Raw genomic sequence first — 226108 nt, forward strand, 5'->3', positions numbered from 1 at the left:
CGGCGAGAACTCCGGCAGAGCTCAGCGCTACCGGACGATCAATGCCAGAGTCGGGCGGGACCACCCGCGCGCCGGTGGAGGCGTCGACAACGCCCTGGTCTGAAGCGGAGATGATGGTCCGGCCATCCGGGCCGAAAAAGACCTGAGCGTCCAGGATGATGCCGGAAGGACCGTACTGTCCGGCGGTGGGCTGCCCGGCGACCGAGGCGCGTGGGACTCCCGAGGCGATGTCCCACAGCGTCAAGAGGGAGGCGTTCCTGGAGTCGTCCTTGGTGAGCGCGGCCAAGGTCTTTCCGTCGGGTGAGAACGTGACGGCGAAGTCGGTGAGGCGGAACCGTGTCCTCAGGACGGTCTTCCTACGCGCCGTGGCCACGTCCCAGATGTAGGTGTCCCCATCACCTTCCACGATGGCCAGCAGGCGGCCATCCGGGGACAGCTGGTAGTCGGCGAAGCCGGCCAGCCGCTCGGCGGGGATGGTGTTCCGGCGCGTCATCTTGATGGGATCCCAGATCGTGACAGGCTCCAGATCCTTGACAGGCCCCAGATCGGCGACCACAAGGGTCGAACCGTCGTCACTGAGCTCCGCGAGGGCTCCGTACGCGCGGTCGCTGAAGGCGACCGGATCAAGGACGGCGGCAAGGGACACCACGACGGTGGCAGAAGAGGCATCCACATGACACCGCAGGGTGCGATCGCCGAGTCCGAATCTGAAGGTGAAGCACTTGGCGTCGGCGTACGTGAAGACCGGGTGATCATCCGCGTCCCCGGCGGACGCCTGGTCGAGCATGTCCCTGGTGTCCCACACGGCGCCGTTGAAGGAGACGTACCTGCCTGTGGAGCTGAAGATGATCGGCTCGTCGACGGCGGGGACGGAGGGCTTGCGGATGGTCCGCCACGTGATCCGGGAGGGACTGAGTTTGGCGAAGGCGACGAGCCCGAGCCGGGTGTCCTCCCCTAGCCGGTTGCCCTGGACCAGGGCGAGGAGTTTGCGATCAGGACTGAACGCGATCTTCAGGATCGGTCCGGCTTCCGTGGCCATCCGCACGGTGCGCGCCTTGTGGCCGTTGCTCAGGTCCCAGAAATCCAGCGACGTCTCGTGCGTAGTGATCAGATATCGCTGGTCCGGGGTGATCTCGGCCGAAGTCAGGTAGGGAATGCGCGCCAGGAGCTCGCCGGAGGAGGTGTCCCACAGGCTCGTGGCGGCGGCGCTCTTGGCGAGCAGGAGGTGTTCGCCTACGGTCTCCAGGATCGGGGGCGCCTGAAGAGTGATCGGCCGGAGCCGCCCGGTCGCCATGTCCAGCAGGACATCGGTGCCGTCCAGAACGGGCAGCGCCAAGGTCTTCCCGTCACCACTGAGCCGCGGCATGGCGAAGTCTTCGGCGTTCAGGGGCTGACCGGGGAAGGTGAACGATCTGATCATCCGACGCGCGTCGACGTCGGCGATCTTCACCTCGTTGCCCCGGACATAGACGCGCAGACGGCCGGTGTGGTCAGCGTCGGTGCGCCAGGTCCCGTCGACTCCCGGAGGACGGTAGGTGTACAGCTCCGGCTGGGCGGCAAGCGTCAGCAGCGCGTGCCGGGCCTCGTAGCCGCCGGGGTCCAGGCTCGCGGCGGCGACGGCGAGTTGTTTGGCGATGATCGGATCAGCACGGCGCATCGCGATGGCCGTCCCCGCCACACGGCTCCCGACCGCCTCGGCGAGCTGCCGGGAGATGGTCAGGGCCCGCTCGGTCAACCTCCGGCCCTGGACGATGGCCGTGGCCGCCGTGCCGGTGGCGATGATGAGCAGGACCGCCAGTGCCGCGCTCAGCACCGTGCGGTTGCGGCTGCGCCGCCGGGCCGCGTCCCGCTCGGCCTGGCCGTACCGGATGCCGGCCTCCAGGAAAGCCCGTGTCTCCGGCCCGAGGCTCGCCGGGGCGTCTTTGGCGGCGTTCCGCGCGATCTCCAGGCGCGTGTCCCGATACAGGAACGCGGGGTCGCGAAGCTTCCTGGTCCACTCCTGGGCGTCCTCTTCGAGCTGCTGCCGGACCAGCAGGGAGGCGCGGCCGGCCTCGATCCAGGCGCGAAGCTGCCACCAGGCCCGGATCAGCGCTTCGTGGGTGATCTCGACCGTGTCCTGTTCCACAGTCACCAGCCGGGACTCGACGAACCTGTCGAGGACCTCGCGGACCGCGCCGTGCTCAGGGGCGTCCTCCGGCGGAAGCAGTTCCGTCAGCGGCAGCCGGCGGCGCGTGTCCTCCGTCCCCTCGCCGAGTCGGACCAGCCGGAGCAGCAGTTGCCGGGCGGTCTCGCGGCCGGGCAGGTCGAGCTGCTTCATCGTCTCGTCCGCGGTTTTGGCCACGGACCCGCTGATCCCGCCGGTCGCGCGATAGCCGGCCAGGGTGAGCTTCCGTCCCTCCCGTTTCTCCCAGGTGACGAGCAAGGAGTGCGAGAGCAGGGGAAGCGCGCCGCCGCCCGCGGTGGAGGCGGCTCCCAGGTCATCAAGGAGCAGCTCCACCAGCCCCGCCTGAAGGGTGAGTCCCGCGAGCTTGGCGGGTTCCTCGATGACCTCGCGTAGCTGCGCCGTGGTCATCGGCCCGACGATCAGCGGCTGCTGGAGGGCGGGCAGCAACTCGGGATAGGCCGCGCAGTGGCCGAAGAAGTCGGCGCGCAACCCGATGACCACCACCGCGGACGCGCAGGCCGCGTGCAGCGCCCGGATGAAGACCTGACGCTCATGCTCCTCGACAGAGGCGGTGAAGACCTCCTCGAACTGGTCGACGATGACGATCCTGCCGCGATCGCCCGGTCCGAGCAGGTCGCGTAGACAGCAGGGGGCGTCGACCAGGCGTCGCCGTACGTCGTCCGGGCGGTCGGCGCCGCAGAACCGTTCGGCGAGAACCCGGACGGGCTCGTCCCCCGGAGTGAAGATCACGGGGGCGCCGGGCGCGGACCGCTCGTCATCAGGGAGGAGACCGGCCCGCAGCAGCGACGACTTGCCCGCCCCCGAAGGCCCGGCCACCAGCAGCGGACCATCCAGCGCGGACTGCGCCGCCATCCGGTCCAGGAGCGTGCCGGTGAGCTCCTTGCGCCCGAAGAAGTATCGCGCCTTCTCAGGACCGAACGCGGCCAGTCCCGGGTAGGGGCACTCGCCCGGATCGGCGGCTGCGGGGCCGGGGGCGGCCGGGTGCCGGGCGCCGGTGGTGCGGGCCTGCTCCCAACGGGTCTTCCACAGCTCGTGCTCGGAGCGCCACCATGGGTGTCTCGGGTGGTAAGGCGCCGGGGCGTCGGTGTCCGCCAGGGCCAGGAGCACGCGGACCAGCGCCCAGAGCAGGGGGAACTCCCTGGCGACACTGCCCCTGGTGAACCACTCGCTGACCGTCTGCGGGGTCAGTTCCGCGGTGATCCGCTGCGCCTCGAGCAAGTCGTTGGCCTGGTCGATGGCCTTGGCTCGCGAGAACGCGGTCGTCCGCTCGCGGGCTCGCCGTTCCAACGCGACCAACTCCCGTTTCAGCACCGCTCGCGGGGCGGGCAGATGCTCGGTGCCGGTCATGCGCCGGGCCTTGGACCGCCGGCGTCCATCCGGCGCCTCCGGCCGGATCGCCGATCGGCACCGCCGCCACCTGGACGCTTCCAGCGCCGATCCGGTGTGTCCGGAAACTCTTCAGGTGCCGCCGGCCACCGGCTGAGCTTGCGGACGACGTCGCAGCCGGCCCTCCGGCTGCCGGGCAGGGAAAGGACGCGTCGATGAACCTCACGATGTGGGCGCTGGTGCCGATGGCCGGCGTGGCGTGCGCGGCCCTCGCGGCGGTGCTGATGGTTTTCATAGCCACCCGGGGCTGCGCGGCGGCCGACCGGGCACGGGTGTTGCGCGCTCTGGCCGAAGTGGTCCGCGCGGTGTGGGGCAAACGCTGACCCGGCGACCGGGACCACCGTCCACGCGGCAGCGACTGCGATCCTCTTTCCCACCCGAGCCCCCAGTCGATCCCGGTCACCCGCAACGGCCGTCGGCCTCCTGGATCCAGTCTGCAAGTCCGGTATCGATGCCGGGGGCGATGATGCCGAAGAGGTTGGCGTTGCGGAGGAAGGGAGCCGTGACGGAGGCGAACGGCGTCAGCCCTCCTGCTCCGTCTCTTCTCGCAGTCCTTCCAGAAGTTCGCGGACCGGCACGGCGCCTATCTGATCGTCGAGAGCCAGATAGGCGTCGAGGGCTTCCTGGCAGCGTTCGGCCGCGGCCTTGTAGCACCCGGCCCACCTGAGGGCGACGGCCTCGTCGTAACCGAGCCCGGCCAGCTCCCAGGCCGCCTCCCGCCGTTGCCCCGTGTCCGGCTGCCCTGTGCCCGGCTCCCCCGCCTCCGACGCCGCGGTCAGGGCGGCTCTGGCTTGGGCGTACGCCTCGCCGATCTCGGCGATGTCGTCGCTGGCGAAGTAGACGCACTTCGCGCGCAGCCTCATGGCACAGCCTGCGGCGAGGAGCTCACCGGCGTTCCGGTAGAGGTCGGCCGCCACCGCGTACGCCTGTGCCGCCTCCACGTCCAGATCGAGGTCGGTCAGCTCCTTGGCCGCCTCCATGGCCGCGGCCGGGTCGCCCGCCTCGCGCAGGGCGGCCTGCCCGGCTTCGTGTTCGCCCAGCTCGAACAGCGCGCGAACCGCCATACGGCGGTCGGTGTCCGCCGGGTCGATCCGTCCGTCCGGCTCGCCGCGGCGGGCGGGCGAGAGGAGGGCTGGCGAGAAAAGGGGGAGGTGGGCGACCAGCGGCTCGGCCGCCAGCGTGGCCGCCACGCGACGCGTGTGGACGTCGTCGCCGTTTCGGGCGTCGAAGCGGGCGGCGATCTCCCGCGCCCCGGCCGCGAGCTCCGCGTGCAGCTCCGGCACCGGCACGTCGCGGCCGGCCCGCCGTACGGTGAGACCGTCGTGGCCCGTCTCCATCAGGCGGCGCAGCACCAGCGCGGCGCCCGCCATGAACGAGCGGGCCTGCGCCGGCGACGGCGGCCGCTCCAGCAGCGGCAGCTCCCGCTCCAGGATCTCCAGCCCGCGCGTCTCGTTCCCGGTCAGCGCGCAGAATTCCAGGTGGTCGCCGATGTCGTCCAGATATCCGATCTGTCCCTGCACGATCCGGTACGCCCGGCGGTGCGCCTCCGCGGCCTCGTCCAGATGCCCGGTCTTGAGGTACGGCGTGAGCAGCGTGCACAGGATGCTCTGCGGCTGCACTCCGCAGGAGAACTCGCCCGCGACGACGGGCCCGCCGACGGCCACGGCCTCCTCGTACCGGCCCAGCGACGCCAGCACGTACGCCCGGCCGCCGAGGTCGCAGGCGCGGCAGTCGGACAGGTCGTCGCGCGGCGCGGTCTCCCAGCGGTGCAGCCACTCCTCAGTGCCCGGCTCGTCGCCGAGGTGGAGCGCGACGCGGCAGCGCTGCGCGTACACGGCCTGGGGCGCCCCGGCCTCGCGGTAGCGCCGCTCCATGTCGTCCAGCGCGTCCAGCGCCCGCCGCAGCGGGATCTCCGGGAACCTGCGCATGTCGCTCATGATCCACTTGAACTGCCAGAGCACCCTGCGCGCCTGCCACTCGGTGAACCGGCCGGGCTCGGCGTCGTAGGCGGCCACGGTCCGGGAGAAAGTGGCGAACGACTTCGCGGGCTCACCGCCGTACTGGTAGGCCTGGGTGAGCGCGAGCCGCGCCGCGATCGCCGGCTCCGGCTCGCGCAGCACCTCGGCCTCGCGCAGCGCCCGCTCGGCCAGCACGGTCCTGGCCTCCCCGTACGGCAGGCGCGCCGCCTCCGCGAGCAGCGTCTCGACCTGGTCAGCCATGCGTGCCCCCTTGCACGGCCCAGTCGAGCAGGCCGAGGAACGAGCGGTTGAGCGCCGCGGTGTCGGCGGGCCGCAGCGGGTGGTGCCCGTGGAGCAGCGCCATGCCGTACAGCGCCTCGACCGCGGTGGCGGCCAGAGTCAGGTCCGGCAGCCCGGTGACGCGGCGGACCAGCGGATTGCGGTGATTGAGCACCAGCCGGGGCCGGTCCACCGCCAGCGTGCGCTCCATCGCGCCGAGCACGTCGGCCCAGAGCTCGTCCCCCAGGTCGCGGGCCTCGCGCAGCTCCGCGTGGTGCTGGGCCGCGCGGCTGGTCAGGTAGAGGGCGGGCAGCGAGGCCGGGTCGAAGTCGCGCAGCACCACCTCGCAGCCGAGCGGGTCGAGCACCCGCCCGGCGGCGCCGAGGAAGGGGCGGGCGCGTAGTTCCGCCTCGGGGTCCGCCGGGCCCAGGTGGGTGACCAGCTCGCTGGGGTCGAGGCGGGCCAGCCGGGCGTCCGGGTCGATGCGGGTGAGGCGCGGCAGGATCTCGCCGTCGTAGACGTAGCCGCCGTTGACCAGGCCGACGCCCTGTGCGCCGGAAACGGCCGCGAGCTGGCGGAACTCGTCGACGCTGGTGGTGTAGCGGCCGTTCGGATGCCTCGACCTGAACTGGGCGAGCGTCATCCGCCCGGCGCTGGTCTCATACTCCAGCCATTGATCGACCAGCCTGAGCATCTCGTCATCGTGCAGGGCCAGGGCCTTGACGCCCAGGTGGTGCAGGCCCAGGAAGGCGCGCAGGCCGTCGGGGTCGGTCTCGGCCAGCTGGACCAGCCAGGCGCGCAGCTGGCGGCCGAGCTCCAGGCGGGTGTGTTCGAGGAGGTCGTCCTCGTAGAGCGCCTCGCGGCTGGCGGTGGGCCGCAGCTCGGCCGCGTCGACGACGCCGCGGGCGAAGAACGCCCAGTCGGGCAGCAGGCCGTCGGCGCTCTCGGTGAGGAGCATGCGCTTGAGGTAGACGCGGTGGCCGCCACGGACGGCCGGGTTCGCCGGAGTGGGCAGGATGTAGGCCACGCCGGTGAGCCCGGCTTCGGGGACGTGGAGGTCGACGACGTCGAGCGGCGTGAAGCCGAACAGCTCCGCGCCATGCTTTTGCAGGAAATTCCGTCTAATCGCGGGAGAGGCGTGCTTTGTCTGCCAGGGCGGGGCGCCGACGGTGGTACGGCGGCCGTTCACGGTGACGTCGATCGGCAGGAGCGAGCCGTACAGCTCCGCCAGTTCGGTGATCGTCCGCTCCGTCACCCACTCGGCGGCGTCCGGCCGCGCCGCGAGGGTGACCGTGGTGCCCGGCTCGTCCCGCTCCTCCCCCGCCGGCGCCACCTCGTAGCGGCCGTCGGAGCGCCCGGTCCAGAGCACGGTCGGGCCGCCCGTCGCCGACCTGGTACGCACGCTGATCTCGTCGGCCACCAGGAAGCCGGACAGCAGGCCGATGCCGAACTGGCCGAGGAACTCGTGCCGGGCGAAACCCAGCTCGTCGCGCTTGGAGGAGCGGCCGATGGTGGCCAGGAGCACGTGGACCTCGTCCTCGGTGAGGCCGATGCCGGTGTCGTGCACGCTGAGCCGCCCATCGGCCACCTCGATGGTCACCGTGGCGGGCGCCCCCGGGTCGGCCGCCCGGCGTGCGGTGATCGCGTCGGCCGCGTTCTGGAGGAGCTCGCGTATGTACACGCGGGGGCTCGAGTACAGGTGGCGGCTGAGCAGGTCGACCACGCCGCGCAGATCGACATTAAACGCGCTTTCCATTTGAAACACCATAAATCACATAAGACATAATGCGCCGCTCGATTAACGCGCCTCACGCCTTGAGCCCCTCACGCCTTGAGCCCCTCACACCTTGAGCCCCTCACACCTTGAGCGCCTCACGCAGCGCCTCGGCGGAGGTGAAGCGGACGCCCGTCATGCCCGCGCGCTCGGCCCCGGCGACGTTCTCCGCGCGGTCGTCGATGAACACGATCTCGGCCGGGTCGGCGTCGAGGTCGGCCGCCATCCGGTCGAAGATCTCCCGGTCCGGCTTCACCAGGCCCATCCTGCCGCTGTAGAAGCGATGCTTGATGTTCGCGATCCAGGGCAGCCCGTCCAGGCCGTCGGCCAGGCAGGCGGGCGCGTTGGACAGCAGGGCTACGTTGCCGCCGTCGTCCAGGAGATCGTTCAGGATGGCGACCGTCCCCTCGTCCGGGTAGGCCCAGCTGGCCACGTCCATCGCGACCAGCCGGGCGATCTCGGCGATGGTGGCCGACCGGCCGAGCACCGCCGACCAGTAGGCGGCCGGAGACAGCGCCGCCCGGTCGAACTCCAGGCGGTGCTCCCAGTAGCCCCGCTTGAACGCCTCGGGATCGGCGTTCACCGCCTGGGCCATCTCGTCGGCGTCGGACTCGGACTGGGGCAGGGACAGCACGTTGCCGTAGTCGAAGACAATCCACGTCATGGCAGGAATGGTCGCAGATGCGGGTCGAGCGCCGGGCAACCCAGGTATTTCTCGGCGGTGTGGAAGTCGATCCAGTCGAGATTGACGAGTTCCTCCACGTCCACGCCGGTGAAGCTGCCGCAAAGATCGGGTGGGATGGCCGCGATGTCGTCTTTGTCGGCGATGTTCACCCAGCGCTTGACGCCGGCGGGCCGGCTGCCGAGGCCGTTGATCGGGGCGGGCAGGAGGCGCTCGAAGATCACGTTGCGCATGCCGAGCGGGCTGCCGAGAGTGATGAGCAGGTCGACCTCGAGGTCCGGGTTGGCCCAGAGCGTCTCATAGGCCACGACGCTGCCCAGCGAATGGGCGATCACCACCCGGGGGCTGTGCTTCCTGATCGTGTCGCGGACGGCCTCCTGGCACCTCTCGCGCCGGGCCGGGTCGGTCAGGTAGGCCGCCACCTCCGGCGCGAACAGCGACGCGAACGCCGCCGACCTGCTGTCGAGCCGGGCCAGCAGCCACCCGGTGAACAACTTGAGCGCTCCGGTGAAGCGCTCCCCCAGGCCCATGTTCCTGGCCCAGTCGACGAGCACCTGGTGGGCGGAGCCCTGCATGGCCGCGAACGCCTGCGGGCCCTCCGTGGGCCGGCCGTCGTGCAGCAGATGGGAGAAGTAGGCCACCTCGCTGAAGTAGGCCCGGTTTTCGCCCCCGAGGGCCGCCTGTAGGTAGCGGTCCCACTTGAGGCGCATCGCCTCCGCAGCCCCGGTCGCGGAGTTGCCCGCCGCTACGTAGTAGTTGTACTTGCCGATCCCGTGCACGCCGACGATGCCCGCCACAGCGCCCTCCCTGTTTCCCCGTGATTCCAGGCGATGGTGACACACCTCACTTGCAGATCGTTTGCCGGTTTAGCCTTGCCTAAAGGTTTAGGTAGAGCTAAAGTTGAGTCACCAGGAACCGAACGCTGAGAGCGAGACCGAGATGGCCTTTCGCCGGAGCATGCCTGACGAGGTGAGCCCGGGCGGTCTCGCCCAGGACGCCGTCGACGAGATCACTTGGTATATGCGTGAACACAAGGTCTCGCGGGCCGATCTGGCCGCCTCGATGGGCGTGTCGCCGGGCCGGGTGAGCCAGATCCTGTCGGGGGACGAGAACCTCACGCTCCGCACTCTCGGCGCCGTGGTCAAGGCGCTCGGCGCCCGCATCGAGTTCACGCTGAGCGAGGCCGAGGAGAAGTCCATCCTGCTCGTCGAGGAGACTCGCGGCTCTCATGAGTGAAGCCTGAGCGGCGCGTCTCAGGGGTGAGGTCTGAGCGGCGTGGCGATTCGTGACCGCGTCGGCGGTACGAACCTGGGCAGCGACCGATACCCGCTCCGGTAGGCCGAGGCCAGCAGCCGCAGCACGTCGTTCTCGGCGTCATGCCGGAGGATGCCGTGTAACCGGGTCAGATCATTGATGTAGCGCTCATACCTGGCCAGCCGCGTGTGCCGGGAGCCGCGCAGCGCGGTGATCACCTTGGACCGCGACGCCCCGTCCTCGACCAGCGCGGCCACGTCCAACCGCCGCTCGATCGCGTCGAGCCTGGCGTGCACCCGCTCCTTCCTGCGCTCCTCCACCGAGAGCCGCTCGCCGATGCGCTCGTGGTAGCGGTTGGCGGCCAGGCTCAGCTCGTAGACGCTCCACGAGTCGTCGACCCGCTTCTCGCACCAGACCCGCTGGTCCTCGGCCATCGCCTGGTCGAGCTTGGCCAGCAGCGACACCAGCCAGAACGTCGCCGCCTCCTTGGCCAGCGAGCGCCGGTCGTCCTCGCGGGAGCGCACCTGGCTCAGCCACAGGCCGCCCGGCGCGACCGCGCCCAGCACCGTGGACAGATAGTTGTTCAGCAGCTCACCGCCCACCAGCGCCACGGCCGAGGAGACCAGCCCGGTCAGCAGGATGATGACGACCGCCAGCCACCAGCCGCCGGGCCCGAACGGCCGGCCCTTGCCCTGGCAGCGGAGTAAAAGGAATCCGGTGGCGGAGGCGATGGCCAGGGGCACCGTCAGGGCTATCTGCGTCGCTGTCACGTGCACCAGGGCCAGCTGCACCGCCGTCGCGTGCACCACGGAATCGGCCTCCCCCACAGATCGTTCATTCCATAGTCGCAGCGGCGTTACCGATTTAAAATCCCATTGCTTTCGGCATATGTAGCTCAGATACGGTGACATTCCACTTCGGAGAACAGGAGCACCCCGCCATGCCCGGCCCGCTGGTCGTCAACGACTCGGTCGTCATCCCGGACGCCGAGCTCGTCTGGCGTTTCTCCCGCTCTTCAGGCCCGGGCGGCCAGGGCGTCAACACCACGGACAGCCGGGTGGAGCTCGTCTTCGACGTGTCGGCCACCACGGCGCTGCCGCCAGAGCTCAAGGCCCGCGCCCTCGACCGGCTCGGCTCCCCCACGATCACCATCGCCGCCTCTGAATACCGCTCCCAGCTGCGCAACCGCGAGGCCGCCGAACAGCGCCTGGCCCAGCGCATCCGCGAGGCCATCGCGCCCCCGCCCAAGCGCCGCCGCGCCACCAAGCCCAGCCGGGGCTCGGTCGAGCGCCGCATCGCCAGCAAGAAGCTCCGCTCCGACGTGAAACGCCTGCGCCGCAGCCCCTGACCCAGCCACCATGGATCGCGTCCATGCCGAAGGACTCGCCGTAGACCGGGGCCGGGACTATGCCGAAGGGCCCGCCAGGACGAGCCGGGGCGTGAACACGGGCCGCGTCCTGTGCGGTACGGGGCAGAGCTGGCCGACCACTTCCCGTACCTGGTCGCGCAGGTAGAGCGCCGTCAGACGGCCCTGGTCGTCGAAGTGCGGGCAGGTGGGCGAGAGCACCAGCTCCGTGCCCATCACGACCGCGCCGGCGCCGGTGAGCTCCTTGAACAGCTCGGCCTGCGCCCACATGGCGCCGCAGGCGCGCACGCTGGCGCTCATCACGGCGACGTGCTTGCCCGCCAGGCGCCCACCGCTCGACATCCAGCGCAGCGCGTGGCCCAGCTCAGCCGGGAGCAGGCTGTGCTCGGGCGCGGTGATCAGCACCGCGTCGGACTCGTCCAGCTTGCGCAGCAGGCCCCCGACCTGCTCCGGTACGGGACCGAGGGAGTGAGGCGGGACCGTGCCGAGCCCCCGCCAGCACTCCAGGCGCGCCCCCCGGGGAAGCTCACCCTCCATTGCCTCCAGCAACCTGGTGATGAACGATCCCGCGTGGAGGCTCGCGGCGATCCCGAAGATTCTCACCCTTCACTCCCAGGGATGTTGATGTGTGGCCCGTAGTCCTGAACCTTCCCGATGTCGCGGATGTCCAAGACCATCTCCGGGTCAAGAGGGGGCACGGGCTTACCGGATGATGGGCCGATGGAATATATACGCGTGGGAACGTCGGGTCTGAAGGTGTCGCGGATCGGCCTGGGCATGATGAGCTACGGCGACCCGGCGGACTCGCCCTGGTTCCTGCCCGAGGAGGCCGCCGAGCCGATCGTGCGCCGGGCGGTGGACGGCGGGGTGACCTTCTTCGACACCGCCGACATGTACTCCGGCGGCGTCAGCGAGAAGATCACCGGCAGCCTGCTGCGCCGGCTCTTCGACCGCCGCGAGGACTACGTACTGGCGACCAAGGTCGGTTACCCCATGGGCAAAGGGGTCAACGATCGCGGGTTGTCGCGCAAGCACATCCTGGACTCGATCGACGCGTCACTGCGGCGGCTCGGCACCGACCACGTGGATCTGTACCAGATCCACCGCTGGGACGACGAGACGCCCGTCGAGGAGACCATGCGGGCGCTGGACGACGTGGTCAGGGCGGGCAAGGCCCGCTACATCGGGGCTTCCCTCATGTACGGCTGGCAGCTGGCCAAGGCGCAGCACGTGGCGAAGGCGGCGGGGTTGACCAGGTTCGTGTCGATGCAGACCCGCTACAACCTCGCCTACCGGGAGGAGGAGCGCGAGGTGCTTCCCTACTGTGCCGACCAGGGGCTGGGCGTGCTGCCGTACAGTCCGCTCGCCCGTGGTCTGCTGGCCGGCGGGGAAGGGCGGGCCACCACCAGAGCGGCCCACGAGGACCGTGCGCCCGAGAATGACGGCGTCGTGGCGGCCCTGCGGGCCGTCGCCGGGGAGCGCGGCGTGCCGCCCGCGCGAGTCGCGCTGGCCTGGCTGCTCGGCAAGAAGCCCGGCAACGGCACGGCGGTCGGGCACGCGGCGAGCGCCGTCGCCGCGCCGATCGTGGGGGCGACGCGCCCCGGCCACCTCGACGACGCGCTCGCCGCCGTGGACCTCGTCCTCGCCCCTGACGAGGTCGCCCGCCTGGAGGCCCCTTACCGGCCGCGCGAACCGTTCGGCTATGGCTGGTGATCGGCAGACGAGCCTGGCCCGTGAGGTCCGGCCGCGCGGCGACCGGAGGTACTCGACCGGGCCAGGAATCGAGCCGGGCGGCGTCAGGAGCGGCCCGGACTCTCGATCAGCGCTGGGCGGCGCGAGCCTTGCGTTCGGCTCGGCGCTCGACGAACCTGGCCGCCGTCGTCTCCGTCTTGGCCAGGAACTCGGCCAGCTCCTCCCGGGCCTGCTCCCCGCCCGCGTCGAGGCCGGTCTTGTCGAACACCGACCACTGCTTCAGCACCGGCATGAGCACGTCGTCGAGGTGCAGGCGCAGGTCGTAGATGCCCTCGTGGGCGATGATCATCGCCTTGCGGGTGAAGCCCTCGATGCTGGAGCCGGGCATCTGGAAGGTCTTCACGACGTCGGTCACGGCGCGCATGGTCTGGTTGGGGTCCAGCTCGAAGGCGGCCTTGAGCAGGTTGCGGTAGAAGAGCATGTGCAGGTTCTCGTCGGCGGCGATCCTGGCCAGCAGCCGCTCGCAGCCCTCGTCGCCGGAGGCCCGGCCGGTGTTGCGGTGCGCGATGCGGGTGGCCAGCTCCTGGAAGGAGACGTAGGCGAGCTGCTCCAGCATCGTGCCGTACTCGGTGGCGAAGCCCGCCTCCATGTGCGTCATGCGGGCGCGCTCCAGCGCGACCGGGTCGACGGCGCGCGTCACTGTGAGGTAGTCGCGGATCGCGACGCCGTGCCGGCCCTCCTCGGCGGTCCAGCGCCCCACCCAGGTGCCCCACGCGCCGTCACGGCCGAACGTCGTGGCGATCTCGTGGTGGTAGCTGGGCAGGTTGTCCTCGGTGAGGAGGTTGACGATGAGCGAGACCCGGGCGGCCTCGGGCAGCTTCGAGTCGCTGTCCTGCCAGGCCTCGCCGCCGTAGACGCCGTCGAAATCGCGGCCTTCGCTCCACGGAATGTACTCGTGCGGGAACCACTCTTTCGCCATCGCGTTATGGCGGTCGAGCTCCCCGGCGACCACGGGCTCCAGCTCGTGCAGAAGTTGCGTCTGCGTCATCGCCTTCAAGATCGTCTCCCTGTAGGTTACGGTACCGTAAGTTAGGCTACCCGAAGGTCATACCGGCCAAATAGGGTGGTCGTATGCGACCGAGTGTCCGTGGTGTCCTCCTTGACCATGACGAGCAATTAGTGATCTTCCGCCGGACGGTGCCGGGGCGCCAGGTCTACTGGTCCGTGCCCGGCGGCCACGTCGAGCCCCAGGACGCGACCCTGGAGCACACGCTGCACCGGGAACTGCTGGAAGAGCTGGGCGCGACGGTCTCGGGCGTGACCCCGCTGACCACGGTCACTTATCCGTGGCAGGGCGAGGTCAAGACTCAGCACGTATATGGCTGCCGCCTGATCGACATGGACCCGGCTCTGCGGCACGGGCCCGAGTTCGAGGACCCGTCGCGCGGGGTCTACGAGGTCGTCCGGCTGCCGCTGCGGGAGACGGAGATCACCTCCCGGCACGTCATCCCCGAGGCCGTGGCCGCCTACCTGTCGCGCAACATCAGCGCGCTGCCGCGTCTCATCGGCGGTCCTCGATCTCCCACAGATGGTCGATGACGTGCCAGGCGGTCCGCCGCAGGGCGTAGGCGGGCGGCCAGCCGGTGGTCTGCGGCGGCTGCCAGGGGCGTGACAGCACCTCGGCCAGCTCCTCGCGCATGGCGTCGCGGTCCGCCGGGCTCTTGTAGGGCTTGTGCCGTACGTCCACCTTCCGGGCGTAGGCACGCTCCGCCTCCGCGACGTGCGCCACGACCTTCGACAGGTCGCGCCCGCCGCCCCGCGGCCCCTTGCGCAGCTCCTCCGGCGACTCGGCGGTGACCTCGTCGAACAGCTCCCAGGCGGCGCGCAGCAGCGCCACCCGGCGGCCCGCGGTCTCGGCGTCGATCGGCTCCTGGTCGAGCTCGGGAATCGCGAACGGCGCGCCGAAGTCGGTCATCTCGCTGCCCGGCTCGCGGGCGACCACCACGGGATCGCCCGGCTCGAACGACAGCCCGGCCCGCTCGGCGATCACCCGGTAACGCGGCGCGTAGTCCACGAGCAGGCCGATGGCCGCCTCCTCGCCCTTGGCCACGCGGCACCAGCCGGGCCACTCCAGCGAGCAGGCGAAGACCTTCTTGGGGCCGACCTCCAGGTAGATGTGCGTCATACGGGGCACCTTGCCAGGCTTACCTGTCAGCTGATGTCAGGTTCAGATGAGGTCGATGAGGTCCGCTACCGAGTCGACGACCAGCGACGGCCGGTAGGGGAAGCGGTCGATCTGCTCCCGCTGGGTGACGCCGGTGAGCACCAGGATCGTGTAGAGCCCGGCCTCCATCCCGCACACGATGTCGGTGTCCATCCGGTCGCCGATCATCGCGGTGGTCTCGCTGTGCGCCTCGATCTCGTTGAGCGCGCTGCGCATCATCCGCGGGTTGGGCTTGCCGACGAAGTAGGGCTCGACGTCGGTGGCCTTGGTGATCATGGCGGCGACCGCGCCGCAGGCGGGCAGCGAGCCCTCGGTGGACGGGCCGACCGGGTCCGGGTTCGTGGCGATGAAGCGGGCGCCGCCCTCGATGAGGCGGATCGCCCGGGTGATCTGCGTGAAGCTGTAGGTGCGGGTCTCGCCGAGCACCACGTAGTCGGGGTCGAGGTCGGTCAGCACGTAGCCGACCTCGTGCAGCGCGGTGGTCAGCCCGGCCTCGCCGATCACGTAGGCGGAGCCGCCCGGCCGCTGGTCGTCGAGGAACTGGGCGGTGGCCAGCGCCGAGGTCCAGATCGACTCGGCGGGCACCTCCAGGCCGGCGGCCGCCAGGCGTACCGAAAGGTCCCGCTGGGTGTAGATGGAGTTGTTCGTCAGCACCCGGAATTTCTTGCCGGACTCGCTGAGCCGCTTGATGAACACATCCGCACCCGGGACGGGCCGGCCCTCGTGTACGAGGACGCCGTCCATGTCGGAAAGCCAGGAGTTGATCCGCTTACGCTGAGTCACGCGGCCCATCGTACAGAGTGTCCCTTATCGACTTCCCGACCAGCACATGAAGAATGTTGTTCATGTCGTTCACTGAATCCGCGCGGGACCTGCGGGACGAGCTCGTCCGGCTGCGTCAGTCACTGCACACCACTCCCGAGATCGGCCTCGCGCTGCCGCGTACCCAGGAGAAAGTCCTGACGGCGCTCGACGGGCTGCCCCTGGAGATCACCACCGGGAAGGCGCTCAGCTCGATCACCGCCGTGCTCAGGGGCGGCCGGCCGGGTCCGGCGGTGCTGCTGCGCGGCGACATGGACGCGCTGCCGGTCACCGAGCGCAATGATCTGCCCTACCGGTCGCAGATCGACGGGCAGATGCACGCGTGCGGTCACGACCTGCACACCGCCATGCTCGTCGGCGCAGCGCACCTGCTCAGCGCGCGGCGGGCGGAGCTGGCCGGGGACGTCATCTTCATGTTCCAGCCGGGCGAGGAGGGTCACGAGGGCGCCAAGCACATGATCGAGGAGGGCGTGCTGGACGCGGCGGGCGCGCGACCCGTCGCCGCGTACGGGATGCACGTCGTCTCGTCGATGCTGCCCCCGGGCCTGTTCGCCTCCCGGCCCGGGCCGCTCATGGCCGCGGCCGACGTGTTCGAGGTGACGGTGAAGGGACGCGGCGGGCACGGCTCCAGCCCGCACCGCGCGCTCGACCCCATCCAGGCGGGCTGCGAGATGGTGACGTCGCTACAGGCGATGGTGACCAGGACGTTCGACGTGTTCGACCCGGTCGTGGTCACGGTCGGGTCCTTCCACGGCGGCACGGCCGACAACGTGATCCCGGACGAGGCGCGTTTCGAGGCGACGGTGCGCACGTTCTCGCCGGGCAACCGGGAGCTGGTGAAGCGGCGGCTGGTGGAGGTGGTCGAGGGCGTCGCGGCCGCGCACGGGCTGTCGGTCGAGGCGTCGTTCGGCATGGGCTACCCGGTCACCGTGAACGATCCCACCGAGGCGGACTTCGTCTCCAGGACCGCCGAGGAGCTGTTCGGGCCCGGGCGCTACTTCGTCACGCCGCACCCGGTGATGGGTTCGGAGGACTTCTCGTACGTGCTGCAGGCCGTCCCCGGGGCATTCGTCTTCCTGGGGGCGTGCCCGCCCGACCGCGATCCGGCCACGGCGCCGTACAACCACTCCCCCGAGGCGCGGTTCGACGACTCCGTGCTGCCGGACGGCGCCGCCCTGTACGCCTCTCTGGCGCTGTCCCGGCTGGCGTCCTGAGCTGAAGGGGGCCCGATGAAGGCATGGATTCCGGATCCGGACCGGCTGCTGGTCATGGTGGACAAGCCCATGCCGGAGCCGGGCGTCGGGGAGGTGCTGGTCCAGGTCGAGGCATGCGGGGTGTGCCGGACCGACCTGCACCTGGTCGAAGGAGACCTGCCGCCCCGCCACCCCGCGATCTCGCCCGGCCACCAGGTCGTCGGGCGGGTGGTCGGCGGGGACGGGGATGTCGGGCAGCGGGTCGGGGTCGCGTGGCTCCGGTGGACCTGTGGGGCCTGTCGCTACTGCCTGGACGGTAAAGAAAATCTTTGCCTTTCGTCGGCTTATACCGGGTGGGATGCCGACGGCGGTTACGCAGAGTATCTGACGGTGCCCGCCGCCTACGTCTACGCCCTGCCCGAAGGGGCGCCCGCCGAGAAGCTGGCGCCCCTGCTGTGCGCCGGGATCGTGGGCTATCGGGCGCTGCTCCGAGCCGACCTGCCGGAAGGCGGCCGGCTCGGAGTCTACGGGTTCGGCGCGTCCGCCCACCTGACCGCGCAGGCGGCCATCGCCCATGGGGCCGTCGTCCACGTGGTCACCAGGTCCAGCGCCGCCAGGCAGCTGGCCCTGGAGCTGGGCGCCGCCTCCGCCGGAGACCGGCCGCCGGAGCCGCTGGACGCGGCCATCCTGTTCGCGCCCGTGGGCGATCTGGTGCCCGTGGCGCTGGCGGCGCTCGACCGGGGCGGCACGCTCGCCGTGGCCGGGATCCACCTCACCGACATCCCCACGCTGAACTACGAGCGCCACCTGTTCCAGGAACGGACGCTACGGAGCGTGACTGCCAACACCAGGGCCGACGGACGGGCCTATCTCGACCTGTCACTCGGGCGTCCGCCGCACGTGTCGACGACGCCCTATCCCTTCGACAGGGCCGCCTCCGCGCTCCGTGATCTGGCAGATGGGCAGGTCAACGGGGCTGCGGTGCTTATGCTGGGCTAATGGCGCCGAGCGCCATCGACATGGGGCATGAAGGAAAGTTACATTAGCCTCACAACACCTGGAGATTATTGACGTGACCTGTGCGTGACCGTAGGGTCCGGCTAATCCCACGCGATCCTCAAGCAGGTCCGACACTCCCCGGAGCGGTACATGAAGCGACTAGCAGCGGTAGTAGCGTTGCTGGGCCTGGCCACTGCCACAGCGTGCAGCAGTGGCTCCACCAACAAGTCCAGCTCGGGCGGTGGTGGCGGGCTCTTCACCACGATCGACGTCAACCGGCCCGGCCTCGACGCCTCGGCGCCGGCCAACCCGTACAACCCCAAGGGCAACTCCTTCTCGGGCTTCAACGCGATGCGAATCGCGTGGGTCAAGAACCACCTGACGGACCCGAACCAGGCTCTGCCCGGCATCGCGGCGAGCTGGGAGATCGCGCCGGACAACTCCGCGATCACGCTGAAGCTCCAGCCGAACGCCAAGTGGTCCGACGGCAAGCCGGTCACCGCCGAGGACGTCAAGATGTCCATCGGCATCGCCTACACGCAGGGGAGCACGGCCTTCTCGGTCACCCCGGGCGCGGCGGGCGCCGCCGCGGATATCACGGTCGTCGACAACCAGACCTTGAAGATCACGCAGGACATGGCCAGCCCCAGTCCGAAGTTCGCCCGCGGCGTGCTCGACACGGCCGTCCTGCCCGCCCACGTGTGGAGCAGCGTTCTTCCCGCGGACTTCTGGGACAAGCTCAAGACCGCCCGGGGTGACGGCGCGGCGGCGGAGGCGGCTCGCACGGAGATCACCGCCATCGGCCAGAAGGTGATCGCCTTCGCCCCGCCCAAGGACGTCTCCGCCGGTCCGTTCGTGCTGGAGCGGGTCAACCCCGGAGAAGCCCTGCTGGTCAAGAACAAGAACTTCTACAACGCCGCCAACGTGGCTCCGGCGCAGGTGAAGTTCCTCAACTACACCGGCAACGAGCAGATCTGGAACTACCTCACCGCCGGCAAGCTCGACCAGTCCGGATTCGTCGCCGCTCCCACGGACGTGATGAACCGGATCAAGCAGGGCCCGGGCAACGAGGTCATCAAGGGCTACTCGCCGGTGGCCGTGAGCATGGCCTTCAACCAGTCCAAGAAGCCCTATGACAACGTGCACGTGCGCAGGGGCCTGGCCTACCTCATCGACCGCGACCAGGTCACCAAGGTCGCCTCGCCCGAGGGCGGCACGCCGGCCGTCACCACCAGCGGCATCCACCAGAAGGCCGCGCAGGCCTGGATCCCCGACACGCTTCCGAAGCTCGACCCGTACAAGCCCGACGCGGCCAAGGCCGAGGCGGAGTTCAAGTCGGCCGGGCTGACGAAGAAGGACGGCAAGTGGACGCTGGCCGACGGCAAGCCGTGGAAGGTGTCCATGCACGCGCCGGCCGGCTTCTCCGACTGGCTGTCGGCGCAGGAGAACATCAAGAGCCAGCTGATCAAGGCCGGCATCGACGCGGAGATCCAGACCAGCCCCGACTACCCCGTCTACCTTGAGGAGCTGGCGGCCGGCAAGTACGACGTGGGCTTCTGGCTCATGGCGCTCGGCCCGGCGCCGTACGACATCTTCCAGCGCCTCTACGGTGCCTCCAACGGCTGGACCAACGTCGCGGGCAAGATCGAGCACTCCCCGGCGGGCAAGGGCGGCAACTGGATGGGCGGCCCCGAGCAGATCGACGTCAACGGCACCAAGATCGACCCGGGTGAGCTGACCGGCAAGCTGAACTCGGCCAACGAGGAGGCGGCCAAGCCGATCATGGCGCAGCTGGCGACGGCGGCCAACCAGGACCTGCCGGTCATCCAGCTCTGGGACTACGTCAACAACCAGTTCGTCAACAACAGCCGATTCACCGGCTGGCCCCACGACGACGAGATCCTTCGTCTCGGCACCGGCGTGCTCGCGTCCGGTGTGTGGATCCAGCTCGGCATGGTCAAGTCGAAGCAGTAACTTATGACGCTTATCGCACGGCGACTCGCGGGCCACCTGGCCCGCGGTTTCGTCATGATCCTCGTAGTGGCGACGATCAGCTTCTTCATCATCAACAACATCCCGGGCGACCCCATGGCGGCCCAGTACGACAAGCTGCTCCAGAGCGGCATGTCTCCGGAGGCGGCCACGCAGGCCGTCAAGGTGCTGTACGGGTTCCAGCCGACGGGCTCGCTGTGGCAGCAGTACACCGACTACATCGGCGGGCTGCTCCACTTCGACCTCGGCACCTCGGTCAGCCGCCCGGGCCAGCCCGTCCTCGGCGTGCTCGGCGAGGCGGCCAAGTGGACCATCCTGCCGGTGCTGGGGGGCACGCTGCTCAGCTTCCTCGTCGGCGTCATCCTGGGTGTCTACGCGGCCATCAAGCGCAAGAGCAAGCTGGGCGACGCCCTGGCCATCTCCGGTTCGCTGCTGCACGGCATCCCGCAGTATGTGCTGGCGATGCTGCTCGTGGTCATCTTCGCCACGCTCATCCCCATCCTGCCCGCCGACGGGCCGGTGGACATCATGTTCGAGCCGGGCTTCAACGCCGGTTACCTCGGCTCGCTGGCCGAGCACGCGGTGCTGCCGATCGCCACCTACGCGCTGTCGGCCTACGGCGGCTGGGTGCTGGCGATGAAGTCGAGCGTGGTCACCGTGCTCGGCGACGACTTCATCCTGGCCGCCGAGCTGCGCGGCATGAAGCGCTCGATCATCTTCCGCTACATCGCGCGTAACGCGATCCTGCCGCTGTTCACGATCCTCGCCCTGTCTCTGGGGCTGCTCCTCGGCGGTGCGGTGTTCATCGAGAAGATCTTCAACTATCCGGGACTCGGGTGGCTGCTCATCGAGAGCATCAACACCCGCGACTACGCGCTGATGGGCGGGGCGTTCCTGCTGATCACCGCCGCCGTCATCGTGGCGAACATCGTGGCCGACCTGTTCTACACGGTGATCGACCCGCGGGTGCGCAGCGGAGAGGACTCGACATGAGCACCGTGCTGATCCCTGAGACGGCGTCCGCCGCCGCGACCATGCGCCGTAACTTCTGGCTCGGCGTCTGGCGGGTGATGAAGCGCAAGCCCAGCCGGCTGGCCGGGGTGATCATCATCGCCGGCTTCGCGTTCATGGGCGCCTTCGGGCCGATGTTCTATCCGGACCAGCTGCCGGACGACTCCAACGCCATCACCCAGGCGCCGAGCTGGGCGCACTGGTTCGGCACCGACCCCCAGGGCAGGGACGTGCTCGCGCTGGTCATCACCGGCTCCCGCTACGTCCTGCTCAGCGCCGCGGTGACCGCGGTCATCACGGTGGTCTTCGGTACGACGCTCGGCCTGTTCTCCGGGTTCAAGCGGGGCCGCTGGGACAGCGTGCTCATGCGGATCACCGACATGAAGCTCACCATCCCCGGCCTGCCGCTGCTGCTGGTCCTGGCGATGGTCTGGAAGTTCGGCAGCCCGATCCAGATGGGCCTGGTGCTCGGCCTGCTCGGCTGGGGCGGGGTGGCGCGGGCCGTCCGCGCCCAGACGCTCTCCCTGCGCGAACGCGGCTTCATCGAGGCCGCGCGCGGGCTGGGCCTGTCCACGAGGCACATCATCGGCAAGGAACTGCTGCCCAGCATGGCTCCGTACATCGCGATGAACATGCTCATCGCGGTCACCGGCGCCGTCTACGCGCAGGTGGGCCTGTTCTTCCTGGGCGTGCTGCCGTACGAGGCGAACAACTGGGGCGTGATGCTCAACCTGGCCGTGTTCCAGGCGGGCGCCATGATCACGCCGAACGCGCTCGGTTACCTGCTGGGGCCGCTGCTGGCGATCCTGCTGCTCACCCTTGGCATCGTGCTCGTGGTCGACGCCATGGACGAGATCTTCAACCCCCGGCTGCGTGAGGAGTAGCAGTGGCGGACCAAGCGCCGGGAGTGCGCATCGACGGCCTCACGGTCGTCTACAAGACGCCGGCGGGCGAGTTGCCCGCCGTACGCGGCATCAGCCTGACCCTGGAGCCCGGCACGATCACCGGCATCGTCGGCGAGTCCGGCTCCGGCAAGTCCACGCTGGCCTTGTCGCTGCTCAACGCGGTGCAGCCGCCGGGCAGGATCGCGGCGGGCAGCGTGGAGATCGACGGGCTCGGCGACGTGGTCGGGCTCGCGGGCGAGGAGCTGCGCAAGGCCAGGGGCGCCCACATCGGGTACGTCTTCCAGGCCGCCCAGAACTCCCTCAACCCGCTCAAGACGGTCGGCAAGCAACTCCTCGACCTGGGCCGCTCGCACGGCGTCGAGGACCTGCCCGGCCTGGTCCGCGAGGCCAGGGAACTGCTGGGCCGGATGGGCCTGGACGGGGCCAGGGTGCTGGACTCGCACCAGCACGAGCTGTCCGGCGGCATGCGGCAGCGGGTCGGCATCATGCTGGCGCTGGTGCTCAACGCGCACCTGGTGGTGCTGGACGAGCCGACGACCGCGCTGGACATGATCACCCAGGCGAACATCCTGAAGATCGTCCGCGAGGTGCACGCCGAGCGCGGCCTGACCACCCTGGTGATCACGCACGACATCGGCGTGGTGGCCGAGGTGGCCGACCGGCTCGCGGTCATGTACGGCGGACGCCTGGTGGAGCAGGGGCCCACCAGGGAGGTGCTGGGCGCGCCCCGCCATCCCTACACCAGGGGCCTGATCAACGCGATCCCCCGGCTGGTCGGCGACATCGACGAGGCCCGCGCGCTGCCGGGACGGCCGCCGACGCTGGCGACGGTGCCCAAGGAGGGCTGCGTGTTCAGGGAGCGCTGCGCGCTGCGGATGGACGTGTGCGACACCGTCGATCCCTCGGTGGTGGCGGACGGGGCGAGGTTCGTGGCCTGCCACGCGGTGACGGTGAAGGAGCACGCTTCGTGATTACCGGGACGGGCATCACCAAGACGTTCAAGCAGCGCGGCAACATGCTGGGCAAGCGGGAGGTCCCGGCGCTGCGCGGTGTGGACTTCGCGATCGCCAAGGGCGGGTCGGCGTCGTTCATCGGCGAGTCTGGCTGCGGCAAGACCACGCTCGGGCGCATCATCGCCGGGCTGGAGACCTACGACGCGGGCGAGATCGCGATCGACGGGACGCCCATGTCGCCGCTGAAGGTCAAGCAGCGGCAGCCGCACTTCCGCAAGATCCAGATGATCCACCAGGACCCCTACTCGGCGCTGAACCCGACCCGGACGATCTACCAGACCCTCCAGGCGCCGCTGGCGCTGCGGGCCGGGCAGACCGGCCGGCCCAAGGGATGGATCGACGAGCGGGCCGCCGAGGTGCTGTCGCTGGTCGGCCTCGACCCCGGAACGGTCCTGTCGCGCTACCCGCACCAGCTCTCGGGCGGCATGCGGCAGCGCGTCGTGATCGCCCGCGCGCTGACCGTCGACCCCGAGATGCTCGTCGCCGACGAGGCGGTCTCGATGATCGACGTGTCGCTGCGGCTCGGCATCCTGGCGCTGCTGAAGGACCTGCGCGAGCGGCTGGGCGTCAGCGTGCTGTTCATCACGCACGACGTGGCCACCGCGCGCTACATCGGCGGCGACGGCGAGCTGTACGTGATCTACCGCGGCCAGGTCGTGGAGCGCGGGCCGGTGGACACGATCATCGCCGACCCGGTGCATCCGTACACGCAGTCGCTGCTGTCCGCCATCCCCGTCCTGCACGGGCTGGAGCGGCCCGGTGAGGAGCCGGTGGTGCCGCTGGAGCCGCTCGCCGCGGACCAGTCCGACGGCGGGTGCCTGTTCGCGCCCCGGTGCCCGTTCCGGGGCGACGGGTGCACGAGCGAGCGGCCGCTGCTCCAGGTGACGGAGGGCGTACCTCAGGAGCACGCCTGCTACTACCCGCGGCGGCGCAGCGTCATCGCGCGCCCGATGAGCGAGGTGTGACCCCGGTGACCCGGCAGGCCGACGACGCCGACCTCGCGGGCGCCGCGAAGGTGATCCGGCACGCCGACGCCGCCGGCCTCGCGGCCGCCGCAGAGGTGGCGCGGGCAGCGCTGACGCTGGACGGCGGTGAAGGGGCGGCCCTGGTCGAGCGGCTGGCGCGTCCTCCCGCCGGTCGGCGCTGGACCGCCCTGGTGATGGACGGCGGGGTCGTCATGGCCTCGGTGTCCGCCAAGGATCCGGCCGTCGGGCACCTCGATCTGCTGGCCGTACACCCTGACGCGCGGGGGCGGGGGCATGGCCGGGCGCTGGTCGGCGCGGCCGAGGAGTGGCTGCGGTCGGAGGGGGCGACGCAGGCGCGCTTCGCCGGGAACCCGCCCTGCTACGCCTGGCCGGGCATCGACGTGCGCTACACCGCCGCGGCGTGCCTGGCGGAGAGCCTCGGCTACGAGCGCTATCACGTGGCCTGGAACATGACCGCCGACCTCGGCGCGGACCTGTCCGTCGAAGAGGAGCCGGTACGGCTGGCCGAGGCCGGAGTGAGCGTGCACGCGGCCTCGGCCTCGACGGAGCAGGGGCTAGCGGCGGACCGCGAGCGGGTCGCCGCCTTTGTGCGTGAGCACTGGAACGAGAACTGGGCCTGGGAGGCCGCCAACGCCGCCGGGCTGCACTACGCCGAGCGCGACGGGCGGATCCTGGGGTTCGCCGCCTGGGGGGCGCGGCCCGCGTGGTTCGGGCCGATGGGGACGGCGCCCGAGGCGCGCGGGCTCGGCGTGGGCGGCGTGCTGCTGCGCCGCTGCCTGGCCGAGATGCGCGCCGCCGGACTGTCCAGCGCGCAGATCGGCTGGGTCGGGCCGCTGCGGTTCTACTCGCACGCCGTGGGCGCGCGGGCCGAACGCGTCTTCTGGCTCTACCGACGCGATCTGGCGTGATGTCAATAGAGGAGCAGTCCTTCGGGGTGGACGGGGTCAGAGCAGAGGGCACGTGGGTCCTCCCCGGCGTCCAGGCACCTCGTGAGCGTGTCGGAGCCCCACAGGTGGTCCATGAACAGCTCGGGCCCCCACCAGGCCAGCTCGCCCGGGTAGAGCGTGCGAGCCACGTGCAGCATCGACAGGCCGGTCAGCACCGGCCGGTACGTCTCCCGGTCGTGCACGTGCAGCTGGACTCCGTGCACGGTCGTGCCCGCGTGCTTGTGGAACGTCGGCGTGAACCAGGTCTCCCTGAACCGCACCCCGGGCAGGCCGAGCGCGTTGAGCGCGGGCGCGAACCGGTCGTCGACGTACGGGGCGCCGACCAGCTCGAACGGCCGGGTGGTGCCGCGTCCCTCGGAGAAGTTCGTGCCCTCGAACAGCCCGGTGGCCGGGTAGGCGTACGCGGTCTCGACGGTCGGCATGTTGACCGACGGCATCACCCAGGGCAGCCCGGTCTCGGCGAAGGTCATGCCGCGCCGCCACCCGTCCATGGTGACCACGCGCAGGTCCAGGTCGAAGCCGAACAGAGTGGCCAGCTCCCCGGCGGTCCTGCCGTGGCGTACCGGCAGCGGGAACCTGCCGACGAAGCTGGCGAACTCCGGGTCGAGCAGCGGTCCCTCCTCGAGGGTCCCGCCGAGCGGGTTGGGCCGGTCCAGCACCACGAACCGCAGGCCCAGCCGGCTCGCCGCGGCCATCAGGTCGTACATGGTCCAGATGTAGGTGTAGAAGCGGGTGCCGACGTCGGCGATGTCGAAGACCAGCGTGTCGACCCCGGAGCCGGCCACCACCTCGTCCAGTGCCGCGCCGGAGACCTTGTGCGTGTTGAAGACGGGCAGGCCGGTTCTGGGGTCGATCGTGTCGGACTCGCTGCCGTTCGCCTGAGCGGTGCCCCGCATGCCGTGCTCCGGACCGAACAGCGCCGTCAGCGGCACTCCGGCCGTGCTCAGGGCGTCCGTCGTGGGGGTCAGATCAGGCAGGACTCCTGTGGGGTTGGTGATCAGGCCGAGCCGGTCGCCGCCCGCCAGGGTGGGATCCGTGGCCAGCCGTTCAGCGCCAGTGCGTACGTACGTCATGAACCCATTGTCTGAAAGATATTTACAAGAGAGAAGTAGAGGGTGGAAATTAGCGTCATGATTGATCCGCTCCCCGAGCTGCCCACCGAACAGAGCGATCCCCGCTACAGCCAGATCGACCGGCTGCCGACAGAGCAGGTCGCCCGGCTGATGAACCAGGCCGACGCCGCCGTGCCCGCCGCGGTCGCCGTCGCGATCCCGGTCATCTCCGCCGCCATCGACGCGATCGCCGCGCGCATGGCGGAGGGCGGGCGGCTGCTGTACGTCGGCGCCGGTACGTCGGGGCGGCTGGCCGTGCTCGACGCCTCCGAGTGCCCGCCGACGTTCGGCACCGATCCGTCGCTCGTCCAGGGCATCATCGCGGGCGGTCCGGACGCGCTCACCCGCTCCGTCGAGGGTGCGGAGGACGACGCCGAAGCGGGCGCCGCCTCGCTCGCGGAGCTGGAGGTGGGCCCGCTCGACTCGGTGGTGGGCGTGTCGGCCAGCGGGCGGGCGCCTTTCGTGCTCGGCGCGCTGGCGGAGGCGACCCGGCGGGACGCGCTGACCGTCAGTCTTTCGTGCAACGACGGCGCGCCCCTGTCGGCCGCCGCCGAGCACGCGATCGAGGTGGTGGTGGGTCCCGAGGTGGTGACCGGCTCCACCCGGCTCAAGGCGGGCACGGCTCAGAAGCTGGTGCTCAACATGATCTCCACCATCTCCATGGTCCGGCTCGGCCGTACGTACGGCAACAAGATGATCGAAATGTCGGCGATGAACAGCAAGCTGGCGGACCGGGCGCTCCGCATGGTGCGCGACATCACCGGCGCCGACAACGACACGGCGGGCAAGGCGCTGGACGCGGCGGGCGGACAGGCGAAGATAGCGGTGCTGATGATCCAGCACGGGCTCGACGCCGGCGGGGCCCGCGCCCTGCTGGAATCGCACGGCGAGCGGCTCAGCGACGCGCTGAGCAGCTGAGCGACGTGCTGAGCAGCTGAGCGACTGACGGGACGGGCTGTATCACGGGCCGGACTGCTTGACGGACCGGATTCCTGTACGGCCCGGAACTGCTCGTGGGCGCGGTGAACCCACGAGCCGGCGGACTTACGGGAGGCTGAACGATGTCCGATCGGCTGGACGCGATCCTGGCGGACGGCGTGCCGCGTGTGTGCTCGGCGGCGGTGGCGGTGATCTCCGTGGACGGCTCGGTGGCGGCTTCGGCGGTCGCCGGGGAGCTCGTCCGCTATGCCGACCTGGAGGGCACCCTGACCGCCGAGCGACCGGCGGCGGCCCGTGACTCGGTCTTCGATCTGGCCTCGATCAGCAAGCTGTTCACCACGGCCGTGGTGCTGTCGCTGGCCGAGGAGGGCTGCCTGGACCTGGACGAGCCAGTGGCGGCCTGGCTGCCGGGCGCCGACCCCCGGGTCACCCTGCGACGCCTGCTCACGCACACGGCCGGCCTGCAGCCCACCCGCCGCATAGACCTCGAACTGCCCGACGCCGATCCGGCCGCGCGCATGGCGGCGATGGTCGGCACCCCGGTCACCGGCCCGGTCGGCGGGCCGTACCTCTACAGCGACGTGGGCATGGTCATGGTGGGCCGCATCGCCGAACTGGCGGGCGGCGCGCCACTGGACGCGCTGGTCGGCGAACGGGTCACCGGCGTTCTCGGCTTGGCCGACACCGGCTACCGCCCGGTCCCGGCGACGCTCCCGCGCGTCGTCGCCACCGAGTGGAAGCCCGAACGTCAGGGACCCGGCTGTGTGCGCGGCGAGGTGCACGACGAGACCGCGTACGGCCTGGGCGGCGTGGCGGGGCACGCGGGGGTGTTCGCGACGGCCGACGACCTGCTGACGTTCGGCGAGACACTGCGGCTGGGCGGCGGCGCGCTGCTGCGCCCGGAGACCGTGGCCGAGATGGTCCGCGACCAGGGAGCGGAGGGCGCGGCGTTCCGGCACGGCCTCGGCGTGCGGATCGGCGACCCGGCCATCGTGGGACAGCTGGACGCGGCCTTCGGCCATTCCGGCTTCACCGGCACCTCACTGGTCGTCGACCCGGCCCGCCGGTTGACCGTGGTACTGCTGACGAACGCCGTACACCCGGTGCGGGGGCGCGACGGCATCCGCGGCCTGCGCCACGCGGTCGCCGAAGAGGCGCTCCGGCTCGCAACGTCCTGACACCGGACCCCATCGCTCCTGGTCAAGGCGCTGGTGTGGCATCATCCCGAGCGGTATACCGACTATGGAAAGCAGAGGCGCCGAGATGCGTGATGAGCTGACTGTGCGGCCGATGGGGCGGAGCGGGTTGCCGATCACCCCGGTGGGGATCGGGTTGGCCGCGCTGGGCCGGCCGGCGTACATCACGCTCGGCCGGGAGGAGGATCTCGGCGATGATCGCAGCGTCGCCGCGATGCGAGCGCGGACCTGGGCGGTGCTGGATGCGGCGCTGGCGGCCGGCGTACGGTACTTCGACGTGGCCCGCTCCTACGGCAGAGCCGAGGAGTTCCTGGGCGGCTGGCTCCGTGAACGCGCCATCGCGCCCGGGGCCGTGACCGTGGGGTCGAAATGGGGATACGCCTACGTCGGCGACTGGCGGATGGACGCCGACCGGCACGAGGTGAAGGAACTGTCCGCCGACCGGCTGCGCCACCAGCTGGACCAGACCCGAGCGCTATTGGGAGAGCACCTTTCGCTCTACCAGATCCACTCGGCCACCGTCGAGAGCGGCGTGCTCGGCGACGAGGACATCCTGGCCGAACTACGCGAGTTGCGCGCCGGGGGCGTCTCGGTCGGCCTGTCCACGACCGGCCCGCACCAGGCGGACACCATCGACCGGGCGATCGAGATCGGCCTGTTCGACACGGTCCAGGCCACCTGGAACCTGCTGGAGCGATCCGCCGGCCCGGCCCTGACCCGGGCGCACCGGTCCGGCCTGGGCGTGATCGTCAAGGAGGGGGTGGCGAACGGCCGCCTGACCTCCCACGCCGCCCCCGCCGCGCTCACCCGTGCCGCCCGGGAACGCGACGTCACGCCGGACGCCCTGGCCTTGGCCGCCGTCCTGGCCCAGCCGTGGGCCGACGTGGTGCTCAGCGGGGCCGCCTCGGTGGATCAGTTCGGCAGCAACCTGACCGCGACGCGGGCCGGCTGGGACACGGAACTGGACGAGCGCCTGGCCATACTGACCGAGGACCCCCAGACCTACTGGACGACACGAAGCTCGATGAAATGGCAGTGATCACGCGTACGGACTACAAGCACGCGGGTGATTGAATGCGGCTCGCCGCCGGCCCGGCACTCGGTGCGGGTTTCCTCAGGCAGTGGTCGGCAGGCTCTTGAAGCCGGTGATCTCGCGGTCGCCCACCTTGGTCGACACGTCGATGTCACGGGCGCCGTACCATTCGGCGCCCTGCACGGCGGCGACGGGCGCGAGACCGGCGATGGCGAGGATCACGGTGGTCAGGCGCGAGCCGAGGAATTCGGCGAACAGTCTGGCTTGGGGATTCAGCCTTCCCGCGATGCCGTAGGCCATGATCCCGACGGCGCTCATTATGGAGAAGGCCATGGCGATCCAGTGGATGACCTTCAGCGCCTCGACCGTCGTGGCGAGAGCTTTCGAGAGCCGGTCGACCCGCTCGGTGAGCACGTTTCCCGCGGCGATGAACTCCAGCAGACGCAGATCGGCCTCCGCGCTCGAGGCCGCCTGCCACGAGCTCAGCACCGCCTCGCGCACCGCCGCCGTGTCATGGCCGAAGATCTCCCCCAGTTGCCAGGCGAGATCTCGCCACCCGAGCACCGCGCGGTCCAGGGTCTCGTCGGACGGGATGACCAGCGCCGCCCACGCGAGCCCGGCGGCCACCGCGGACCAGCTGAACCTCTGTGCCTTCTTCAGGTTGGCATCGGTGGTCTTGCTCCAGCTCGCCAGCTCGGACTTGGCCCTCCCCAGATCCTTCTCCGTGGTGGCGTAGCCTCTTACCATGTCGCGCTTCCAGCCGTCCGGGTTCGCTTCCCGGAAAGGCGCGATCTGCTGCGGCCATCTCCTGTACATCGAGTCACCTTCCGCGCTCAGGCGGGCGAGCCTCGACTCCAGACCCTCGATCTTGGCGCCGCGGCGCCTGCCCTCCGCCGCGGCCTCGTTCTTCCAGCGGGTACCCGCCGCGACGCGGGTACCCGCACCGGCCGCAAGGCCCGCCGCGCCGGCCAGCCACGGCGCGGTGGACTTGGCGAGGATGCCGAAAGCGCCGCGGAGCTCCTCCCCGAACGACGAGACCTTGTAGAGGTCCGGGTCCTCCTCCCAGGTGTCCTCATCCACGGGGGGCTTCCCGCCGGCCGCCCTGGACTTCGCCACCGCGTCGAGCACGGCCCGTTCGGCGGAGCTCTGCGCCACTGTGAGCGTCCGCTCGGATGCGAACACCCGATCACTCAGGTCGTCCGCCACCTGGACGCCGGTATGGAACTCCGTCCGCAACGAGTCCCAGATGTTGTTGTAGCGGTGCCGGGCCGGCCATTCCCCGGCCGCGCCGAGGGCGAGCGGCGGCAGGGCGACGTGATCTCCCATGCCGAGAAGCGAGTACATACTCTCCCGCATTTCGCTGAGGAGCACCCCCGCGTCGTAGAAACCGCCGTTCCCCAGATCGAAGCCAAGCGACATATGCGCCACCATCTCCTGTCAGTGTCCTAGCTGGATCGACCCTGCCGCGGTACATGATGTCAGTTCGGTCTGTCCGAAAGATCCTTTCCGGACAAACCAGGCAGTGCTCGGTCGCCTGAGGAGAGGCCGGCGGTCGTCGTTCAGGTACCAGCGGCGGGCGGTGGCGACCATCCGTACCGGCTCGACCGTGCGTTCGCGCTCCGCGCCGACGCGTCCGGCGCATCGGAATCGCACCCGCACGGCGTCGCGACAGGCCCGCGCGAGCGCCCGCAGTGCCGCCTCCCCCGCCCCGGCGACCGTGCCCCCCGACGCCATCCGCAGGGACACCGCCGTCGCGATCGCTTCCTCGTCGTCGAGGAGCAGCGGCGGCAGCCGGGTGCCCGCGCCGAGGTGGTAGCCGCCGCGCTCATCGTTCCACAGATCACGGAACGATCCTGTCCGCTATCTGCGGCAGGCTGGACCCATGACCGACCAGACCTGGAACACCCTGCTCCGAGATCAGACCGACTGGCACTGGACCCATCAGGTGCGCCAACGCCTCGACGGGCTCACCGACGACGAGTACTTCTGGGAGCCCGCGCCCGGCTGCTGGAGCGTGCGCCCGCGCGGCACCGGCGACGCACCGGTGCGGGCCGGGTCCGGCGCGATGACCATCGACTTCGCGATGCCGATGCCCGATCCGCCACCGTTCACGACGATCGCCTGGCGGCTCGGGCATGTGATCGTCGGCGTGCTCGCGATGCGCAACGCCGCGCACTTCGGCCGCGCGCCCACCGATTACCAGTCGTTCGAGTACGCCGCGAGCGCGGACGCGGCGCTGGCCCAGCTCGACGCGGAGTACGCCACGTGGCTGGCCGGGGTCGAGTCCCTCGGCGAAGCCGGCCTCGCCCGCCCTTGCGGGAAGGCGGAGGGACCGTACGCCAAGTATCCGCTGTCCGCGCTGGTGCTGCACATCAACCGCGAGCTGATCCACCATCTGGCCGAGGTATGCCTGCTCCGCGACCTCCACCTGCACACCCGGCCGCGCGCCTAGGCGGAAGGTGCCAGGGCTTCCAGGGCCTCCTCCGCGCGGCGCATCGCCTCCTTGGCGTCGCAGGTGACGATCTCCGGGTCGAAGTTCAGGTCATGGAAGACCTCCGTGACGCCCTGGGCCGCCAGTTCGCCGACGTCCGCCCTGATCTGCTCGTAGGTGCCCGTCAGTGGCTGCCGATCCGCAGCGCCTTCCGGGCGTACGCGAGTAACGCCACGGCAGACGAAGCGGAGCGCGTCGGCGTCGCGGCGGCCCGCCTCCGCGGCCGCTGACTTGATCAGCTCGATCCGCCCGGCGACCGCCGACAGGTCCTCCCGGCTCGAACTGATCCAGCCGTCCGCGAGCCGCCCGGCCCGCCGTAGCGCGACGTCGGCGGTGCCGCCGAGCAGGATGGGCGGCACCGGCGACGGCTTGGGGTCGATGTGGGAGCGCGGCACCTGGTAGAACTCCCCGCGGTGCTCGACCACCTCGTCCTGCCACGCCTTGCGCAGGACCTGGACGAACTCCTCGCCCCTGCGCCCCCGGTGCTCGAAGCCGACTCCCGCCGCCTCGAACTCCTCCCGCAGCCACCCCAGCCCGAGCCCGGCCGTCAGCCTGCCCATGGAGACGCTCTGCAGGGTCGCGAGCTGCTTGGCCAGCGGCACCGGCTGGACGAAGGCGTTGACGATCGCCACGCCCAGCCGGATCGTGCTGGTCACCCCGGCCAGGTAGGCGAGCGTCACGAGCGGGTCGTGCACGCTGCGATATGTCGGTCCCATCGGATGCCCCACCGGATAGAGCACCCGCTGGAAGGTCCAGAGCTCGTGATATCCCAGCTCCTCGGCGCGGGCGGCGACACGACGCATGTTGCCCGGCGTGGCCCACGGCCCGGATTGGGGCACGGCGAAACCTATTCTCATGACCTCTAGTCTGTACGAGTGGCTCTGGAGGAGGAGCTGGCGGGGATCGCCGGCGCTTATGGCGGCACGGGCGACATCGTGCGCCATCCGACACGTACGGACGTGGTGGTTCTGCGCCGGGGCGAGGTGGTGGTGAAGGCGCACTCGGCGCGCGACGAGGTGGAGTCGCTGCGGCCGAGGCTGCGCGCGGCCGCGTCGGCGGCGCTGAGCGGCCTGATGCTGGCACCGCTGGATCCCGAGGTGCTGACGGTGGCGGGCCGCGCCGTCACGGTGTGGCCGGCGGGCCGTCCGGTCTCCCAGGACGCCCCCGACTCCGCGCCCTGGGAGGAGGGGGCCAGGCTGCTCGCCCGGTTACACGCCGTCCCCCTGACGCTGTTACCGCCGCTGCCCGCGGCCGGAGGACCGGCTCGGGCCGCCCGCGCGGTGCGGCGGATGCCCGGCGACGGTCCCGTCGAGCAGCTCGTACGCCGGGCGTTCAGCGAGCTCCCCGAGCCCGAGCCGGGCCCCGGGCTGCTCACCCACGGCGACTGGCACCTGGGCCAGCTCGTCTGCCGCGACCGCTGGCTGCTCATCGACGTCGACGACCTGGGCGTCGGCGACCCCGCCTGGGACCTGGCCAGACCGGCCGCCTGGTATGCCGCGGGGCTGCTCGACCCGGCCGTCTGGGACCGGTTCCTGGGCGCCTACCTCGCCTCCGGCGGGCCCGCGCTCGGCCGGGGCGACGACCCGTGGCAATGGCTGGACCTTCCCGCCCGGGCGCTGACCGTGCAACTGGCCGCCGTGGCGGTGCTCAACGCCTTCCGGGAGCATCGGGAACTGGACGAGGTGGAGCATTCGTTGGTCGAGTCGTGCAACAGAATCGTCCGAGCGTGACGGTGTTTCGCGCGGTAGGTTCTTCCCTAAACTCCAAGCCGAGGAGAGCGTGAAATGCAGTGCCCGAAGTGCCGCGGCAATATGCGGACATATGAGCGTAATGGCGTCCACATCGAGCAGTGCGACAACTGCCGGGGGATCTTCCTCGACTATGGCGAGCTCGAGACGCTGACCCGGATGGAGTCGCAGTACCACGCCGCTCCGCCGCCCGCGCCGGGCCCGGCGTGGGGTGCTCCCCAGCACCACGGTGGCGGCCACCACTACGGCCACCACCGTGGCCAGCGCAGCTGGGTGGGCATGCTGTTCTCGACCTGATCCAGTCTCGGCCCGATCAGGCCTGCTCCCCCGATCCAGCGGGCCGCGTACTCCGACTCCGAGTACGCGGCCCCGGCCCGTCAGTGCGGGAACTGCTCCGGATCCACGTCGGAGGTGCGGGCGTTGCCGCCGGAGATGGCGTGCAACGTGACCCGCCAGTCGTGCCAGCGGATCTGCGTCGCGGTGAACGTGGTCTTGAACTTCACCGTCTTCTGGAACCGCTCGAAACTGCACTCACGGGTGAACGACTTGCTCTTGCCGTCCCAGTCCACACCGTGCGTGAAGAAGATCTTGTAGCTGCCGTCGCGCACGCCCCTGACCTTGAACTTCGCCTTCTTGCGCACGTACACGCTGAACGCCGTGGACTTGCCCTTCAGGACGGTGACGACCGCGTCGCGGGTGCCGCCGTTGTCGATCTGCAGCGAGCTGCGTCCCGACATGCTGGTCTTGCGTAGATAGTGGCCGTTGCCGAGCCGCCTCGACTGCTTGCCCTTGGCCTTCATGGTGACCACGTCGGCCGGATAGCCGCCGGCGCCCTGCAGCGCCTCGCCCGCCTGGTCGAGCGAGTCGAGCCGATCGCCCAGGTCGGTCAGCACGGCCGACGACGTGCACAGGTTGCCGCTGCGGACCTTGCCCACGGTGGTGCCGAGCTGGGTGGCGAATTCGCGCAGGCTGGCCACGTACGCGTCGTGCTGGGCGCGCACCTCCTGCGGCGGCGCGATGACGGTCAGCTCGTTGGCGGCGCCCAGCAGTTGCTCCTGGGCGCTCTGCACGCGCTGGTTGAGCGTCTTGACGGTACGGGCGCCGGCCATGGCGTTGATCGCGTCGAGCATGGCCTTGTGCTTGGTGCCCAGCTCGCTCTTGTACGCCTCGGCGGTCAGCGCGGCCGGGCCGGTCGGGCCGCTGCTCTGCGGGGTGGCGGGACCGGAGTTCGCGACGATCGAGCCGGTGCCGCCGCCGACGCCGCTCACACTGGCCTCGCCGCCGCTCGGCCGCTGGGGCGTGGCGGAGCACGCGGCCAGTGTGAGGGTCGCGACCGCGAGCGTGGAACAGATCAAGCGAGGGGGAGCCACGTGCCACACTATCGCCGGATTGATCCCCACCCGTCAATTACGATTCGGTCAGTCCCTCCTCGCGGTCCTGCCGCAGCCACCTGGTCAAACCGAGCATCTCCAGGAAGGGCAGATCGTGACTGGCCACGATCAGCGCCCCCCGGTAGGCGGCGAGCGCCTGCGCCAGCTGGCGGACGCTGGGCATGTCGAGATTGTTGGTCGGCTCGTCGAGCAGGAGCAGCTGCGGCGGCGGCTCCGCCGACAGCAACGCCGCCAGGGTCGCGCGGAACCGCTCGCCGCCCGACAGCGTGCCCACCGGCCGTGCCACCCGATCGCCCCGGAAAAGGAACCGCGCCAGGCGGGCGCGTACCTCGTTCACCGGCGCGGACGGCGCCAGCGCGCGGACGTTGTCGAGCACGCTCAGCGAGTCGTCGAGCAGGTCGAGCCGCTGGGCCAGGTAGCGGACCGGGACGTTCGCCCCGTGTTCGGTGATGCGCCGCAGCAGGGTGGTCTTGCCGGACCCGTTGGGGCCGAGCAGCGCGATCCGCTCGGGTCCGCGCACGACCAGTTGCTTCAACGCCTGATCGGACTCACGCGTCGTACGGGACAGCGGGAGTTCCAGGACGACACGGCCGGCGGGCACCGCGGTGCCCGGTAGCTTGATGCGGATCTCCGCGTCGTCGCGGACCGCCTGCTCGGCCTCGGTCAACCGGTCACGGGCCTCCTCCAGCTTCTCGGTGTGCATGTTGCGGTGCTTGCCCGCCGACACCTGGGCCTGGCGCTTGCGCGCCTGCATGATGATCTTCGGTTCGCGCTTGCTGGCGTACATCTTCGCGCCGTAACGCTGGCGCCGGTCGAGCTTGGTGCCGGCCTCGACCAGCTCGCGCTGCTGCCGCTTCACATCGGCCTCGGCGACCCGGACGCCGCGTTCGGCGGCCTCCTGCTCGGCGGCGAGGATCTCCTCGTACGCGCTCAGGTTGCCGCCGTAGCGGCGGACAGTGCCCTCGCGCAGGTCGGCGATGCGGTCGACGAGCTCGAGCAGCGCCCGGTCGTGACTGACGACCACCATCACCCCCGGCCACGCGGCGACCGCGGCGTAGAGCCGCCGCCGCGCGTCGAGGTCGAGGTTGTTGGTGGGCTCGTCGAGCAGCAGGACGTCGGGCCACTTGAGGAACTGGGCGGCCAGCGCGACCATGACGGTCTCGCCGCCCGACAACGTGGCGACGGTACGGTCGAGCCCCACGTGGCCGAGGCCGAGCGGGTCCAGCTCGGCCCGCGCGCGCTCCTCCACGTCCCAGTCGTCGCCGACGGCCGTGAAGTGCTCCTCGGCGACGTCGCCGGCCTCGATGGCGTGCAGCGCCTTCCGGGCCGCGCTGATGCCGAGCAGGTCGGACACGGTACGGGCGGCGTTCAGGGAGAGGTTCTGCGGCAGGTAGCCCACCTCTCCCATGACCGAGACGGATCCGGCAGAGGGGACCAGCTCGCCGGCGATGATCCTGAGCAGGGTGGACTTGCCGGAGCCGTTGGCCCCGATCAGGCCGGTGCGCCCGGCCGGGAAGGCGGCGTCGAGGCCGTCGAGCACAGAGGTGCCGTCGGACCAGGCGAAGGACACGCCGTCGACGACGATGGAGAATGACATGAGGTGGCTCCCGTCACAAAGATCGAAATTTCGTGACTTGGCGGGAAACACCGCTGAATACGACGCCTGACTACGGCGGCTTGAATGCGACAAAAGCCGAGAAGGATCGTACGCCGAAGGAATCGGCCAGGTGCGGTGCCCGCGACCTCAGACCCTCACGTCAACTGCCCCCAGGGCTCGGCGATACGTCGCAGAGGACTGTACCCGGCCGGAAATCATCCGGCAAGGCATTTATCCGGTAAGGCCCCTGGCCCGATGGGCCGCCACGTTCACCCGGTTGGCGCAGGCCAGCGAGCAGAACCGGCGCCGACCGTTGCGCGAGGTGTCGACATAGACCGTCTCGCACCCCGGCCTGTCGCACCGGCCGAGCCGGCGCCCGTCGGAGAACGAAATAGCCATGGCCAGCCCGCCCGCGGTGGTGTCCTTCGCCCTGCTGACGATGTCGGCATCGACGGAGAAGAAGTGCAGGTGCGGCTCGCGGCCGTCGTGCGCGCTCACATAGGGCTTGGACGCGGTGATGTCGAGCAGGCCGTTGATCAGCTTGATCTGGGCGTCCTGGTCCTGCTCGCCGAAGAGCGGGGCGAGGCGGTGCCGCCACTCCGCCAGTTCGGCCGCCTGCTCGGGCGTGACCTGCGGGCGGAGCATGGCGTGCTCGGCGAGCATCGCCTCGACCGCCTCCGGCCGGAAGTCGGTGCCGTTGACCAGAGCGGCCGCCAGGGCGGCGCCGTTACCTCCGTAAGCATTGAAATGCATAAGACCATTACATCAGGCTGGAGTCATGCATTCCAGAGACCTCCACGATCCGCTGGCTCTCGCCGTCGTCTCCTCCCACATGACCTCCGAGGGCGTCGTGTCCTACCTGCGCTGCGCCTGCGGCGCGTGGGAGGTGCGGACCGCGCGCCTGGTCGGCACCGCCCGCCCGCGCGGCGGCGTACGGCGGCGCGTCTGACGATCGGGCATCGACTGGCATGGGGGGCGGCACCTAGAGTCGGCAGCATCGTCCCCACCAGGAGGCCAGGCATGTCCAGCATCCCCGCCCTGCTGCGCGACCGGATCGCGGCCACCCCCGACGCGGCCGCCTATCTGGTGCCGTCGGACGACGGCTGGACCTCACTGTCCTGGCGGGACGTCGGCGAACGCGTACGCGGGCTCACGCTCGGCCTGGCCGCCCTGGGCGCCGGTCCGGGCACCCGCGTGTCGATCCTCTGCTCCACCCGGCTCGAATGGGTGCTGACCGACCTGGCCGTGCTGTCGACCGGGGCCGCGACCACCACGATCTACCCGTCCAACACCGCCGCCGAGTCGGCCTTCGTCATCACCGACTCCGGCAGCACGATCGTCGTCGCCGAGAACGACGACCAGGTGGCCAAGCTGAGGTCCGTACAGAAGGAGCTGCCGGACGTCACGCAGGTGGTCGTCATCGACGGCGCGCCCGCCGACGACGGCTGGGTGGTCACGCTCGACTCGCTGAGCACGCCCGACGCCGCCCACCTTGATTATGACGCGATGGTCGACGCCATCGGTGAGCACGATCTGGCCACGCTCATCTACACCTCCGGCACGACCGGCCGCCCCAAGGGCGTGGAGCTGACCCACGACAACTGGCTGTACGCCGCCGACGCGGTCCGCAAGATCGAGCTGATCTCCGAAGACGACCTGCACTTCCTCTGGCTGCCGCTGTCGCACTCGTTCGGCAAACTGCTGCAGGTGGTGATGATCGACATCGGCGTGGCCACCGCGATCGACGGCCGTCTCGACCGCATCGCCGACAACCTCGGCACGCTCAGGCCGACCATCATGGCCGCCGCGCCGCGCATCTTCGAGAAGATCCACAACACCGTGGCGTCCACGGTGGCGCGTGAGGGCGGCGTCAAGGCGCGCATCTTCGCCTGGGCCAGGAAAACCGGCATCCGGGTCAGCAAGGCACGCCAGCGCGGCGCCGCGATCCCGCTCAGCGTCCGCCTGGAGTACGCGCTGGCCGACCGGCTGGTGTTCGCCAAGCTGCGGGAGCGGTTCGGCGGCCGGATCCGCTACTTCATCTCCGGCTCGGCACCGCTCAACCAGGACATCGCCGAGTTCTTCGACGCGGCGGGCCTGACGATCCTCGAAGGCTACGGGCTGACCGAGTCGTCGGCGGGCAGCTTCCTCAACCGGCCGGACTCGGTGAAGTACGGCACGGTCGGGCCGCCGTTCCCCGGCACCCGGGTGCGGATCGCCGAGGACGGGGAGATCCTCATCGGCGGGCGCGGCATCATGCGCGGCTATCACAACCTGCCGGAGGAGACGGCTGAGACGCTGTCGGACGGCTGGCTGCACACCGGCGACATCGGCGAGCTCGACCAGGCCGGGCGGCTGATCATCACCGATCGCAAAAAGGAGCTGATCAAGACCTCGGGCGGCAAGTACGTGGCCCCCACCTACCTGGAGGGCCGCATCAAGGCCACCTGCCCGTACCTGTCGCACGTCTTCGTCCACGGCGACCGGCGCAACTACGTCACGGCGCTGGTGACGCTCGACATGGAGGTCGTCAAGCCCTGGGCCGAAGCCGAGGGGCTGCCCCTCGACCCTGAGCGGCTGCGCGAGCATCCGCGCATGCGCGCGGAGGTCGAGAGCGCGGTCAAGCAGGTCAACGCCGATCAGGCCAGTTACGCGACGGTCAAGAAGTTCGCGATCCTGGCGGCGGACTTCACGGTGGAGACGGGCGAGCTCACGCCGAGCCTGAAGGTCAAGCGCAAGGCCGTCGAGGAGCGCTACGGCGACACGCTCGACTCGTTCTACGCGTGATCTTCAGACATCACAGCACCCGTTTGGCGCCCGGCAGCGATCGTACGAGGTAGGCCAGTCCCCAGCAGACCGGCAGCGCGATGACGGCCGCGACAGCGAACTTGACGATCGCGATCGCGTGCAGCCCGCTCAGCGCGTAGCCGATCGCGACCAGGACCAGCGGGTGGATGATGTACACGGTGAACGCCTGGGCCGACAGCCACTTGCCGCGCGGCCCCTGGTGGCTGAAGCGCTCCCTGAAGACCACGGTGAGCCCGATGATCACGCTGACCGCGAAGGCCGACTCCCAGGTGGCGGTCACGGCGGTCGACAGCACGCCCGTGGTGACCTGCGAGAGCGGCAGCAGCACAGCGCTCACCAGGGCCGCGATGCCGAACCCGAGCGGCCCCGCCTTGGCGGGCAGGGTCATGAACCAGCCGCGCCTGAAGGCGATGAGCCCGACCACGAACATGGCCGCGTACTGCGGCAGGAAGTACGGCGTCGGCAGCCCGAGCACCGGCACGTAGGAGCCGACGGGCACCGGGATACGCCACAAGGTGGTGGCCACCGACAGCCCGACGGTGAACAGCACGATCCAGCGCGCCCGCAACACCGAGTGCCGCACCCCGAACGGCGTCTCGACCGGCGCGCTGAAGCGCCGCCACAGCGCGTAGAGGGCGGCGAACACGATCAGCACCTCGACGAACCACATCGGTCCCGGATCCCACGACCCGATGTAGTACTGCCAGTACGGCAGCGAGGCGTAGTCGGAGCGGTAGGAGCCGATCGTCACCAGCGGCCGCAGCACGAGCAGGAAGACCAGCAGCGGGATGCCCAGCCGGATCAGGCGGTCCCGCAGAAATGGCTGCCTGCCCTTGCGGTCGTAGGAGCCGGGGGTGAAGAAGCCGGAGATCAGGAAGAAGAAGCCCATGAAGAACGCCTGGTCGAACACCACGAGGATGTCCAGCGCAACCCCCGAGGGGTCCTTGGCGGGCTCGGTGTAGAACCAGAGCGGGATGTTTCCGTAGGTGACCGCGACATGGTGGATGACGACCAGCGCGGTCAGCACGATGCGCAGGTTGTCGATGGCGAAGAGCCGCGTGGCAGTCCTCGGCTCGGTCTTCATTATTTGACAGCCCTCTCGAATAGGTCGGCCAGCTCTCTGGCGTGTGCGTCGAGGTCGTGGTCGGGATAGGTCACCCAGTAGCCGAACATGTTGTCGATGGCCGACGACATCGTGACGGCCATCACGCGGACGTCGAACGTCCTGAACTCCCCGGCGGCCTGGCCGGCGCGGTAGATCCGCTCCAGCCCCGCGTAGGTCTCCTCGTTGGCCTTGAAGCCGTAGCGTGGCCGGCCGTCCGCGGTGCGCAGGTTGTAGTAGATCTCGCCGAGCGCCCTGAGCTGCGTCCGGTGCGCCTTCATGTGCTCGGCGACCGCCAGGATGTACGTCCTGAGCAGGCCCGTGGCCGATTCCTGCCCCTCCATCCGGGCCCGCACGTGCTCGTCGATCGCGCTGTAGACCTGGTTGACGACCTCCTCCATCAACTCGTCCTTGCCGGCGAAGTGATAGGAGATGACGCCCTTGCTGATCCCGGCGTGCTGGGCGATCCGGGCCAGCGACGCCCCCGCGAACCCGGACTCGGCGATCACCTCGATCGCGGACGCGACGATCTGGGCCCGCCGCGCCTCTTCGATGAACGAACGCGCTTTCTGGCCGCTCGGTTCATTTTCTGACCGCATGGCCAAAATTTAACACATGCGGTCATCATTCGCGCATCGCCCTGGTCAGAGGCGAAGCCACCCCGCCCGGCCGTACCATCCGCCGCCCGCGGCGAGGTGGTCGGCGATGGCCCGCTCCAGCCGCGTACGGCGGGGCCACTCGGCGGGGGCCTCCGATCCGAAGACGAAGTCGAGCACGGCGCTGGTGTCGCACCGGTGCAGCAGGTGGAAGCGGCGCTGGAAGGCGACGATGTTGGAGCTCCCGGGCAGGTAGCCGGCGAGCTGGTCGTCGAGCAGCCACGAGTGGCACGTCGCGACGAGGAAGCGTTCCTCCGGGAAGCAGCGCGGGAAGAACTCCCTGGCCCGCTCGAAAGACGCGTCGCAGGCGGCGGGCGTGAGGGGGCCCTTGAAGTCGGGGATGTGCACGCCCAGCGCCGGATCCCCCGGCCCGGCGGGCAGCCCCGCCGCCGCGACGCCCTCGCCGGTCCTGGTGCCCATCCTGACCCGCTCGAACTGCAGTCTGCCCAGCTCGTACAGGATGCCGCGGGCGTGCCGCATGAACCACCTGGGGTGGTGCAGGCCACCGGTGCCGTGCCGCTTGCGGTGCGCGGCCATGTTGCGGCCCAGGTCGGCGAGCGTGGCCCGGGAGACCTCCTCTGGAACGCCGTGTCCGCGGTGATACCGCCTGGTGTACGGCAGGGCGGCGACGTACACGTGCACGAAGAAGTACGGGCCCAGCTCGGGCAGGTCGGGAAAGGCAGGGGGCGGGTCGAGGCTGCCCATGGCCGACACCAGCGAGCCGACACACCGTTCGGCCAGCCACCACAGCGGGCCGCCCGGCTCCGGCAGGGTGGTCAGGACGGCGCCGATGTCCTCGTGCGGCACGGCGAGCCTGACCAGCTCGTCCGCGAGGTCGTCGGGGAAGGCGATCTTGGCGGGACCGCCGGATTCGAGGTGGCCGAGTCAGTCGGGGTGGTCACGGAGCAGCGTCTCGAGGTCCATCGGCCTCAGCGTAGACGCGACTGGTAAACCGCTCTGGCCTGTCGCAGCACGGCCAGGTGGTCGACGAGCTGGTCGCGGTCGGCCAGCCTGGCGTGCTGCTTGATGAGGTCTTCCAGCAGGTCGAGCCAGTCGAGGCACCACCGCACGTCGGCTGGCGTGGCCACCGGCCTGCCGTCGACGTCCACGTACACGGGGCTGGTCAGGGCGTAGCCGGTGTGGTTGAGCGTGCGCGGGTGCGGGTCGCACAGGGCCTCGGCGATCACGTACGTGGGACGGTCGGTCTCCAGCTCGACCGTCACGCTCAGCACCTCCTCCTCGCCGCGCCAGTGGACCGTGGGCGGGCGCCCACCGGCCTCGGCCCACTCGCCGGGGCTGGTCGCGGGCTCCAGGCCGCGCACCTCGCCGCCCCACCGCTCGCCGGCGGGCAGGCGCTCCGCCCCGGCGCGGACGCCCTCCGCCGTACGGACGCGGACCGCCGTGACCTCCGGGCCGATGGCGGTGGCGGTGACCGTCAGCCGGTCGCCGCGGCACGTGTCGATCGTGTCGCCCGGTCCGTACCCGTCGACTGAGAGCTCCAGCCAGGGCCCGGTGGTGGCGAACGTACGGCCGGCCCGTACCGCCTCGGCGAACGACGCGGCGGTCAGCGCGCCCTCCACCTGGGCGTAGACGCGGGCCCAGCCGGGCGGGTTCGACTGGTTGCCAGCGCGGGTGAAGGAGATCATCGAGTCGGTGCCCGCCGTGACGGCCAGCCGGTTGCCCGCTCCGATCAGCCGCCGGTACACGGCCGCGCTCGCCGTGATCGAGGAGTGTGTCAGCACGTCGAGGCTGTCGACGAGCCCGAGCGCGGCGTCGGCGACCAGCTCCCTGGCGGCGCAGTTGCGCGGCGCGGGCCAGACGATGGACTTGGGCGAGTCGCAGTCGCCGATCGGCTGGTGGAACGGGTGGCTGTAGCCGACGAGCGCCCCCAGGCCGCGCAGCTCGCGCAGGCCCTCGGCGTTGGGCGGCCAGTCGGCGTCCCCGTCGAACCCGGTGTGGAAGCGCTCCGGCGCCGCCCGTGGCGCGAAGGCGTAGACGTGGCCGAGCAGGTCGTTGCGGTATTCGGCGCCCATCCTGGCCAGGTGGGTCGCGTCGGACCAGGGCAGGTCGGCGCCGCTCCAGTGGTCGAGCGCCGCCCGGTCGTAGACGCGGCTGCCCGACACGTTGCCGGCCACCAGGTTGAGCACATGCAGGTCCTCGCCGTGCTGCGCCGCCGCCGCGTCGGCCGGCAGGCCGACCACGTCACCGGCCCAGTTGAGGTGTACGTGCATGTCGCCGCCGTACCAGCCGAGGGCCGCGGCGTCGTAGATCCTGCGCGGGGCCAGCCGTACCAGGTGCTCCTCGCCCGGCTCCGGGGTGATCTCCGCGGTGGCCGTGCCGTACTCCATGCCCCTGGTCACCGTGACCGTCAGCGGCTCGGCCGGGACGCGCAGGACGAGGTCGTCGCCGTGGAAGTACGGGCGGCCGTGGAAGTCGTGGCGGTGCGGGGTCGCCTCGGGGAACCAGCCCTGTCCGTCGGCGCCGGCGACGCTCCACCGGCAGGGGAACCCGGCGCTCAGCCGTAACGTGGCCGCCGGGGCCGTCCTGGTCAGCCCGTCGATCGGCACAGGTGCTCCGTCGACGGTGACCGTGCTGTCGCCGTCGATCTCGACCAGCCAGGCGCCTCTCGGCGCGACGACCCGTTCGGCGCCGTCCACGACGACGGCGCTGGCGACGGCGCGCCGCGAGTCGACCAGCATCGCGAACCGCGGCGGTCCGGTGCGATCCGCACGGTCCGGCGGCCCGCCTGTCGCGGGGTCCGGCACAGCTTGGGGTACGCGGTCCAGCAGCGCGCGTGGCGTGCAGTCCAGCACTGCGCCGCCGAACGTCAGGCGCAGGGCGGCCAGGTGGGCGGGCAGTTCGCCGTCGAGCGCGTCGCGCAGGAGCTCGTCGAAGTCCAGCTCCGCCAGGCGGGTGGCGAGCAGGTCCTGGGTCTCACCGGGGTGACGCTCGGCGAGGCGGCCGTAGGCCAGCCGCCAGAACAGCTCCATCTGGGCGGGAGGCAGGACCCTGCGCCTGGCGAAGAGCTTGACGTAGTGGATCTCCGGCTCGCCCCAGGTGATGCCGTGCTCGCCGAGCAGCCGCCCGTACTCCGCCAATGCCCCTGTGACCGACTCCGGCAGCCCCGATTCCGCACCCATATGCCCCTCCGAGCGTTGGTGGGGGCAATAGTGACATGAATCACGTCACTGAGTGATTACGGGGCGTAGAAGCGGATGGGATATACCACCCAGCGGAGGAGGAATCTCAACCCGAGACCCACTCACCTATGCCGATCACCGGCGCGGGCGCTCGAAAGCGGACAGGAGACGGTCGGCGGCGAGGGCCGGTGTGAGGGTGCCCGCCAGGACGTCCCGCTCGACCTCCTCCGCGATCGCCGCCACCTCCGGCGCGTCCCGGAGCTCGGTCAGCAGCCGGTCGCGCACCAGCGTCCACGTCCACTGCACCTGCTGGCGGCGGCGCTTGGCGGCCAGGTCCAGCGACTTCTGGTGGGCCAGCACTTTGCGCCACAGCTCGTCGAGCCCCGCGCCCGTGAGGCCGCTGCAGGTGAGGACCGGCGGCGGCACGCTGTCGGAACGCAGCATGCGCAGCGCCCCCGCGAGCTCCCGCGCCGCCTTGCGCGCCGCGGGCTCGTGCTCGCCGTCCGCCTTGTTGACCGCGATGACGTCGGCCAGTTCGAGCACGCCCTTCTTGATGCCCTGCAGCTGGTCCCCGGTACGCGCCAGGCTGAGCAGCAGGAACGTGTCGACCATGTCGGCCACCGCCGTCTCCGACTGGCCGACGCCCACGGTCTCGACGAGCACCACGTCGAACCCGCCCGCCTCCACCACGACCATGGCCTCCCTGGTCGCCTTGGCCACGCCGCCCAGGGTGCCCGAGGTGGGCGAGGGCCGGATGAAGGCGGCGGGGTCCATCGACAGGCGGGCCATGCGGGTCTTGTCGCCCAGGATGCTCCCGCCGGTCCTGGTGGAGGAGGGGTCAACGGCCAGTACGGCGACCTTGTGGCCCTGGCCGGTCAGCATGGTGCCGAGGGCGTCGATGAAGGTGGACTTGCCCACGCCGGGCACCCCCGAGACACCCACCCGCGTGGCCCCGCCGGACAGCGGGGTGAGCTCGACCAGCAGCCGCTGGGCGAGCGCGATGTGGTCCGCTCTGGTCGACTCCACGAGCGTGATCGCGCGGGCGATCCAGGTACGCGAGCCTTCGCGCACCCCACGGGCATAGTCCTCCAGCGAGCGCACTCGCCCCCCTTTCTCAGGCTTGGTCAGCTTAACTTCCGACAGATCCTGACTTTTGGCGCTAGGGTGCTGGACGTCTATTCTCAGCTGTCACAGGAGTCACTCCGCTTATGCCCAATGTCGAACCCCTACGAGCGGGCGACCCGGCGGCGGTGGGGCGTTATCGGCTCGTCGGACGGCTGGGCGCGGGCGGTCAGGGCGTGGTCTACCTCGGCCAGGCGCGCAACGGGGCACCGGTCGCGATCAAGGTACTCCGCGAGGACATCGCGGGCGACGACCGCTTCGCCAAGGAGATCGCCGCGGCGCGGCGGGTGGAGCCGTTCTGCATCGCGCAGGTGCTCGACGCGTCGACCTCGGGCCGGCCGTACATCGTGACCGAGTACGTGGACGGCCCATCTCTCCAGCACGCGGGCCTGCACAGCGGGGCGCGGCTGCAACGGCTCGCGGTCGCGACGGCGACCGCGCTGGCCGCCATCCACCAGGCGGGCGTCGTGCACCGCGACTTCACGCCGTCGAACGTCCTGCTCGGACGGGACGGCCCGCGCGTCATCGACTTCGGCATCGCCCGTGCGCTGGTCTCGGGGGTGACCTCGACGAGCAGCATCGTCGGCACGCCCGCCTACATGGCGCCGGAGCAGCTGGCGGGGCAGGTGGTGGGGGCTCAGGCGGACGTGTTCGCGTGGGCATCGGTGATCGTTTACGCGGCGTCGGGGGTGCCGCCGTTCGGCGACGACTCGCTGCCCGCGGTGATCAACCGCATCGTGCACAGCGAACCGCAGGTGGGTGAGCTGCCTGAGCCGCTGCGTTCGGTGGTGCTGAGCTGCCTGGCCAAGGATCCGGCCCGCCGCCCGTCCATGCAGGACGTGCTGCTGCACCTGCTCGGCGGACAGTCCCGGCCTCCGACGCCGCCGGAACAGCCTGGATACGGGGCGGACCAGTCTGGGTACGGCGACTCTGGGTACGGCGACTCTGGGTACGGCGACTCTGGGTACGGCGACTCTGGGTATGGTGGCGCGCCCGAGCAGCCTGACTACGGTCCCGCGCCGGACCAGGCCGGATATGGCGCCGTACCGGACCAGGGCGCTACTCAGGTGAGCCCGCAGGCGGCCGGGGGCGAGGGCAAGGCGCGGCCCCGGCGGCGGCGCGTGAAGACCGTCGCCATCGCGGGCGCCTCCGGCATCTCGGTGCTGGCGCTGGGGGCGGCGATCGTGTGGCTGACCCCTTCGACGCCGCAGCCGAAGACCAAGAACCTGTCCGGCGCCTCCACGCCGACCCCGTCGGCCATCTCCCCCACGCGTACACCCCGCCCGAAGAAGACCCGCACGTCCCAGCCGTCCCCGGACCCCGCGAGCCAGAACGGCACCCCCAGCGCGGACCCGACGGCCACTTCCGTCGCGGGCGGGCAGCTCAAGGTCCGGTACGTCCGCGCCGGCGGCGCGCTCGACAACGGGTGCTACTCCGGTGGCCAGGTGACGCTCAGGGGGCTGGTCCAGCGCCAGGGCGATCCGCTGAACTTCAGCTTCGCCTGGGTCATCGACGGCAGGACGGTGTCGCGGTCGACGGCCACCATCCCGCAGGACGGCGAGCTGTACCTGACCTCGCCCCGCAACATCAACGGCAGCGGGAGCACCCACCTCGCGACCCTGCGGATCACCTCGCCCGTGGCCAGGCAGCGGAGCGTCTCCGTCACGCTGTGCCCGGGCGAGACGAACTGACGATGGCCGCGGAACCGCTCCTGCCGGAGGATCCCGGCGCTGTCGGCCCCTACCGGCTGGTCGGGCGGCTGGGCGAGGGCGGCCAGGGCGTGGTCTACCTGGCGCAGGCGCCGAACGGCGGTCCGGTCGCGGTCAAGGTGCTGCTGGACGGGCTGGTCGGCGACGACCGCTTCGCCAAGGAGGTCGCGGCGGCGCGGCGGGTGGAGCCGTTCTGCATCGCGCAGGTGCTCGATGCCTCGCTGGGCGCTCGGCCGTACATCGTGACCGAGTACGTCGAAGGCCCCTCGCTCCAGCAGGCGGGCCGGCACACCGGCGGCGACCTGCAACGACTGGCCGTGGCGACCGCCACGGCGCTGGCGGCCATCCACGCGGCCGGGATCGTGCACCGCGACTTCAAACCGGCGAACGTGCTGCTCGGACGGGACGGCCCGCGCGTCATCGACTTCGGCATCGCCCGCGCCACGGACTCCGCGCTCACGGTCACCAGTGGCATCGTCGGCACGCCCGCCTACATGGCGCCCGAACAGCTGGCCGGAGCGCCCGCCGGACCGGCGGCGGACGTGTTCGCGTGGGGGTCGGTGATCGTGTACGCGGCCGGCGGGGAGCCGCCATTCGGGCAGGACTCGCTGCCCGCCGTCATCAGCCGCATCCTCAACAACGAACCCCGGCTGGGGGACCTGCCGCGGTCGCTGCAGGCGATCGTGTACGCGTGCCTGTCCAAGGACCCGGCCCGCCGCCCGACCATGCAGGACGTGCTGCTGCGACTCCTCGGCGGCCAGTCGTCCGGTGCGACGGGCGCCGGACTCGGCTTCCCGCAGGCCGGAGCGCACGGCTCGATGGGCCCCGGACACGGACCGCAGGGTCCGCAGCCCACGGGTCCGATCGGGCCTGGGCAGGGCACGCCGAACGGGCCGGGCATGCCGGTCAGCGTCGGGAACGGCACGCAACCGGGTAGGCGGTCGGCCGGGCACAGGCAGGACACGGAGCAGGGGCAGGCGGCGGGGCGTGGGCGGGTGCTCATCCCGCTGTTAGCCGGGGGCGGGAGTGTGGCGATCATGGCGTCCATCGCCACCGCCGTGACGCTCGCGTTCCCGCCGGGCACGGGAACCCAGCCGCCCGCGGCCGCCTCCTCGCCCAAGACAGGCGTCCAAACCACGGACGTCACCCCCGCGAAGAGTCCCCGGCCGCGAAAGACCACCACCACCCGCAAACCTACGCGAAAACCCAGCGCGAGCCCCACCGTGAAACCCACGGCCAAGCCCTCGACGCAGCCCACGACCAGGCCCACGTCCTCCCCCGAACGCTCGACGCCCGCCCCTACCCGCACCACGAAGAAGCCCGCCGCCGCGAAGGCCAACCTCTCGATCCTCGGCATCACCGTCCACGGCGCCCATCCCACGAACGGCTGCCTCATGCCGCCGGTCAACTTCGACACCCAGGTGGAGACGGACAAGACCCCGGCGGGCGAGTACGGCGTGCTGAAGTACAACTTCGCCTGGCTCATCGACGGCAAGACCGTCATGCGGCGCGGAGGCCTGATCGGCCATGGGGAGTACACCGGCTGGGAGGGGTCGCTGGGCTACATGGTGAAGGAAGGCACGCACACGGTCACGTTCAAGTTGACGTCGCCGGTCGTCAAGAGCAGGTCCACGACGTTCTCCGTCTGCTCCATCGAAGACTGATGACGGAGCGGGACCCGACCGAGATCGGCCCGTACCGGCTGACCAGGCGGCTGGGCGCGGGCGGCCAGGGCGTGGTCTACCTGGGGTACGCCCCGGACGGCACGCAGGTCGCCGTCAAGGTGCTGCGGACGGGTTCGGCCCACGACGACCGGCTGGCCAAGGAGATCGCGGCGGCGCGGCGGGTGGAACCCTTCTGCATCGCGCAGGTGCTGGACGCCTCGCTGGGCGCCCGGCCGTACATCGTGACCGAGTACGTCGAAGGCCCGTCACTCCAGCAGGCCGGCCGGCACACCGGCGCGGGCCTGCAACGCCTGGCGGTCGCCACGGCCACGGCGCTGGCGGCCATCCACCGTGCGGGCGTCGTGCACCGGGACTTCAAACCGGCCAACGTACTGCTCGGCCCCGGCGGTCCCCGGGTCATCGACTTCGGCATCGCCCGCGCCGCCGGCTCCGCGCTCACGGTCACCAGCGGCATCGTCGGCACCCCGGCGTACATGGCGCCCGAGCAGTTGTCCGGGATCGCCGTCGGGGCCGCGGCGGACGTGTTCGCGTGGGCGTCGGTGATCGTGTACGCGGCCTCGGGGGTGCCGCCGTTCGGCAACGACGCGCTGCCGGCCGTCATCAATCGCATCCTCAACAACGAACCCCAGCTCGGCGACCTGCCGGACGGGCTGCGGCCGATCGTGTACGCCTGCCTGTCCAAGGACCCGTCCCGCCGCCCCACCATGCAGGACGTCCTGCTGCGACTCCTCGGCGGCACGGCGAACCCCCTGCCAGCGGCTCACGCGACAGGCCCCGGGCAGGGCGGGGGTGGGCATGCGGGTCACGGACCGGCCGGAAACGGGCATCCGGCCGCATACGGCGGGCCCGGACAACCTGGCCCGCCTGGTCCGTCTGGCCCGCCCGGTCTGCCCAGCGCGGCCGCAGTGGGGAACGGGGGCGCGCCCGGCTCGGGGCGTAACCGGGCGCTGGTCGTCGGCGGTGCGGCGGTTGGCGTGGTGGGAGTCGTGGTGGCGGCGACCGTCGTCTGGGCGCTGCCGTCCTTACGCCTGCCGAACATCATCGGCGCCTTAGCCACCCCCACCGTGACGCCCACCACCAGCCCCTCCCCCACAGGCGCTTCCCCCACAGGCGCTTCCCCCACCAAGACCACCGGAGCCAAAGGCAAGCAGTCCGCGACGCCCTCACCCGGCCGCAGGCGGCCTACGCGCGACACGAAGACCACAACGCCGACCACCGAACCGAGCGCGAAGCCCAGCACCACCGCGACCGCCACCAAACCCGCCACCAATTCCACCACCGAGGCGACGGCCGCGAGCGGCGGGGTTCGGTCCGTGACCCTGCGGCTGGAAGGCATCGACCTGGGCGGCTGCTGGCGCCACGACCTCAACGTGTACGCCGTCATAGCCGGCCCCAAAGGGCACGCCTTCACCTACCGCTGGCTCGTCGACGGCCAGAACCTGGGCCGCACCCCGGCCGAGACGCCGTACAAGGTCTACCTGCCGGCCGGGTCGTTCAAGACGCAGGGCAAGCACCGGGTCGCCTTCAACGTGGTCAGCGGAGGCAGCCGCCAGAGCGTCATCACCGTGAACATGTGCGCGATGGACCGGCTGGACTGAGGCCGGGTCAGTGCCCCAGGCGGGACGCGAGCTCCTCCAGCAGGTCCAGGGCGGCGTCGGCGATCACCGTACCGGGAGGGAAGATAGCCGAGGCGCCGGCGGCGCGCAGTTCGTCGAAGTCGCCCGGCGGGACGACGCCGCCGACCACGATCATCACGTCGTCCGCGCCCAGCGCCGCCAGTGCCTGCCTGAGCGCGGGCACCAGGGTCAGGTGCCCGGCCGCCAGCGAGGACACGCCGACGATGTGCACGTCCGCCTCGACGGCCTGCCGCGCCACCTCCTCCGGCGTCTGGAACAGCGGGCCGACGTCCACGTCGAACCCCAGGTCGGCGAACGCGGTGGCGATCACCTTCTGACCGCGGTCGTGTCCGTCCTGGCCCATCTTGGCCACCAGGATGCGCGGGCGACGGCCCTCGGCGCGCTCGAAGTCGGCGCTCGCCCGGCGTACCCGCTCGATGTTGGCGGCCGGGCCCGCCTCGTCGCGATACACGCCCGAGATGGTACGGACCTGCTCCGCGTGGCGCCCGAAGACCCGCTCCAGCGCGTCGGAGATCTCGCCCACGGTCGCCTTGGCGCGGGCGGCGTCGACCGCCAGTTTGAGCAGGTTGTGCTCGAGGCCGGGGGCGGGCTCGCCGGCGGCCTTCGTCAGGGCGTCGAGCGCGCGGGCCACGGCGCCACCGTCGCGTTCGGCCCGCAGTCTGCGCAGCTTGTCGAGCTGCTGCGCCCGCACGGCGCTATTGTCGACCTTGAGCACCTCGATCGGCTCGTCGGCGTCGGTGCGGTACTTGTTCACGCCGATCACGGGCTGGCGGCCCGAGTCGATGCGGGCCTGGGCGCGGGCCGCGGCCTCCTCGATGCGGAGCTTGGGTAGCCCGGCCTCGATGGCGCGGGCCATGCCGCCGGCGGCCTCGACCTCCTGGATGTGGGCCCAGGCGCGTTCGGCGAGATCGTGGGTGAGGCGTTCGACGTAGTAGGAGCCGCCCCACGGGTCGATCACCTGGGTGGTGCCCGACTCCTGCTGGAGGAGGAGCTGGGTGTTGCGGGCGATCCGGGCGGAGAAGTCGGTGGGCAGCGCGAGCGCCTCGTCGAGGGCGTTGGTGTGCAGGGACTGGGTGTGGCCCTGGGTGGCGGCCATGGCCTCGACGCACGTACGGGCGACGTTGTTGAACGGGTCCTGCGCGGTGAGGGACCAGCCGGAGGTCTGGGAGTGGGTACGGAGGCTCAGCGATTTCGGATTTTTCGCGTTAAATCCGGAAACGAGGTTCGCCCACAGGAGGCGGGCGGCCCGGAGCTTGGCGACCTCCATGAAGAAGTTCATGCCGATGCACCAGAAGAACGACAGCCTGGGCGCGAACCTGTCGACGTCCATCCCGGCGGCGACGCCTGCCCGCAGGTATTCGACCCCATCGGCCAGGGTGTAGGCGAGTTCGAGGTCACAGGTGGCCCCGGCCTCCTGGATGTGGTAGCCGGAGATGCTGATGGAATTAAACTTCGGCATCTTTTCGCTGGTAAACGCGAAAATATCCGAAATTATGCGCATTGATGGGCCTGGGGGATAAATGTAGGTATTGCGGACCATGAACTCTTTGAGGATGTCGTTCTGGATGGTCCCGGCCAGTTGCTCGGGCGCCACCCCCTGCTCCTCGGCCGCCACGATGTAGAGCGCCAGTACGGGCAGGACCGCACCGTTCATGGTCATTGACACCGACATCCGGTCGAGCGGGATCCCGTCGAACAGTTGCCGCATGTCATAAATCGAGTCGATCGCCACCCCGGCCATGCCGACGTCACCGGCGACCCGCGGATGGTCGGAGTCGTAGCCCCGGTGCGTGGCCAGGTCGAACGCCACCGACAGGCCCTTCTGCCCGGCGGCCAGGTTGCGGCGGTAGAAGGCGTTGGAGTCCTCGGCCGTGGAGAAGCCCGCGTACTGGCGGATCGTCCAGGGCTGGTTGACGTACATGGTCGGATAGGGCCCGCGCAGGTACGGCGCGGCGCCCGGATAGGTCCGCAGGAAGTCGAGCCCATCGAGGTCATCGGCCGTGTAGACCGGCTTGACCCCGATCCCCTCGGGCGTCTCCCAGACCTCGGCGGCATCTACGGCGGGCTGAGCGGGCTCGGTGGGGGTCGGGTCGGTCAGTGGGATGGCCGAGAAGTCCGGGATCATCGCGTCACCTCCAGGTCGTCGAAGGTCGTCCGGAGCACGGCGAGCGCGTCGCACCCGGCGTAGAGGCAGTCGTCGACGCCTTCGTAGCTCCCCTTCCCCGCCAGCCAGATCTTTCTCGCGCCCGCCCGTCTCAGCGCGGCGGCGACCGCCTCGGCGTGCAGGCCGTACATCTTGTCGCTGGAGCACAGGCAGGCCACGTCGCTGCCGCTGACGGCGAAGGCGGTGGCGATCTGGTCGGGGTCGGTCCCCGGCCCGGCGGTCTGGATGGCCAGGCCGCCCGCCTGGAACAGGTTCGCGGCGAACGCGGCGCGGGCCGTGTGGGCGGCGACGGGCCCGAAGGTGGCCAGGAACACCACGGGACGCTCCGGCTGCGCGTCGGCGAGATCCCGCAGCGCCTCGAACTCCTGCGCGTACCGAATCCGCGGCAACCCCTCCCCCACGAGCGCGCCCCCATTCCCAGGGCTCTCCCCCGCGAGCGCGCCTCCGTCACTCGGGCTCCGGCGGACCGGTTTCTCGTCGAGGTGGGGGAATTCGCTCACGCCGGTGATCGGGAAGCGCCGGTGGGCGATGTCGTCGGCGCGGCGTTCCCTGGTCGCCGCGATCCGCTCGGCGACCAGTCCGGAGGCCGCCGTGATCCCCCCGGCGGCCTCGATCTCCTGGAACCAGGCCCAGGCACGGTCGGCCAGGTCGGCGGTGCGGCGCTCGACATACCAGGAGCCGGCCGCCGGGTCGGCCACCCGGCCGGCCCCGGCCTCCTCCAGCAGCAGCGCCTGCGTGTTGCGCGCCATCCGCCGGGCGAACGCGTCCGGCACCCCCAGGCACGCGTCGAACGGCTGCACGGTCACCGCGTCCGCGCCCCCCACCCCGGCGGCGAAGCAGGCGATGGTGGTGCGGAGCAGGTTCACCCAAGGGTCGCGGGCGGTCATCATGGCGGAACTCGTCACCGCGTGCTGCCGCTGCCCGCCGTCCGCCGCCCCGCACACCTCGGCCACTCGTGCCCAGAGCGTACGGGCGGCCCGCAGCTTGGCGATGGCGGCGAACTGGTCGTCGGTGACGGCGTAACGGAACTCCAGCTGCCCGAACGCCTGCTCGACGGTGAGCCCCGCATCGGTCAGCGCGCGCAGGTGCTCGACGCCCAGCGCGATCGAGCAGCCGAGTTCCTCGGCGTCGCTCCCACCCGCGTCGTGGTACGGCGTGGCGTCCAGCAGGACGGCCCGCATCCCGGGGAAGCCTTCCGCGCACCGCGCCGCCAGCTCGGCCGTCGTATCCCGGCCGGCCGTGCCGATCGAGGCTCCCAGGTTGCCCGTCGGCGAGACGCCGCGCTCCGCCGCCAGCCCGAACAGGGTCTCGGCGGCCTCCCGTACCTCGGGCCCGGCCTCCAGGACGATCGGCGCAAGGTCCAGAAGGACCTCCCGCAGCAGGTCGGGGAGCCGCCCGACCGGGATCGCGCCGGCGCCCAGGACCAGCCAGAGCGAGGTGACACCGTGCTCCAGATCGGCCAGTACGGCCTCCGCGTCGGCCACGGCGTGCCGCTGCCGCACATCCCACCCGGCGCGCGCCCCAGGAGCGCCCTTCCTCAGGATCTTGGGGAGATCGGCGGCGTCGTAGAGCGGCGCGAGCGTCACCCCGTCGTACGTGATGCTGGACAGCGTCTCTTCGGGCGACCCGGCTTCGACACCCGTCTTACGCAGGACCTCAAGCGCCAGCGCCCGCCAGTCATCCCGATTGGTGGGGGGAAAACCCGCTACCAGATGCATGTTCGGATAGTAGGCGTTGCCCTGTTAGGCGAGGAACCCCGGGTTCGCCCCTGACCGACCCCACTGTCAGGGCAGCGGTGCCTCCCAGCTCAGCCGCCAGGTGGTCGGACCGACGATGCCGTCGTCGTCGATGCTCACGCTGCGCTGGAAACGACGGCACACGTCGCGCGAGTCGCTGCCGTAGGCGCCGTCGACCTCGATCTCCAAGCCGCGTACCTTCATCTGCTGCTGCCACGTACGTACGTCCTCGCCCTGCATCACGGGCGGGTACTTCAGCAGCCGCCCGGGGAACGGCGGCGCCGTCGGCACCTCGGGCCCACCGCCGCCGCCACCCGGCCGGGGCGCGCCGCGCTTGACCCACGCGTAGAGCGGCTCGCCCGGGCAGTCGGTCGAGTAGCCGTCCCGGTGTCCCTTGATCTCCTTGCCCGCCTTGCCGCGTTCCCGGACGTACTCGACCGCGTCCAGGATGCCGTTGAGCAGGCCGTCGGGCGGCTCCACCAGCCCGGCGTTGCCGACCAGGCCGAGCACGGCGTAATGGCCCGAGTTGAGCCCGGCCCCATTGGCCGCGGGTAAGTGGTGCAGCCCTCGCCCCTCGAACACCTTTTGATGCGGACACGCCACGAACGAATAGCCGATGTCGATCCAGCCGTTGCCGTCCATGTGATAGCCCTGAATGGACTGCACCAGCGACACGCAGCCCGCGTGGTCGGCGACGATGCCCGGTTCGACCCGGCCGCCCGTGTAGTGGACCTTTACTCCTTTGGTGGAGTCGAGCTGTGTGTAGTCACCGTGCGGGGCACGGGCGTGCCAGTCACGCCGCAACACGAGGTCGATGGCCACCTTGAGGTCTCCGGGTGGTAGGGGAAATGTGACCACTGAGCGTAGCCCGGAGTACGCGGAAAGGTCGGTAGATCTGGATTTTTTGGTGTTCTTAGGGTCTGATCACCCTTTTGTCGGTGACGATCGCGGTGATGAGGTCGTGCGGGGTCACGTCGAACGCCGGGTTCAGCGCCCGCGTGCCCTCGGGCGCCACCCGCATGCCCCTGATGGAGACGATCTCGTCGGCGCCTCGGTCCTCGATCTCGATCTGCCGGCCCGAGGGGGTGGCCTGGTCGATGGTGGTCTCTGGCGCGACGACGATGAACGGCACCCCGGCCCGTTCCGCGCCGAGCGCCAGCGCGTACGAGCCGATCTTGTTGGCGGTGTCGCCGTTGGCGGCGATGCGGTCGGCGCCGATGAGCACCGCATCGATGTCCCCCTTGGCCAGCAGGTACGGCCCGGCGGAGTCGGCGACGAGCCGGTGCGGCGCGCCCATCCTGCCGAGCTCCCACGTGGTGAGCCGGGCCCCCTGCAACAGCGGACGGGTCTCCAGGGCGAGCACCTCGGCCAGCCGGCCGCGCTCGTGCAGCGTCTGGACGACGCCGAGCGCGGTGCCCCGTTCGACGGCCGCCAGACCGCCGGTGTTGCACACGGTCATGATGCGCAGCCGGTCGCCTTCGAGCAGGTCGGCACCGCGCCGGCCCATCGCCTCGCACGCGGCGATGTCGTCGTCGCGAATCCGCAGCGCGGCCTTGAGCACGGCCTGCGGCCCCTTGGGCAGGTGCGCGGCGGCCTGGTCGACGCCCCAGGCGAGGTTCACGGCGGTGGGCCGGGCCGCGCGCAGCCTGGCTATGGCGTCCTGGTCGCCGGCCGCCAGCACGACACCGAGCGCTCCGGCCACGCCGAGCGCGGGCGCCCCGCGTACGGCCAGCCGCCGGATGGCGTCGATCAGGTCCGCGACGGTCTCGATCCGCACCATGACGCACTCGTCCGGCAGCCGCGTCTGATCCACCAGCTCGACCGCGCCGTCTACCCAGTCAATCGTCCTCACGCCCAAACCGTAGCCTTCCGGGCAAGTCCGCGCCGTCACCCGGGTTCAGCGTTCGGCCAGGACGATCACCGCGTCCTGCCGGTTCAGCACGATGGGCTGGGACTTCGGTGGGTTGAGGACGATGCCGTAGTGCGGCGGGATGTTGAGCGCCGAGCTGTCGCGATAGCCGATGGCCGTCTCACCTCTGCGGCGTGCCGCCTCGATGACCGTCGAAAAGGTGACCCGTGTACCCGAGGCCACGTACGAGCCGGCGGGGCGCGGGTAGATCTCCGAACCGCGCGAGTCGAACAGGTAGCCGAACACGTCCGCCAGGTGCCGGTTCTCCGCCAGCTGGGCCAGCAGGAGACCGATCACCGTGTCGCTGATCACGATGTCGTCGGCCTCGGTCACCTCCGCGAGCGCGCGGTTGTTCTCGTCGTGCATCTCGCTGACGATCGAGTAGTGCTCGCCCATCGCGCTCTGCATGTCGCGCAGCTGCAGCAGCGTCATGAGCGTGCGGGTGTCGGCGTGGTGCGGCTTGAAGCGGTCGTCCGACAGGACGATGACGTGCTGGAAGAGGCCGACGCCGAGGGATTCGAGCGCGTACCGGTCCGTGGTGTCGCATTCCTTCACATTCACGGTGAGGTTGACCAGGTCCGCGAGGCCGGTCCCGGCCTTGGGGTGATCGGCGGCGATCTCCAGGACGGAACCGGGGGCGACGTAGGCGTCAAGGTAGTGGACGATCTGGTCGGCCCGGCCGTTCCAGTTGAGCAGGAGCGTGCGCTCGGGTTCGAGCGGGGAGCCGCCGGCGACGGCGATCGCGCTCTCGTCGAGGGTGGGCTCACCGGTGGCGAGCCGGATGGCGGAGTCGTCGTGGGCGATGACGATGATCTGATCGGCGGCCTCGATGACGGTGTCCATGGGCGGGTTCAGGATGACTCCGGTGGGTCGGCGCAGGCCGATGACCGTGGCCGTCTCGTAGGCGTGCAGTGCGTCGCCGTACGTGCTGGCCACCAGCTCCGTCCCGGCGCGCAGGTAGATCTCGCCGCCGTCGAAGTTCAGCAGGTCCATGCAGACGACGGACATGCCCGACTGCCGCGAGGACTGGACGATGAGCCGGGCGGCGGTGTCGTCGGAGTCGACCAGGTGCACGTCCTTGCCGCCGGCCAGGCGGGCCGCGGCGATGTTGCGGCTGGCGGCGATGGCGGCGACCACCGGCGGCCGGGTGCCCTGGCGCTTGGCCAGGGCGAGCAGGATCTTGATGACGTGCGCGTCGGGGTCCTCGCCGTCGGGTGAGAGCACGACGACGGACCGGGCGGCGGCCAGGTTCATCAGGTTGAGGTCACGCGACTCGGTGGGCCGTCCCGTACGGCAGACCAGGCGGGTCCTGCCCAGGTCGCCGATGTTCTCGCGGATGTCCTCCTCCATGGCCAGCTTGTCGCGTTCGGCCAGTACGGCGATGACCGAGCCCGGCTGGCTGGCGTGTGCCTTGACCAGCTCGGCGACGATGGTGAACACCTGGTCCGACCAGCCGAGCACCACCGTGTGCCCGGACTCGACGATGCGGGAGCGGCCCCTGCGCAGCCGGTCCACCTTCTGCTTGAGGCCGTTGGACAGCAGGCCGACGAGCATGCTGACGACGAAGATGCCGCCGAGCGACCCGGCGAACATCACCGCCATATAGGCGACCGACCCCTTGTCGCTGGCGACCTTGCTCGGGGTGAGCGCGTGCATGAGCGCGATCCACATCACGTGGCCGGCGCCGCCGACGCCCTCGGGCTCCTCCGGAGCCAGCCAGAGAGTGAGCCCGGCGACCACCACGATGAGCCCGACCGACACCACGGCCAGCCAGCCGATCAGTGAGGCCGTGCCCTTCGACATGGTGTTGTCGAACCAGTACCGCGCCCGCTCGCGGAACGTCACCCTCGCCACCCAGAAACCCCCACGTACGCAGTGATTCGATCAAGGACACTTTCGATCGAGGACACAAGGTACCGGGCTATCTATACGAATGCATGGTGAGCGGTAACGTATCCGCCATGGCGACCCCCCTGGCCCCGGACGACCCGGCGTCGCTGGGCGCGTACCGCCTGGCCGGGCGGCTCGGCAAGGGCGGGCAAGGCGTCGTCTACCTGGCGCACTCCCGCGACGGCGAGGCGGTCGCGATCAAGCTGCTCAGCACCGGTGACGAGGAGACCCGCGCGCGGCTGGCGCGGGAGCTCGACGCGCTGGAAAGCATCGCCTCCTTCTGTACGGCGCGCGTGCTGGACGCCTCGATCGACGGGCCGCGGCCCTACGTCGTGAGCGAATTCGTCGAGGGGCTGTCGCTGGCCGAGCGCGCCCGCGAACGCGGCCCGCTGCGCGGCGGCGAACTGGAACGCCTGGTGGTCGGCACGGCCACGGCCCTGGCCGCCATCCACGCGGCGGGCATCGTGCACCGCGACTTCAAGCCGGCCAACGTCCTGCTCGGCCCGGACGGGCCCCGGGTGGTGGACTTCGGCATCGCCAGAGCGGAGGGCACGGCGACGCTGACCTCGGGACTGATCGGGACGCCCGCCTACCTGTCGCCAGAGCAGATCGCCGGCTCACCCGCCTCCCCCGCGTCGGACGTGTTCGCGTGGGCGGCGACGATGGTGTTCGCGGCGACGGGTCGCAGCCCGTTCGGCGCGGACACGGTGCCCGCGGTGCTGCACCGGGTCCTGCACGCCGACCCGGACCTGTCGGAGCTGCCGCCCCGGCTGCGGGGGCTGATGGCGTCGTGCCTGGCGAAGGACCCAACGCACCGGCCCACGGCCCGCGACCTGATGGTCTCTCTGGTCAATCCCACGTCGACCCCGCCCGCCCCTGCGCCGGGCGTCCCCGCCGGCCAGGCCACCGGGAGGCCAGGTGCCATAGGACTTCAGGGTCAGGTCGCCGGGAGGCCGGGCGTCCCCGCCGGATCCCCCGATTCGGGCGCGGGGGAACGTACGGGACCGCGAGTTGCGGCGCTCACCACAGACGTCTCCAAGCGGAACCGCTCGCATGGCCTGCTGCTCGGCGTGGTGGCGGCCGTGCTCGCCCTGGGGGCGGCGGGCGGCACCCTCCTGTGGATCAACCGCGCCCCGACCGGCACCACGACCCAGACATCCTCGACCCCCGCACCGAGCCAGAGCACCACCGCCCAGGAACCCACGACCACTCAGGAACCCACGAGCACCGCTCAGGCGACCGCCACCGAGAAGCCGGCTCAAAGCGGCTCGCCGAAGATCCCCGCCGCATTCGCCGGCAAGTGGTCCGGCCGCATCACCTCCACGAACCCGCTCGACTCCGAGGGCGCCGCCATCACGATCGACCTGAAGACCGGGCAGCCCACCGCCCAATGGTCGGAGAAGAACAGCGCTGCCAGCTGCACCGGCAAGATCACACTGACGCAGACAGCTGGGACGAAGCTCACCTTCTCCCTCCAGCCCGACACCGGCGACTGCATCGCCGGAACGGTCTGGCTCACGCTCGACGGCGGCAAGGTCACCTACGTGTGGCGCGACGTACCTGGGCTCGGCATGGTCGAGGAGACCGGAGATCTGAGCAAGGGCTGACACCCGGAGCGCCAGCAATACCTCTGGAATTGCGCAAATGCCGTCGACAGACCGGGCCGCGAACCTGGATCATTACTGTTATGTCTGTGATTAAGGAGGTGCCGTTCCCCAGCCCGGACTCCCCTGAGCTCCCGATGAACATCTGGATCGACGACGCCGACTCCGCCATCGACGTCATCGACGCTCTGGCCTTGTCGCCGTTCGCGACCGGCGTCCAGCCCTGGTCCCGCCTGGCCAACCTGGAACGCGTACGCCCCGACGCCGCCCTCCGCCCCGAGCAGGGCAGGACCGTACGCACCGCGCAGGTGCAGGACGGCTCCGTGTCGAGCCTGATCTGCGGCGACGGCTGGACCCTGCGGGTCATCCGGCACCGCAACCGCACCGCGACCGTCAGCGTCACGGCGGTCAGCGACGAGCTCGCCCGCTCCGTGCTGAAGGAGTGCACCGAGGGCGCCGAGGAGCCGGAGCCCGACACCGACCACGTCGAGATGGGCTTCTGGTGGCGTGGCGCGCACGGCGGCACCCGCTCCGAGAAGCCGATCACCGCTTCGCCCTGGGATGAGATCAGCGGCAACTACTCCGCCCGCGTACGCCACTCGCTCGACGGCCTGATGGCGGTCACCCCGGCCGACATCGGCGGGCGCCTCGTCCTGCTGCACGGCCCGCCGGGCACGGGCAAGACCACGCTGCTGCGCTCGCTGGCCAAGCAGTGGCAGGACTGGTGCCAGGTGGACTGCGTACTCGATCCGGAGCGCCTGTTCAACGAGCCGGGCTACCTGATGGAGGTGGCGGTCGGCTACGACACCGACGAGGAGGCGCAGCGGTGGCGGCTGCTCGTGCTGGAGGACTGCGACGAGCTGATCAGCTCCTCCGCCAAGGCCCAGACGGGCCAGGGGCTGTCGCGGCTGCTGAACCTCACCGACGGCCTGCTGGGACAGGGCCGTGACGTGCTGGTGGCGATCACCACGAACGAGGACCTGACCCGGCTGCACCCCGCCGTCGTACGTCCGGGCCGGTGCCTGGCCCAGATCGAGATCGGCCCGCTGACCAGGAACGAGGCGGTCGGCTGGCTCGGCTCGTCCGAGGGCGTCGGCCTGTCGGGCGCCACGCTGGCGGAGCTGTACGCGCTCCGCTCGGGCCGCGCGATCCCCCCGCCCACCGAGGGCGAATCCACCGGCCTGTACCTCTGACCCCCCACCCGCGCCACCCCACCGACCACACCGGGCCACCGGCCGAGACGACATGCCTCGGCCGGTAATCCCGCCCACTGAGCCGAGCGGGCATGCCAGGCGGGCGGATCAGGCGAGCCGGGTGTGGAGGCGGCGCGCTTCGCGGACGAAGCCGCTGCTCCCCTTGCGTCGTGCGATCTCCGCGACACACGGCAGCTCACCCCGCGCCCCCGCCCACGACGCGGCCCGTAGGGCGAAGCCGAGCGCCTGCGTGTGGGCGGTGCGCGCCCGCTCCCCGGGACCCGGCAGGTACACGTCCAGGAACCCGGCCACCACCTCCCACACCTCCCGATGCGCCCCATGCCGAGCCGCGCTCTCCAGCGACTCGACCACCGCGCTCAGCTTGTACCAGGCCCTGCGCAACAGCAGCGCGAGCTGCCGCCCCAACTCGGCAGCGGGCAGGTCGCCCCGCGCGGCCATCTCGACCAGTACCCGGACCCCCTCATTGGGCTGCTTCCCACCCGCCCAGGAGTCCCGTTCGACCAGGAAGTACGCCAGGAGCAGCGCGATCCCCTCACCCGCCGGCCCACCATTGCGGGCCAGCGCCCAGAGCATGTCGGGCTCCACTCCGGGCGCGTTCCAGTGATAGAGCAGGAACGGCAGGCAGTGCAGCGCCACCGCCTCCCGGTCCGACGGCAGAACGGCGGGCCACCACGGCAGGTAGACGCCGTGACCGTCCCGCCGCGACGCGTCCGGATCGTCGAGCAGATCACGAAGCGGTCCGAACCCGCCGTACGGGAGGGCGATCCTGGGCACGAGGTCGGGATGCTTCCCGCCAGCGGGCTCGCGGTCACCGGTGTAGGTGGTGGAGCCGCGAGTCCACTCGACGGCGGTCACCGGCACGGGCCGACCGCCGTTCATCCAGCGTGCGGCCGTGACTCCCGCCGCGGACGTCAGCCCGCTCGCCCGCGCCGCCACCTCGGGCGCGACTGAGCGGGGCAGTCGCAGGAGCGCCTGCCACAGGTCGGCGTCCATGACCTTGGCGCCGGTACGTTCGTAGCCTTCGAGCCGGTCGACCAGCACGCCGGGATCCAGGTGCCCGGTGCCACTCGTGGGGGTCGCCAGCAGGTACGGCGGCAGCGTGCCCGCCCGCAGCGCGGCGTGGACCTCGGCCCAGCGCCGCAGCAGGAACAGGTGCGGCGGCGACACCCGCACGGGCGACGGCAGCAGCGACGACGACCGGCCGAGCCAGGTCTCGGGCGTGACGATCTGCCTGGCCATCGCCTCGGACCACTGGTCCAGGTAGCGCCACTCCGGCTGCACGTCCAGGCGGGTCGGCCAGCTCGTCCAGCGGGCCAGGACGGAGCGGAGCAGGTCACGGTCGTCGGTGCAGAACCGGACGAACCCCTCCAGCCACCGCTCGGCGCCCCGCCAGTCCTCGCGCTCGGGGAAGGCGCCCAGTTCCCGGATGTCACCGATCAGCGGGAAACCGGCGTCCTCCTGGGGAGACGCGGGCAACGGCACGGGCATGAAGCAGTCGTCGTCCTCGTCGGCCGCCACCTCACCGCCGTACACCAGCACGAGTTGTTCGCCGAGGTCCGGCGGGAGCAGCCCGAGCGCGTCACGGATCACCTCGGCGCCCACGGAGGTGAATCGGGCGGCGTGCTTGAGCGCGAGCCGTACGGCCCGCTCCTGGAGGTCGGGGGCGTCGCACGCGAAGGCGTACGCCAGGGCCGGCGCGTAGTCGTCGGCATCGTCAGCGGCGTCGCGGACGGCCTGGTCGAGCCAGCTCAGCCCGATCGCCACCAGCTTGCGCTCGGGCCTGAACAGCAGCGCCTGCAGGGCCTCGGCCACGTCGGCGGGGTCGAGCGTGTCGAGGCGGCGCAGGTGCCGCAGCGCCAGCTCGGCGACCGCAGGTGGCGCGGCGGGCAGCAGCCGCAGGTAGTCGTGGGCCCGCGCCGCGACCTCGGCGTGGGCGGGCTCGACGAGCTCGTGCAGCCGGGCGAAGAAGCGCAGGTCAGCGACCTGGCCGCCGCGCAGGAAGCGGCGGAGGCAGCCGTCGAGCAGCAGCTCCCGGTCGATCATGCCTGGGCGCACGATCTCCGCGATCTTGACCGCGTCACGGGTGGCGATGGCCTCCTCGACGACCTCCCAACCGCTCACGCCCTGTCCTCCAACCTGAGCAGGCCGCCGAAGAATCTGGGGTGGGTCCGGGGGCCGGGTAACGCCGCCCCACCGGAGGTCGAGAGAGCGGGTCTGCCGTCGGTCAGCAGGGAGGGTCGGGCGTAGGAATACGCCTGCACTGCTTGAGTCATGGCCGGAACATTAGAGATCACCACCGACAAGATCACCGCAGTACGTAAACCTTCCGATGCGCGACAACCGGTACGAAACCACAATGGGTCCGGTGCTCACCGTGGACCCGGCCCGCGTCGCCTTCGCCCGCTTCGCCGTGCCCGCCACCCCATTGACCTCATGGACCAGCCCGGAACACCCGATCGGCTTCACCGCGACCCAGCTCGTCCCCTCGTGGACAGCGCGGACCCCGCCGGGCACGTGGATCGAGGTGGAGCTGCAGGTCAGGCTCGCGACGGGCGAGCAGTCGAAGTGGTACGTCATGGGCCATTGGGCCGAGCACGACGAGATCCGTACCTCCTTTCCCGGCCAGGGTGACGAGGACGGCGACGTGGCCGTCGACACGTTCGTGGCGCGCCGGCCGGTCACGGCCTACCGGGTGCGGGTCACGCCGCACGGCGCGGGCGCGCGCGTGGACTGCCTGGGCGTGATGGCCTCCGCCCTCTCTCAGAGTCCCCCTGTCCCGAGCCTTCCGGGTACGGCCGGAGCCGTCGAGCTGGTGGTGCCCCGGCACTCTCAGTACACGCACACCGGTCACCATCCGGAGCTGGACGGCGGGGGCGCCAACTGGTGCAGCCCCGCCTCGGTGGCGATGGTCCTCGGTTTCTGGGGCCGCGGCCCCGGTCCCGAAGAGCTGGCCTGGGTGGTGGCCGGTGACCCGAGTCCTGTGGTCGATCACGCCGCGCGTGGCACGTTCGACCACAGTTACCAGGGGACCGGCAACTGGCCGTTCAACGTGGCCTACGCGGGCCGTTTCGGGCTGGCCGGGTTCGTGACCAGGCTGCGGTCGGCCGCCGAGCTGGACCTGTTCGTGCGGGCGGGGATCCCGGTGATCGTGTCGCTGGCGTTCAAGGCGCACGAGCTGCCGGGGGCCGGCTACTCCTCGGGCGGGCACATCATGGTCGTCACCGGTTTCACCGCCGAGGGCGACGTCGTCGTCAACGACCCGGCCGCGCCGAGCGACGCCGACGTGCGCCGGGTCTATCCGCGGGCCGCGTTCGAGAACGTCTGGCTCCGGAGCTCGGGCAGCGGCGGCATCGTGTACGTCCTCCACCCGCCCGAGCGTTCCTTGCCCCCTTCCGATGGCAATTGGTGAGATATGAGCATTCGACCGATCGACGTGGCCCGTACCGACGGCGGCCCCCAGTGGGTGGAGGCCGTCGCCACGCCCACCGGACTGGAGGTCTGGTGGGACGAGCCACGCCCGCACGAGGGCGGCCGGCGCTGCGTGGTGCGCCGCCTGCCGGACGGCTCCCTGGTCGACGCTCTGCCTGAGGGGTGGAACGCGCGCAACCGCGTGGTCGAGTACGGCGGGCGGTCCTGGCGCCCGCTGCCCGGCGGCGGCCTGGTCTTCACCAACTGGTCCGACCAACGCGTCTACCGCCTGGACGGCCCACCCACGACCGGCGAACCCGTGGCCGCCCCGCCCGCAACCGGACAACCCGTAGTCGGGGAGCCCGTTGCGCTCACGCCTGAGGGGACGGCGCGCTACGCCGACCTCTACCTGCCACCCGGCCGGGACGAGGTGTGGGCCGTACGCGAGCGGGACGACGTGCGCGACCTGGTCGCGGTGCCACTCGGCGGCGGCCCGCTCAGAGTGATCACCAAAGCCCAACATTTCCTGATGAACCCCCGTATTTCCCCCGACGGCGGATATGTCGCCTGGATCGGCTGGGACCACCCGAACATGCCCTGGGACGGCACCGAACTCTGCCTAGCCCCCCTCGACCAGGACGGAACCGCCGGGCCGTACCAGGTGATCGCGGGCGGCCCGGCGGAGTCCGTGATCCAGGCGGAGTGGCGCGACGAGCGCACCCTGTACGCGGTCGCCGACCCGAGCGGCTGGTGGAACATCCACCTCGTCGCCCGCGACGGCTCCGGCGCCCGCAACCTCACCCCGATGGCCTCCGAGGTCGGCACCGCGCCCTGGAAGCCCGGCAGCACCTACTTCGCGATCACTGGCGACCGTCTGGTGCTCGTGCACGGCACTCCCGACCGCCGCCTCCTGAGCGTCCTGGATCTGGAGAGCGGCGACCTGCGCGAGATCGGCGGCGAGGCGACGTACTGGGCGCCGACGATCTCGGCGGCAGGGGGCAGGGCGGTGGCGGTGTCCGCCACTCCGTACACGCCCACACGGGTGACCGTGGTCGACCTCGACGGCGGCGCGCACGAGGCGGTGTCGGCGCCGAAGCCGCTGCCCGACCGGGCGCTGCTGCCGACGCCCGAGACGGTGACGATCGAGGGCGTGCACGCGCACCTGTACCACCCGGCCGGGGTTCAGGGGCCCGCGCCGTACGTCGTCTTCGCGCACGGCGGGCCCACCGGCAATTTCACGATGACCCTCGACCTGGAGGTCTCCTACTTCACCAGCCGGGGCCTCGGCGTGGCGGAGGTGAACTACGGCGGCTCCACCGGCTACGGCCGGGCCTACCGCGAGCGGCTGCGGCACCAATGGGGCGTGGTCGACGTGGCCGACTGCGCGAAGGTGGCGCGCGGGCTGGTCGAGCTGGGCCGGGCCGACGCCGCCAAGATCGCGATCCGCGGCGGCAGCGCCGGTGGCTGGACCACGGTCGCGGCGCTGGTGCACAGTGACGTGTTCGCGGGCGGCGTCGCGCACTACGCGATCACCGACCCGGAGAGCTGGGCGGCCGAGACGCACGACTTCGAGTCGCGCTATCTCGACGGCCTGATCGGGCCGCTGCCCGAGACCCGCCAGCGCTACACCGACCGCTCGCCGCTGCTGCACGCGGCGCGGGCATCCGGACCGTGCCTGATGCTGCACGGCCTGGAGGACGCGATCGTGGACGTGGGCCAGGCCGAGCGGTTCGTCGCCGAGCTGGATCGGCACGGCAAACAGTGGGCCCTGCTCACCTTCGCCGGCGAGCAGCACGGCTGGCGCCGGGAGGAGACCATCGTCGCGGTGCTGGAGGCCGAGCTGGCCTTCTATGGACTGATCTTCGGGTTCGAGACGCCCGAGGTGGCACCGCTCACGCTGAAGGGACGGTCGTGAAGAGCGTCGGCGAGATCTGCTCGGACCTGATCAGGTTCGACACCTCCAACCCGGGGTCGGGCGAACGCCCGGCGGCCGAGTACGTGGCCACGCTGCTGGCCGACGCCGGACTGGAGCCGGTGGTGTTCGAGTCGGCGCCGAAGCGGACGACCGTGGCCGCCAGGATCGACGGCGACTCTCGCGACGCGCTGCTCGTCCATGGCCACCTCGACGTGGTGCCCGCCGACCCGGCCGAGTGGCGGATGCACCCGTTCTCGGGCGAGATCGTCGACGGCTGCGTCTACGGCAGGGGCGCGGTCGACATGAAGGGGTCGTGCGCGATGACGCTCTCGGCCGTGCTCGGCATGGCGGCGCGCGGCCTGCGGCCCAAGCGCGACCTGGTGCTGGCGTTCCTGGCGGACGAGGAGGCAACGGGCGACTACGGCTCGCGGCACGCCGTCACCGAGCACCGGGAGCTGTTCGACGGCGTGACGGAGGCGATCAGCGAGTCCGGCGGCTTCAGCGTCGCCGCCGGTGACCACCGCGTCTACCCGATCGCCGTAGGCGAGCGCGGCACGGCCTGGATGAAGCTCACCGCCCACGGCGTGGCCGGCCACGGCTCCCGGCCCGCGGTGGACAACCCGGTCGCGACGCTGGTGCATGCCCTGTCGCGGGTAGCCGCCCACCAGTGGCCGGTACGCCTGACACCGTCGGTCTCGGCGCTGCTCCAGAGCCTGTCGGAGATCACCGGACAGCCGATCGACCTCGACCGCCTCGATGAGGAGGCGACCCGGCTGGGCGCGCTCGGCCACCTGTTCAGGGCGCAGATCCGCAACTCGGCCAACCCGACGATGCTCGACGCCGGCTACAAGGTGAACGTCGTGCCGTCCACGGCCCACGCGCACGTGGACGGCCGCTACCTGCCCGGGCTCCAGGAGGAGTTCCTGGCGACCATGGACGAGCTGCTCGGGCCGAAGATCACCAGGGAGTTCGTCAATCTGGAGGACGCGCCGGACGCGCCGTACCCCTCGTCGTTCTTCGACTCGCTCGCGGGCTCGCTCGTGGCCGAGGACCCGCTCGCCCGGCCGGTGCCGTACGTGATGAGCGGCGGCACCGACGCCAAGTCCTTCGCCACGATCGGCATCAAGGGGTACGGTTTCGCGCCACTCATGCTGCGGCCCGATCTGGACTACTTCGGAATGTTCCATGGGAAGGACGAGCGGGTGCCGGTGGAGGGGCTGGAGTTCGGCACCCGGGTGCTGACCCGGCTGCTGACCTAACCGACCCCGAACCAGGCGTCGAGGGCCTCGGCGAGACCGGCTTCGCCAGAACCGGCCCAGGCGACATAACCGTCAGGGCGTAGCAGCACGGCGGCCGTGTCGGCTTGATCCACGGTTCCGCCCACCACGCGGACGCGGTCGTCGCGGCCTTTCGCGGCCGCGCGGGTCTCCAGTGAGCCCGCGAGGTCCAGCAGCAGGCCGCGGCCGTCCCTCAGCGACTCCCTGACCCAGCCCACGCCCTCGATCTCCCAATCCGGTACGAACCGCCCGACCAGCGGCCGCGACGCGTCCGGCGCGTAGTCGATGTCCGTGCCGTTGGCCATGGCGATGAAGTGCCGCCTGGTCTCGGGGAGCTCCAGTGCCTCGGAGATCACCTCGCGCAGCGCGTCGACCTGCGGTCCCGGCCGCATCAGCGCGACCTGGGCCCTGGTGTTGCGCAGGACGCGGGCCGCCACCGGGTGCCGCTCGGCGGTGTAGGTGTCCAGGAGCCGTTCGGGCGCCTGGCCGCGGACCACCAGGGCGAGCTTCCAGCCCAGGTTGGCCGCGTCCTGGAGGCCGAGGTTGAGACCCTGGCCGCCGATCGGCGAGTGGACGTGCGCCGCGTCCCCGGCGAGCAGGATGCGCCCCTGGCGGTAGGTCTCGGCGTGGCGGGTGTTGTCGCTGTAGCGGATGCCGGCCTCCAGGCTGAGGACGACCGCGTCCGTGCCGCTCGCCCGCCGGATGCTCGCCTGCATCTCCTCGGCGGTGACCGGCGCGTCCCGCTCGGTGGGACCGCCGTCGAACTCGATGGTGGCGACCTCCCCCGGCACCAGCGACAGGTTCACCAGGCCGCCGGGGGCGCGCAGGGACGAGGTGAGCGCGCCGGGGTCGGCCAGCTCGGCCACGGCGGTGCGCCCGGTCATGGTCGCGGACGTGCCGGTGAACGGGATGCCGGACTGCTTGCGCACGAGGCTCCGGCCGCCGTCACACCCCACCAGGTATCCGGCCCGTACGACCCGGCCGTCCGCGAGTGTGGCGACCACCCCGTCGCCCTCGTCGGCGATCTCGGTGACCCGGCACCCGGACCGGACCTCGACGCCGAGCCCGGCCGCGTGCTCGGCCAGAACCCGCTCCAGCTGGTGCTGCTTGAGCATGAGCATCTCGGGAACCCGGTTGCCGGCCTCGCCGATCAACGGCAGGCCGCTGAAGTGGCCGCCACTCATGCCCTCCCTGAGCATGTACACCAGCCCGTCGACGATGTCCCCCTCGGCGGGCTCGCGACCTGCCCTGAGCTGGTCGAACAGCGCCCACTGCGCCTCGGCCAGCGGTTCGACCAGCCCGCGCAGGCCCAGCGTGTGGAGGGTGCGCGCGTTGAGTGAGCGCATCCCGAGGCTGCGCGTGATCCGTTCCTGGCCGGTGGCCGCCTCCAGGACCAGCGGGTCCACCCCCGCCAGCTTCAGCTCGCAGGCCAGCAGCAGGCCGACCGGCCCGCCACCGACGATCAGTACGTCCGCGTTCACGGAATCTCCCTACTTACGGTGTATGCTTACGCCGTAAGTACATACATACACCGTAAGCTCTGTCAACCGGAGCTCTACGGCAGGAGGAGTGGGAGATGGCACGGCGCGAGCCGCTGAACAGGGAGAAGATCCTGGACGCGGCCCTGGAATTGGCCACGGAAGAGGGCCTCGAAGGGCTGTCCATGCGGCGGCTGGCGAAGTCGCTCGGCGTCGAGGCGATGTCGCTCTACAACCATGTCTCCAACAAGGCCGACATCCTGGACGGCCTGGCGGAGCGGGCCTTCGACCAGGTCGAGCTACCCGACCCGGCGCTGCCCTGGCCGCAGCGGCTCCGGGCCGTGGCGCTGAGCATGTACGGGGTGTTCGCCCGCTCTCCGGTGGTGCCGATGGCATTGCTGACCGACCAGTCCAACCCGACCTCCGTGCGGGCGCTGGCTCCGATCGACAGCGTGGTCGGCGCCCTGTACGAGGCCGGCTTCGACGACGCGGCCGTGTGGCGCGCGCTCGGCGCGGTGAACAGCCTGATCTTCGGGTCACTGCTGCTGTCCACCGGAGGGTTCCACGGCGACACCGGCGAGCACGCGGGACGAAAGCAGGTCGGCGTCTACATCCAGGAGATGGACCCGGCCCAGCTCCCGCATTTCAGCAGGCTGCTACGGAACATCCCCCCGACCGACCCCGCCACCGACTTCGAGCGCGCGCTGGACATGCTCATTCTCGGACTGGAACAAAGCATTCCGTTCTGATATAGTGGAGACACAGCGGAACGAACGGAAGGAACCCCCCATGAGCGACAACATGCCGACCGGCTGGGACGTACTCGACGCCGCGCACCAGGCGCTCCGCCAGGCCGTGGCCGGCGTCCCCGCCGACGGCTGGGCCCTCCCGACCCCCTGCGCGAAGTGGAACGTCACCCAGGTGCTCCAGCACGCCGCGGGCGACCAGGTGGGCTTCGCCGCCTTCCTGACCGGCGAGCCGGGTCCCGCCGAGAACCCGTTCGAGCCGACGGGCGAACTGGCCGAGGACCCCCGGACATACGCGGAGGCCGCGATGGAGCGCTCGGCCAGGGCCTGGGCCGGTGTCGACAAGAACGCCGAGCAGGTGCCCGTCCCGGTGCCGCCGAACACGATGGCACCGGCGCTCGGCGCGGGCGCCTGCGCGCTCGACGCGGCGGTGCACGCCTGGGACATCGCCGTGGCCACCGGACAGCTCTCGCCGCTGACCCCGGAGCTGGCCGGGGAGCTGCTGCCCGTGGCGAAGGCCATCGTCGAGCCGCTGCGCCAGTGGGGCGCCTATGCCGCGGTGGTGCCCGCCGAGCCGGGCGATGACGAGGTCGCAGAGCTCCTCCGCTACCTGGGCCGCAACCCGGCCTGGACCGCCTGAGCGACCGGCCCGAACCCCGGGCCGGGCTCAGCCGAAGTCGCGGCGGCGGAGGGCGAGCAGGCCGCCACCGAGCAGCAGCGCCGACAGCGCGACCATGGTGAGGGCGGGCGCCGGGTCGAAGGGGCTCCGGCGACGGTGTCGGGGATGTAGTGGAACGGCTCGAAGGGAGTCCCGCCCCACAGTCCGTACAGTGGACCGGCGGCCGCCCATGACCGCCACCGCGACCCAGGTGATCCAGCCGATCGTCACAGAGGCCCTCGGGACCAGGCCGTAGGCGAGCATGCAGATCGCCCCGACCAGCCAGGCGGCGGGGACGGTGCCCAGGGTGCCGGCGAGGATGCGGGCGATGTCCGACGCGGGATCGCCGACGAGGAAGGCGTAGAACGTACCAAAGACGACTCCGGCGACGGCGAGCAGGGCCGCCGTGCCAAGACCGGCCACCACCAGTTGCCCGGTGGCCCAGCGCAGCCGGGTCATCGGGGTGGCCTGTACGGCTTCCGCGCGGCCGGTGGTCTCGTCGGCGCGCAGCCGCTGGACCATGAGGACCGGATAGAGCGCGATGACGTGGGCGAAGATCAGGATGATGGCCCACAGCGCGAAGTCGACCGCCCCGCCTCCCGAACTGCCGCCGAAAGCCTTCATCAGGTTGTCGGCCGTGACGCCGGGCGCCGCCATCAATGCGGCCAGCCCGTTCAGCACGTAGAGGAACCCGCCGCTGGCTCCCCGGGCCGACAAGGGGCGGGTCAGCCGAACTTGGTCTTCGGCCGCTCCTGGAGCTCGCCGTCGAGGTAGATGTCGAGCTTCTCGTTGTAGAACGCGATCAGCCCCGCGACCCGCTGGCTCTCCGGCAGCGGCGTCCGGTACGACCAGGCGAGGTCCTTGGCCCCGTTGACCGTCCAGTACTCCGCCGTGCCCTTGTACGGGCAGTTGGTGGCGGTGTCGGTGTGTTCGAGCAGGTCGAGCCGTACATCCGTCTTGGGTAGGTAGTAGCGGGCGGGCAGGCCCGTCTCGAACAGGATGCGGGGACTGTGCGAGTCGGCCACCGTCACACCGTCGACCTCGACGCGTACGTGCCGCGAGCTCGGCAGGATGTCGACCCTGGTGTACGGGTCACGCGGGTGGAAGAAGACCTCCTCGTCCTCCTCGAACCACGATTCCATGGCGTCCCACTCGAAGCGGATGTGCCCCCGGATGTCCGCCAGCGGCGACTCCGCGTAGACCAGCCCCGCCTCCGGGGCCTGCGCGCCTCCCGAGGTGACGGTGTAGACGACACCGTCTCCCCTGCTGGGCGAGTGCTTCGTGGTGCCCGTCCGCTTGAGCGCCGACTCGTCGACGTCCGAGAGCGGGAAGTAGTACGTCGGGTAATAGGGGATCTCCCACACCAGGAGGGCCTGGGTGGTGTCGGCCACCGCCCGGCCGCCTAGGTAGGTCCTGACACGCTTGGCGGAGCGCTCGACACGCACCCGGCCGCGGTTCGTGGCTTCCATGGTCGCGGCAACCCCTAGCAAGCCACCGCTATTCCCCCTTTTCGGCAGTCCCCTCTTATCGGATGCCGAACGCCGCCAGGGTCACCCACGTCGACGCCACGCCCACCAGCGCCCCGGCCACCACCTGCGCCCACGTGTGGTGCGCCAGCCGTACCCGGGCCCAGCACACCAGCGCCACCACGGCCGCCCCCACCAGGCCGGTCGGCACGGCGGGCAGGACGTGGGCGAGCACCACCACGGTGCCCGCGCAGACGGCGGCGTGGAAGGAGATCTTCCAGCGCATCGTGACCGGCACGGTGACGGCCAGCGCGACGAGCATCGCGGTCACCGTGGCCACCAGCAGCGTCGGGGCGCCCAGCGCGACGAGGAGCACCAAGGCGACCAGTACGGCGGCGACAGCGGCCAGCAGGGGCCCGGTGCGGCGGGTCCGGTCGACGATGTGGTGGGAGTCCAGCCGCCCCGAGCGGACGCCCAGCGCGATCACCCCGGCGGGCACACCGCCGCACAGCGCCGAGGCCGCCAGGCCCCAGGCGGCGCCGCTCCAGCCGTGCGCGATCAGCCCCACGGCCGGGGGCATGGTGATCACCAGCACCTGTGGGGCCAGCAGGTCCGTCACCCGCTTGGCTACCAGATCGACCGTCATGCCAGCAAAGCCTACGCGATCTTGAAAGGACCGGCCTTCCATGACTACGCGATCTTGAAAGGGCCGACCCGCCAAAAGGGGTCAGCCCTTGCCCGCCGCGTTGACGATCCTGGTGGTCGAGCGGTTGGGGATGGCCTCCAGCTCCCAGCATTCGGCGCCCAGCAGCGCGGCCGCGGCGCATCGGCCGCCCGCGTGCGGGTCGCCCGCGGTGTGCGCCAGCGCGCCGGGCCGCATGGGAGCGAGCAGGTCGATGTAGTCCTCCGGGCCGTGCGCCGCCGAAGGCCCGGTCACGATGAACACCCCACTCACGAAGCGGAGCGCGGCCAGCACCTCGGCGCGCTCCGCCGCCGGGTTGAACGGGCGCGTCGGCCCCTTCCACGCGCGCACGCGCGGGTCGTCCTCCACGCCGATGACCAGCGGCAGCCCGCGCCCGGCGACGGCACCCAGGTAACGCACGTGTCCGACGTGCAGGATGTCGAAAACTCCGGTCACGAACACTGCCCCCGGGTGATCGTACGGCTGCACCCAGACGGCCTCCAGGCTGCTCACGCAGGCACCCCTCCTAGTCGACTCGTCGATCGCAGCGTACTCGGTCCGCCCGGACAGTCGCGCGGGCGACCATGGGAAAGGGCATTCCTACCTTTTAGCGATAATCTCCCGCACCCCTCTGACGCGTCTCATGACGTCGCCGTAATCGGGGAGGTCGCCGTGGCACCGCCGGACTTTCACCAGTTAGAGCAAGGGGGCGAGGAGCCCGGCAACGGCGCTCTCGTCGTACGGTTCCCGGGGATTCCGTCCCAGGTGGCCAGGGCCAGGGGGCTGGTGACGGCGGCGCTCGGGCGTGATCATCCGCTGTACGACGACTGCGTGCTGCTCACCAGCGAGCTGGCCACGAACGCGATCCTGCACTCCCGTTCGGGTGAGGGCGGCTCGTTCACGGTGTCGGTGCTCGCCGCGGGGTCCCTGGTGCGGGTGCTCGTCAGGGACGGGGGTTCGAGCGGGCCGCCGTGCGCGTGCCGTACCGAGACGCAGGCGACCAGCGGGCGCGGCCTGCCGCTGATCGAGACGCTCAGCCACCGGTGGGGGCTCGTCCGCGAGAACGGCGCGACGTCCGTGTGGTTCGAGTTGCGGCAGGTGATGATCCCCGCGCAACGGTCGGCGGAAGCCGTCTGACCTGCGATCATTCGTCGGCCGATATAGACTCCTTCTCCATATCGATATTGGACACCATCTGATCCGATCTGCTGTGCTCCTCTCCTCTGACGGACGAGAGCAAGGACATGGCATGCGACACCCTCGCCGCCTCACGGCCGCACTGCAAGCGACCGCGCTGACGGTCTCCCTCCTGGCGGGCGGCGCCTACGGAGCGGGCACCGCCTCAGCCGCGACCGCGCCATCGCAGGCGGTGAGCGACGGCCAGGCAACCGCCAGGAAGGAATTGCGCGCGCTGGAGGCCTCCTACAAGGGCCGCATCGGCGCGTACGCCCTGGACACGGCCACGGGGAAGACGATCGCCTACCGGGCGGGCGAGCGTTTCCCGCTGCTGTCCACCTTCAAGGCGATGGTCTCGGCCGCCGCGCTGCACAAGGCCCGCACCTCCGACCCTGGGCTGATGGAGCGGGTCGTCCACTGGACGGCCGACGATCTGAAGCCGAACTCACCGGTCACCGAGAAGCACGTGAAGGACGGGCTGACCGTCGCCGAGCTGTGCAAGGCGGCGATCACCTACAGCGACAACACCGCCGGCAACATGGTGCTGAAGCAGATCGGCGGGCCGGCGGGCCTGACCCGCTACTTCCGTACGCTGAAGGACCCGATCTCCCGCCTGGACCGCTGGGAGACCGAGCTCAACGACTGGACTCCCAAGGACAAGCGGGACACCACCACGCCCGCCTCCGTGGCCCGCGACCTCGGGAAGGTCACGACCGGCGACGCGCTCACCGCCAAGGACCGGGAGACGCTCAACGGCTGGCTGATCGCCAACACGACCGGTGACGCCCGCATCCGCGCCGGCCTGCCCAAGACCTGGACGGTCGGCGACAAGACCGGCACCGGCCCGTCGTACGGAACGGCCAACGACATCGCCATCGCCTGGCCCAAGAAGGGTGCCGCCCCCATCATCCTGGCGATCTACACCAACCGCCCGGCCGCCGATGCCGCCAACGACGAGAAGGTCATCGCCGACACCGCCACCGTCCTCGCCCGCGGTCTGGGCAAGATCTCCTAGCGGGCTAGACGTCGAGGCGGCATAGCCCCTCGGCGAGCGCCTTGGTGGTGAGTCGGGTGCGGCTGTCGCAGCCCAGCTTGGCGAAGATGTGCTCCAGGTGGGTCGTCACGGTGCGGACGCTGAGCACCAGGGCGGCGGCGATCTGCGGGTTGGAGTCGCCGGCGGCCACCCGGGTGAGCACGTCCACCTCCCTGCCGGTCAGCTCGTACGGCAGGGAGCACGGGCGTTCGGCCACCACCGCACCCTGGAGCGAGCCCTGGAAGCCGACGCCGGCCCGCAGCACCCGCACCTCGTGCCAGCGGCCGTCGCGGTCGAGCCAGAGACCGCGGCGGCTCAGCTCGCGCGAGTCGATGAAGGCGCGGGCGAGCCCCACGATGGCCGGTTCGTCCCACAAGGCCGCGGATCTGGCGACGCCGGGGACCTCGCGGCGGACGCCCAGCCGGTCGAAGGCGGCCGCGAGAAACCCGGCGGGCAGCCCCACAGGGTCGATCACGCACCGGGTCAGGTCCGTGACATGCGCCAGCATGGGCGCCACGGCCGCGACCAGCGAGCCGGTGAGCTCGGGGAACGCCTCTCTGGCCGCCAGGTGCAGCAGACCCGTGTAGCGGCCCTCGGCCAGGAAGAGCGGCGCGGTCAGCCCGGCGCGCCACCCGTAAGGGGCGAGATGGCGGCGGAAATAGCGCTCGGTGCCCGGTTCGGGCATCGGCACCGGCGCCCGCGTGGCCATCGCCGTGCGGTAGGCCTCCAACCCGGTGTATTCCTCGGCGGCGTCGCCGTCGATGCGCCGGTGGCCGTCGGAGACGACGCTGTGGTGCCGCCCGCTGGCCGGGTCGAACGCGACGAACTCGTAGGCGTCGACCGGGACCACCCGGCGCAGCGCGGCCATCGCACCGCGCGCGCCGCCACCCCCGCCGCCCGCCGCCTGGTAGCCGATTTCGGCGAACGCCTGCAGTTGGCGGACGTTCAGGGTGATCTCGGCCACGGTTCTTTATATCAGTGCGTGCACGCACGCACCGAGGTCTCCGGCCGCAGTGTGTGCACGCACACACTGCGGTTCCGGCTGCGGCCTGCCATTCCGGAACACCGGCCAAGCGGCACGGCCGAGTTGCCCGCCGATCGCCGCCGTCCAGATTTCTGTACCGAACTGGGCCTTCCTCATTGCGTAAAGGACTCGTAAAGTCCCTTCAAACGCCCTGTCAGGGAGGACACTTGACCGAGCTGAGCGACCGCGACGCGGAGCTGGTGTCGGCCCACGAGCAGGAGCGTCCGGCCCGGCGGTTGACCGGGACGCTGCGGCTCGGCGTGTGGATCGTCGGCGGGCTGCTGTCCGCGTACTCACTGGTGGTGGTGTTCAGGCCGGTCGAGGCGCTGGAGCATCGGCTGACGTTCCTGGCGGTGGCGCTACCACTGGTGTTCCTCTGCTACCGCTCGGGGATCTCGTCGGCGCTCCGGCGGGTACGCGGCGCGGCACCGCCCGCGCAGCCGCCCGAGCAGCCGTCCGAGGAGGCGCGCCGTGACGTGGTCGATCGGCCCGGGGTGGGTGACTGGCTGCTGGCGGCGGCCGCGCTCGCGGTGCTCGTCTACCCGCTGCTCGACATCGACGCCTTCCGCGACCGGGGCTCGGGCGCGGCGCTGACCGGGCTCGACATCGCGGCCGGCCTGGTGCTGACCGTGCTGCTGCTGGAAGCGGTCCGCCGCACGGTCGGCTGGTCACTCACCATCATCTGCCTAATTTTCCTGGCTTATGCCTATTTCGGGGCATATTTGCCGATTGGGTGGACGATTGGCCATCGCGGCTTCGACCTCGCGCAGATCGTGTCGCAGCTCTACACCGGCACCGAGGGCTTCTTCGGCGTCCCCATGCAGGTCGCGGCCAGCTACATCATCCTTTTCACGATTTATGGCGCAGTGCTGGATTATTCGGGCGCGAGCAAGTTCTTCATCGACCTGAGCTTCGCCGCCTTCCGCAAATCCCGCGCCGCCCCCGGCCGTACGGTCACCACCGCCGGCTTCCTGCTCGGCACCGTCTCCGGCTCCGGCGTGGCCACCACGGTCAGCCTCGGCAGCGTCGCCTGGCCGGTGCTCCGGCGGGCCGGCTACCCCAAGGAGGCGGCGGGCGGCATCCTCGCCTCGGGCGGCATCGGCGCGATCCTCTCCCCGCCCACGCTCGGCGCGGCGGCGTTCATCATCGCCGAGTACCTCAAGGTCAGCTACCTCGAGGTACTCGTCTACGCGACGATCCCCACGATCCTGTACTACCTGGGCATCTTCCTGTCCATCGAGATCGACTCGCGCCGCTTCGGCACCCACGCCGTCGCGGTGGACGCGCCGAAGGCGGGCCGGCTGCTGCTGCGCTTCGGCTATCACTTCAGCTCGCTGATCCTCATCATCGTGCTGATGGCGCTGGACCGCTCGGCGTTCCAGTCGGTCGTGATCGCCACCGCCATCGCGTTCGCGCTGTCGTTCCTCGACCCCGAGCACCGGATGGGGCCGAAGCGAACCGCGCAGGCGCTGGCCAAGGGCACGCTGGAGGTGCTGCCCGTGACGGCGGTGTGCGCGGCGGCGGGCATCATCGTCGGCGTCATCACCCAGACCGGGCTCGGGCTCAACCTCAGCGCGATCATCGTGGACGTCGCCGCGGGCAACCTCATCCTGACGACGTTCATGTCCGGGGTCGCGGTCATGCTGCTGGGCCTGGCCGTACCGGTGACCGCGAGCTTCATCATCGCGGCGGTGATCATCGCGCCGGCGCTCACCACGCTCGGCGTCACGTCCGCCGAGGCGTACATGTTCGTCTTCTACTACGCGGTGCTGTCCGAGGTGAGCCCGCCGACCGCGCTGTCGGCCGTCGCGGCGGCCGCGATCACCGGCGGCAACACCTACAAGACGATGATGATGACCTGGCGCTACACGCTGCCCGCGTTCCTGGTGCCGTTCGCGTTCGTGCTCACGCCGAACGGCCAGGCGCTGCTCGGGCAGGGGCCGATCGGCACGGTGCTGCTGATGAGCGCGGTCTCGGCCGTCGCAGTGGCGGCCCTGGCCATGGCGACCGGCGGGGTGACCGGGTGGCCCGAGCGGCTGCTGGCCACCGTGGCGGCCGTGTTGCTGCTGTTCCTCGAACCCGTCCCCATCGTCGCGGGCCTGGCCGTCCTGGCCGTCGCGGCGGCCGTGCACCTCATCAGGAGAAGGAGAGTCCCAGCGTGAAGCGGATCCTTGCGGTACTCGCCGCCACGGCACTGGCCGCCGGGGCGACGGCCTGCGGCGACGTGAGCGGCTCGGGCCACCGGCTGTCGATCGCCACGGGCGGCACGACCGGCGTCTACTACGTGTACGGCGGGGGCCTGGCCAAGCAGCTGACCGACAACATCGCCAACACCCAGGCCACCGCGTCCGTCACCTCCGCCTCCGTCGAGAACATCAAGCTGCTGGCCACCGGAAAGGCCGACATCGCCTTCTCGCAGAGCGACACGGCCGCCGACGCCGTCAACGGGACCGGCTCCTTCACCGCCAAGCAGCCGATCAAGGCCATCGCCCGCATCTACGACAACTACGCCCACGTCGTCATCGCCCCCGGCCTCGCCGCGAGCAAGGTCGCCGACCTGAAGGGCAAGCGGGTCTCGATCGGCCCGCCCAACTCCGGCACCCAGGTGCTGGCCAGGCGCCTGCTGGAGGCGGCCGGCCTGAACCCCGACTCCGACATCTCCAAGCAGCAACTGTCCATCAACGAGTCGGTCCAGGCCGTCAAGGACGGCACGATCGACGCCTTCGTCTGGGTCGGCGGGCTGCCCACGGGCGGCATCGTGGACCTGGCCACCAGCAAGCCGGACATGAAGCTGCTCGACGCCACCGACCTGCTCGCCCCGATGCAGGCCAAGTACGGCAAGGAGTACATCGGGCTCGACATCGACATGTCCCTCTACAAGCTGCCGGGCACCGTCAAGACGGTCGGGGTGGCCAATGTCCTGCTCGTGCCCGACAAGATGGACGAACAGCTCGCGTACGACATCACCAAGACGCTGTTCGAGAAGAAGGCCCAGCTCGCGGCCGTTCACCCCGAGGCGGCCAAGCTCGATGTCAAGATCGGCCAGCAGGTGGAGCCGGTGGCGCTGCACCCGGGCGCGGCCCGCTACTACAAGGAGAAGGGCTGATCCGCCTCGCGCTCGCGCTGGTGACCTTGCTGGCGGCCGGAGCCTCCGGCGCGGGGCGCCCGGCCGTGGACGGGCTGCTCCTGCCTCCGTCCGGCGTGTTCGCGATCGGCTACATCCATTCGATCTACCATGCCCCGTCGGCGGAGGTGTTCACCGTCCAAGGGCGCCGTTTCACCATGCGGGCCGTGGTCTCGACCAGCGGCGGCGTGCTCGACTACTACGCGCTGGACGGCGAACGCGGCCACGCGGCGGGCCTCTGGACGCTCCGCCTGGCCGTCCCCGCGACCTACGACGAGCTGCCGCTGATCGCCACCCCGATCGGGCGCCGGACGCTGATCGCGGGCGGGCGCTGCCTGCCCCTCTACCCCGCCTCGGGAGCCGCGCAGGTACGGCTGACGGTGCGGCTCGCACTCGACGGCCGGGGCGGCCCCTGCCCCCGCGCCTACAGCCAGTCCTTCTTCTTGAAGATCGCGTACAGCGCCACCGAGGCCACGGCCACCATCGCCGACGCCACCCAAACGCCCCAAGGGTGACCCGCGCCCGGGTAGGGCACGTTCATGCCGTAGAAGCCGGTGATCGCGGTCGGCACCGCGATGATCGCCGCCCAGCTGGTGACCCGCTTCATGATCTCGTTCAGCCGGAAACCCTGCTGGGCCAGGCGCGTCTCACGCATGTTGGCCAGCAGATCGCGCAGCGACTCGGTCCACTCCGCCACGCGCACCACGTGGTCGTAGACGTCCTCGTAGTAGGGGGCCATGACCGGGTCGGCGACCACTTCCTGGTCGCGGCGGAGCAGGGTTCCGACGACCTCGCGCATCGGCATGGTGATCTTGCGGAAGCGGGCCATGTTCTTCCGCAGGTCGTACATGGTCCGCTGCAGTTGCCTGCCGTCGATCGGCGCCTCCTCCTCGAACAGCAGGTCCTCCAGGCTCTCCACCCTGGTGTCGAACTCCTGGACCAGGTCGAACTGCCCGTCGACCACGTAGTCGAGCAGGCCGTGCAGCAGGAACGCCACCCCGTGGTCGGCCAGCCGCTTGGCGGCGTCCCAGCGCTTGACCACCTCGCCGATGTCGAAGTGGTCGCTCTGGCGGACGGTGACCAGCGCGTTCTTCGTCACGAAGGCGTTGACCTCGACCGGATCGAGCCGCCCGTCGTCGAAGTGCACCCCGTAGACGGTGATGAACAGGTGATTCTGGTAAATGTCCACCTTGGGGCGTTGATGGTCGGACAGCACGTCCTCGACGGCGAGCTCGTGCAGGCCGAGCTCCTCGCCGACCACGGCGAGGTCCTCCGGTGTGGGCGCGCACAGGTCGAACCAGACGGTGTTGGCCTCGTCCTCCACGTAGTCGGAGACTTCCTCGACCGGGAAGCCCTCCTTCTCCAGGACACCGTTTCGATAAAGGCGGGTATGCACTAGACGAGTCTGGCAAAGCGGATCGCGTTCCGCACGGCCGCTCCCCCGGGATCGTTGTTGAAGTAGACGTAGGCGTCGCGCCAACCGGCCTCCTTGACCCGCTTGGCCCAGGTCTTCAGCGCCGTGTCCCCGTACGACGGCCAGGGGGTGGCCCGCCCTTCGTGCAGCCGCACATATCCCCAGCCGGCGGTGCGCCACAACGGGCTCACCGGCCTGCCGAGCCGGTCGGCCCAGCACAGGGCGGCGTCGCGGGCCTCCAGGATCTCGCGGACCTCGTCCGTCCACCATGACGGGTGCCGGGGCTCGACCGCGAGGCGCACGTGCTTCGGGAAGCAGTCCAGGCAGCGGGCCAGCCGGTCCGGATCGGCCTTCAGGGTCGGCGGGAGCTGCAGGAGGATCGGGCCGAGCTTGTCCTTGAGCGCCGAGGCGGCGTTCATCAGCCGCTCCACCGGCTCCTCCGGATCGGCCAGCCGCTTGATGTGGGTGAGGAACCTGCTGGCCTTGACGGCCATCACGAACCCGTCGAGTGTACGGTCCCGCCAGCCGGCGAAGGACTCGGGTGAGGGCAGACGGTAGAAGGCGTTGTTGCTCTCGACTGTGGGGAACGTCTCGGCGTACGTCTCCAGCCAGAGGCGCTGCGGGACCTCCTGCGGGTAGAGGATGCCGCGCCAGTCTTTGTACTGCCACCCGGACGTGCCCACCAGCGTCGCCATACCCCGGCGCCTACCCGACGGACGGCACCCTATCCACGGTCAGTCGACCTCGGCGTCAGGCGCCGTATCGATGCTCAGTCGACCTCGGCGCTGCCGTCCACCCGCAGCTTGCGCCGGGCCCGCTCGTAGAACGTCGTCCCCATCCGCACCACGTTGGCCGCGTCCGGCATGGCGGCCACCGTGACACGGTCACCGGGGCACAGATGCCCCAGCACCGCCCCGTCCACCTCCACCGCCAGCCGCCCGCTCGTGGGCAGCAGCTCCAGTGTCACCTCCTCGTCGGCGGGCAGGACCAGCGCCCGGTTGAACGACGAGTGGGCGGCGGCGGGCACGACCAGCAGCGCCGCCACCCGAGGCGACACGATCGGGCCGCCCGCGGCGAAGCTGTAGGCGGTGGACCCGGTGGTCGTGGCCACGATCACGGCGTCGGCCGCGTAGCGGACGAACGGATCGTCACCCGGCATGACGGAAACGGCGGCCATGCCATCGCCCGGGATACGCACCAGGGCGATGTCGTTGAACGCGATCAGCTCCTCGGCCCCGTCGAGCTTGGTCCGCACGGCCATGCGCGGCTCGATCGTGTAGCGGTGCCCGTCGATGGCGGACAGCGTGGCGGGCAACTCCGCGATGTCGATCTCGGCCAGGAACCCCAGCCGCCCCAGGTTCACCCCCAGCACCGGCGTCTTTCGCCCGGCGATCAGCCGCATGGTGCGCAGCATCGTCCCGTCACCGCCGAGGCTCACCAGCAGATCGGCCCGCTCGGTCAGCAGGTCGACGTCGACCGGCACGGCGCTGCAGTCGATGCGGCCGACCTCCTCCGGGAGCCCCATGACGGTGACGCCTCTGGCGGCGGCCCAGCTCAGGATGGTGTCGATCGCCTCTTTGGAGTCGCGCTGTGGATGCAGCACCAGCCCGACCGTCCCGACCATACCCATGTGGCCAGCTTAGGGGCCCGGTCACAGGGCCCGACGTCCGCCGCCCGCCCGTACGGTGTGCCGCCGTTCAGACGATGTTGAGCTCCGGTCTGGCCCCGGCCAGGGCGAAGCGACTCGCGTCGAAGCCGCTGACGTCGACGAACGGCGTCCGGTCCAGGTAGAGGTCGCGGACCACCTCGCCGACGGCCGGGCTCATCAGGAAGCCGTGGCCGGAGAAACCGGTGGCGTAGATGAATCTGTCGACGTCCGGGGCGGTCCCGATGAGCGCGTTGTGGTCCGGTGTCACCTCGTACAGGCCGGCCCATCCGGTGGCGATGCCGGTCTCCAGCAGGGCCGGGGCGCGGCGGCCCATGGCCTCGCCCAGCCTCGGCAGCCAGGCGTCGGACCGGTCGAACTTGAACCCCGGCGTCTCGTCGGGATCGGACATGCCCAGCAGCAGGCCGGGACCTTCGCGGTGGAAGTAGAACGTGGTACCGAAGTCGATGGTGAACGTCGTGGGCGGCAGGCCGGGGATCGGCTCGGTGATCAGGATCTGCCTGCGCAGCGGGCTCACCGGCAGGTCGACGCCCACCCAGTCGCCTATGGGACGTGACCAGGCGCCGGCCGCGCAGATCACGGTGTCGGTCTCGATGCGGCCGCCCTCGGTCTGGACGGCGACGATGCGGCCGTCCACGGTATCGATGCCGGTCGCGGCACAGTTGGGCAGCAGCCGCGCGCCGAGCCGGCGGGCCGCGCCCGCGTAGCCGAGCACCACGGACTCGGGCGTGCAGTGGCCGTCGGTGGGCGAGTAGGCGGCGGCGAGCAGGCCGTCGGTGTCGATCAGCGGCGACAGCTGCGCGGCCTCGCGCACCGAGATCATCCTGCTGGGCACGCCGAGGTCGTTCTGGATCGCGACGTTCTTCTCGAACTCCGCCACGGACTCGGGCGAGTCGAGCAGGAACAGGTAGCCCACCTTGTGCAGGTCGATCTCCTGCCCGAAGCGGGCGGCGAAGGTGTCGAAGGTCTCCAGGCTGCGTACGGCGAGCTGGACGTTGACCCGGTCGGAGAACTGCGCCCGCACTCCCCCAGCGGCCTTCGAGGTCGAACCGGAGCCCAGCGGCCCCTTGTCGATGAGGACCACGTCGGTGACTCCGGCCGCGGCCAGCGCGTAGGCCGAGCTGACGCCCATGGCGCCACCCCCGATGACGACCGCTGAGGCCCGCGCGGGCAGCCGGCGTCCGGTTTCGCTCACGGCCACCTCCTTCCCCACTCACTCATGTTTGCGCAGACATCATCGCTCACGCCTCTCGGCGGTCACCGTCCACGGGTCCAGGATCGCCGAACGCCCGGATCCGGAGGAAGCGGTCGAGCACGGTCATCTGTGGGCGTAGCCGAAGAGGTTCTTACGCATGTTGATTCGTGAGCGAGGCGGACAGGAAGTCCGCATGCTCGATTCGCGACTGCCGAAGATCGGATTCATTGGTGTGGGCCGGATGGGTCTGCCCATGTGCGCCAATCTGGCCCGCGCGGGACACCGCCGTCGCCCTCCTGGAGGAACAGGCCGACCTGCGGCTGCGCCCAGGAGATAGGGCGGAAATATACGACCGGCAGACGTTATCCGTACCCGGGCGGCACCGAGCTGCTGAAAGGCAAGCGCGCGCTGATCACCGGTGGCGACTCGGGCATCGGCCGCGCGGTGGCCGTCGCCTTCGCGAAGGAGGGGGCCGACGTCGCCATCGCCTACCTGAGTGAGCACGAGGACGCCGCCCACACCAGGAAGCTGGTCGAGGAGACGGGGCAGCGCTGCGTGCTGATCCCCGGCAACCTGGCCGAGCGCGAACACTGCGCGTCCGTCGGATCAACGGTCTGCGCGGCAACAAGTCGCTCATCGACTACGCCACGACCAAGGGCGCGATCAACGCCTTCACCTACTCGATGGCGCAGAGCCTCGTCGATCGGGGCATCCGGATCAATGCCGTGGCGCCGGGCCCCGTCTGGACCCCGCTGATCCCCGCGACGATGCCGAAGGAGAAGGTCGAGCAGTTCGGCAAGCAGGTGCCGATGAAGCGGGCCGCCGATCCGGACGAGATCGCGCCCTCGTACGTCTTCTTCGCGGCCGAACGGCTGTCGTCGTACTACACCGGCGAGATCCTGGCCCCGATCGGCGGCGAGACGCTACCCGGTTGAGACAGGTGACCCTTGGCCAGATGGCCGCCGACTCAAGCCTCCCTGATGCCTCAGCCGCCGCGCTCCGCTCAGGCCCGGTCGAGCCGCTGGAACAGGCCGTACACGAACCGAGCCCGGTAGTCCGTGCCCTCGTGGGCGAAGTCGACCACCCAATGCTGCGGCGCCGAGCCCTCACCCTGGGCGGCCCCCGGGAAACTCGTCACGACGTCGCCGACGACACACCCCCACGGGACCAGGTCCACGAAGGCGAGCGCCTTGTCGCCGTGGGGACGGATGAACCACTGGTTCCATATCGCGCCGTCAGGCCCGATCAGCGCCTCGAACTCCAGGTCCGGCCAGGACGGCAGCGCCCACCGAGCCACCCGGCAGGTCAGACTCCCGACCGGGGTCGTGCCCTCGTACGACGGCGGACCGAGCATCGTCCGCAACGCGCCCAGGCCCTTCCGGCTACGGACGGAGTGGGCCATCTTGGTCCATTGCGTGTGCGCGGCGCGAAGCTCGGCCCGGGACGCGCCCATGTCCATGAGCGCGTCCTCCACCCGTTCGGCGTTGAGATCACGCATCCGATGCATCAAAGTCAGCTCGAACTGACGAACCCCGAATCCCATGGCCGCCAGCCTGCCAGGCTCGGCGGTCGAGGGCGGGGCTCATTTCCCGATGTCCTCATTCCACAGCGCGGGGTTGGCGGCGATGAAGGCGGTCATGAGGTCGACGCATTCCCGGGAGTCGAGCACCACCACCTCCACGCCGTGCCGGGCGAGCCATTCGTGCTGGCCCATGAAGGTCCGGCACTCCCCCACGACGAGCCGCGGGATGCCGAACTGGCGGATCAGGCCGCTGCAGTACCAGCAGGGCGACAGGGTGGTCACCATGGTCGTCCCCCGGTAGGTGGGCTGCCGCCCGGCGTCGCGGAACGCGGCGGTCTCGCCGTGTACGGACGGGTCGCCGTCCTGGACCCTGCGGTTGCGGCCCCGGCCCAGCAGCGTGCCGTCCGCCGCGAACAGCGCCGCCCCCACCGGTACGCCGCCCTCGGCGAATCCCTTCCTTGCCTCTTCGAGCGCTACTTCTAGCATGTTCCGACTATCCCCACAGGCGGCTGACGGTCACCGTGATTTCCTGACGCAACCCTGACCCGGACGTCGCCAGGCGCTGCCGAACGCGTTCCTAGGCTGTGGCGCATGCGACTGCCGAGGATGACGATCATGCTGGGAGCGGTCGCCGTCGCCGCCGCTTCCTGCGGTTCGCCCCCCGCTCCCATAGTGGCGGACCACGCCGCCGCGCCACCGCCGAAGCAGCTGAAGCGGCGGCCGCACCGGCACGCGCCGGTAGCCGCACGCGTGACCGACGTCTACGCCCACGACCGGCCGGGGATGCTGAGCCCGCGGGTGGAGAAGATGACCCCGCGCGTGTACGTCCCCAACAGCGAGTCGGACACCGTGGACGTCATCGATCCGCGGACCTACCGGGTCGTGCGCCGCTTCCGGGTCGGCGCCCTGCCACAGCACGTCGTGCCCTCCTGGGATTTGAAGACGCTGTGGATCAACGAGAACCAGGGCAACCGGCTCGTCCCCATCAACCCGGTCACGGGCCGCCCCGGCAAGCCGGTGCCCGTGGACGATCCGTACAACCTGTACTTCACCCCCGACGGCTCGTACGCCCTGGTCATGGCCGAACGCAACAACCGCCTCGACTTCCGCGACCCGCACACGATGCGCCTGATCCGTTCCCTCGACATGCCCTGCAGGGGGATCAACCACGGCGACTTCACCGCCGACGGATCGGTCTTCCTGGCCAGCTGCGAGTTCTCCGGCCAGATCGTGGCCATCGACTGGGAACTCCCCCGCGTGAAGAAGGTGATCGGTGTGGGGTCGGGGAACATGCCGCAGGACGTCAAGCTCTCCTCCGACGGCCGGCTCTTCTACGTCGCCGACATGATGGCGGGCGGCGTGTGGATCATCAACGCCACCACGTTCCGGCGGGTGGGCTTCCTGCGCACCGGCGCGGGGGCGCACGGCCTGTACGTCAGCAGGGACTCGCGGCGGCTCTACGTCTCCAACAGGGGCGAGGGAACGGTCTCCGTCGTCTCGTTCGCCACCCGCGAGGTGGTCGAACGGTGGCGGATCCCAGGCGGCGGCTCGCCCGACATGGGCGGGGTGTCGGCGGACGGCAAGCAGCTCTGGCTGTCTGGAAGGTATGACGGCGTCGTCTACGTCCTGTCCACCAGGACCGGAAAGCTGCTCCACAAGATCAAGGTCGGCCGGGGCCCGCACGGCCTGTGCGTCTACCCCCAGCCCGGACGCCACTCTCTCGGCCACACCGGCGTGTTCCGATGATCGGCCCCGGCGCAGGAAGATCTATAGGCGTTGCCGCGCGTCCGCACAGCCGCCCGCGCGATGATGCCGCATGACGAATGCACAGGTCAGGACCCCTTTTCTGGTCGAAGTAGGGCGCAACGGGCGGCTCGTCATGTCCGCCCGAGCGCTGCGGACCTTCGGCTACGGATGCACCAGCGTGCTCCTGGCCGAACTGCTCGCCCAGGACGGCGCCGAACCCTGGCAGACCGGCCTGCTCCTGGCCGTGGCCGCCGCCGGCTCGGTGCTGGCCAGCCTGGTGCTCGGCCTGTTCGCCGACCGCTGGGGGCGCCGGCGCACGCTGATCGCCTGCGGCTGCCTGATGGCCGTCGCCGGCCTGGCGTTCGCGGTCAGTGAGTCCTATCCCGTCCTGCTCGCCGCCGCCTTCATCGGCACGATCTCGCCGTCCACCAACGACAACACCCCGTTCTCCGGGGTGGAGCAGTCCATCCTCGCCCAGACCTGCGCCCCGGTCCGGCACACCCTCGTCTTCACCTGCTACAACGTCACCGCCATGGCGGCCGGCGCCCTGGGCGGGCTGGCCGCCGCCGCGCTGTCGTTCCAGCCGTGGGTGTCGGCCGCCGACGCCGCCTTCGCGGTGTACGCGCTGCTCGCGGCCGGCACCGTACTGCTGTTCTGGCACCTCACACCGGACGCCGAGGCCGCGTCTATTGAGAAGTGCCAGACCGGGCCCCGGGTACGGGTGCCCAGGCCGGTTCGCCGCCTGGCCGCGCTGTTCGCCCTCGACGCCTTCTCCGGCGGGATGGCCGTCCAGGCCATCCTGGCCTGGTGGTTCGCCCACCGCTACGGGGCCACCACCGCGCAGCTCGGCCTGGTGTGCTTCGCCGCCAACCTGCTCCCGGCCCTCGCCCAGCTCACCGCGCCCCTGCTGGCCGCCCGGCGCGGGCTGCTGGCCGCCATGCTGCTCCCCCACCTGGCCGCCAACCTGCTGCTGGCCGGCATCCCGTTCGCCCCGACCCTGGGTGGCGCGGTCACGCTGCTGCTGCTCCGCCAGACGGTCTCCAAGATCGACGTACCGGCCAGGCAGGCATTCACCGCCGCCGTCGTACCCCCTGCCTACCGGACGACCGCGGCCAGCATGACCAGCCTGGCCCGGAGCATCGCCGTGTCCGTCAGCCCGCTCGCCGCCACGGCCCTGCTCACAGGCACCCTGGTGGCGCTGGGCGCGCCCCTCATCGTCGGCGCCGTGCTGGGCATCGGCTATGACATCACGCTCTGGTGCGCGTACCGGACCGATCCCGCGACGGAGACCCTCTGAGCGCTCATCCGTCTCTCTTCGGCGTACGGGTGCCGCGCAGTTCGGGCATCCCCTGGACGAGGAGCAGGCAGGGCGGGATCACCAGCACCAACCCAGCGGCGCCCAAGAGGACGGCGTGGTCGCCCATGAGGTTCGTCAGTGGCCCGGTCAGCGCCTGGCCGAAGGGCATGAGGCCGAACGTGCTGAGCCAGGCCAGCGAGGTGATCCGCCCGATCAGATGGTCGGGCACCTCCCGGTACATCGCGACGTCCCAGGTGAGGGCGTACGTCTCGACACCGAAGCCGGCCACGAGATAGCAGCAGAAGAGCACCCAGACGGAGGGGGCGAAGAGGAGCGCCAGCGGGACCAGCGCGTACAGGGACATCGACCACATGGCCACGACGCCCGGCCGCCGCGGCTCCCAGGCCATCATCGTGATGCTGCTGATCAGACCACCGGCGCCGTAGAACGCGAGCGCCGTGCCGTACGCCGCGTACGACCCGAAGGCCTCCCGGCTGATCAGCGGCAGGAGCACCTGGCTCGGGGCGATCACGAACATCAGGCTGACGGGCGAGAACAGCAGCAGGGCCGACAACCACGGCCGGCGCCCCGCCTCGGCGAATCCCAGCAGCGCCTCACCCAGCAGCGAGCGGCGTCGCACCGGCGTCCACGGTGGTTCCGGCACCCGGCGGAACACGGCCGCGCCGACCGCGAAGACGACCCCGGCCAGCACGAACGGGAGCGCCTCGCCACCGCTCGCCAGTTGGGTGCCGACCACGGGCCCGGCGATGACGCCCAGGCGCGTACAGATGTTGACGAGGGCCCGGCCGGACACGCGCTGGTCTTCCGTCAGCGTGCCCGCCAGCATCGCGTTGAAGGCGGGCCGGATGAACGACTCCGCCGCGCCGACGGCGAAGAGAACGGCGGCCAGTAACCAGGTGGAAGGACGCTGTCCGAGGACGAAGACCGGGACGAGCGCCGCGACGGCGTCCGCGGCGAGCATGATCATCAGAATCCGCCGCCGGGGAAGGCGATCGGACCAGACGCCGCCCACCAGGAGCAGGCACAATGACGCGATGCCCTTGGCGGCGAGCACGGAACCGACCGCGGACGCGTCGCCCCTGGCATTGAGCACCGAGACGGTGACGGCGATCGCGAGAACCTGCTCGCCCAGCACGAAGCCGAGCTGCGCCGAGGCGAGCAGCCGGAAGGCGGGATTCCGAAGGACCGCCAGGTTGATGTTCGGCCGACGGGGGGCTTGTGCGGGCGTCATAGGCGGGCTTGACGAGGGTCTCGTGCGGGCGTCATCGGCGGGCCTATCGCTTGCGCGCCACCCCGCACAACGCGTCCACCCGCTCGGTGGAGTCCTGGAACGGGTCGGGATCGGGACGCCACTGCGGCAACGACACCACGCCGGGCGCCACGAGGTCCATGCCGTCGAAGAAGGCGGTGATCTGCCCCTCGTCGCGCAGGTTGTAGGGCACGCCGCCGCCCTCGTTGTAGTTCTCCTGGGCCTGGTCCAGCGCCTGGCCGGTGACGAGGTTGACGCCGTCCCACAACGCCAGGTAGCTGCCGGGGGCCAGGCGCTCCATCAGTCTCGTCACGATCTCCGTCGGTCCCTCGTCGTCACGTACATAGCCCATGATGCCCATCAGCATGAGCGCCACCGGCCTGCTGAAGTCCAGGGTCTTGGAGGCACCAGCCAAGATCGCGTCCGGGTCGCGTAAGTCCGCTTCGATGTAGTCGGTGGCGCCTTCGCGGGTGCCCACGAGCAGGGCCTGTGCGTGCACCAGCACGAGCGGATCGTTGTCCACATAAACCACTCGGCTGGTCGGGTCGGCCTGCTGCGCGAGTTCGTGGGTGTTATCCACGGTGGGCAGCCCGGTGCCGATATCGAGAAACTGACGTATCCCCTGCTCCCGGACCAGATAGCGGACGATGCGGGCCAGCAGATGCCGAGACAGTTGAGCGATCCTCACGATTTCCGGGAACTCTTTGCTGAACTCATCACCGGCCTGGCGGTCGACCGGATAGTGGTCCTTGCCGCCGAGCCAATAGTTCCACATCCGTGCAGCGTGCGGGACAGATGTGTCGATATGCCGGTGAATCGGCGAGCCCTCTACAGGCGATTCGTCCGCCACGAAACCCTCCTCTAATGTCGCCTCCGTGGTTACTGAAACCTAGTGGCCGCGCTTTACCCGCGCTATACCGCGAAGGACGATAAAGTTGGATATTTCCACATGAAGTGGCGGGGCAGTTCCTCAAGACCGGGCGAGGTCGGCCACCCTCAGCGATGATGGAACCGAACAAGTGCACGGTGAAGAAGGAGCCGCGGGAGGGACCGACAGGAAATATGGTGTCTCAGCTGTCTCATGTGACAAGATGATGACGATCGCGGCGTGGCGATTTGCCGAATTGGGAGCATAAATGCCGACTCCTCGGGGCAGTGGCGACTCGACGGAAATCTCAGGCGACGCAGGGCAGCGTTCCGGGCCGACGGCCTTGCGGATGCTGGTCGGCGTACGTCTGCGTCGGCTGCGCGAGTCCCACGGAATCACCCGCAGTGAGGCGGGGTCCGCCATCGGCTGCTCAGCGTCCAAGATCACCAACTTGGAAGGCGGACGGATCGGCCTCCCGCTCGGCGATGTGGCCGACCTGCTCAGCCTGTACGGAGTCGACGAGGACGAACGCCAGATCGTGCTGGCGCTGGCCGTCCAGGCCAATGCTCCTGGCCGGTGGCAGGACTACCGAGACGTGATCCCCGACGAGTTCGAGGCGTTTCTCGGGCTGGAGCAGGACGCCACGGTCATCCGCACCTACGAGGACCAGCACATCCCGGCCCTGCTCCAGACCAAGGACTATGCCCGAGCCGTCATCGCGCAGAGCCACGAAGGCGGCGACGCCGAGCTGATCGAGCGCCGGGTCGCCCTGCGGATGCACCGCCAGCGACTTCTGCTGCCACCCACTCCCCGTACGTTATGGGTGGTCATGGATGAGTCGGCGCTGCGCCGTCAGGTCGGCGACAGCGCGACGATGCGCGCCCAGATGGAGCATCTCCACGAGATGGTCAAGCTGCCGCACGTCACCCTCCAGGTGCTGCCCTTCGTGCACGGCAAGGGGGTGGACCCCTTCACCGTCCTGCGCTTCGCCGAGGCGGACCTGCCTGACGTGGTCCATCTGGAACAGACCGCCGACGCCCAGTACCTCACCAGGGACGCCGACGTCCGGCCGTACCGCCATCTGCTGAACCAGCTGAGCGTCTACGCGCAGCCGGCCGGGGCGACCCCGGAGATCCTCCAGCAGATCATCGGCACGCTGTGGTCGGCGCCGTAACCGCGCGAGGCGGTCAGGGCTGACGCGGTCGACGCGCCTTGATACGGCGGGCCGGGGACGGAGCGTCGAACCCGGCTTCGCGTGATCGCCGTTCCTTCTCCGGCCGGAGCGCGCGGCGGGTGTGACACCATCGGCCTTCGCGTGCGCGTTCGCCCGGCCGGAGTACGCGGCGGGTGTGACACGATCGACCTGACACCGGGCAGGCCAGGGCGTCGTGGTGGAAGCTGGAGAGAAAGTCATGAACCGGGCACCAGGCATGGTGGATGTGGCACGCGAAGCCGGCGTGTCGCACGTCACCGTGTCCCGCGTCCTGAACGATCACCCCTCGGTCCGGCCGGAGACCCGGGCCCGGGTCGAGGCCGCCATCGAGAAGCTCGGCTATCGCCGTAACAGCGTGGCCCGCGCGCTCAAGAGCCGCCGGTCCTCGACGATCGGCGTGGTCCTCGCCGGGGCCGAGCTGTACGAGCTGCCCCGCGTCCTGCGCGGCGTACAGGCCGCGGCGCAGCGGGCCGGATACTGGCTCAACCTGGCCGCCTGGCAGGGCGGCACCACCAAGGACCTGACCGAGACGCTGCAGCGGCTCACCGACCAGGCGGTGGAGGCCATCGCGGTCATCGCCGACCGGCCCATGGTGATGGACGCCCTGGCCGACATCGTCACCGGCGTGCCCATGTCGGTGATCATGTCCGGCAACGTGCCCAATCCGGATGTCGGCTTCGTCGAGCTCGACCAGGAGCTCGGCGCGCGGCTCGCCGTGCGGCACCTGCTGGAGCTCGGGCATCGCCACATCGTTCACCTGACCGGCGCGCTGCGCACCTTCGACGCCCGCGAACGCGTCGAGGGCTGGCGGGCCGCGCTGGCCGAGACGCCGGACGCCCACGGCGAGTTGCTAGAGGGTGACTTCACCGGCAACAGCGGCTACCGGCTGGCCCACTACCTTGTCACCCGCCGTACGGGCGAGCTACCGACGGCGATCTTCGCCGGCAACGACCAGGTGGCCATGGGGGTGCTGGCCGCCTTCGCCGAACTCAGCGTCAAGGTGCCCGACGACATCTCGCTCGTCGGATTCGACGACATCGCCGGAGCGGCCTACCTGGTGCCCGCGCTCACCACGGTCCGCCAGGACTTCGTCGGTCTCGGCGAGCGGTCCATCCAGCAGGTGCTGCGCATGATGAAGGGCGAGCCGGCGTCCTCCGAGCGGATCGCGCCGGAGCTCGTGGTCCGGCGCAGCACAGCGCCGCCCCGGCAGTCGCACTAGCGCCGCGCCAACTGGCTCGCCGCCGCCCCGGCCACCGCGCCAACGCCACGCTTTGCCGCCCCTGCCGCCGCGCTGACTAACCCGCCGTCCGCGGCACGCTGGTCTGCTCGGCGTGGGGCTGGTAGTCGAACCAACGTGCGTAAGCCCGCCCGTCGGTGGAGCGGCCGTTGCCGGTCGCGTACAGGCCGAGGTAGACCCCGACGAACCCGCCCGCCCGCTCGGTGCTCAAGCAGGACCGCTCAACGTCGCCCAGGCTGACCCATTGGCCGGTGTCAGCCTCCTTAAGGCGAAAGGCGTAGCGAACCTCGTCTCCCTCGACCGCCAGCACCACCTCGCCCGTCGCCACCGGTACGGACGCCAGGCGGGTGCTCGTACCGGCCTGGCGCACGGTCAGCACCACCTGAGCCCGCCCACCCCCGTCCACGGTGAGGGCGAGGGTGGCGTGGTGGTCCTGGTTCTGGAAGACGGCGAGTCCGGCCTCTTCCGCCGGATGCGCAGCGGAGAAGCTGATGTGCGTCCGCGCGTCGAAGCGGACATGCTGCTGGCGCCGGCCGAGGAAGGTGGGCACACCGGTGGAGCCGAGCGACTCGGCGGCGAGGACAAGGCCAAGGCCGCCCCCGTCGGCCGAAGGGCTGATGCGGTCGTCGACGGGTCCCCGGAGGCTGTTCCACTCCAGGCCCAGTACCGGCGCGTCGAACCGCACCCGACCCGATCCCGCAGAGGCACCATCACCCAGCCCTGCGGTGGCGATCGACGGCAGCCGTTCCGACAGCCGCACGCCCCCCGCCTCCGGCGCGAAGACCGGCCCATGAGCACCCCAGGCGACGGGCACCAGGAACACCTCGCGACCCAGCGTGTGCGTCCCCTCGATCGGCCGGACCCCGAGCGCCACGGCCCAGGTCTCGCCGTCGGGGGTGTCCACCAGGTCGACGTGGCCGACGTTCTGGACGGGCTCGGCCGAGCCTCGGTGCCGGTGGGTCAGCAGCGGGCTGCGCGGATCGGTGACGTACGGGCCGGTGATGGCACTCGAACGGGCCGCGGTGACGCTGTGGTTGCTCTCGGTCCCGCCTTCGGCGGCGATCAGGTAGTACACGCCGTCACGCTTGTACAGATGGGGCGCCTCCACCCACGCCCCGCGTACCGCGCCGTGCCACAGCACGTGGGTCGGGCCGACGAGCTTGAGCCGGTCGAGGTCGAGCTCGCGCATCCACAGCTCACCGGGGCCGCCGCCGGTCGGCTGGCGGGCGTCCCGGCAGGCGGTGAACCAGCACCGGCCGTCGTCGTCGAAGAACAGCGACGGATCGATGCCTTCGGCCTCCAGCGGCACCGGGTCCGACCACGGCCCGGCCGGGTCGTCGGCGGTGACGACGAAGGTGACGCTGCCCTGCCGATTCCTGGCCAGGGTGGAGACCACGTAGAACCTGCCGTCGTGGTGGCGGATGGTCGGCGCCCAGATCCCGTCGGAGACGTCCAGGCCCTCCAGCGACAGCGGGCTCGGCCGGTCGAGTACGTGCGTGAGCTGCCGCCAGCTCACCAGGTCCCGGCTGTGGAAGAGGGGAATGCCCGGGAAGTAGGCGAATGATGAGGTGACCAGGTAGAAGTCCTCACCGGCCCGGCAGATCGACGGGTCCGGATAGCAGCCGGGCAGAACCGGGTTGCGGAAGGTGGGCACGGGGGTGGACTCCGAAGCTGTGTCGGCTCTGTTACGAGCGTGGGGCTTGACAGGATGACAACGTTAACATCAGGTTAGTTCCCAACGCACGACCCGGCATTCCGCCGTGGTGCACCACCCGTCCGAGGAGACCGTGATGACCCCACCGACCCCCCGACCGCGCCGTCGCTGGACGATGGCCGCCGCGCTCGCGGTCGCCCTGACGGCGAGCGTGGCCGCCTGCTCGTCCGCCGACACGCCCTCCTCGGGCACCTCGGGCACCGAGGCCGCCAAGGGCCCGGTCACGCTCCAGGTCTGGACCTGGAACCTCAAGGGCAACGATCCGCGGGCCAAGGCGATCATCGACAAGTACCACCAGGAGAACCCGAACGTCACCGTCAAGCTGTCGGAGGTCGGCGGAACCGCCGATACCGCCTCCAAGCTGCTGGCCGCCGACCAGGCCGGCGACACCCCCGACGTGGTGCAGGTGGAGTACCGCGGCCTGCCCGCCCTGGTGGTGGCCGGAGCCGTCAAAGACGTCACCGCAGACGTGGCCGGCGTCAAGTCCGGCATCGAGCCCAACATCTGGGCCCTGACCACCTTCAACAACCAGGTCTACGGCGTGCCCCAGGACATCGGGCCGATGATGTTCACCTACCGCAAGGACCTGTTCGACAAGTACGGCGCCAAGGTCCCCACCACCTGGGCCGAGTACACCAAGGCGGCCGAGCAGATCCACAAGAAGAACCCCGAGGCCTACATCGCCAGCTTCTCCGCCGCCCAGCTCGAGTTCTTCGCCGCGCAGGCCGCCCAGGCCGGCGCCCAATGGTGGAGCAACGACGGCAAGGCCTGGAAGGTCGGCATCGACAGCGAGCCGTCGCTGAAGACCGCCGACTTCTGGGAGGACCTCGTGAAGCGGGACCTGGTCAAGGTCGAGCCGCTGCTCACACCGGAATGGAACGCTCAAGTCAACGACGGCAAGCTGCTGAGCTGGGCCGCCGCCGCCTGGGCCCCCAACGTGATCCACTCGGTGGCGCCCGACACCGCCGGCAAGTGGGAGTCCGCGCCGCTGCCGCAGTGGACGGCCGGCGACCCCGCCGTCCCGTTCCTGGGCGGCTCCGCCTTCCTGGTGCCGGCCAAGTCCAAGCACGCCAAGGAGGCCGCGGCCTTCGCCGCCTGGCTCGGCGCCTCCGACGAGGGCTCCAAGCTGCAGCTCTCCCTCGACATCTACCCCGGCGGCAACGCCGGCCGCCAGGCGACCCTGAGCCACGAGCCGCCCAAGCTCATGCCGCAGCAGAAGGACTTCTACCAGGTCGCCGACCAGGTGATCAAGAACACCACCATCCCGGTGACCTGGGGACCCAACGTGAACGTGTCGCAGACCGCCTTCGGAGACGCGCTCAACAAGGCCGCGCTCAACAAGAGCTCCTTCCGCGAGGTATACAAGGCCACGCAGCAGGCAGTCGTCGCCGACCTGGAGAAGTCCGGCTACACCGTCACCAAGTAAGACGCCGAGGGCCCGTCGGGGCCCTCGGTCCAACCCCATCCTGGATGTCTCATGCCCGCCAACCCCGCTGGCCGGCGCTCGCGCCTCCGCTTCCGCGGCGCCGCCACCCCGTGGCTGTTCGCCACGCCCGCGATCGTGTTGTTCACCCTGTTTCTGATCATCCCGATCGGTTACGCGATCTACCTGAGCTTCCGCGGCTTCCGCATCGACGGCGGCGGCGCGTTCGGGCGGCGGGTGCAGACTTTCGTCGGCTTCGACAACTATCTCGCCGCGCTCACCGATCCCGAATACGTCGCCGGGCTCGGCCGGGTGCTGCTCTACGGCCTCATCTCCATTCCCAGTGTGCTGGGCCTGGCGCTGCTGTTCGCGCTACTGCTGGACACCCCCAGGGTGCGGGCACGCGGCTTCACGCGTACCGCGATCTTCCTGCCGTACGCGGTGCCCGGCGTCATCGCCAGCCTCCTGTGGGGCTTCCTCTACCTGCCCAGCACCAGCCCGCTCAACTACCTCGCCAAGCAGCTGCACGCCGGACCGCTGGACTTCTTCAGCTTTCCCACCCTGTACTTCTCCCTGGCCAACATCGCGCTGTGGTCCGGCGTCGGCTTCAACATGATCATCATCTTCACGTCGCTGCGCGCCATCCCCACCTCCATCTACGAGGCGGCCCGCATCGACGGGGCCAGTGAGCTGCAGATCGCCTGGCGCATCAAGATCCCCCTCGTGGCGCCCGCGCTCGTACTCACCGGCTTGTTCTCCGTGATCGGCACCCTGCAGTTGTACAGCGAGCCGGCCACGCTGCGGCCGATGTCGACCACCATCAGCTCCACCTGGGTGCCGCTGATGAAGATCTATCAAGAGGCGTTCATGAACGACAATCTCGGCGGGGCCGCCGCCGCCTCCGTCGTCCTGGCCCTGGGCATCCTGGTCCTGTCGATGGTGCTGCTGCGCTTCTTCCAGCGCCGTACCTTCGGGGACAACGCATGAGCGCCGCCCTCCAGAGCCGCACCGGTGATCGCCAATTCCGCAGGCGCCGCGCGGGTGCGGCGCGGCGGCCACGGCTGGCGCTGATCGTGCTGCTGCTCGGCGCGCTCTACTGCCTGGCCCCCGTGGTCTGGGTGGTCGCCGCCGCCTCGAAGACCTCGCGCGAGTTGTTCACCACCTTCTCCTTCGCGCCTGGCAGCGGGTTCTTCGACAACCTCGCCAACCTGAGCGCCTACGGCGACGGCCAGTTCTGGCAGTGGGGGCTCAACTCCCTGCTGTACGCCGGGCTCGGCGCGGTGCTGTCCACGCTGGTGTCGGCCATGGCCGGTTATGCCTTGGCCAAGTTCCGCTTCCGGGGCAGCCAAGTCCTGTTCTCGGTGATCCTCGCCGGTGTGCTGGTGCCCGGCATCGTGCTGGCCGTTCCGCAGTATCTGCTCATGGCGGCCGTCGGCCTGGCCGGGACCTACTGGTCCGTACTCCTGCCGGTGATCATCAACCCGTTCGGCATCTTCCTGTGCCGGGTCTTCGCCAACGCCGCGGTCCCCCAGAGCACGCTGGAAGCGGCCCGTCTGGACGGCGCCGGCGAGTTCCGTATCTTCGGCGGCATCGTGCTGCCCATGATGACGCAGGGGCTGGTGACGGTGTTCCTGCTGCAGTTCGTCGGCATCTGGAACAACTTCCTGCTGCCCTTCATCATGCTCTCCGACCAGGACAAATACCCCATCACCCTCGGCCTGTACACGTTCATGGGCAAGGGCGCGGGCGACGGCGACCTGTACTCGCTGGTCATCATGGGCTCGGCCGTGTCCGTCATCCCGCTGATCATTCTGGTCCTGGTCCTGCAGCGCTTCTGGCGCGCCGACCTGCTGGCCGGCGGATTGAAGGGATGATCCACTAATGAAGTTCACCGACGGTCTCTGGCAGTTGCGTCCCGGCGTCACCGCGCTGTACGCCGCCGAGGCCCACGACATCTGGGCGGAGGACGGGACGGTCACGGTGACCGCGCCCACCACCGTCATCCACCGCCGGGGCGACACGCTCAACCGGCCGGTGCTCTCGCTGACCCTGTCGTCACCGCTGCCGGACGTGATCCGCGTACGCGTCGACCACCACGTGGGAGGCGGCGAGGAACGCGGCTTCGAGCTGCCCGGCGCCGAGGACGGCCACGGCGTCGTCAAAGCGGACGACACGATCGGGGCGACGCTCACCAGCGGCGCGCTGAGCGCGACCATCGCGCCCGGAGCCCCGTGGAACCTGTCCTTCCACGGTGACGGACGCCCGCTGACCGCCAGCGGCCACAAGTCCATCGGCTACTTCCGGCTCGCCGAGGACGCGCACGTCGATTCGGCGCCGGTCGGCGCCGCCCGCTCCTCCGTCCACCTCGCCCAGCAGCTCTCGCTCGGCGTGGGCGAGGTGGTCTACGGGCTGGGCGAACGCTTCGGGCCGCTGGTCAAGAACGGCCAGACCGTGGAGATCTGGAACGCCGACGGCGGGACCTCCTCCGAGCAGGCGTACAAGAATGTGCCGTTCTACCTGACCAACCGCGGATACGGCGTCTTCGTCAACCATCCCGGGCATGTCTCGTACGAGATCGGGTCGGAGGCGGTGCAGCGCGCGCAGTTCTCGGTCGCGGGAGAGAGCCTCGAGTATTTCGTGATCTACGGGCCGACGCCCAAGCGGATCCTCGAACGCTACACCGCGCTCACCGGCCGTCCGGCCCGCCTGCCCGCGTGGTCCTACGGCCTGTGGCTGTCGACCTCGTTCACCACCGACTACGACGAGCGGACGGTGACGTCCTTCATCGACGGCATGGCCGAGCGCGACCTGCCGCTGTCGGTCTTCCACTTCGACTGCTTCTGGATGCGCGAGTTCAACTGGTGCGACTTCGCGTGGGATCCGCGCGTCTTCCCCGACCCCGAGGGCATGCTCGCCCGCCTGCGCGCGAAGGACCTGCGCGTCTGCGTGTGGATCAACCCCTACATCGCCCAGCGCTCGCCGCTGTTCGCCGAGGCCGCCGAGTGGGGCTTCCTGCTGAAGCGTCCCGACGGGTCGGTCTGGCAGTGGGACCTGTGGCAGCCCGGCATGGGGCTGGTCGACTTCACCAATCCCGACGCGACCCGGTGGTTCCAGTCCAAGCTGCGCGCACTTCAAAAGCAGGGAGTCGACGCTTTCAAAACCGACTTCGGGGAGCGCATCCCGCTCGACGTCGCCTATTTCGACGGGTCCACGCCCGAACGGATGCACAACCTCTACACCCACCTCTACAACACGGCCGTGTTCGAGGTGCTGGAGGAACAGCGCGGCCGGGGCGAGGCGGTGCTGTTCGCGCGATCGGCGACCGCCGGCGGCCAGCGGCTGCCGGTCCACTGGGGCGGCGACACGGGGTCGAGCTATGAGTCCATGGCGGAGACCCTGCGCGGCGGCCTGTCGCTCGCCTTCTCCGGCTTCTCCTTCTGGAGCCACGACATCGGCGGCTTCGAGGGCACCCCGGATCCCGGCGTCTTCAAGCGCTGGGTAGCCTTCGGGCTGATGTCCTCCCACTCGCGGCTCCACGGCTCCTCCTCCTACCGCGTGCCCTGGGCCTTCGACGAGGAGGCGGTCGAGGTGACCCGGCTGTTCACGAAACTCAAGCTCCGCCTGATGCCGTACCTGTTCCAGGTGGGCCTCCAGGCCCACGAGAGCGGGACGCCCGTCATGCGGCCGATGGCGATGGAGTTCCCCGAGGATCGCAACGTCGCCCACCTCGACACCCAGTACATGCTGGGCCCCGACCTGCTCATCGCGCCGGTCTTCAGCCCAGACGGTACGGTCGAGGTCTACCTACCGGACGGCACGTGGACGAACCATCTGACAGGCGAGCGCGTCGAAGGCGGACACTGGCGCACGGAGACGCACGGCTTCACCTCGATGCCGATCTACGTACGCGAGGGCGCCGTCCTGCCCATCGGGGCCAGGGACGACCGGCCGGACTACGACTACCTCGACGGCCTGACCCTCCGCGTGTACCCGGGACCGGACGGCGAGACCACTCTCACGGTCACCGACCAGGTGTTCACCATCACCCGCTCCGATGGCCAGGTTTCCATCTCTTCTTCCCTCGCCTCCGGCTGGACCTACGAACTCGCCTGACGGCGCCACGAAACGAGGACCCTTCATATGACGCCCGACCGCGACGACTACCGCGAATCCGGCTTGACCTTCCCCGCCGGCTTCCTCTTCGGCTCCGCCACCGCCGCGTACCAGATCGAAGGCGCGGCCGACGAGGACGGGCGCGGGCCGTCCATCTGGGACACCTTCTCCCGCACCCCCGGCAAGGTGTGGAACGGCGACACGGGAGACGTGGCCGACGACCACTACCACCGCCTCGAAGAGGATCTCGACCTCATGAGCGAGCTCGGGCTGGAGGCCTACCGCTTCTCGATCGCCTGGCCGCGCATCCAGCCCACCGGTCGCGGCCCGGCCAATCCGAAGGGGCTGGACTTCTACAGCCGCCTCGTCGACGGCCTCCTCGCCCGCGGGATCACCCCCGTCGCCACCCTCTACCACTGGGACCTGCCCCAGGCGCTCGAGGACGAGGGCGGCTGGACCGAGCGCCGGACGGCGTACGCCTTCGCCGACTACGCCCGCATCGTCGGCGAGGCGCTGGGCGACCGCGTCGCGGTATGGACGACCCTCAATGAGCCCTGGTGCTCGGCCTATCTCGGCTACGGCTCGGGCGCGCACGCCCCCGGCCGTACCGACGGCGCCGCGGCCCTCGCGGCCGTGCACCACCTCAACCTGGCGCACGGCCTGGCCGTCCAGGAGCTGCGGCGGGTGGTCACCAACGCGCCCCAATACGCGATCACCCTCAATTTCCACGTCCTGCGGGGCGAGGGTGACGGCGGCGCGGAGGCCGTGCGCCGCATCGACGCCCTGGCCAACCGCGCCTTCACCGGGCCGCTGCTGCGCGGTGAATACCCGGCCGACCTGCTCAAGGACACCGCCGGCGTCACCGACTGGTCGTTCGTCCACGAGAGTGACCTCGCGGTCATCCACCAGCCGCTCGACCTGCTCGGCGTCAACTACTACTCGACCACGACCGTACGTCTCTGGGACGGCGTGAGCCCGCGGCAGAGCAACGACGGCCACAAGGACATGGGCGGCTCGCCCTGGCCGGGGGCCGACCAGGTGGAGTTCGTCGCGCAGGCCGGACCGTACACCGACATGGGCTGGAACATCGATCCGGGCGGCCTGGAGGAGCTCCTTCTCCACCTGCACGCCGAATTCCCCGGCCAGGCCCTCATCATCACCGAGAACGGCGCGGCCTTCCCGGACGAGCTCACCGTCGAGGCCGACGGGACGCGGGCCGTGCACGACGCTCTGCGCACCGACTACCTCCGGCGCCACTTCGTGGCCGCCCACCGCGCCCTCCAGGGCGGCGTCGACCTGCGCGGGTACTTCGTGTGGTCCCTCATGGACAACTTCGAGTGGGGGTACGGCTACTCCAAGCGGTTCGGCATCGTGCACGTCGACTACGACACGCTGCGGCGTACCCCGAAGGACAGCGCGCACTGGTACCGCGACCTCATCACCGACCGCACCATCCCGGCGCTGCCCTGACTTCGCGGCCGTCCCCCACCAAAGGGCATCGGCTCGACCGGTTCATCGGTCGAGAGGGCTCGTGGGCGGGAATCCGTCTCCTGCGCGGCCGCCCAGGACGCGAGCAGACGCATACACTCCGGCGAGGGCGCCTCGCTCGAGTTTCGAGTAGTACTCGATGCTCACATCGGCCGGCGCGGCGACCTCGCTGCGCCGGAGCCCCGGACCGTCCCCGATGGGTCACGAGTACGTCGGCATCGTCGAGGAGGTCGGCAGCCAGGTCACGACGATCCGGCCTGGCCAGTTCGTGATCGGGTCCTTCTTCGCCTCCGACAACACCTGCGGGATCTGCCGGGCCGGCTACCAGAGCTCCTGCGTTCACCGGGAGCTGATGGGCCCGCTCGGCGCCCAGGCGGAGCTGCTGCGTATACCGCTCGCCGACGGCACGCTCGTCGCCACCTCGGAGATCCCCTCACCGGATCTCATTCCCAGCTTCCTGGCCGCGTCCGACGTGCTGGGCACCGGCTGGTTCGGCCCGATCGCCGCGAAGGCGGGGACGTCGGTGACGAATCCGATGTGCCCACCGGGTAGCTCGACCACGCCTCTGTCCAGGTGCCGGCCCAGCTCCACGGTCGCCTCGTAGCACGGGCGTCCCTGTGATAGGCGGCCGGCCGCAGGGATGACGCGGTCGGCGTGCGGGGCGAGCGCGGCGAGATTCACGGGGGAGCGGGCGGGTACTGGCGCAGCTCGTGCTCGAACCAGTAGGCGGCGTTGGCGTCGTTCCTGGGGGCGCGGGCCATGTGCTGCTGATCTGGGTCACGGCCTGCGCGCCGACCGCGGCCACGGTCCTCACATGGGCGGCGAAAGGCCCAAGAACCTCCGAACAGAGTGGTCCGCTACGGATGGGAGCATCAGCCTCGACTGGGGCGCCTGCGCCATGCGCACGACACCAGAAGGACGGTTCCGGCCACGGCCCCGCCGCGCCGGAGCCGTCACCTCACGCTCGGCCTCACCCTGTCCGCCGTCCTGGCCGTGGCGCTGCACGCGGGCCTACGCAGCACATCACGTTTCCACGACGTCGCAACCGGCCGCTTCCATGGCGGCCCGCACCTCCAGCTCGTTCACGGGACCGTCGGTCAGGATGCTCACCCGTGATTCGGCCGGATCGACGTCCACCCCCACAACTCCCGGCACCTGGATGAGCTCCGCCTTGACGGCGCCAAGGCAGTGCGCGCACGTCTCCGGCGACAGGCTGGCGACACGATAGGCGACAAGGCTGTACGCAACGGTGATCAATGGGATGCCTCCTCGTTCGCGGCGATGATGTTTCGCCTCACTCCCCGATCGTGCTGCAGGCCAGGGTGCTTGTGGAGGGTGCGAGAGATTCCGAAGTAGGACATGGCGGAAATCAGAACTCTTTGCTGACAAAGGGGCTTATATGCCAATGTGCAGGGTTGATCCAACATGAAGGGAGCCGGGTGGACAGCGGGGCATTTTCCGGGGACGACGGTGTTGCGCGCTCTCTGTACGCCCGCATGCGCCAGGGAGGCGAGTCGCTTTCCGAGGCCGCGGCGAAGCTGAGCCTGACAGCGGCGGACATCGACCGGGCCCGCGACGAGCTCACCCGGCTCCACCTGCTGAACCCGGAGACACAGGCCGCCGCCGACCTGACCGCGGCGCTCAATCGCAGCCTGCGAAGCAGCCATCGCATGCTCGACAACCTCGTCGAGCAGCACGTCAAGATCGCCACACTGACCAAGCACTATCTCGGCCTGCCCGAGCGGACGGACAACCACGCCGACATTGAGTTCTTCCCATGGCCCGACCACCGCCGGCAACTCCACGACCGGCTCAACGAGCTGTCCGAACTGGCCGAACACGAGGTGCTCGACATGCACCCGATCGCTGCCTGGACGCGTGAATCTCTCGACGCGGGCTTGGCACGCAGCGAGGCGAACATCCGCAACGGCGTACGAGTGCGCAGTCTGCACGCCCAGATCGCCATGGCGAACCCGCTGATCCGCGAGTACACGGTGCGGTGGCGGGAGCTGGGCATAGAGATACGGGTCACCCCGGTGATCCCCACACGCATGCTCATCTACGACCGCACGACCGCCATCGTCCAGGCCGACCCTGAAGACCTGGACGCCGGCACTGTCCTGATCCGAGGCGCGGGCGTGGTGAAATCCCTCGCGGCGATCTACGACTACTGCTGGACGACCGCCTCCGAGCCCGAGGACGTGCCCCGCTCCGCCGACGGCTCCTCACTCACCGAACAGCAGCGCGCGGTGCTGCGCATGCTGGCCGCCGGCATGAAGGACTCCGCCATCGCCCGCAGCATGGGCGTCTCCACCCGTACCGTCACCCGCGTGGTGGGCGAGCTGACGGTGCTGCTGGGAGCGGGCAGCCGCTTCCAAGCAGGCGTCCGAGCGGCCCGGCTCGGCTGGCTCGACACCCACTGACCGCACGCCGACGACCTGCACCATGTACGGGAGCGGCGAGGCACCGTCCGGGCCGATCGTCACTCCGTCAGTCGCTCAGAATATGAGCCGTGGGCTGGGGCTGCTGCCACATGTCACGGCCGTTGCTCCACAGCTCGGCGGCATGGTAGGCGAACCGGTCGAACAGGCCGTCGTCCTGGCACCGCCTCAGGTGCAACATGGGCGAGTCATGCCCGACCAGCTTGGCCAGATGAGGCGTGACAAGCATGTCCGAGTCGAACCGGAACACACTCATGGCGATGTGCGCGTCCCCGTACCGCGCCTCGATCCCGGGAACGTCGCGCAGCTGCTTGATCTCCGACAGCGTGATCCGGATACGCGTGGAGACGGTCAACGGGACGTTCTCCACTTCCTCACGGCTGCGCGTGACATCGCTCTCCGGGTCGCCGACGAGAAACCGGATCTTGCAGCCCTGCTGAGCCTTCCATTTGAGGACCTTTGCCAGGTTCGGGTGTTCCAGCCATAGGAAGTAGTTCGTGTAACCGGCGAACACGATCTCATTTCGCGCGGAGTTGATGAGGTTACGCCAAATTGATGTCGGGCATGCCGAACGATACGGATAAGTGGTCAAGACTTCCTTGTCCGGCCCCATTTTCACCGCATTGCGAATTGCGTCTGGCCATAGCACGGCTGTCTCAACTCCTAGTGCCTCTGCGGCGGCCCACTGGTGCCGCAGGTGCGGGACACGAGTCTCGTCCTGCAGCCAGCGTTCCACCGTCTTGACGTCCACGCCACACCGTTCGGCCAAATTCTGGTTCGTGACCTGGGCGTTCAGCATGGCGCTGCGTAGGGCGACGTTAGCCACGGGACACCTTGGGGTGGAGGACGCCAGGGACGTTTTGAGCGTAACGCCATAACGTCCTGGACGTCTAAATAACGCGGTTGGTTCGTCGCTCTTCAGTAAGCAGGCTGACCACATGTTCACGCCGGTAATTCTCGAAGACCTCCAGGAGACTTTTCCTGGTTGGCGCATTTGGCGCAGTTCCGCAGGACGCCTGTGGGCAACTCGAAACGGCCGACACCTATCGCCGCACGAGGTAGATCACGGTCTCTGCCAGACGGTCGACGCCGATGACATCGCCCAGCTCGCCGAGCAGTTGAGGCGGCAGGACGCCGTAGAACGAGCACTGTGAACACTCTCTACGCCGAACACTCTCTACATCGGACACTCTCTACATCGGACACTCTCTACGTCACGAGCGCCTCAACGCCGCGGCCCAGCGGCGTCCGCGGCCGTACCCGCCAGGAATCGGACGAGTAGTCCGCGGGGCTCCTCGGGGCAGTCGTCGTGGAGTGAGTGTCCGCCGCCCGGCACGGTGCGAGCTTCGGTCTGGGGCAGGCGTGTGACGAACCGCCTGGCAAGGCTCGCCGGGAAGTAGCGGTCCCGGTCGCCCCACAGCAGCAGGACGGGAGCTCGTACCAGATGGAGATCCCTTTCGGTGGCCGCCCAGTTCACCGAGCGTTCGACCCGCAGGACGTCGTCGAGCTGGGACGATCGCATCGTGCGTACGAGGTCGTCGATCCGGCCTTCGGGAACACGGTCTCGATGGGCGAAGGACTTGATCAGCATGTGCCGGATCGAGGGTCTCAGCAACCGGCGAAGGACCAGTTCGCCGACGACCGGGGGCCGCGCGAGGCGGAATTCCCACGCGTCCTTGACGTCCAGGCCGCCGGGAGCGATCTAGGCCAGGCGGGTCACGGCGTCCGGTGGAGTTCGGCGAAGCGCAGGGCGAAGCCGCCGCCCCAGGAATGACCGACGATCGCCGTACGCGCGAGGCCGTCTCCACGACCACTCCGGCCGCATCGTCCGGCATGGATCGACCACTGCTGTCGGCAACCGACTCGGCTCCTCCAGTAAGCCACTAACTCGAACATCGATGTTCAAGTTAATCGCAGAACGGGCGGGACGTCGAGGCAGGTGGCGGGTTGGGCTTCTCGATCGACGCCAGGCCGACTATGCGCCCGGGGCCATGACCATCAACCCTCGGCTCCCTGCCGGACCTTGGCGTAGTGACGGGCGGCTCGCGCCCGGTTGCCGCAACCGGGTGAGCACCACTCGCGCCGTGCGGTGTCGCGGACGAAGTACAGCACGCAGCCCGGGCCATGGCAGGCGGACAACTGCTCGCGCAGTGGCCCGGCGAACAGGTCGATGGCGTCTTCGGCCAGTGCGGCGAGGGCGGCGGCTACCGGGCGGCCCGCGGCGCGCACCGTCGTGTGCGGCTCAGGGGTGGTGCGCAACTCGCGCCAGCGCGGGGTCTGCCCCGCGTGACGATTGAGGGTCGCGACCACGTCCGCATCGGGTTCGCGGTCGTTGACGGCCGCGGCGGCGAGGGCTCGGACAGCGTCTCGGAGCTCTCTGGCCAGGCGCAGGTCACCGTCGGTCACGCCCTCGATGTCGGCGTCGGTGAGTGCGACCGCGAGGTGTGGGCGCATGTCGCGCAGCCAGGCTGCCAGGTGCTCGACGCTCCGCAAACCATCCTTGCGGCGACCTCTCACCGCGTACGTGGTGTTGCCGAGTTCGATGGACGGCGGTCCACCGAGGAACGGAGCGCCGCCATCCGCGAGGTGTGCCACTTCCACTCTTCTAACGCTATCTCCAGCTTGACACCGTTACAAACCACACGACATATTCTAATGGTCCACCTAGCGGTGAACCGTGAGAAATGACGCCTTCACACTGGAGATCCCGTATGAGCACACCGGCCCTGCAGACCGGGCACGTCGGCCTGAACGTGACCGACTTGCCGCGGTCCATCGCCTTCTACCGCCGGGTCTTCGACTTCGAGGTCATGGGCGAGCGGACCGACGGCGACCGCAGATACGCCTTCCTCGGCCGCGACGGCACCCTGCTGGTCACGTTGTGGCAGCAGAGCGGCGGTAGGTTCGCCACCGACCGGCCCGGCCTGCACCACCTGTCGTTCCAGGTGCCCGACATCGAGGCGGTTCGCCGCGCCGAGGCCACCTTGCGGGAGCTCGGCGTACAGCCGGCCTACGACGGGATCGTCCCGCACGGCGAGGGCTCCTCCTCCGGCGGTGTCTTCTTCGCCGACCCGGACGGCATCCGCCTGGAGATCTATGCGCCGAGCGGCGCCGATACCGCACCCGCGCCCACGCAGGGCGCCCCGACGTGCGGCTTCTTCTAACAGACGCGCCCGCGCCGGAAAGGGATCCCTCATGCTTCACCAAGGCGAACGCGCGGTACAGCGCCGCGCCGGTCTGACCACCGACGGCTTGGGATCAGCCGGCGTGCGGGCGACCATCCCGCCAGTGGCGGCGGAGTTCCTCAGCCGGCAGCGCCTGATGGTGCTCGCGGCCACCGACGACACCGGCGCGGCCTGGGCCGGCATGCTCACCGGCCCGCCCGGCTTCGCCACCGCCCCCGACGACCGTACCGTCATCGCCGACCGGCTTCCCGGCACCGGTGATCCGCTCGCAGACCTGTTCGACACCGAGCGGCCGGTGGGCATGCTCATGATCGAGCCGGCCACCCGGAGACGGATGCGGGTCAACGGCCGCGCCCGCCGTCACGGAGATCAGCTCCTGGTACGTACCGAACAGGTGTACTCCAACTGCCCTAAATACCTTCAAACCCGCGCCTACATCAACGACTCGCCCTCCACGCACAGGACCGCACTCGTCACCGGCGAACTCACCACCGGTCAACAGCAGTGGATCGCCGCGGCCGACACGTTCTTCATCGGCACCTATGCGGCTGGGCTCGGGGCCGACGCCTCACACCGCGGCGGCAACCCCGGCTTCGTCACAGTGACCGGCAGCCACCGGCTGACCTGGCCCGACTATGTCGGCAACTCGATGTACATGACGCTGGGCAACCTTGAGCTCGAGCCGCGCTGCGGGCTGCTGTTCCTGGACTGGGAGAACGGTCACACCCTGCACCTGACCGGCCGCGCCCGCGTCGACTGGGACCAGGACCGGGCGGCCGCGGTGCCCGGCGCGCAACGGCTGATCGACTTCGACGTCGAAAGAGTCATCCAGATCGCCGATGGCCTCCCCCAGCGATGGTCCTTCGAGAAGTACTCCAGGTTCAATCCCGCCTGAACGCCCCGCGGCTGAAAGAGACCCATGCGCGTCCGTGTCGACATGACCCTGTGCCAGACCCACGCCCAGTGCGTGTTCGCCGCCCCGGAGGTCTTCGCCCTCAACGACGATGACGAGCTGGTGTACGACGCCATGCCCACCGACGCCCATTGGCCCGCCATCGAGGAGGCGGCCCGCGCCTGCCCCGTACAGGCCATCTATCTGGACGGGGACTGACTCCGGTAGCTGAGGCGGGTAGAGCACTGGAACACCCACCTACCGTCACTTGCCGACCAAGGAGCACAAATGACCCGTCCACCTGTCCCGCCCTTCACCGCCGAGACCGCGCACGCCAAGGTGCAGGCCGCTGAGGACGCCTGGAACACCCGCGATCCGGAGCGGGTGGCACTCGCCTACACGCCGGACTCCACCTGGCGCAATCGCGACGAGTTCGTCACCGGCCGAGCGGAGATCATCGCGTTCCTGACCCGCAAGTGGGCCAAGGAACTCGACTACGCGCTCCGCAAGGATCTCTGGGCGTTCACCGGCGACCGGATCGCCGTCCGTTTCCAGTACGAATGCCACGACGCCGACGGACGATGGTGGCGCAGCTATGGCAACGAGCTCTGGGAGTTCGACGCCGATGGGCTGATGCGACGGCGCGAGGCGAGCATCAACGACCTCCAGATCACCGCCGAGGAGCGCCGCATCTTCGGCCCACGCCAAGCCAGTGATCAAGGCATGTCCATGCCGCTCGCATAGGCCCAGAACTGCCACAACGAGCTGGCCGATGGTGTCACCCGGCCGTGTGCGCGAGGATGGCGGCGGCCAACTCCTCGTGCACCTCGGGCGGCGGTGTGTGCCCCATGCCCGCCAGGATCGGCGCGTCCGTCTCGGCGCCGAACTCTTCGCTCCAGATGTTCACCTTTCGCCTGCCTCACAGCATGTCGTCTGCGGCTACGGGCGCCTTCCGCAGAACTACCAGTCGCGCCAGATCCGTACGGGAGCCGATGCCCAGCTTCGGATAGATCTTGTACAGGTGATATTCGACCGTGCGCGGGCTCAGGAAGAGCTGGGCGGCGATCTGCTTGCTCGACAACCCATCGGCGACCAGGCCCGCGATACGCAGCTCCTGCGGGGTCAGCGCGTCGAGCACGGCCGCGGGCGAGGCCTGCCCGCTCTCCCCCGCCGCCCGCAACTCCTCCTGCGCGCGCCGCGCCCACGGCCGGGCGCCCGCCCGTTCGAACGTCTCCCACGCCGTCCGCAGATGCGTCCGCGCCTCGCCCGGCCGCTGCGTCCGGCGCAGGCGCTCACCCAGCAGCAGGGCCGTCCTGGCCGCCTCGAACGGGTTGGTGTGCAGCCGCAGCGCCTCGCCGAGGGCGTCCTCGGACGACTCGACCAGGCCCCGGCAACGGGCCAGCAGGGCGTGCGACTCGGCCGTAGCGGCGTGCGTCGACCACTGCTCGTACGCGGCCAGCACCGCCTGGGCGCCCGCCTCGTCGCCCGCGCCCACGGCGGCCTCGACGCGGTCCGGGGCCGTACGCCACACCACGGTCGGATGCCCGGCGCCCGGCCCTGCCGCGGTGATGGCCGTGAAACGGTCGTGCGCCGCCGCGAACCGGCCCAGGCACAGGTCGAGCAGCGCCAGCGCGTACGACGCGACACCCGCACGCAACCCGACCCGGTGCGGGACAGCGATGGCCAGCGCCTCGCGGGCCTGCCGCTCGCAGAGCTCCTCCTCGCCCCGTAGCGCCGCCACCACCGCCAGGTTGGCCAGGTGCGCGGCCACCGTGTTCTCGTACCCGGCCTCACGAGCCAGCTCCAGGCCCTCCTCGGAGACGGCCTGGCTGCGCGCCAGCCGCCCCGCGATGCGCTCGGCCGTCGCCACGAACTCCAGCACGACCGGCAGCTGGCCGCTCATCCCCGACACCCTGGCCACCTGCCCGGCCCGATCGGCCATCTCGGCGGCCAGGTCTCCCTCGCCCAGGTAGCTGGCCGCGGCCGCCGCCCACAGGTACCCCGCCGCGTCCTCCAGTTCACCGACCCGGGCCAGCGCCCGCCGCAGCAAGCCCGGCCCGGCGGCGTCGCCGTCCAGCGTCAGGCCGATCCCGGCCACCGTGTCCCGCAGGAAGCCCTCAGGATGCGCCGCGGCCCGCCGGCCGAGCTCGGCGATGGCCGCCGTGTCGCCGACGTACGAGGCCGCCTCCACGGCATCGGCCAGCATGTCCAGGCTCTCACCCGCCGCCAGGATCCGTACGGCTTCGGCGGCGTTGCCCGAGTTCAGCTCGAACCGGCCCCGGAGCTGGGCGATCTCCATGGCGAGCATGGCGTCCCCGCCGGCCCGTTCGCGCGCCTCTGCCAGCAGCGACTCCGCCTGTCCCGGACGGCCGCCGAGCCAGGCCGCGACGGCGGCGTCCTTCAGGCGGACGGCACGAGCGCGTGGCTCGGGGGTCAACTCGGCGGCCCGGGCCAGGGCGGTGGCGGCGGCGCCGTACCCGCCACGGTCACGCGCCCGCTCCGCGGCGGCCACCAGCGCGGCGGCGACCTGCTCGTCCTGGCCCAGGGCCGCTTCGGCCAGGTGCCAGGCGCGGCGGTCATCCGAGGCCAGCTCCGCGAGGACGGCGTGCACGCGGCGGACGTCGGCGGGGGCGGCCGCCTCGTGCACCGCGGATCGGATGAGCGGATGACGGAAGCGCACGCTCGTGCCCGACACCCCGGCCAACCCGGACTCCTCCAGCTCAGCCAGCGCCACCCGCGTGCTCGTACCGGGCCGAACCGCTTGCTCGGCAAACGCCGCCCGCATGCTCGTACCGGCCCGAACCGCTTGCTCGGCGAACAGCCGGTCGGTGGCGCGCAGGATCAGGTCAAGGTCGGCCTCGACGGCGGCGGCCAGGGCGACCAGCCGAGCAGGGGCGGACAGCGCGGCCACCCGATCACCGAAGAGCCGGGCACCACCGGGCAGCGGGTCAGGCAGTGGTTCGCGCCCGGCGAGCTGCGCGCGCGTCAGGCGAGCGGCGACCTCGCCCAGGGCGAGCGGGTTCGCGCGGGTCAACGAGACAAGCTCGCGTGCCACCTGGGCGGGCAGCACACCGCAGCGGGACTCCAGCAACTCGGCCGCGGCGGACTCGGACAGGCCGCGCACGTCCATCGTCAGCGGCACACCCTTGACAGCGGCGTCCTCGCGCACGGCGAACAACATCGCGATCCGTTCCGTCCCCAGCCGCCTGGCGGCGAACAGCAGCGCGTCGGCCGAAGCCCGGTCCACCCACTGGAAGTCGTCGACCACGCAGATCAGCCCGTCCGGCGCGGCAGCCTCGGCCAGCAGCGAGAGCACGCCGGCCCCCACCAGGAACCGATCGCCCACACTGCCCGCGGCAAGCCCCAAGGCCGCGCTCACAGCCACGCGCTGCGGCTCGGGCAGCGCGTCGAGCGAGCCGGTCACCGGCCACAGCACCTGGTGCAGCGCCGCGAACGCGAGGTCGGACTCCGACTCGACGCCAGTGGTCCGCAACACCCGCATCGCGCCACCGCGCGCGGCCGCCGCGTCAAGCAGGGCGGTCTTGCCCGCCCCCGCCTTGCCCCGCAACACCACCGCACTCCCGACGCCATCACGGGCCCGCGCGATCACCTCGTCGAGTGCGCTGATCTCCACAGATCTTCCATAAAGCACAAACACCCACTGTAGGAGGCCTCGGATGATCGCTCCCGCCGACCGCAGGCCCGGCCTCACCCGTTAGGCCCGTATCTGCGACCTACGCGGTCTCTTCTGCCGGCTCCAAGCCCACCAGGAGGTTGAAAGCACCGGTCAGGAGATTGAGGGCGACGACGCCCACGATCTCCGCCACGATCCGGTCGCTCCAGCCATGCGCCCGCACCTCCGCGACGTCCTCATCCGTGATCGCCGACGGCTCGGCCAGCACACGTACGGCCAGGGCGATGAGCGCCGCCTCCCTGGCGTCGGTGGACGTGCCCTGCCGGGCCAGCGCGATGTCGCTCTCGCTGAGCCCCGCCGCGCGCCCGCCCTCGGCATGCGCCTGAAGGCAATGGCCGCAGCCGATCCATTCCTGCACGGCGAGCGAGATCTTCTCGCTGAGCGCGCGCGGCAGCTTGACGCGCTTCATGGCGCGCGAGAGGTCCAGGTATCCCTGCAGCAGCGCGGGTGAGTGGGCCATGGTGGCGACCATGTCGCCCACGCCGCCCCTCCTGCTGATGATGTCGTTCAGCAGCTCTCTGGATTTCTCCGGCGCCGCAGCGGGATCGAGGGGGGCCAACCGTCGCATATGTCCTCCTAAGGTTTCTCGAATACCCTACCCCCCTAATGTATAAAGGAGGAAGGCGATGGAGCGACGGCTCATGGAGCACCTGTCCTGCTGGCTTGGCGGCCGACCTGCCACGAGCGGGCTGGACATCATCGGCTCACCCGGGCGCGGTAGCCCTGGATGGGACGGCAAGATCCACCCGGCCTTGGGAGTCGCAAGCCCGGAGGGCGGCGTGTTGTCGGTCCCGGCCGAGCACGCCGCGACCGTGGCGGAGCAGTACGCCAAGGACGACAAGGACCTCACCGCATTGGGACCACGGATCCCAGCCCTGGTCGGCTTTCCCGAGCGCGGCTGGTTCACCGCCGTCTATCGGTGGACCACACACCCACCACCTTTCCCTGACGCAGGCGTCTGGGTACCCGCCGATTCCCCGGAGACCCCCGACTGGCTGCGGCCTTTCGGCGGGGACGTCCTGATCGCCACAGATCCGGCAACCGGCGAACACCTGGCGGGAGTGGGGATCAAACGACACGACGCCCACGGGCACGAACTCGCCGTCGTGACCGCCCCCCAAGCACGCGGCCGTGGCCTGGCGCGCGGGCTCGTCGCCCAGGCGGCCCGGCGGGTGCTGGACGAAGGCGCGATCCCCACCTACATGCATGATCCCGCGAACCTCGCCTCCGCCGCGGTCGCCGAGGCGGCGGGCTTCAGCGACCTGGGGTGGCTCGCCTTCGGCGCGACCGAGGCTCGCCAGCGCCAGCGAGCGGTATGACTACGATCGCCGGTAGGATCAGTGCATGATACGAGGCCTGGGTGAGCTCGAATCCACGATCATGGATTGGTTGTGGGCACGGCGCCGACCGGCTTCCGTACGCGACGTGCTGGAGGGTCTGCGCCAGGAGCGGGTGATCGCGTACACCACGGTGATGACCGTGATGGACAACCTGCACACCAAGGGCCTGCTCAAGCGCCGGCCCGTCGGCCGGGCCTACGTCTACGAGACGGTGGCGTCGAAGGAGGCCTATACCGCCGGCCTGATGCGCAGCGCGCTGGCGGGCAGCGGCAACCAGGCCGCCACGCTCGTGCACTTCCTTGAGCAGCTCACGCCAGAGGAGGCCGCAGCGCTGGAGGCGGCGTTGCAGGTGTTCCCGCCCCGCGGAAGGCCGGCATGATCGCCGCCATCGTCCTGGTGCTCTACACGATCGTCGCCGCCATCTGGCTGCCCGAGCTGGGCCGGCGGGCGGCGCGCTGGGCCGAGCGGGCGCCGCGGCTGGCGATCGTGTTGTGGCAGGCGGCCGGCGTGTCGGTGGTCGCCTCGGCGGTGCTGGCCGCGCTGGCCTTCGCCGTGCCCGCGGACGTCGTCGGGCACGGCTTGGCCGAGCTGTTCGCGATCTGCGCCGACATGCTGAGCGACGGTTCCGGCCTGACGTGGACGAGCGCCGTGGCGCTGTCGGCGGCTGCCCTCCTCCTGGCCAGGGCCGCCTACTGTGGCGCGGCGGTGCTGCTCAGAGCCCACGTCGAACGTCGTGAGCACGCGGCCATGCTCAACCTCCTGGGCCGGCATGACAGTGACCTGGGCGCGGTGGTGATCGACTACGACGAGCGACTGGCCTACTGCGTGCCCGGCAGGCGCGCCAAGATGGTCATCACCACGGGTGCGCTGCACACCCTGGCGCCCGAGCAGGTCACCGCGGTCCTGGAGCACGAGCGTGCGCATCTCCGCGGCCGCCATCACCTCGTGCTGGCCGCCGCCGAAGCCCTGGCCAGGGCGTTTCCCGGCGTCCCGCTGTTCGAGCGGGCCAGGACGGAGATCACCCGGCTGATCGAACTGTTGGCCGACGACGTCGCCGCCCGCCGCCACCCCCGCGCGCAGATCGCCGCCGCGCTGGTCCGCCTGGCCACCGGCCGAGCGCCCGCCTTCACGCTCGGCGCGGGCGGCGAAACGGCGCTCACCCGGGTACGCCGCATGCTCAACCCCGAGGCGCCGCTCCGCCGCCGAGAACGCCTGGCCGGGCTGGCGGCGGTCGCCGTACTACTGGGCGGGCCCGCGATGGTCGCGCTGGTGCCCGGCGTCAGCTCCTTCCTCGCCCATCACTGCCATTCGCTCTTCATGCTCTGATCTACGGTCTGCCCTAGTAGACCAACCTCACCACGGTGGTGCTGGCCGTGGCGTTGGCCTTCGTGTTCGGCTACGCGCTGACCATGCGCGGCGTGCCGCTTTCATGCCGCTGGATCCTTTCTGCCGGGGAAGAAGGTGATCGCGAGGGCGGCACACAGCGCCATCAGGACGGCGGACAAGACGAAGGCGAGGCCGTACCCGTCGGTGAGCGCCGCGCTCAGCGGCGTCCCCGACTGGAGCCGATCATCGGCACGGGCGGCGGCCGCGGTCGCCAGGACCGCCAGCCCGAGCGCGCCACCGAGCTGGGCACTGACGTTGAGCACCGCGGCGGCCACACCGCTCTCGGACGACGGCACGCCGGACAGCGCGGCATCGGTGAGCGGCACGATCATGATCCCGTGTCCGACGCCCACGACCACCATGGGCACGATCAGGCTCACGAGCAGCCCGGCATCCGGCGAGATCCAGGCCAGCGGCAGCAGTCCAGCGGCGGCGACCAGCGCGCCGAACGCCAGGACCGGCCGCGCGCCCAGGCGGCGGACCAGCAACGGGCCGAGCCACGAGGCACCGACCATGACGACGGTCATCGGCACGTACGCCAGACCCGTCACCAGCGCCGAAAACCCGAGTACCTCCTGCATGAACAAGGTGGCCAGGTAGAACAGGCCGAACAGAGCACTGGCCCGTACCACTTGGATCAGGTTGGCCCCCGCCACGGAGCGGATGCGGAACAGCCTGAAATCGACGACCGGCCGCCGCGCGACGGCGTTCTCGTGGACGGCGAAGTAGCCCAGCAACGCCGCCCCGACGAGCAGGAGCCACCATTCCGCGCGCAGTACCGCGTAGATCAGTAGCCCGACCCCCACCGTGACGATCGCCGCCCCCACGACATCGAACCCCCGGCCCGATCGGGGCTCGCCACGCGCGGGCAGAACACGGCCTGCCACCACCACCAGCAGCACGCCGACCGGCACATTGATGAAGAAGATCCACCGCCAGCCCGGCCCGTCGGCGAGCAGCCCGCCCGCGACCAGTCCCAGCGCGCTGCTCACCGCCGTAGCCGTCCCCCACACCGCCAGCGCGCGGCTGCGCGGCCGCCCCTCGGGGAAGATCAAGGTGATCATGGCCAGGGTCATCGGCGCGACCAGCGCGGCCGCCAGCCCTTGCACGGCCCGGCCCCCGACCAGCACCCCGGCGCTCGGCGCCAGCCCCGCCACCAGCGACGCCCCGGTGAACAGCGCGATGCCGCCCACCAGGACCCGCCGGTGGCCGAGCAGATCGCCCAGCCTCCCGCCGAGCAACAGAAAGCCGCCAAAGGGCACCATGTACGCGTTCACCACCCAGGACAGATCAGCCGCCGAGAAGGCCAGCTCGTCCTTGATCGCGGGTAACGCCACGTTCACCACCGTGCTGTCGACGGCGTCCAGCACTTGCGCCAGGCACAACGCGACCAAGGCCACCACATGCCCCCGCGTCCACACGAACTCCCGCGTCTCCATATCCCTCCTCAGAATGAACACTCGCTCATACGGTATGAGCGGGTGTTCATTCTGGCAAGTTCGGTAAACTCCGGAGCCATGTCACCGCGCGGCGTCACCATTCCTGAGGTACGACAGCAGCTCTTCGACGCCGCCGAGCAGATCCTGCTGCGCGGGGGGCCATCCGGGCTGACCAGCCGGGCGATCACCCTGGAGGCCGGGGTCGCCGCCGGACTGCTGCACAACCACTTCGGCGACCTGGACAGCTTCCTGGCCGCGCTCTTCATCGACCGGGCGCGGGCGGCGAACGGACGCCTCCGAGAGCTGGCCGCCCACGCCGGATCGGGGACCGTGGTGGACAACGTGATGGCGACCATCGAGCCGCTGCTCGCCGGCAACCTGCTCGCGCTGGGCGGGCTCGCCTTGGCCAGGCCGTCCATAGTGAGCAAGCTGGGCACGCACGGCGAGGGGGCGCTGGAGCTGGATGCGAACGAGTGCGTGATCGCCGATTACCTCGAGGCCGAGCAACGACTCGGCCGCATCCCCGACGGCGCCGACACCGCCTCAATCGCGCTCGCCCTGGTCGGGGCGGCGCATCAACTCCTGCTGACGCGCGGCCCGGACGCGCCGGACCTGCGCGAGCGCATACGCCGCGTGGCGGATGCCCTCCTCACCCGCTGACGCCCCCGCGTGACGGACGCGCTTCTCCCCCGACGAAGCCCAGCGGCCCGTCGCGCTATCGGAGTCTCACGCTCCTCGCCCTGCTGCGATCCAGTGGCCCGTGGCGCTATTGGAGGCGCGCGAGGATCTTCTGCATCTGTTCCACTTCGGCCTGCTGCCCGGTCTCGATGGTGTCGGCGAGCCGCTTCGCCTCCTGGTTCTTCCCGCGTTCCCGCTCGGTGCGCGCCATGGTGATCGCGCCCTTGTGGTGAGCGATCATCATCCGGAGGAATGCCTTGTCGAACTGGGCGCCCTTGGCGTCTTCCAGCTTCTTCATGTCCTCAGCGGACATCATCCCGGGCATGTCATGCCCCATACCCTGGTCCATGCCGCCGGACGGCAGCGGCTTGCCCCAGTCGGTGAGCCAGCCCTTCATGGTCTGGATCTCCGGATCCTGAGCCGCCTTGATCTTCGCCGACAGCTCCTTGACCTCCTTGTCGGACGCCCGCGTCTCGGCCAGCTCGGCCATCTCCACCGCCTGCTCGTGGTGCGGGATCATCATCTGCGCGAACATCACGTCCGCGTCGTTGAATCCGGCTCCCGGCTGTGCGCTCGTCGTCGGCGTCGCGGCCGCCGGCACGACGTTGGGAAGGGCGGACGCGCTCCGGCCCGCCGTCATGCCGCCGCAGGCAGCGAGCAGTAGCGCTCCCGTCACCAAGGAAACGCCATTCGTGACCGCTGGTTTGATGATCATCCCCGCTGAACCCCCCGATCGCAGGACATCAACCTGTGAGGAGGGGCTCCTACCCTGCCTAGAAGGGCTCTCACCAGCGCGTTTCGCCCCGGGCGACGAGCCTGGCCGGCTGCCCGGCGACCGGGCAGCCGGCACTCGCCGCTAGAGCCGGTCGAGGATCTTCTTCATCTGTTCCACTTCGGCCTGCTGCCCGGTCTCGATGGCCTTGGCCAGCTCCTTCGCCTCAGGGTTGGAACCCTGGGACTGCTCGGTGCGCGCCATGTCGATCGCGCCGTTGTGGTGGGCGATCATCAGCTCGGCGAACCGCTTGTCGAACGCGGTGCCCTTGGCGTCTTCCAGCTTCTTCATGTCCTCTGCGGACATCATCCCGGGCATGTCATGCCCCATACCCTGGTCCATGCCGCCGGACGGCAGCGGCTTGCCCCAGTCGGTGAGCCAGCCCTTCATGGTCTGGATCTCCGGATCCTGAGCCGCCTTGATCTTCGCCGACAGCTCCTTGACCTCCTTGTCGGACGCCCGCGTCTCGGCCAGCTCGGCCATCTCCACCGCCTGCTGGTGGTGCGGGATCATCATCTGCGCGAACATCACGTCCGCGTCGTTGAACGTCGCCGCCGCCTGAGCACTCGCTTGAGCGCTCGCCGACGTGGCGGCCGGAGCGCTGGACATGGTGGACATGTCCTTCCCGTCCATCGAGGCGCTGTCCGTACCACCGCACGCGGTCAGCAGGATCAGCGCGGCACCCGAGGTGGCGACGACGGCGGAGAATTTCCCGATATTCATGAACATGGTGGTCTCTCTGAAGATTGACGTGCATGGCTGATACCTCCCGGACGACCCTGGGGATCGTCCGCAGATGGATCGGCCTATGTACGCATCACTGAGAGCCCGGCGAGGGTAGGGGCCAGGCGACGTGGCGGCGACCTGGCCACTCCGCCCACCCATGGCCTCCTGGCGGCCATCGCTCCTGACCACGGCCGCATGCTGGCCCAGATCGCCGCGATCAACAACGCGACGATCAAGGGCAGCACGGCCAGGCACACATCGGTCGGATCCAGCCAGATCGAGCTCCCGGAGCCCAGCAAGGGCCCGCTGAGCACACCGACGAGTTCGGTCCCGCCCTCCGGCATCGCCTTCTCAGAAGTCTCCGTATGAGCCGGAGCGTACGAGCTGAAGGGCGAGGAGGTCTCACCGTGATGCGAGGCCAGATGCCCGATCGTGTGCATGCCCCAGACGCCCAGTACGAGCATCACCGGCAACAGCCATCGCGGGCAGAGAAGGGACGACCAGCGGGCCGATCCGCCCATGCGCCCCTCCTCCCCCGCACGCTGCTCAGTACTTGAGACCCGAGCGTGCGGTCACACGCCGGCTCGCTTCAACTATCACTCATAGTACTGCGCTCCCGGACAGCGGAAGGCACCTGCCTTGTACTCCTGTTCAGGCCGACAGCGCACCGCTCTTCACGTCGCCACCGCGGCGATGCGGCTATGGCACCCCAAACTTGACACATACCCCCTGGGGGTATAAATCTACTGGCGACATACCCCACCCCGGTAGAGAATGTCTGGAGAGTGCACCATGTCCGCACCATCCCCCAGGCGCTGGACCGCCTTGGCCCTGATCGCCATGGCCCAGTTCATCGTCATCATGGACACGTCGATCATCGGCGTGGCCCTTCCCCGTATCCAGGAAAGCCTCGGCTTCTCCCAGGAGAGCCTGTCCTGGGTCTTCAACGCCTACGTCGTCGCATTCGGCGGGCTGCTCCTGCTAGGCGGCCGACTGTCCGACCTGTTCGGCGCCCGCCGGCTCTTCGCCGCCGGCTGGCTGATCCTGCTCGCCGGCTCCCTGGTCGCCGGCATCGCCCCCGAGGTGTGGGTCGAGCTGACCGGCCGCGCCGTCCAGGGAATCGGCGCGGCATTGATCGCCCCCTCCGCGCTCACCCTGCTCATGATGCTCTTCGGCCGAGACCCCAAGGAGCTCACCAAGGCCCTGGCCCTGTACGGCGCCGCAGCCCCGGCGGGCGGCACCGCGGGAGTGTTCCTCGGCGGCGTCATCACCGAATACCTGAGCTGGCCCTGGGTCTTCTACATCAACATCCCCATCGCGCTCGTCGCATTGCTGGCCACCGGCCCACTGATGCCCGCCGCCCAAGCCCAGCGCGGCTCCATCGACGTGACCGGCGCGCTCACCGTCACCGCCGGTCTCGGCGCCGCGGTCTACGCCATCGTCCGGGCGCCCGAGATCGGCTGGGGTTCCGCGCAGACCTGGCTCGTGCTGGCCGGCGCCGTGGCCCTGCTCGGCGGCTTCGTCGCGATCCAGGCCCGCCGCCGCGAGCCGCTGATGCGGCTGTCGATCTTCCGTGCTCCGAACCTCTCCGCCGCCAACCTGACCCAACTGCTGCTCGGCGGCGCGTGGATCCCTATGTGGTTCTTCCTCAACCTCTACCTGCAGCAGGTGCTCGGCTACAGCGCCTTCCCCAGCGGCGCGGCGCTGGTGCCGATGACCGTCCTCATCATGGTCGGCATGATCGTCCTGGCACCCCGCGCCATCGGCCGCTTCGGCCCCAAGGCGACCACCGTGGCCGGCCTGGCCCTGCTCGCCGCAGGTATGGGGTGGCTGTCACTGATCAGCCCGAACGGCAGCTTCGCCACCGACGTCCTGCCCGCCAGCCTCGTCGCCGCCCTCGGCATGTCCCTGGCCTTCATCCCCTCACTCGGCACCGCCATCTCCTCCGCCCGCCCAGAGGAAGGCGGCCTGGCCTCCGGCATCGTCAACACCAGCTACCAGGTCGGCTCCGCGCTCGGCCTGGCCGCCATGACCGCCGTCGCCGCCGCCAACGGCGCCGGACAACTCGGCAACCTGCCCGCCCTGACCAACGGCTTCTCCTCCGCCTTCATCGGCGCCGCCGGCATCGCCGGCATCGGCGCCCTGCTCGCCGCACTGACACTGCGCACCCGTACGGCCGTACACGCCGAGCCCGCCACCACCCGCCGGTGACCTACCGCGGACAAAGGAGAGTGACACCCAACACCGCGCCCGGCTCCCATGCTCTGGGAGCCGGGCGCGCCTTCTTGTCCCTGGACGGCACGCCTATCTCCCTATGAGACGACATCCGCTAGGCCAGATAGTATGTTCCGCCGACGAGAGCAATCACTGCGAACAGGCCAACCGGCCCTCCACCTTCTGTACTATTGCGCCCCAGGTTTGGAGTTTTACGAGGAGGCATCGTAGTGGCCGTGCCGACAAGGCTTGGGCAGACAGCTATGGCGGCGGCACTGGCCTCGGCCGTATTGCTCTCCAACCCCGGCGGTGCCGCCGCCGCGCCTCCGTCGCCCGCCAAGGCCAGGGCCAAGCTGGTGAAGCTGAACGAGCAAGCGGACGACCTGGTCGAGCGGCACAACCAGGCCACGGAGGCGTACAAGTCGGCCAAGAAGAAGTACGACGCTCTCAACGCCGAGATCGGCCGCAAGGATGATCGAGTCGCCACACTGCGCAGAGACCTCGTCACGGCGGCCGTCGGCGACTACCAGACCGGCCCGTTGACCTGGCAACGATTCGCCTTCCAGAACAGCCCGGAAACAACTCTGAGCAGCATGGCCTCTCTGGCCCAGATCGCGCAGGACAGGGCCGCGAAAGTACTCGCCTTCGAGGCGACCACCAAGGACCTGCGCGACAGCCGCACCGCGGCCAAAAGCGTCCTGGCGGATGCCGACGCGGCGCGCGACAAAGTACGCGGCGAGAAGGAGAAGGTGGAAAAGCTCGTCAAGGAGCAGACCAAGCTGCTGCGCCGACTGGGCGCCTTCAAGACCGGCGACCCCAACAGCACGGGCATCCCGTACACCGGACCGGCCTCCGGCAACGCCCGCCTGGCGCTCCAGTTCGCCTTCGCCCAGATCGGCAAGCCCTACCAGTACGGCGCCGTAGGGCCGGGCTCCTACGACTGCTCCAGCCTCACCCAGGCCGCCTGGCGTAGCGCGGGAGTCGAGATCCCGCGCACCACGTACACCCAATGGAGCTGGGGCGCCAGCCGCCACGTCCCCCTCGACGCGTTGCAGCCCGGCGACTTGCTCTTCAGCAAGGGGCTGGGGCACATGGGCATGTACGCGGGCAACGGGAAGATGGTCCACGCACCTCAGACGGGCGACGTCGTCAAGGTGGTCGATCTCGACGACTACTGGCGCAACCGCCTGCTCGGCGCCGTTCGCCCCTGACGGAGCTCAGCCCACGGGCATTCGTGGCCTCAGCGCATCGCGTAGTCGGCCAGGGAGGTTTCCAGTAGTCCGAACACCTGATGGGCCGAGCGGGTCACGGTGGAGGCGATCTGGCGGTTGCTCTGCCCCTGCCTCGTGAGATCCATGATGTGCTCGAACAGGGTCCGGTGGGCGGCACCGAGCAGGGCTGCCGCCGCGCGGGCCGTGAGGTCGCCGGGGGCGGACGCGGTATCGGTGGCAAGGACTTGGGCGAGGGCGTCCTCGCGCTGGTCGTGCAGGTCGCGCAGCCGGGCGGTAAGGGTGGGGCTGTCGCTGATCATGCGGGCGAAGCCCTGACTGGAGAAGCCGATGACGGCGTCGTGCCGCTCCACCCCGGCAAGGAACTCGCGACGCAGCGCGGCCAGCGCGGACTCGCCCGCCGACCGGTCAGCGACGGTGCGGGCCAGACTGGGAGCGAACGTCTGGTGATAGTCGAGGGCGAGGTCTTCCTTGCGGGGGAAGTAGTTGGTGACGGTCATCTTGGCCACCTGGGCGGCGGCCGCGATCTCGGTGATGGTCACCGCCTCGAAGCCGCGCTCGATGAACAGTCTCGTCGCGGCGTTGGAGATCGCCTGCCGCGTCTGCTGCTTCTTGAGCTCGCGAAGTCCCGTGGCCATGACACCACATCCTCTCATAGGCCGATCATAAATCGATGCTTGACACATTTTTATGTCCATCCTAAGTTTATGTCTCACCCAAGCAACACGGGAGAGAATCCTTGAACATCCCCGCCGGTTCCGACGAGACCGCAGCAGTCATGGCGCAGATGCGTGCGCTGGCAGCAGGGACGCCGGAGCCGCCCGCGGACGCCGATTTCACTGCGGCGCTTCCGCGCATGGAGGGGGCCGCCCGGCAGTGGGTGAACACCTCTGGGCGTTCGGCGGCGGAGGCCGGTATCACGCTGTACATCCACGGCGGCGGCTTCGCGCACACCGAACCCCGGATGGAACGACTCATGGCTTGTCACCTGTCCAAGGCGACAGCCCGGCCGGTCTTGGCGGTGGACTACCGGCTCGCCCCTGCCCACCCCTACCCGGCGGCGCTCGATGACGTGACAGCCGTCTACAGCAGGCTGCTCGATCAGGGCGTACCGGAGTCCCGGATCGTCCTGTTCGGTGAGTCGGCAGGCGGAACCCTCGCTCTGTCGGCGCTGCTGACACTCAAGGAGAGCGCAGCCCCGATGCCCGCCGCGGTGATCGCGGTGTCCCCCTTGACCGATCTGACTCTCTCCAGCCCGTCGCTGGACACCAACGACGAACGAGACATGATCAATCGGGCGGTACTGAAGGGCGTCACCACCCAATACCTGGCAGGAGCGCGACCGGATCTGGCGCCTCAATCCCCCCTGTACGGCGACCTTCGTGGCCTGCCGGCCCTTCTGCTGATAGCCGGTTCCGCGGAGGTGCTGCTCGACGATGCCCGGCGCTTCGCGGCAGCCGCCTCGGCAGCGGGAACAGCGGTCACCCTCGATGTCTACGAGGGCATGCCCCATGTCTTCCACCTGGCGATGTTGCCGGGCGTACCCCTTCCCACCACGACCACGTTCCTCCGCCGCCTGGCGGAGTGGACCGAAGAAAGGCAGCGATGAGTCCGCGGCTCGCCCCAGGAGAGCCCCTCCGCCTGATGAGCGTGCACGCCCACCCTGACGACGAGTCGAGCAAGGGCGCGGCGACACTCGCCAAGTACGCCGCGGAGGGTGTGGACGTCCTGGTGGTCACCTGCACGGGCGGCGAGCGCGGCGACGTGCTGAACCCGGCGATGGACCGGCCCGGCGTACGGGAGAACCTCACCGAGATCCGGCGGGCCGAGATGGCGGCGGCCAGGGAGATCCTGGGCGTCCGGCAGCACTTCCTGGGCTTCATCGATTCGGGCTTGCCCGCGGCCGGTGAGCCGCTGCCGGACGGCTGCTTCGCGGTCCAGCCGCTGGAGGAGGCGGCCGGGCGCCTGGTGGCGTTGATCCGCGATTTCCGCCCGCACGTGATCGTGACCTACGACGAGACCGGCGGGTACCCACACCCTGACCACATCAAGACGCACCAGGTGACCATGGCGGCCTTCGACGCTGGTCGCCACTCGGGGACGGGCGAACACTGGCAGCCGCTCAAGCTCTACTATCTGGGCACCCTGTCGCGAGCCTGGTTCCAAGCCATGCACGATGCCCTGACAGCGCGCGGGATCGACTCGGGAATGGAGGCCGTGCTGGCAGAGCTCCCGGACGACGCCCCCGCCCTGGAGATCACTACCCGCGTTGCCTGCGCGGAGTACTTCGAGGCCCGGGACCGGGCATTGCTCGCCCACGCCACGCAGATCGACCCCGCTAGCGGGTTCATGCTCCACGATCGTGATGTGGAGCGGGAGGTATGGCCTGTCGAGGACTATCACCTCGCACGGTCCTACGTCGAGGGCACCCTTCCCGAAGACGACCTGTTCGCCGGCCTGCGCCCCGGCCGCGAGTGACACTCCGCTCGACCAGCCCTCTTCACCAGGACGGTTCACGCTTGGCCCACCACCGCCACCGGGCAAGGCGCGTGCTGGAGGAGGTAGCCGGCGGCGCCGTGACGCATGGCTCCTGTGCGTCCGATGACCACCAGCGTGGCGTGGCCGGCGGCGTCGTACGGGTGAACGCGCACGCCGGGATGGCGCGCCGCCCACTCGGTGAGGTCGCCCGGGGAGGCGATCGGAAGCCGGCGCAGCGCGGCTTCGCCGAAGGCGAAGTCCAGCACGGCCGCCTCCGGATCCTTGCTGGTCACGACGATCGGGCCGGGCCTGGTCGGCGCGGGCAGCGGGCCCGGGCCGCGTACGACGATGACCGGGCAGTCGGCGTGGGCGGCGACGTACCCGGCGACCGAGCCGACCACCGCCCGGGGCAACGCGCTCAGGCCGCGGGAGCCGACCACGATGAGGGCGGCGGCGTCGGAGAGCTCGACGAGGCGCTGCGCGGCGGCCCCTTCGTGCAGATCGGTGTCGACGCGCACGCCCGAGCTGGTGGAGCGGGCGCACTCGGCACCGTGCCACAGCACGTGCTCGGCGGCCTTGCGCAGGTGGGCCTTGGCGTCCTCGTCCGCCACACCGTACGGCCACTGCCAGGCGTGGGCGACGGTCAGCGGCAGCTGCCTGAGCTCTGCCTCGTCCAGCGCCCAGTCCAGGGCCTGCATGGAGAAGTCCGAGCCGTCGTAGCCGAGCACGATGTCGTTCATGCCGCCAGCCTGACGCGTACGCGGGCCGGCGGGTAGGGACCTTGGTCCCGCGGGCGAAGGCCGTACGGCACTGCCTGCCGCGCCGATCGCCCGACAGCCTCGAAGGTAAAACCGACGGATATGACGTTTTGCTGCGCGACGGCGGGATCGCCCACGTGCGACCGCTGCGGACCGACGATCGCCAGGCGCTGCACGAACTGGTGGACCGCTCGTCCGAACGCTCGGCCTACTTGCGCTTCTTCACCGGCGGCCGGAGCACCGCGCGCTCCTACATGGATCGCGTCACCAGCGACAAGTACAACGGCCACGCCCTGCTGGCCCCCCGCTCCGTGGCGGTGATCGGCGCCGGCCGAGATGAGCGGGCCGTCGGTCACAAGGTGCTGCGCAACCTCATCGACGCGGGCTTCGAGGGCCCGATCCACCCGGTCAATCCGAACGCGACCGAGGTGGCCGAGCTGACCTGCCACGCCACGGTGCCCGACGGTGTGGACCTGGCGGTCGTGGCGGTGCCCGCCCGGCACGTGCTTCAGGTGGCCCGCGACTGCGCGAACGCCGGTGTTGCCGGAGACGTCAGCGGCATGCCGCCGCCGCGCTGGGCAACCCGGTGGATCTGACCGCGGACGCAAGCGCCGAGGAGATCGGCGCCGCCGTCGCGGCGCTGGCCGCCTCGCCGGAGGTGGACGTGGTCCTGGCCGTGTACACCCCACCGTTCGGCTCAGGGCTCGAGCAGACTCGGCAGGCCCTCTCCATCGCCGCGAAGGGGGCGGGCAAGACGGTGCTGGCCTGCGTCGTCGGCCATGACGTTCTGATCGACGGCCACCTGCCCAGCTACGCCTTCCCCGAGCAGGCCGTGCAAGCGCTCGCGCACGCCGTACGCTACGCCGAGTGGCGCGACCGTCCCGCCGAGCCGGCACCCGCTTCCTTCCGCGTGCACGAGCGGACGGCGCGGCAGCTCGTACAACAGGAGCTGTCAGCCCACCCGGACGGCAGGTGGCTGTCCCCCGCGACCACCGCCCGGCTGCTCGACTGCTACGGCATCACGATGGTGGAATCGATCGAGGTGGACGGCCCCGAGGCCGCAGCGGCCGCGAGCGAGCGCATCGGGCCGCCCGTCGTCCTCAAGGCCGTCGGCCCGGTGCACAAGAGCGACATCGGCGGCGTCCGCCTCGGCCTCCGAACCGCGGAGGAGGTGCGACAGGCGTACCACGAAATGTCCGCGCACATCGGCCCGCAGATGACCGGCGCGACCGTCCAGCGCATGCTGCCGGGCGGTGTCGAAATCATCATCGGCGGCGTCAACTACCCGGCCTTCGGCCCGCTGGCCATGGTCGGCATGGGCGGCGTCATGGCCGACCTGCTGGCCGATCGCGCGTTCCGGGTGCCGCCCGTCACCGACCCCCTCGGCATGATCGCCGAGCTCGACCTCAACCCCGTCATCGTCAGCTCCGACGGCGCCACCACGGTCGACGCCCGCATCAGGGTGGCACCCTGTGAGCCACCGCCATCACTGCTCCTGCGGCGCCTGCGCTGACCGAACGACCGCGCCGATTCAGGACTTCCGCCCCTATTGGCGGCCGTCTCCCACGGATGGGATGAGATCACCAAAAATCGGGAGGCGTTGGTGCATGCCATCTCGCGCCAGGCCTCCTCGCGACTGAAGGTAGCCGTGATGGATGTCATGAGCCAGGTGGACGCCTACTGGCGTGCCGCGAACTATCTGCTGGACGATCCACTGCTCATGAAGCCGCTGCGTCCTGAGCACATCAAGCCGCGCTTACTCGGCCATTGGGGCACCACGCCGGGCCTGAACTTCTGCTTCGCCCACCTGAACCGCATCATCGCCGAGCGCGACCAGGACATGGCGTTCCGGCTGACGAGGCGGAACTCGTGGGCAGAGGCCTGGCGACGGGCGCCCTCATCGTCTTAGTGACGGCGTTGCCGGCGATGAGCCTGTTCTTGGGTGCCCGCCGGCGAATGGACCGGGCCCGGTACCGGCAGTGGGAGACCGACTGGGCGCGAGCCGACCACAGCCCCGCCTAGATCCGACCTGAAACGCCCGGGCATGCTGGGCGAACGTTTCGACAACGCCTCCGGCCTCGTCGTTCTGGACGAACGTGACCAGGACCACCGGCGGGCATGATGGGCCTTTCGCCTCCTACCCCGGCGCCTGCCCGCGCGCATCCTGAAAGCGGAGCGAATCAGAAGGGAGAGCAGCAGAGATGACCGTCACCAAGTAAGAGGCCAAGGTCCGCAGCACGGAGCTCGCTGACAAGATCAAGACAGTGATTCACGAGGGCAACGTCCGCCGGATCATCCTCAAGGACTCTTACGGCCACACCGTGATGGAGATCCCCGTGACAGTCGGCGTCGCGGCGCTCATCGTCGCCCCCGTCGTCTCGGCCGTCGCGCGCTGACCGCCTTAGCAGCCGAATGGACCGGCAGCAGGTTTCTGTCAGTCGTTGGAGCAACCGCAGGTTTCGCCACGCCACACCACACACGCGAGGGTCTCATGACGGCTCGCGTCTTCGTTGCCCTCGAGGGCTTCTAGGAGGATCCGCACTGCGACCCGCCCGACGTCCTCCATTGGCTGTCGCACCGTCGTCAAGTGCGGTGTGATCAGCCGTCCCGCCAGTATTCCGTCGAAGCCGGTCACCGCCACCTGAGCCGGCACGTCCATGCCCTGTCCCCGAAGCGCGTCGATGGCGACGATGGCCTCCTGATCGGTCGCGCACACAAGAGCCTGCGGGAAGGAAGGCTGATCGAGAAGGCCGCGGACGGCGTCGATCGTCGACTGATCGTCGCCGGGATGGCTTCTCACCGGGGGCGGAGGGGCGATGCGCGCCTGCCGCAGGACCTCGGAGAAGCCCTCATAGCGCGCCACGAACTCCGGGGTGCCCAACTCGCCGAGGTACGCGAAGTCGCGATAACCGTGATCGATCAGCAAGTGCTCGGTAAGACGGGCCATGGCGGCGCGGTTGTCGACGAAGACGGTGTGCATCCCCTCGCGCCGGATCTCCCCGCCGAGTTCGACGACGGGTATGCGGGCTGAGAGCTGTTCCAAAAGAGCGCCCGATGCGGCACCGGCGAACGCTATGAGGCCGTCCACGCGCCCCGCGACATCGATCACGCTCGGCAAATGTCCAGGATTATGGCCGGAGCCGAGCATAAGCGCGTAACCGTGCCTCCGGCACTCCAACTGGACGCCCCGCTGGACCTCGTCCGAATACAACGGGAAAAGCCGTCCGTCAGGAACGCGAGTCGAATCAAGCGGAGCGGAATCCGGGAAATCCGCGGCCGGCTCGAGTAGATAGTCGAACGCATACAGGCCCAGCGCTCCGGTCTTTCCTTTGGCAAGCCCCCGGGCATTCGCACTGGGCACATAGCCGACGGAGTCGGCAGCGCGCAGAACCGCTTGCAAAGTGTCCGCCTTCACCCGCTCCGGCTTGGTGAACGCAAAGGAAACCGTTGCGATCGACACTCCGGCAAGTTGCGCGACATCGTATACCGTCGGTCGCCTCGTCACGTCCGCCCCAATTCACGTCAGGAACCCATCAAGAGCACTCGTACAGTACCGGTTCGACGGCGCTCCAAGGCGCTCCCTTCGATTGTCGCCCGGTGACCGGAAGGTTCGACCTTGGCGCGCGACCGCGCGGTGGACACGGTCAGCCGGGACCCTCATCACGATCATGTCCCACACGAGGAGAGCCGCCCCTGGGAAACGCGGCCGCCATACGGAAGCCGCGCGCCCGGAATGACGAGCAGACCGCGTCGATCTTGAGATCCATCCCTTCTACCAGGGCTTATCGCCGCATGGATCAAGAACGGCGATCCGCGTCGGGCGTGCGGCGCGCGCATCACCGTGCGAAGAGTTCAGCAGTGAGCATGGTTGCGCCACCCCATGTTATGCGCTTAGATGCCGGAACGAAGTCGATCCGGCACGACCTGTGCTCGCAGTGGAGCACCGTTCGCGCACCCCGCAACCCCCCCATGCACGAAGGGGAACGATGATGATCCGACGGAATATGGCGACGGCCACGGCCGTCACCGCGACGCTTGCACTCATGCTCAGCGGTTGTGGGCGTTCGAACGACCGCCCGCAGAACGATGTGCCGGCAAGTCGCCTGACGAATGGTCCGGCCACTGGCACCGTCACTATCTGGGCGCAGGGCACAGAGGGTGAAGCGCTCGCCGATTTCCTCAAGCCCTTCAAAGAGAAGAACCCCGGCATCGAGGTCAAGGTGACCCCGATCCCGTGGGACTCGGCGCAGAACAAATATCAGACGGCGATCGCCGGCGGAACGACTCCAGACATCGGCATGCTGGGGACCGACTGGATGCCGACGTTCGCCTCGGCGCTCCGTCCGACGCCCGCCGAGATCGACACGAGCGACATTTTCCCGGTTTCGCGGCAGACGACGAACATCGGCGGCGCGCAGCTGGGTGTGCCGTGGTACGTCGAAACTCGAGTGATCTACTACCGTACCGACCTGATGAAGAAGGCGGGGTTCGACAGCTTCCCCAAAGACTGGGCGGGATTCAAGGCGCTCGCCACGGCGTACCAGGACAAGGCCGGCGCGAAATACGGCGTCGTGCTCCCGTCCGGCGGATGGAACGGTTTCTTGAACAGTCTGCCGTTCGCCTGGTCGAACGGAGCCGACGTCATGAACTCCGACCAGACGAAGTGGACGTTCGACACCCCGAAGATGGTCGAGTCCCTCGAATACGTCAACAGCTTCTTCAAAGAAGGCATCGCCAACAAGAATCCCGATTCCGAGTCGGCGTCCACGGCCTCGGCCTTCGTTGACGGTACCGTCCCGATGTTCATCAGCGGCCCGTGGGACATCCCGGGGCTGAAGACCGCGGGCGGCGCCGGTTTCGAGGAAAAGTTCGCGGTGGCGCCGATCCCGGCCCCGCCGGGCGGGACGTCCACCTCGTTCGCGGCCGGCGCCAACCTCGCCGTGTTCAAGAACTCCAAGAACCCGGACGCGGCATGGAAGCTGATCCAGTGGCTCACGCAGCCCGAGGTCCAGGTCGCGTGGTTCAAGGCGGTCAACGACCTTCCCTCGCGGCAGACAGCGTGGAAGGACACCGCGCTGACGAGCGACCCGAAGGTGTCGGTGTTCGGTGAGCAGCTCAAGAGCGTCAAGACGGCGCCCGCCCTCACCTCGTGGACGCAGGTCTCGGCGGCCGCCGACACGGAGATCGAGCGGATCGCCCGTGGCGGCAAGAGCCCGCAGGACGCGGTCAAGCAGCTGCAGTCGACCGCCGATTCGCTGGGAACCGGCGAATAGGCATGGCCGTGACCCGAGTCGCCGGCGCCGGAGCGTTGTCGCGCTCCGGCGGCGACGGCACCACCAGGGCGCGTCGTCGCCGGATGACGGTGGTGGCCTACCTCTTCGCTCTGCCGTTCATCCTGAGCTTCGCCGTCTTCATGGTGTTCCCGCTCGTCTCGTCGTTCCTGATGTCCTTCACCGACTTCAGGAACAGCGACATCGAGAGCCCGCTGGCCGTCAAGTTCGTGGCGCTGGACCAGTACCTCCGGCTGTTCGAGAACCAGCAGTTCGTGCGGTCGCTGCTGAACACCGTGTACTTCGTCGCAGTGGGCATCCCGCTCACGATGGTCGCGGCCCTCGCCCTCGCCGTGGCGCTCAACAACGGGATCACGCGATTTCGCACGGCATTTCGCGTCGGTTTCTATGCCCCCGTGATCACGAGCATCGTGGCGGTCGCGGTGGTGTGGCGGTTCATCCTCCAACCGGACGGCCTGCTGAACACCGCGCTCGACGCCGTCGGCATCCAGGGCCCGGACTGGCTCAATGACCCGCTCTGGTCGATGCCTGCCATGATCCTCATGGCCATCTGGCGCAACATGGGCACTCTCATGATCATCTTCCTGGCCGGGCTGCAGAACATCCCCGCGAGCGTGCTGGAAGCGGCCGCCGTCGACGGCGCCACCGCCTGGCAGCGATTCGTCCGGGTGACGCTTCCGATGCTCCGCCCCACGCTGCTCCTCGGCGGCGTGCTCCTCTCGGTCGGCTATCTGCAGTTCTTCGAGGAACCGTTCGTCATGACGAAGGGCGGCCCGCTGGACTCCACGCTCTCGATCAGCTATTTCACCTACAACCAGTTCGGTTTCGGCAACTACGGCACCGCGTCGGCGGCGAGCTACGTGCTCTTCATCGCCATCGCGCTGCTCAGCATCGTGCAGTTCCGAGCCTTCCGCCCCAAGGAAGCGCCATGAGGAAGCCCACCATCCCGGGCCGGGCCCTGGTGTACATCGTGCTCGTCATCGCCGTTGTGGCCACGCTCATCCCGTTCGTCTGGATGTACCTCGGTTCGGCGAAGACCCAGTCGGAACTGCTGAGGCGACCGCCCACATGGTGGCCCAAGACGTTCACGTCCGAGAACTTCGCCACGTGGTTCGGCCGGCTGAATTTCCAGACGTTCTTTCTCAACAGCGTCATCGTGGCCGTCTTCACGGTCCTAGGAACGCTGTTGTTCTGCTCCATGGTCGGCTACGCGCTCGCGAAACTCGACTTCGTGGGCAAGCGGGCCCTCTTCCTGCTCGTGCTGGTCACGCTCATGGTTCCCGGCGTCGTCACGTTCATCCCGCTGTTCGTCGTGGTGAGCAAACTCGGGATGGTCAGCACCTACCCTGCGCTGATCATTCCGTTCCTCGCAGGGCCGATGGGCGTCTTCCTCATGCGCCAGTTCATCAGTGAGATCCCCGACGCGCTCATCGAAGCCGCCCGCATCGACGGCGCGGGCGAGGTGCGCATCTTCACGCGCATCATCCTGCCGCTCTGCGGGCCGGCATTGGCGACGCTCGCCATCCTCACCTTCCTCGGATCGTGGAACAACTTCCTGTGGCCGCTCGTGGTCGCGCAGACCGAGGACATGTACACCCTCCCCGTCGCGCTCTCCCTGTACTCGGTGGGGCAGAACGCGACCAACTACGGAGTCCTGCTGGCCGGCTCCGTGCTGGTCATCACCCCCGTGCTGCTGCTCTTCGTGGCCCTGCAGCGCTACTTCATTCAAGGAATCACGGCGACCGGAATCAAATGACCTTCGAAACGCGAAAAGGCAGGCGCCGCGAGGCCGCCGGCGTGCATCCCATCATCGGCGGCTTCTACCCCGACCCGAGCATCTGCCGCGCCGGCGGCGACTACTACCTGGTCAACTCCTCCTTCGAATACTCCCCAGGCGTCCCGGTCTGGCACAGCACCGACCTCACCCATTGGACCCAGATCGGCAACGCCCTGACCGGCACCGATGGGTTCCAGGCGGGAGAAGCCGGCGCCAGCAAGGGAATCTACGCTCCGACACTCCGCCATCACGCGGGCCGCTTCTGGCTGATCACGACGAACGTCTCCACCAGCGGCGGCCAACTGCTGACGTCGACGACGGACCCGGCCGGCCCGTGGGCTCCGGCCGTGGTGATCGACGGCCTGGCGGGCATCGATCCCGACCTGGCCTGGGATGACGATGGCACCTGCTACGTCACGTACTGCTCGACACGCCCCGGCCTGGAGGGCATCGCCCAAGCCCGAGTCGATCTCGAAAAGGGAGTGGCGCTGGAGGAGCCAAGGCCCGTGTGGCAGGGGACCGGACTGGCCTTCCCCGAGGCTCCACATCTCTACCGCCGCGACGGGTGGTGGTACCTGATGATCGCCGAAGGCGGCACGGAACGCGGCCACGCCATCACCATCGCCCGATCCCGAAACCCCGACGGCCCCTTTGAGCCCGCCCCCGGCAATCCCGTCTTCTCGCATCGCAGCACCACGCATCCGGTGCAGAACACGGGGCACGCGGACCTCGTCGAAGCCCCCGACGGACGGTGGGCGGCCGTGTATCTCGGCGTCCGCCCGCGCGGGATGACCCCGATGTTCCACGTCAACGGCCGCGAGACATTCCTCGCCGGCATCGACTGGATCGACGGGTGGCCGCAGTTCGACGAGGGTCGCTTCGTGTACGAGATCAGCGACCGCTCCTTCCTGGATCGATTCGCCGACCCCTCACTCCATCCTCGCTGGGTCTCCCCCGGCGCTCCCCTCGGCGAATTCGTCTCACCCGCCGAACCCGGCATTGCGTTGATCCCGGCCGCCTCCGCCAGCGGGAACGTCAGCGCCCTCATGACCCGGGTGACCGACGAGCGCTGGCGCTTCGACGTCGCGCTACGGACGGCCGACGGCGCGGCGGGCGTCCTGCTCCGACTCGATGACCGCCACTGGTGCGAGTTGCGGGTGAACGACGGCTCCGCGCACGCGGTTCTGCACATCGGTCCGCTCGAATCCCCCATCGGCGAGGTCACGACCGGCCTCGGGCCGACGCCAACGGTGCGGATCGAGTCACTGCCCGCCACCCATGACGGCCCAGACGACATCGCATTGTCAGTGATCCGCGACGGCCACAGCGTGATGCTCGCGCGCTTCGACGGCCGGTACCTCTCCACCGAGGTCGCCGGCGGATTCACCGGCCGGGTCGCCGGCGTCCGCGCCATCAGCGGCACGGTCGAAGTCGCCTCTGTGCGGTACGAGGCGAATGACGCCTACGTCGATCCCCGGCCGTGACGCCATGACTCAAACTTTTCGCGAGGAGCTCCAGTGAGGTTTCCCCACGAGTTCGTCTTCGGGTCCGCGACAGCCGCGTACCAGATCGAAGGCGCCGCCACCGAGGACGGGCGCGGCCCGTCGATCTGGGACACATTCAGCCACACGCCCGGCCGGACGCTCAACGGCGACACCGGAGACGTCGCCGACGATCACTACCACCATCTCGACGCCGACCTCGACCTGATGGCCGAGCTCGGACTCGAGGCTTACCGGTTCTCCATCGCCTGGCCGCGGGTCATTCCGACCGGCGTGGGCCCGACCAACCACAAGGGCGTCGATTTCTATTCGCGCCTGGTCGACGGACTTCTCGAACGCGGCATCCGCCCGGTGGCGACGTTGTATCACTGGGACCTCCCCCAGCCCCTGGAGGATGAGGGAGGGTGGACCAGCAGAGCCACCGCCGACGCGTTCGCCGAGTATGCGCGGGTCATCAGCGCCGCGCTCGGGGACCGTGTCGACACCTGGACCACGCTCAACGAACCCTGGTGCTCGGCCTACCTCGGCTACGGCAGCGGCGTGCACGCGCCCGGACACACGAGCAGGCTGGAGCCGCTGCTGGCCGTGCACCAGCTCAACCGCGCGCATGGCCTGGCCATCCAGGCGATGCGTTCGGAGGTCAAATCCGACGCGAAGTTCTCCGTCACGCTCAACCTGCACGTGTTCCGCCCGGACGGCCCGAGTGGCGAGACCGCGCGCTCAAAAGTGGAGGCGCTGTCGAACGACGCGTTCCTGGGGCCGATGCTGGAGGGTCGTTACACCGACCGTCTCCTGGAAACGACGGCCGGCATCACCGACTGGTCCTTCGTCCAGGATGGGGACCTGGAAACCATTCACCAGCCCATCGACGTCCTGGGCGTCAACTACTACAACACCAACCGGGTGCGGATGTCGGACGGGTCAGACGACCGGGAGCGGTCTGACGGACATGGCCGCTCGACCGCTTCTCCTTGGCCCGGCGCCGAAGACGTCGAGTTCCTCAACCAGCGGGGTCCGCTGACCGAGATGGGCTGGAACATCGATCCGGACGGCCTCCGCGACCTCCTCACCGACCTTCATGAGCGATATCCGAACCAACCCCTCATGATCACCGAGAACGGCGCCGCCTTCCCGGACACCGTCGACAACGGGATGGTTCACGACGAGGACCGGATCGACTACGTCCGGCGGCACCTTCAGGCAGTATTCGACATCATCGAGAAAGGCGTCGATGTGCGCGGCTACTTCTTGTGGTCGCTCATGGACAACTTCGAGTGGGCGTACGGATACTCGAAACGCTTCGGGATCATCCGCGTGGACTACGACACCCAGGCCCGCACGCTGAAGGACAGCGCCCGCTGGTACGCCAACGTCATCCGCTCACGCGAGCTCTCATGACCATGCTCAGCCGTATGGCCCTCCACTCCGGATAGACCGTTGAAGCTGCCGCCGGGCCAATCCCGCCGGACCATGCCGGGTCGAGATCGTGGACACGCTGCACAGTCCTGTGCGTACTCGGCCAGGAGGTCGATCGCGTCGGCGATCCGGACCGGGACATTCCGCCGTGGATCGCCGTGTGGCGCTCCGCATGGGAAGGAGGCGACACCAAGACCGCAGGATCACGGGCTTGTCTTCGCCTCGCTCGTTGGCACACCGCTCGATGCCCACAACGTCAGACGAGCGTTCCGGAAGATCGTCAAGGACGCCGGGATGCCCGCCTACTACTGGACGCCCCGCGAGATGCGCCACAGCTTCGTCTCGCTGCTCTCCGACTCCGGTGTCCCCTTGGAGGACATCGCCCGCCTGGTCGGCCACAGCGGGACGGCGGTCACCGAAGCCGTCTACCGCAAGCAGATCCGCCCTGTACTCCTGCAAGGAGCTGCGGCGATGGACGATCTCTTCGCCCGTTAGTCACTCACCCATGCGAAAGGGTGCCACCCAGAAGAGTGACACCCTGCTCGACCAGAGAAAACCTGGTCGGGACGACAGGATTTGAACCTGCGACCCCTTGACCCCCAGGCACGTCACGAGGGGGGCGGGATCACGGCCGATACTCGCCCCCACCTGGGGTTATAGTCCTTGCCGGTCCTTCAGCGTCCGAGGTCGTCCGGCGCGATTGTCACTCAGTTCGTCACTCAGAATTCGTCGTACCCGGAGACCTGGCCGATGGAGAAGATGTGCCGGTTCGCGGCGCAGATCGTCTCAAGAACGTGGATGGGCGTGCCCTCGGTGGAATAGCTCGCGCGGAGCACCTGGACGATCCACTCTCCGGGCTCGAGTTCCAGCGTCTCGCGCTCGAAGGTTGTCGGCTGCCGAGCGGTCAGGTTCTCCTCCGCGTGGCCGAAGGAGTAGCCGAGCGCGGTCAACGCGGACTGAAGCGACGGCTTGACGAACTCCGGCTCGGCGAGCCTGGTGTCGCCGAACAGGTCCGCACGGAAGTAGCTCGTCGCGATGCGTACGGGCACGTCGTTTGCGGTCATCATCTTGCGCCGGGCCACGATGTCCGTACCGGGCTCGACCCGCAGGCAGGCCGCAACATGATCACTGGCGGGTTCCAGCCCGACATAGAGCATCCGGCGATCAGCTTTGAGCCCTTGCCGTTCCGCTTCCGCCAGAAACAGGGACTTGGAACCCCTGACGGCGGGCTCGGTCGGCAACGCCCGCTGCACCAGCACCCGAGGGGCCGGCGAGGCGGGGCCTTCCGGCGCACGAGCCGTGGGCCCCTTTCTCATCTGCGAGATGCGTCCCGGCGAGACCCCCAGCCGCCCGGCGATCTCCTCCAGGCTCATCCCGGACTCCCGTGCCTCCGCGATGGCCTGCCGCCGCATCTTGGCCGCCTCGGTGACCAACCCCTGCTCCTCGGTCATGAGTCGGCTGAGCATGCGGGCTCGTTCCACGGGATCGCTGACCTGCGCGACTTCTCTCAGCGTCTTCAAGTCCATCCGGGCGTTGCCTCCTCAGCGACCGACATTCGGCGCACTTTAGCCCCTCTATTGCGAGGGCATGGCCAGGGCTCTACTCTCGACTTTAGCCCCCCTAAAGCAGGGGCCTTGAATAGACCCCCACCTGCGGGACAAACGGTGCTGCAACACCACCCGCAGATGGAGGTCTGAAGCATCGAGAGCTTGGGGCGTCAACGATGCAGGACCAGATTATCGCCGTGCCCAGGAACGGCAAGAAAACGCAAGCCGCGCTGTCCGCAGATCTCCTGCGCCAGACCCTCCGGAGAGAGCACGGCATACAGGCGGACATCCACATGGGATACGACCTTGCCCTGGTGTCAGTCTGGGTAGGGCTCGTGGTGTGGTGCGACGGCCACCGGTTCTGGTGGCGCACCGGCTGGGACCCCGAACGCAAGCGCGCCGTCTACGCCTGGCACCCGGCCATCGAACCAGGACGAGCCGCCCGCCGCATCGCCTTCCGGTACGCCGATCTACGCGCCAACCACCCGCTCGCGCAGGCGATCGGCGACGTGGAGCACGCCGCCAGCGCCTCCCCCGCAGAAGAAAGCGCGCCATGACGACGGCTGGGAGCACCATCGGCAGCCGAGTCAAGATCGTGGATATGCTCCATAGCCCAGCCAGGACACGAGCGTTCGCATCATGGCTCCTTGGAGAACGTGGCACGGTGGTGAGCATCCTACGTAACGGCACGCTGGCACTCGTGAAACTCGACGGCGAGCCCGGCGAACTGCTCGGCGGAGCACGACGCTGGCCCATCCACTGGGATGACCTGCTGATGTACACCGTGGACGCCGGGCCGGTGAACGTCCAAGAGGGCTACCGGCTGGGACTATCCGGCCTGGGACGAGACGCCGTTCAGCATGCCGTACAAGGTGACAGCGGAACGAGCCTTTGCGGCGAGCCAGCGCACCCGCTGCCGATCTGCGGATGGCCGTTGCCATTCTCGCCAAGGGCAGCTCGGGCCTGCCTCGCCTGTGTCCGCTTGGCAGTGGAGGCGTCATAGGACCGTCCGTCTTTCAGGGGAGCAATCACCCTGCTCGCGTGATCAGGGCCGTGGTAAGGAGCATGTAGGCGGTGCTGCGCATGCGTCGGCGTGGGGGACGCTGCTGTCACCTCAGCCATGGTCACCCGATGGCAGGGACCAACGGAGGAGGGCCTTGCCGGCGATCGCCCCAGCCTGTACGACGGACACCGAAGTCCGCGATCGTCACGGCCTAGGCCACCGTGCCACGCCTTCTAATCCGTAGCCAGGTAGAGCTTGTCCACGGTTGTCCCCAGGTGCCTCAACACGCTGGTCACGGGGCCTGATCGCGGAGTTCGAGTCGGCACACGTCCGTGATCGTCCAGGACCGGTGTTAGCAACTCCGTTAGCAAGATCGTCCAGCAGGGAACGCTTCCGCTGGCGTGGCAGTCACTTAAGCCATAGTGACCCAGTGCCAAGACCCAACGAAGGAGGGGCTTGGCGGCGATCGCCCCAGCCACGCACTGCGGGAACCGAAGTCCGCGATCGTGACGGCATCAGCCAACCGACACCTGGGTCAGAAGGGCAGCCTTGCCTTGGCAGCCCGGATGGTCTGAGCTGCGCGAATGCCTCATACGCTCGCTGGATTTTCTTTGATCATCCACGCATGTCCGTGTTCGCAAGAATGGGCCACAATGTTTGTCCGTTGCCCCCTCCACCCAGCCCATTAGCCGACCTGGAACAGAGTCGTAAGCGAGGAAACAGTGCGTCCGTTGAAGTTATTCGCCCGGCGGGTCCTAAATGACGAAATCGTACGGGAGCGACAGGCGCTGTTCGCCGTCGAGCAACAGAACGACGAGCTACGCCGCAGAGTCTCCGTAATGGAGACACGGCCCCTGGTGCAACGGGGAGGGACACGCCTAGCCCGGAAAGGCTCGCAGGGCACGTGGCGCTGTTGACCTTCACCGCCACAATCGTCTTCGGCCTGACCTGGATGACCTACCGCCGTACCTATGGCGCTTTCGGCCTGACACCCGACGAGGTCGGCCTGGACTACGGCACCGTCCTCTCGCGAGCGGCCACTGGTTTTGGCGTGCTTGCCGTGTTCGCAGTGCTCAGCTGGGGAGCTTGGCGGCTGTTCAACCGGCTTTCTGCGGAAGTTGAAACTCCGGCTGTGGGTATCAGGGACGCCCTGGTTGGCTCAATTGCAGCCGAATTCTTGATTCTCACATACTTCCTGCTCTCCGGCGGCATACTCCCCGAGGCCTTCTTCTGGCATTTCGCAATCGCCACACTGGCACAATTGGCATGTCTGGTGGCGGTGGCAGCCCACAGAGTGGGAAACTTCAGCTATCAGCGGCGCTTGCTGTTTACAGAAAAGACCATAGGCAAGATCACCGGCATGGCGCGTACACCCGCAATCGGCAAGATCACCAGGATCATGCGCGCACCTGCGGTGCTGGTGGCGCTGATTGTGCTCCTTTACACGCCCAACGCCGCGGGTGCGAACTTGGCTGACGCCCTTAAGTTAGGCGGTACGATTCCTTCTAGACTCTTTCCGTCGCTGGTGGACGCGAAGGTGGTTGCCGTCGACCTGTCCTGGGTTCCGGAGACGCAACATGAGACACTCAGCCCATTCTACGACCCCGACTTCTATTATCTCGGTCAGCGAGAGGGCCTGGTCATTCTTTACGAGACGCGCAGTCATCGAGTGTTGCGCGTCTCCAGTCAAAACATTGTGATGCAGTCGTTCTCGTTTAAATAGCTCCTCATCGAGAGTGAGGACTCTACGGCCGGGTCACATGAGATGGCTTGCGCAGATGTCTCGCAGAGCCCGCACCCTTTCCAAGATCGTCCCATACATCTCCCGTGGTCGCGAAGGCCGGCCAAAACGTCACTCGGTGCCAAATCGCCTTGACACCCGCATTGAGAATCGTCACGGCCTCAGCGGAACACTTCATTACGAGTGAGAACACGATCGTCCACAGACGTCCATGGCTCTCCCTACGCCCAGGCCACGCTGTGCTCTGGAGAGCTGCCCATCCACAGGCATCCGTGATCGTCCTACTACCGGCTGGCCGAGGACGCCTGGGCCGCGGTGGTCCGCCAGCAGATCGCCGGCATCACCTCGTTCCTGGACATCACCCGCGACGGGCTGAGCCTGCTCGGCGAACAAGAGGACCGGGCAGGCAGGATCCGGCAGGCGCAGGCCACCTTCGAGTGGATGGCCAAGCTGTTCGAGGGCGCCCCGCCCCTGCCGAGCGGGAAGGAGCGCTGAGGTGGCCGGACACGCGATCGTGATCGGCGCCGGCATCTGCGGGCGGGCCGCTGCGCTCGCGCTGCGCCGGATCGGCTGGCAGGCCACCGTGCTGGAGCGCGCGACGGCGCTGGGCGAAGTCGGGGCGGGCCTGTCGCTGGCCCCTCACGCGATGCGCGCGCTGGAGGTGCTGGGCGTCGGCGAGCAGGCCCGCGCGGCCGGCGTGCCGAGCATGGCCACCCACCACCTGCGCCAGCCGTCCGGCCGCTATCTGGTCCGCGCCCCGGCCGCCGGGGGTCCGCCGTTACGGGCCTTTCGCCGCGCAGCGCTGCACCGGCTACTGCTGGACGCGATGCCCGAAGGGTGGGTGCGCACCGGCGTGGAGGTCACCGGCATCGACGAGACCGGCCCGCACGTGAACGTCGCGGGGATGAGCGCCAATGTGGTCATCGCGGCCGACGGCATCCACAGCACCACCCGGCGGCAGTTGTGGCCGCAGGCGCCACCACCGCGGTTCCTGCGCTACACCGGCTGGCTCGGTCTGGCCGAACTCGCGCACCGGGTAGGACCCGGCGGCCCGGCCGGCTTCGAGGGCAGCATGACCATGGGCGACGGCGGCTACTTCCTCATCCACCCGATCAGCGAGCGCCATGTCTACTGGGCGTTCGGCACTACCGCCGACCGGCCTGGCCTGCGCTACGACGACGAGCTCAGCGAAGCGCGCCGCCGCCTGACCGGCTGGCACGACCCGATTCCTGACCTGCTGGAGGCCACTGACCCGGCCGTCGTCCGGCGCGTCGACATCCACGGCCTGGCGCCGCTGCCGAGTTTCGTCAGCGGCCGGGTGGCCCTGCTGGGTGACGCCGCGCACGCGATGAGCCCTGACCGGGGCCAGGGAGCCGGCCAGGCGCTGGAGGACGCCGTGGTGCTGGCCGCCCTGCTGAAGGATGCCGCTGACAGCGACGGCATCCCGGCTGCCTTGGCCCGCGCTACGACCGCCAGCGTCGGCCGCGTGCTCAGTACATCGCCCGCGACGCGCATCGCACCGGCCAGCAGATGGTCAACGGCGGTCCCGTTGCCCGGCGGCTCACCACCACCATGCTCCGGCTGGTCCCTTCAGCCTTGTGGTCTCGGATGCTCGCGCCCGAGCGCAACCCTCTGTGGAATTGGCAGCCGCCTCGGCTGGACCGTGGCGATCTGGATCAGGGCAGGCGTGATCAGCCCTTGATGTAGCGGCGGGTCATGTAGCGGCGGACCGGGTCCAGGGAGGCCAGGCGCAGCGGCAGCTGGCTCAGCCACAGCACGACGGGGTTGGCCGGGGCGTAGACGCCCTTCACGCGGCGGCCCAGCTTCTGTTTCTTCTCCACTTCCGGGCGTAGTTCGGCCTCCCAGGTGGTCAGGGCGGCGCGGATGTCGCCCGGGTTGTTCTGCAGGGCCGTGCCGAGCAGGTCGGCGCCGCCGACGGCCAGGGCTGAGCCGTACCCGGCGAACAAGGTGACGCACCAGGCGGCATCACCCAGCAGGACCACCCGGCCGTGGCTCCACCGGTCGAGGACCATCTGGCTGATGGTGTCGAAGTAGACCGATTCGGTGGTGGCCAGGCCGGCCAGGACTTCGGGCACCACCCAGCCCATGTCGCCGTACACCTCAGGCAGCACCTTGTGCGGGTCGTCGCCCGGGGTGCCGCGGTCGGTGCGGTAGCCGAAGAAGGCGACGTTGCGGCCGTCGCCGACGCTGATGACGGCCACTGTGCGACCGCCCTGCGACAGGGTGCCGGTGGTGCCGGGCGCGATCGCCGCGGGGCGTTTGTCCAGCATGTAGACGGCGACCATGTGCTCCAGATCGAGGCGGTAGTCGTCTTCGGGGCCGAAGACCAGGGCGCGGGTGGCCGAGTGCAGGCCGTCCGCGCCGATGAGCAGGTCGGCGTGTTCGACGGTGCCATCGCTGAGGGTGGCGTGGACGGCGTGCTCGTCCTGCTCGACGGCGTTGATGGTGGTGGAGAATCGGATGTCGACGGTGTCGCGGACTGTCCCGTACAGGACGGTCTCGACGTCGCCGCGCAGGATGTTCATCGACCGCTGGCCCATGGTGGCCGCGATGGTGGCGCGGTCGAGGGAGAATCGGCGCTGTCCGCCTGGCTTGTGGTAGACGAGTTCGCTGGTGACGAAGGCTTTGTCCTTCAGCGCGGGCAGGATGCCCATGCGCTCGGCGGCGTCGTAGCCGATGCCGCCGAAGCTGACCCCGTAGCCGCCGCCGCGCCGCTGTGGGGCGCGTTCGATGAGCAGGGTGTCCCAGCCGATCTGGCGCAGGCGCAGGGCGGCGGCCAAGCCGGCGATGCCGGCTCCGATGATGATGGCGCGCATCAGGTTCCTTGGTTGTCGGGCGAGAGCAGGGCGAGAAGGTGGCGTTCCTGGGCGGGGTTGAGCCAGGTGTCGGGGGAGGGCGCGTCGGGGCGGGGCGTTGGGTCGCCTTCGGCTTGCAGCCAGGCCCAGGTGTCGGCGAGGGTGTCGCGCAGCGGGCGGACGGTCAGGCCGACGGCGAAGGCGGCGCTGACATCGGCGTCGTGCATGCCGCTCGGCGCGCTGCCGTCCGGCAGCCGCAGCCCGAACTCCATCCCCAGCAGGAAGCCGTGCTCGTGCAGTAGCTCCGGTGGGGCCCACACCAGCTCGGTGTCGAAGCCGGTCACCTCCAGGACGGTCCGCAGCAGCCGGCCGATCGTGATCGCGCCTGGGGGACCGGTCACGGTGAAGGCGCCGGTGAGTCCTTGCTCGGCGGCCTGCAGCATCCATCTCGCCAGGTCGCGGGCGTCGATGTACTGCACGGGCGCGTCCGCCGGGCTGGGGGCCAGCACGCGGCCGCCCTTCTCCAGGCGCCGTAGCCACCACGGGACGCGGCCGACGTCCTCGTATGGTCCGAGGATCATTCCGGCCCTGGCCAGCAGGGCACGCTCGCCGAAGGCGTCGAGGACGGCGAGCTCGCCGCCGCGCTTGGCCGCGGCGTAGTCGGTGCCGTCTTCGCTGCTGGGGTCGCCGCCTACCAGCGGGGCGTGCTCATCCGCGCCCGCAGGCCAGGGCCAGCGGTGCACGCCGCGGCTGGAGACGTAGCCGTAGTGTCCGGTCCGGTCGGCCAGCAGGCGAGCGCTGTCGCCTACGACGCGCGGTGCCCAGGCCCAGGTGTCGATGACGGCGTCCCACTCCTGCGTACCCAGGGCGGCGGCGACGGCGTCGGGGTCGGTGCGGTCGGCGATCAGGACCTGCACACCCGGCGCGGGCGGGCGGCTGAGGCCCCGGTTGAGCGTGCTCACCTCATCTCCGCGTTCGAGTGCGCCTTCCACGATGGCGCGGCCCACATGGTGAGTACCGCCGAGGACGAGCAGTTTCATGACACTCCGAAGGTGATGGGCAGCCATACGGCTGAGGGGTGGTCGCGGTCGTGGAAGATTTCGTGCTCGGACGGGTGCAGGCTCCGCCCGGTGGCCAGCGGCTCGCCGGTTCCCGGATTACGGCCGAAGCGCGGGTGGGCACCGCTGGAGATCTGCAGCCGGATGCGGTGACCACGCCGGAAGCGATGCGCGAGCGGCCACAACACGATGTCGGCCACCCGGACACCGCCCGGCCCATCGCCGCGCGGATCCTGGAGCGCCGCACTGGGCGCCTGCATCCGGACGATGCCGTCGCACACATTGACCGAGCGCCCCCGTGGATTCACCTCGCGCACGCGGGCGAAGTAGTCGACGTGCGGGATTGAGGAGCGGACGTGGAGGCGGACGCGCACCGGGCCGATGGCCTCGACGTCCGCGGCGAGGGGTTCGGTGGTGAAGGTCAGCACGTCGGCTCTGGCCTCGATGGCGCGGTTGTCCTTCGGACCCGCTGACAGGCCTACCGCCGTGCCGCCGACCGTAGGGGTCGGATCGCCGGGATCGTAGCGGTAGCGGCTGGGCGCAGCTGAGACGGCGGCTGCTGCTGTACGGCTCAGCCTCCCGTCCGGCTGCAGGTACCACGGGCTCGGCTGGTGTGCGGGAGGCCAGGTGGGCGACTCGATCCAGCGTTCGGCGCCGGTGACGAACAGCCGCACCCCCGACGGTCCACCGGCGCCGAACAGGGCTGCATCCAGCGCGGCCAGGGCGTCGCGCATGCCCTCGCGGGTGTACAGGCCCCGGCCGTGTCCCCACGGCCCGACCAGCAGCCGCACCGTCCGTCCCGCCGCCTGCAGTGCGGCGTGGTCGTCCAGCATGCTGGGCAGGAAGAAGTCGTGCCAGCCGGCCTGCAGGTGCACCACCGGCGGCATCCGCCCGGTGTTGGCCCGATGGTCGGTGCGCGCCCAGTAGACATCATCCGGGTCGTGGGCGATCCACTCCCGAAACCAGCTCACCGCGTGCCCGGTCAGCTCCCGGTCGGCCTCGCCCACCGGCAGCCGCATCGTGGCCCGGCGCAGTGTGCGGCCGGCGGTGAACGCGGCGAGCATCTGCCGCACGGTGGAGAAGCCGCTGGTGAACATCGTGTCCACGAGCTGCACCCAACCCAGCGCGTTGCCCAGGGCGAAGGCGCCGGGATACATGAAGGCGTGGGCGAAGGCGGAGGGCGCGTCCTGGATGAGGGCGATCTTCCATTCCGGGATCTGGCGGGCGGCCAGCTCCCACTGTGCCAAACCCAGGTAGCTGGCCCCCCAGGTGGCCAGCTGATCGCCGAACCACGGCTGAGCGCGTAGCCAGCTCAGCGTGCCGTCGGCGTCGGCGGGGTCGATGGTGAACCCGTCGAAGCGGCCGCCAGATCCGGCGGTGCCGCGCAGGCTCTGATACAGCACCTGGTAGCCGCGCTCGGCCAGGAGCGCGGGCATGCGGTCCAGCGCGTTGCCCCTGCCGTACGGGCTGCGCAGCAAGATCAGCGGCGGCTGACGCAGATCGGCGGGGTAGTGGCGGGTGGCCAGCAGGCGCACCCCGTCCGCGGCCGGGATCGCGATGTCGCGCTGCACCCGCACCGGGTGCCGGATCTCGGGGCGCACGCCGTACAGACGGCTGAGGAAGGTCATCGGGCTCTACTCCTGGGTCGACAATGCTGCTCGCCGACCAGGCTTCCCGGCACACCATCGAATCTCCGAGACGGAGGCGATGTCATCAATATAGCGAATCTTCAGAACTTTCTGAACACTTCTGAGGTTCGCTATCCTGTCGCCTATCGGAGGTGGCGTGTGAACGACAGGCACGAGCAGTGGCAGGCGGCCGAACGGCTGGCCCTGACGTTGACCGAAGGCGGGCTGCAGCGCATGGCCGCCCGGACGCTGGCGGTGTTCCTGTTCACCGACGCCGAGACGGTCACCATGGGCGAGATCGCCGACCAGCTCGGCGTCAGCGCCGGCTCGGTCTCCGGCTCGGTCAAATCCCTGCTCTCGGTCGGCCTGATCGAACGCCTGCCCGCGCCCGGCAGCCGCCGCGAGCACTACCGACTACGCGACGACGCCTGGGCCACTCTGTTCACCAGCCAGAACACCGTCATCCAGCTCATGCTCGCCGCCGCCGAGAACGGCATCGCCACGACCACCGCCGACGACCCCGCGAATCGACGGCTGACGCAGATGCGCGACTTCTACCGGTTCATGCTCGAAGAGATCCCCACCCTGCTGGACCGCTGGCAACAGCATCAGGCCACCCGCTCCGGGTGAGGCGTCCTACGAAGACCACAGCCAGGCTGCCTCGCTCGCGCCGGCTGTGCCTCGCGCTCGCGGTTTGAAAGGTACCTCGGCAATCCGCCGGTCTCGCTCGGCGAGTCGCACCTCCCGCTCGGTGAGTTGCACGCGGATTCCTGGGCGGTCGCGGGCTGGCGACAGGCGACCAGGACGCCGAGCCACACAGGCGGTCAGCCGATCCCCGCCAGTGCCCGAAGACCCAGGTCCATCCATCCGCCGGCCCCGAACATGCCGTCGCCGTTAAGCAGTGCCATGGCCGTCCTGCAGGCCATGTAGTCGAGCCCGGCGAGGTAGATGAGCGAAATTGATGGTGCTAAGGCGGTCTCTACCGCGATGGACGAACGGCCGCGATTGGCGGTGAGCCATTCGAGCTGCACGGTCATACCGGTGAGCAGGTCTGTGGCTGGAGACCAGCCGAGCAGCCGATGCGCCGTGGACACGTCCGCGCAGGTGACTAGGACATCGCCGCTACGCGCGCTGGTCGAGCGGACGTTGATGGGCTGGCCGGTGATCTGACGGGCCAGCTCGACGGCATCGTTGAGGCACGTGGTGCCGCCGGCTCCAACATTGATCACGCGGTTTGGCAGGTAGACGGTCCCTGCCGCGATGGTCGCGGCGACGGCGTCATCGATGTAGGTGAAGTCGCGACGCTGCTCGCCGTCCCCGTAGATCTGAACGGTCAGGCCGGTCGTGGCGGCGGTGAGGAGCCGCTGGACGAACATGTCTTCCCGTTGGCAGGGCCCGTAGACGGTGAAGTACCGCAGGGCCACGACGGTGGTGTCACAGTCGGACCGGGCAGCGTGAGCGAGACACAGTTGTTCCTCCGCGAGCTTGGTGACCGCGTACGGGGAGGCGGGCCGCGGGTGGTCGGATTCAGTGCTGGGCCGACCGCCGGTCGCGCCGTAGACGCTTGAGGACGACGCGACGACCAGGCGCGGAATGCGCAGCCTCGTGACCGCGTGCATGAGCCGCTGGGTGGCCGAGATGTTGGAGGCGACGTAGTCGTCGAAGTCGGCGCCCCATGACGGCTGGACACCCGGGACGCCGGCCAGATGGAAGACGACGTCGGCGTCGAGCAGTGCGCCGGTGACGACAGCCCGGCGGGGAAGCATGGCGGGTGCGTTGTTCGAAGGCCGAGACGGTCATGGTGGTCCTTCGCGGTCGGCGGAGATCGGTGATGAGTGTGCGGCCATGGGCGAGCAGCTCCGCATTGCCTGCTTCGTGGCCGCGTACCAGTGCGGTGATGGCCTCCAGGGCGCCGAAGCGCTCCAGGAGTTCCTGCTCGGCGGGGTCGAGAAAGCGGCCGTACCCGTCGAGAAACGCCGCGCGAAGGTGGGGGGCGCGCTGCCAGTAGCGGTGTTCGAGGCGGCTGAAGTCACGGATGCGGGCGTCGAGGCGGGTGTGCTCGAAGTCCAGGACGCCGACCTCGCCGGTGGTCCTGACGACCCAGTTGCGCGGTTGGTAGTCCAGGTGGCAGACGGCGGTTTCGAGGGTCTCGGCGGCCATCTGGTCGGCGCAGGCGTGCAGGACGCAGAGGTCGGACGGGGTGATAAGGGCGGTCAGTTGGGCGCGGGCAGCCCACCAGCGCATGCGTTCAGCCAGGTAGGCGGACACGCCGGTGCTGGCGTGCGGGTCGGGTGAGGCTTGGTGCAACAACCGGAGTACGCGGCCCGCAGCACGGTGGGCCTGTCGTTCGGCGAGGGAACCCTCCGAGAGCTGTGCGGCGCGTTGTCCTGGCAGGGCGGTCAGCAGCAGGGACAGGCTGTCGGGGTCGGCGTGGACCAAGTGCGGGGCGTGTTCGCCCAGGGACGGCACCCAGGTGGCATAGGCGCGGGCTTCGGCGTGGAACCGGTCCGGGTTGTCGTGGTGCTTGAGGATGTAGCGGTTGCCGTCGTCTGCGGCCAGGAGCATGAGGTGCGGCGGAAGGTCGAGGCGTGGCAGTCATGTGACGGGGCCGAGATGGCGGCAGGCCATGGCCAAGAGGTTGTTCTCGCTGGCGTTCACGAGCTGGCCTGCGCGGTCAAATGGGCGGTGTCGTTGTGGCGCTGCAGCATCCAGCGTTCGTCGTTGAACCGGTTGCGGTGAAGTTGCCAGTGGGTGATGGAGGCGTGGTCGACGGCGAAGCTGGTCATCAGGCCAGGGCGCAGGTCCAGCAGCAGGGTGTGAGTGGCGAGCACGGTTTCGCCGTGAGCGGCGAACAGGATGCGCGCCCCTTGGTGGTTGCGGATGAGGTCGGCGAGGACCTCGCCGGCGAGCTACGGGCTCGTCTTCGCCTCGCTCGTCGGTACACCCCTCGACGCCCACAACGTCCGCCGCGCCTTCCGGAAGATCGTCAAGGATGCCGGATACTGGACGCCCCGCGAGATGCGCCACAGCTTCGTCTCGCTGCTCTCCGACTCCGGCGTCCCCCTGGAGGACATCGCCCGGCTCGTCGGCCACAGCGGGACGGCGGTCACCAAAGCCGTCTACCGCAAGCAGATCCGCCCCGTACTCCTGCATGGAGCTGCGGCGATGGACGATCTCTTCGCCCGTTAGTCACTCACCAATGCGAAAGGGTGCCACCCAGAAGAGTGACACCCTGCTCGACCAGAGAAAACCTGGTCGGGACGACAGGATTTGAACCTGCGACCCCTTGACCCCCAGTCAAGTGCGCTACCAAGCTGCGCTACGTCCCGGTTGTGTCGATCACCCCCTGCGGGGCGAGACGTCATAACCTTAGCGCACATCAGAACCGCACGTGTACTCAGCAGGAGGGGCTCGTGGGGCGTAGGCCGACCGTCGATCGGAGTGAGCTGGCCAGGCTCGTCGCCGAGGGGATGAGTGTGCAGGAGTTGGCCGCGCACTTCGGGGTCAGTGAGTCCGGGGTGCTGCAGGCCAAGCGGGCCGCGGGCCTGGCCAAGCCGATGCTCGATCACAGCCGGGCCGTACCGTGGAAGCTGGAGCGGAAGCACGCGCAGTCCGGGCCCGCCACGAACCTGCGGAACCTGTCCGCCGCCGCGCAAGGGAAGCCGCCGGCGGCCGAGCGGTTGAACACCGCCTTGCGGTGGGCGCAGCGGCTTGTCGATGCCGGGCTCGACGTCGGCTACGACAGCGTGAACGGGTTCAGGGAGGTCGCCGCCGCCCCTGGTGACTCACACGTCGCGACAGTGCTGGAAGCGGCCAGGAAAGCGCTGGAAGGCCGCTGACACCGGCGTTTCGGGCGCTCGTACGGGGGCAGTCGCTGGTCTCGACAATAGAGACCGGAGGCGAACATCATGTCCACCTTGATCTGGGTGGTCGTCGTCGTGGTCGCGGTGGTGGCCCTCGCCGCAGTCGGCTACGTGGTGTTGCAGCAGCAGCGCCGCAGCCGCCTCCGCGCACGTTTCGGCCCCGAGTACGAACGCCTGATGGCGGAGCACGACAGCAGGCACGACGCGGAGCAGGAGTTGCTCGCCCGTGAGCAGCGCCACTCCGAGCTGGACATCCGGCCCCTGCCGGAGGAGTCACGTGACAGCTACGCCACCCGGTGGAACGAGGTGCAGGAGCGCTTCGTCGACGCCCCCGGGTTCGCGGTATCCGAGGCCGACCAGCTGGTGGCGGCGGTCATGGCGGAGCGAGGCTACCCCACGGAGGACTTCGAGCAGCGGGTGTCCGATCTGTCCGTCGGGCACGGTGCCACCCTGGACCACTACCGGGCGGCCCACGAGATCAGCGGGCGCGCCGCCAGGAAGGAGGCCTCTACCGAGGACCTCCGTCAGGCGATGGTGCACTACCGCGCGCTCTTCGAAGAGCTCCTACAAGAGACCACGCGAGGACGGTGACCGATATGACGAGCGACGAGCTGAAAGTGCCGTCGCAACGGGCGGACCAGACCGACGACGACGCCCCCAGGGACGACTTCCGCGCCAACGACACCCCCACCGCCGACCTCAGCAGGGAAGACAGCGTCCGTGACGAGCGGTCGCGGGCGATCGTCGACGAAGAGAACGATGAGAACGACGAGGGGAATGGGGCTCGCCACCACGAGCCGTACGCCCCGGCAGGCGGCGACATGCTGGCCGAGCCCGAGCCGGGTCTGAGCCCGGACCCCGTGCGCGACGAGCCCGAGTACACCGACGACGTGCCCGGCGAGCCCGTGGTGGTGGAGAGCGCGCCGGCCCACGCCGCCCCTCAGTCCGTCGTCCTGTTCGACCAGGACCCGGCCGAAGTGCAGGGCCGCTGGCGCGAGCTGCAGACCTCGTTCGTGGACGACCCCAGTGACGCCGTCCAGCGGGCCGAAGGACTGGTCGAAGAGGTCGTCGAGGCGATCACCAGCGGTCTTACGGCTCGTACGGGCGAGCTGCGCGACCGCTGGAAGGGCGCGGGCGACACCGAGCAGCTGCGGCTGGCCCTGCGCGACTACCGGGTCGTGCTGGAGCGGCTGCTCACCCTCTCAGGCTACGAAGCAAGCCACGCAACAGGCCCCGCAACAGGCCATGAGACGAGCCACGCAACCGATACGGCCTACGGAACGAGGTAACGGGACATGCTGGCGATAGTCGCGGCGATCATTTTCGGCCTGGGCTTCCTGCTCGACCTGCTGAACGTGAGCATCGGGTCAGGGATCTCCGGCACGACGTTCATGCTGCTCGGCCTCACCCTGCTGGCGCTGCACCAGGCGGGCATCGGCACGGCCAGCGTCAAGAGCTACGGCGGCTGGCGAGGCCGTACCCGCCGATAACAAACGCCAATAGCGGACACAACACGACAGCGCGCGGCGCACTCGATGATCACGAGATGATCACGAGGCGTCGCGCGCGCACATATCGATTCATGTCTGGTGAAATCAGGCCTTGCTGGGGAAGCGCATGGTGACCGTGCTGCCCTCGCCGCCCACCCGCAGCGACAGGTCGGAGGAGAGCAGGCGGGCCACCCAGAGCCCCATCCCGCCCACCGAGCCGGGCATCGGACCGGGCTTCCAGGTGCCCTCGTCGTGTACCTCGACCACCAGTTCGCCGTCGTGGACCCAGGTGCGGAGCTGGGCGTCGACCGTGCCGTGGGTGACGGCGTTGGTGGCCACCTCGTTGACGGCGATGACGAAATCGCCCACCGCCTCCTCCGCCATGCCCACCTCGCGGGCCTCGGACGCGGCGAACTGGCGCACCCGCGGGAGGTCCGGCAACCGGAAGCTCAGCTTTTTCACCGGCGCGCCCGGTGGCGGGCTGATGGAGCCCGCCTGAGGATCGACATCCTCGTTCACCCGGTAACCGCCTTAATCAGCTGACTAGCTCGCTACGTAGCTGGTCCAGCACTTTACGGAGGATCCGCGATACATGCATCTGCGAGATGCCGAACTCTGCCGCTATTTCGGCTTGTGTCATGTTCCCAAAGAAGCGAAGCAGCAGGATGTGCTTCTCACGCGACGGCAGCGCGTCGATCAGCGGCTTGACGGCCTGCCGGTCGACCATCTTGCTCAGCGTATCGTCGTCCTCCGGGATGATGTCGCCGAGAGAGGCGGCGTCGTCCTCGGTTCCGAGCGGCGCGTCGAGCGACAGCGTGCTGTAGGCGGCCGAGGCGTCGAGCGTGAGCAGGACGTCCTCCTCGCTGATGTTCATCTTCGCGGCCAGTTCGGCCACGGTCGGGGAGCGGCCCAGATCCTGGCTGAGGTCGGCGACGAGCCGGTTCAGCTCGGAGCGGCGCTCCTGGTAGAGACGCGGCACCCGGATGGCCCAGGTACGGTCGCGGAAGTGGCGCTTGACCTCGCCGGTCATCGTGACGACGGCGTAGCCCCTGAAGGCGTGGCCGAGCGTGGGGTCGAAGCCGTTGACTGCCTTCATGAGGCCGACGTACGCGGCCTGCAGAAGATCCTCCAGAGGCTCGCCGCGGTAGCGGTAGCGTCTGGCGATCTCCATGGCGAGCGAGCGGTGCATCTCGACGATGCGCTCCCTCAGGCGTTCGCGGTGACTGTCGGTAGTGGCTTCGCCGGCCATTTCGGCCAGCAATTCTTCGGCGGTCAACTCCTCGAGGACGAATTCCCGCACAGCCATGGCTGCTCCTCATATGGGTCGCAGGGCCGCCTCCACCTGCAGAAAAAGCCCATGCAGAGGCTTGCCTCGCTCTACATCCGAGACGGAAGCCCTCTGCTGGACTTCGGATCCAGTGTCCCCCCTCACGGCAGAAGTATTCCTCCTTCGTGCGGTGACAGTAGGGTTGCCCCGTGACAATGCCGGAGAACGGCGAAGGGGCGGTGACGGCCCTGAGCCTTACGTCGTCGACCGTGGACGAGATCACGGTGATCAAGGTCGATGGCGTGCTCGACGCCACGACGCGCGAGCAGTTCGCCGACTACCTCTCTCTGGCGGGTTCCGAGCTGATCCTGGACCTGGCCGGAGTGACGTTCATGGACTCGCGCGCGCTCGGCCTGATCGTCCACCATTGGCAGACCAGCCTGGCGTCGGGTGCCAGGTTTGCCCTGGTCGGCGTGGAATATTCAAAGTCAAAGGTCATGTGGATCACCGGGCTCGCGCAGCGGCTGCCGCTGTACGACACGCTCGACGACGCCTTGGCCGCCATTGGCTGAGCACATTCCACTGAGGCCACTAGCGGCGGGACTTTTTCTGGTGCTCGTCGACCAGGAGCCTGGCCAGGTCCGCCACCTTGACCTGGTGGTGCTGTGAGATCCGGCGCAGTTCCTCGAAGGCCGCCTCGGACGAGCACCCGCTGGTCTTCATGATGATGCCCTTGGCCTGGTCGATCACCGAGCGGCCGGCCAGGGCCTCCTGGAGCTGGGCGGCGTCCGTACGCGCTTCCTCGAAGTCCCACAGGTTGGCCATGGCCACGCCCACCTGCTCGGTCAGCATGTCGGCCAGCGCCTGGGCGGCCTGCGGGGAGAAGGCGGCCGGCCGTACCGAATAGAGGCCGATGACCAGCAGGACAGGGTCGAGCCGGATGGGCACGGTGAGCACCGAGCGCACGCCCCAGCGGGCGGCGAGCGGGGCGTAGCGCGGCCAGCGCGAGTCGCTGAGCACGTCCGTCACGACCACCCGGCCGCCGGTCAGCCTGGCGTCGGTCGACGGGCCCTCGCCGATGTCGCGTTCGCCTTCGACCAGCATGATGAGCTCGCTGTGCGAGCCCGACACCAGCACCCGCTGGTCCCGCCAGTGCTCGGCGGAACCGCCCGAGCAACCGGGCACTCCGTCGGCCAGCGCGGTGGTCAGACCGCGCAGCACGCTTTCCGTTGAGTTGTCTTCGCCCAACCGCCCGAGAGTCGCCAGGTTACGGGCAAGTCCGGGGGTGATCATCGCCGTTGATTTCATAGCAGCTAGGCCCTACCCCTTATAGCTAGCATTATCCAGCGTGGCGTAGCGTCAGAGAATGACCATGCCCGGCCTCGAACACGCCCTGGACGCTCTGTCCGGACGTGTTTCCTCCCTGCGCGAGGCGCGGGCGGCCTACCCCTCCGACCTTGCGCCGACTCTAGACGCGGCACTCGCGGAGCTCGACACCGCCGCCGAGTTGCTGGCCGAGGCGCGTGAAGCGCTGCGCAACGCGCCCAAACGGCAGGGGGGTAAGAAGGACGGGGGCCAGCGGGAGCTGAAGCTGCTGCGCCAGGTCTACCGGGCCTTCCCCGTGCCGGTGATCGTGCTGGACGGTGGCGGGGTGGTCCGGCGGATCAACCCCGAGACCTCGCGGATGCTGGGCAGCCCCGACGGCTACCTGGTCGGGCGGTCGTTCCCGCTGCTGGTGGACGTGTCGCGGCGGGCGGCGTTCCGTTCGCATCTGATGTCGGTGCTGCAGACCGGGCAGCCGGCGGCGTTCGAGTCACGGCTGGCGCACCAGGGCAGGACCCATACCGTCCAGGTGGCCCTGACCAGGCTGACGATGCCCGGCGAGCCGCAGCAGATGGTGGCGGCCGTGGCGCTGCCGACCGAGGTGCAGCTGCCCGAGCCGGGCGCGCGGCGGCCCGAGCAGACCGACGGCGCGCTGCTGCTGGCGGCGGCCAAGCGCCAGGACCTGCTGGCCACGATGACCACGCTGTTGCTGGACGAGGAGGCGCTGCGGCAGCCTGTGGCGCTGCCCAGGGCGACGCGGCTGCTGGCGGCCGGCTGGGCCGACTGGGTGATCGCGGACGTGGTACGCGACGGTCTGGCCCGCCGCGCGGCCGTGGTGGCGCCCAAGGACCACCCGTTGGGCGACCTGGTACGCCAGATCGAGTCCGCCCAGCCGGCCGCGAGCCACGTGGTGACCCAGGTGCTGGAGCGCGGTTCCGGCGTGGTGCACGAGATGGTCGACGACGAGACGCTGCTGGGCTTCTGCGCCGACGGGCCGCTGCTGACGGCGATGGGCGCCGGCTCGATGCTGTGCGTGCCCATCGGCCCGGCCGACGGGGTGCTCACGCTGGTCAGGTCGCACGACCGGCCGCCGTTCACGCTGGCCGACCTGGGGGTCATGCAGGAGGTCGGGCTCCAGCTCGGGCTCGCGGTGCGCGCGCAGAGCAGCTTCCAGAGCCGTTCGCGGGCCGCCGACGCGCTGTCGGCCACCGTCGCGCCGCGCAACCTGCCGGACGTGCCCGGGTACGAGGCCGCCGCGATCTACAATCCCGGCGCTTCGGTCGGCGCCGAGTTCTACGACGTCTTCCCCGTCGCGGACGGCTGGGCGTTCGCCCTCGGCGGCGCCGCCGGCAAGGGCGAGGAGGCGGCGTCGGTCAGCGCGATGGTCAGGGGCGGGGTCCGGGTGCTCAGCGTCTGGGAGTCCGATCCCGACGTGGTGCTGCGCAAGGTGAACGAGGCCCTGGTGACGCAGGGGACCGGCATGTTCGTGATGGTCGTGGCCGGGTTCGTCCGGGGCCGCAGGATCCGCCTGTCGTCCGCGGGGCATCATCCGGCCGCGCTGCTGCTGCCCGACGGGAGCGTCCGGTTCGCCTCGGGTGGCGGCGTGCCGCTGGGCATCTCGCCGGAGGCCGAGACCGAGGCCGAGGAGCTGACCGTCGCGGTGGGTGAGACGCTGCTGCTGTACTCCGAGGGGCTGATCTCCTCCAGGAACGAGGTCGGCGAGCCGTACGGCGAGGAGCGGCTGGCCGACGTGCTGGGCAGATGCGCCGGTCAGGCGCCTACGACCATCGTGAAGGCGGTCGAGGCGGACCGGCATGCGTTCTCCGGCGGGCAGGTGTGGGACGAGATCGTGGTGCTGGCGCTGCGTGGCGTCTGAGTGGTGCCGGCTCTGCGGCGTCTGATCTGCGGGGGTTTGCGGTTGAGCCATCTTTGGGTAAGGTCGGGGGAAGAACGACGTGCCTAAGACGCAGGCACACCTTGAAAGCTGTTTTAACGCTGAGGTGTGCCATGAATATCGCGATCGTCGCTTCCGCTACCGGTAACAAGCGTCACCACATTCTCTCCGTAGCGCGTGAACTGGGACGCGAGCACCACGTCACCATCTACTCCCGTCGTGACAGTGCCGAGGGCAAGGCCAGGACGCGGGTGGCCCCGGGGGTGATGATGGAGCACATCGAGGTGGGCCCGGCCCGCGATCTCGCCCCCGCCGACGTCATGCCGTACCTCAAGGACGTCGGCCAATATCTGAGCCGGCGCTGGAGCCAGGAACGCCCCGACGTGATCCACGCCCACTCCTGGACCGGCGGCCTCGCCGCCGTCACGGGCGCCAACGGCCTGGGGGTGCCGGTCACCCAGACCTTCCACACCGTCGACGCGGCCCACGTGAAGTTGGAGCGCGCGCTCGGCCGCAGCGCCAGAGCGGTCATCGCCGGCTCCGGTGACGAGGAGTCGGCGCTGATCCGGCTCGGCGTGCCGCGCCACAACATCGCCATCGTGCCGTACGGCGTCGACACCGAGCGCTTCCACCGCCAGGGCCCGGTCGCCACGCGCGGCAGCCGCAAGCGCCTGCTGCACCTGGGCCCGCTCACCCCCGAACGCGGCGCCCCCACGATCATCCGCGCGCTGCAGGGCCTCCAGGACGTCGAGCTGGTGCTCGCGGGCGGCCCCGAGCCGGACCTGCTCGACGGCGACCGGGAGGTACGCCGCCTGCGCGCCCTGGCCCAGCAGCTCGGCGTGGCCGACCGGGTGACCCTGCTCGGGCAGGTCAAGCGGGCCGCGGTACCCAAGCTCATGCGCAGCGCCGATGCCGTGGTGTCGGTGCCGCGCGAGGCCACGACGGGGATCGTCGCGCTGGAGGCCATGGCCTGCGGTGTACCCGTGATCGCCTCGGCCGTGGGCGCGCACCTCGACTCGATCATCGACGGCGTCACCGGCCTGCTGGTGCCGCCGGACCGCCCCGCGCGGACCGCGCGCCTGGCCCGCGAGCTGCTGACGGACCCGACGCTGCGCACCGCGCTCGGCTACGCGGGCGCCGACCGCGCCCGTTCGCGCTACTCGTGGGAGCGGGTCAGCCAGGAGCTGGTGCGGGTGTACGAACTCGCCTGCGCTTAAAGTTCCTTTTATGCTGATTCACCCTTGGGACGCGGGCACCGACGAGCAGTCCCTGGCGTATGTGAAAGACCACCAGTTCGGGCACCTGATAGCCGCGGGCCGCGGCCGTGAGGTGCCCGTCGTGGTGCCGACGCAGTTCCTGCTCGTGGACGAGCGGACGATCGTGCTCCACCTGGCCCGGCCGAATCCGATCTGGGCGGCGATCGACGAGAACCCCAAGGTGGTCATGTCGGTGGCGGGCCCCTGGGCCTACATCCCCGGCCGGTGGCGGGCCGAGCCCGGTGTCGAGCCGGAGCTGGGCGTGCCGACCACGTTCTACTCCTCCGTCCAGCTGATCTGCCGGGCCGAGATCGTCAAGGAGGCCGAGGGCAAGCTGGAGATCCTGCGCGAGCAGCTCGCCGACCTCGAACCCGGGCAGGGCGATCCGGCCCGGATGCCGCGGCTGATGTCGGGCATCCAAGGGATCCGGCTGGCGATCGAGGAGATCCGCGGCAAGTTCAAGTACGACGGGCACAAGGACGACGCTCACCGGCAGCGGGTCGCCAAGGGGCTGACCGAACGCGGCGGGCCCGGCGACGCCTCAGCCCTCAGCCACCTGTAAGACCCGTCAGCGGCAAGGCCCGTCAGCTAGGGCGCCAGGAGGCGGGCCGCCTTGAGGCCCAGGTGGATGGTCAGCCGATCCTCGCCCTCCGACAGGTCCCGGTGCAGCGTCCGCTCGGCCTTGCCCAGCCGGTAGTAGAGCGTCTGGCGGTGGATGCCCAGCTCGGCGGCCGTCTTCTGGGCGTGGCCGCCGTGGTCCAGATAGACCTCCACGGTGTGCGCCAGCTCGGCGTCCAGCGCCGCCGTCTCGGCCGCCAGCTCGCGCAGGTCGCTCTGGCCGAGCCGGGCCAGCAGCCGGTGCACGCCCAGGTCCTCCCACCGGGCGACGGGCGCGAAGCGGGGGAAGTGTTCGGCGACGCGCAGCGCCTGCCGCGCCTCGCGCCAGCTCTGCCAGGCGTCCGCCGGGTCCGCCCGGGGGGCGCCGGTGCCGGCCGCCGTGCCGTACGCGCTCTGCAGGGTCTGGGCGACCTCGGCGGCCAGGTGCGCGGGGGCGAGCAGCGCGACGGGCGAGCCGGCGCGGGCCAGCACGCCGCGCGGCAGCGTCCAGAGGGCGGCGACGCGCTCCTCCGACTCGCGGACGGCGATCGCGGTGACGGGCCCTAGCACTTCGATGGAGGCGCCGGCCCGCTCCTCCGGGTCGGCCGAGAGCAGGGCGCGCAGGCCGTGGCCGAGGTCGTGGCGGCTCCTGGCCTCCTGGGCGAGCGCGGCGGCGGCCCTGGCGACGAGCGGGGCCGCCCGGCTCAGCGCCTTCTCGGTGAGGCTGCCGGAGTCGAGCAGCCACAGGTAGCCGTAGGTGACCTCGCCGTGGCGCAGCGGCCAGCAGACCCTGGCCAGGACCTTGAGGTCGGCGTCCGCGGGGATCCTGACCGGGCCGTGGGCACGGGCGATGCCGTAGCGTTCGAAGTAGTCGCGGACGTCGCCGGTGGCGCGCCTGCGCAGGATCGACTCCTGGCGGACGGTGTCGATGTCGCCGTGCTGCGCGCCATACGCCAGCAGGCGGAACGAGCGGTCCTCCAACGTCGCGGACGCCCCCAGCAGGCGGGCGAGCTCGTCGACGGTCTCCTGTAGATCTGCCGAATTGTGCATTTGTATGACAGCCTGCCACAAGCGGCGTTACGCGCGTCGATGGCCCGGTTGTGAGCTGCGGTTTTAGGCTGAGAACATGCTGGGTCAACTGCTACTCGCCACCTCCCGGAGCGCGCTGGTACGCCGCTCGGTATCCGGCTTCCCCCTCACTCGCAAGGTCGTCGACAGGTTCGTCGCCGGTGAGAGCGTTCAGGAGGCCCGGACCGTCATCGAACGGCTGCGCGACGCCAAACTCGCCGTCACCGTCGACCATCTCGGCGAGGAGACCCGGGACGCGAGCGCGGCGGCGGCCACCGCGAAGGCGTACATCACGCTGCTCGACGCGCTGCGCCCGCTCGATCTCGGCCGCCGGGGCGAGGTGTCGGTGAAGCTGTCGGCCGTCGGGCAGCGGCTCGACGACGCGATGGCGCTGGAGCACGCCCGCGAGATCTGCGCCGCCGCCGACGCGGGCGGCTCGACCGTGACACTCGACATGGAGGATCACACCACCGTCGACTCGACGCTGGCGATCCTGCGCAAGCTGCGCGCGGACTTCCCGTCGACCGGCGTGGCGATCCAGGCCTACCTGTTCCGCAGCGCGGACGACTGCCGCGAGCTGGCGGTCGAGGGTTCGCGGGTACGCCTGGTCAAGGGCGCCTACCGCGAGCCCGCCTCGGTCGCGTACCAGGGCAAAAGCGAGGTCGACAAGGCGTACGTGCGATGCCTGCGGACCCTCATGGCGGGGCAGGGGTACCCCATGGTGGCGACGCACGACGACCGGATCATCTCGATCACCGAGCTGCTCGCCGACCGCTTCGGCCGCCGGCTCGGGTCCTATGAGTATCAGATGCTGTACGGAATCCGCACCGACCGGCAGGAGGACCTCGCCGGGGCCGGTCACACCGTGCGCGTCTACGTTCCCTACGGCGACGACTGGTACGGCTATTTCATGCGCCGCCTGGCCGAGCGGCCCGCCAACGTCGCCTTCTTCCTTCGTGCCCTTGGGGGTAAGTAAATGGACGCCATCAGCAACGTGCCGGTTCCCGCCAACGAGCGGGTGTACGGCTACGCGCCGGGCAGCCCGGAGCGTACGACGCTGGAGAACCGGATCAAGGAGCTGTCCGGGTCCTCGATCGATCTGACCATGACGATCGACGGCGAGCGGCGGCTCGGCGGCGGCGCGCCGATCGACGTGGTGCAGCCGCACAACAAGGCCTCCGTCCTCGGCCGCATCCAGGACGCCACGGCCCAGGACGTACAGGACGCCGTCGACAGCGCGCTGCGCGCGGCTCCGGCCTGGCGGGCGCTGTCGTTCGACGAGCGGGCGGCGGTCTTCCTCAAGGCGGCCGACCTGCTGGCCGGACCGTGGCGGGCGACGCTGAACGCCGCGACCGTGCTCGGGCAGTCGAAGTCGGCGCAGCAGGCGGAGATCGACTCGGCCTGCGAGCTGATCGACTTCCTGCGGTTCAACGTGGCCTACGCGCGGCAGCTGTACGCCGACCAGCCGGCGTCGTCGCCCGGGGTGTGGAACCGGATGGAGTACCGGGCGCTCGAGGGCTTCGTGCTGGCGATCACCCCCTTCAACTTCACCGCCATTGCCGGAAATTTGCCGACGTCGGCGGCTTTGATGGGAAATGTCGTCGTCTGGAAGCCTTCGCCCACGCAGCAGTTCGCGGCGCACTTCACGATGCGCCTGCTGGAGGAGGCGGGCCTGCCGCCGGGTGTGATCAACATGGTCACCGGCAACGGCCAGGCGGTCTCCGAGGTGGCGCTCACGCACCCGCAACTGGCGGGCATCCACTTCACCGGCTCGACGGCGACCTTCCAGCACCTGTGGGGCACCGTCGGCGCGAACATCGCCTCCTACCGCGGCTACCCGCGCCTCGTCGGCGAGACCGGCGGCAAGGACTTCGTCCTGGCCCACCCGTCGGCCGACCCGGCCGTGCTCGCCACCGCGCTGGTCAGGGGCGCCTTCGAGTACCAGGGCCAGAAGTGCTCGGCGGCCTCGCGGGCGTACGTGCCGCGCTCGGTCTGGTCACGCATGCGCGACGACTTCGTCTCCGCGGCCGAGTCGCTGACCGTGGGGGACGTGGCGGGCGACCTGTCGACGTTCATGGGCGCGGTCATCGACGACCGGGCCTTCGCCAAGCACAAGGCGGCCATCGACCGGGCGCGCGGCGCCTCGAACATCGACCTGCTCACCGGCTCCTACGACGACTCCACCGGCTATTTCGTGAAGCCGACGATCCTGGAGTGCGCCGACCCCACGGACGAGATCTTCGTCAAGGAGTACTTCGGGCCGATCCTGGGCGTACACGTCTATGAGGACGGCGACTTCGACGCGGTGCTCGACCAGATGGAGAGCGTCTCGCCGTACGCGCTGACCGGGTCGATCATCGCCCAGGACCGCTACGCCATCGCCTCGGCCGCGGAGCGGCTGCGCTTCGCGGCGGGCAACTTCTACATCAACGACAAGCCGACGGGCGCGGTCGTGGGCCAGCAGCCGTTCGGCGGCGCCCGCGCCTCGGGCACCAACGACAAGGCGGGCTCGATCTTCAACCTGATCCGCTGGGTGAACGCCCGTACGATCAAGGAGACCTTCGTGCCGCCGGTCATCACGGGTCCTTACCGGGGTGACATTCCGCAGACGGCGTTCGAGCAGCCCGACCTGAAGCGGCTGGGTTACTGAAGTCCAGCGGCTGAACAGGTGAAAGGCACCCCGGATTCGGGGTGCCTTTCACCTGTTGGCCGGCGGGTCGCCCCGGTCAGACGCCCGCAGGGGGGACGTCTGGTCGCTCGGCCCCTTGAGCTGGAGTTTTGCACTCAGACGGAAACCTCTGGATGGCGCCGACGTGTTGCGGCAACCTGGCCAGGCACCGGGGACAGCGTTCGTCCTTCACTGGTGTGGGGGCACGTTCTGCTCCGCAGGTGGAGATCGTCCTGGTGTCGGCGGGGGCCCTCATCGGGGAGGCGACGGGGGTCCATATGCGATTACAGGTGCTCGGGCCGATGCGGTTCTGGACCGGTTGCGACTGGGCTCCGATCCCCAGCCCGCGCCCCCGAACCTTGCTGGCCCTGCTGACGATCAGCGCGGGGCGGCCGATCACCACAGGACACATGATCGCCGAGCTGTGGCCGGTCAAGCCGCCGCCGACGGCGGCCACTCTGCTGCGGGGCTACATCCTGCAACTGCGGCGCGCACTCGGCGACGACGGCGGCGAGACGATCATCACCCGGGCGTCCGGCTACGAGATCCGCCGCGCCGCCGACGAGACCGACGTCGCCCACTTCGACGCCCTGACCGCGCAGGGGCGCACCGCGCTGGTCAAGGGTGCCGCCGGGGAGGCCCACCGGCTTCTCTCCCAGGCGCTCGCCCTGTGGCGCGGCGAGCCGTACTCCGACACCCTGCCCACCACGGCGGTGACCGCCGAGGTGAGCAGGCTGGGCGAACGCCGGCTCACCGCCACCGAGGCCCGCATCGAGGCGGGCCTGCTGCAGGGGCGGGGGCCCGAGCTCATCCACGAGCTCCAGGGCTTGACTTCGGAGCATCCCCTGCGGGAAGGCCTGTGGGCGCAGCTCATCCGCGCGCTGTACGCGGCCGACCGACGCGCCGACGCCCTGGAGTCCTACCGGCGGGCGCGGCAGACGCTGGTGGAGGAGCTCGGCCTCGAGCCTGGACCTGACTTACGAGAGCTGCACCATGCCATTCTCGAGGGCCGGTCCTTACCTGGTCCGGGCATATCCGCTCGCCCCACAGCCATCCTCGGCGCCGCCCAGGAGGGCTCCGCCTCGGCATCGCCGCCTCTGGAACTGCCTCGGGACGTTCCGGCGTTCACCGGCCGGCAGGAGGACCTGGCCTCCTTACAACGTTTCATGACCAGCTCCGGCGGGCCGGGAGCGGTCGTGATCACGGGGGGCGGCGGTATGGGCAAGTCGGCACTGGCCATTCATCTGGCCCACCGCTTACGTGACCACTTCCCTGGCGGACATCTGTACGTCGACCTGCAGGGATCCCGGGAAGAACTGAAGCCGCTCCAGAGCACCGAAGCGTTGGGACGCATGCTGCGGGCCCTTGGTGTGGCATCACGAGATCTGCCAACGGAGACCGTCGAGGCCGCCGCCCGTTTCCGGTCCCTCACGACAGGCCGCGGCATGCTGGTGCTCCTGGACAACGCGGTGGACACAACCCAGGTCGAGCCGCTGCTCCCAGGTGAGCGATGTGGCGTCCTGGTGACCAGCCGGCGTGCCCTGACGACCTTAGGCTGCACCGTCCACCATCTGAACGGGCTGTCCGACCAGGAATCTCTGACTATGCTCGGCAGGCTGGCGGGCGAGGAACGCGTCACCGCCGCCCCCGACGCGGCCCGGCGAATCGCCCGCTGCTGCGAAGGCCTCCCCCTGGCCGTCCGCATCGCCGCTGCCCGCCTGATGTCCCGCCCGCACTGGTCTCTACACTGGCTGGCGGACAAGCTGAAGAGTGAACAACACCATCTAGACGAGCTGGAAATAGACGACTTATCGGTTCGTTCCGCCCTCGCCGTTAGCTTCCGCGACATCGAAGGCGACGCCAGCGGACCAGACATGGCACGGCTGCTATGTCTCCTGGCCATCTCTCGTCAATCCCACATCATCGTCGCCCTCGCGGCGGAACTCGACGACGGGAACCTCAACCAGGCCGAGAAGCTACTCGAGAAACTCCTCGATGCCCGCCTCCTGAACTCTCCTGAACCGGGCCGCTACCAAATGTCAGAACTTGTACGACTGTCGGCTCTGGAGCGGGCCTGCCGCCACATTCCGCCGCACGAACCGAACGCGCCGGGAAGGTCGATCCACCACAAGTCCGAGGCCCTACCACTCCCTCGCCTACTCAACTCATCCCGGGCCGTGCCGACGAACTAGTCAAGGCCGGTCACATGACGACACATCTCTTGCCGGCGTAGTACGGTCGCCTAACGCCTCCATTTCGTGGAATCGAGTTGTCGATGCGAGTCGAAACGTGTGCGGGGAACCCGTTCGATCGGTTCCCCGCACTGCGCTCGCCGGTCAACGCTCCACAACATCGCCGGCAGCGAATCGATTGCCGATCGGCACGACTTGGTGACGTTGCGACAGCGCTAGCACTGTGTATTGAGAGTCACGACGCAGCTGATCTTGGCGAAATCATCTTCCGTCCGCACGCCAGGCATTCCCGAATACCACCTGAGGTCCGGGCCATTGAAAGCATATGGCCGCACCGTCGTGTAGAACTCTATGCCTGTCGCGCCTTCAGGGAGAGGTCCGTGGTACGCCTGAACCGTGGGAACCATGCCGTTTCGCGGCGTCTTCCCCCACATTTCCTGACTCTCCACCTGCATTCTTGCCACTTCGGGAGGCTGCGAGGGTGTCTCAATTCTATGAAATGGTCCATAAACCCTCTGCGTAGGAGCCGCGCCACCCGCCGGACTTCCACCGCCTACTGGAGGGCAATTGTGGGTGAGGAGGGCTGTGGCGCCTGCTTGTGCGTAGTACGTGTGCAGGTCATCGACGGTGAGATTATGGACGCGTTGGGTCGTCGTCCACTTCTGGACGGCGGTGATCTGGACGTGGGTGCCGGCACTGGTGCGGAGCCACATGCCCGGCCGCAGCCGGTCCGCGTCACGCCACTCGCGCAGGTCGTCCAGCCAGAACGGATGGCCTTCGGTCGCGGTGACGCTACCGGTGCGATCACCTCGGTCGCCGTCGATGTCCACGGTGATCTTGACGAGGTGCTTGACGCCCTCACCGACGATCAAAGCGGTGACCTGTTTCGCTTGTGTACTGCCGGTGCCCGGGTCGGCGGCCAGGACCCAATCGCCCACCTCGACACGCTCGATGGGCTTGGCGGATCCGTCCGCCATCAACACCTTCGTGCCGGGGACGAAGCTGTTGCCTTTACAGCCTCGGCCGATCGCCCTGCCGGCGGCTTTTATGCCCGATCGGATCCTGCCCGCACCGCGAGCGGCGGAGGTCGCCCCTTTCTGGAAGACCTGTCCGGCGATCTCGCGGCCCGTCATGCCCGCTGCCCTCGCCGCGGCGTATCTGGTCAGCCCGGCAAGCCCAAGCTTTATCGCTGATCTGGCCAGGCTTGCGACACCGATCACGGAAAGGGCGATGTCTGGCGCTAGTTTGCCCGCTTTGTACCAGTTGGAGCCAGGGTCTGCCCCCAACCAATGAGCGATCTTGTCTTCGGCTCCAGGGATCATTGCAATAGATCCGAGAGGGCCGAGTGCGCCGTTCTGCAAGCCCCACATCTCGGCGCCTACGTAGGCGTTCCAGGCCGGCTTGAGGAGATGCTTGACGAACCAGTTGCCACCACCACCACCGCTATGGCCACCACCGCCACCACCGCTGCTGCCGCCGCCAGAGCCGTTGTTGCCTCCTCCGGGGTTCGAGTGCGGGCATCCCTTGTTGGCGTAGTAGCAGTTCGGATTGCCGCGGAGCGGGCCGTCGAGGCCGTCGGGGTCGCTCTGGGTGACGGGGGTCTGGTTGGCGTAGGAGTAGCCGTCCCAGCTCTGCGGGTAGCCGAGGTTGAACAGCGGGTCGACGGAGATGAAGCGGCCGATGTCCGCGTCGTACTCACGAGCGCCGAGGTGGGTGAGGGACGTACTGGAGTCGATGGTGCCGCCGACGAAGCCCCTCTCCCCCGGCCAGGCGCCGACGGCGATGCCGCGCGGCTGGCCGAACGGGGTGTACCGCCGCTTGCTCAGCGCGCCGGTGGCAGCGTCGATCGCCACTTCGCCGGTGCCCTGGTGGTCGGGCGACAGGAAGGTGACCCCCGCGGTGGTGCGCATGGCGATGGTCACGTCGTCGTGGCTGTAGTAGCGGGTGGCCTGGGTGGTCGTGGCTCCCTTGTTGAGGCGCACCTCGAGCCCTGGGAGGTAGACCGTGGTCCCGGTCGGGTCGCGGCGGATCAGCCGGTCGCCGTCCGAGTCGTAGCCGAAGCTGGTCTCACCGGCGCCCGCGTCGGCCACCTTGGTGAGATGGCCTTCGACGTCCCAGGAGAGCGTCTGGTCGCCTGCGGCTGTAGTCCGCCTGGTGGTGTTGCCGGTGGCGTCGTAGGCGTAGCTGTCGGTACGCCCACCTGTCCCGGTCTGGGTGGTGACGGTGGCGAGTTGGTGCCCCTTGTACGAGGTACCGACGCCGGTGCCACCCGCGTAGGCATAGGTGCGCGTGGTGCCGAGCTTGTTGGACGTGTCGTACTGCGTCTCGGTGGCGCGGTTGCCGGAGGCGTCGAAGGTGTACGCGGTCCGGTACGGCGCGGGGCCGCCCAGGGTCGCCGAGCCGGGATCGGTCGCACAGCCGTCGCTCGCCTGGGTCCAGGCGTCAGTGAGCCGCTTCAGGTAGTCGTAGCGGAAGCACTGGTTGTCAGTACCGTCGCGGGAGACGTCGATGATCCGCGTGATGTCGCCCGCGTCGTCGTAGTCGTAGGTGGCGTCGCGGTCGACACCCGGCATGCCGGCGTGGACCGTGGTGCTGGTCTTCAGCCGCTGGGTGCCGAACTCGTACCCGTAGGTCTGATCGACCTGCTTGCCTCCGGTGGACAGCCGCCTGCCCAGCAGCTTGCTGGTCTTGCTGTAGTCGCTCCCGATGACGTACGTCGCCAGGTTGCTCGTCAGCTTCACCGCACGGCTGAGCTCGTCATACGTGGTGGCGACCACCTCGGCCGGCAGCCCGCCGACCGCCGGGCTGCTGACCGACTGCACGCTCCCGTCGAGGTTGTAGACGGTGTTGAACTGGTAGCCGGCGGACGGCGCGAGCGCCGACTCGGCCGCGGGGAGGCCGGACAGGGTCACGGTCGTGCGGGTCGGCCGGTTCTGGTTGTCGTAGGAGCTGACCGCCTCGGTGTAGACGGCGCCGTTCTCGTATCGGATGGAGGCGGTCGGCTGTCCCTTGCGTACCGTGTCGTACGTCCACTCGGCGAGCTTGGCGCCGGGGCTGCCGCTCGTCGTGTCGTACCGGGCGATCTGGCGGCCGATCGGGTCGTAGGTGGTGCCGATCTTCTTGCCCCGCGCGTCCTCGGCCTGGACGGACTGGTCGAGGTCGTCGTAGGCGTACTTCGTGACACCCTTGTCGGGGTCGGACACCTGGATCTGGCGACCGCGCAGGTCGTAGTCGTACGTCCAGGTGTGGCCGCCGTACCCCTTGATCGACGCCAGCTGTCCCCTGGGGGTGTAGCTGTAGGAGGTCGAGTCGTAGCCGCCCGGCTTGTGCTGGCGGACCTCGACCTTCCTGCCGAGGGCGTCGACCACGGTGGTCGTGGGGATACCGCCGGCGGGCGGGGTGACGGTCGTCCAGTCACCGCCGTAGGCGTAGGTGGTGCGCCACTTCTCCCCGGCGTCGCTGTTGCCCGCGAGCAGCCGTTCGGCGACGACGCGGCCGAGCCCGTCGTAGGTGTAGGCGGTCTGGCTCTCCACCTGGCCCGGGGTGTCCACGCCGAACAGGGACGCGCCGGGGGCGTCGTCGGCGTAGTACGGGGCGTAGGTCCGGTCCACGCTGCCCTGGGCGTTGTAGAAGGTGTCGCTGATCAGGCGGCCGCCGTCCGGGCCGGGCTGCTGGGTCTGGCGGGAGCGCAGCCAGCCGTCCATCAGCTCGTACGCGGTGTCCTGGCCACCGTCGTTGTTGAGCTCCTTGGTGTAGATCGCGGTGATCTGGCCGGCCACCGTCTGGTAGCCGAACTGCCGGTTCGGAAGCTGGTCGGTGTCGCGGCCCGGCGCCCACACCCTGCTCACCCGGCCGAGGGCGTCATAGGAGAAGACCGTCGTCTTGTCGCCCTCGTCGGTGGACTTGAGGGCACTCCCCCAGGCGGGATCGAGCTCGGTGATCGTGGTCATCGCCGAGCCGGCGTCCCCGCTCTTGACCGGCGGGCCCGTAACCGTCGCCCTGGTGGTCAGGCCGCCGCTCTCGGTGTAGACGGTGGTCGTCGTGCGCTCGACGGGGGTGGCCGTGGTGTTGTCGACCACGGTCACGGCCTTCGGTCTGCCGTAGGCGTCGTAGACGGTCTTGGCAGCCGGCACGTAGCGCACGGCGGTGCTGGTGGTGCCGGTGGCCGCGACCTTGTCGGTCGCCGTGACCAGCCCCCTGGTCGGCGCCGCTGCGAAGGCCCCGCCGTCGTAGTAGGTGCGCCCGTCGGAGATGAGCTGCTTGCTGAGGTCCACGGACTGACCGCAGGACGCCGCCACCGTCCGCACCTGCGCCGGGAAGCCGACCAGCCAATCGGTGGTGTTCTGCGCCGCAAGCGTCGTGGTGGTGCATCGGTTGTCGGCGTCGGTGGTGACGTCGCCGAAGTCGTCGACCTGCGTCGGCGCGCCCGTCGTGGCGTCGAAGGTGTTGGTGGTGGCCTTGGTCTCCCGCCAGCTCCCGTCGTCGAGCGCGGTCAGCTTCCGGGTGGTCTTGGTGCCGATCAGGTTGGCGGTGACGGTTCCCCACGAGCGGGTGCGGGAGGCGGTCTGGGAGTGCCACGGCGAAGCGACGCTCTTGGACACGACGCTGCCGCCGGCCTTGTCGTAGGTCACGGTGCGGACCTCGAATCCCTGCAGGGACTCGTGATCGGGATAGCTGCCTCCCTCGTCGTCGGAGACCTTGACGTCCTTCTCGCCGCCAGAGGTGTTCAGGCGGTCGCCGTCCATGCCCTGGAAGTACCAGTGGTCGACCTGGCCGGGCGCGCCACTGGTGGCCGCGCTGATCACCCGTACCTGGTCGTAGCCGTGCCACTGCGACCACGTCTTGTACTTCTCGGGCGTGAGCCCGTCGTCGTCGTCGAAGTGCCAGGCGGCGTGCCCGACGCCGTAGTCGTACCTGGTGACCATGTCCGGCGACCCGCCGGTCAGATCGGTCTGTACTGTCTCGGTCACCACGTACTTGTGGAACCAGTCGAGGGTCGGGTTCTCGCTCTCGCCGTCGGTCTTCGTCCAGTACGTGGGGAAGCAGCGACGGCGGTTGGTCTGCGGGGTCGGCAGGTCGCTCGTGGTGCAGTCCGCGTCGGAATACTTGATGTCGAGGACCCCGCCGAACTCGTTGTACACCGTGCCGAGCCGGTCCTTCACGAACGGGCCGAGGTCGTCGCCGAGCTTGTCCACCCGGTTCGGCTTCTGTGTGTAGACGAACGACACGGGGGGCAGCTCGACCGGGTCCGGTCCGGCGAGACCGGTGTGGACGATGGACGTCAGCAGCAACTGCCGGTCGACGTCGGCCATCCCCCACGCGTGCTTCAGCTCCCAGTAGTCCACCGGGCGGTAGTCGCTGCCGTCCGCCTTGAGGACCTGGGTCTTGACCATGGTCAGTCGTTTACGGGTCCAGAACGTGGGCGAGAGGTTGCCGTGGTCCTCCTTGCACTCCTGTCCGGAGTCGCAGTGCAGGTCCCAGGGCACGTCCTCCCAGTACTCCGGGTGGTCCTTGATCTTGTCCGCCGCGCAGTCGGCGTCCGCGGAGCGCAGGCACCGCTCGGAGACCTCGAAGCTGACCCGTGCCGGAGCCTTGCCCGGGAACAGGTTGTCGGAGCGCAGGCCGTAGTCGATGTGGTCGAGGTAGCCGCCGCGTACGTACGACGTCTCGTCCTCGGCCTTGAGGTCGCGGCCGTAGTGGTTCGTCTCCTGCTTGTAGAAGTAGGTGATGGCGTTGCCGTCTCGGTCGACGACCTTGTCGAGGTTCCACCGCCACGCCTGCCGGCACCAGGAGTCCTTGAACTCGGACTTGTGGCACGGCTCGCCGTCGTCGTCGCCGAACACCGGAACCGTCCAGGCCGACTGGGTCTGCGGGTTCTCCAGGGCCAGCGTGTTCAGCCCGAAGAAGTACTGGGTGCCGTCGGGGGTGGTGACCTTCCAGTACTCCCCGTCGTTGTCGCCGTTGTCGAGGGAGGCGCTGGTCAGCTTCTCGATGCGGGTGCCGTCGTCGTTCTTCATCCGCCACTTGTCGCCGCCCGCGGGGATGAGCTCGCCGCCCTTGCCGTTCAGCGTCATCGTGGCGTTGTCGTAGCCCCAGCACAGGTCGCCGGGGTAGAGGTCGAGCGTGGTGTTCTTCGGCACGCCGTCGTCCTTGCAGGACTTGTAGCGCCGCTCGATGTAACCGGGCCACAGGTCGAACCCGTCGCCCACCCAGGACGGCTGGGTGTTGGTGTTGGAGGTCCGGCCGTCGATGGACGAGGAGGAGTACGACAGGCCGACGTCCGGGGCCAGCCCGCCCGGCACCGGCGGCACCCGCATCGGGTACGACCAGGTGAAGTCGCCGGACTGAGGGCCGACCCCCCACGTCGCCGACGCCGACAGCGACGTCGCCTTGTAGTCGCCCTTGCCGCTGGAGGGCGCCGCCGCGGCGGCCAGCACCGTCGCCGCGCCGTCCGCCGACGCGGTCGTCACCTCCGCGCTCACGGTCTGGTGCTCGGTGTCGTTGGCCGAGGCCACCGGGGTCGCCGTACGGCAGCCGGCGGCGTCCGGCGTGGTGAGTGCGCAGGCGGGCAGCCGTACCAGCCGCAGGCGGGAGCCGTAGGAGGCGCCGTACGCGCGGGCGAACCCGGAGTAGTCCAGGCGCACGGCCATCTTTCCGGGGACCGGCGCGGCACCGGCCTGCTCGACGGAGAACACCACCCCGTCGACGCCGGCGCGCCGCCCTGTCGCGTGGTCCAGCATTCGCACCCGCACCTTGCCGGGGGTGGCGGACGAGGCGGTGGCGGCACCAGTGGGCGAGACGGCACCGACCCAGACCGGGAGTGTGCCCGCCTTCGCGGCAGCCGTGGAGGCCGACTTACGGAGGCCGGGCGCGGCGGCGGGCAGGGAGACCTCGGCGACCCCCGCCTTCGGCCACGTCACGGTGGCGGAGGGCGTCGGGTGGGCCACGGACGCGTCCACCGTGCGCGGTTTGACCTTCACCTCGTGCCCGGCCACCGTCTTGTCGGGGTCCGCCGGCTTGGGCAGCAGCCGTGCGGTGTCCGCCGCCACCGGCGGAGCCTCGACGGGCACCGCCGCCAGCAGCCCCGCACACACGAGGAGCGCCGTCACGGTCGCGACCAGGCGCGGAGAACGCCGCCGGCGCTTTATGCCATTGCCGCTACGCACAACTTCCTCCACGGCTAGAGCTCGTCGATCTCGGTCGGGTTGGCCAGGTAGGCGATCTCTTCCTCGGTGGCCGCGCCGCGCAGCACCCAGACGTCGTCCAGCTGGCCGCGCCAGTTCTGGCCCGTTGGATAGGCGCCGCCGGTTCTGGCCCGCCCGAGTTGCACTGAGGTGATGGGCGCGAAGACCCGGGTGTTCTCGCGGTAGGACACCGTCGGGGCCTCGGCGGCGTCCTCCCGCACGCCGTTGACGTACAGCGTGATCCGGCTGTTGAAGCCGTCGTAGACGACCGCCAGGTGGTCCCAGTCGCCGAAGCCGCCCTGGTGGAAGCTGGAGTGCTCCACCGTCGCGGTGGTCGCGCCCGCACCGTCCACGCTGGGTACGTCCAGGACGTAGCAGCCCTTGGCGGCGTCGTAGCGCACCGCCACGGCGCTGTTGGTGGCGCCGGCGAGGCCGAGCACGGTCATGGACCTGGTGGGAGTGCCCGCCGTCTGCACCCACGCCGACACCGTGAAGCTCTCGGCGCTGTCCACCACCGCCCCGTCGGCCGCGGCGTAGTCCCCGTCGCCGCCGGGGAGGTCGAGCGCCCCGGCCACCTGGCCGTCGGGCGGGGTCACGACGGCCAGGGCGGGATCGGTGGTGATCTTCGCGGCGCCGGCCAGCGTCACCGGGTGCTTGACGGCCACCGGCGCGGAGTCGGGGCTGGTCGCCGGGGTGCCGGTCGAGGTGTTGAGCCGCCAGCGGCCGAAGATGTCGGACTTGACGGCGAACAGGTCCTGCGCCTCCTCGACCGAGACGATCCGGTCGTAGACCCGCACGTCGTCGATCGCGCCCGTCACATAGTCGACCGCTGCCCCGTTCCACTTGGACCGGCCGATCTGCAGCCCGCCTCCGGCCTGCCACACCGGTGGAAGGTCGTTGGAGCCGCTCTCGACGCCGTTGACGTAGATCCGGAGTTTCCCGGCCACGACGTCCTGGACCCCGACCAGGTGAGTCCACTGGCCGAGCGTCGCCGTGGCGGCCGAATACGCGGTGAGCGTCGTCGGAGCCGTGATGTCGGCGGCCGTCCGCATGAACGCCCACTTCTTGTTGGCGGCCCGGTACTTGAGGTAGAAGCCGCTCTGGTTGGCGCCGTCCTGGCTGACGATCGTCATGTCCGTGGCGGCGGTGGTCGGCAGCTTCACCCAGGCGGCGACGGCGAAGTTCCCGGTCGTGTTCAGCACCGGGCGGGCGGTGGAGGCGTACGCGGCGGGGCCGGTGAGCTGCATGGCCGTGCCGATCTGGCCGGGGACCGCGAGAGTGGCGCTGCCCTGCGCGGTGGCGGGCAGAGGGCCGCCACCCTCGCCGTAGACCCGCTCGTTGCCGGCCGGCTCCTCGAGCCGCCAGTGCGCCGCGAGCTTCCGGCCTTCCGGTGTGGAACCGGCGGCCAGACCCGCCGCGTCGGCGTCGGACAGGGCCTCGGCGAACACCTCGACCTCATCGACGTCGCCCGGCCAGTTGTTCGCGTACCCGCCGTCGTACAGGCTGCGCCCGATCTGGAACGCGCCCCTGGCATCGAGTACAGAGGTGACCAGGGTCTCGGCCGCCTTGGTGCCGTTGACGTACAGCCGGAGCATCTTGGCGGGCGCGTCGTACACGCCGGTCAGGTGGGTCCAGACGTTCAGCTCCGGCGGCGTGGGCGCGATCGCCCCCGTCCACGGACCGCTTGCGCCCTTCACGTCGTTCGCCGGGGTCTTGAACACCCATGAACTGGGGGCGGGGTTCACGCCGAGCTGGAAACCGCTCTGGACGGACGCGTCCTGCGCCAGAACGTTGTAGAAGGCGTCGTTCTTGCGCAGCCGGACCCATGCCGAGACGGTGAAGCTCTGCGTGGTGTCTGCGACGGCGAGGTCGGTGGCGGCGTAGCCACCGGCGTAGCCGTCCAGGCTGAGTCCGTTGCCGGCCTTGCCCTCCACGCCGAGGGTGGCCCCGGCGCCGGACCGGGCCGCGATCCCCGGGGTCTCACCTGTGAGCGTGGTGGAGCCGGCGGGTTCGTCAAGTTTCCATCGTGTCTTCTCCGGGGCGCCCTCGCTCACCCAGAACCGGTAGTCGCCGACCGAGAAGTTCCCCGCCGCGTCCCACACGGTGATGTACAGGGTGTTGACGCCGGGATGCGTCGGGACCACCTGGACCGTCTGCGGGTTGGCGGCGCGGGTGAGCGCCGAGGCGGGGGCTGGGGTGGTGTTGAGCGCGTAGGCGTACTTGGTCGCCTCGGGATCGAAGGTGATCGTGAACGACCCGTAGCGGCCGACGCCGTCGCGCGCGCTCACGTCCGGGTCGTCGGGGTTCAGCTCCGGGTACTCGGGCGAGCCGACCACGGGGGTGCGGGGCGCTGTGGGGTCGTAGCGCAGGTAGCAGCTGGTGGCGGCGCCGCCCGAGCTCCACGGGCTCCACGCCACGCCGTCGTAGGCGCGCACCTGGTAGTTGAAGTCCGTGTTCACCGGGATCAGGCCCGAAGGCACCTGCGCCGAGAACGACGAACGGTGCGAGCCCTTGGCCGACTGCTTCTTGGGGCTGGTGGTGCGCCACTGGTGCTCGGTGCCGGCGGTGTCCTTCCACGACACCAGGAACTCGGCATTGAGCTTCTCCCCCTCGGCGCCGCTGTTGTCGGGGTCGGTGAGGTTGTCGGCGTACAGCATCGGCAGCCGGTTCACCGGCGTGGTGTGGCCGTAGGCCGGGCAGGGGCCACCGGGGCTGGAGTGCAGTTGTTTCATCTGCGGCTGCGGCGGGGTGCTGTTGTAGTACACGCGTAGAGTCGCGTCTCCGTCGAACCGCTTCCAGCCGTACTCGTCGTCCTCGTGCCCGGCCCGCAGGCCGAACGTCGTACTCGACCAGCCTTTCTTCGCGGCCTCCATGACGGCCGACTCCACGTTGAAGACCACGTCGCCCGCCGGGCAGCTGCTCGAATGGCCCTTGGCGACGTCCCGGTAGGTGAGGTAGTCCGCCCAGTTGTCGGAGGTCGAATTCCAGGTCGAGTTCTTGCCGAACGCGGTGGTCCGATAGATGTGCACCGATCGCCCGTCGCAGGATGGCGCCCAGGTCTCCTTGACCGAGAACTCCGCCGACAGGATCTGCTTGCCCGCCAAACGGCTGGTCGGCATCCGGTAGAACAGCCGCTTGACGTGGGAGCTGCCGCAGTAGGCGCCGGCCGGGGGCAGGCTGATGGGGCAGCGCCCCATGCCCTCGTCGGTGAAGGTGTGGTCCTCCCAGCCTCCGCTGGAGACCATCAGCTTGGCGGACTCGCCGGGCGCGTACCACATGGGGTCGATGTAGATCGGGAACTTCACGTCCGGGGAGGTGAGCAGCCCTTGGTCCGGCTCGAGCGTCATGCGCCCGGCGTCGGCGCTCGTCTTCATCACCGCGACGCGTGAGGTGTCCCCCGGCGCCGCCGCCGACGGCCTGCGCAGTCCTCCGTTCCCGGGCGTGGCCGAAGCGGCGGCCAGGGCCCCGGCGGGCTCGCTCGAGTCCCACATCTTCGGCGGCGGCGCCCTGAACACCTCGGCGCCCGTCACGGGGTCGAGTGCCGATTGGTCGCCTCGCGGGTCCGCCGCCATCCGCAGGTCCGGCGCCGACAACCCGTACTGGAGCTTGGCCAGCCGGGGATCGCGCGCCGCTTCCGGCGTATTCACCACCAGCACATGGGACGCGCCGTCCGCGGTGGCCCGGACCCGCAGGTCGACGTCGGGCCCGAGCACGCCCCGGTACACCGCGGTGTCACCGTCGAGTTCGGGTGCGGGCAGGCGGCCGGGCCACGACAGCGACATCCGGCGGCCCGCTCGGGTCATCGACAGCATGGGCGCGTCGCCGCCGCCGGACAGCCGCAGATCGACAGTGGTGGCCGCGGGCCGGATGGACCCGTCGGGATCCCTCCGCAGGGTGGTGTCGATGCCGACCCACGTGCCGTCCTTCAAGGTACGGACCGGCATCAGGTGCTCGACCGCGACGAACCCGCCCTGTGGTTGCGCCCGCACCTCACGTCTCTCGCCGCGCAGGCCGAGGACCTCCACCGGCTGCCCCGACTCACGGGCCGACCGCGCCGCTTCGGCCTCGGTCACCTGGGGCTCAGGACCGGCGGCCCGCGCTCCCCGTCCGGGGGCCGCACCCCAGGACGGGACGGCGAGGCATGACAAGGTCATGGCCGCCATCGCTGACACCGCGGTCAGGGTCCAACGAGTTCTCAACACCGCGCTCCCACCGGCTCCCCGTCGACGTCGGCCGCCAGACTCTTCTGGCGGCCGAGATCAAGAGTGGCGGTGACCGGTAGTAAGCCCGTTCAGATCGTGTAGATACCGTGTTGACCCGGTGTTGTCGCTCTACTCGGTCAGGTCGGGTCGGTGACCGTTGACCGGTTCAGCGGTCCACGAGCACCCGGCCGAACTCGACCTCCGGGGTAGCGCCGGCGAAGTTCCGGTCGACCTGGGCCCGTTCGGCCGCGCTCGGATTCGCGTTCGTGCAGCTCACCGGAGCGCTGGAGCCGGACATCAGGTCGGGGCAGAGGCCGGTGCGCCGGTCGGGCAGGCCTAAGATGTGGCCGATCTCGTGGGCCGCGATGCGCACGGGGTTGTAGCCCTGTGAGGTGGCCTCCCTGCCCATCCAGATGGTGCCCCGGCCCAGGCTCGTGGGCAGGGTGCGGGGCCAGCCGTTGTCGGCGACGACGACGAAGTCGGCGGGGGTGCCTGCGACGAGGCGGACGTTCGTGACACTGGAGTTCCAGATCTGCGCGGCCTGATCGACCGCGCCGCGGAACTCGGCCGCGCGGCCGGCGTCGTACCGGAGGGTTCTGAGCAGGGGCGCGGCCTGTGCGGGCGAGGCGGCCAGTAAGAACGCGACGGTGAGGATGAGAGAGAGCGCGAGACGCAGGGGTTTGTGCATCGGGTCTCCTCGGACAGTGGGGGTGCTGTCACGGTAGGCGCGCCGACGCCGTCCGGGGATAAGCCAGTTTGCCCCTATTACCGTGGTATGGAGCTTGGGCCGCCCGCCAGCCGGCGACCAGCCCAAGCCTCCGCCCAGTCGCTAGACCGAGAGTTTGTCGAGGATGGCGGCCACCTCCGCTGCTCTGAACAGGAACCCGACATGCGTCGTGTCCAGGGTGTGAACGTCGTAGGGATTGTCGGGAGTAAGCGCGTCCGCCTCGGCGATCAGCCTGTCCTGCATCGCGATCGGAAGCGACAGATCGCCGGTGAGACGGATGTAGCTGCGGGCGATCGTGCCCCAGGTGTCGGCGTGGACGCGGGCATCGGACATCATCACCGCGATGGACTCGTCCGGCTGCAGGATGTTGAGGAAGGCCCGGAACTGCTGGTCGGTGGCGTCCGCCATGATCGCCGCCTTCAGAGCGGCGAGCAGGGCCGGGTCGGCGGTGCGGTAGTTGGCCCGGCCGACACCGAGTTGAGCCGGGTCCCCGACGTTCAACGCGGCCAGGGGGGCCAGCAGGTTGGCGCCGAACTCGGGCCGCTGCATGTACTCGATGGGGTTGGCCATGTCCACGCAGGACCACGCGGAGATGTACACGAGCCGATCGACCAGATCGGGCACCGTGTTGCCCACCCCGCTGATGGTCGTCCCTCCGAGGCTGGCACCCACCAGCACCACCGGCCCGTGTGCGGCCACGCGGCGGACGACGTCGACGACCATGTCGACGTTGTCCCGTAGGGTCACCCCGGCCAGCGTCGACGGCTCGTCCGCCCAGGCGGAGAGGTCTTGCGGGGCCTGGTAGGCGACCGGATATTGCGCGTCGAGGCCATGCCCCGGCAGGTCGACGGCGAAGCTACGGTGGCCGAGCAGCGCGAGTTCACGCTGGACGGGGGCCCACATGAAGGAGCTGGAGCCGGAACCGTGGACCAGCACGAAGGTGGGGGCGGCGGCATCGGACGCCGGTCGAGGGCTTGACGGGCTGGTTGAGATAGATGACACGTGGATCAGTCCGATCGCATTGAGGCGCGGCGAACACGCGTGATGTCGGCACGGCGCGTTGAGCCGCTGATGAAAGATGGTGGACATGCCCGCCGGTGAGCTCGCCGAAGTCCGGCGATGATCACAAAAGCGATCACAGACGCGGTGGCAGCGGGGCCAGGCCAAGGCGGACCGCCAGAGCCGGAACGCGACTCTGGGTGTCAACCGGCGGGTGTGATGGTGACGGGTCTGGTCGGGCGAAACGTGGCGCGCGGAATCTCCACCGCAACGGCTAGCAGCAGGATCGCCTCAACCGCCGATCACAGAGTGATCGGCGCGACACACCGTCTCAGACAGTCCGCAGACGGACGAACATGTAGACCATGAACGCGACCATATCAGGTCGTGGGTGTCATCAAGTAATGCTCTCTCAGCGCCGTGATCAGCTCGTCGTCGACGCCGAGCCGGTCGGCCGCGTAGTCCCGTACGGAGCCATGGCCGGCCGCCAGGTCCGCCAGGCAGAGCCGCATGATCTCACCCGGCGCGCGGCCGTAGCCCGGCCACTTCAGCGTCCGGTCCGGATGGGCCGCCCGCCAGTCGGCGACCAGCCGTTCGGTGGCCAGTTCGGTGAGGGCGAAGTCCTCGACGATGGTCTCCTCGTCCACCCCCAGCAGGGACAGCACCAGCGCGGCCAGCAACCCGGTACGGTCCTTGCCCGAGGCGCAGTGCATGACGAGCGGAGCGCTCTCCTCGGCGGCGATCACCTTCAGTGCCTGCCCCAACTCCTCGACGCCGTCCAGCGCGACCTCGGCGTACCGGTCGGCGAGGAAGCGGGCGGTGTCGATGTCCGCGCCCAGCTCGGCCTGGTCGTAGGGCTGATGCTCGATGCTGAGGTTGTGGTAGGTCAGGCCGTCGCTGTCCGGTACGCGGCCCCTGGCGGCTATCTCCCACGGGTAGCGCAGGTCGATCACCGTACGCACGCCCAGGTCGAGAAAGCGCCGCCAGTCCTCGCCCTGGAGCTTGGCCAGGGAATCGGAACGGTACAGGCGCCTCCAGCGCACCGTACGACCGTCGCGGGTACGGTAACCGCCCAGGTCCCGGAAGTTGTGCAGGCGCTCGAACGCGATATGCCTCATCGAGCACACCTTATGAGGTAGGCGGGACCTATGGACGTAGCCGGTAAACATGTCCAGATTGGTGGACATATACAACTACGCCCGGAGGTACGCGTGAAGCGTGTCATCGTCCTGGCCGCCTGCACCCTCGTGGCTACCGCTATGGTCAGCCCCGCCCAGGCAGTCCGGACCTCTACCGCCTCGGCAACCGAATACATCGTCTTATACAAGGAAGGGGTGCAGCCGGACGTCGCCCGCAAGGCCGTCCAGGCGGCCGGCGGCACGGTGGTCAAGGAGAACACCGCGGTCGGCGTGGCCACCGTCTCCACCACCAACACGGGCTTCGCCGGCGCTGTCGCCGCGAGCGCCTCGATCGAGGGCGTGGCGCACAACCGCTCCATCGGAACGGTCCCGTCCGCCGCCCGCTCCGCCGCCAAGGCGCGCAAGGCCGGCGACGCCGTGGAGAAGGCCGCTGACGGTGCCCCCGCCGCCACCACCTTCGGCAAGCCGGGCCCGACGGCCGAGCCGCTGTCGGAGCTGCAATGGGACATGAAGCAGATCCACGCCACGGCCAACGGCTCCTACCGCTACGAGCAGGGCGACCCGGGGGTGCTGGTCGGCATCCTGGACACCGGCGTGGACGCCTCGCATCCGGATATAGCACCCAATTTCAATCGGGCTCTGAGCCGTAACTTCACGGTCGACATCCCGGTCGACGCCAACGGCGAGCCGGTCGACGGGCCCTGCGAGGCCGAGCCGGACCACTCCTGCACCGACCCCGCGGACGTGGACGAGAACGAGCACGGCACGCACGTGGCCTCCTCCATCGCCTCGCCCATCAACCGGCTCGGCGTGTCCGGTGTGGCGCCCAAGGTGTCCATCGTCAACCTCCGGGTCGGCCAGGACTCCGGCTTCTTCTTCCTGCAGCCGAGCGTGGACGCGCTGACGTACGCGGGCGACCACGGCATCGACGTGGTCAACATGAGCTACTACATCGACCCGTGGCTGTTCAACTGCGTGGACAACCCGGCCGACTCCCCCGCCGACCGCGTGGAGCAGGCCACCATCATCAAGGCGACCCAGCGGGCGCTGAACTACGCCCACGACAGGGGCGTGACGCTGGTGTCCGCGGCGGGCAACGGCGGCACCGACTACACCAAGGAGCTCGTCGACGGCTCCAGCCCCGACTTCGCCAGCGTGCCCGGCGAGGCGCCGTACGACCGGACGATCCCGCCGAGCTGTGTGTCCATGCCCAGCGAGGGCAACCACGTGATCGCGGTGTCGTCCACCGGCATCAGCAAGCGCAAGGCGTACTACTCCGACTACGGCAACGGCTACGTGGACGTGGCCTCGCCCGGCGGCGACGCCTACGACAACCCGGCCAACACGCGTGATGTGACCAGGGCGACGCTGGCGGCCTATCCGAAGTCGCTGGCCGAGGAGAACGGGCAGCTCAACCCCGACGGCACGCCGAACACCCCGTCCGTGGTGCGCGACTGCCGCGGCTCGGTCTGCGGGTACTACACCTACCTGCAGGGCACCTCGATGGCCTCGCCGCGGGCCGCGGGCGTGGCGGCGCTGATCGTCAGCCGGTTCGGCCACCGCGACCGCGCTCACGGCGGTCTGACCATGAACCCGGACGCGGTGGAGGCGGCGCTGAAGGCGACCGCCACCAAGACCCCGTGCCCGGAGCCCCGGGCGTTCACCTACAACCGCATCCTGCCGGACGGTACGACGACGACGGCCACGCACACCTGCGAGGGCGGCAGGTCGCGTAACGGCTTCTACGGCTCGGGCATCGTCGACGCGTTGAACGCGGCCCGATAGCCCCACGGCACGCCGGTGCGCGTTCTCGAAAGCGAACGCGCACCGGCGTGCGCTATGACGTCTGAGCGCGGATGGCCTCGATCACCAGCGCCCCCGTGGGACGACGCTAGGCGCGGCGACCATGGGCGAGGAGCCAGAGCAGGAGCGGCGCCCCGAGCACGCCGGTCACCACGCCGACGGGCAGCTCCACGTCCGGGATGAGGCGGCGCGCGATGAGATCGGCCGCCAGGACCACGAACGCCCCGGCCAGCGCCGAGGCGACCGGCGGCGGCCAGGCGGTGCGGGCCAGCCGCTGGGCGATCTGCGGCGCGGCCAGCGCGACGAACGCGATCGGCCCCGCGGCGGCCGTGCCGAAGGCGACCAGCGCGACGCCCACCAGCAGCAGCGTCAGCCGCGCCCGCTGCACCGGCGCGCCGAGCACCACGGCCACCTCGTCGCCGAGCTGCAGCGCCCGGCTCCAGCGGCCGAGCAGGAGCGCGGCGGGCGTGAGCACGGCCAGGGCGAGCGCCAGCGGCACTGCCTGGCTCCAGGTACGGCCGTTGAGGTTGCCGAAGAGCCAGCCGAGCGCGGCCTGGGCCTGGAAGGTGTTGCTCGTGACCATGAGGTATTCGGTGGCGCTGGCGAAGATCCACGACAGGCCGATGCCGACCAGCACGATCCGATACCCGGTGGTGCCGCGCCGCCAGGCGAACAGGTACGTCAGCAGCGCGGCGAGCACGGCCCCCGAGAAGCCGAGCACCTGGACACCGGGCCCGGATCCGACGCCGAGCACGATCCCGGCCACCACGGCGACGCCCGCTCCCTGGGTGACGCCGATCATGTCGGGGCTGGCCAGCGGGTTGCGGGTCATGGTCTGGAACAGGGCGCCGGACAGCCCGAACGCGGCACCGGTGAGCAGCCCGGTCAGCGCCCTGGGCAGGCGCAGCTCCCGTACGACGAACAGGATGCCCTGGTCGCCGGTGCCGAGCAGGGACTGGACGACCTCGCCGAGCCCGAGCGGGAACTCCCCCAGCCCGATGCCGAGGCAGAAGGCCAGGAACGTCACGGCGGCCAGCGCCAGGCACACCACGACGACCCGAGGGCGCAGCACGCCCGACACGGGCGGCGTGGAGAGGCGGAAGGTCAGCTGGCTCATCACAGCTCCGCCAGCCGCTGGCGCCGGGCCAGCACGATGAAGAACGGCCCGCCGATGAACGCGACCAGCAGCCCGGCCTGCACCTCGATCGGCGGCACGACGAGGCGGCCCAGGATGTCGGCGGCCAGCAGCAGGCACGGCGCGAGCAGCGCCGACAGGGGCAGCAGCAGCCGGTGGTCGGTCTCGGCCCCAGCGCGCCTGGCGACGGCCCTCGCCAGATGCGGCACGACCAGACCGACGAAGACGACGGGTCCGATGGCGGCGACCGCCGCGCCGGTGAGCAGCATCACGGCCGCGGCGCCCTGGAGGCGCACGAGGCCCACCCGGCGGCCCAGCCCGCGGGCCACGTCGTCGCCGAGCGCGAGGCTGTTGAGCGCGGGCGCGCAGGTGATCGCCAGCACGGCCCCCGCCAGGATGAACGGCAGCAGTTGCGGCAGTACGCCGGAGCCGTGCCCGGACAGCGACCCGGCGGACCAGAACCGGTACCGGTTCAGCGACTCGGGATCGACGAGCACGATGGCGCTGGTGACCGAGCTGAGCAGAAACGTGACGGCCACCCCGGCCAGGGCCAGCTTGACCGGTGCCATCCCGTCACGGCCCATGCCGGCCATCGCGTACACGACGAGGCTCGCCAGCAGCGCGCCCGCGAACGCGAACCACACGAACCCGGACAACGCGCTGATGCCGAGGACGGCCATGGAGATCACCACGCCGAACGCCGCGCCCGCGCTGACGCCGAGCACCCCGGGGTCCGCGAGGGGGTTGCGGGTGAGCGCCTGCATGAGCGTGCCGGACAGGCCGAGTGCCGCCGCGGCGAGCGCGCCGAGCAGCGTCCGCGGCACGCGTACGGACCAGATCACCTCCCGCGTCTCCTGGCCCGCGCCCAGGCCGCCCAGCGCCCTGACCACCTCGCCCAGGGGGATCTGGCGGGCGCCCAGGGCCAGCGACAGCAGGCAGATCAGGGCGAGGGCGCCGGCCGACGCCGCCACCAGGACGGCCCGCCGGGTCACGAGGGCAGCCCGACCTCGGTCGCCGGGTTCCCGTCGACGGCCGCCGCGAGCCGCGGCACCAGCGTGTCGAGCACGTACGGCAGGCTCAGCACGGTCAGGAAGGACACCGAGTTACCGAAGTCGGTGCCGTCCTTCAGGAACACCTCGCGTCCCTCCTTGACCACCTTGAGCCCCTTGTAGACGGCGTCGGCACGCAGTGTGGCCTTGTCCTTGTCGGGGTTGGTCACGCTCCAGAGGAGCGCTCCGGTGTCGAGCAGGTCGAGGCGTTCGCGGCTGATGTTGGCGCCGAACTTGTCGCCGATGGCCTGGTCCAGGTCGGCGGGGAGCTTGAAGCCGAGCGAGGTGAGCAGGCGGGAGCGCGGGTCCTGGCTGCCGAAGACGAAGTAGCCCTCGTAGACCGTGCCCATGAGCCCGGTCTGTCCGGCGAACTCCGGATGCTCCTTCCGTACGGCGGCGAACCGGTCTTCCACCTGCTTGACCAGCGCGTCCGCCTTGGCTGCCTCGCCCACGGCCGCGCCGACCTGCTTGGTCACCTCCTGCCAGGAGATCCCGTAGTCGATGTGCTCCTTGGGCTGCGCCACGGTGGGTGCGATCTTGGACAGGGTGGTGTACTGCTCCTGGGTCAGCCCCGAGTACAGGGCCAGGATCAGGTCGGGCCGCAGGGCCGCGATCTTCTCCATCTGAGGGCCGCTGCCCGTGTCCTTCAGCACCTGCGGGACCGCCGCGGAGCCGAGCTTGGGCTTGGCCCAGGGCCCGATGGCCCCGGGATACCCGCCGAGCCACTCGGTGGTGGCGACGGGCACGATGCCGAGGGCCAGCAGGGCGTCCTGCTCGACGAGGCCGACGGTGACGATCCGCTTGGGCTTGGCGGTGATCGTGGTGCTGCCGTACTTGTGATCGAGGGTGGCGGAGAAGGCGGAGGCCGCCGCCACGGGGGCCTGGGGCGTGGCGGAGCCGCATCCGGTGACCAGGGCGAGGGTCATGGCGGCGAGCGCGTACAGGACGCGGGTCATTACTGGGGACTCCCTTATTCGTTGTGCTCGGCGCGGCCCAGCCGCCAGTAGCCCATGAAGGCCACGGCCCGCTTGTCCATCCCCCGCTCGGCGACCAGGTGCCGCCTGAGCGACTTGATCACGGCCGCCTCGCCGGCCAGCCAGGCGTACAGCGGGCCGTACGGCGCCTCCTCGGGCACCTCCCACAGCTCCTCCACATCTACATCGATGTCCTGGAAGGAGTCCGGGGTGGGCAGCGGCGGGAGCAGCCGGTCGGCGGCGGCCCTGACGGCGGGCACCAGCAGGGCGCCGCGCTCCTCGTCGGCGCGGGCCAGCCAGGTGACCTTCACACCGCTCGCCGTCTCGACGGGCAGGAAGTCGTCCGCGCAGGGCACCTCCATGAGCGCCTCGCCCTCGTAGCCGGCCGGCAGCCGTTCGAGGATGGAGCAGATCGCGGGGACCGCGGTCTCGTCGCCGGCGATCAGCACCGCCCCGGTGTCCGCGGGCGGATGGAACTCCAGGCCGCCGTGCGGCCCGTCGTGCCGGGCGTCGGGGCCGAGCAGCACCGCGACGGCCCCGGGCCGCACATCGGCCGCCCAGCGGGCCACCGGGCCGTCGCCGTGGTCGTGCATGACCACGTCCACGTCCACCTCGCGGGCCTCGGGGCGTACCAGGCGGGCGGTGTAGGTACGGAGCGGGTTACGTAGCGCTTCGGGCAGGCCGCGCCAGCGCGGGAACCAGTCGGGGCCGCTGGGCAGGTGCTCCAGCCCGTGCCCGTCGACCGGCAGGATGAGCTTGATCCGCTGGTCGAACCCGTTGTCCGCGAAGTGGTGCAGGTCCTCCCCTTCGAACGTCACGCGCAGGAACGTCGGGCTCAGGCGTGCTAACCGGTTCACGCGTACGTCGAACATGCGAAAGGGCTCGATCATCGTCAGCTCCACCTCGATCCTTTAAGGTGAGGCTAACCTAACTCATACTGATCGACCAGCCCCGTCCGGGCACGGCAAACGCCCCCGTCCCTCCAGCCCGGGACGGGGGCGCCTGCCATTCCGAGCCCTATGTCCGGCGGACTCGGAGGTCGGCGACATGACGAGGGCGGCGGCGCCGCCGAGCATCGCCCGCTCCGTCGGCGGCGCCGCGCCCGGCATGCGGACGGGGGACGGAAGCTTGATGCAGGACATTAGGCGGCGAGCGGCGGCGTCGCGACAGGGCTTGGCCTAGGGATGTCCCTAGGAGTCCTTGATCCCTACCGGTAGCACGTCGAAGTGGACCACCACGCGACCGGTCTCCGGGTCCGGAGCGCCCGGGGACTCGAGGTCTCTGCGGTCCGCCACGGCCCGGTACCTCTCCAGGACCTCGAACACCTCCTCGCGCATCCGCGTCGTCTCGGCCACGGTGAGCCGCATCGACCGCCGGCCGAACCCGCTGGCCCGCACCCACTCCTCGGGAGTCGTCGCCTCCTCCTCCCGCCAGCGCGCCAACTCGGCGCCGCGCTGCCGGATGAGGTCGTCGAGCAGCCGGGCGAACGCGTCGACCGTCTCGGCGTCGGCCGACGGGTCGGTCGAGGGATCGCCGTAGGAGAAGCCGCCCGGCACGATCCGCCAGTACTTCTCCTTGCCCTTGCCCAGCTCGGGGACCGTCTCGATCATGCTGTGCCGGGCCAGCTCACGCAGGTGGTAGCTGGTCGCCCCGGTGTTCTGACCGAGCAGTCCGGCCAGCCGGGTGGCCGTCGAGGGGCCGTGCTCGTCGAGCAGTTCGTAGATGCGCAGTCGCAGCGGGTGCGCGAACGACTTCAGCGCGTTCGCGTCGAGCGCCCTGGCCGAATAGTGCTTGCTCTCCATGGCTGTGCACACCTATCTTTGCAAAGAAATCTGTGCATAGTTTTCCTTACACACTAGCGGAGTGACCCATGCCACGTCTCGGCCGATCGTTCGGCTTCCTCCTGTCGTCGACCGCCCTCTCGAACCTGGCCGACGGGGTGCTCAAGGTGGGCGCGCCCCTCCTGGCCGTGTCGATGACCCGCTCCCCCACACTGGTGTCGCTGACCGGCGCCGCCGCCACGCTGCCGTGGCTACTGTTCGCTCTGCACGCGGGCGCGATCGCCGACCGGCTCGACCGCCGACGGATCATGGTGCTGGCCAACCTCGCCCGTTCCGCCGTACTCGCGGCGACGGCCGCGCTCGGGCTGCTCGGGCTGGTCAACCTGTGGGTCGTGCTGGCCGCCGTACTGATCGCGGGCGTGGCCGAGGTCTTCGCCGACACCTCGGCCCAGTCGGTGCTGCCGATGGCGGTGCCGCCGGAGCGCATCACGGCGGCGAACGGGCGGGTGCAGAGCGTCCAGATGATCGGCAACGAGTTCGCCGGCGCGCCGATCGCGGGCCTCCTGGTCACGCTGCTGCCCGCCGCCGTCTTCGGCGCTCCAGCCCTCCTGTACGGCGCCGCGGGCCTGCTCCTGCTGGGCATGAGGGGCTCCTACGGAACGGCCGCCACAGCGGGCCCCAGGCGCTCGCTGCTGCGCGACATCGTGGCCGCCCAGCGCTATCTGTGGTCCCAGCGGTTCCTGCGGACGCTGGCCGTCTCGGCCGGCCTGCTGAACTTCGCCAGCGCCGCCTACTTCGGGGTGTTCGTGCTGTGGGCCGTCGGCGACGGGTCGCGGATCGGGCTGTCCCCCAGCGGGTACGGCCTGATGATGACCGCGATGGCCGTCGGCGCGGTGGCCGGATCGCTGGTCTCGGAGCGGGCCTCCGGGCTGCTCGGAGAGGGCCGGACGCTGGTCGGCGCCTGGCTGGTGAGCGCCCTGCTGTACCTCGTGCCGGTGGTGTGGCCCGTCGCCTGGCTGCTGTATCCGACCTCCGTGGTGTGGGGTGTCACCGGGGCCGTCGCGAACGTGCTGGTCATCTCCACGCGGCAGCGGCTGATCCCGCCCGAACTGCTCGGCCGGGTCAACTCCGCCTATCGGCTGATCGGCATGGGCGGGATGCCGGTGGGGGCCGCCCTAGGTGGCGTGGTGGCCGAACTCGCGGGGCTGACCGCCGTGCTTCTGGGCGCCACAGGGGTCTGCTTGGTGGGCGTGGGGCTCGTGTGGCGCGCCTTACACGATCGAATTTCCCACCCTTTGACCAGCGCACCTTCCGTTCCCGACACATTCAGATCACGTTAGTCACACTTTGGCCTACCTCGAGATGACATGATTACCCCGAGCAATGAGGGGATGGCATGCGGGAGATCGGCGGACGGTACCTCCTTAACGAGGAGGCCGGTCGTGGAGGTATGGGAGTCGTCTGGCGGGCTTTCGACCAGCTTCTCCACCGGGAGGTGGCGCTCAAGGAGCTGACCCTCAGCGGTGAGGCCGAGATGGTCCGCCGCCGGGTCCTCCGTGAAGCGCGGATGGCCGCTGGGCTCACCCACCCGAACATCGTCACGGTCCACGACCTCATCGAAGAGGGCGGCAAGCTCTGGATCGTGATGGAGTACCTCGACGGCCTCTCACTGCACCAGCTGCTCTCCCAGGTGGGGACGCTGCCCGCGCAGTCGGTGGCGGCGATCGGCCAGCACCTGCTGGCCGCGCTGCGTACCGCCCACCAGGCAGGGGTGCTGCACCGCGACGTGAAGCCGGCCAACGTGATGCTGACCGGCGACCGCGTAGTGCTGACCGACTTCGGCATCGCCACGGTCGAGGGCGACATCCGTATGACCACGTCCCGGCGGCTGCGCGGCACGCCCGCGTTCATGGCCCCCGAGCGGCTGCACGGCGGCCCGGCCAGCAAGGAGGCCGACATGTGGTCGTTCGGTGCCACGCTCTACAGCGCCATCGAGGGCCAGCCGCCCTACCCCGGGCAGGACGCGGCCACGGTGCTCGGCATGGCCAGGAGCGGCGGCTACCCGCCCCCGCGCCGGGCCGGGGTGATGCGGCCCCTCATCGAGGGCCTGCTCCACCACGACCCGGTACGCCGCTTCACGCCCGAGCAGACCGCCGGCTTATTGGCCGGCATGCGCGCCAGCAGCTACCCCGCGGCGATCTGACCGGTCGTTATTCCTCCTCGCCGCGCTTGGCGCGGGCCTCCGCCTCGGCGGCGTCCATGGCGGCGGCCTCCTCCGGCGTGGGAGCCGTGCCGCCGAGGTGCTGGGGCTGCCACCACACGCCCGGCGGGATCTCCGGGTAGGTGCGCTGGGCCCGGTCCACCAGCTCCGACATCCGCGCGTGCAGGTCGGCGACGTGCTGGTCGACATTCTCGCCGCGCTTGGGGTGGATGGGCTCCCCGATCAGGATCGTGATGGGTACGTGCCGCAGAGTGAGCTGCTTGGACCGGCCCTTGGTCCAGATCCGCTGACTCCCCCACAACGCCATCGGGATGACCGGGACCTTGGTCGCCTGAGCCATGCGGATGGCGCCGTTCTTGATCTCCTTGACCGTGAACGACCGGCTGATCGTCGCCTCGGCGAAGACGCCGACCACCTCTCCCGCCTTCAGCATGCGCAGCGCCGTCGCGTACGACCCCGCGCCCGCGCCCCGGTCGACCGGGATGTGGTGCATGCCGCGCATCAGCGGCCCCGAGATGCGGTTCTCGAACACGTCCTGCTTGGCCATGAACCGCACCAGCCGCTTGGCGGGCACCGCCCCGAACCCGGCGAAGATGAAGTCGAGATAGCTGATGTGGTTGCTGACCAGCACCGCACCTCCGGTGCGCGGGATATGCTCGGTCCCCTCTATGTGGAAGCGGTAGTCGAGCACGCGAAAGAGGGTCCGCGCGGTGGCGATCACCGGCGGGTACACGATCTCAGCCATGACCAGAAGGTAGCCTATTCACCCCGGTCGGACGGTAGTCGGCAGGGTCGCGGAAGCTGTGGCCGACTTCCACCAAGACGCTTGTCCTGCCGGGGAAACGGGCAGATGTTTCTCATCATGAAGAAGCTCATCAACTCGGCCGAATCCGCGGTTGACGACGCCTTGGCCGGGATGGCGGCCGCCCACCCGTCGCTGCGGATCCGCGACCGGGTGGTCTACCGCGCGTCGGGGCCGCGGGCGGGCAAGGTCGGCTTGGTTTCCGGCGGTGGCTCGGGGCACGAGCCGCTGCACGCCGGCTTCGTCGGCTACGGCATGCTCGACGCCGCCTGCCCTGGAGAGGTCTTCACCTCACCCGTGCCCGACCAGATCGTCGAGGCGACCACGGCCGTCGACGGCGGCGCGGGCGTGCTGCACATCGTCAAGAATTACACCGGCGACGTGCTCAACTTCGAGATGGCCGCCGAGCTGTGCGAGGACGTCCAGGTCGCCGGCGTGCTCGTCGACGACGACGTGGCCGTCCAGGACTCCCTCTACACGGCGGGCCGCCGGGGCACCGGCGCGACACTGTTCGTGGAGAAGATCGCCGGAGCGCTGGCCGAGGAGGGCGCCCCGCTGGCGCAGGTGGCGAGCATGGCGGGCGAGGTGAACGCGCGCAGCCGCTCCTTCGGCATCGCGCTCACCTCGTGTACGACGCCCGCGGCGGGCAAGCCGACGTTCGATCTGCCCGACACGCAGGTGGAGCTGGGCATCGGCATCCACGGCGAGCCCGGCAGGATCCGGGCGCCGATGGCCTCGGCCCGCGAGCTGACCGAGATCGCCATGGACGCCATACACCGCGACCTGCCGCTGGAGGGTGACCTGCTCGTCCTGCTGAACGGTATGGGCGGCACACCCCTGATGGAGCTGTACGTGGCGTTCGCCGAGGTGGCGGCCATCATCCGCGGCAAAGGGGCACGGGTGGCGCGGTCACTGGTGGGCAACTACGTGACAAGTCTGGACATGCAGGGCTTCTCCGTGACGATCTGCCGGCTCGACGACACGTTGACGCGTCTGTGGGACGCGCCGGTCGAGACGCCGGGGCTGCGCTGGGGACGCTGATGGGCGCCCCCACGGACCCCGAGACGGGCGGCGGCTTCATGGACCCCGGCACATTGACCACGGCCTTCTTCGTCGCCTGGTTGGAGGAGGTGGCCGAGCAGGTCCGGGTGCATCGCGAGCGGCTGACGGCCCTGGACGCCGCGATCGGCGACGCCGACCACGGCGCGAACCTCGACCGCGGCTTCACCGAGGTACTCAAGGCGCTGGCCGCCTCCCCGCCGACCGAGCCGGGCCAGGTGCTGGTGTCCGCGGGCACGACGCTGATCCGCCGCGTCGGGGGTGCTTCCGGGCCGCTGTACGGGTCGGCGTTCCGGGCCATGGGCAAGGCGATGGAGGCGCCGGTGACGCAGGCCGGGTTCGCGGCGGCGTTCGAGGCCGGGGTGGTCGCGGTCGAACGGCTGGGCAAGGCGGCTCCGGGTGACAAGACCATGGTGGACGCGCTGGCCCCGGCGTCGCTGGCCCTGGCGCTGGCCGTACGGGATGAGGTGGGGGTTCGGGAGGCGTTCGAGCTGGCGGCGCGCGCGGCCGAGGAGGGCGCGCGGGCCACGATCCCGCTGCAAGCCCGTAAGGGCAGGGCCAGTTACCTGGGCGAGCGCAGCGTCGGGCACGAGGATCCGGGGGCGGCGTCGTCGGCGCTCATCGTCGCCTGCCTGGTCACCGTGAGCTCGTGATGGTGGGCATCGTGCTGGTGGCCCACAGCGCCGGGCTGGCGGCGGAGGCGGCCGCGCTCGTCCGCGGCATCGCCGGTACGGGCGCGCTGGTGGCGGCGGCGGGCGGCACCGAGGACGGCGGGGTGGGCACGAGCCTCGACCTGATCGAGCGGGCGCTCACGGCGGTCGACCAGGGCGACGGCGTGGTGCTCGTGCCCGACCTGGGCAGCTCGGTGCTGACGGCCCGGCTGCTGGCGGAGCCCGGCCGGGTGGTGGTGGCCGACGTGCCGTTCGTGGAGGGGGCCATCGCGGCGGCCGTCACGGCGGGTGCGGGCGCGCCCCTGGCGGCCGTTCTCGCGGCCGCCGAGGAGGCCCGCACCATCCGCAAGCTCAGCGACTCCTGAGCCCGCCCAGTGGCTCCTGAACCCGGCTCCAGGGGCTCCTGAGTCGGCTCAGTGGCCCTTGAACGCCTCCTCCAGCCACCACGAGCCGCGCTTCCCGGCGACCTTCGCGTGGACCAGCAGCGGCCGGTCTCTGGGACCTTTCAGCCACTCGGCCACCCCGGCCAGGTCGCCGGGCCCGGTGACCGTGACGGCCGCGAAACCGTAGCCGGTGGCGATGGCGGCGAAGTCGGCGGGCGGGAACCTGACCGTGCCGAGCGGGTGCCCGTGCGGGCCGAAGTGGTGCACCTCGGCGCCGTACGCCTCGTCGTCGTAGACCACGACCACCATCGGCAGTCCGAGCCGTACGACGGTGTCGAGTTCGGCGATGCCCATGAGCGCCCCGCCGTCGCCCAGGGCGGCCACCGGCAGCCGGTCGGGCCGGGCGAGCGCGGCGCCGATCGCGGTCGCCAGCCCGAGCCCGATCGACTGGAACGCCTGGGTGAAGCAGAACCCCCGCTCGTCGGGCACGCCGAGGAACATGGCCGGGTACCCCATGAAGTTGCCGGAGTCGACCGCCACGATCCGCTCCCCCGGCAGCAGGTCGTCGAGCCCGATCGTGAGCGTCCTGGGGTCGATCAGCCCGTCGCCGCCCTCGTCGTCGTAGGGCACGGCCTGCCACCGGCCCTCGGCCCGGATCCGCGCGGCGACCTCCACCGACCGATACCCGCGCCCGGCGTCCCTCGCCGGACCGAGAGCGTCCCCGGTCGAAGCGAGGGTGTGAAAGACCGTGCGCGCCGTGGCGGCCGTGTCGCCGACCAGGCCGAGGGTGATCGGCCGGTGGACGCCCAGGGCGCTCTCGTCGAGGTCCACCTGGACGAGCTTGGTGTGCTCGCCGATCAGCCGTCCGTGGCGGGTGGTCCACATGTTGAGGGCGCACCCCCAGGCCACGATGAGGTCGGCGTCGCGGATCAGCTCGGCGGCGAGCGGAGTGGCGAAACCGCCGCTCACGTCCAGGTCCCAGGGGTTGCCCCGGAACAGGCCCTTGGCGACGGCGGAGGTGGCGAGCAGCGCGCCCGTGGCGTCGGCCAGCTCCTCCAGCTCGGCCCTGGCGTGCCTGGCGCCGCGCCCGGCGACGAACACCGGCCGCCGCGCCTCCGCCAGCAGCCGGACCAGCGCGCCGAGCTCCGCGGCCGACGGCGTCCTGAGCGACTCCGCGGCCGACAGCGTTCCCGGCGACTCCACAGCCGAGAGCATCCCCGCAGCCGAGGGCGTCCTGAGCGACCCCACGGCCGACGGCGTCCCGTGCGGCTCGCCGATGAGGCCGCGCCACTCGACGAGCTCCTGCTGCACGTCGAGCGGCAGGTTGAGCACCACCGTGCGCCGGTCGCGGGCCGCCGTACGGTAGGCCGACAGCGTGTCCTCGACGGCCCGGCCGGCCTCGGTGACGCGGAGCGACACCGCGCCGACCGACGCCGCGAGCGCGTCCTGGTCGATGTGGAAGTTGGACCGCACGTCCGTCGCCTCGCCGGTGAGCACGATCAGAGGGGTACGGCTCTTGGCCGCCTCGGCGATCCCCGTCACGGCGTTGGTCAGGCCGGGCCCCTGGTGGACGGAGACGATCCCGACCTTGCCGCTCATCCTGGCGTACGCGTCGGCCATCGTGGTGGCGCCGCCCTCGTGGCGGGCAGCGACGAAGCGCACGCCGTGCGCCACGAGGGCGTTGGTGACGTGGAAGTTGCCGCTGCCCACCACGCCGAACGCGGTGTCGACCCCGGCCTCGGCCAGCACCCGCCCGACGGCCTCGGCGACGATCATCTCTCGAGCTTATGGTCGCGGCCGCTTCGGAGCTCGTTGGCTCGTCCCTCGCTCTCTCCCTCCGAGCTCCTCCGCTCCACCAGAGCCAGTACCCGCACAGGGCTGCCCGACCCGCCGACGATCGGCAGTGGCGGGGCCAGGACGACGGCGCCGGTCACCGGCAGGCGGTCGAGGTTGCGCAGCTGGGTGAGGCCGTACTTGCCCGCCCCCAGCAGGAACGAGTGGCACGGGAAAGGCGGGTCGAAGGAGTGGGCGGTGCCGGCGTCGGTGCCGACGGTCTCGACGCCGAGCCCGAGGATGGGCGTCTCGGCGGCCAGCCAGTTCGCGCATTCGACGGAGATGCCGGGGGTGTGCGGGCCGGTCTCGTCGGCGTTCAGGAAGGTGGCCTGGTCGGCGGACCTGGCGTCCCAGCCGGTGCGGTAGAGGAGCCAGCCGCCGTCGGGCAGCGGGCCGTTGGCCCGCTCCCACTCCTTGACGTGGTCGATCTGGAGCAGGAAGTCGGGGTCCTTCTCCGCCTCCGACGCCAGGTCGAGCACGACGGCAGGCGCCAGCAGGCTGGACGGGGGCACCTGGGAGACGTCCTGACCCTCGCGGCCGGTCACCCAGTGGATCGGCGCGTCGAAGTGGGTGCCGGTGTGCTCACCCGTGTGGATGTCGTTCCAGTACCAGGCGGGGCCACGGTCGTCGTAGCGGCTGATCTCCTCCAGCCGGAACGGAATCGTGTTGCCGAACGGCTCGGGCAGTTGGAGGATCGGTGTCTCCGGCGACAGGGGCGAGGTGAGATCGATCACCTCGATGGCGCCATCGCGCAGGCTCTCCACCAGGCTCCGCAAGATCGACATGTCATCCTCCTTGATGGGCTGGCTGCATCCTCCTATATCGGCCCACCCGGCTCCAAGCACGTCAGGACTTGGTCCATGGGGCGCACCCGCCCGTCTGGAGCGCCTTGTCGGTGGCCAGGATCGTCACGGTGGCGGGGCCCTTCGGCATGTCCGCCGCGATCACGTCGCTCATCTGGGCGGACGTGCTCTTCATGCGGGCCCAGTAGCACGTGTCCGTGGCGGTCGCGGGACCCGTCGTACGGTAGGTGCCGGGCTGGATGTCCACGCCCACGATGAGCGTCCGCATGCCGCCGACCGCGCCCGGCGGCCCGGCCGAGCCCACGGGAGCGGCCGTCCCCGTCGGCGCGGCCGTCCCCGTCGGCGCGGACGTCCCCGCGGGCGCGGATGCGGCCGGGCCGGACGTGGCGGTGCCGGGCGGAGCCACCGGAGCCGACGTGACCGTGCCCGCCGGAGCTGACGGATCCGACGTGGCGGCGTCCGCCGGAGCCGACGGGTCCGTCCCCTGGTCCGAGGGCGGGGTCGAGTCGCCGATCGTCATCGTCACCGGAGGCGTCTCCGCGGGCGCGGCCGTCGCCTCCCCCGAGTCGAGCCCGGTGAAGTACCCGAGCAGGAACCCGAGTAAGCAGGTCAGCCCAGAGACGAGCACGATGATGGTCGGACTGCTCGTCGCCCGGGGATATTCCGGAGACGGAGGGTATTCGGGAGGAGGCCCGTACATCACGGGGACAAGCGTCCCATCCGTGTCAACGGTGGAGGTAGTCGACCAGCGACGCCTTCTCCGTCTCCAGTTCCTCGATCGCGCTCTTGACCACGTCACCGATGCTCACGATGCCGACCAGCCGCCCGTCCTCGACGACGGGCATGTGCCGGAACCGGTGGGTGGTCATGGTCCTTCGCAGTTCGTCGACGTTGTCGTGCGGGCCGACCGTGCGTACTTCCGAAGTCATGATCGCGGAGACGGGCTGGTCGAGCACGGCCGCGCCGCGGTCGTGCAGGCGGCGGACCACGTCGCGCTCGGACACGATGCCCGTGATCGTCTCGCCGTCGGCGGAGACCACGACGGCGCCGATGTTGTGCTCGGCGAGCTTGGTCAGGAGTTCGCGGACCGTGGCTTCCGGGGCCACGGTCATCACCGCGCTTCCCTTGCCGCGCAGGATTGTCCCGATGAGCATCTGAACCACCTCGGCTCTCAGTTACCCCGGGCGGCTCCGGCTAAGCGCTCCGCCCGCGTAGCTTTCAAGGCAAGCAAGCAGGTAGGGGGACCGTCAAGCGTTCCCGTAGGCTGCATGCCGTACATGGAGCTTGTGAAACAGGATGCGTGATGACAGAGCCGCTCAATACCGGCAGCCATGATCTGCCCGTCACCGCGGCGCTGACCGCGTTCATGCGCACGGGCTGGGCCGACACCCGGCGCACCGACGTGGCGGCGCTGCCGATCGCGCCCTGGGCGGCCAGGCGCCGCGCCGCGCTCGCCGCCCGCTTCCCCGGTGAGCGGCTCGTCGTGCCGTCGGGGACGCTGAAGGTGCGCAGCAACGACAGCGACTACCGCTTCCGGCCGCACAGCGCCTTCTCCTATCTGACGGGCGCGGGCGAGCCGGGCGACGTGCTGGTCATCGAGCCGTCGGGCGAGGCCACGCTGTACCTCAGGCCGCGCTCGCCGCGCGAGGACGGCGAGGAGTTCTACCGCGACCGGCGTTATGGGGAGTTCTGGGTGGGGCGGCGGCCCGACCTGGAGGAGGCGGCCGAGCTCTACCAGATCGGCTGCGCCCACATCCGCGAGCTGTCGCTGTCCGGGCCCGCCAGGGTGCTGGGCGGCGTGGACGCGGCGGTCGACGCGCTGCTGCCGGGCGACGCGGAGTTCGAGAGCTTCCTGTCGGAGATGCGGCTGATCAAGGACGCGTGGGAGATCGGCGAGCTGCAGTCGGCCGTCGACGCCACGGCGCGCGGCTTCGAAGACGTCGTACGCGCCCTGCCCGCCGCGCTCGGACACCCTCGGGGCGAGCGCTACCTGGAGGGCGTGTTCGGGCTCCGTTCGCGCCTGGAGGGCAACGCGGCCGGCTACGACAGCATCGTGGCCTCGGGCGCGCACGCGTGCGTGCTGCACTGGATCCGCAACGACGGCCGCCTAGACCCGAACGACCTCCTGCTGCTGGACGCGGGTGTCGAGTCCGACACCCTCTACACAGCCGACATCACCCGCACGCTGCCGCTGTCCGGCCGTTTCAGTCCCGTGCAGCGGCAGGCGTACGAGCTGGTGTACGAGGCGCAGACGGCCGGGATCGCCGCGCTCAAGCCCGGTGCCCGCTTCCGCGACTTCCACCTGGCGGCGATGCGCGTCATCAGCGAGGGCCTGCACGACTGGGGCCTGCTGCGCGACTCGCCGGACGCGCTGATGGAGTCGGGCCTGTACCGCCGCTACACGCTCTGCAGCAGTGGCCACATGCTCGGCCTGGACGTGCACGACTGCGCCCGCGCGCGCTCGGAGGTCTACCTGGACGGCGTCCTGGAGGAGGGCCAGGTGCTCACCGTCGAGCCGGGCCTGTACCTGCAGCCCGACGACCTCACCCTGCCGGCGGAGTTCCGGGGGCTGGGCATCCGGATCGAGGACGACCTGGTGATCACCGCCGACGGCGCCCGCCTGATGTCGGCCGCCCTGCCGCGTCACCCCGCCGAGGTCGAATCGTGGATGGCCGGGCTGCTGGGCTGAACAACTGAAACGGCTACGAAGCGATCACGTTTCGTAGCGGGCTGACAACCTGTGACCTGGGTCTCATACCTTTTCCTCAAATTCCAGCGAAAGCATCGACTTACTAGACGGACCGTCAGTAGGGTTACTGCTTCCGTAGTCGGCTGGTTCCACGAGGTGGTCAGTTGTCCGGATACGTTGGCCGCAAGGCTGTGTCCGTGCTCGGCCAGGTGGGTGACCTCTTCGTCATCGTCCTGGAGGGATTGCGCCGCAGCTGGGACGTCCGGAGCTGGTGGTGGGAGTTCGTCGACCAGTGCTGGTTCCTGGCCCGTGTGACCAGCGTGCCGGTGCTGCTCGTCTCCTTACCTCTCGGCGCCACTGTGGCGTTGCAGGTGGGTGACCTGGCATGGCAGCTCGGCGCGGCATCCGCCACCGGCAGCGCCGTGTTCGTCGGGCTCATCCGGGAGGTCGCGCCGCTGGCCAGCGCTCTGCTGATCGCCGGGGCCGGCGGCAGCGCGATGACCTCCGACATCGGCGCCCGGCATATCCGCGACGAGCTGAGCGCCATGGAGGTGATGTCGGTCAACCCGATCCACCGCCTGGTGACGCCGCGCATGTGGGCGGCCAGCACGGTCGCGGTCTGCCTGTGCCCGCTGGTCATCCTGGCCGGGGCCGGCGGCGGCTACTTCTTCAACGTGGTCGTCCAGGGCGTGACCTCCGGCGCCTACTTCGACGGCGCGCTGTCGCTCGTGGTGGGCTCCGACCTGTACGTGACGCTGTTCAAGGCGTGGATCTTCGGCTTCATCGCCGCGGCCGTCGCCTGCTACAAGGGCATGACCTGCGCCACCAGCCCCGTCGGGGTGGGCCGGGCGGTCAACCAGTCGACGGTGGTCACGTTCATGCTGGTATTCGCGTTCAACTACGTGATCTCCGCCGTCTACTTCCTCGCCTACCCACCGAAGGCGCTGTGATGGTCTCGCGTACGGCCGGCCTCAGGTTCGCCGTCAGCGGGCGCGAATGGGCCGAGCGGTTCGCGACCCTGGCCAACTGGCCGCTGTTCGTGTGGAAGGTGCTGTTCTACTCCGTCCGCGACGTGATCCTCCGGCTGAAGTACTTCAAGGTCGTCATCCGCCAGGTCAGCGACGTGGTCGTGGGCGTCGGCGCGACCGTCATCGGCGGCGGCATGATCTTCGTGGTGTTCACCATGGCCTTCGTCGTGGGCGCGACCGTGGGCCTGCAGGGCTACCAGGGGCTGCAGGCGATCGGCGCCGAGTCGTTCATGGGCCTGGTCGGCAGCTTCGCCAACGTACGCGAGATCACCCCGATCATCGCCGCGACCGCGCTGGCCGCGCAGGTCGGCTCGTCCTTCACCGCCGAGCTGGGCGCGATGCGGATCTCCGAGGAGATCGACGCGCTGGAGGTGATGGGCATCAACGCCTTCACCTACCTGATCTGCACCCGGGTGGTGGCGGCGCTGCTGGCTCTGGTGCCGATCTATCTGATCGCGCTGTTCGCCAGTTTCTTCGCCACCCGGCTGATGAGCACGGTCCTGTTCGGGCTGGCGCCGGGCGTCTACGACTACTACTTCTACCTGTATCTGCCGGTCAGCGACATCGTGTTCAGCGTGACCAAGGTGGCCGTGTTCGCCTTCACGGTCGTCGTCATCCACTGCTACTACGGCTTCTACGCCACCGGCGGCCCGGTCGGCGTGGGCGTGGCGGCGGGCCGCGCGATCCGTCAGTCGATCGTCACGATCGTCCTGCTCAACCTGCTGCTGTCGTACCTGTTCTGGGGTAACGGCGGCAGCGTGAAGCTGACGGGGTGAATGAATGGGTCGCGACGAGTTCTCCCTGCCCGTCCGCGCGGGCATCGCGCTCGCGCTCATCGTGGTGCTCGCGGCGACGACGATCTTCATCGTACGGACCGCGTCGGAGATAAACGGCACCAGGATCGACGCGGTCTTCGCCCGGTCCGGTCAGGGCCTGGACACCCAGTCCCCCGTCAAGATCCGCGGCATCACGGTCGGCGACGTGACGAAGGTGTCCCTCGACGCCAAGGGCAAGGCCGTGGTGAGCATGGCCATCGAGCCCGGCGTCCGGCTGCCCAGCACCACCGTCGCGGCCATCGAGCCGTCGTCGGTGTTCGGGCCCAAGTTCGTCGACCTCAAGCTCGGCGCGGGCGAGACCACCGGCCCCTACCTGGCCGGCGGCGCGGTCATCACCCAGACCGAGCAGGCCCTCGACCTGTCCGACACGCTCGGCGCCGCCTACCGGGGCCTGAACGCCGTGGACCCGCGCGAGGTCACCGTCATCGTGCACACCCTGGCCCAGGGGCTCGACGGCGAGGGAAAGCGGCTGCGCGAGCTCATCGACGACGCGGGCACGGTCATCGATGTCGCGCACCGGCAGCGCGCGCGGGCCCGGCAGTTCCTGCATGACACGGCCGGGCTGTCCACCGCGCTGTCGGACAAGGGCGACGAGCTGGTGTCGATCTCCTCCGATGTCAACGTCATCACCCCCGACCTGCTGGAACGGGCCGACAAGGTGCGGGTCCTGCTCCAGGAGGTCACCTCGGTCTCCGACCTGAGCGCGCACGGCCTGCGCAAGCACCGGCAGGACCTGCGGGCCGCCGTCCACTCGGGCGAGCGGGTGGCCTCGCTCATCTACGCCCAGCTCGGCCTGGCCGGTGACGGCGTACGCGGCCTGAACCGGCTGGTGGACCTGCTGAACAAGCTGATCGAGGCGCCGGGCCCCGGCGGCGCCCGCCAGCTGCAGGTGGAGGCGTTCGTCTCGACCGACATCTGCGAGCTCGTCGTCGGCTCCTGCGGACCCACCGACGGGAGGGACTGACGTGGCGCTGTCCAGGGAACGCGTGGCCCGCCGGTGGACGCTGCTGCGCGTGGTGCTGTTCGTCGGCTTGACGGTGGCGCTGATCGTGGTGATCACGGTGCAGATCGCCCGGGTCAGCACCGGCGGCGGATACCAACTAGTCGCGACATTTGATGATGTGTCGGGGCTGCGGGAGGGCGACCAGGTGAAGATCGCCGGGGCGCCCGTGGGACAGGTGGACACGATCAAGGTGGTGAACGGCCGCGCCGAGATCATCATGGAGGTCCAGGACGCCGTCAGGGTGCCGTCGGACACCGAGGCCGCGATCAGGTGGCGCAACGCGGTCGGCCAGCGGGTCGTCTATCTGCTCCCCGGCACCGCGCCGGGCCGGCTGGCCCCCGGTTCGCGGGTCGTCCGCACCTCGTCCGTGGTCGACATCGGCCAACTGGTGAGCGACCTCGGCCCGCTGACCCGCAGCCTGGACCCCGATCAGATCAACCAGCTGTTCACCGCCGCCGCCAAGTCCCTGAAGGGCAACGACAAGAACATCCCCCGGCTGCTCGACAACGTCAACGCCATCACCGGCACGATCAACGAGCGCAAGCAGACGATCCAGCGATTGCTCAAGGACTACGCCACCGTCACCGGTGTGGTCGCCCAGCGCGACAAGCAGATCGAGCAGCTCGTCGACAACCTGGTCACCCTCTCCGAGGCGTTCGCCGGCAACCGCAAGCTGATCGACGACGCGATCGTGCAGCTCTCGACCACCGTCCACACCTCCGACCAGGTGCTCGGCAAGAACGCCGACGAACTGGGCGCGCTGGTCGACAACCTCTCCGGACTGACCGGCGGCATCAGGCGGCACGTGAACGAGATCGACAAGACGATCGGCACCTTCCAGCCGCTGCTGGCCCGCGCCTACTCCAGCGTCGATCGCGGTCACTACTTCATCACCGCGGTCCCGTGCCTGGCGCTGAGCGCCGCGCCCTGCCCGTACCCGATGAAGACGCCGCCCCCACTGCGCGGCAGCACGCGGATCCAGAGCTCGAAGGACCTGCAGAAGCTCATGGTCGGTGAGTGATGGCGCTCAAGTCCTTCCGCGACCGCAACAAGATCGTCGTCGGCCTGATCTCGCTGGCGGTGATCGGCACGATCCTGGTGGCCACCTTCCTCGTCGGCAGCCTCGGGCTGCTCGAAGGGGGCTACTACATGTCCGGCACGTTCGTGGACTCCGGCGGCCTGCGCACCGGCAACGACGTGCGGGTCGCGGGCGTGCGCGTCGGCAAGGTGACCGAGGTACGGCCCGACTACGGCCAGGGCAACGTCGTCGTCACCTGGAAGGTCGACACCGACGTACGGCTCGGCCGCGCCACCCGGGCCGACATCACGCTGTCCAACCTGCTCGGCGGCCGCTACGTCAAGCTGTCGGGCCCGGTCACCGCCCCGTACGTCGACCAGCTCCCCGAGGCGCAGCGCCGGATCCCGGTGACGCGGACGGGCGTCCCCACGCTGATCAACGACGCCATCAAGGACGCCACCCACCTGGTCCAGAAGCTCGACACCAAGGCCGTGGACGACCTGCTCACCCAACTGGGCAAGATCGACATCAGCAAGCGCGGCAGGATCACCAAGCTGCTGAAGAACATCGGCGACCTGTCGGACACCATCAGCCAGAGCGAACCGCAGCTGCAGAAGCTCCTCGACAACGGCACCAAGATCATGAACGTCCTGGAGCGCAAGGACAAGCAGCTCGGCCGGCTCATCGACGCCATCGAGGTCATGCTCAACGAGCTGCGCTCACGCCGCAACGAGCTGCGCGCGCTGCTCGGCGACGGCAGCGACCTCGTCCAGAGCACCACCCGGCTGATCAACGAGCACGAGAAGACGCTGGTCCAGGTCCTCGACGACACCGGAGCGATCACCACCAAGCTCAACAGCGGCAACAAGGAGTTCAACGCGCTCCTGGCGTGGGCCGGCCCGACGTTCTCCGGGCTGTCCACGATGGGCGGCCAAGGCCCGTGGCTCGAGGCCATAGCCACGGGCCTGGGCCCCATCGACCCGGAGGTGCTCGGCGCCATCGCCAAGGACAGGAAGAACGACCGATGACCCGTTTACTGGCGGTCCTGCTGGCCGGCACGCTGCTGGCGGCCAGTGGCGGGTGCACGCTGCTCGGCGCCGAGCCGTACCGGCTGACCGCGATCTTCAGCAAGGCGCCCTCCCTGTACGAGCAGGCGCGGGTGAAGGTGATGGGGCTCGACGCCGGATACGTGACGAGCATCCGGATCGACGGCGACAAGGTGCGCGTCGAGCTGTCGGTCGACCGGGAAGTGCCGCTGCCCGCGAACGTCAAGGCCGTGGTCGCGCCCCAGAACACCCTGGGCGAGCGCAACGTGGTGCTCTACCCGCCCTGGAAGCCCGGCGACCAGCGGATCGCCTCCGGCGCCACGATCCCGCTGGAGCGCACCGACCTGCCGGTGGAGATCGACGACGCGCTCGACGCGTTCACCAAGCTGACCGACGCGCTGGACTCCGACAAGCTGGGCGACGTCGCGGGCGACCTCGCCGACGGCGTCAGGGGCCGCGGCAAGACGGTCAACAACGCGCTCGCCGACACCGCTCGGCTCACCGACACCCTGGCCAAGCAGGACCAGCAGCTCATCGACCTGGCCAAGGGCCTGAACAAGCTGGCCACCAGCCTCAACAAGCGGCAGAGCCAGGTGACCGGCGCGATCGACTCCTTCGCCGAGGCCAGCGCCATCCTGGCCGAGGAGCGGCGACGGCTGCGGACGTTCATCGCCGGCATGGCCGACTTCGTGCGCCGCGGCGACGTGATCATCGAAGCCTATTCAGAACGGCTCCCCCAGGCCGCCGGCACGCTGGCCGAGCTGGTGCTGACCGTCCGGGCGAACAGCGCGTCGATGGCCCAGGCGATCAAGGGCGCGGCCGACTTCTCCGACATCCTGATCGACTCCTGGGACAAGAAGCAGCACGTACTGAAGATCCGCGTGGTGCTCAACGCGATGACCAGAGCCTGGCTGACCCCGCTGTTCGACGCCCTGAACCTCGGCAAGGTCCCCTGCCTGCCCGCCGGCCTCAGCAACTGCCCCTTCGAGCAGGGGAAGAAGAAGCGATGAAGGCACGTGTCCTGTCAGGGCTGCTCGCGCTGGGCATCACCGCGTCCTGCTCGCTCCAGACACTCGGCGCCACCGGCGGCGACCTGACCATCAACGCCACCTTCGACGACGTCCAGAGCCTGGTCGCCGGGCACAGCGTGCAGATCTCCGACGTACGGGTGGGCACGGTGACCGGCATCCGGCTGCAGGGCTACCAGGCCAGGGTGACCATGTCGATCACGCCGGAGCACCCGGTGCCCGAGGGAAGCACCGCGACGGTGGCCAAGACCTCGGTCCTGGGCGAGAACTACGTCCAGCTCACGCCGCCCCCGGGCAAGGACCTGTCGAAGGGCCCCTACCTCAAGAGCGGCGCCACGATCACCGACACCTCGGTCGAGCCGGACATCGAGCAGGTCACCGCGAAGGCCGGGCCGCTCATCGAGGCGCTCGGCACGCAGGACGTCAACGCCATCCTCGACGCCGCCTCGACCGCGTTCGCCGGCAAGGGCGCCGACGTCAACAAGCTGATCAAGCAGACGGCCGAGGTGACCGACACCTACGCCGCCGCCCGCCAGGACATCGCCACCACCGTGGACGCCCTGGCCAAGCTGGGCGATCAGCTCGCCAAGGGCAGCAAGGAGCTGGACCGGCTGCCCGGCACGCTGGCGGCGGCCACGGCCCGCGTCGCGCACGGCCGCAAGCACGTGAAGACGGCCATCATCGCGCTGACCAACCTGGCCAAGGAGGCCAACCTCACGGTCTACCCGCGGCACGCCGCCCGGCTGCGCACGCTGCTGCGCGAGCTCGACGCGATCACCTCCTCGATGCTGCGCGGCAAGGAGGACCTGAAGGCGCTGGTGGCCAAGCTGCAGGCGTTCATCGACACGCCGCCGATCACGGTCAACGGCCAGGTGCTGATCTATGTGTGGCTGAAGGGCCTGCTGACGCCGCAGCACAAGGGACTCCTGCCGAACGGCAAGACGGGCTTGCTGCCGAACGGCAAGACGGGTCTGCTGCCCAACCGGGTGGCGGACTTCCGCCTGCTCTGGGAGCCGCCGCGATGAGAAACCATCTGCTCTGGGGGCGGTCGCGATGAGGAACCGCCGCATCTACCTGAACCTTGGCTTCTTCGTCGTCCTGGGCATCGTGATGACGATCTGGGCGTTCAGCACGATCATCAAGCTCGACGCGATCACCCAGCCCTACCGGGTGTCGGCGGAGTTCGTCTCCTCCCCCGGCCTGGTCCGCGGCTTCGACGTCGCCTACCTGGGTGTGCGGGTGGGAAAGGTCGGGGACGTACGGCTGGCGCCCGGCAAGATCGTCGTGGGTCTGGACATCGACAAGGAAGTCCGGCTGCCGAAGGCCGCCACGGCCGAGGTACGGCGCAAGTCCGCCGTCGGCGAGCCGTATGTGGAGCTGTCGCCGCCCGCGACCGGCGTGAACGGCCCGACGCTCGCGGCCGGCGATGTGATCCCGCTGTCCAAGACCACGGTGCCGCTGGACTACCGCAAGCTGTTCGAGGGCGTCGGCAAGCTGCTGTCCGCCGTGCCGCCCAAGGACGCCAAGACGATCACGCACGAGCTCGCGGTGGCGCTGGACGGCCGGTCGTCGTCGATCAGGGACATCATCGAGGACGCGCACGACCTGACCGGCACGCTGGCCGACAACTCCCAGGTGCTCGACGACCTGTCCGTGCAGCTCACCCAGCTCACCCACACGCTGGCGGGCCGGAAGGACAAGCTGGCTTCCGGCATCACGGACCTGAGCACGGTGACGGCCACGCTACGCGACTCGCGTACCGACCTCGACGCCTTCCTGGACCAGGGACCCGGCGTGTTCGGGCAGCTAGACCAGGCCATCAAGCGGGCCAGACCGGGCCTGTCGTGCCTGCTGACCGCGGCGGGCCTGCCGCACAAACCGGTGTTCTCCGCCGAGACCGAGCGGAACGTGCACCACCTGCTGAGCATCGTGCCGACCGCGCTGAGCCTGGCCGACGACATCAGCGTAAGGGAGGGCAACACGATGTACGGCAAGGCGTCGTTCATCTTCAGCGTCCCGGGCGGGCCGCAGCCGGCGGAGGAGTACGCGGGCCCGGTCGGCCCGCCCACCGTGCCCCGCCTGCGCGCCTGCCCCGACCGCGCAACGGACGAGCCGGTCCGTACGGAAGACGCCGCCGACCATCCCGGGAAAGACACCGAAGCAGAGCAGACCAGGCGGCCGGAAGCCCAGGCCAAGGCCACCGCACAGCCCGAGCGGACCCCGGAGGCGGCGGGCGCGAAGTCACCCGCCGCGGCTTCCGGGCCCGCGTCCCGTACCCCGGTGGACGCCGCTCCGCTGATTGCCGCGATCTTCCTCGCGGTGGCGGCGAGTGGTGGCATCTTGGGGTGGATCGCGGTGGGCCGGGCCGCCCGCCGCCGTGAGGAGAATTCATGACCACCAAGCAGGACCTCGCGGAGGACCAGCAGAGCGCCGCGGAGGAGGCCACAGCGGCAGAAGAACCGACCACCCCGGACACCGGCCTATCGGAGAGCGTCTCCTCTGACAGCGGCCCCTCGGACGGTGGCGCCTCGGAGAGCGTCTCCTCGGACGGTAGCGCCTCGGACGGCGGGGTGGTCGCCGCTGGGCAGTCGGGGCTGGGGCGTGGCCGGATCCTGGTGGCGGTGGTGGCCCTGCTGGTGGCCGCGCTGGCCGCCACGGCGGCGCTGCAGTGGATCTCCGCGAGCCAGGCCCGCGACTCGCTGGCCCGGCTGGAGAGCGAGCGGGCCCTGCGACTGGAGGTCTCGGGCGCGGCCAGTTCGTTCGGCAAGGCGCTGCTCAGCTACGACTACCAGAACCTCCAGGCCACCCGCGCCACGCTGACGGCCCAGGCCACCGGCGACTTCCTGGCCACCTACGACGAGGCGTTCGGCGGCGCGATGGCCCAGGTCATCGTCAAGCTCAAGGCCGTCTCGCAGGCGAACGTCCGCGAGGTCTACCTCTCGGACGTCGACGAGGCCACCGCGCACGCCATCGTCGTGGTCGACCAGCAGGTGAACACCTCGGAGGCGATACGCTCGGTCAAGGACTCCCATCTGAAGATCAGCCTGGTCAAGGAGAAGGGCGTCTGGAAGGTCCACGACGTGACCGTGCTCGGCGCGGCCAAAGAGGACCAGTACAACCTGGACAGCGGCACCAAGAAAAAGGACTGACCGATCGGCCCCGTGGCGATGGGTGGGCGCCCCGACGAGGTGCTCGCCCCAGAAGACTGGCTGACCGACGTCGAGCGGGCGCGCGCGGCCCGGTTCGCGTTCGAGCCCGACCGCCGCTCGTTCATTGCGGCCCACCTGCTCGTACGCCTCTGCGCCGCGGCGGTGCTCGACACCGACCCGGCCGGGCTGACCCTGTTACAGCACTGCGAGCTGCACGGCCCCGGCCACGGCCGCCCGTACATCGAGCAGGCCCCCTCCCTGGGCGTCAGCCTCAGCCACACGCGCGGCTACGTCTGCGCGGCGGCCGGTGCGGGCCGGGTGGGCATCGACGCCGAACGCGTGCCGCCGGGCCCGTTCGACCGGCTGCTCGCGGGCCGGGCGCTCACCGAGCGGGAGCTGGCGGCGGTCAGCACCAACGAAGAGCTGATCAGGCGCTGGACCCGCAAGGAGGCCCTGATCAAGCGCGGCGAGCTGACCATCGACGGGCTGCGGGCCACCGACGCCGACGTGACCGGCCGCCACCTGCTCGAATGGACCGCCGAGGGCGACATTGTAGTGGCCGTCATCACAGACTCACCAGCCGAGCAACTGCCCCTGATCGCATAAAATGGAGGCATGTTCTACAGCAAGTCAGTCGAGGAGCGAATCGCCGATCGGATGGCCAAGCGCAAGCCGCTCGAAGAGGGCAAGACCTTCGAGCACGGGCCGGCCAAGTTCGTGTTCGTCTCGCTGATCGTCGCCGTCGTGCTCATGCACGTCGTCGGCCTCGCCGTGGTCATGGCCCTGGACTAACGGCGCCGAGTGGGAGTCGGATCCAGGAACACCTGGGAGATGCCGGGATAGCGCTCCCGCAGCCGGCGGTCCAGCTCGTCGCAGGCGATCTCCACCCCTGCGGCCGTCGCCTCGTCCCGGAAGTCGATCTTCGCGGCCACCAACGCGCGGATCTCCTCCTCGATCGGCCCCGGAGCGGACTGGCCGATCAGCAGCGACACGTTCGACCGGATCAGCGTGAGCGCGGCCACCAGCAGGAGCACGCCGATCGCGATCGACGCCGCGCCGTCCCACACGGGCGAGCCGGTCACCTGGTAGCCGAGCAGACCCAGCGCCGCGATCACCAGCCCGATCAGCGCGGCCGCGTCCTCGTACACGACGGCCTTCAACGCGGTGTCCGAGGTGATCGAGACCAGCCGGAACGGGCTGACGTCATGCCTGCGGGCCTCCCGGCGCAGCTGCGCGAGCGCGTTGAGGAAGGACACGCCCTCGATCGCGAAGGAGAGGGCCAGCACGATGTACGACGGGATGAGGTTGCCGAGCCGCTCGCCGTGGCTGATCTCGTGCACGCCGTGGGTGATGGAGAATCCCGCGCCACCGACCAGGGTCGCGACCGCCGCCATCATCGCCCAGAAGAAGGCCGCCTTGCCGTGCCCGAAGGGATGGCGCGAGTCGGCGGGCCGCTGGCCCCGGCGTACGGAGACCAGGAGCAGGAGCTCCGTCACCGTGTCCGCGGCCGAGTGGGCCGCCTCCGACAGCATCGCCGCCGAACCGCCGATCAGGCCCGCGATCAGCTTGGCCACCGCGATGGCCAGGTTCGCACCGCCCGCGACCAGGACGGTGCCCAAACTCTCACCCGAGTTGTCCGCCACGACGGATCACTCTATGACGGGCGTTACTCCCGGCGACGTGGCGGGCCACGTCCGGCGGCATGGTGGGCCGCGGCCGCCGGTCCGCCATAGAGCCTGCGGCGTTGCACGGACTGCGGCGTTCCACGGACTGCGAGGTCACACGGACTGCGAGGCCGGTGCCTATGTGCGCTAGATTGGAGATCTTGACCTCCTCCCTCGCCTGAAGACGGGGGTATCCACGCTCGAGGAGTCTCGATGAGCGCGCCTCGCTGGCTCTCCCCCGCCGAGCAGCGTGCCTGGCGTACCCACCTGGCGCTGCACAAGTTGCTCATGCACCGGCTCGACCGCGAGCTGCAGGAGCACGCCCTGTCGGTGAACGACTACGAGATCCTGGTCAATCTCTCGGAGAGCCCCGACCACCGAATGCGGATGAGCGACCTGGCCGACGCGACCATCCAGTCGCGCAGCCGACTGTCGCACCAGATCTCCCGTATGGAGGCCAAGGGACTCGTCGTCAGGGAGGACTGCCACGACGACCGGCGCGGCACGTTCGCGGTGCTGACGAGCGAGGGCTGGGCCACGATCGAGCGGGTCGCGCCTGATCACGTGACCAGTGTCCGGGAGCACTTCGTCGACCGGCTCACCGACGACCAGCTGGACGCGCTGGTGGCCGCCTACGAGCCGATCGTCGAGCATCTGAAGAAGCTACGCTGAACGGCCACGCCGACACCTAACCGATATGCCCGACGGCGCACGATCGTTCCGGGCGCTCGCTACGATCCGCTCATGCTTCGAAAGCTGCTGTTCGTCGTCGTCTTCGCGCTGGTGTCCGCCTGCTCATCGGGCGGCGGCGGAAGCGAGCTGCCCGCCGGGCCCGACCTGCTGAAGAAGTCCACCGAGGCCATGAAGGTGGTCAAGTCGGCCACCTTCTCCATCGCCACGGACGGCAAGCCCAAGGTGCCGGTGAAGAAGGCCGACGGCAGGCTGACGGCCGCCGGTGACGCCGACGGCACGATCACGATCGAGGTGCTGGGCAGCCTGCAGGAGATCACCTTCGCCCTGGTCGGCGACACCGTCCACTTCAAGGGCCCGACCGGCGGCTTCCAGAAGATGACCAGGAAGGACCTGGCGCAGCTCTACGACCCGTCGAAGATCCTCGACCCCTCCAAGGGACTCGCGCAGCTGCTCGGCACGGCCACCGACCCGCGTGTGGAGGCCGAGGAGAGCGGCGCCTACCGGGTGGCCGCCGCGTTCTCCGGTCAGGTCCTCGGCACGCTCATCCCCGGCGTCACGCAGGGCGTCAACGGCAAGCTCTGGGTGGACAAGGCCACCAGCCGGCTCACCAAGCTCGAACTGCCGCTGCAGGACGGCACGGTGACCGTGTCGCTCAGCGACTTCGACGCGCCGGTGACCATCACGCCACCCGCCGCCGGATGAGGCGCGCCCGCCGGGTCGCGCTCGGCGTCGGCGGCGCGGTGGTGCTGCTGGCCGCCCTCGACGCGTACGTGGTCGTGACCGTCCTGCTCGACATCGCCACCGACGTGGGCATCCCCACCAACCGCCTGGAGCGGGCAACACCGGTGGTAACCGGGTTCCTGCTCGGCTACATCGCCGCGATGCCGCTGCTCGGCCAGCTCTCCGACCGGTACGGCCGACGGCCCCTCATCCACGCCTGCCTGGCGGCGTTCGCGCTCGGCTCGGTCTTGACCGCGCTGGCGTCCGGAGAGGTGATGGTGGTGGCCGGCCGGACGATCCAGGGGATCGCGGGAGGCGCGCTGCTGCCGATCACGATGGCGCTCATCGGCGACCTGTGGCACGAGCACGAACGCCCGGTGGCACTCGGCGCGGTCGGCGCCGCGCAGGAGCTGGGCAGCGCGCTCGGTCCGCTGTACGGCGGGGTGCTGGCCCTGCTCCCGAGCACCACGGTGTTCGGGATCGAGCTGGGCGGCTGGCACGCCATCTTCTGGATCAACCTGCCGCTGGCGGCACTGGCCGCCGTGGCGGTCCACCTGACCGTCCCCCCGCCACAGGCGTCCTCCGAGCTTCCGGGTCAGGCGTCTTCCGGGCCTTCGGGGCAGGCGTCGGCCGGGCGTGTGGACGGGGTCGGCGGCGCGTTACTGGCATTGAGCCTCGCCTTTCTGGTGGTGGGCCTGTACAACCCGGATCCCGCCAGGACCGTGCTGCCGCCCTGGGGCCTGCCGGTGATCGCGGCCGGGGTCGTGGCCGGGGCGGCGTTCGTCTGGTGGGAGATCCGGTCGAAGGTCCGGCTGCTCGACCTGACGGGCACCCGCAAGGGACCGCTGCTGGCCACGCTGGGCGTGAGCTTCCTGGCCGGGGCCGCGCTGCTGATCACCATGGTGTTCGTCCAGTTCACGGCACAGACGCTGCTCGATCTGGAGACGTTGGACGCGGCGCTCGTGCTGGCCAGGTTCCTGATCGCGCTCCCGGTGGGCGCGCTGCTGGGCGGCCTGCTGGCCCGTCGGCTCGGCGACCGCGTGGTGGCGGTGGCGGGCCTGATCGTGGCCTCGGGCGGATACGGCGTGATGAGCCGCTGGCCGCTCGACCTGGCGAACGCCGGCCTGATGGTGGACCTCTCCCTGGTCGTGGCCGGGCTGGGCCTGGGGCTGGTCATCGCCCCCGTGTCGGCGGCGGTCCTCCGGGTGACGCCTGCCACGCAGCACGGGGTGGCCTCGGCGGCGGTGGTGGTGGCCAGGATGATGGGCATGCTGATCGGCATCGCGGGGGTGTCGGCTTGGGGGTTCCACCGATTCCAGTCACTGACCGCGGGCCTGGACACGCCGCTGCCGGTGGGGGTGGAACCGGCCGTGTACGCGAAGCAGCTGAGTGAGTACCTCGCGAAGGTGGATGCGGCGCTACATCTGGAGTACACGGAGATGTTCTTCGTCACGGCGCTGATCTGCCTTTTGGGCGCGGTGGTCGCCGCCTTCCTGCCCCGAGCCCGATGAATCCCTCCTTTCCCAAATCAGCCCCGAAGACCCACCTGCCCTTCGGGGCTGACCATGAGGAGGCCGTCGAACCATACGGAAGCCATGGCCGACCATGCGCACGTCACGGCGCCCGGCCCCGCCCACCGGAGGAGCGTGCCCCTGGAGGGGGCCCGGCCACGTATGGCGGGTGGGGCTCACCGGGCTTGCCGTAAAATATGGTGCTTTTCTACGGAGAGAGCTGAGTGCGGTCTACGGAGAGAGGCGATTCAGGTCGCGGGGGAACAACGCGGCTTGGCGGATGTTCGCGGCGCCGACCAGGCGCGCGGTCCAACGCTCGAGCCCCAGCGCGAACCCCCCGTGCGGCGGCATGCCATGCGCGAACGCCTGCACATACCCCTCATACGGCCCGACATCCTCACCACGCGCGGCGAGCGCGTCGAGGTAGTCCTGGTGCCTGTGCAGCCGCTGCCCGCCCGTCACCAGCTCCAACCCCCGGAAGAGCAGGTCGAACCCGTTCGAGTACCCCTCACGCAGCGGGTCCGGATGGGTGTAGAACGGCCGCTTGGCCATCGGATACCCCGTGACGAACAGGAACTCCGACCCGTGCTCCCGCACCGCCCACTCCGACAGCCACCGCTCCTGGTTCGGTGACAGGTCCGGCTCGAACTCGTTCGTGAGCCGCTGCGCCTCGGTGAAGTGGATCGCCGGGATCTCGGCGGGCACCTCCGGCAGCGTCACGTCGAGCAGGTCGACCGCGGGCTGCCCCCGTACCGCCTCCACCATGCCCGCCACCGCCTCGCGCAGCACCGCCATCACGTCGCGGTGGTCGCGCACGAAGCCCAGCTCGGCGTCCAGGCTGGTGTACTGGGCCAGGTGGCGGACCGTGTCGTGCGGCTCGGCCCGGAAGACCGGCCCCACCTCGTAGACCCGCTCGAACACGCCGACCATCGCCTGCTTGTAGAACTGCGGTGACTGCGCCAGGTAGGCGGGGCGGCCGAAGTAGTCGATGCCGAAGACGTTCGCGCCCGATTCGGTGGCCGAGGCGACGATCTTGGGCGTGTGGATCTCGGTGAACCCCAGCCGGTCCAGCGTCCGGCGGAACCCGGCCACACTCGCCGCCGAGATCTCCAGCGGCGCCCTGAGCCGCGGATGGCGCAGCGCGACCGGCGCGTGGTCGAGGATCGTGGGCAGCGCGGCGGGCACGACCGGCCGGTAGAGGTCGAACGGCGGCGCCTCGGTGGGCTCGGCCAGTACCTCGATCTCCGCCTCGGTGAGCTCGGCGCCGCCCGGCGCCTGCGGGTTCACGGTCACGACGCCCGTCACCCGGACGACCGTCTCCTCCCCCGGAACCGCGCCGGGCTGCTCACCCGGGGCCACGCCGGCCGCCACCACCTGGGCGAGCCCGCTGCGGTCCCTGACTACCAGGAAGGACACGGATTTCAGCCGCCGGCGGCGATGTACCCAACCGGCGATCGTCACTCGTTGTCCGGCGTGCTCAGCGAGCTCCGCCGACAGGACACGAGAGATCATCACAGCTCCTCACGAGTTGCATGATCCCTTGGGAGTGCGGGGGAGAAGGGAACTCCCGGTGCCACCGCACTTTCGCCGCCCACGAAAGGGCGGCCTCCACGACCCGATGACGGGGGTCAGACCGGCGAGGCATTTCCTCCCCGCACTCGGGAGTGTCTTCGCCGAAGTGGCGCGAGGCCGCCTTCACAGCTGCCGGCGGCTCTCTCAGCCCGCGCGGGCCTTCGGTTACTCGTCTCCGTCTACGTGTTGCCGGAGAGCGTAGCCAGCGCCGGCGGACGTCGGCAACCTGATTAGGACCCGTCCACACAGGCGCGCCTACATCCAGAACGCCCAATAGTGCTTGGTCGCGTCAAGCAGTACGGCGGCTACGGCTCCGAGAATGGCGCCGTACAACATGTAGCGACGTCGAGTACCTTGGCCTCGCTTCTCGACACGTTGAGCCACGGCGTCGACCTGCCTGGCGAGGAGAACGTCGAAGGCGTCGGTCTCTTCTTTACGTCGCGCCGCAATTTCACGGCTCGAATCGGCTTCACGCCTGTTGGCTTCCGCTTCGGCCGCAAGCCTTCGGGCAACGGCCGCACGGGCTTTCATCGCGGCCTCAAGCTCAGCCAGTTCGTCGAAGGTGCCTTCCAAGCGGCGGGCCAGATCTGCGAACTGGATCTCGAGACTTTCGTCATCGGCATCGCCCAGAGCGTCACCATGCCGCGGGTTCGATCGCGTAATGAGTCTCTCGAGGTGTGCCATCGCCACCATGACCCCACGGAGACCCTCATGACCACCGCAGCACAGGACCCCTCGACCAGAGCCAAGGGGGTTTCGGGAGGCTGACGCGCGTACACGCGGCCGGGACAGCGGCGTCCGACGACCACAGGGGGCGGATAGGGGTTATCCGGCCACCGGTTGCCGAGGACACTCGGGGCAACCCGTCCCCCGGAGGAGGCCGACATGCGCAGAGCCCTGGTCGGATGCGCCGTCGCGCAGATCGTCGTGGTGATCCTGCAGTTCTACCTGGCCACGTTCGGCGCGTTCCAGATGCCGCGGCCCACGGGCACGGATCCCGCGGCGATCGGCCTGCACGCCGCGAACGGCCTGTTCGTCATCCCGGCCGTCTCCCTCGTGGCCACCGTCGTCGCGGCGCTGGCGAAGGTGCCCGGCAAGCTGATCGCGCTGTGCGCCGCTCCCCTGGTGCTCAGCGCGGTCCAGATGCTCGTCGTCTTCCCGCTGGCCGGGCTCGCGGGCGCGACGACGGACGACACACCGCTGGCCAGCCTGTTCGTGTACGGTCTGCACGCCGTCGTGGGGCTGGGCCAGCTCTGGGCGGTGATCGCCGCCTACCGTGCCGTACGCAGGCACACCAAGGCACCCGTGGAGGAACACCAGCCCCAGCCGGTCTGACCGAACCCACGCCCAGGCCCGGCCCAAAGAGAGCCGAACCGTGACCTGAGCCCGAACCCCAGACCGTGACCTGAGCCCGAACCGCCGAACCGTGACCTGGGCCGGAACCCCGGACGGCGACCTGGATCGGAGAGCCGCACGGGGCCGCCCTGGGCCGGGGCTACTTCTTGGCGGGCTGGCCGCCGCTCTTCCGCTTCTCCCGGATCTTCATCGACACGTCGATCGGCGACCCGGCGAAGCCGAACTCCTCGCGGATCCGGCGCTCGATGAAGCGCCGGTAGGTGTCCTCCAGCCAGCCCGAGGTGAACAGCACGAACTTGGGCGGCTCCACCGACGCCTGCGTGGCGAAGAGGATCTTCGGTTGCTTGCCACCCCGCACCGGCGGCGGCGTCTGGTGCACCAGCTCGGTCAGGAACGCGTTGAGCCTGGCCGTCGGCACCCGCGTCGACCACGACCCGAGCGCCTTCTCCAGCGCCGGGACGAGCCGGTCCATGTGGCGTCCGGTCTTGGCGGAGATGTTGACCCGCAGCGCCCACGGAGTGCGGACGAGCTGCCGGTCGATCTCCCTCTCCAGGTAGTAGCGGCGGTCCTCGTCGACCAGATCCCACTTGTTGAACGCGACGACCATCGCCCGGCCCGACTCGATCACCAGGCCGATGATCCGCAGGTCCTGCTCGGTGAGCACCTCACTGGCGTCGATGAGGACGATCGCCACCTCGGAGCGTTCGAGGGCGGCTCGGGTGCGCATGGCGGCGTAGAAGTCGGCGCCCTGCAGCTCGCGGTCGCGCCGCCTGATGCCGGCGGTGTCGACGAAGCGCCAGGTCTTGCCGCCCAGCTCGATCAGCTCGTCGACCGGGTCGCGGGTGGTGCCCGCCATCGGGTCGACCAGCACCCGCTCCTCCCCCGCCAGCTTGTTGAGCAGCGAGGACTTACCGACGTTGGGTTTGCCGAGCAGCGCCACCCGGTAGGGGCCGCGCTCGGCGTCGAACCGCAGCTCCGGCGTCTCCGGCAGCGCGTCGAGGATCACGTCGAGCAGGTCGCCGCTGGAGCGGCCGTGCAGGGCCGAGACCGGCTGCGGCTCGCCGAGGCCGAGCGCCCAGAGCGCGGCGGCCTCCAGCTCCACCTGCTGGTTGTCGACCTTGTTGGCGGCCAGGATGACCGGCTTGCCCGACTGGCGGAGCACCGAGCCGACCGTCTCGTCGGCGTCGGTCGCGCCCACGGTGGCGTCGACGACGAACACGATCACGTCGGCCAGCTCGACCGCGACCCGCGCCTGGTCGGCGATGCGCAGGTTCATCCCGGTGGCCTCGGGGTCCCAGCCGCCGGTGTCGACGACCGTGAAGCGGCGCCCGCGCCAGTTGGCGTCGTAGGTGACGCGGTCACGGGTGACGCCCGGCACGTCTTCGACGACCGCCTCACGGCGGCCGATGATGCGGTTGACCAGCGTGGACTTGCCTACGTTCGGGCGACCGACGATGGCCACGACCGGCACCGGGCCGCTGTCGGCGACGTCGTCGGATACTGCGAGATCGTCGAGTTCAGCCTCGACCCAATCCCCCGTTGACACGATTTTTCATCCTTTGTGAGTACCGCACCCTTGTCAGGTGCGCTCCTTGATCAGACTCAGCACCTCGCCGATGACCTCTTCGAGGGTCAGCGGCGTGGTGTCGAGCTCGACGGCGCCATCCGCCATCGAGAGTGGATCCGTCTTGCGAGTGGAGTCGAGGGTGTCACGCTTGGCCATCGCGGCCTGCTGCGCCTCCACCGTGGTGCCGCTCAGCTCCGCCGTACGGCGCAGTGCACGGGCCTCGGCGCTGGCCGTCAGATAGACCTTGACGGTCGCGTCGGGGGCGACCACGCTGCCGATGTCGCGGCCCTCGACCACGATGTCACCGGCGCCGATGATCTCCCGCTGCAGGTGCACGAGACGCGCGCGCACCTCGGGCACCGCCGCGACGACGGAGACCGCCCCGGTGACCTCGGCCTCCCGGATCGGCCCGGCCACGTCGACACCGCCGACGTGGATGGACGGGCCGTCGGGGTCGGCGCCGCAGACGATCTCGGGCTCGCCCGCGCGGGCCGCGACAGCGGTGGGATCGGCCAGGTCGACGCCCTGCTGGAGCATCCACCAGGTCATCGCCCGGTACATCGCCCCGGTGTCCAGGTAGCGCAGCCCGAGTGCGCGGGCGACTCCACGCGACACGCTCGACTTGCCCGACCCCGCGGGACCGTCCATGGCGACGACCAGACCGGTCACGGCCTCTCCCTCTTCACGTTTCCCCACCACACGTTTTCTCCAACCTGAAGAGGCTACCGCCTCGCAGGCATGCCCTACGCCCAGCTGGACAATCCGGCGTCCGCCGCGACCCCCTACCGGACCCCAGTCCCCATACCGCGCTCGACCATCCGCCGACCACGGTCCCCATACCGCGCACACTTGGCCGGATACCGTTCCAACGCGGTCGATCAGGCGCTCGCCAAGCCCTGACACACGCCACCCGCCATCACTTGAGGCCGGCCGTCAGCCGGAACAGGCCGACCGGCACCAGCCCGTGCTTAAGCAAGCGGTAGGTGGGCATCGGGCTACCGCTCACCGTCTCCTTGTAGACGATGGCCCAGCGCCCCTTCAGGTACGCCCTGCGCGGCGTGTCGTCGGGGTGGGTGAACTGGATGACCGCGTCCCGGCGCCCCAAGCTGAGGGGCTGATGAACGTACCCGAACCGGAACGCCTTCACCGTACGGCCGCGCAGCCCGTCGGCGAGCGCGTCGGCCGCGTGCAGGCCCGTCGGGATGCCGCCCTGGCAGGTCCCGTGCATGACGCCGTACGGCTGGCGCACCGCGGCGGCGTCGCCCACGGCGTAGACGTCCGGGTGCGACACCGAGCGGAGCGCGGCGTCGACCACGATCCGGCCCCGCCCGTCCACCGTCAGCCCCGCCTCGGTGGCCAGGGGCAGGCCCTTGGTGCCGGCGGTCCAGAGTGTCGCGTCGGAGGGGATCAGCTCGCCCCCGGCCAGCTCGACGGCGTCCGGCAGCACCTTGGTGACCTCGGCACCGTCGCGTACCTGGATGCCGAGCCGATCCATCGCCCGCTCGACGTAGGCGCGGGCCTTCTCACCCATCATCGAGCCCGGACGGCCCCGGCTGAGCAGGACGACGCGCAGGCCGGGGTGCGCTTCGGCGAGCTCGGTGGCCGACTCGACGCCGGTCAGGCCGCCGCCGGCCACGACGACCGTCCCCCGGTCGAGCTCACTGAGCCGTCGCGCGAGTCGTACGGCCTGGTCGTGGTCGTCGTAGACGTAGGCGTGCTCGGCCACGCCGGGGGTCGAGGCGTCGGCGACGGTGCCGAGTGCGTAGATCAGCTTGTCGTACGCGATCACGCGCCGGGTGTCTGCTCCCTCGCCGTTGACGGTGACCTCGTGCCGTTCGGGGTCGAGGGCGCTCACGCGGCCCAGGACGAGGTCGATGCCCGTGCCGGCGATGATGTCGGCGATCGCGTGGTCCCGCAGCCGTTCGCCCGCGGCGGTCTGGTGCAGCCGCAGCCGCTCCGTGAACCGTGGTGAGGCGCTGACCAGCGTCACCTTGCCGCCGTGTCGGCGCGTCCGGGTGGCGGCCCTGATCGCGGCCGCGATGCCTGTGTAGCCGGCGCCCAGAATCAGAATGTTCGTCATGTCCCTGGCTCCTTGCGAACTCCGGTGGGATTCCGCACTGAAGACGGAGCGAGCCGCCAGGGATGTGACTTGAAGCGCTCCCCACGACTAAAGTCGGGGGATTTCAGCCAGTTCCGGCTCCGTCTGTGCGGTGGGCTGGGCTGCTGTTGCTTGACGGTTGGCCTTCCGGCCCACGCGGTTGCGTGGTTTGCGCGCCCCAACCCGCACACCCGGTCTGGGTCGTGCGTGCTCCGCCCTTCCGGCGGTGAGGATGTTCTTGGCAGCGTTCACATCAGCGTGCTCGGCGTGTCCGCAAGACGTGCACCGGAAGACCGCTTGGCTCTCGCGGGATTTCCGATCCACCGCCTTGCACACGTTGCACCTCTGACTCGTGTACGCCGGATTGACAGTGATCACGTAAGTGCCCGTATACCGGGCCTTCGATCTGCTGGCCAGTTCGATCCGATGCCAGCCTTTGTCCAGGATGGACCGGTTCAGGCCGGACTTGCCCGCGGCCCCGTTAGGCAGGAACGCGCCCGGCTGGGCGAGGTCGGGCCGGGGTTCGACCCCGGCGGTCATGTTCTTGATCGCCAGGGCCTCGAACACCACCAGCTCGAAGCTCGTGGCCAGCGTGTGGGCAGTCTTGGCGGCGAAGTCTTGGCGGCGACGCCGGATCTTGCGGGCCAGACCGGCGATCCGCGCTGCCGCACGCTTGCGCCGCTGACTGCCCTTGGTGGTGCGGGCCAGATCCCGCTGCAGCTTCTTGGCGTGCTCGACCTCCCGATCCCGGGCGAACACCTGGTGGTGGAAGGCTCCGTCCGAGCGGGTCACGACATTGACCACACCCCGGTCGATGCCGACCCCGGTGCCTGGGGCCGCGTGCCGCTCAGGCGGGCAGATCGCGTCGTCGATGAGGAAGCTGATGTACCAATGCCCGCCGTCCCGGGACACGGTGGCATTCTTGACCGTGCCGCTGAGGGGCCGGGTGATCCGGAAGCGGACCCAGCCGAGCTTGGGCAGTTTGGCCCGCGCCCAGCGCCGGTTCAACCGCTCCACCGCGATCTTGCCGCCCTCGGGGAACCGGAAACTCGGCGCGTTTCTTACCCTCGACTTCCAGCGGACCTTCCATGTTCCGTGCCTGGCACATGCCTGATCCAGGTCGATGAGCGTCTGCTGCAGGCAGTGGCCGGGCACCTCGGCCAGCCACGCGAACTCCGGCTCGTTCTTGGCCTCCACCAGTTGGCGGGCCTGTTCGTGGTAGTTGATGAACGCCCCGCGCCGTCGGTAGGTGCGCCGCTGTTCCAGGGCGGTGTTCCACACCGACCGGCAGGCCCCGCCGACCTGTTCGGCGAATCCAGCCTGCTCAGATGTGAAGTCCAGGCGGTATCTACGTCCGGTCAGCACGATGCCTCACCGGTTCTGGTTCTCGACGTACCGCTTGACGACCTCCAGGGGCGCCCCACCGACAGTGGCCACGAAATAAGAGTGAGTCCACAGCGTCGGCAGCTTCGACTTCAAGCTCGGGAACTCCCGGCGCAGGACACCAGACGAGCGGCCTTTGATCGCCTTGACCAGCTTGTGGATCCCGAACTGCGGGTCCACCTCGACCAGCAGGCGCACGTGGTCGGGCATGACCTCGACGGCCACCAGCCACGCCCCCTTCTCCTCGATCACCTCGCCGAAGAGCTGCCTGAGCCGTTCATCAACGCGGCCGTTCAGTACCCGCCTGCGGTACTTGAAGCACCACACCACAAGGAAGGCGCACTGGAAGACGATGTTGCTGTTCGTGCGCAGAGCCACGGCCACTCGGGCCCAACATACGGTAGGAGCCTGTCTACCGCTCAAAGATTCGACAGAAGGGCTCACCCCCCATGGCCAAAGCCAGGGATCCGCGCCCTAGATCTTTCGATAGACGCCGTCCTTCCGCGCCCCCGAAGCCGGTGCCCTACCCCAAGGACCCCCGCCACAACGGACCGCCTAGCCCCTCGAAGGGGGTATCTCTCCGAAAGGGCCACCAGCCACCACGAACCGTCACAGAGAGCGCGACGGTCGCGTGACGAACCCCCTGGGAAACCCTTGCGGTCACCGCCTTACGGGACCTGCCAGCCCCGCTCGTGCAGCGCCTTGGTGAGGACGGCCGCCGCGTCCGGCTGCACGGAGACCTCGGCGATGCCCAGAGGCAGGCCGGGAGCGTGCTCCAGGCGTACGTCCTCGACGTTGACCCCGACCTCGTCGCAGATCTGGAAGAGCCTGGCCAGCTGACCGGGACGGTCGCCGACGACGACCTGGACCACCACGTACGCCGGCGCGGGGCCCCCGTGCTTGCCCGGGATGCGGCCGTGACCGGCCACGCCGCGCTTGAGCAGCTGGGTGATCTCCTGCGTGACCGTGCCGTCGCCGTCGGCCAGCGCGCGGAGCGCCGTAGCGGCCTCGGCCAGGTCGCGGGAGATGGCCTCCAGCACCTCGGCCACCGGCGTCGCGTTGCCCGACAGGATGCCGAGCCAGAGGCCCGGGTCGCTGCCCGCGATCCTGGTGACGTCGCGTACGCCCTGCCCGGCCAGGCCGAGCGCGATGTCGGACGCGTCCGCCAGCCGGGCCGCGACAGCCGAAGCGGTGACGTGGGGCGCGTGGGAGACGACGGCCACGGCCTGGTCGTGCTCGGCCGCGTCCACTTCGATGGGGTTGCCGCCGCAGAGCTCCACCAGCCGCAGCACGGCCGCCCTGGCCTCCGGCGTGGTGTCGGGGGTGGGGCACAGCGCCCACGGGCGGCCCAGGAACAGCTCGGCCCTGGCGGCTCCGGGGCCCGACTTCTCGCGTCCGGCCAGAGGGTGGGAGGCGACGTAGGTGGACATGTCACAGCCCAGCTGGGCGGCCCGCTCGATGGGCTCCACCTTCACGCTGGCCACGTCAGTGTAGAACGTGGCCGTGCCCTTGCGCTGCAGCGCCAGCAGCTCACCGGCGACGTGCGCGGGCGGCACCGCGAGCACCGCGAGATCGATCGTCTCGCCGGACTCACCCGAGGCCGAAGCGGCTTCCGGCTGCCACTCCTCGCCCGCGCCGAGCTCCCGGGCCAGCCGTACCGCTCCCTGGTCGTGGTCGGCGAGCAGCACGCGTAGCCCGCGCTCGCGCAGCGCCAGCGCTATGGAGGTGCCGATGAGACCGGTGCCGACTACCAGCACGGTGCGGAGTTCGGAGGCCATGTAGATGTCCTGATTTATCTGGCGTCGGAGTAGCTCGGTCGGGTGGCAGGAAAGCGGATGAGCCGGTCGTTACTGGGCGATGTCCTGGCGGAGCGCGACGGCGCCGCGCAAATAGACGTGCTGGATGTCGGAGCGCGGCCGGTCCGTCTCCACGTGGGCCATGAGGCGTACGACCCTGGGCAGCGCGCCCGGCACGTCGATCTCGGTGCAGCAGATCAGCGGCACGTCGTGGAAGCCCAGCTTCCGCGCCGCCAGCGCCGGGAACTCCGCCGTCAGATCGGGAGACGCCGTGAACAGCACGCTGATCACATCGTCGGTGGTCAGCTTATTGCGCCCCATCATCTCGCTGACCAGCTCGGTGGTCGCCTCGATGATCGCCCCACGGTCGTTGGCGTCCACCTGGATCGCCCCGCGGATCGCCCGCACCATGTGATTACACCCCTCTATAGCGGTGAAGCCCGTGCGGAGGTTCGCACGGGCTCCTGCGTTCCCGCCAGATTACAGCTTCGGCGTCACAGCTTCACAGCGGCGTAAAGCTCGCCGACCTCCTTCAGGGACAGCGCCCTGACGGTGCCCGCCTTGGTGCGGCCCAGCTTGACCGGCCCGAACTCGATCCTGGCCAGGTCGATGACGCGATGACCCGCCTCTTCGAGCAGCCGCCGGACGATGTGATTGCGGCCTTCGTGCAGAACGACCTCTACCAGCGCCTGCTGGCCGTGCTCCTGCACGATCGAGAAGGAGTCGATCTTCGCGAGGCCGTCTTCCAGCTCGATGCCCTGCTTGAGCCGACGGCTCAGATCACGCGGGATCGGACCCGGAACCTTCGCCCAGTACTTCTTCTGCACCCCATAACTCGGGTGAGTCAGCCGGTTGGCCAGCTCGCCGTCGTTGGTGAGCAGCAGCAGCCCCTCGGTCTCGGTGTCGAGCCTGCCCACGTGGAACAGCCTCGGCGCGAGCTCCTCCACATAGTCGGCCAGGCACGGCCGGCCCTGCGGGTCGTCCATGGTGGACACGACGCCGATGGGCTTGTTCAGGGCGTAGTAGACCAGGTCGGGGGCGGTCGGGATGCGCTTGCCGTCCACATGGATGACCTGCGCCGCCGGGTCCACCTTGGCTCCGAACCTCCGTACGACCTGCCCATTCACGGTGACGCGGCCTTCGCCGATCATCTCCTCGCAGGCGCGACGGCTGGCCACACCCGCCTGGGCGAGCACCTTCTGCAGCCGTACGCCGCCAGGCACCTCGGTGGTGTCGCGCTCGTCGGTGTAGCCGGCGGGGAAGAAGTTGCGGTCCCGCATGGGCTGGCGAGCGGTCTTGAACCGGTCGCGCGGCGCACCGGTGGCCGCCCCGTCCCGTCCGCCGGACGTACGCCCGCCGCCGATGGTCTGAACATCGTCGCGCCTGGGGGTACGGGTCGGGCGGCCGGCGTCGCGGCGCGAGCCGGCGTCGTCACGCCGCCCGAAGCGGGCACGGGTTGACTCGCCGCGGCCGTTGCCGGTCCGCGGGGACTCTCCGCGGCTGTAGCCGCTCCTCGGGGACTCGGTACGGGAACCGCCATCCCTGCGGCCACCACGGTCGGCCCGGAAGCCGCCACGGTCCTCCGTGCGCTCGGGACGCGATCCGCCCCGATCGTCACGACGGTCACTCTGGTAACCGCCCCGGTCGTCCCGCCTCTCGGGCCGGAAACCGCCACGGTCGTCACGACGGTCGGAACGGAAGCCACCTCGGTCGTCACTTCGGGCGCCCTGGAAACCGCCACGGTCGTCACGACGCTCGGGCCGGAAGCCGCCGCGGTCGTCACGACGCTCGGAGCGGAAGCCACCCCGATCGTCACTGCGGTCGGAACGGAAACCGCCACGGTCGTCGCGGCGCTGGGGGCGGTAGCCGTCACGGCCGTCACCCTCCCGAGAGCCGGAGCCGCCACGGTCGGAGCGGTATCCGCCGCGCTCGCCCCCGGAGGACGAGCCGTAGCCACCGCGCTCGCCACGGGACGACCCGCCGTAGCCACGGTCGCCGCGCGACTGCGCGCCATATCCGCCGCGGTCGCCACCACGCGATGGTGAAGAGCCGCCGCGGGACTGCGAGTAGCCGCCCCGGTCGCCACGGGACTGCGAGTAGCCGCCGCGGTCGCTGCCGGGCGCCGGGCGGTCGTCGTCGCGGGAGGGGGAGCGGTCGTCGCGGTACGTACGCTCGCGGGACGAACGGTCGTCACGGGAGGAGCGGTCGTAGCCGCCACGGTCGCCCGTTGAGCTGGAACGGTTGTAGCCGCCCCGGTCGCCCGTCGAGCCGGAGCGGTCGCGGGAGTCGCCGGAGGCGGGCCTGCCGTACCGGGCGCGGGAACCGCCACGGTCGGCGCGGAGCGAGTCGCGGCCGGAGCCCAGCTCGCTTCCGGAGTCGCGGCTGTAGCCGCGGTCACTGTCGTCGCGGCGCGCTCCGCCGCGGTCACTGTCATCGCGGCGGGGTCCGCCGCGGGAATCGTCTCGGTGGGAACCGCCACGGAACCCCTCACGGCGGGAGTCGCCGCGCGAGTCGTCCGAGCGGAAGGCGGGACGGCCGCCACGGCTCGCGCCGCCGGTGCGTCCACGACCGCGTCCATCACCGGACGGGGTGCTGCGCCTGTTGATCACTTTGTATTCTCCTCGAGGTTTTCCACGTCGTCGGGGAGGAAGGGCGCGAGCTCGGGGAGCTCACCGATGTCCTTCAGTCCCAGGCGTTCAAGGAAGTATGAACTTGTCCGGTAGAGCACTGCCTGGCTCTCCGGGTCGGTGCCGGCCTCTTCGACCAGGCCCCTGGCGACGAGCGTCCGCATGACGCCGTCGCTGTTGACGCCGCGGACCGCGGCGACTCGTGCTCGGCTCACCGGTTGCCGGTAGGCGACGACCGCGAGGGTTTCCAGCGCGGCCTGGGTGAGCCGGGTCTGCTGGCCGTCGCGGACGAACCGCTCGACCAGCGCGGCGCAGTCGGCTCGCGTGTAGAACCGCCAACCGCCTGCCACTTCTCTCAGATCGAAACCCCGTCCGGCTTGGGTGTATTCCGCGGCCAAGGCCCGGAGTGCGGTGCTCACCTCGTGGGTGGGCCGTTCGAGCACCTGCGCCAGGGTCACTTCGGGGACGGGCTCGTCCACGACCATCAGGATCGCTTCAAGCGCCGCCCCGAGCGTCGGGCCGCCGCCTTGGGGGTCGTTCTCGGCGGGTTCATCGGGTATGTCGTCCAGACCGGCCGGCTCGGACACCTCCGCACCGGTCGGTACGAGGGACGCGTCCCAGAGCTCATCGTCCACATCCGGCTCGTCCACATCCGGCTCGACGGACGGCCTCGGGAGCCGGTCGTCCGCATCCAGCTCAAGCGACGCGCTCCGAAGCCCATCGTCGACGTCCGACTCGGGAGACGACCCCTGGAGCCGGTCGTCCACCTCGGGCTCGGACAGCGCGACCTCCGCCTCGTCGACCGCAGGCGGGGCCTCTGGGCCGTCGTCCGTGCTCGCGGCAGCCAGCGACCCCGGGAGGGTCATCCAGGCGGGCAAGGGAGCGGGTTCGCGAGGCGGGGTGTCGTCCAAGCGGTCAGTCATCAGCCGTCTTCTCCGCGCTCTCCTCGTAGTCGTCCCCCACCGAGACGTCCCCCTCGTCCGTCCCGGTCCAGGTCACGTGCAGATCGCCCAGCGCTTCGACCTGTTCGAAGGTGACCGCGGACTCCCGGAAGAGCTCCAGCACCGCCAGGAAGCGGGCGATGACCTCGATGGTGCCGTCACAGTCGGCCACCAGGGCCCGGAAGGTGGCCCGCCGCATGCGGCGCAGGTGAGCAACCAGAATAGCGGCTTGCTCCCGCACGCTGGCCAGCGGTTGATAGATGTGCCCGACGCTGACCGTGGGCGGGAGCTTGGGGACGAAGGCGCGGGCGGCGATGCGGGCGAGGTCGTCGGGGCTGATGCCCAGGATGAGCTGCGGGAGGAGGTTGGCGAACTGCGGCTCCATGGGCGCGGTGCGCGGGAAGCGCAGCGCCTCTTCGGCCATGCGGCCGGAGAAGACCTTCGCCACCTCTTTGTACGCCTTGTACTGCAGGAGCCGGGCGAACAGCAGGTCGCGGGCCTCTAGCAGAGCCAGGTCCTCTTCGTCCTCGACCTCGCCCGAGGGCAGCAGCCGGGCCGCCTTGAGGTCGAGCAGGGTGGCCGCGACCAGCAGGAAGTGGCTGGTCACGTCGAGATCCCACTCGGGGCCACGAGCCCGGATGTAGGCGATGAACTCGTCGGTGACCTTGGAGAGCGAGATCTCGGTGATGTCGAGCTTGTGCTTGGAGATCAGGCCGAGGAGCAGGTCGAAGGGCCCCTCGAAGACGTCCAGGTGGACCCTGAACCCTTGTGGCTCTGTCTCCGTCACCTGGCCATTGTCGCAGGTGCCGGCCAGCGGGACAGCACCTCGCGGGCCAGCTCACGGTAAGCGTTGGCACCCAGGGACGACGGGTCGAAGGTGGTGATCGGCTCGCCGGCGACCGTGGCGTCGGGGAAGCGCACGGTGCGGTTGATCACGGTGTGGAAGACCTTGTCGCCGAACGCCTCGACGACGCGGGCGAGCACCTCGCGGCCGTGCAGGGTGCGGGCGTCGTACATGGTGGCGAGCAGGCCCTCGATCTCGAGGTCCTCGTTGAGCCGTTCCTGCACCTTGGTGATGGTGTCCATGAGCAGGGCCACGCCGCGCAGCGCGAAGAACTCGCACTCCAGCGGCACCATGACGCCCTGCGCGCAGGTCAGCGCGTTGATGGTGAGCAGGCCGAGCGACGGCTGGCAGTCGATGAGGCAGACGTCGTAGTGCGGCAGCAGCGGCTTGATCACGCGGCCGAGCACCTGCTCGCGGGCCACCTCGGTGACGAGCTGGACTTCGGCGGCGGACAGGTCGATGTTGCTGGGCAGCAGGTCGAGGCCCTCGACGCCGGTCTCCAGCAGCACGTCCTCGGCGGTGACGTTGCGCTCCATCAGCAGGTTGTAGACCGTGAGGTCGAGCTGGAGCGGGTTGATGCCGAGGCCGACGGACAGGGCGCCCTGCGGGTCGAAGTCGACGAGCAGCACTTTGAGGCCGTATTCGACGAGGGCGGCGCCCAGGTTGATGGTGGTGGTGGTCTTGCCGACCCCACCCTTCTGGTTGACCATCGCGACCACCCGCGCGGGCCCGTGGATCTCGGGCGCGACAGGTTCGGGGAACACCGGGCGGGGACGCCGGGTGGGGCCCAGATTCACGCCTACGGAAGGCGTGTTGGTCTTCGTGTCTCCCCAGGGGTTGTCGGGGGTCCCCGGGGCCGAACCGTTGGTCTTCACAGTCACCAGCTCGAACCTCCCTGACGATCCCGAACCGGACCGTCCGGACGGACACTATGGCGTCACCACTTAACGCGGCAAGGCGGCACGCCGAAGTGCCGCACGTCGCAAATGACTATAGATCACTGCCGGGCACGGGGATGCGCGGCGGCGTACACCTCGCGGAGTTTGTCGACGGTGACCAGGGTGTAGACCTGCGTGGTCGTCACCGAGGCGTGGCCGAGCAACTCCTGGACCACCCTAACGTCGGCTCCGCCGTCAAGGAGGTGGGTTGCGAAGGAATGACGGAGAACGTGCGGAGATATCCCGGCGAGTCCGGCCCGTTCGGCGGCGGCCTGGAGCACCTCCCAGGCACCCTGCCGGGTGAGCCGGCCGCCCCTGGCGTTGAGGAAGGCGGCGGGCGTGCCCCGGCCGTGGGCCACCAGACCGGGGCGGGCCCTGACGAGATAGGCGTCGAGCGCGGAACGGGCGTAGCGGCCCAGGGGCACGACGCGGGTACGGCTGCCCTTGCCGCGCAGCCGTACCTGCTCGGCTTCCAGGTCGTCCACGGCCAGGCCGACGGCTTCGGAGATGCGGGCGCCCGTGCCGTACAGGACTTCCAGGAGGGCGCGGTTGCGGAGGGTCAGCGGCGCGCCGTCGGGGCCGGAGGCGGCGATGAGCCGCTCGACCTCGTCGACGGTGATCGCCTTGGGCAGCCTGCGGAGCTGTCGCGGCGGTCGTACCTGGTGCGCCGGGTCGTGGGCCGTGACGCCCTCGCGCAGCGCGAAGCGGTGCAGGCCGCGGACGGCCGACACCGCCCGCGCGGCCGAGCTGGCCACGAGGGCGGGGTGGTCGCAGTCGCCTTCCCGCAGCGCGGCGAGGAAGTCGAGGACGTCGGCCTCGCCCACCTCGCCGAGCGACACGCGGCCGCGCGAGCGAAGGTGCTCGAAGTAACGGTCAAGGTCACGGCGGTAGGACGCCAGTGTGTTGGCAGCCAGGCCCCGCTCCACCGTGAGGTGGGCGAGGTAGCTGGAGAGCACCGCCTCCACGAACTGGTCCTTCCGTCACGCCTCCTTGGCGTCGGCGGGGCGCAACAGGGCGAATCCCTCGACCGAAGCCGCATATGCGGCGAGGATACCGGCCACGGTCGGGGAATTGTGGATCATTCCCATGAGCGCCCTTTCGACCGCGTCGGGTAGAGGCACCCATTCGACCGGCATGTCGATCTCTTCGTGCTCGTGGACGAAGCCGTTCTCCTCCGCGGGGATCTTCGACAGGCCGCGGGCCAGGAACACCCGGATCCGCTCGTTGGACATACCGGGCGAGGGGTAGAGATCGACCAGTGTGTGCCAGGTCTCGGCGCGGTACCCGGCCTCCTCGGCCAGCTCCCGCGCGGCGCCGGTGACCAGCGATTCTCCTTCCACGTCGCGCAGTCCGGCGGGCAGTTCCCAGAGCAGGCGGCGCGTCGGGTGACGGTACTGCCGGATGAGCAGGACCCGGTCCTGCTCGTCGAGCGCGAGGACCGCGACGGAGCCGGGGTGCACGGCGTAGTCGCGGTCGGCGACCGTGTCCCCCGGCATGCGGACCGTGTCGGTGACCACGTGGATCACCCGGCCCTCGAACCGGTCCTTGGATTCGACGACCTCCCACGCCTCGGGCGTGTCTTCCACCCTCACTTGGCCACCTTCGCGGTCACCCGGCTGTCGGCGTAGGCGAGCGCGGCGTTGATCAGCCCCTTGAACATCGGGTTGGCCCGCGTCGGCCGGGAGCGGAACTCGGGGTGGGCCTGGGTGCCGATGAAGAACGGGTGGGCCTCGACGGGCAGCTCGGTGTATTCGACCAGGCGGCCGTCGGGCGACAGCCCGGAGAACACCAGGCCGACCTTCTCCAGGCGTTCGCGGTAGGCGTTGGAGACCTCGTAGCGGTGCCGGTGGCGTTCGGCGACCTTGGCCTTCCCGCCGTACAGCTGCCTGGCCAGGGTGCCCTCGCCGAGCTTGGCGGTGTAGCTGCCCAGGCGCATGGTGCCGCCCATGTCGCGCTCGCCCGCGACGACGTCCTCCTGGTCGGCCATCGTGGAGATGACCGAATGCTTGGCGTCGGGGTCGAACTCGCTGGAATTGGCGTCTTCGAGCCCCGCCAGATTGCGCGCGGCCTCGATGACCATGCCCTGCATGCCGAGGCAGATGCCGAGCAGCGGGATCTTGCCCTCCCGGGCGTGGCGGATCGCGCCGATCTTGCCCTCGATGCCGCGCACGCCGAACCCGCCGGGGATCAGCACGCCGTCGACGCCGTCGAGCTCGCGCTCGGCGCCCTCGGGCGTCTCGCAGTCGTCGCTCTTGACCCAGCGGATGTTGACGCGGGCGTCATTGGCGAACCCGCCCGCCCGCAGCGCCTCGGTGACGGACAGATAGGCGTCGGGCAGGTCGATGTACTTGCCGACCAGGGCGATGGTGACCTCCTTGGCCGGGCGGTGCACCCGGCGCAGGAGCTCCTCCCACTCCTTCCAGTCCACGTCACGGAACGGCAGGCCGAGCCGCCGCACCACGTAGGCGTCGAGCCCCTCGGAGTGGAGCACCTTGGGGATGTCGTAGATCGAGGCCGCGTCCACGGCCGAGACCACCGCGTCCTCGTCCACGTCGCACATCAGGCTGATCTTCCGCTTGATCGCCGTCTGCACGGGCCGGTCGGAGCGCAGCACGATCGCGTCGGGCTGGATGCCGATGCTGCGCAGCGCGGCCACGCTGTGCTGCGTCGGCTTGGTCTTCAGCTCGCCGGAGGGGCCGATGTACGGCAGCAGCGAGACGTGCAGGAAGAAGACGTTGTCGCGCCCGACCTCATGCCTGATCTGGCGTACGGCCTCCAGGAACGGCAGCGACTCGATGTCGCCGACCGTGCCGCCCACTTCGGTGATGACCACGTCGACCTCAGGACCCGCCATGCCCCGGATGCGGTCCTTGATCTCGTTGGTGATGTGCGGGATGACCTGGACCGTGTCGCCCAGGTATTCGCCGCGCCGCTCCTTGGCGATGACATTGGAGTAGACCTGGCCGGTGGTGACGTTCGCCGAACCGTGCAGATCGGTGTCAAGGAACCGCTCGTAGTGGCCGACGTCGAGGTCGGTCTCGGATCCGTCGTCGGTGACGAAGACCTCGCCGTGCTGGAACGGGTTCATCGTCCCGGGGTCCACATTGAGGTAGGGGTCGAGCTTCTGCATGGTGACCCGGAGACCGCGTCCCTTGAGCAGACGGCCCAGGCTGGAGGCGGTGAGCCCCTTCCCTAGGCTGGAGGCGACACCGCCGGTGACGAATAGATGCTTGGTTTGCGATGCGCTGCGCAAAGGGGCTCCCGTGGGTCGATGTGTGGTCGAAGCGTCCACGGGCTCTCAGGATATCAAACAACGCCCCCGACATGCCCGAACGGCATGACCTAGCGGTAACTTTGGGCCCTATGTCATTAGTACGGCGGGCAACGGGCGCGCTGATTCACCGTGCCTACAAGGCGATCCGCGCGGCCGGGGCGATCACCCCGGCCAGTCCGGGCGGCACCAGATTCCGGCATCTGGGCGACGGTGTCAGCATCGCCTTCCCGCCGGGCGCGATCTTCGGCGAGCAGTGGATCGAGATCGGCGACCACACGCTGATCGGCGAGCGCGTGTCGCTGTCCTGCGGCATGGGCCCCGGCGTCGACCTGGGCCCGGACTCGATCCTGCGGATCGGCGGCGGCTGCTCGATCGGCCGGGGCTCGCACATCGTGGCCCACCAGTCGATCGACATCGGCGAGCACGTCTTCACCGGCCCGTACGTCTACATCACCGACCAGAACCACGTCTACGACGACCCGGAGACACCGATCGGCCGGCAGTGGCCGCGCAACAGTCCGGTCTCGATCGGCGCGGGCTCCTGGCTCGGGGCGGGCGCGATCATCCTGCCCGGCACCAGGATCGGTCGTCAGTGCGTGGTGGCGGGCGGCGCGGTCGTGCGCGGCGAGTTCCCCGACCACAGCGTGGTCGCGGGCGTGCCCGCCAAGCTGGTACGCAGCTACGAGCCCGCGCTGGGCTGGCACACTCCGGGCATCTCGCTGGCCATGGACCGGCAGGCCACCGCCTCCTGAGCTCGGCCGCTCAGGCGGTGATCCGCGCGCCCGCAGACGTTGATCCCGCCCCGCCCAAGCTGTAGACCGAACAACCTTCTGGCGGCTAGCGTCGGACCATGCGGACCGCCATTTGCGAACGTCTCGGCGTCGAGTTCCCGTTGTTCGCCTTCAGCCACTGCCGCGACGTGGTGGCCGCGGTCACCAACGCGGGCGGCTTCGGCGTCCTGGGCGCGGTCGCCTACACCCCCGACCAACTCGACACCGAGCTCACCTGGATCGACGAGCGGGTGGACGGCCGCCCGTACGGGGTCGACGTGCTGGTGCCCGGCAAGCTCGACGCGTCGGCGCTCGATCTCGACGCCCATTTGACCGACTTCATCCCGGAACGGCACCGCGACTTCGTCACGCACCTGCTGTCCAAGTACGGCGTGAACGCCCCGCCGCAGCCGGTGGCCGCCTCGACGGACGAGTTCGGCAGGCGGGTGACCGCGGCGGGCG

At 69.9% G+C, this 226108-nt stretch carries 207 protein-coding genes, 1 tRNA gene and 6 pseudogenes (2 of these 214 only partly in view); 113 read left to right on the forward strand and 101 right to left on the reverse strand.

Features of this window, described 5'->3' with window-relative positions:
* Positions 1-3532, reverse strand: partial view of a hypothetical protein gene (locus tag AB0L53_RS00520; RefSeq protein ID WP_363988290.1) — the 5' portion only. The gene continues 425 nt to the left of window position 1, outside the view; the window shows 3532 of its 3957 coding nt (coding positions 1-3532); the start codon lies at positions 3530-3532; the stop codon falls past the left edge of the window.
* 194 nt (positions 3533-3726) lie between these two features.
* On the opposite strand from AB0L53_RS00520, the gene AB0L53_RS00525 reads away from it, so the two are divergent.
* Positions 3727-3894, forward strand: a complete 168-nt coding sequence (locus tag AB0L53_RS00525; RefSeq protein WP_363988292.1) for a hypothetical protein — start codon at positions 3727-3729, stop codon at positions 3892-3894.
* Between the two features lie 198 nt (positions 3895-4092).
* On the opposite strand, the gene AB0L53_RS00530 is transcribed toward AB0L53_RS00525, so the two are convergent.
* The 4 genes from AB0L53_RS00530 to AB0L53_RS00545 form a co-directional block, all read right to left on the reverse strand.
* Positions 4093-5790 carry a hypothetical protein gene (locus tag AB0L53_RS00530; protein WP_363988295.1) on the reverse strand — a complete coding sequence of 566 codons (1698 nt, stop codon included), beginning with the start codon at positions 5788-5790 and terminating at the stop codon, positions 4093-4095.
* Positions 5783-7564, reverse strand: coding sequence for an HSP90 family protein (locus AB0L53_RS00535; RefSeq protein WP_363988298.1), 1782 nt, complete (start codon positions 7562-7564; stop codon positions 5783-5785). The genes AB0L53_RS00530 and AB0L53_RS00535 overlap by 8 nt, the downstream gene beginning before the upstream one ends.
* Before the next feature lie 100 nt (positions 7565-7664).
* Positions 7665-8246 (reverse strand): HAD family phosphatase, encoded by a 582-nt coding sequence (locus AB0L53_RS00540; protein ID WP_363988300.1) that lies wholly within the window; start codon positions 8244-8246, stop codon positions 7665-7667.
* Complete coding sequence (locus AB0L53_RS00545) at positions 8243-9061, reverse strand: hypothetical protein (RefSeq protein ID WP_363988303.1); 819 nt, start codon at positions 9059-9061, stop codon at positions 8243-8245. Before AB0L53_RS00545 ends, AB0L53_RS00540 begins: the two co-directional genes overlap by 4 nt.
* Positions 9062-9221: 160 nt before the next feature.
* On the opposite strand from AB0L53_RS00545, the gene AB0L53_RS00550 reads away from it, so the two are divergent.
* Positions 9222-9500 carry a helix-turn-helix transcriptional regulator gene (locus AB0L53_RS00550; RefSeq protein ID WP_363988305.1) on the forward strand — a complete coding sequence of 93 codons (279 nt, stop codon included), beginning with the start codon at positions 9222-9224 and terminating at the stop codon, positions 9498-9500.
* 17 nt (positions 9501-9517) lie between these two features.
* On the opposite strand, the gene AB0L53_RS00555 is transcribed toward AB0L53_RS00550, so the two are convergent.
* Positions 9518-10345, reverse strand: coding sequence for a hypothetical protein (locus AB0L53_RS00555; protein ID WP_363988308.1), 828 nt, complete (start codon positions 10343-10345; stop codon positions 9518-9520).
* 113 nt (positions 10346-10458) lie between these two features.
* Between AB0L53_RS00555 and arfB the strand changes: the two genes are divergently transcribed.
* Positions 10459-10866, forward strand: coding sequence for an alternative ribosome rescue aminoacyl-tRNA hydrolase ArfB (gene arfB, locus AB0L53_RS00560; protein ID WP_363990301.1), 408 nt, complete (start codon positions 10459-10461; stop codon positions 10864-10866).
* A gap of 57 nt (positions 10867-10923) precedes the next feature.
* Here arfB and AB0L53_RS00565 read toward each other — a convergent pair whose 3' ends face one another.
* Positions 10924-11487, reverse strand: a complete 564-nt coding sequence (locus AB0L53_RS00565; RefSeq protein WP_363988311.1) for an NAD(P)H-dependent oxidoreductase — start codon at positions 11485-11487, stop codon at positions 10924-10926.
* A gap of 117 nt (positions 11488-11604) precedes the next feature.
* Here AB0L53_RS00565 and AB0L53_RS00570 point away from each other — a divergent pair, with 117 nt between their 5' ends.
* Positions 11605-12597, forward strand: coding sequence for an aldo/keto reductase (locus AB0L53_RS00570; protein WP_363988314.1), 993 nt, complete (start codon positions 11605-11607; stop codon positions 12595-12597).
* A gap of 106 nt (positions 12598-12703) precedes the next feature.
* Here AB0L53_RS00570 and AB0L53_RS00575 read toward each other — a convergent pair whose 3' ends face one another.
* Positions 12704-13624: an acyl-ACP desaturase gene (locus tag AB0L53_RS00575; protein WP_358555857.1), complete on the reverse strand. Its 921-nt coding sequence runs from the start codon at positions 13622-13624 to the stop codon at positions 12704-12706.
* An 83-nt stretch (positions 13625-13707) separates the two neighbouring features.
* Here AB0L53_RS00575 and AB0L53_RS00580 point away from each other — a divergent pair, with 83 nt between their 5' ends.
* Entirely contained in the window at positions 13708-14175 is a 468-nt protein-coding gene (locus AB0L53_RS00580) for an NUDIX hydrolase (RefSeq protein WP_363988317.1), read from the forward strand.
* Here the strand turns inward: AB0L53_RS00580 and AB0L53_RS00585 are convergent.
* Together AB0L53_RS00585 and AB0L53_RS00590 are read right to left on the reverse strand one after the other, a co-directional pair.
* Positions 14138-14761 carry a hypothetical protein gene (locus tag AB0L53_RS00585; RefSeq protein ID WP_363988320.1) on the reverse strand — a complete coding sequence of 208 codons (624 nt, stop codon included), beginning with the start codon at positions 14759-14761 and terminating at the stop codon, positions 14138-14140. The genes AB0L53_RS00580 and AB0L53_RS00585 overlap by 38 nt on opposite strands.
* A 42-nt stretch (positions 14762-14803) precedes the next feature.
* Positions 14804-15592 (reverse strand): HAD-IIA family hydrolase, encoded by a 789-nt coding sequence (locus AB0L53_RS00590; protein ID WP_363988323.1) that lies wholly within the window; start codon positions 15590-15592, stop codon positions 14804-14806.
* A 53-nt stretch (positions 15593-15645) separates the two neighbouring features.
* Here AB0L53_RS00590 and AB0L53_RS00595 point away from each other — a divergent pair, with 53 nt between their 5' ends.
* From AB0L53_RS00595 to AB0L53_RS00630, 8 genes are all read left to right on the forward strand, one after another.
* Positions 15646-16836 carry a M20 family metallopeptidase gene (locus tag AB0L53_RS00595; protein ID WP_363988325.1) on the forward strand — a complete coding sequence of 397 codons (1191 nt, stop codon included), beginning with the start codon at positions 15646-15648 and terminating at the stop codon, positions 16834-16836.
* 15 nt (positions 16837-16851) lie between these two features.
* Positions 16852-17814, forward strand: coding sequence for a zinc-binding alcohol dehydrogenase family protein (locus AB0L53_RS00600; RefSeq protein ID WP_363988328.1), 963 nt, complete (start codon positions 16852-16854; stop codon positions 17812-17814).
* 150 nt (positions 17815-17964) lie between these two features.
* Positions 17965-19788: an ABC transporter substrate-binding protein gene (locus AB0L53_RS00605; RefSeq protein WP_363988331.1), complete on the forward strand. Its 1824-nt coding sequence runs from the start codon at positions 17965-17967 to the stop codon at positions 19786-19788.
* A 3-nt stretch (positions 19789-19791) separates the two neighbouring features.
* Positions 19792-20799 (forward strand): ABC transporter permease, encoded by a 1008-nt coding sequence (locus AB0L53_RS00610; RefSeq protein WP_363988334.1) that lies wholly within the window; start codon positions 19792-19794, stop codon positions 20797-20799.
* Positions 20796-21701, forward strand: a complete 906-nt coding sequence (locus AB0L53_RS00615; protein WP_225291508.1) for an ABC transporter permease — start codon at positions 20796-20798, stop codon at positions 21699-21701. Before AB0L53_RS00610 ends, AB0L53_RS00615 begins: the two co-directional genes overlap by 4 nt.
* Positions 21702-21703: 2 nt before the next feature.
* Positions 21704-22693, forward strand: a complete 990-nt coding sequence (locus AB0L53_RS00620) for an ABC transporter ATP-binding protein (RefSeq protein WP_363988337.1) — start codon at positions 21704-21706, stop codon at positions 22691-22693.
* Entirely contained in the window at positions 22690-23700 is a 1011-nt protein-coding gene (locus AB0L53_RS00625; protein ID WP_363988340.1) for an ABC transporter ATP-binding protein, read from the forward strand. Before AB0L53_RS00620 ends, AB0L53_RS00625 begins: the two co-directional genes overlap by 4 nt.
* Positions 23697-24629, forward strand: coding sequence for a GNAT family N-acetyltransferase (locus tag AB0L53_RS00630; protein WP_363988342.1), 933 nt, complete (start codon positions 23697-23699; stop codon positions 24627-24629). Before AB0L53_RS00625 ends, AB0L53_RS00630 begins: the two co-directional genes overlap by 4 nt.
* A gap of 2 nt (positions 24630-24631) precedes the next feature.
* On the opposite strand, the gene AB0L53_RS00635 is transcribed toward AB0L53_RS00630, so the two are convergent.
* A complete protein-coding gene (locus tag AB0L53_RS00635) occupies positions 24632-25741 on the reverse strand; it encodes a DUF1343 domain-containing protein (protein WP_363988345.1) in 1110 nt (369 codons plus the stop codon).
* A 57-nt stretch (positions 25742-25798) separates the two neighbouring features.
* On the opposite strand from AB0L53_RS00635, the gene murQ reads away from it, so the two are divergent.
* The 3 genes from murQ to AB0L53_RS00650 all read left to right on the forward strand — a co-directional run bounded on the left by murQ (position 25799) and on the right by AB0L53_RS00650 (position 28954).
* The gene (gene murQ, locus AB0L53_RS00640; RefSeq protein WP_363988348.1) at positions 25799-26698 is read left to right on the forward strand and encodes an N-acetylmuramic acid 6-phosphate etherase; all 900 of its coding nucleotides are present in this window, start codon (positions 25799-25801) and stop codon (positions 26696-26698) included.
* A gap of 143 nt (positions 26699-26841) precedes the next feature.
* On the forward strand, positions 26842-27897 hold the full coding sequence (locus tag AB0L53_RS00645; protein ID WP_363988351.1) for a serine hydrolase domain-containing protein: 1056 nt from the start codon (positions 26842-26844) through the stop codon (positions 27895-27897).
* Positions 27898-27982: 85 nt separating this feature from the next.
* On the forward strand, positions 27983-28954 hold the full coding sequence (locus tag AB0L53_RS00650) for an aldo/keto reductase (RefSeq protein WP_363988354.1): 972 nt from the start codon (positions 27983-27985) through the stop codon (positions 28952-28954).
* A gap of 75 nt (positions 28955-29029) precedes the next feature.
* Here AB0L53_RS00650 and AB0L53_RS00655 read toward each other — a convergent pair whose 3' ends face one another.
* Together AB0L53_RS00655 and AB0L53_RS00660 are read right to left on the reverse strand one after the other, a co-directional pair.
* On the reverse strand, positions 29030-30367 hold the full coding sequence (locus tag AB0L53_RS00655; protein ID WP_363988357.1) for a hypothetical protein: 1338 nt from the start codon (positions 30365-30367) through the stop codon (positions 29030-29032).
* A 141-nt stretch (positions 30368-30508) separates the two neighbouring features.
* A pseudogene (locus AB0L53_RS00660) lies at positions 30509-30769 on the reverse strand (WYL domain-containing protein); the annotation flags it as partial.
* A 61-nt stretch (positions 30770-30830) separates the two neighbouring features.
* Between AB0L53_RS00660 and AB0L53_RS00665 the strand changes: the two are divergent.
* The gene (locus AB0L53_RS00665; protein WP_363988360.1) at positions 30831-31400 is read left to right on the forward strand and encodes a DinB family protein; all 570 of its coding nucleotides are present in this window, start codon (positions 30831-30833) and stop codon (positions 31398-31400) included.
* On the opposite strand, the gene AB0L53_RS00670 is transcribed toward AB0L53_RS00665, so the two are convergent.
* On the reverse strand, positions 31397-32296 hold the full coding sequence (locus AB0L53_RS00670; RefSeq protein WP_363988363.1) for a TIGR03619 family F420-dependent LLM class oxidoreductase: 900 nt from the start codon (positions 32294-32296) through the stop codon (positions 31397-31399). The genes AB0L53_RS00665 and AB0L53_RS00670 overlap by 4 nt on opposite strands.
* A gap of 18 nt (positions 32297-32314) precedes the next feature.
* Between AB0L53_RS00670 and AB0L53_RS00675 the strand changes: the two genes are divergently transcribed.
* Positions 32315-33169, forward strand: a complete 855-nt coding sequence (locus AB0L53_RS00675) for a phosphotransferase (RefSeq protein WP_363988366.1) — start codon at positions 32315-32317, stop codon at positions 33167-33169.
* 54 nt (positions 33170-33223) lie between these two features.
* Positions 33224-33484 (forward strand): zf-TFIIB domain-containing protein, encoded by a 261-nt coding sequence (locus tag AB0L53_RS00680; protein WP_358432879.1) that lies wholly within the window; start codon positions 33224-33226, stop codon positions 33482-33484.
* An 80-nt stretch (positions 33485-33564) separates the two neighbouring features.
* Here the strand turns inward: AB0L53_RS00680 and AB0L53_RS00685 are convergent, their stop codons facing one another.
* From AB0L53_RS00685 to AB0L53_RS00695, 3 genes are all read right to left on the reverse strand, one after another.
* Positions 33565-34557, reverse strand: coding sequence for a hypothetical protein (locus tag AB0L53_RS00685; protein WP_363988370.1), 993 nt, complete (start codon positions 34555-34557; stop codon positions 33565-33567).
* Between the two features lie 37 nt (positions 34558-34594).
* Positions 34595-36175, reverse strand: coding sequence for an ABC-F family ATP-binding cassette domain-containing protein (locus AB0L53_RS00690; protein ID WP_363988373.1), 1581 nt, complete (start codon positions 36173-36175; stop codon positions 34595-34597).
* A gap of 231 nt (positions 36176-36406) precedes the next feature.
* Positions 36407-36928, reverse strand: coding sequence for a CGNR zinc finger domain-containing protein (locus tag AB0L53_RS00695; RefSeq protein ID WP_363988376.1), 522 nt, complete (start codon positions 36926-36928; stop codon positions 36407-36409).
* A gap of 25 nt (positions 36929-36953) precedes the next feature.
* Between AB0L53_RS00695 and AB0L53_RS00700 the strand changes: the two genes are divergently transcribed.
* Positions 36954-37124, forward strand: coding sequence for a hypothetical protein (locus AB0L53_RS00700; protein ID WP_363988378.1), 171 nt, complete (start codon positions 36954-36956; stop codon positions 37122-37124).
* Positions 37125-37195: 71 nt separating this feature from the next.
* Positions 37196-38959, forward strand: a complete 1764-nt coding sequence (locus AB0L53_RS00705) for a long-chain fatty acid--CoA ligase (RefSeq protein WP_363988381.1) — start codon at positions 37196-37198, stop codon at positions 38957-38959.
* A 10-nt stretch (positions 38960-38969) separates the two neighbouring features.
* On the opposite strand, the gene AB0L53_RS00710 is transcribed toward AB0L53_RS00705, so the two are convergent.
* The 5 genes from AB0L53_RS00710 to meaB all read right to left on the reverse strand — a co-directional run bounded on the left by AB0L53_RS00710 (position 38970) and on the right by meaB (position 44979).
* On the reverse strand, positions 38970-40064 hold the full coding sequence (locus tag AB0L53_RS00710) for an acyltransferase family protein (protein WP_363988384.1): 1095 nt from the start codon (positions 40062-40064) through the stop codon (positions 38970-38972).
* Positions 40064-40681: a TetR family transcriptional regulator gene (locus tag AB0L53_RS00715; RefSeq protein ID WP_363988387.1), complete on the reverse strand. Its 618-nt coding sequence runs from the start codon at positions 40679-40681 to the stop codon at positions 40064-40066. The genes AB0L53_RS00710 and AB0L53_RS00715 overlap by 1 nt, the downstream gene beginning before the upstream one ends.
* Before the next feature lie 45 nt (positions 40682-40726).
* Entirely contained in the window at positions 40727-41590 is an 864-nt protein-coding gene (locus AB0L53_RS00720; RefSeq protein ID WP_363990305.1) for an acyltransferase domain-containing protein, read from the reverse strand.
* 77 nt (positions 41591-41667) lie between these two features.
* Positions 41668-43878: a CehA/McbA family metallohydrolase gene (locus AB0L53_RS00725; protein ID WP_363988390.1), complete on the reverse strand. Its 2211-nt coding sequence runs from the start codon at positions 43876-43878 to the stop codon at positions 41668-41670.
* A gap of 135 nt (positions 43879-44013) precedes the next feature.
* On the reverse strand, positions 44014-44979 hold the full coding sequence (gene meaB / locus AB0L53_RS00730) for a methylmalonyl Co-A mutase-associated GTPase MeaB (protein WP_357946064.1): 966 nt from the start codon (positions 44977-44979) through the stop codon (positions 44014-44016).
* Between the two features lie 107 nt (positions 44980-45086).
* On the opposite strand from meaB, the gene AB0L53_RS00735 reads away from it, so the two are divergent.
* Genes AB0L53_RS00735 through AB0L53_RS00745 form a run of 3 tightly spaced genes read left to right on the forward strand, consistent with a single transcriptional unit; the run spans position 45087 to position 49992 of the window.
* Positions 45087-46691 (forward strand): protein kinase, encoded by a 1605-nt coding sequence (locus AB0L53_RS00735; RefSeq protein WP_363988393.1) that lies wholly within the window; start codon positions 45087-45089, stop codon positions 46689-46691.
* A 2-nt stretch (positions 46692-46693) separates the two neighbouring features.
* A complete protein-coding gene (locus AB0L53_RS00740; protein WP_363988396.1) occupies positions 46694-48373 on the forward strand; it encodes a protein kinase in 1680 nt (559 codons plus the stop codon).
* Positions 48373-49992, forward strand: a complete 1620-nt coding sequence (locus AB0L53_RS00745) for a serine/threonine-protein kinase (protein ID WP_363988398.1) — start codon at positions 48373-48375, stop codon at positions 49990-49992. The genes AB0L53_RS00740 and AB0L53_RS00745 overlap by 1 nt, the downstream gene beginning before the upstream one ends.
* Positions 49993-49999: 7 nt before the next feature.
* Here the strand turns inward: AB0L53_RS00745 and scpA are convergent, their stop codons facing one another.
* From scpA to AB0L53_RS00770, 5 genes are all read right to left on the reverse strand, one after another.
* On the reverse strand, positions 50000-52156 hold the full coding sequence (gene scpA, locus AB0L53_RS00750; RefSeq protein ID WP_363988401.1) for a methylmalonyl-CoA mutase: 2157 nt from the start codon (positions 52154-52156) through the stop codon (positions 50000-50002).
* A complete protein-coding gene (locus tag AB0L53_RS00755; RefSeq protein ID WP_363988404.1) occupies positions 52153-53913 on the reverse strand; it encodes a methylmalonyl-CoA mutase subunit beta in 1761 nt (586 codons plus the stop codon). Before AB0L53_RS00755 ends, scpA begins: the two co-directional genes overlap by 4 nt.
* A 66-nt stretch (positions 53914-53979) precedes the next feature.
* Complete coding sequence (locus tag AB0L53_RS00760; protein ID WP_363988407.1) at positions 53980-54753, reverse strand: N-acetylmuramoyl-L-alanine amidase; 774 nt, start codon at positions 54751-54753, stop codon at positions 53980-53982.
* A 91-nt stretch (positions 54754-54844) separates the two neighbouring features.
* The gene (gene mtnA, locus AB0L53_RS00765) at positions 54845-55783 is read right to left on the reverse strand and encodes an S-methyl-5-thioribose-1-phosphate isomerase (RefSeq protein WP_363988410.1); all 939 of its coding nucleotides are present in this window, start codon (positions 55781-55783) and stop codon (positions 54845-54847) included.
* A gap of 45 nt (positions 55784-55828) precedes the next feature.
* Complete coding sequence (locus tag AB0L53_RS00770; protein ID WP_363988412.1) at positions 55829-57694, reverse strand: potassium transporter TrkA; 1866 nt, start codon at positions 57692-57694, stop codon at positions 55829-55831.
* 107 nt (positions 57695-57801) lie between these two features.
* Here AB0L53_RS00770 and AB0L53_RS00775 point away from each other — a divergent pair, with 107 nt between their 5' ends.
* A complete protein-coding gene (locus tag AB0L53_RS00775) occupies positions 57802-59337 on the forward strand; it encodes a serine/threonine-protein kinase (protein ID WP_363988415.1) in 1536 nt (511 codons plus the stop codon).
* Between the two features lie 80 nt (positions 59338-59417).
* Positions 59418-60527, forward strand: coding sequence for a DUF5925 domain-containing protein (locus AB0L53_RS00780; RefSeq protein WP_363988417.1), 1110 nt, complete (start codon positions 59418-59420; stop codon positions 60525-60527).
* 108 nt (positions 60528-60635) lie between these two features.
* Here the strand turns inward: AB0L53_RS00780 and AB0L53_RS00785 are convergent, their stop codons facing one another.
* Both AB0L53_RS00785 and AB0L53_RS00790 read right to left on the reverse strand, forming a co-directional pair.
* Positions 60636-62669: a DUF6493 family protein gene (locus tag AB0L53_RS00785; RefSeq protein WP_363988420.1), complete on the reverse strand. Its 2034-nt coding sequence runs from the start codon at positions 62667-62669 to the stop codon at positions 60636-60638.
* Positions 62666-62821, reverse strand: a complete 156-nt coding sequence (locus AB0L53_RS00790; protein ID WP_363988423.1) for a hypothetical protein — start codon at positions 62819-62821, stop codon at positions 62666-62668. The genes AB0L53_RS00785 and AB0L53_RS00790 overlap by 4 nt, the downstream gene beginning before the upstream one ends.
* Positions 62822-62904: 83 nt before the next feature.
* Here AB0L53_RS00790 and AB0L53_RS00795 point away from each other — a divergent pair, with 83 nt between their 5' ends.
* The 3 genes from AB0L53_RS00795 to AB0L53_RS00805 are packed head-to-tail and all read left to right on the forward strand — an operon-like array spanning position 62905 to position 67130.
* Complete coding sequence (locus AB0L53_RS00795) at positions 62905-63957, forward strand: C39 family peptidase (protein WP_363988426.1); 1053 nt, start codon at positions 62905-62907, stop codon at positions 63955-63957.
* A gap of 3 nt (positions 63958-63960) precedes the next feature.
* Positions 63961-65871 (forward strand): prolyl oligopeptidase family serine peptidase, encoded by a 1911-nt coding sequence (locus tag AB0L53_RS00800; RefSeq protein WP_363988428.1) that lies wholly within the window; start codon positions 63961-63963, stop codon positions 65869-65871.
* Positions 65868-67130: a M20/M25/M40 family metallo-hydrolase gene (locus tag AB0L53_RS00805; RefSeq protein WP_363988431.1), complete on the forward strand. Its 1263-nt coding sequence runs from the start codon at positions 65868-65870 to the stop codon at positions 67128-67130. Before AB0L53_RS00800 ends, AB0L53_RS00805 begins: the two co-directional genes overlap by 4 nt.
* Here AB0L53_RS00805 and AB0L53_RS00810 read toward each other — a convergent pair.
* Entirely contained in the window at positions 67127-68629 is a 1503-nt protein-coding gene (locus AB0L53_RS00810; RefSeq protein ID WP_363988434.1) for an FAD-dependent monooxygenase, read from the reverse strand. The genes AB0L53_RS00805 and AB0L53_RS00810 overlap by 4 nt on opposite strands.
* A gap of 95 nt (positions 68630-68724) precedes the next feature.
* Here AB0L53_RS00810 and AB0L53_RS00815 point away from each other — a divergent pair, with 95 nt between their 5' ends.
* Both AB0L53_RS00815 and AB0L53_RS00820 read left to right on the forward strand, forming a co-directional pair.
* Positions 68725-69375 (forward strand): TetR family transcriptional regulator, encoded by a 651-nt coding sequence (locus AB0L53_RS00815; RefSeq protein ID WP_363988437.1) that lies wholly within the window; start codon positions 68725-68727, stop codon positions 69373-69375.
* 40 nt (positions 69376-69415) lie between these two features.
* Complete coding sequence (locus tag AB0L53_RS00820) at positions 69416-70012, forward strand: TIGR03086 family metal-binding protein (RefSeq protein ID WP_363988440.1); 597 nt, start codon at positions 69416-69418, stop codon at positions 70010-70012.
* Positions 70013-70039: 27 nt separating this feature from the next.
* Here the strand turns inward: AB0L53_RS00820 and AB0L53_RS00825 are convergent, their stop codons facing one another.
* The 4 genes from AB0L53_RS00825 to AB0L53_RS00840 form a co-directional block, all read right to left on the reverse strand.
* Positions 70040-70747 (reverse strand): hypothetical protein, encoded by a 708-nt coding sequence (locus tag AB0L53_RS00825; protein WP_363988443.1) that lies wholly within the window; start codon positions 70745-70747, stop codon positions 70040-70042.
* Between the two features lie 8 nt (positions 70748-70755).
* On the reverse strand, positions 70756-71499 hold the full coding sequence (locus AB0L53_RS00830; RefSeq protein ID WP_363988446.1) for a DUF427 domain-containing protein: 744 nt from the start codon (positions 71497-71499) through the stop codon (positions 70756-70758).
* A gap of 55 nt (positions 71500-71554) precedes the next feature.
* A complete protein-coding gene (locus AB0L53_RS00835) occupies positions 71555-72142 on the reverse strand; it encodes a hypothetical protein (RefSeq protein ID WP_357946013.1) in 588 nt (195 codons plus the stop codon).
* An 81-nt stretch (positions 72143-72223) separates the two neighbouring features.
* Positions 72224-72691: an adenylyltransferase/cytidyltransferase family protein gene (locus AB0L53_RS00840; RefSeq protein ID WP_363988449.1), complete on the reverse strand. Its 468-nt coding sequence runs from the start codon at positions 72689-72691 to the stop codon at positions 72224-72226.
* A 159-nt stretch (positions 72692-72850) separates the two neighbouring features.
* On the opposite strand from AB0L53_RS00840, the gene AB0L53_RS00845 reads away from it, so the two are divergent.
* Both AB0L53_RS00845 and bla read left to right on the forward strand, forming a co-directional pair.
* Positions 72851-73315, forward strand: coding sequence for an ATP-binding protein (locus AB0L53_RS00845; protein ID WP_363988452.1), 465 nt, complete (start codon positions 72851-72853; stop codon positions 73313-73315).
* Between the two features lie 112 nt (positions 73316-73427).
* Positions 73428-74369, forward strand: a complete 942-nt coding sequence (gene bla, locus AB0L53_RS00850; protein ID WP_363988455.1) for a class A beta-lactamase — start codon at positions 73428-73430, stop codon at positions 74367-74369.
* Positions 74370-74373: 4 nt separating this feature from the next.
* Here bla and AB0L53_RS00855 read toward each other — a convergent pair whose 3' ends face one another.
* Positions 74374-75351, reverse strand: coding sequence for a LuxR C-terminal-related transcriptional regulator (locus tag AB0L53_RS00855; protein WP_363988458.1), 978 nt, complete (start codon positions 75349-75351; stop codon positions 74374-74376).
* Between the two features lie 227 nt (positions 75352-75578).
* Here AB0L53_RS00855 and AB0L53_RS00860 point away from each other — a divergent pair, with 227 nt between their 5' ends.
* Genes AB0L53_RS00860 through AB0L53_RS00870 form a run of 3 tightly spaced genes read left to right on the forward strand, consistent with a single transcriptional unit; the run spans position 75579 to position 79050 of the window.
* On the forward strand, positions 75579-77573 hold the full coding sequence (locus AB0L53_RS00860; RefSeq protein ID WP_363988461.1) for a TRAP transporter fused permease subunit: 1995 nt from the start codon (positions 75579-75581) through the stop codon (positions 77571-77573).
* A complete protein-coding gene (locus AB0L53_RS00865) occupies positions 77570-78517 on the forward strand; it encodes a TAXI family TRAP transporter solute-binding subunit (RefSeq protein ID WP_363988464.1) in 948 nt (315 codons plus the stop codon). The genes AB0L53_RS00860 and AB0L53_RS00865 overlap by 4 nt, the downstream gene beginning before the upstream one ends.
* A 20-nt stretch (positions 78518-78537) precedes the next feature.
* Positions 78538-79050, forward strand: a complete 513-nt coding sequence (locus tag AB0L53_RS00870; RefSeq protein WP_363988467.1) for a DUF1850 domain-containing protein — start codon at positions 78538-78540, stop codon at positions 79048-79050.
* Here AB0L53_RS00870 and AB0L53_RS00875 read toward each other — a convergent pair.
* From AB0L53_RS00875 to AB0L53_RS00890, 4 genes are all read right to left on the reverse strand, one after another.
* Positions 78960-79931 carry a magnesium transporter CorA family protein gene (locus AB0L53_RS00875; protein WP_363988470.1) on the reverse strand — a complete coding sequence of 324 codons (972 nt, stop codon included), beginning with the start codon at positions 79929-79931 and terminating at the stop codon, positions 78960-78962. The genes AB0L53_RS00870 and AB0L53_RS00875 overlap by 91 nt on opposite strands.
* Positions 79931-80644, reverse strand: coding sequence for a DUF72 domain-containing protein (locus tag AB0L53_RS00880; RefSeq protein WP_363988473.1), 714 nt, complete (start codon positions 80642-80644; stop codon positions 79931-79933). The genes AB0L53_RS00875 and AB0L53_RS00880 overlap by 1 nt, the downstream gene beginning before the upstream one ends.
* A gap of 74 nt (positions 80645-80718) precedes the next feature.
* Positions 80719-81579 (reverse strand): NAD(+)/NADH kinase, encoded by an 861-nt coding sequence (locus AB0L53_RS00885; RefSeq protein WP_363988475.1) that lies wholly within the window; start codon positions 81577-81579, stop codon positions 80719-80721.
* A 67-nt stretch (positions 81580-81646) separates the two neighbouring features.
* Positions 81647-82810 carry an FAD-binding oxidoreductase gene (locus tag AB0L53_RS00890; protein WP_363988478.1) on the reverse strand — a complete coding sequence of 388 codons (1164 nt, stop codon included), beginning with the start codon at positions 82808-82810 and terminating at the stop codon, positions 81647-81649.
* A 193-nt stretch (positions 82811-83003) separates the two neighbouring features.
* On the opposite strand from AB0L53_RS00890, the gene AB0L53_RS00895 reads away from it, so the two are divergent.
* Positions 83004-83147 (forward strand): NAD(P)-binding domain-containing protein, encoded by a 144-nt coding sequence (locus tag AB0L53_RS00895; RefSeq protein WP_363990308.1) that lies wholly within the window; start codon positions 83004-83006, stop codon positions 83145-83147.
* Positions 83144-83745 (forward strand): annotated as a pseudogene (locus AB0L53_RS00900) (SDR family oxidoreductase). Before AB0L53_RS00895 ends, AB0L53_RS00900 begins: the two are co-directional and overlap by 4 nt.
* A gap of 68 nt (positions 83746-83813) precedes the next feature.
* On the opposite strand, the gene AB0L53_RS00905 reads toward AB0L53_RS00900, so the two are convergent.
* Together AB0L53_RS00905 and AB0L53_RS00910 are read right to left on the reverse strand one after the other, a co-directional pair.
* The gene (locus tag AB0L53_RS00905) at positions 83814-84308 is read right to left on the reverse strand and encodes a hypothetical protein (RefSeq protein ID WP_363988480.1); all 495 of its coding nucleotides are present in this window, start codon (positions 84306-84308) and stop codon (positions 83814-83816) included.
* Positions 84309-84392: 84 nt separating this feature from the next.
* Positions 84393-84818 carry a nucleoside deaminase gene (locus AB0L53_RS00910; protein ID WP_363988483.1) on the reverse strand — a complete coding sequence of 142 codons (426 nt, stop codon included), beginning with the start codon at positions 84816-84818 and terminating at the stop codon, positions 84393-84395.
* A 105-nt stretch (positions 84819-84923) separates the two neighbouring features.
* Between AB0L53_RS00910 and AB0L53_RS00915 the strand changes: the two genes are divergently transcribed.
* Entirely contained in the window at positions 84924-86078 is a 1155-nt protein-coding gene (locus AB0L53_RS00915; RefSeq protein ID WP_363988486.1) for a YncE family protein, read from the forward strand.
* A 70-nt stretch (positions 86079-86148) separates the two neighbouring features.
* A complete protein-coding gene (locus AB0L53_RS00920; protein WP_363988489.1) occupies positions 86149-87375 on the forward strand; it encodes an MFS transporter in 1227 nt (408 codons plus the stop codon).
* 4 nt (positions 87376-87379) lie between these two features.
* On the opposite strand, the gene AB0L53_RS00925 is transcribed toward AB0L53_RS00920, so the two are convergent.
* Together AB0L53_RS00925 and AB0L53_RS00930 are read right to left on the reverse strand one after the other, a co-directional pair.
* On the reverse strand, positions 87380-88627 hold the full coding sequence (locus AB0L53_RS00925; protein WP_363988492.1) for an MFS transporter: 1248 nt from the start codon (positions 88625-88627) through the stop codon (positions 87380-87382).
* Between the two features lie 43 nt (positions 88628-88670).
* Positions 88671-89495: an SAM-dependent methyltransferase gene (locus AB0L53_RS00930; protein ID WP_363988495.1), complete on the reverse strand. Its 825-nt coding sequence runs from the start codon at positions 89493-89495 to the stop codon at positions 88671-88673.
* Between the two features lie 286 nt (positions 89496-89781).
* Here AB0L53_RS00930 and AB0L53_RS00935 point away from each other — a divergent pair, with 286 nt between their 5' ends.
* A complete protein-coding gene (locus tag AB0L53_RS00935) occupies positions 89782-90687 on the forward strand; it encodes a helix-turn-helix transcriptional regulator (protein ID WP_363988498.1) in 906 nt (301 codons plus the stop codon).
* Between the two features lie 238 nt (positions 90688-90925).
* Entirely contained in the window at positions 90926-91945 is a 1020-nt protein-coding gene (locus AB0L53_RS00940) for a LacI family DNA-binding transcriptional regulator (RefSeq protein ID WP_363988501.1), read from the forward strand.
* 76 nt (positions 91946-92021) lie between these two features.
* On the opposite strand, the gene AB0L53_RS00945 is transcribed toward AB0L53_RS00940, so the two are convergent.
* Complete coding sequence (locus tag AB0L53_RS00945; RefSeq protein ID WP_363988503.1) at positions 92022-93617, reverse strand: glycoside hydrolase family 43 protein; 1596 nt, start codon at positions 93615-93617, stop codon at positions 92022-92024.
* A 136-nt stretch (positions 93618-93753) separates the two neighbouring features.
* On the opposite strand from AB0L53_RS00945, the gene AB0L53_RS00950 reads away from it, so the two are divergent.
* The 6 genes and pseudogenes from AB0L53_RS00950 to AB0L53_RS00975 form a co-directional block, all read left to right on the forward strand.
* Positions 93754-95103, forward strand: coding sequence for an extracellular solute-binding protein (locus AB0L53_RS00950; RefSeq protein WP_363988505.1), 1350 nt, complete (start codon positions 93754-93756; stop codon positions 95101-95103).
* 51 nt (positions 95104-95154) lie between these two features.
* A complete protein-coding gene (locus AB0L53_RS00955) occupies positions 95155-96087 on the forward strand; it encodes a sugar ABC transporter permease (protein WP_363988507.1) in 933 nt (310 codons plus the stop codon).
* Positions 96084-96974: a carbohydrate ABC transporter permease gene (locus AB0L53_RS00960; RefSeq protein ID WP_363988509.1), complete on the forward strand. Its 891-nt coding sequence runs from the start codon at positions 96084-96086 to the stop codon at positions 96972-96974. Before AB0L53_RS00955 ends, AB0L53_RS00960 begins: the two co-directional genes overlap by 4 nt.
* A 7-nt stretch (positions 96975-96981) precedes the next feature.
* Positions 96982-99213 carry an alpha-xylosidase gene (gene yicI, locus AB0L53_RS00965; RefSeq protein ID WP_363988511.1) on the forward strand — a complete coding sequence of 744 codons (2232 nt, stop codon included), beginning with the start codon at positions 96982-96984 and terminating at the stop codon, positions 99211-99213.
* A 27-nt stretch (positions 99214-99240) separates the two neighbouring features.
* A complete protein-coding gene (locus AB0L53_RS00970; RefSeq protein WP_363988514.1) occupies positions 99241-100683 on the forward strand; it encodes a GH1 family beta-glucosidase in 1443 nt (480 codons plus the stop codon).
* Between the two features lie 202 nt (positions 100684-100885).
* Positions 100886-101218: pseudogene (locus tag AB0L53_RS00975) on the forward strand (alcohol dehydrogenase catalytic domain-containing protein); the annotation flags it as partial.
* Positions 101219-101724: 506 nt separating this feature from the next.
* Here the strand turns inward: AB0L53_RS00975 and AB0L53_RS00980 are convergent.
* A complete protein-coding gene (locus AB0L53_RS00980; protein WP_363988516.1) occupies positions 101725-101958 on the reverse strand; it encodes a cation transporter in 234 nt (77 codons plus the stop codon).
* Positions 101959-102197: 239 nt separating this feature from the next.
* Between AB0L53_RS00980 and AB0L53_RS00985 the strand changes: the two genes are divergently transcribed.
* Positions 102198-103124, forward strand: coding sequence for a helix-turn-helix transcriptional regulator (locus tag AB0L53_RS00985; protein WP_363988519.1), 927 nt, complete (start codon positions 102198-102200; stop codon positions 103122-103124).
* Positions 103125-103191: 67 nt separating this feature from the next.
* Here AB0L53_RS00985 and AB0L53_RS00990 read toward each other — a convergent pair whose 3' ends face one another.
* The 3 genes from AB0L53_RS00990 to AB0L53_RS01000 all read right to left on the reverse strand — a co-directional run bounded on the left by AB0L53_RS00990 (position 103192) and on the right by AB0L53_RS01000 (position 105743).
* Positions 103192-103968: a helix-turn-helix domain-containing protein gene (locus AB0L53_RS00990; protein WP_363988522.1), complete on the reverse strand. Its 777-nt coding sequence runs from the start codon at positions 103966-103968 to the stop codon at positions 103192-103194.
* 399 nt (positions 103969-104367) lie between these two features.
* Complete coding sequence (locus tag AB0L53_RS00995) at positions 104368-104733, reverse strand: alpha/beta hydrolase (RefSeq protein WP_363988524.1); 366 nt, start codon at positions 104731-104733, stop codon at positions 104368-104370.
* Positions 104734-105140: 407 nt separating this feature from the next.
* Positions 105141-105743: a CGNR zinc finger domain-containing protein gene (locus AB0L53_RS01000; protein WP_363988527.1), complete on the reverse strand. Its 603-nt coding sequence runs from the start codon at positions 105741-105743 to the stop codon at positions 105141-105143.
* A gap of 110 nt (positions 105744-105853) precedes the next feature.
* Between AB0L53_RS01000 and AB0L53_RS01005 the strand changes: the two genes are divergently transcribed.
* The 4 genes from AB0L53_RS01005 (at position 105854) to AB0L53_RS01020 (ending at position 107963) form a co-directional block, all read left to right on the forward strand.
* Positions 105854-106306, forward strand: a complete 453-nt coding sequence (locus AB0L53_RS01005) for a VOC family protein (protein ID WP_363988529.1) — start codon at positions 105854-105856, stop codon at positions 106304-106306.
* Positions 106307-106337: 31 nt separating this feature from the next.
* Positions 106338-107222, forward strand: coding sequence for a pyridoxamine 5'-phosphate oxidase family protein (locus tag AB0L53_RS01010; RefSeq protein ID WP_363988532.1), 885 nt, complete (start codon positions 106338-106340; stop codon positions 107220-107222).
* A 24-nt stretch (positions 107223-107246) separates the two neighbouring features.
* On the forward strand, positions 107247-107438 hold the full coding sequence (locus AB0L53_RS01015; protein ID WP_363988534.1) for a ferredoxin: 192 nt from the start codon (positions 107247-107249) through the stop codon (positions 107436-107438).
* Positions 107439-107507: 69 nt separating this feature from the next.
* The gene (locus tag AB0L53_RS01020) at positions 107508-107963 is read left to right on the forward strand and encodes a nuclear transport factor 2 family protein (protein ID WP_363988537.1); all 456 of its coding nucleotides are present in this window, start codon (positions 107508-107510) and stop codon (positions 107961-107963) included.
* Positions 107964-107997: 34 nt separating this feature from the next.
* On the opposite strand, the gene AB0L53_RS01025 is transcribed toward AB0L53_RS01020, so the two are convergent.
* From AB0L53_RS01025 to AB0L53_RS01035, 3 genes are read right to left on the reverse strand one after another with little or no spacing between them, the layout of a single operon-like run.
* Complete coding sequence (locus AB0L53_RS01025; RefSeq protein ID WP_363988540.1) at positions 107998-108126, reverse strand: hypothetical protein; 129 nt, start codon at positions 108124-108126, stop codon at positions 107998-108000.
* Between the two features lie 12 nt (positions 108127-108138).
* Positions 108139-110931, reverse strand: a complete 2793-nt coding sequence (locus AB0L53_RS01030; protein WP_363988543.1) for a LuxR C-terminal-related transcriptional regulator — start codon at positions 110929-110931, stop codon at positions 108139-108141.
* Between the two features lie 22 nt (positions 110932-110953).
* Positions 110954-111481: a carboxymuconolactone decarboxylase family protein gene (locus AB0L53_RS01035; RefSeq protein WP_363988545.1), complete on the reverse strand. Its 528-nt coding sequence runs from the start codon at positions 111479-111481 to the stop codon at positions 110954-110956.
* Between the two features lie 58 nt (positions 111482-111539).
* Here AB0L53_RS01035 and AB0L53_RS01040 point away from each other — a divergent pair, with 58 nt between their 5' ends.
* Genes AB0L53_RS01040 through AB0L53_RS01050 form a run of 3 tightly spaced genes read left to right on the forward strand, consistent with a single transcriptional unit; the run spans position 111540 to position 113579 of the window.
* Positions 111540-112232: a GNAT family N-acetyltransferase gene (locus AB0L53_RS01040; protein ID WP_363988548.1), complete on the forward strand. Its 693-nt coding sequence runs from the start codon at positions 111540-111542 to the stop codon at positions 112230-112232.
* Positions 112233-112257: 25 nt separating this feature from the next.
* Complete coding sequence (locus AB0L53_RS01045; RefSeq protein ID WP_357945898.1) at positions 112258-112632, forward strand: BlaI/MecI/CopY family transcriptional regulator; 375 nt, start codon at positions 112258-112260, stop codon at positions 112630-112632.
* Entirely contained in the window at positions 112629-113579 is a 951-nt protein-coding gene (locus tag AB0L53_RS01050) for a M56 family metallopeptidase (RefSeq protein WP_363988551.1), read from the forward strand. Before AB0L53_RS01045 ends, AB0L53_RS01050 begins: the two co-directional genes overlap by 4 nt.
* 101 nt (positions 113580-113680) lie before the next feature.
* Here the strand turns inward: AB0L53_RS01050 and AB0L53_RS01055 are convergent, their stop codons facing one another.
* Positions 113681-115078, reverse strand: coding sequence for an MFS transporter (locus tag AB0L53_RS01055; RefSeq protein WP_363988553.1), 1398 nt, complete (start codon positions 115076-115078; stop codon positions 113681-113683).
* Positions 115079-115156: 78 nt separating this feature from the next.
* Between AB0L53_RS01055 and AB0L53_RS01060 the strand changes: the two genes are divergently transcribed.
* Positions 115157-115738, forward strand: a complete 582-nt coding sequence (locus AB0L53_RS01060) for a TetR/AcrR family transcriptional regulator (protein ID WP_363988556.1) — start codon at positions 115157-115159, stop codon at positions 115736-115738.
* Between the two features lie 106 nt (positions 115739-115844).
* Here AB0L53_RS01060 and AB0L53_RS01065 read toward each other — a convergent pair whose 3' ends face one another.
* From AB0L53_RS01065 to AB0L53_RS01075, 3 genes are all read right to left on the reverse strand, one after another.
* Positions 115845-116432, reverse strand: coding sequence for a DUF305 domain-containing protein (locus AB0L53_RS01065; protein WP_363988559.1), 588 nt, complete (start codon positions 116430-116432; stop codon positions 115845-115847).
* 180 nt (positions 116433-116612) lie between these two features.
* Positions 116613-117251 carry a DUF305 domain-containing protein gene (locus AB0L53_RS01070; protein ID WP_363988561.1) on the reverse strand — a complete coding sequence of 213 codons (639 nt, stop codon included), beginning with the start codon at positions 117249-117251 and terminating at the stop codon, positions 116613-116615.
* A gap of 83 nt (positions 117252-117334) precedes the next feature.
* Entirely contained in the window at positions 117335-117775 is a 441-nt protein-coding gene (locus AB0L53_RS01075; RefSeq protein WP_363988564.1) for a hypothetical protein, read from the reverse strand.
* Between the two features lie 271 nt (positions 117776-118046).
* Between AB0L53_RS01075 and AB0L53_RS01080 the strand changes: the two genes are divergently transcribed.
* Positions 118047-119465, forward strand: a complete 1419-nt coding sequence (locus tag AB0L53_RS01080) for an MFS transporter (protein WP_363988567.1) — start codon at positions 118047-118049, stop codon at positions 119463-119465.
* Between the two features lie 239 nt (positions 119466-119704).
* Complete coding sequence (locus tag AB0L53_RS01085; protein ID WP_363988569.1) at positions 119705-120679, forward strand: NlpC/P60 family protein; 975 nt, start codon at positions 119705-119707, stop codon at positions 120677-120679.
* A 29-nt stretch (positions 120680-120708) separates the two neighbouring features.
* Here the strand turns inward: AB0L53_RS01085 and AB0L53_RS01090 are convergent, their stop codons facing one another.
* Positions 120709-121335 (reverse strand): TetR family transcriptional regulator, encoded by a 627-nt coding sequence (locus AB0L53_RS01090; protein ID WP_363988572.1) that lies wholly within the window; start codon positions 121333-121335, stop codon positions 120709-120711.
* 101 nt (positions 121336-121436) lie between these two features.
* Here AB0L53_RS01090 and AB0L53_RS01095 point away from each other — a divergent pair, with 101 nt between their 5' ends.
* Positions 121437-122306 carry an alpha/beta fold hydrolase gene (locus tag AB0L53_RS01095; protein WP_363988574.1) on the forward strand — a complete coding sequence of 290 codons (870 nt, stop codon included), beginning with the start codon at positions 121437-121439 and terminating at the stop codon, positions 122304-122306.
* A gap of 35 nt (positions 122307-122341) precedes the next feature.
* Positions 122342-123175 (forward strand): mycothiol conjugate amidase Mca, encoded by an 834-nt coding sequence (gene mca / locus AB0L53_RS01100; RefSeq protein WP_363988577.1) that lies wholly within the window; start codon positions 122342-122344, stop codon positions 123173-123175.
* Positions 123176-123210: 35 nt separating this feature from the next.
* Here mca and AB0L53_RS01105 read toward each other — a convergent pair whose 3' ends face one another.
* Positions 123211-123915, reverse strand: a complete 705-nt coding sequence (locus AB0L53_RS01105; protein ID WP_363988580.1) for a universal stress protein — start codon at positions 123913-123915, stop codon at positions 123211-123213.
* Between the two features lie 41 nt (positions 123916-123956).
* Here AB0L53_RS01105 and AB0L53_RS01110 point away from each other — a divergent pair, with 41 nt between their 5' ends.
* From AB0L53_RS01110 to AB0L53_RS01125, 4 genes and pseudogenes are all read left to right on the forward strand, one after another.
* On the forward strand, positions 123957-124529 hold the full coding sequence (locus AB0L53_RS01110) for a CoA-binding protein (protein WP_363988583.1): 573 nt from the start codon (positions 123957-123959) through the stop codon (positions 124527-124529).
* Positions 124520-125446, forward strand: a complete 927-nt coding sequence (locus tag AB0L53_RS01115; RefSeq protein ID WP_363988586.1) for an acetate--CoA ligase family protein — start codon at positions 124520-124522, stop codon at positions 125444-125446. Before AB0L53_RS01110 ends, AB0L53_RS01115 begins: the two co-directional genes overlap by 10 nt.
* A 138-nt stretch (positions 125447-125584) precedes the next feature.
* Positions 125585-125782 (forward strand): annotated as a pseudogene (locus AB0L53_RS01120) (hypothetical protein); the annotation flags it as partial.
* A gap of 385 nt (positions 125783-126167) precedes the next feature.
* A pseudogene (locus AB0L53_RS01125) lies at positions 126168-126329 on the forward strand (DUF4342 domain-containing protein); the annotation flags it as partial.
* 38 nt (positions 126330-126367) lie between these two features.
* Here the strand turns inward: AB0L53_RS01125 and AB0L53_RS01130 are convergent.
* The gene (locus tag AB0L53_RS01130; RefSeq protein WP_363988589.1) at positions 126368-127438 is read right to left on the reverse strand and encodes a LacI family DNA-binding transcriptional regulator; all 1071 of its coding nucleotides are present in this window, start codon (positions 127436-127438) and stop codon (positions 126368-126370) included.
* A 421-nt stretch (positions 127439-127859) separates the two neighbouring features.
* On the opposite strand from AB0L53_RS01130, the gene AB0L53_RS01135 reads away from it, so the two are divergent.
* The 6 genes from AB0L53_RS01135 to AB0L53_RS01160 all read left to right on the forward strand — a co-directional run bounded on the left by AB0L53_RS01135 (position 127860) and on the right by AB0L53_RS01160 (position 134414).
* Positions 127860-129206: a sugar ABC transporter substrate-binding protein gene (locus AB0L53_RS01135; RefSeq protein ID WP_363988591.1), complete on the forward strand. Its 1347-nt coding sequence runs from the start codon at positions 127860-127862 to the stop codon at positions 129204-129206.
* Between the two features lie 8 nt (positions 129207-129214).
* A complete protein-coding gene (locus AB0L53_RS01140; protein ID WP_363988594.1) occupies positions 129215-130156 on the forward strand; it encodes a sugar ABC transporter permease in 942 nt (313 codons plus the stop codon).
* Positions 130153-130980 carry a carbohydrate ABC transporter permease gene (locus AB0L53_RS01145; protein WP_363988597.1) on the forward strand — a complete coding sequence of 276 codons (828 nt, stop codon included), beginning with the start codon at positions 130153-130155 and terminating at the stop codon, positions 130978-130980. The genes AB0L53_RS01140 and AB0L53_RS01145 overlap by 4 nt, the downstream gene beginning before the upstream one ends.
* Positions 130977-132485: a family 43 glycosylhydrolase gene (locus AB0L53_RS01150; RefSeq protein WP_363988600.1), complete on the forward strand. Its 1509-nt coding sequence runs from the start codon at positions 130977-130979 to the stop codon at positions 132483-132485. Before AB0L53_RS01145 ends, AB0L53_RS01150 begins: the two co-directional genes overlap by 4 nt.
* A gap of 33 nt (positions 132486-132518) precedes the next feature.
* On the forward strand, positions 132519-133901 hold the full coding sequence (locus AB0L53_RS01155; protein ID WP_363988602.1) for a GH1 family beta-glucosidase: 1383 nt from the start codon (positions 132519-132521) through the stop codon (positions 133899-133901).
* Positions 133902-133973: 72 nt separating this feature from the next.
* On the forward strand, positions 133974-134414 hold the full coding sequence (locus tag AB0L53_RS01160) for a tyrosine-type recombinase/integrase (RefSeq protein WP_363988605.1): 441 nt from the start codon (positions 133974-133976) through the stop codon (positions 134412-134414).
* A gap of 224 nt (positions 134415-134638) precedes the next feature.
* Here the strand turns inward: AB0L53_RS01160 and AB0L53_RS01165 are convergent, their stop codons facing one another.
* Positions 134639-135445 carry a UTRA domain-containing protein gene (locus AB0L53_RS01165; protein WP_363988608.1) on the reverse strand — a complete coding sequence of 269 codons (807 nt, stop codon included), beginning with the start codon at positions 135443-135445 and terminating at the stop codon, positions 134639-134641.
* A 197-nt stretch (positions 135446-135642) separates the two neighbouring features.
* Between AB0L53_RS01165 and AB0L53_RS01170 the strand changes: the two genes are divergently transcribed.
* From AB0L53_RS01170 to AB0L53_RS01185, 4 genes are all read left to right on the forward strand, one after another.
* Entirely contained in the window at positions 135643-136023 is a 381-nt protein-coding gene (locus AB0L53_RS01170; protein WP_363988611.1) for a hypothetical protein, read from the forward strand.
* 1350 nt (positions 136024-137373) lie between these two features.
* A complete protein-coding gene (locus AB0L53_RS01175; RefSeq protein ID WP_363988614.1) occupies positions 137374-138192 on the forward strand; it encodes a hypothetical protein in 819 nt (272 codons plus the stop codon).
* Positions 138193-138525: 333 nt separating this feature from the next.
* Positions 138526-138705 carry a hypothetical protein gene (locus tag AB0L53_RS01180; RefSeq protein ID WP_363988617.1) on the forward strand — a complete coding sequence of 60 codons (180 nt, stop codon included), beginning with the start codon at positions 138526-138528 and terminating at the stop codon, positions 138703-138705.
* A gap of 1 nt (position 138706) precedes the next feature.
* Positions 138707-139912, forward strand: coding sequence for an FAD-dependent monooxygenase (locus AB0L53_RS01185; RefSeq protein WP_363988620.1), 1206 nt, complete (start codon positions 138707-138709; stop codon positions 139910-139912).
* On the opposite strand, the gene AB0L53_RS01190 is transcribed toward AB0L53_RS01185, so the two are convergent.
* From AB0L53_RS01190 to AB0L53_RS01200, 3 genes are read right to left on the reverse strand one after another with little or no spacing between them, the layout of a single operon-like run.
* On the reverse strand, positions 139902-141047 hold the full coding sequence (locus tag AB0L53_RS01190; protein ID WP_363988623.1) for an FAD-dependent oxidoreductase: 1146 nt from the start codon (positions 141045-141047) through the stop codon (positions 139902-139904). The genes AB0L53_RS01185 and AB0L53_RS01190 overlap by 11 nt on opposite strands.
* Positions 141047-142066, reverse strand: coding sequence for an NAD-dependent epimerase/dehydratase family protein (locus tag AB0L53_RS01195; RefSeq protein ID WP_363988626.1), 1020 nt, complete (start codon positions 142064-142066; stop codon positions 141047-141049). The genes AB0L53_RS01190 and AB0L53_RS01195 overlap by 1 nt, the downstream gene beginning before the upstream one ends.
* Positions 142063-143712 carry a CocE/NonD family hydrolase gene (locus AB0L53_RS01200; protein WP_363988629.1) on the reverse strand — a complete coding sequence of 550 codons (1650 nt, stop codon included), beginning with the start codon at positions 143710-143712 and terminating at the stop codon, positions 142063-142065. The genes AB0L53_RS01195 and AB0L53_RS01200 overlap by 4 nt, the downstream gene beginning before the upstream one ends.
* Before the next feature lie 159 nt (positions 143713-143871).
* On the opposite strand from AB0L53_RS01200, the gene AB0L53_RS01205 reads away from it, so the two are divergent.
* Positions 143872-144342, forward strand: coding sequence for a helix-turn-helix domain-containing protein (locus AB0L53_RS01205; protein ID WP_363988632.1), 471 nt, complete (start codon positions 143872-143874; stop codon positions 144340-144342).
* A 194-nt stretch (positions 144343-144536) separates the two neighbouring features.
* Here AB0L53_RS01205 and AB0L53_RS01210 read toward each other — a convergent pair whose 3' ends face one another.
* From AB0L53_RS01210 to AB0L53_RS01220, 3 genes and pseudogenes are all read right to left on the reverse strand, one after another.
* Positions 144537-145478, reverse strand: coding sequence for an NAD-dependent epimerase/dehydratase family protein (locus tag AB0L53_RS01210; RefSeq protein ID WP_363988635.1), 942 nt, complete (start codon positions 145476-145478; stop codon positions 144537-144539).
* 235 nt (positions 145479-145713) lie between these two features.
* Positions 145714-146277 (reverse strand): annotated as a pseudogene (locus AB0L53_RS01215) (aminoglycoside phosphotransferase family protein); the annotation flags it as partial.
* A gap of 89 nt (positions 146278-146366) precedes the next feature.
* Positions 146367-146594 carry a histidine phosphatase family protein gene (locus tag AB0L53_RS01220; RefSeq protein ID WP_363990310.1) on the reverse strand — a complete coding sequence of 76 codons (228 nt, stop codon included), beginning with the start codon at positions 146592-146594 and terminating at the stop codon, positions 146367-146369.
* Here AB0L53_RS01220 and AB0L53_RS01225 point away from each other — a divergent pair.
* Positions 146593-146901, forward strand: a complete 309-nt coding sequence (locus AB0L53_RS01225; protein WP_363988638.1) for a tyrosine-type recombinase/integrase — start codon at positions 146593-146595, stop codon at positions 146899-146901. The two genes, AB0L53_RS01220 and AB0L53_RS01225, sit on opposite strands and share 2 nt — an antisense overlap.
* A gap of 63 nt (positions 146902-146964) precedes the next feature.
* Here the strand turns inward: AB0L53_RS01225 and AB0L53_RS01230 are convergent.
* Positions 146965-147041, reverse strand: a tRNA-Pro gene (locus AB0L53_RS01230).
* An 84-nt stretch (positions 147042-147125) separates the two neighbouring features.
* Here AB0L53_RS01230 and AB0L53_RS01235 point away from each other — a divergent pair.
* From AB0L53_RS01235 to AB0L53_RS01250, 4 genes are all read left to right on the forward strand, one after another.
* Positions 147126-147551: a hypothetical protein gene (locus AB0L53_RS01235; RefSeq protein ID WP_363988641.1), complete on the forward strand. Its 426-nt coding sequence runs from the start codon at positions 147126-147128 to the stop codon at positions 147549-147551.
* Between the two features lie 69 nt (positions 147552-147620).
* Positions 147621-148166, forward strand: coding sequence for a hypothetical protein (locus AB0L53_RS01240; RefSeq protein WP_363988644.1), 546 nt, complete (start codon positions 147621-147623; stop codon positions 148164-148166).
* Between the two features lie 5 nt (positions 148167-148171).
* On the forward strand, positions 148172-148864 hold the full coding sequence (locus AB0L53_RS01245; protein ID WP_363988646.1) for a hypothetical protein: 693 nt from the start codon (positions 148172-148174) through the stop codon (positions 148862-148864).
* A gap of 6 nt (positions 148865-148870) precedes the next feature.
* Positions 148871-149065, forward strand: a complete 195-nt coding sequence (locus tag AB0L53_RS01250; protein WP_219538302.1) for a hypothetical protein — start codon at positions 148871-148873, stop codon at positions 149063-149065.
* A 105-nt stretch (positions 149066-149170) separates the two neighbouring features.
* On the opposite strand, the gene AB0L53_RS01255 is transcribed toward AB0L53_RS01250, so the two are convergent.
* Together AB0L53_RS01255 and AB0L53_RS01260 are read right to left on the reverse strand one after the other, a co-directional pair.
* Positions 149171-149584, reverse strand: coding sequence for an ATP-binding protein (locus AB0L53_RS01255; RefSeq protein ID WP_363988649.1), 414 nt, complete (start codon positions 149582-149584; stop codon positions 149171-149173).
* A 16-nt stretch (positions 149585-149600) separates the two neighbouring features.
* Positions 149601-150371 (reverse strand): SigB/SigF/SigG family RNA polymerase sigma factor, encoded by a 771-nt coding sequence (locus AB0L53_RS01260; protein ID WP_358555519.1) that lies wholly within the window; start codon positions 150369-150371, stop codon positions 149601-149603.
* Between the two features lie 176 nt (positions 150372-150547).
* Here AB0L53_RS01260 and AB0L53_RS01265 point away from each other — a divergent pair, with 176 nt between their 5' ends.
* Positions 150548-150904 carry an STAS domain-containing protein gene (locus AB0L53_RS01265; RefSeq protein WP_357946367.1) on the forward strand — a complete coding sequence of 119 codons (357 nt, stop codon included), beginning with the start codon at positions 150548-150550 and terminating at the stop codon, positions 150902-150904.
* A gap of 19 nt (positions 150905-150923) precedes the next feature.
* Here the strand turns inward: AB0L53_RS01265 and AB0L53_RS01270 are convergent, their stop codons facing one another.
* Positions 150924-151580 carry a GAF and ANTAR domain-containing protein gene (locus tag AB0L53_RS01270; protein ID WP_363988653.1) on the reverse strand — a complete coding sequence of 219 codons (657 nt, stop codon included), beginning with the start codon at positions 151578-151580 and terminating at the stop codon, positions 150924-150926.
* A gap of 118 nt (positions 151581-151698) precedes the next feature.
* Between AB0L53_RS01270 and AB0L53_RS01275 the strand changes: the two genes are divergently transcribed.
* From AB0L53_RS01275 to AB0L53_RS01285, 3 genes are all read left to right on the forward strand, one after another.
* Positions 151699-153531 (forward strand): SpoIIE family protein phosphatase, encoded by a 1833-nt coding sequence (locus AB0L53_RS01275; protein WP_363988656.1) that lies wholly within the window; start codon positions 151699-151701, stop codon positions 153529-153531.
* Positions 153532-153662: 131 nt separating this feature from the next.
* Positions 153663-154766, forward strand: coding sequence for a glycosyltransferase (locus AB0L53_RS01280; RefSeq protein WP_363988658.1), 1104 nt, complete (start codon positions 153663-153665; stop codon positions 154764-154766).
* Between the two features lie 10 nt (positions 154767-154776).
* On the forward strand, positions 154777-155367 hold the full coding sequence (locus tag AB0L53_RS01285; protein ID WP_363988661.1) for an FMN-binding negative transcriptional regulator: 591 nt from the start codon (positions 154777-154779) through the stop codon (positions 155365-155367).
* Between the two features lie 26 nt (positions 155368-155393).
* Here the strand turns inward: AB0L53_RS01285 and AB0L53_RS01290 are convergent, their stop codons facing one another.
* Positions 155394-156452, reverse strand: a complete 1059-nt coding sequence (locus AB0L53_RS01290; RefSeq protein ID WP_363988664.1) for a helix-turn-helix domain-containing protein — start codon at positions 156450-156452, stop codon at positions 155394-155396.
* Between the two features lie 76 nt (positions 156453-156528).
* On the opposite strand from AB0L53_RS01290, the gene AB0L53_RS01295 reads away from it, so the two are divergent.
* The 3 genes from AB0L53_RS01295 (at position 156529) to AB0L53_RS01305 (ending at position 161330) form a co-directional block, all read left to right on the forward strand.
* Positions 156529-157446, forward strand: a complete 918-nt coding sequence (locus AB0L53_RS01295; protein WP_363988667.1) for a proline dehydrogenase family protein — start codon at positions 156529-156531, stop codon at positions 157444-157446.
* Positions 157447-159120, forward strand: coding sequence for an L-glutamate gamma-semialdehyde dehydrogenase (pruA, locus tag AB0L53_RS01300; protein ID WP_363988670.1), 1674 nt, complete (start codon positions 157447-157449; stop codon positions 159118-159120). It begins immediately after the preceding gene.
* A gap of 239 nt (positions 159121-159359) precedes the next feature.
* Entirely contained in the window at positions 159360-161330 is a 1971-nt protein-coding gene (locus AB0L53_RS01305) for a BTAD domain-containing putative transcriptional regulator (RefSeq protein ID WP_363988672.1), read from the forward strand.
* 215 nt (positions 161331-161545) lie between these two features.
* On the opposite strand, the gene AB0L53_RS01310 is transcribed toward AB0L53_RS01305, so the two are convergent.
* The 5 genes from AB0L53_RS01310 to AB0L53_RS01330 all read right to left on the reverse strand — a co-directional run bounded on the left by AB0L53_RS01310 (position 161546) and on the right by AB0L53_RS01330 (position 175560).
* Positions 161546-168439: an RHS repeat-associated core domain-containing protein gene (locus AB0L53_RS01310; RefSeq protein ID WP_363988675.1), complete on the reverse strand. Its 6894-nt coding sequence runs from the start codon at positions 168437-168439 to the stop codon at positions 161546-161548.
* Positions 168440-168510: 71 nt separating this feature from the next.
* Complete coding sequence (locus tag AB0L53_RS01315) at positions 168511-172677, reverse strand: LamG domain-containing protein (RefSeq protein WP_363990313.1); 4167 nt, start codon at positions 172675-172677, stop codon at positions 168511-168513.
* A gap of 205 nt (positions 172678-172882) precedes the next feature.
* A complete protein-coding gene (locus AB0L53_RS01320; RefSeq protein ID WP_363988678.1) occupies positions 172883-173404 on the reverse strand; it encodes a snapalysin family zinc-dependent metalloprotease in 522 nt (173 codons plus the stop codon).
* 141 nt (positions 173405-173545) lie between these two features.
* A complete protein-coding gene (locus AB0L53_RS01325) occupies positions 173546-174445 on the reverse strand; it encodes an alpha/beta hydrolase (protein ID WP_363988681.1) in 900 nt (299 codons plus the stop codon).
* A gap of 377 nt (positions 174446-174822) precedes the next feature.
* Positions 174823-175560 (reverse strand): tyrosine-protein phosphatase, encoded by a 738-nt coding sequence (locus AB0L53_RS01330; protein ID WP_363988684.1) that lies wholly within the window; start codon positions 175558-175560, stop codon positions 174823-174825.
* Positions 175561-175653: 93 nt separating this feature from the next.
* Here AB0L53_RS01330 and AB0L53_RS01335 point away from each other — a divergent pair, with 93 nt between their 5' ends.
* Positions 175654-177366 carry a S8 family serine peptidase gene (locus AB0L53_RS01335; RefSeq protein WP_363988686.1) on the forward strand — a complete coding sequence of 571 codons (1713 nt, stop codon included), beginning with the start codon at positions 175654-175656 and terminating at the stop codon, positions 177364-177366.
* 106 nt (positions 177367-177472) lie between these two features.
* Here the strand turns inward: AB0L53_RS01335 and AB0L53_RS01340 are convergent, their stop codons facing one another.
* From AB0L53_RS01340 to AB0L53_RS01360, 5 genes are all read right to left on the reverse strand, one after another.
* Positions 177473-178501 carry an iron chelate uptake ABC transporter family permease subunit gene (locus tag AB0L53_RS01340; RefSeq protein WP_363988689.1) on the reverse strand — a complete coding sequence of 343 codons (1029 nt, stop codon included), beginning with the start codon at positions 178499-178501 and terminating at the stop codon, positions 177473-177475.
* Positions 178501-179511 (reverse strand): iron ABC transporter permease, encoded by a 1011-nt coding sequence (locus tag AB0L53_RS01345; protein ID WP_363988692.1) that lies wholly within the window; start codon positions 179509-179511, stop codon positions 178501-178503. Before AB0L53_RS01345 ends, AB0L53_RS01340 begins: the two co-directional genes overlap by 1 nt.
* Positions 179508-180524 (reverse strand): iron-siderophore ABC transporter substrate-binding protein, encoded by a 1017-nt coding sequence (locus tag AB0L53_RS01350; RefSeq protein ID WP_363988695.1) that lies wholly within the window; start codon positions 180522-180524, stop codon positions 179508-179510. The genes AB0L53_RS01345 and AB0L53_RS01350 overlap by 4 nt, the downstream gene beginning before the upstream one ends.
* A 14-nt stretch (positions 180525-180538) precedes the next feature.
* Entirely contained in the window at positions 180539-181432 is an 894-nt protein-coding gene (locus tag AB0L53_RS01355) for a siderophore-interacting protein (RefSeq protein WP_363988698.1), read from the reverse strand.
* 300 nt (positions 181433-181732) lie between these two features.
* A complete protein-coding gene (locus AB0L53_RS01360; protein ID WP_363988701.1) occupies positions 181733-182344 on the reverse strand; it encodes a helix-turn-helix domain-containing protein in 612 nt (203 codons plus the stop codon).
* A gap of 68 nt (positions 182345-182412) precedes the next feature.
* On the opposite strand from AB0L53_RS01360, the gene AB0L53_RS01365 reads away from it, so the two are divergent.
* Both AB0L53_RS01365 and AB0L53_RS01370 read left to right on the forward strand, forming a co-directional pair.
* A complete protein-coding gene (locus AB0L53_RS01365; RefSeq protein ID WP_363988703.1) occupies positions 182413-183663 on the forward strand; it encodes an MFS transporter in 1251 nt (416 codons plus the stop codon).
* A 56-nt stretch (positions 183664-183719) separates the two neighbouring features.
* Positions 183720-184526 carry a serine/threonine-protein kinase gene (locus AB0L53_RS01370; RefSeq protein ID WP_357945775.1) on the forward strand — a complete coding sequence of 269 codons (807 nt, stop codon included), beginning with the start codon at positions 183720-183722 and terminating at the stop codon, positions 184524-184526.
* 7 nt (positions 184527-184533) lie between these two features.
* Here the strand turns inward: AB0L53_RS01370 and AB0L53_RS01375 are convergent, their stop codons facing one another.
* On the reverse strand, positions 184534-185289 hold the full coding sequence (locus tag AB0L53_RS01375) for a lysophospholipid acyltransferase family protein (protein WP_363988706.1): 756 nt from the start codon (positions 185287-185289) through the stop codon (positions 184534-184536).
* Positions 185290-185406: 117 nt separating this feature from the next.
* On the opposite strand from AB0L53_RS01375, the gene dhaK reads away from it, so the two are divergent.
* The 3 genes from dhaK to AB0L53_RS01390 are packed head-to-tail and all read left to right on the forward strand — an operon-like array spanning position 185407 to position 187441.
* Positions 185407-186387, forward strand: a complete 981-nt coding sequence (gene dhaK / locus AB0L53_RS01380; protein WP_363988709.1) for a dihydroxyacetone kinase subunit DhaK — start codon at positions 185407-185409, stop codon at positions 186385-186387.
* Positions 186387-187058, forward strand: a complete 672-nt coding sequence (dhaL, locus tag AB0L53_RS01385; protein ID WP_363988712.1) for a dihydroxyacetone kinase subunit DhaL — start codon at positions 186387-186389, stop codon at positions 187056-187058. The genes dhaK and dhaL overlap by 1 nt, the downstream gene beginning before the upstream one ends.
* Positions 187058-187441 (forward strand): phosphoenolpyruvate--protein phosphotransferase, encoded by a 384-nt coding sequence (locus tag AB0L53_RS01390; RefSeq protein ID WP_357946364.1) that lies wholly within the window; start codon positions 187058-187060, stop codon positions 187439-187441. Before dhaL ends, AB0L53_RS01390 begins: the two co-directional genes overlap by 1 nt.
* A gap of 48 nt (positions 187442-187489) precedes the next feature.
* On the opposite strand, the gene AB0L53_RS01395 is transcribed toward AB0L53_RS01390, so the two are convergent.
* The 4 genes from AB0L53_RS01395 to AB0L53_RS01410 form a co-directional block, all read right to left on the reverse strand.
* The gene (locus tag AB0L53_RS01395) at positions 187490-189235 is read right to left on the reverse strand and encodes a thiamine pyrophosphate-binding protein (RefSeq protein WP_363988715.1); all 1746 of its coding nucleotides are present in this window, start codon (positions 189233-189235) and stop codon (positions 187490-187492) included.
* Entirely contained in the window at positions 189232-190077 is an 846-nt protein-coding gene (locus AB0L53_RS01400; protein WP_363988718.1) for a cyclase family protein, read from the reverse strand. Before AB0L53_RS01400 ends, AB0L53_RS01395 begins: the two co-directional genes overlap by 4 nt.
* 61 nt (positions 190078-190138) lie before the next feature.
* Entirely contained in the window at positions 190139-190723 is a 585-nt protein-coding gene (locus AB0L53_RS01405) for a hypothetical protein (RefSeq protein ID WP_363988720.1), read from the reverse strand.
* A gap of 97 nt (positions 190724-190820) precedes the next feature.
* Positions 190821-191249, reverse strand: coding sequence for a CBS domain-containing protein (locus AB0L53_RS01410; RefSeq protein WP_363988722.1), 429 nt, complete (start codon positions 191247-191249; stop codon positions 190821-190823).
* 149 nt (positions 191250-191398) lie between these two features.
* On the opposite strand from AB0L53_RS01410, the gene AB0L53_RS01415 reads away from it, so the two are divergent.
* The 12 genes from AB0L53_RS01415 to AB0L53_RS01470 all read left to right on the forward strand — a co-directional run bounded on the left by AB0L53_RS01415 (position 191399) and on the right by AB0L53_RS01470 (position 202684).
* Positions 191399-192784, forward strand: a complete 1386-nt coding sequence (locus AB0L53_RS01415; protein WP_363988725.1) for an aminopeptidase P family protein — start codon at positions 191399-191401, stop codon at positions 192782-192784.
* Positions 192785-192948: 164 nt separating this feature from the next.
* Positions 192949-193734, forward strand: a complete 786-nt coding sequence (locus AB0L53_RS01420) for an ABC transporter permease (protein ID WP_363988727.1) — start codon at positions 192949-192951, stop codon at positions 193732-193734.
* Positions 193734-194588 carry an ABC transporter permease gene (locus tag AB0L53_RS01425; RefSeq protein ID WP_358555587.1) on the forward strand — a complete coding sequence of 285 codons (855 nt, stop codon included), beginning with the start codon at positions 193734-193736 and terminating at the stop codon, positions 194586-194588. Before AB0L53_RS01420 ends, AB0L53_RS01425 begins: the two co-directional genes overlap by 1 nt.
* Before the next feature lie 4 nt (positions 194589-194592).
* Positions 194593-195612: an MlaD family protein gene (locus AB0L53_RS01430; RefSeq protein ID WP_363988730.1), complete on the forward strand. Its 1020-nt coding sequence runs from the start codon at positions 194593-194595 to the stop codon at positions 195610-195612.
* A gap of 1 nt (position 195613) precedes the next feature.
* Positions 195614-196672: an MlaD family protein gene (locus tag AB0L53_RS01435; RefSeq protein WP_363988733.1), complete on the forward strand. Its 1059-nt coding sequence runs from the start codon at positions 195614-195616 to the stop codon at positions 196670-196672.
* Positions 196672-197697, forward strand: coding sequence for an MlaD family protein (locus tag AB0L53_RS01440; protein WP_363990317.1), 1026 nt, complete (start codon positions 196672-196674; stop codon positions 197695-197697). The genes AB0L53_RS01435 and AB0L53_RS01440 overlap by 1 nt, the downstream gene beginning before the upstream one ends.
* A complete protein-coding gene (locus AB0L53_RS01445) occupies positions 197694-198725 on the forward strand; it encodes an MCE family protein (RefSeq protein WP_363988735.1) in 1032 nt (343 codons plus the stop codon). Before AB0L53_RS01440 ends, AB0L53_RS01445 begins: the two co-directional genes overlap by 4 nt.
* Positions 198722-199768, forward strand: a complete 1047-nt coding sequence (locus tag AB0L53_RS01450; RefSeq protein WP_363988738.1) for an MlaD family protein — start codon at positions 198722-198724, stop codon at positions 199766-199768. Before AB0L53_RS01445 ends, AB0L53_RS01450 begins: the two co-directional genes overlap by 4 nt.
* A gap of 28 nt (positions 199769-199796) precedes the next feature.
* Complete coding sequence (locus AB0L53_RS01455; protein ID WP_363988741.1) at positions 199797-201137, forward strand: MCE family protein; 1341 nt, start codon at positions 199797-199799, stop codon at positions 201135-201137.
* Complete coding sequence (locus AB0L53_RS01460) at positions 201134-201892, forward strand: hypothetical protein (protein ID WP_363988743.1); 759 nt, start codon at positions 201134-201136, stop codon at positions 201890-201892. The genes AB0L53_RS01455 and AB0L53_RS01460 overlap by 4 nt, the downstream gene beginning before the upstream one ends.
* 18 nt (positions 201893-201910) lie before the next feature.
* Complete coding sequence (locus AB0L53_RS01465) at positions 201911-202498, forward strand: 4'-phosphopantetheinyl transferase superfamily protein (RefSeq protein WP_363990320.1); 588 nt, start codon at positions 201911-201913, stop codon at positions 202496-202498.
* A 9-nt stretch (positions 202499-202507) separates the two neighbouring features.
* Positions 202508-202684 (forward strand): hypothetical protein, encoded by a 177-nt coding sequence (locus AB0L53_RS01470; protein ID WP_225291654.1) that lies wholly within the window; start codon positions 202508-202510, stop codon positions 202682-202684.
* Here AB0L53_RS01470 and AB0L53_RS01475 read toward each other — a convergent pair.
* Complete coding sequence (locus tag AB0L53_RS01475) at positions 202681-203535, reverse strand: cation diffusion facilitator family transporter (protein ID WP_363988747.1); 855 nt, start codon at positions 203533-203535, stop codon at positions 202681-202683. The two genes, AB0L53_RS01470 and AB0L53_RS01475, sit on opposite strands and share 4 nt — an antisense overlap.
* A 234-nt stretch (positions 203536-203769) precedes the next feature.
* Here AB0L53_RS01475 and AB0L53_RS01480 point away from each other — a divergent pair, with 234 nt between their 5' ends.
* The 3 genes from AB0L53_RS01480 (at position 203770) to AB0L53_RS01490 (ending at position 206480) form a co-directional block, all read left to right on the forward strand.
* Entirely contained in the window at positions 203770-204228 is a 459-nt protein-coding gene (locus tag AB0L53_RS01480) for a MarR family transcriptional regulator (RefSeq protein WP_357639270.1), read from the forward strand.
* 72 nt (positions 204229-204300) lie between these two features.
* The gene (locus AB0L53_RS01485; RefSeq protein WP_363988751.1) at positions 204301-204951 is read left to right on the forward strand and encodes an LppX_LprAFG lipoprotein; all 651 of its coding nucleotides are present in this window, start codon (positions 204301-204303) and stop codon (positions 204949-204951) included.
* Complete coding sequence (locus AB0L53_RS01490) at positions 204948-206480, forward strand: MFS transporter (protein WP_363988754.1); 1533 nt, start codon at positions 204948-204950, stop codon at positions 206478-206480. The genes AB0L53_RS01485 and AB0L53_RS01490 overlap by 4 nt, the downstream gene beginning before the upstream one ends.
* 231 nt (positions 206481-206711) lie before the next feature.
* Here the strand turns inward: AB0L53_RS01490 and aspS are convergent, their stop codons facing one another.
* Positions 206712-207992: an aspartate--tRNA(Asn) ligase gene (gene aspS / locus AB0L53_RS01495; RefSeq protein ID WP_363988756.1), complete on the reverse strand. Its 1281-nt coding sequence runs from the start codon at positions 207990-207992 to the stop codon at positions 206712-206714.
* A 336-nt stretch (positions 207993-208328) separates the two neighbouring features.
* On the opposite strand from aspS, the gene AB0L53_RS01500 reads away from it, so the two are divergent.
* Both AB0L53_RS01500 and AB0L53_RS01505 read left to right on the forward strand, forming a co-directional pair.
* Positions 208329-208820: a hypothetical protein gene (locus AB0L53_RS01500; RefSeq protein ID WP_363988759.1), complete on the forward strand. Its 492-nt coding sequence runs from the start codon at positions 208329-208331 to the stop codon at positions 208818-208820.
* Positions 208821-208937: 117 nt separating this feature from the next.
* Positions 208938-209387 (forward strand): hypothetical protein, encoded by a 450-nt coding sequence (locus tag AB0L53_RS01505; RefSeq protein ID WP_363988762.1) that lies wholly within the window; start codon positions 208938-208940, stop codon positions 209385-209387.
* 160 nt (positions 209388-209547) lie between these two features.
* Here the strand turns inward: AB0L53_RS01505 and der are convergent, their stop codons facing one another.
* From der to AB0L53_RS01575, 14 genes are all read right to left on the reverse strand, one after another.
* Positions 209548-210954 carry a ribosome biogenesis GTPase Der gene (der, locus tag AB0L53_RS01510; protein WP_358555631.1) on the reverse strand — a complete coding sequence of 469 codons (1407 nt, stop codon included), beginning with the start codon at positions 210952-210954 and terminating at the stop codon, positions 209548-209550.
* Positions 210955-210987: 33 nt separating this feature from the next.
* The gene (cmk, locus tag AB0L53_RS01515) at positions 210988-211623 is read right to left on the reverse strand and encodes a (d)CMP kinase (protein WP_363990322.1); all 636 of its coding nucleotides are present in this window, start codon (positions 211621-211623) and stop codon (positions 210988-210990) included.
* 268 nt (positions 211624-211891) lie between these two features.
* Positions 211892-213055: an FAD-dependent oxidoreductase gene (locus AB0L53_RS01520; protein WP_363988764.1), complete on the reverse strand. Its 1164-nt coding sequence runs from the start codon at positions 213053-213055 to the stop codon at positions 211892-211894.
* 87 nt (positions 213056-213142) lie between these two features.
* Positions 213143-214438 (reverse strand): transposase, encoded by a 1296-nt coding sequence (locus AB0L53_RS01525; RefSeq protein ID WP_363988767.1) that lies wholly within the window; start codon positions 214436-214438, stop codon positions 213143-213145.
* Between the two features lie 6 nt (positions 214439-214444).
* Positions 214445-214840, reverse strand: coding sequence for an IS200/IS605 family transposase (tnpA, locus tag AB0L53_RS01530; protein WP_363988770.1), 396 nt, complete (start codon positions 214838-214840; stop codon positions 214445-214447).
* Positions 214841-215124: 284 nt separating this feature from the next.
* A complete protein-coding gene (locus tag AB0L53_RS01535; protein ID WP_363988773.1) occupies positions 215125-216234 on the reverse strand; it encodes a prephenate dehydrogenase in 1110 nt (369 codons plus the stop codon).
* 69 nt (positions 216235-216303) lie between these two features.
* Complete coding sequence (gene aroH, locus AB0L53_RS01540; RefSeq protein ID WP_357639298.1) at positions 216304-216663, reverse strand: chorismate mutase; 360 nt, start codon at positions 216661-216663, stop codon at positions 216304-216306.
* 83 nt (positions 216664-216746) lie between these two features.
* A complete protein-coding gene (locus tag AB0L53_RS01545; RefSeq protein WP_363988776.1) occupies positions 216747-218861 on the reverse strand; it encodes a pseudouridine synthase in 2115 nt (704 codons plus the stop codon).
* Positions 218858-219364, reverse strand: a complete 507-nt coding sequence (gene scpB, locus AB0L53_RS01550; protein WP_363990325.1) for an SMC-Scp complex subunit ScpB — start codon at positions 219362-219364, stop codon at positions 218858-218860. Before scpB ends, AB0L53_RS01545 begins: the two co-directional genes overlap by 4 nt.
* A 430-nt stretch (positions 219365-219794) precedes the next feature.
* Positions 219795-220607: a segregation/condensation protein A gene (locus AB0L53_RS01555; RefSeq protein ID WP_357945681.1), complete on the reverse strand. Its 813-nt coding sequence runs from the start codon at positions 220605-220607 to the stop codon at positions 219795-219797.
* Positions 220604-221455 (reverse strand): AAA family ATPase, encoded by an 852-nt coding sequence (locus AB0L53_RS01560; RefSeq protein ID WP_250905916.1) that lies wholly within the window; start codon positions 221453-221455, stop codon positions 220604-220606. Before AB0L53_RS01560 ends, AB0L53_RS01555 begins: the two co-directional genes overlap by 4 nt.
* A gap of 206 nt (positions 221456-221661) precedes the next feature.
* Positions 221662-222567: a site-specific tyrosine recombinase XerD gene (locus AB0L53_RS01565; protein ID WP_357945676.1), complete on the reverse strand. Its 906-nt coding sequence runs from the start codon at positions 222565-222567 to the stop codon at positions 221662-221664.
* A gap of 15 nt (positions 222568-222582) precedes the next feature.
* Positions 222583-223194: an NUDIX hydrolase gene (locus AB0L53_RS01570; RefSeq protein ID WP_363988781.1), complete on the reverse strand. Its 612-nt coding sequence runs from the start codon at positions 223192-223194 to the stop codon at positions 222583-222585.
* Entirely contained in the window at positions 223191-224855 is a 1665-nt protein-coding gene (locus AB0L53_RS01575; RefSeq protein WP_358555646.1) for a CTP synthase, read from the reverse strand. Before AB0L53_RS01575 ends, AB0L53_RS01570 begins: the two co-directional genes overlap by 4 nt.
* A gap of 110 nt (positions 224856-224965) precedes the next feature.
* Between AB0L53_RS01575 and AB0L53_RS01580 the strand changes: the two genes are divergently transcribed.
* Complete coding sequence (locus AB0L53_RS01580) at positions 224966-225628, forward strand: acyltransferase (protein WP_363988784.1); 663 nt, start codon at positions 224966-224968, stop codon at positions 225626-225628.
* A gap of 98 nt (positions 225629-225726) precedes the next feature.
* Positions 225727-226108, forward strand: the beginning of a protein-coding gene (locus AB0L53_RS01585) for a nitronate monooxygenase family protein (RefSeq protein ID WP_363988787.1). The gene runs 752 nt beyond the window's last position; only the first 382 of its 1134 coding nucleotides appear in the window; its start codon is at positions 225727-225729; the stop codon falls past the right edge of the window.

Source organism: Nonomuraea sp. NPDC052129 (genome assembly GCF_040680095.1).
Taxonomy (GTDB): Bacteria; Actinomycetota; Actinomycetes; order Streptosporangiales; family Streptosporangiaceae; genus Nonomuraea.

Coding starts and splice junctions, on each gene's coding strand:
- AB0L53_RS00525 (WP_363988292.1), top strand. CDS start 3,727: ATGAACCTCACGATGTGGGCGCTGGTGCCGATGGCCGGCGTGGCGTGC.
- AB0L53_RS00530 (WP_363988295.1), bottom strand. CDS start 5,790: ATGGCTGACCAGGTCGAGACGCTGCTCGCGGAGGCGGCGCGCCTGCCG.
- AB0L53_RS00535 (WP_363988298.1), bottom strand. CDS start 7,564: ATGGAAAGCGCGTTTAATGTCGATCTGCGCGGCGTGGTCGACCTGCTC.
- AB0L53_RS00540 (WP_363988300.1), bottom strand. CDS start 8,246: ATGACGTGGATTGTCTTCGACTACGGCAACGTGCTGTCCCTGCCCCAG.
- AB0L53_RS00550 (WP_363988305.1), top strand. CDS start 9,222: ATGCCTGACGAGGTGAGCCCGGGCGGTCTCGCCCAGGACGCCGTCGAC.
- arfB (WP_363990301.1), top strand. CDS start 10,459: ATGCCCGGCCCGCTGGTCGTCAACGACTCGGTCGTCATCCCGGACGCC.
- AB0L53_RS00570 (WP_363988314.1), top strand. CDS start 11,605: ATGGAATATATACGCGTGGGAACGTCGGGTCTGAAGGTGTCGCGGATC.
- AB0L53_RS00575 (WP_358555857.1), bottom strand. CDS start 13,624: ATGACGCAGACGCAACTTCTGCACGAGCTGGAGCCCGTGGTCGCCGGG.
- AB0L53_RS00580 (WP_363988317.1), top strand. CDS start 13,708: ATGCGACCGAGTGTCCGTGGTGTCCTCCTTGACCATGACGAGCAATTA.
- AB0L53_RS00585 (WP_363988320.1), bottom strand. CDS start 14,761: ATGACGCACATCTACCTGGAGGTCGGCCCCAAGAAGGTCTTCGCCTGC.
- AB0L53_RS00590 (WP_363988323.1), bottom strand. CDS start 15,592: ATGGGCCGCGTGACTCAGCGTAAGCGGATCAACTCCTGGCTTTCCGAC.
- AB0L53_RS00595 (WP_363988325.1), top strand. CDS start 15,646: ATGTCGTTCACTGAATCCGCGCGGGACCTGCGGGACGAGCTCGTCCGG.
- AB0L53_RS00600 (WP_363988328.1), top strand. CDS start 16,852: ATGAAGGCATGGATTCCGGATCCGGACCGGCTGCTGGTCATGGTGGAC.
- AB0L53_RS00605 (WP_363988331.1), top strand. CDS start 17,965: ATGAAGCGACTAGCAGCGGTAGTAGCGTTGCTGGGCCTGGCCACTGCC.
- AB0L53_RS00610 (WP_363988334.1), top strand. CDS start 19,792: ATGACGCTTATCGCACGGCGACTCGCGGGCCACCTGGCCCGCGGTTTC.
- AB0L53_RS00615 (WP_225291508.1), top strand. CDS start 20,796: ATGAGCACCGTGCTGATCCCTGAGACGGCGTCCGCCGCCGCGACCATG.
- AB0L53_RS00635 (WP_363988345.1), bottom strand. CDS start 25,741: ATGACGTACGTACGCACTGGCGCTGAACGGCTGGCCACGGATCCCACC.
- murQ (WP_363988348.1), top strand. CDS start 25,799: ATGATTGATCCGCTCCCCGAGCTGCCCACCGAACAGAGCGATCCCCGC.
- AB0L53_RS00645 (WP_363988351.1), top strand. CDS start 26,842: ATGTCCGATCGGCTGGACGCGATCCTGGCGGACGGCGTGCCGCGTGTG.
- AB0L53_RS00650 (WP_363988354.1), top strand. CDS start 27,983: ATGCGTGATGAGCTGACTGTGCGGCCGATGGGGCGGAGCGGGTTGCCG.
- AB0L53_RS00655 (WP_363988357.1), bottom strand. CDS start 30,367: ATGTCGCTTGGCTTCGATCTGGGGAACGGCGGTTTCTACGACGCGGGG.
- AB0L53_RS00665 (WP_363988360.1), top strand. CDS start 30,831: ATGACCGACCAGACCTGGAACACCCTGCTCCGAGATCAGACCGACTGG.
- AB0L53_RS00670 (WP_363988363.1), bottom strand. CDS start 32,296: ATGAGAATAGGTTTCGCCGTGCCCCAATCCGGGCCGTGGGCCACGCCG.
- AB0L53_RS00680 (WP_358432879.1), top strand. CDS start 33,224: ATGCAGTGCCCGAAGTGCCGCGGCAATATGCGGACATATGAGCGTAAT.
- AB0L53_RS00690 (WP_363988373.1), bottom strand. CDS start 36,175: ATGTCATTCTCCATCGTCGTCGACGGCGTGTCCTTCGCCTGGTCCGAC.
- AB0L53_RS00695 (WP_363988376.1), bottom strand. CDS start 36,928: ATGCATTTCAATGCTTACGGAGGTAACGGCGCCGCCCTGGCGGCCGCT.
- AB0L53_RS00700 (WP_363988378.1), top strand. CDS start 36,954: ATGCATTCCAGAGACCTCCACGATCCGCTGGCTCTCGCCGTCGTCTCC.
- AB0L53_RS00705 (WP_363988381.1), top strand. CDS start 37,196: ATGTCCAGCATCCCCGCCCTGCTGCGCGACCGGATCGCGGCCACCCCC.
- AB0L53_RS00710 (WP_363988384.1), bottom strand. CDS start 40,064: ATGAAGACCGAGCCGAGGACTGCCACGCGGCTCTTCGCCATCGACAAC.
- AB0L53_RS00715 (WP_363988387.1), bottom strand. CDS start 40,681: ATGCGGTCAGAAAATGAACCGAGCGGCCAGAAAGCGCGTTCGTTCATC.
- AB0L53_RS00725 (WP_363988390.1), bottom strand. CDS start 43,878: ATGGGTGCGGAATCGGGGCTGCCGGAGTCGGTCACAGGGGCATTGGCG.
- AB0L53_RS00735 (WP_363988393.1), top strand. CDS start 45,087: ATGCCCAATGTCGAACCCCTACGAGCGGGCGACCCGGCGGCGGTGGGG.
- AB0L53_RS00740 (WP_363988396.1), top strand. CDS start 46,694: ATGGCCGCGGAACCGCTCCTGCCGGAGGATCCCGGCGCTGTCGGCCCC.
- AB0L53_RS00745 (WP_363988398.1), top strand. CDS start 48,373: ATGACGGAGCGGGACCCGACCGAGATCGGCCCGTACCGGCTGACCAGG.
- scpA (WP_363988401.1), bottom strand. CDS start 52,156: ATGATCCCGGACTTCTCGGCCATCCCACTGACCGACCCGACCCCCACC.
- AB0L53_RS00755 (WP_363988404.1), bottom strand. CDS start 53,913: ATGCATCTGGTAGCGGGTTTTCCCCCCACCAATCGGGATGACTGGCGG.
- AB0L53_RS00775 (WP_363988415.1), top strand. CDS start 57,802: ATGGCGACCCCCCTGGCCCCGGACGACCCGGCGTCGCTGGGCGCGTAC.
- AB0L53_RS00780 (WP_363988417.1), top strand. CDS start 59,418: ATGTCTGTGATTAAGGAGGTGCCGTTCCCCAGCCCGGACTCCCCTGAG.
- AB0L53_RS00790 (WP_363988423.1), bottom strand. CDS start 62,821: ATGACTCAAGCAGTGCAGGCGTATTCCTACGCCCGACCCTCCCTGCTG.
- AB0L53_RS00795 (WP_363988426.1), top strand. CDS start 62,905: ATGGGTCCGGTGCTCACCGTGGACCCGGCCCGCGTCGCCTTCGCCCGC.
- AB0L53_RS00800 (WP_363988428.1), top strand. CDS start 63,961: ATGAGCATTCGACCGATCGACGTGGCCCGTACCGACGGCGGCCCCCAG.
- AB0L53_RS00815 (WP_363988437.1), top strand. CDS start 68,725: ATGGCACGGCGCGAGCCGCTGAACAGGGAGAAGATCCTGGACGCGGCC.
- AB0L53_RS00820 (WP_363988440.1), top strand. CDS start 69,416: ATGAGCGACAACATGCCGACCGGCTGGGACGTACTCGACGCCGCGCAC.
- AB0L53_RS00830 (WP_363988446.1), bottom strand. CDS start 71,499: ATGGAAGCCACGAACCGCGGCCGGGTGCGTGTCGAGCGCTCCGCCAAG.
- AB0L53_RS00835 (WP_357946013.1), bottom strand. CDS start 72,142: ATGACGGTCGATCTGGTAGCCAAGCGGGTGACGGACCTGCTGGCCCCA.
- bla (WP_363988455.1), top strand. CDS start 73,428: ATGCGACACCCTCGCCGCCTCACGGCCGCACTGCAAGCGACCGCGCTG.
- AB0L53_RS00880 (WP_363988473.1), bottom strand. CDS start 80,644: ATGGCGACGCTGGTGGGCACGTCCGGGTGGCAGTACAAAGACTGGCGC.
- AB0L53_RS00885 (WP_363988475.1), bottom strand. CDS start 81,579: ATGGGTATGGTCGGGACGGTCGGGCTGGTGCTGCATCCACAGCGCGAC.
- AB0L53_RS00895 (WP_363990308.1), top strand. CDS start 83,004: ATGCTCGATTCGCGACTGCCGAAGATCGGATTCATTGGTGTGGGCCGG.
- AB0L53_RS00905 (WP_363988480.1), bottom strand. CDS start 84,308: ATGCGTGATCTCAACGCCGAACGGGTGGAGGACGCGCTCATGGACATG.
- AB0L53_RS00910 (WP_363988483.1), bottom strand. CDS start 84,818: ATGCTAGAAGTAGCGCTCGAAGAGGCAAGGAAGGGATTCGCCGAGGGC.
- AB0L53_RS00915 (WP_363988486.1), top strand. CDS start 84,924: ATGCGACTGCCGAGGATGACGATCATGCTGGGAGCGGTCGCCGTCGCC.
- AB0L53_RS00920 (WP_363988489.1), top strand. CDS start 86,149: ATGACGAATGCACAGGTCAGGACCCCTTTTCTGGTCGAAGTAGGGCGC.
- AB0L53_RS00925 (WP_363988492.1), bottom strand. CDS start 88,627: ATGACGCCCGCACAAGCCCCCCGTCGGCCGAACATCAACCTGGCGGTC.
- AB0L53_RS00935 (WP_363988498.1), top strand. CDS start 89,782: ATGCCGACTCCTCGGGGCAGTGGCGACTCGACGGAAATCTCAGGCGAC.
- AB0L53_RS00940 (WP_363988501.1), top strand. CDS start 90,926: ATGAACCGGGCACCAGGCATGGTGGATGTGGCACGCGAAGCCGGCGTG.
- AB0L53_RS00950 (WP_363988505.1), top strand. CDS start 93,754: ATGACCCCACCGACCCCCCGACCGCGCCGTCGCTGGACGATGGCCGCC.
- AB0L53_RS00955 (WP_363988507.1), top strand. CDS start 95,155: ATGCCCGCCAACCCCGCTGGCCGGCGCTCGCGCCTCCGCTTCCGCGGC.
- AB0L53_RS00960 (WP_363988509.1), top strand. CDS start 96,084: ATGAGCGCCGCCCTCCAGAGCCGCACCGGTGATCGCCAATTCCGCAGG.
- yicI (WP_363988511.1), top strand. CDS start 96,982: ATGAAGTTCACCGACGGTCTCTGGCAGTTGCGTCCCGGCGTCACCGCG.
- AB0L53_RS00970 (WP_363988514.1), top strand. CDS start 99,241: ATGACGCCCGACCGCGACGACTACCGCGAATCCGGCTTGACCTTCCCC.
- AB0L53_RS00985 (WP_363988519.1), top strand. CDS start 102,198: ATGCGCCAGGGAGGCGAGTCGCTTTCCGAGGCCGCGGCGAAGCTGAGC.
- AB0L53_RS00995 (WP_363988524.1), bottom strand. CDS start 104,733: ATGCTGATCAAGTCCTTCGCCCATCGAGACCGTGTTCCCGAAGGCCGG.
- AB0L53_RS01005 (WP_363988529.1), top strand. CDS start 105,854: ATGAGCACACCGGCCCTGCAGACCGGGCACGTCGGCCTGAACGTGACC.
- AB0L53_RS01010 (WP_363988532.1), top strand. CDS start 106,338: ATGCTTCACCAAGGCGAACGCGCGGTACAGCGCCGCGCCGGTCTGACC.
- AB0L53_RS01015 (WP_363988534.1), top strand. CDS start 107,247: ATGCGCGTCCGTGTCGACATGACCCTGTGCCAGACCCACGCCCAGTGC.
- AB0L53_RS01020 (WP_363988537.1), top strand. CDS start 107,508: ATGACCCGTCCACCTGTCCCGCCCTTCACCGCCGAGACCGCGCACGCC.
- AB0L53_RS01035 (WP_363988545.1), bottom strand. CDS start 111,481: ATGCGACGGTTGGCCCCCCTCGATCCCGCTGCGGCGCCGGAGAAATCC.
- AB0L53_RS01040 (WP_363988548.1), top strand. CDS start 111,540: ATGGAGCGACGGCTCATGGAGCACCTGTCCTGCTGGCTTGGCGGCCGA.
- AB0L53_RS01045 (WP_357945898.1), top strand. CDS start 112,258: ATGATACGAGGCCTGGGTGAGCTCGAATCCACGATCATGGATTGGTTG.
- AB0L53_RS01050 (WP_363988551.1), top strand. CDS start 112,629: ATGATCGCCGCCATCGTCCTGGTGCTCTACACGATCGTCGCCGCCATC.
- AB0L53_RS01055 (WP_363988553.1), bottom strand. CDS start 115,078: ATGGAGACGCGGGAGTTCGTGTGGACGCGGGGGCATGTGGTGGCCTTG.
- AB0L53_RS01060 (WP_363988556.1), top strand. CDS start 115,157: ATGTCACCGCGCGGCGTCACCATTCCTGAGGTACGACAGCAGCTCTTC.
- AB0L53_RS01070 (WP_363988561.1), bottom strand. CDS start 117,251: ATGAATATCGGGAAATTCTCCGCCGTCGTCGCCACCTCGGGTGCCGCG.
- AB0L53_RS01075 (WP_363988564.1), bottom strand. CDS start 117,775: ATGGGCGGATCGGCCCGCTGGTCGTCCCTTCTCTGCCCGCGATGGCTG.
- AB0L53_RS01080 (WP_363988567.1), top strand. CDS start 118,047: ATGTCCGCACCATCCCCCAGGCGCTGGACCGCCTTGGCCCTGATCGCC.
- AB0L53_RS01090 (WP_363988572.1), bottom strand. CDS start 121,335: ATGGCCACGGGACTTCGCGAGCTCAAGAAGCAGCAGACGCGGCAGGCG.
- mca (WP_363988577.1), top strand. CDS start 122,342: ATGAGCGTGCACGCCCACCCTGACGACGAGTCGAGCAAGGGCGCGGCG.
- AB0L53_RS01105 (WP_363988580.1), bottom strand. CDS start 123,915: ATGAACGACATCGTGCTCGGCTACGACGGCTCGGACTTCTCCATGCAG.
- AB0L53_RS01145 (WP_363988597.1), top strand. CDS start 130,153: ATGAGGAAGCCCACCATCCCGGGCCGGGCCCTGGTGTACATCGTGCTC.
- AB0L53_RS01150 (WP_363988600.1), top strand. CDS start 130,977: ATGACCTTCGAAACGCGAAAAGGCAGGCGCCGCGAGGCCGCCGGCGTG.
- AB0L53_RS01160 (WP_363988605.1), top strand. CDS start 133,974: ATGCCGGGTCGAGATCGTGGACACGCTGCACAGTCCTGTGCGTACTCG.
- AB0L53_RS01165 (WP_363988608.1), bottom strand. CDS start 135,445: ATGGACTTGAAGACGCTGAGAGAAGTCGCGCAGGTCAGCGATCCCGTG.
- AB0L53_RS01170 (WP_363988611.1), top strand. CDS start 135,643: ATGCAGGACCAGATTATCGCCGTGCCCAGGAACGGCAAGAAAACGCAA.
- AB0L53_RS01190 (WP_363988623.1), bottom strand. CDS start 141,047: ATGCGCGCCATCATCATCGGAGCCGGCATCGCCGGCTTGGCCGCCGCC.
- AB0L53_RS01195 (WP_363988626.1), bottom strand. CDS start 142,066: ATGAAACTGCTCGTCCTCGGCGGTACTCACCATGTGGGCCGCGCCATC.
- AB0L53_RS01200 (WP_363988629.1), bottom strand. CDS start 143,712: ATGACCTTCCTCAGCCGTCTGTACGGCGTGCGCCCCGAGATCCGGCAC.
- AB0L53_RS01210 (WP_363988635.1), bottom strand. CDS start 145,478: ATGCTTCCCCGCCGGGCTGTCGTCACCGGCGCACTGCTCGACGCCGAC.
- AB0L53_RS01225 (WP_363988638.1), top strand. CDS start 146,593: ATGAGGTCGGCGAGGACCTCGCCGGCGAGCTACGGGCTCGTCTTCGCC.
- AB0L53_RS01240 (WP_363988644.1), top strand. CDS start 147,621: ATGTCCACCTTGATCTGGGTGGTCGTCGTCGTGGTCGCGGTGGTGGCC.
- AB0L53_RS01245 (WP_363988646.1), top strand. CDS start 148,172: ATGACGAGCGACGAGCTGAAAGTGCCGTCGCAACGGGCGGACCAGACC.
- AB0L53_RS01250 (WP_219538302.1), top strand. CDS start 148,871: ATGCTGGCGATAGTCGCGGCGATCATTTTCGGCCTGGGCTTCCTGCTC.
- AB0L53_RS01260 (WP_358555519.1), bottom strand. CDS start 150,371: ATGGCTGTGCGGGAATTCGTCCTCGAGGAGTTGACCGCCGAAGAATTG.
- AB0L53_RS01265 (WP_357946367.1), top strand. CDS start 150,548: ATGCCGGAGAACGGCGAAGGGGCGGTGACGGCCCTGAGCCTTACGTCG.
- AB0L53_RS01275 (WP_363988656.1), top strand. CDS start 151,699: ATGACCATGCCCGGCCTCGAACACGCCCTGGACGCTCTGTCCGGACGT.
- AB0L53_RS01280 (WP_363988658.1), top strand. CDS start 153,663: ATGAATATCGCGATCGTCGCTTCCGCTACCGGTAACAAGCGTCACCAC.
- AB0L53_RS01285 (WP_363988661.1), top strand. CDS start 154,777: ATGCTGATTCACCCTTGGGACGCGGGCACCGACGAGCAGTCCCTGGCG.
- AB0L53_RS01290 (WP_363988664.1), bottom strand. CDS start 156,452: ATGCACAATTCGGCAGATCTACAGGAGACCGTCGACGAGCTCGCCCGC.
- AB0L53_RS01295 (WP_363988667.1), top strand. CDS start 156,529: ATGCTGGGTCAACTGCTACTCGCCACCTCCCGGAGCGCGCTGGTACGC.
- pruA (WP_363988670.1), top strand. CDS start 157,447: ATGGACGCCATCAGCAACGTGCCGGTTCCCGCCAACGAGCGGGTGTAC.
- AB0L53_RS01315 (WP_363990313.1), bottom strand. CDS start 172,677: ATGGCGGCCATGACCTTGTCATGCCTCGCCGTCCCGTCCTGGGGTGCG.
- AB0L53_RS01320 (WP_363988678.1), bottom strand. CDS start 173,404: ATGCACAAACCCCTGCGTCTCGCGCTCTCTCTCATCCTCACCGTCGCG.
- AB0L53_RS01330 (WP_363988684.1), bottom strand. CDS start 175,560: ATGAGGCATATCGCGTTCGAGCGCCTGCACAACTTCCGGGACCTGGGC.
- AB0L53_RS01340 (WP_363988689.1), bottom strand. CDS start 178,501: ATGAGCCAGCTGACCTTCCGCCTCTCCACGCCGCCCGTGTCGGGCGTG.
- AB0L53_RS01350 (WP_363988695.1), bottom strand. CDS start 180,524: ATGACCCGCGTCCTGTACGCGCTCGCCGCCATGACCCTCGCCCTGGTC.
- AB0L53_RS01355 (WP_363988698.1), bottom strand. CDS start 181,432: ATGATCGAGCCCTTTCGCATGTTCGACGTACGCGTGAACCGGTTAGCA.
- AB0L53_RS01360 (WP_363988701.1), bottom strand. CDS start 182,344: ATGGAGAGCAAGCACTATTCGGCCAGGGCGCTCGACGCGAACGCGCTG.
- AB0L53_RS01365 (WP_363988703.1), top strand. CDS start 182,413: ATGCCACGTCTCGGCCGATCGTTCGGCTTCCTCCTGTCGTCGACCGCC.
- AB0L53_RS01370 (WP_357945775.1), top strand. CDS start 183,720: ATGCGGGAGATCGGCGGACGGTACCTCCTTAACGAGGAGGCCGGTCGT.
- AB0L53_RS01375 (WP_363988706.1), bottom strand. CDS start 185,289: ATGGCTGAGATCGTGTACCCGCCGGTGATCGCCACCGCGCGGACCCTC.
- dhaK (WP_363988709.1), top strand. CDS start 185,407: ATGAAGAAGCTCATCAACTCGGCCGAATCCGCGGTTGACGACGCCTTG.
- dhaL (WP_363988712.1), top strand. CDS start 186,387: ATGGGCGCCCCCACGGACCCCGAGACGGGCGGCGGCTTCATGGACCCC.
- AB0L53_RS01390 (WP_357946364.1), top strand. CDS start 187,058: ATGGTGGGCATCGTGCTGGTGGCCCACAGCGCCGGGCTGGCGGCGGAG.
- AB0L53_RS01395 (WP_363988715.1), bottom strand. CDS start 189,235: ATGATCGTCGCCGAGGCCGTCGGGCGGGTGCTGGCCGAGGCCGGGGTC.
- AB0L53_RS01400 (WP_363988718.1), bottom strand. CDS start 190,077: ATGTCGATCTTGCGGAGCCTGGTGGAGAGCCTGCGCGATGGCGCCATC.
- AB0L53_RS01410 (WP_363988722.1), bottom strand. CDS start 191,249: ATGCTCATCGGGACAATCCTGCGCGGCAAGGGAAGCGCGGTGATGACC.
- AB0L53_RS01415 (WP_363988725.1), top strand. CDS start 191,399: ATGACAGAGCCGCTCAATACCGGCAGCCATGATCTGCCCGTCACCGCG.
- AB0L53_RS01425 (WP_358555587.1), top strand. CDS start 193,734: ATGGTCTCGCGTACGGCCGGCCTCAGGTTCGCCGTCAGCGGGCGCGAA.
- AB0L53_RS01430 (WP_363988730.1), top strand. CDS start 194,593: ATGGGTCGCGACGAGTTCTCCCTGCCCGTCCGCGCGGGCATCGCGCTC.
- AB0L53_RS01440 (WP_363990317.1), top strand. CDS start 196,672: ATGGCGCTCAAGTCCTTCCGCGACCGCAACAAGATCGTCGTCGGCCTG.
- AB0L53_RS01445 (WP_363988735.1), top strand. CDS start 197,694: ATGACCCGTTTACTGGCGGTCCTGCTGGCCGGCACGCTGCTGGCGGCC.
- AB0L53_RS01450 (WP_363988738.1), top strand. CDS start 198,722: ATGAAGGCACGTGTCCTGTCAGGGCTGCTCGCGCTGGGCATCACCGCG.
- AB0L53_RS01455 (WP_363988741.1), top strand. CDS start 199,797: ATGAGGAACCGCCGCATCTACCTGAACCTTGGCTTCTTCGTCGTCCTG.
- AB0L53_RS01460 (WP_363988743.1), top strand. CDS start 201,134: ATGACCACCAAGCAGGACCTCGCGGAGGACCAGCAGAGCGCCGCGGAG.
- AB0L53_RS01465 (WP_363990320.1), top strand. CDS start 201,911: ATGGGTGGGCGCCCCGACGAGGTGCTCGCCCCAGAAGACTGGCTGACC.
- AB0L53_RS01470 (WP_225291654.1), top strand. CDS start 202,508: ATGTTCTACAGCAAGTCAGTCGAGGAGCGAATCGCCGATCGGATGGCC.
- AB0L53_RS01480 (WP_357639270.1), top strand. CDS start 203,770: ATGAGCGCGCCTCGCTGGCTCTCCCCCGCCGAGCAGCGTGCCTGGCGT.
- AB0L53_RS01485 (WP_363988751.1), top strand. CDS start 204,301: ATGCTTCGAAAGCTGCTGTTCGTCGTCGTCTTCGCGCTGGTGTCCGCC.
- AB0L53_RS01490 (WP_363988754.1), top strand. CDS start 204,948: ATGAGGCGCGCCCGCCGGGTCGCGCTCGGCGTCGGCGGCGCGGTGGTG.
- aspS (WP_363988756.1), bottom strand. CDS start 207,992: ATGATCTCTCGTGTCCTGTCGGCGGAGCTCGCTGAGCACGCCGGACAA.
- AB0L53_RS01505 (WP_363988762.1), top strand. CDS start 208,938: ATGCGCAGAGCCCTGGTCGGATGCGCCGTCGCGCAGATCGTCGTGGTG.
- cmk (WP_363990322.1), bottom strand. CDS start 211,623: ATGGACGGTCCCGCGGGGTCGGGCAAGTCGAGCGTGTCGCGTGGAGTC.
- AB0L53_RS01520 (WP_363988764.1), bottom strand. CDS start 213,055: ATGACGAACATTCTGATTCTGGGCGCCGGCTACACAGGCATCGCGGCC.
- AB0L53_RS01535 (WP_363988773.1), bottom strand. CDS start 216,234: ATGGCCTCCGAACTCCGCACCGTGCTGGTAGTCGGCACCGGTCTCATC.
- aroH (WP_357639298.1), bottom strand. CDS start 216,663: ATGGTGCGGGCGATCCGCGGGGCGATCCAGGTGGACGCCAACGACCGT.
- scpB (WP_363990325.1), bottom strand. CDS start 219,364: ATGGTCGTGGACGAGCCCGTCCCCGAAGTGACCCTGGCGCAGGTGCTC.
- AB0L53_RS01580 (WP_363988784.1), top strand. CDS start 224,966: ATGTCATTAGTACGGCGGGCAACGGGCGCGCTGATTCACCGTGCCTAC.